The sequence below is a fragment of the Streptomyces sp. NPDC050619 genome (assembly GCF_040654815.1).
Taxonomy (GTDB): domain Bacteria; phylum Actinomycetota; class Actinomycetes; order Streptomycetales; family Streptomycetaceae; genus Streptomyces.
Genome location: NZ_JBFAIR010000001.1, coordinates 228946 through 459631 on the forward strand (window position 1 = coordinate 228946; position 230686 = coordinate 459631).

Annotated in this window: 197 protein-coding genes, 4 tRNA genes and 2 pseudogenes (2 of these 203 running past the window's edge); 128 read left to right on the forward strand and 75 right to left on the reverse strand. The window is 69.8% G+C overall.

The features are described 5' to 3' along the window. From AB0I77_RS01020 to AB0I77_RS01040, 5 genes are all read right to left on the reverse strand, one after another. Positions 1-349, reverse strand: partial view of a carbohydrate ABC transporter permease gene (locus tag AB0I77_RS01020; RefSeq protein ID WP_363280142.1) — the start only. It extends 569 nt beyond the left edge of the window; the window shows 349 of its 918 coding nt (coding positions 1-349); it begins with the start codon at positions 347-349; the stop codon falls past the left edge of the window. Positions 350-354: 5 nt separating this feature from the next. Continuing rightward, on the reverse strand, positions 355-1314 hold the full coding sequence (locus AB0I77_RS01025; RefSeq protein ID WP_363280143.1) for a sugar ABC transporter permease: 960 nt from the start codon (positions 1312-1314) through the stop codon (positions 355-357). A gap of 4 nt (positions 1315-1318) precedes the next feature. Further along, positions 1319-2650: an ABC transporter substrate-binding protein gene (locus tag AB0I77_RS01030; protein WP_363280144.1), complete on the reverse strand. Its 1332-nt coding sequence runs from the start codon at positions 2648-2650 to the stop codon at positions 1319-1321. A 192-nt stretch (positions 2651-2842) separates the two neighbouring features. Continuing rightward, positions 2843-4105 carry an ROK family transcriptional regulator gene (locus tag AB0I77_RS01035; protein ID WP_363280145.1) on the reverse strand — a complete coding sequence of 421 codons (1263 nt, stop codon included), beginning with the start codon at positions 4103-4105 and terminating at the stop codon, positions 2843-2845. Between the two features lie 811 nt (positions 4106-4916). Then, complete coding sequence (locus AB0I77_RS01040; RefSeq protein WP_363280146.1) at positions 4917-6011, reverse strand: mechanosensitive ion channel family protein; 1095 nt, start codon at positions 6009-6011, stop codon at positions 4917-4919. A 342-nt stretch (positions 6012-6353) separates the two neighbouring features. On the opposite strand from AB0I77_RS01040, the gene AB0I77_RS01045 reads away from it, so the two are divergent. Beyond that, complete coding sequence (locus AB0I77_RS01045; protein ID WP_109498769.1) at positions 6354-6890, forward strand: HNH endonuclease; 537 nt, start codon at positions 6354-6356, stop codon at positions 6888-6890. An 81-nt stretch (positions 6891-6971) separates the two neighbouring features. Here AB0I77_RS01045 and AB0I77_RS01050 read toward each other — a convergent pair whose 3' ends face one another. From AB0I77_RS01050 to AB0I77_RS01070, 5 genes are read right to left on the reverse strand one after another with little or no spacing between them, the layout of a single operon-like run. Continuing rightward, the gene (locus AB0I77_RS01050) at positions 6972-7610 is read right to left on the reverse strand and encodes a hypothetical protein (RefSeq protein ID WP_363280147.1); all 639 of its coding nucleotides are present in this window, start codon (positions 7608-7610) and stop codon (positions 6972-6974) included. Continuing rightward, complete coding sequence (locus AB0I77_RS01055; protein WP_363280148.1) at positions 7607-8968, reverse strand: hypothetical protein; 1362 nt, start codon at positions 8966-8968, stop codon at positions 7607-7609. The genes AB0I77_RS01050 and AB0I77_RS01055 overlap by 4 nt, the downstream gene beginning before the upstream one ends. Then, positions 8965-9768 carry an ABC transporter ATP-binding protein gene (locus AB0I77_RS01060; protein ID WP_363280149.1) on the reverse strand — a complete coding sequence of 268 codons (804 nt, stop codon included), beginning with the start codon at positions 9766-9768 and terminating at the stop codon, positions 8965-8967. The genes AB0I77_RS01055 and AB0I77_RS01060 overlap by 4 nt, the downstream gene beginning before the upstream one ends. After that, positions 9765-10730 (reverse strand): zf-HC2 domain-containing protein, encoded by a 966-nt coding sequence (locus AB0I77_RS01065; protein WP_363280150.1) that lies wholly within the window; start codon positions 10728-10730, stop codon positions 9765-9767. Before AB0I77_RS01065 ends, AB0I77_RS01060 begins: the two co-directional genes overlap by 4 nt. Beyond that, on the reverse strand, positions 10727-11332 hold the full coding sequence (locus AB0I77_RS01070; RefSeq protein WP_363280539.1) for a sigma-70 family RNA polymerase sigma factor: 606 nt from the start codon (positions 11330-11332) through the stop codon (positions 10727-10729). Before AB0I77_RS01070 ends, AB0I77_RS01065 begins: the two co-directional genes overlap by 4 nt. A 220-nt stretch (positions 11333-11552) precedes the next feature. Here AB0I77_RS01070 and AB0I77_RS01075 point away from each other — a divergent pair, with 220 nt between their 5' ends. From AB0I77_RS01075 to AB0I77_RS01085, 3 genes are all read left to right on the forward strand, one after another. Continuing rightward, on the forward strand, positions 11553-11780 hold the full coding sequence (locus AB0I77_RS01075; RefSeq protein ID WP_363280151.1) for a hypothetical protein: 228 nt from the start codon (positions 11553-11555) through the stop codon (positions 11778-11780). Beyond that, on the forward strand, positions 11781-13889 hold the full coding sequence (malQ, locus tag AB0I77_RS01080; protein WP_363280152.1) for a 4-alpha-glucanotransferase: 2109 nt from the start codon (positions 11781-11783) through the stop codon (positions 13887-13889). Positions 13890-14044: 155 nt separating this feature from the next. Then, on the forward strand, positions 14045-14284 hold the full coding sequence (locus AB0I77_RS01085; protein WP_363280541.1) for a hypothetical protein: 240 nt from the start codon (positions 14045-14047) through the stop codon (positions 14282-14284). A 160-nt stretch (positions 14285-14444) separates the two neighbouring features. Here the strand turns inward: AB0I77_RS01085 and AB0I77_RS01090 are convergent, their stop codons facing one another. After that, positions 14445-15089: a TetR/AcrR family transcriptional regulator gene (locus AB0I77_RS01090; protein WP_363280153.1), complete on the reverse strand. Its 645-nt coding sequence runs from the start codon at positions 15087-15089 to the stop codon at positions 14445-14447. A gap of 94 nt (positions 15090-15183) precedes the next feature. Here AB0I77_RS01090 and AB0I77_RS01095 point away from each other — a divergent pair, with 94 nt between their 5' ends. After that, positions 15184-16758, forward strand: coding sequence for a DHA2 family efflux MFS transporter permease subunit (locus AB0I77_RS01095; protein ID WP_363280154.1), 1575 nt, complete (start codon positions 15184-15186; stop codon positions 16756-16758). A 30-nt stretch (positions 16759-16788) separates the two neighbouring features. On the opposite strand, the gene AB0I77_RS01100 is transcribed toward AB0I77_RS01095, so the two are convergent. Further along, positions 16789-17298 carry a MarR family transcriptional regulator gene (locus AB0I77_RS01100; protein ID WP_363280155.1) on the reverse strand — a complete coding sequence of 170 codons (510 nt, stop codon included), beginning with the start codon at positions 17296-17298 and terminating at the stop codon, positions 16789-16791. A 109-nt stretch (positions 17299-17407) separates the two neighbouring features. On the opposite strand from AB0I77_RS01100, the gene AB0I77_RS01105 reads away from it, so the two are divergent. Next, complete coding sequence (locus AB0I77_RS01105) at positions 17408-18379, forward strand: EamA family transporter (protein WP_363280156.1); 972 nt, start codon at positions 17408-17410, stop codon at positions 18377-18379. Position 18380: 1 nt separating this feature from the next. Here AB0I77_RS01105 and AB0I77_RS01110 read toward each other — a convergent pair whose 3' ends face one another. Continuing rightward, positions 18381-19157, reverse strand: a complete 777-nt coding sequence (locus tag AB0I77_RS01110; protein WP_363280157.1) for a GntR family transcriptional regulator — start codon at positions 19155-19157, stop codon at positions 18381-18383. Further along, entirely contained in the window at positions 19154-19696 is a 543-nt protein-coding gene (locus AB0I77_RS01115) for a UTRA domain-containing protein (RefSeq protein ID WP_363280158.1), read from the reverse strand. The genes AB0I77_RS01110 and AB0I77_RS01115 overlap by 4 nt, the downstream gene beginning before the upstream one ends. A gap of 152 nt (positions 19697-19848) precedes the next feature. On the opposite strand from AB0I77_RS01115, the gene AB0I77_RS01120 reads away from it, so the two are divergent. Then, positions 19849-20274, forward strand: coding sequence for an ATP-binding protein (locus AB0I77_RS01120; RefSeq protein WP_363280159.1), 426 nt, complete (start codon positions 19849-19851; stop codon positions 20272-20274). Between the two features lie 493 nt (positions 20275-20767). After that, positions 20768-21790: an SGNH/GDSL hydrolase family protein gene (locus AB0I77_RS01125; RefSeq protein WP_363280160.1), complete on the forward strand. Its 1023-nt coding sequence runs from the start codon at positions 20768-20770 to the stop codon at positions 21788-21790. A 285-nt stretch (positions 21791-22075) separates the two neighbouring features. On the opposite strand, the gene pepN (AB0I77_RS01130) is transcribed toward AB0I77_RS01125, so the two are convergent. Beyond that, complete coding sequence (gene pepN, locus AB0I77_RS01130; RefSeq protein ID WP_363280161.1) at positions 22076-24649, reverse strand: aminopeptidase N; 2574 nt, start codon at positions 24647-24649, stop codon at positions 22076-22078. Between the two features lie 168 nt (positions 24650-24817). Between pepN (AB0I77_RS01130) and AB0I77_RS01135 the strand changes: the two genes are divergently transcribed. Then, a complete protein-coding gene (locus AB0I77_RS01135; protein ID WP_363280162.1) occupies positions 24818-25294 on the forward strand; it encodes a DUF1203 domain-containing protein in 477 nt (158 codons plus the stop codon). A gap of 23 nt (positions 25295-25317) precedes the next feature. On the opposite strand, the gene AB0I77_RS01140 is transcribed toward AB0I77_RS01135, so the two are convergent. Continuing rightward, on the reverse strand, positions 25318-26334 hold the full coding sequence (locus tag AB0I77_RS01140) for an aspartate-semialdehyde dehydrogenase (protein WP_363280163.1): 1017 nt from the start codon (positions 26332-26334) through the stop codon (positions 25318-25320). 350 nt (positions 26335-26684) lie between these two features. Here AB0I77_RS01140 and AB0I77_RS01145 point away from each other — a divergent pair, with 350 nt between their 5' ends. Together AB0I77_RS01145 and AB0I77_RS01150 are read left to right on the forward strand one after the other, a co-directional pair. Next, a complete protein-coding gene (locus AB0I77_RS01145) occupies positions 26685-27218 on the forward strand; it encodes a sigma-70 family RNA polymerase sigma factor (RefSeq protein ID WP_363280164.1) in 534 nt (177 codons plus the stop codon). A gap of 1 nt (position 27219) precedes the next feature. Beyond that, positions 27220-27939 (forward strand): hypothetical protein, encoded by a 720-nt coding sequence (locus AB0I77_RS01150; RefSeq protein ID WP_363280165.1) that lies wholly within the window; start codon positions 27220-27222, stop codon positions 27937-27939. A 78-nt stretch (positions 27940-28017) separates the two neighbouring features. Here the strand turns inward: AB0I77_RS01150 and AB0I77_RS01155 are convergent, their stop codons facing one another. After that, entirely contained in the window at positions 28018-31311 is a 3294-nt protein-coding gene (locus AB0I77_RS01155; RefSeq protein WP_363280166.1) for a S8 family serine peptidase, read from the reverse strand. 205 nt (positions 31312-31516) lie between these two features. Next, on the reverse strand, positions 31517-32074 hold the full coding sequence (locus AB0I77_RS01160) for a CGNR zinc finger domain-containing protein (protein WP_363280167.1): 558 nt from the start codon (positions 32072-32074) through the stop codon (positions 31517-31519). Positions 32075-32182: 108 nt separating this feature from the next. Here AB0I77_RS01160 and AB0I77_RS01165 point away from each other — a divergent pair, with 108 nt between their 5' ends. Genes AB0I77_RS01165 through AB0I77_RS01175 form a run of 3 tightly spaced genes read left to right on the forward strand, consistent with a single transcriptional unit; the run spans position 32183 to position 33999 of the window. Continuing rightward, on the forward strand, positions 32183-32626 hold the full coding sequence (locus AB0I77_RS01165) for a VOC family protein (RefSeq protein WP_363280168.1): 444 nt from the start codon (positions 32183-32185) through the stop codon (positions 32624-32626). A 2-nt stretch (positions 32627-32628) separates the two neighbouring features. Further along, complete coding sequence (locus AB0I77_RS01170; protein ID WP_363280169.1) at positions 32629-33528, forward strand: pyridoxamine 5'-phosphate oxidase family protein; 900 nt, start codon at positions 32629-32631, stop codon at positions 33526-33528. Between the two features lie 27 nt (positions 33529-33555). Further along, on the forward strand, positions 33556-33999 hold the full coding sequence (locus AB0I77_RS01175) for an NUDIX hydrolase (protein ID WP_363280170.1): 444 nt from the start codon (positions 33556-33558) through the stop codon (positions 33997-33999). Positions 34000-34137: 138 nt separating this feature from the next. On the opposite strand, the gene AB0I77_RS01180 is transcribed toward AB0I77_RS01175, so the two are convergent. From AB0I77_RS01180 to AB0I77_RS01195, 4 genes are all read right to left on the reverse strand, one after another. Beyond that, positions 34138-35043: an alpha/beta hydrolase gene (locus tag AB0I77_RS01180; protein WP_363280171.1), complete on the reverse strand. Its 906-nt coding sequence runs from the start codon at positions 35041-35043 to the stop codon at positions 34138-34140. After that, positions 35040-35552 (reverse strand): DUF6192 family protein, encoded by a 513-nt coding sequence (locus AB0I77_RS01185; RefSeq protein ID WP_363280172.1) that lies wholly within the window; start codon positions 35550-35552, stop codon positions 35040-35042. The genes AB0I77_RS01180 and AB0I77_RS01185 overlap by 4 nt, the downstream gene beginning before the upstream one ends. Positions 35553-35654: 102 nt before the next feature. Beyond that, entirely contained in the window at positions 35655-37418 is a 1764-nt protein-coding gene (locus tag AB0I77_RS01190) for a TIGR03767 family metallophosphoesterase (RefSeq protein ID WP_363280173.1), read from the reverse strand. A gap of 317 nt (positions 37419-37735) precedes the next feature. Next, positions 37736-38290: a helix-turn-helix domain-containing protein gene (locus AB0I77_RS01195; RefSeq protein ID WP_363280174.1), complete on the reverse strand. Its 555-nt coding sequence runs from the start codon at positions 38288-38290 to the stop codon at positions 37736-37738. 312 nt (positions 38291-38602) lie between these two features. Here AB0I77_RS01195 and AB0I77_RS01200 point away from each other — a divergent pair, with 312 nt between their 5' ends. Next, positions 38603-39475, forward strand: coding sequence for a winged helix-turn-helix domain-containing protein (locus tag AB0I77_RS01200; protein WP_363280176.1), 873 nt, complete (start codon positions 38603-38605; stop codon positions 39473-39475). A gap of 138 nt (positions 39476-39613) precedes the next feature. Here AB0I77_RS01200 and AB0I77_RS01205 read toward each other — a convergent pair whose 3' ends face one another. The 4 genes from AB0I77_RS01205 to AB0I77_RS01220 form a co-directional block, all read right to left on the reverse strand. Continuing rightward, positions 39614-40081, reverse strand: coding sequence for a hypothetical protein (locus tag AB0I77_RS01205; RefSeq protein ID WP_363280177.1), 468 nt, complete (start codon positions 40079-40081; stop codon positions 39614-39616). Positions 40082-40180: 99 nt separating this feature from the next. Further along, positions 40181-41080: a hypothetical protein gene (locus AB0I77_RS01210; RefSeq protein WP_363280178.1), complete on the reverse strand. Its 900-nt coding sequence runs from the start codon at positions 41078-41080 to the stop codon at positions 40181-40183. A gap of 144 nt (positions 41081-41224) precedes the next feature. Further along, positions 41225-41440 carry a DUF397 domain-containing protein gene (locus AB0I77_RS01215; RefSeq protein WP_363280179.1) on the reverse strand — a complete coding sequence of 72 codons (216 nt, stop codon included), beginning with the start codon at positions 41438-41440 and terminating at the stop codon, positions 41225-41227. A 2-nt stretch (positions 41441-41442) separates the two neighbouring features. Continuing rightward, entirely contained in the window at positions 41443-42324 is an 882-nt protein-coding gene (locus AB0I77_RS01220; protein WP_363280181.1) for a helix-turn-helix transcriptional regulator, read from the reverse strand. A gap of 204 nt (positions 42325-42528) precedes the next feature. On the opposite strand from AB0I77_RS01220, the gene AB0I77_RS01225 reads away from it, so the two are divergent. The 3 genes from AB0I77_RS01225 (at position 42529) to AB0I77_RS01235 (ending at position 44584) form a co-directional block, all read left to right on the forward strand. Further along, positions 42529-42969 carry an ATP-binding protein gene (locus tag AB0I77_RS01225; RefSeq protein WP_363280182.1) on the forward strand — a complete coding sequence of 147 codons (441 nt, stop codon included), beginning with the start codon at positions 42529-42531 and terminating at the stop codon, positions 42967-42969. A gap of 77 nt (positions 42970-43046) precedes the next feature. Then, positions 43047-44186: a serine hydrolase domain-containing protein gene (locus tag AB0I77_RS01230; protein ID WP_363280183.1), complete on the forward strand. Its 1140-nt coding sequence runs from the start codon at positions 43047-43049 to the stop codon at positions 44184-44186. Positions 44187-44311: 125 nt separating this feature from the next. Then, positions 44312-44584, forward strand: coding sequence for a hypothetical protein (locus AB0I77_RS01235; RefSeq protein ID WP_363280542.1), 273 nt, complete (start codon positions 44312-44314; stop codon positions 44582-44584). A gap of 87 nt (positions 44585-44671) precedes the next feature. Here AB0I77_RS01235 and AB0I77_RS01240 read toward each other — a convergent pair whose 3' ends face one another. Together AB0I77_RS01240 and pepN (AB0I77_RS01245) are read right to left on the reverse strand one after the other, a co-directional pair. After that, positions 44672-45757, reverse strand: coding sequence for a hypothetical protein (locus tag AB0I77_RS01240; RefSeq protein WP_363280184.1), 1086 nt, complete (start codon positions 45755-45757; stop codon positions 44672-44674). Between the two features lie 184 nt (positions 45758-45941). Next, the gene (pepN, locus tag AB0I77_RS01245) at positions 45942-48527 is read right to left on the reverse strand and encodes an aminopeptidase N (protein ID WP_363280185.1); all 2586 of its coding nucleotides are present in this window, start codon (positions 48525-48527) and stop codon (positions 45942-45944) included. Between the two features lie 149 nt (positions 48528-48676). Here pepN (AB0I77_RS01245) and AB0I77_RS01250 point away from each other — a divergent pair, with 149 nt between their 5' ends. After that, complete coding sequence (locus AB0I77_RS01250) at positions 48677-49315, forward strand: DsbA family protein (protein WP_363280186.1); 639 nt, start codon at positions 48677-48679, stop codon at positions 49313-49315. A 15-nt stretch (positions 49316-49330) separates the two neighbouring features. Here AB0I77_RS01250 and AB0I77_RS01255 read toward each other — a convergent pair whose 3' ends face one another. After that, positions 49331-49552 (reverse strand): hypothetical protein, encoded by a 222-nt coding sequence (locus AB0I77_RS01255; RefSeq protein ID WP_363280187.1) that lies wholly within the window; start codon positions 49550-49552, stop codon positions 49331-49333. Positions 49553-49660: 108 nt separating this feature from the next. After that, on the reverse strand, positions 49661-50710 hold the full coding sequence (locus AB0I77_RS01260) for a 2-hydroxyacid dehydrogenase (RefSeq protein WP_363280188.1): 1050 nt from the start codon (positions 50708-50710) through the stop codon (positions 49661-49663). A gap of 167 nt (positions 50711-50877) precedes the next feature. Here AB0I77_RS01260 and AB0I77_RS01265 point away from each other — a divergent pair, with 167 nt between their 5' ends. Both AB0I77_RS01265 and AB0I77_RS01270 read left to right on the forward strand, forming a co-directional pair. Next, the gene (locus AB0I77_RS01265; protein ID WP_363280189.1) at positions 50878-51654 is read left to right on the forward strand and encodes an SAM-dependent methyltransferase; all 777 of its coding nucleotides are present in this window, start codon (positions 50878-50880) and stop codon (positions 51652-51654) included. A 220-nt stretch (positions 51655-51874) separates the two neighbouring features. Next, on the forward strand, positions 51875-52792 hold the full coding sequence (locus AB0I77_RS01270; RefSeq protein ID WP_363280543.1) for an alpha/beta hydrolase: 918 nt from the start codon (positions 51875-51877) through the stop codon (positions 52790-52792). A gap of 22 nt (positions 52793-52814) precedes the next feature. Here the strand turns inward: AB0I77_RS01270 and AB0I77_RS01275 are convergent, their stop codons facing one another. The 6 genes from AB0I77_RS01275 to AB0I77_RS01300 form a co-directional block, all read right to left on the reverse strand. Continuing rightward, positions 52815-53711, reverse strand: a complete 897-nt coding sequence (locus AB0I77_RS01275; protein WP_363280190.1) for a TauD/TfdA family dioxygenase — start codon at positions 53709-53711, stop codon at positions 52815-52817. A gap of 15 nt (positions 53712-53726) precedes the next feature. After that, positions 53727-55082 carry an LLM class flavin-dependent oxidoreductase gene (locus tag AB0I77_RS01280; protein WP_363280191.1) on the reverse strand — a complete coding sequence of 452 codons (1356 nt, stop codon included), beginning with the start codon at positions 55080-55082 and terminating at the stop codon, positions 53727-53729. Beyond that, entirely contained in the window at positions 55079-55813 is a 735-nt protein-coding gene (locus AB0I77_RS01285) for an ABC transporter ATP-binding protein (RefSeq protein WP_363280192.1), read from the reverse strand. Before AB0I77_RS01285 ends, AB0I77_RS01280 begins: the two co-directional genes overlap by 4 nt. After that, positions 55789-56643, reverse strand: a complete 855-nt coding sequence (locus tag AB0I77_RS01290) for an ABC transporter permease (RefSeq protein ID WP_363280193.1) — start codon at positions 56641-56643, stop codon at positions 55789-55791. Before AB0I77_RS01290 ends, AB0I77_RS01285 begins: the two co-directional genes overlap by 25 nt. 8 nt (positions 56644-56651) lie before the next feature. Continuing rightward, entirely contained in the window at positions 56652-57716 is a 1065-nt protein-coding gene (locus AB0I77_RS01295; RefSeq protein WP_363280194.1) for an ABC transporter substrate-binding protein, read from the reverse strand. A 202-nt stretch (positions 57717-57918) separates the two neighbouring features. After that, positions 57919-59148 (reverse strand): ROK family protein, encoded by a 1230-nt coding sequence (locus AB0I77_RS01300; protein WP_363280195.1) that lies wholly within the window; start codon positions 59146-59148, stop codon positions 57919-57921. A 436-nt stretch (positions 59149-59584) separates the two neighbouring features. Between AB0I77_RS01300 and AB0I77_RS01305 the strand changes: the two genes are divergently transcribed. Then, entirely contained in the window at positions 59585-60166 is a 582-nt protein-coding gene (locus AB0I77_RS01305; RefSeq protein WP_363280196.1) for a biotin transporter BioY, read from the forward strand. 5 nt (positions 60167-60171) lie between these two features. Here the strand turns inward: AB0I77_RS01305 and AB0I77_RS01310 are convergent, their stop codons facing one another. Continuing rightward, positions 60172-61500 carry an FAD-binding oxidoreductase gene (locus AB0I77_RS01310; protein WP_363280544.1) on the reverse strand — a complete coding sequence of 443 codons (1329 nt, stop codon included), beginning with the start codon at positions 61498-61500 and terminating at the stop codon, positions 60172-60174. A 77-nt stretch (positions 61501-61577) separates the two neighbouring features. Further along, the gene (locus tag AB0I77_RS01315; protein WP_363280545.1) at positions 61578-62303 is read right to left on the reverse strand and encodes a hypothetical protein; all 726 of its coding nucleotides are present in this window, start codon (positions 62301-62303) and stop codon (positions 61578-61580) included. Positions 62304-62479: 176 nt separating this feature from the next. Here AB0I77_RS01315 and AB0I77_RS01320 point away from each other — a divergent pair, with 176 nt between their 5' ends. Continuing rightward, positions 62480-64102: a serine/threonine-protein kinase gene (locus tag AB0I77_RS01320; protein ID WP_363280197.1), complete on the forward strand. Its 1623-nt coding sequence runs from the start codon at positions 62480-62482 to the stop codon at positions 64100-64102. 60 nt (positions 64103-64162) lie between these two features. Here the strand turns inward: AB0I77_RS01320 and AB0I77_RS01325 are convergent, their stop codons facing one another. Continuing rightward, positions 64163-65632: an amino acid permease gene (locus tag AB0I77_RS01325; protein ID WP_363280198.1), complete on the reverse strand. Its 1470-nt coding sequence runs from the start codon at positions 65630-65632 to the stop codon at positions 64163-64165. Between the two features lie 224 nt (positions 65633-65856). Between AB0I77_RS01325 and AB0I77_RS01330 the strand changes: the two genes are divergently transcribed. Both AB0I77_RS01330 and AB0I77_RS01335 read left to right on the forward strand, forming a co-directional pair. Beyond that, positions 65857-66342: a ribose-5-phosphate isomerase gene (locus AB0I77_RS01330; RefSeq protein ID WP_363280199.1), complete on the forward strand. Its 486-nt coding sequence runs from the start codon at positions 65857-65859 to the stop codon at positions 66340-66342. A 63-nt stretch (positions 66343-66405) separates the two neighbouring features. After that, positions 66406-67224, forward strand: coding sequence for a DNA-formamidopyrimidine glycosylase family protein (locus tag AB0I77_RS01335; RefSeq protein ID WP_363280200.1), 819 nt, complete (start codon positions 66406-66408; stop codon positions 67222-67224). Between the two features lie 46 nt (positions 67225-67270). On the opposite strand, the gene AB0I77_RS01340 is transcribed toward AB0I77_RS01335, so the two are convergent. Beyond that, complete coding sequence (locus AB0I77_RS01340) at positions 67271-68524, reverse strand: GNAT family N-acetyltransferase (protein ID WP_363280201.1); 1254 nt, start codon at positions 68522-68524, stop codon at positions 67271-67273. Positions 68525-68686: 162 nt separating this feature from the next. Here AB0I77_RS01340 and AB0I77_RS01345 point away from each other — a divergent pair, with 162 nt between their 5' ends. The 4 genes from AB0I77_RS01345 (at position 68687) to AB0I77_RS01360 (ending at position 73715) form a co-directional block, all read left to right on the forward strand. Then, positions 68687-69874: a PP2C family protein-serine/threonine phosphatase gene (locus AB0I77_RS01345; RefSeq protein ID WP_363280202.1), complete on the forward strand. Its 1188-nt coding sequence runs from the start codon at positions 68687-68689 to the stop codon at positions 69872-69874. A 162-nt stretch (positions 69875-70036) separates the two neighbouring features. Next, a complete protein-coding gene (locus AB0I77_RS01350) occupies positions 70037-70795 on the forward strand; it encodes an ABC transporter ATP-binding protein (protein WP_363280203.1) in 759 nt (252 codons plus the stop codon). Next, positions 70795-73257, forward strand: coding sequence for an FtsX-like permease family protein (locus AB0I77_RS01355; RefSeq protein WP_363280204.1), 2463 nt, complete (start codon positions 70795-70797; stop codon positions 73255-73257). The genes AB0I77_RS01350 and AB0I77_RS01355 overlap by 1 nt, the downstream gene beginning before the upstream one ends. Continuing rightward, complete coding sequence (locus AB0I77_RS01360; protein WP_363280205.1) at positions 73254-73715, forward strand: HD domain-containing protein; 462 nt, start codon at positions 73254-73256, stop codon at positions 73713-73715. Before AB0I77_RS01355 ends, AB0I77_RS01360 begins: the two co-directional genes overlap by 4 nt. Positions 73716-73763: 48 nt before the next feature. On the opposite strand, the gene AB0I77_RS01365 is transcribed toward AB0I77_RS01360, so the two are convergent. Beyond that, complete coding sequence (locus AB0I77_RS01365) at positions 73764-74987, reverse strand: acyltransferase family protein (protein ID WP_363280206.1); 1224 nt, start codon at positions 74985-74987, stop codon at positions 73764-73766. Between the two features lie 513 nt (positions 74988-75500). Here AB0I77_RS01365 and AB0I77_RS01370 point away from each other — a divergent pair. Next, the gene (locus AB0I77_RS01370) at positions 75501-75695 is read left to right on the forward strand and encodes a hypothetical protein (RefSeq protein WP_363280207.1); all 195 of its coding nucleotides are present in this window, start codon (positions 75501-75503) and stop codon (positions 75693-75695) included. 115 nt (positions 75696-75810) lie between these two features. Here AB0I77_RS01370 and AB0I77_RS01375 read toward each other — a convergent pair. After that, a tRNA-Gly gene (locus tag AB0I77_RS01375) sits at positions 75811-75881 on the reverse strand. Between the two features lie 153 nt (positions 75882-76034). Between AB0I77_RS01375 and AB0I77_RS01380 the strand changes: the two genes are divergently transcribed. The 5 genes from AB0I77_RS01380 (at position 76035) to clpX (ending at position 80902) form a co-directional block, all read left to right on the forward strand. Further along, positions 76035-76108, forward strand: a tRNA-Pro gene (locus AB0I77_RS01380). Between the two features lie 226 nt (positions 76109-76334). After that, entirely contained in the window at positions 76335-77726 is a 1392-nt protein-coding gene (tig, locus tag AB0I77_RS01385) for a trigger factor (protein ID WP_363280208.1), read from the forward strand. A gap of 369 nt (positions 77727-78095) precedes the next feature. Then, a complete protein-coding gene (locus AB0I77_RS01390; RefSeq protein WP_363280546.1) occupies positions 78096-78701 on the forward strand; it encodes an ATP-dependent Clp protease proteolytic subunit in 606 nt (201 codons plus the stop codon). A gap of 50 nt (positions 78702-78751) precedes the next feature. Beyond that, on the forward strand, positions 78752-79432 hold the full coding sequence (locus tag AB0I77_RS01395) for an ATP-dependent Clp protease proteolytic subunit (RefSeq protein WP_363280209.1): 681 nt from the start codon (positions 78752-78754) through the stop codon (positions 79430-79432). 183 nt (positions 79433-79615) lie between these two features. Further along, entirely contained in the window at positions 79616-80902 is a 1287-nt protein-coding gene (clpX, locus tag AB0I77_RS01400) for an ATP-dependent Clp protease ATP-binding subunit ClpX (protein ID WP_363280547.1), read from the forward strand. Between the two features lie 121 nt (positions 80903-81023). Here clpX and AB0I77_RS01405 read toward each other — a convergent pair whose 3' ends face one another. After that, positions 81024-82013, reverse strand: a complete 990-nt coding sequence (locus AB0I77_RS01405; RefSeq protein WP_363280210.1) for a hypothetical protein — start codon at positions 82011-82013, stop codon at positions 81024-81026. A gap of 134 nt (positions 82014-82147) precedes the next feature. Between AB0I77_RS01405 and AB0I77_RS01410 the strand changes: the two genes are divergently transcribed. The 15 genes from AB0I77_RS01410 to AB0I77_RS01480 all read left to right on the forward strand — a co-directional run bounded on the left by AB0I77_RS01410 (position 82148) and on the right by AB0I77_RS01480 (position 103697). Beyond that, positions 82148-84772: a valine--tRNA ligase gene (locus AB0I77_RS01410; RefSeq protein WP_363280211.1), complete on the forward strand. Its 2625-nt coding sequence runs from the start codon at positions 82148-82150 to the stop codon at positions 84770-84772. Between the two features lie 126 nt (positions 84773-84898). Beyond that, complete coding sequence (locus tag AB0I77_RS01415; RefSeq protein WP_363280212.1) at positions 84899-86419, forward strand: folylpolyglutamate synthase/dihydrofolate synthase family protein; 1521 nt, start codon at positions 84899-84901, stop codon at positions 86417-86419. Positions 86420-86427: 8 nt separating this feature from the next. Next, a complete protein-coding gene (locus AB0I77_RS01420; RefSeq protein WP_363280213.1) occupies positions 86428-86784 on the forward strand; it encodes a DUF4233 domain-containing protein in 357 nt (118 codons plus the stop codon). A gap of 104 nt (positions 86785-86888) precedes the next feature. Continuing rightward, entirely contained in the window at positions 86889-87302 is a 414-nt protein-coding gene (gene ndk / locus AB0I77_RS01425) for a nucleoside-diphosphate kinase (protein WP_363280214.1), read from the forward strand. Between the two features lie 282 nt (positions 87303-87584). Continuing rightward, entirely contained in the window at positions 87585-88604 is a 1020-nt protein-coding gene (locus tag AB0I77_RS01430; RefSeq protein WP_004931372.1) for a rod shape-determining protein, read from the forward strand. A 142-nt stretch (positions 88605-88746) separates the two neighbouring features. Further along, entirely contained in the window at positions 88747-89697 is a 951-nt protein-coding gene (gene mreC, locus AB0I77_RS01435) for a rod shape-determining protein MreC (RefSeq protein ID WP_363280215.1), read from the forward strand. A 12-nt stretch (positions 89698-89709) separates the two neighbouring features. Next, on the forward strand, positions 89710-90381 hold the full coding sequence (gene mreD, locus AB0I77_RS01440; protein ID WP_363280216.1) for a rod shape-determining protein MreD: 672 nt from the start codon (positions 89710-89712) through the stop codon (positions 90379-90381). A gap of 155 nt (positions 90382-90536) precedes the next feature. Beyond that, positions 90537-92792, forward strand: a complete 2256-nt coding sequence (gene mrdA, locus AB0I77_RS01445; protein ID WP_363280217.1) for a penicillin-binding protein 2 — start codon at positions 90537-90539, stop codon at positions 92790-92792. Then, positions 92789-93988 carry a rod shape-determining protein RodA gene (gene rodA / locus AB0I77_RS01450; RefSeq protein WP_363280218.1) on the forward strand — a complete coding sequence of 400 codons (1200 nt, stop codon included), beginning with the start codon at positions 92789-92791 and terminating at the stop codon, positions 93986-93988. Before mrdA ends, rodA begins: the two co-directional genes overlap by 4 nt. 87 nt (positions 93989-94075) lie before the next feature. Then, positions 94076-95581, forward strand: a complete 1506-nt coding sequence (locus tag AB0I77_RS01455) for a CYTH and CHAD domain-containing protein (RefSeq protein WP_363280219.1) — start codon at positions 94076-94078, stop codon at positions 95579-95581. Between the two features lie 141 nt (positions 95582-95722). Further along, positions 95723-97693 (forward strand): TIGR03960 family B12-binding radical SAM protein, encoded by a 1971-nt coding sequence (locus AB0I77_RS01460; protein ID WP_363280220.1) that lies wholly within the window; start codon positions 95723-95725, stop codon positions 97691-97693. Between the two features lie 553 nt (positions 97694-98246). Beyond that, entirely contained in the window at positions 98247-99647 is a 1401-nt protein-coding gene (locus AB0I77_RS01465) for an N-6 DNA methylase (protein ID WP_363280222.1), read from the forward strand. Beyond that, positions 99644-101272, forward strand: coding sequence for a restriction endonuclease subunit S (locus AB0I77_RS01470; RefSeq protein ID WP_363280223.1), 1629 nt, complete (start codon positions 99644-99646; stop codon positions 101270-101272). Before AB0I77_RS01465 ends, AB0I77_RS01470 begins: the two co-directional genes overlap by 4 nt. After that, positions 101272-102825 (forward strand): AAA family ATPase, encoded by a 1554-nt coding sequence (locus AB0I77_RS01475; protein ID WP_363280224.1) that lies wholly within the window; start codon positions 101272-101274, stop codon positions 102823-102825. The genes AB0I77_RS01470 and AB0I77_RS01475 overlap by 1 nt, the downstream gene beginning before the upstream one ends. A 17-nt stretch (positions 102826-102842) precedes the next feature. Beyond that, positions 102843-103697, forward strand: coding sequence for a hypothetical protein (locus tag AB0I77_RS01480; protein ID WP_363280225.1), 855 nt, complete (start codon positions 102843-102845; stop codon positions 103695-103697). Here the strand turns inward: AB0I77_RS01480 and AB0I77_RS01485 are convergent. Beyond that, positions 103582-104796, reverse strand: coding sequence for an amidohydrolase family protein (locus AB0I77_RS01485; protein ID WP_363280549.1), 1215 nt, complete (start codon positions 104794-104796; stop codon positions 103582-103584). The genes AB0I77_RS01480 and AB0I77_RS01485 overlap by 116 nt on opposite strands. Between AB0I77_RS01485 and AB0I77_RS01490 the strand changes: the two genes are divergently transcribed. Together AB0I77_RS01490 and AB0I77_RS01495 are read left to right on the forward strand one after the other, a co-directional pair. Then, positions 104784-107801, forward strand: coding sequence for an NACHT domain-containing protein (locus tag AB0I77_RS01490; RefSeq protein WP_363280226.1), 3018 nt, complete (start codon positions 104784-104786; stop codon positions 107799-107801). The genes AB0I77_RS01485 and AB0I77_RS01490 overlap by 13 nt on opposite strands. A 12-nt stretch (positions 107802-107813) precedes the next feature. Next, entirely contained in the window at positions 107814-109910 is a 2097-nt protein-coding gene (locus tag AB0I77_RS01495) for a TIR domain-containing protein (RefSeq protein WP_363280227.1), read from the forward strand. 3 nt (positions 109911-109913) lie between these two features. Here AB0I77_RS01495 and AB0I77_RS01500 read toward each other — a convergent pair whose 3' ends face one another. The 3 genes from AB0I77_RS01500 to AB0I77_RS01510 are packed head-to-tail and all read right to left on the reverse strand — an operon-like array spanning position 109914 to position 112926. Next, positions 109914-110498, reverse strand: a complete 585-nt coding sequence (locus tag AB0I77_RS01500) for a TerD family protein (protein ID WP_363280228.1) — start codon at positions 110496-110498, stop codon at positions 109914-109916. Next, positions 110495-111889, reverse strand: coding sequence for a M20 family metallopeptidase (locus AB0I77_RS01505; protein WP_363280229.1), 1395 nt, complete (start codon positions 111887-111889; stop codon positions 110495-110497). Before AB0I77_RS01505 ends, AB0I77_RS01500 begins: the two co-directional genes overlap by 4 nt. Beyond that, positions 111886-112926: an Lrp/AsnC family transcriptional regulator gene (locus AB0I77_RS01510; RefSeq protein WP_363280230.1), complete on the reverse strand. Its 1041-nt coding sequence runs from the start codon at positions 112924-112926 to the stop codon at positions 111886-111888. Before AB0I77_RS01510 ends, AB0I77_RS01505 begins: the two co-directional genes overlap by 4 nt. A gap of 103 nt (positions 112927-113029) precedes the next feature. On the opposite strand from AB0I77_RS01510, the gene AB0I77_RS01515 reads away from it, so the two are divergent. From AB0I77_RS01515 to AB0I77_RS01580, 14 genes are all read left to right on the forward strand, one after another. Then, positions 113030-114622 carry an AbgT family transporter gene (locus AB0I77_RS01515; RefSeq protein ID WP_363280231.1) on the forward strand — a complete coding sequence of 531 codons (1593 nt, stop codon included), beginning with the start codon at positions 113030-113032 and terminating at the stop codon, positions 114620-114622. 114 nt (positions 114623-114736) lie between these two features. After that, a complete protein-coding gene (locus tag AB0I77_RS01520) occupies positions 114737-115843 on the forward strand; it encodes a M20 family metallopeptidase (RefSeq protein ID WP_363280550.1) in 1107 nt (368 codons plus the stop codon). A gap of 173 nt (positions 115844-116016) precedes the next feature. Continuing rightward, positions 116017-117063: a hypothetical protein gene (locus AB0I77_RS01525; protein WP_363280232.1), complete on the forward strand. Its 1047-nt coding sequence runs from the start codon at positions 116017-116019 to the stop codon at positions 117061-117063. A 661-nt stretch (positions 117064-117724) separates the two neighbouring features. Then, positions 117725-118489: a TIGR03936 family radical SAM-associated protein gene (locus AB0I77_RS01530; RefSeq protein ID WP_363280233.1), complete on the forward strand. Its 765-nt coding sequence runs from the start codon at positions 117725-117727 to the stop codon at positions 118487-118489. 273 nt (positions 118490-118762) lie between these two features. Then, a complete protein-coding gene (locus AB0I77_RS01535; protein ID WP_363280234.1) occupies positions 118763-122812 on the forward strand; it encodes an Rne/Rng family ribonuclease in 4050 nt (1349 codons plus the stop codon). Positions 122813-123061: 249 nt separating this feature from the next. After that, positions 123062-123382 carry a 50S ribosomal protein L21 gene (gene rplU / locus AB0I77_RS01540; protein WP_363280235.1) on the forward strand — a complete coding sequence of 107 codons (321 nt, stop codon included), beginning with the start codon at positions 123062-123064 and terminating at the stop codon, positions 123380-123382. A gap of 14 nt (positions 123383-123396) precedes the next feature. Next, positions 123397-123651: a 50S ribosomal protein L27 gene (gene rpmA / locus AB0I77_RS01545; RefSeq protein WP_030779398.1), complete on the forward strand. Its 255-nt coding sequence runs from the start codon at positions 123397-123399 to the stop codon at positions 123649-123651. 103 nt (positions 123652-123754) lie between these two features. Beyond that, positions 123755-125191: a GTPase ObgE gene (gene obgE, locus AB0I77_RS01550; RefSeq protein ID WP_363280236.1), complete on the forward strand. Its 1437-nt coding sequence runs from the start codon at positions 123755-123757 to the stop codon at positions 125189-125191. Between the two features lie 202 nt (positions 125192-125393). Beyond that, the gene (locus tag AB0I77_RS01555) at positions 125394-126875 is read left to right on the forward strand and encodes an FG-GAP-like repeat-containing protein (RefSeq protein ID WP_363280237.1); all 1482 of its coding nucleotides are present in this window, start codon (positions 125394-125396) and stop codon (positions 126873-126875) included. Between the two features lie 228 nt (positions 126876-127103). Continuing rightward, positions 127104-128654: an alkaline phosphatase D family protein gene (locus tag AB0I77_RS01560; RefSeq protein ID WP_363280238.1), complete on the forward strand. Its 1551-nt coding sequence runs from the start codon at positions 127104-127106 to the stop codon at positions 128652-128654. Positions 128655-128728: 74 nt separating this feature from the next. After that, a complete protein-coding gene (locus tag AB0I77_RS01565; RefSeq protein ID WP_363280239.1) occupies positions 128729-129370 on the forward strand; it encodes a hypothetical protein in 642 nt (213 codons plus the stop codon). A gap of 163 nt (positions 129371-129533) precedes the next feature. After that, positions 129534-131033 (forward strand): bifunctional cytidylyltransferase/SDR family oxidoreductase, encoded by a 1500-nt coding sequence (locus tag AB0I77_RS01570; RefSeq protein WP_363280240.1) that lies wholly within the window; start codon positions 129534-129536, stop codon positions 131031-131033. Positions 131034-131222: 189 nt separating this feature from the next. Next, positions 131223-133331 carry a hypothetical protein gene (locus AB0I77_RS01575; RefSeq protein ID WP_363280551.1) on the forward strand — a complete coding sequence of 703 codons (2109 nt, stop codon included), beginning with the start codon at positions 131223-131225 and terminating at the stop codon, positions 133329-133331. A gap of 253 nt (positions 133332-133584) precedes the next feature. Next, complete coding sequence (locus tag AB0I77_RS01580; protein WP_363280241.1) at positions 133585-134790, forward strand: glycosyltransferase; 1206 nt, start codon at positions 133585-133587, stop codon at positions 134788-134790. Between the two features lie 170 nt (positions 134791-134960). Here AB0I77_RS01580 and AB0I77_RS01585 read toward each other — a convergent pair whose 3' ends face one another. Beyond that, the gene (locus tag AB0I77_RS01585) at positions 134961-135401 is read right to left on the reverse strand and encodes a phospholipase D-like domain-containing protein (protein ID WP_363280242.1); all 441 of its coding nucleotides are present in this window, start codon (positions 135399-135401) and stop codon (positions 134961-134963) included. Next, the gene (locus tag AB0I77_RS01590) at positions 135398-135562 is read right to left on the reverse strand and encodes a hypothetical protein (protein WP_363280243.1); all 165 of its coding nucleotides are present in this window, start codon (positions 135560-135562) and stop codon (positions 135398-135400) included. The genes AB0I77_RS01585 and AB0I77_RS01590 overlap by 4 nt, the downstream gene beginning before the upstream one ends. Positions 135563-135625: 63 nt before the next feature. Here AB0I77_RS01590 and AB0I77_RS01595 point away from each other — a divergent pair, with 63 nt between their 5' ends. After that, positions 135626-135829, forward strand: coding sequence for a hypothetical protein (locus AB0I77_RS01595; protein WP_363280244.1), 204 nt, complete (start codon positions 135626-135628; stop codon positions 135827-135829). Further along, positions 135823-136242, forward strand: coding sequence for a hypothetical protein (locus AB0I77_RS01600; protein ID WP_363280245.1), 420 nt, complete (start codon positions 135823-135825; stop codon positions 136240-136242). The genes AB0I77_RS01595 and AB0I77_RS01600 overlap by 7 nt, the downstream gene beginning before the upstream one ends. A 105-nt stretch (positions 136243-136347) precedes the next feature. Here the strand turns inward: AB0I77_RS01600 and AB0I77_RS01605 are convergent, their stop codons facing one another. Beyond that, entirely contained in the window at positions 136348-137793 is a 1446-nt protein-coding gene (locus AB0I77_RS01605; protein ID WP_363280246.1) for a polysaccharide pyruvyl transferase family protein, read from the reverse strand. A gap of 193 nt (positions 137794-137986) precedes the next feature. Between AB0I77_RS01605 and proB the strand changes: the two genes are divergently transcribed. The 5 genes from proB to AB0I77_RS01630 all read left to right on the forward strand — a co-directional run bounded on the left by proB (position 137987) and on the right by AB0I77_RS01630 (position 143022). Continuing rightward, complete coding sequence (gene proB, locus AB0I77_RS01610; protein WP_363280552.1) at positions 137987-139093, forward strand: glutamate 5-kinase; 1107 nt, start codon at positions 137987-137989, stop codon at positions 139091-139093. 174 nt (positions 139094-139267) lie between these two features. Then, a complete protein-coding gene (locus tag AB0I77_RS01615; RefSeq protein ID WP_363280553.1) occupies positions 139268-139732 on the forward strand; it encodes a hypothetical protein in 465 nt (154 codons plus the stop codon). A gap of 93 nt (positions 139733-139825) precedes the next feature. Continuing rightward, positions 139826-141112, forward strand: coding sequence for a glutamate-5-semialdehyde dehydrogenase (locus AB0I77_RS01620; RefSeq protein ID WP_363280247.1), 1287 nt, complete (start codon positions 139826-139828; stop codon positions 141110-141112). Positions 141113-141230: 118 nt separating this feature from the next. Beyond that, positions 141231-141848, forward strand: coding sequence for a hypothetical protein (locus AB0I77_RS01625; protein WP_363280248.1), 618 nt, complete (start codon positions 141231-141233; stop codon positions 141846-141848). A gap of 100 nt (positions 141849-141948) precedes the next feature. Beyond that, a complete protein-coding gene (locus AB0I77_RS01630) occupies positions 141949-143022 on the forward strand; it encodes a hypothetical protein (protein WP_363280249.1) in 1074 nt (357 codons plus the stop codon). Between the two features lie 129 nt (positions 143023-143151). On the opposite strand, the gene AB0I77_RS01635 is transcribed toward AB0I77_RS01630, so the two are convergent. Further along, on the reverse strand, positions 143152-144279 hold the full coding sequence (locus AB0I77_RS01635; protein WP_363280250.1) for a M48 family metallopeptidase: 1128 nt from the start codon (positions 144277-144279) through the stop codon (positions 143152-143154). Between the two features lie 124 nt (positions 144280-144403). Here AB0I77_RS01635 and AB0I77_RS01640 point away from each other — a divergent pair, with 124 nt between their 5' ends. The 7 genes from AB0I77_RS01640 to AB0I77_RS01670 all read left to right on the forward strand — a co-directional run bounded on the left by AB0I77_RS01640 (position 144404) and on the right by AB0I77_RS01670 (position 148829). After that, the gene (locus AB0I77_RS01640) at positions 144404-144565 is read left to right on the forward strand and encodes a hypothetical protein (RefSeq protein WP_363280251.1); all 162 of its coding nucleotides are present in this window, start codon (positions 144404-144406) and stop codon (positions 144563-144565) included. A 107-nt stretch (positions 144566-144672) separates the two neighbouring features. Beyond that, the gene (locus tag AB0I77_RS01645) at positions 144673-144837 is read left to right on the forward strand and encodes a hypothetical protein (protein WP_363280252.1); all 165 of its coding nucleotides are present in this window, start codon (positions 144673-144675) and stop codon (positions 144835-144837) included. Between the two features lie 92 nt (positions 144838-144929). Continuing rightward, a complete protein-coding gene (gene nadD, locus AB0I77_RS01650) occupies positions 144930-145640 on the forward strand; it encodes a nicotinate-nucleotide adenylyltransferase (RefSeq protein WP_363280253.1) in 711 nt (236 codons plus the stop codon). Positions 145641-145656: 16 nt separating this feature from the next. After that, entirely contained in the window at positions 145657-147423 is a 1767-nt protein-coding gene (locus AB0I77_RS01655) for a LytR C-terminal domain-containing protein (RefSeq protein WP_363280254.1), read from the forward strand. A 114-nt stretch (positions 147424-147537) separates the two neighbouring features. Continuing rightward, on the forward strand, positions 147538-147981 hold the full coding sequence (rsfS, locus tag AB0I77_RS01660) for a ribosome silencing factor (protein ID WP_363280255.1): 444 nt from the start codon (positions 147538-147540) through the stop codon (positions 147979-147981). Continuing rightward, entirely contained in the window at positions 147978-148640 is a 663-nt protein-coding gene (locus tag AB0I77_RS01665; protein ID WP_363280257.1) for a histidine phosphatase family protein, read from the forward strand. Before rsfS ends, AB0I77_RS01665 begins: the two co-directional genes overlap by 4 nt. A gap of 116 nt (positions 148641-148756) precedes the next feature. Continuing rightward, positions 148757-148829: transfer RNA gene (locus AB0I77_RS01670), tRNA-Ala, on the forward strand. 89 nt (positions 148830-148918) lie between these two features. On the opposite strand, the pseudogene AB0I77_RS01675 reads toward AB0I77_RS01670, so the two are convergent. Next, positions 148919-149072, reverse strand: a pseudogene (locus tag AB0I77_RS01675) (transcriptional regulator); the annotation flags it as partial. A gap of 87 nt (positions 149073-149159) precedes the next feature. Here AB0I77_RS01675 and AB0I77_RS01680 point away from each other — a divergent pair. The 3 genes and pseudogenes from AB0I77_RS01680 to AB0I77_RS01690 all read left to right on the forward strand — a co-directional run bounded on the left by AB0I77_RS01680 (position 149160) and on the right by AB0I77_RS01690 (position 150910). Continuing rightward, positions 149160-150248 (forward strand): annotated as a pseudogene (locus tag AB0I77_RS01680) (MFS transporter). A gap of 246 nt (positions 150249-150494) precedes the next feature. Then, a complete protein-coding gene (locus tag AB0I77_RS01685; protein WP_003976229.1) occupies positions 150495-150728 on the forward strand; it encodes a hypothetical protein in 234 nt (77 codons plus the stop codon). Positions 150729-150837: 109 nt separating this feature from the next. After that, positions 150838-150910 (forward strand) — tRNA-Ala (locus tag AB0I77_RS01690). Between the two features lie 65 nt (positions 150911-150975). Here AB0I77_RS01690 and AB0I77_RS01695 read toward each other — a convergent pair. Together AB0I77_RS01695 and AB0I77_RS01700 are read right to left on the reverse strand one after the other, a co-directional pair. Further along, on the reverse strand, positions 150976-152589 hold the full coding sequence (locus AB0I77_RS01695; RefSeq protein WP_363280258.1) for an NADH-ubiquinone oxidoreductase-F iron-sulfur binding region domain-containing protein: 1614 nt from the start codon (positions 152587-152589) through the stop codon (positions 150976-150978). Next, complete coding sequence (locus AB0I77_RS01700; RefSeq protein WP_363280259.1) at positions 152586-153830, reverse strand: cytochrome b/b6 domain-containing protein; 1245 nt, start codon at positions 153828-153830, stop codon at positions 152586-152588. The genes AB0I77_RS01695 and AB0I77_RS01700 overlap by 4 nt, the downstream gene beginning before the upstream one ends. Before the next feature lie 509 nt (positions 153831-154339). On the opposite strand from AB0I77_RS01700, the gene leuS reads away from it, so the two are divergent. From leuS to AB0I77_RS01750, 10 genes are all read left to right on the forward strand, one after another. Next, the gene (leuS, locus tag AB0I77_RS01705; protein WP_363280260.1) at positions 154340-157225 is read left to right on the forward strand and encodes a leucine--tRNA ligase; all 2886 of its coding nucleotides are present in this window, start codon (positions 154340-154342) and stop codon (positions 157223-157225) included. Between the two features lie 192 nt (positions 157226-157417). Next, on the forward strand, positions 157418-158158 hold the full coding sequence (locus tag AB0I77_RS01710; RefSeq protein ID WP_363280261.1) for a hypothetical protein: 741 nt from the start codon (positions 157418-157420) through the stop codon (positions 158156-158158). 71 nt (positions 158159-158229) lie between these two features. Continuing rightward, positions 158230-159075, forward strand: a complete 846-nt coding sequence (locus AB0I77_RS01715) for a DegV family protein (protein WP_363280262.1) — start codon at positions 158230-158232, stop codon at positions 159073-159075. Between the two features lie 139 nt (positions 159076-159214). Beyond that, a complete protein-coding gene (locus tag AB0I77_RS01720; RefSeq protein ID WP_363280263.1) occupies positions 159215-160324 on the forward strand; it encodes a ComEA family DNA-binding protein in 1110 nt (369 codons plus the stop codon). After that, positions 160321-163101 (forward strand): ComEC/Rec2 family competence protein, encoded by a 2781-nt coding sequence (locus tag AB0I77_RS01725; protein ID WP_363280264.1) that lies wholly within the window; start codon positions 160321-160323, stop codon positions 163099-163101. Before AB0I77_RS01720 ends, AB0I77_RS01725 begins: the two co-directional genes overlap by 4 nt. Positions 163102-163105: 4 nt before the next feature. After that, positions 163106-163897 carry an arylamine N-acetyltransferase gene (locus tag AB0I77_RS01730; protein WP_363280265.1) on the forward strand — a complete coding sequence of 264 codons (792 nt, stop codon included), beginning with the start codon at positions 163106-163108 and terminating at the stop codon, positions 163895-163897. A 166-nt stretch (positions 163898-164063) separates the two neighbouring features. Then, a complete protein-coding gene (locus AB0I77_RS01735; RefSeq protein ID WP_363280554.1) occupies positions 164064-164945 on the forward strand; it encodes a YceI family protein in 882 nt (293 codons plus the stop codon). A gap of 105 nt (positions 164946-165050) precedes the next feature. Then, positions 165051-165296: a hypothetical protein gene (locus AB0I77_RS01740; protein WP_363280266.1), complete on the forward strand. Its 246-nt coding sequence runs from the start codon at positions 165051-165053 to the stop codon at positions 165294-165296. 78 nt (positions 165297-165374) lie between these two features. Beyond that, positions 165375-166364 (forward strand): DNA polymerase III subunit delta, encoded by a 990-nt coding sequence (gene holA / locus AB0I77_RS01745; protein WP_363280267.1) that lies wholly within the window; start codon positions 165375-165377, stop codon positions 166362-166364. An 81-nt stretch (positions 166365-166445) separates the two neighbouring features. After that, a complete protein-coding gene (locus tag AB0I77_RS01750) occupies positions 166446-166844 on the forward strand; it encodes a nuclear transport factor 2 family protein (RefSeq protein ID WP_363280268.1) in 399 nt (132 codons plus the stop codon). A 221-nt stretch (positions 166845-167065) separates the two neighbouring features. Here the strand turns inward: AB0I77_RS01750 and rpsT are convergent, their stop codons facing one another. After that, positions 167066-167332, reverse strand: coding sequence for a 30S ribosomal protein S20 (gene rpsT / locus AB0I77_RS01755; RefSeq protein WP_363280269.1), 267 nt, complete (start codon positions 167330-167332; stop codon positions 167066-167068). A gap of 229 nt (positions 167333-167561) precedes the next feature. Here rpsT and lepA point away from each other — a divergent pair, with 229 nt between their 5' ends. Continuing rightward, a complete protein-coding gene (lepA, locus tag AB0I77_RS01760) occupies positions 167562-169430 on the forward strand; it encodes a translation elongation factor 4 (RefSeq protein WP_363280270.1) in 1869 nt (622 codons plus the stop codon). 226 nt (positions 169431-169656) lie between these two features. Then, entirely contained in the window at positions 169657-171531 is a 1875-nt protein-coding gene (locus AB0I77_RS01765; protein ID WP_363280271.1) for an AMP-dependent synthetase/ligase, read from the forward strand. An 89-nt stretch (positions 171532-171620) separates the two neighbouring features. Here AB0I77_RS01765 and AB0I77_RS01770 read toward each other — a convergent pair whose 3' ends face one another. Together AB0I77_RS01770 and AB0I77_RS01775 are read right to left on the reverse strand one after the other, a co-directional pair. Further along, positions 171621-172178 (reverse strand): response regulator, encoded by a 558-nt coding sequence (locus AB0I77_RS01770; RefSeq protein ID WP_363280272.1) that lies wholly within the window; start codon positions 172176-172178, stop codon positions 171621-171623. A gap of 14 nt (positions 172179-172192) precedes the next feature. Further along, the gene (locus AB0I77_RS01775) at positions 172193-176305 is read right to left on the reverse strand and encodes a HAMP domain-containing protein (protein ID WP_363280273.1); all 4113 of its coding nucleotides are present in this window, start codon (positions 176303-176305) and stop codon (positions 172193-172195) included. A gap of 102 nt (positions 176306-176407) precedes the next feature. On the opposite strand from AB0I77_RS01775, the gene AB0I77_RS01780 reads away from it, so the two are divergent. Beyond that, complete coding sequence (locus AB0I77_RS01780) at positions 176408-178318, forward strand: ATP-binding SpoIIE family protein phosphatase (RefSeq protein ID WP_363280274.1); 1911 nt, start codon at positions 176408-176410, stop codon at positions 178316-178318. A 31-nt stretch (positions 178319-178349) separates the two neighbouring features. Beyond that, complete coding sequence (gene hemW / locus AB0I77_RS01785; protein ID WP_363280275.1) at positions 178350-179582, forward strand: radical SAM family heme chaperone HemW; 1233 nt, start codon at positions 178350-178352, stop codon at positions 179580-179582. A 27-nt stretch (positions 179583-179609) separates the two neighbouring features. On the opposite strand, the gene AB0I77_RS01790 is transcribed toward hemW, so the two are convergent. Continuing rightward, positions 179610-180431: a DUF3097 domain-containing protein gene (locus tag AB0I77_RS01790; protein ID WP_363280276.1), complete on the reverse strand. Its 822-nt coding sequence runs from the start codon at positions 180429-180431 to the stop codon at positions 179610-179612. 34 nt (positions 180432-180465) lie between these two features. After that, positions 180466-181203 (reverse strand): MBL fold metallo-hydrolase, encoded by a 738-nt coding sequence (locus tag AB0I77_RS01795; RefSeq protein ID WP_363280277.1) that lies wholly within the window; start codon positions 181201-181203, stop codon positions 180466-180468. Between the two features lie 163 nt (positions 181204-181366). On the opposite strand from AB0I77_RS01795, the gene hrcA reads away from it, so the two are divergent. The 11 genes from hrcA (at position 181367) to AB0I77_RS01850 (ending at position 193540) form a co-directional block, all read left to right on the forward strand. Further along, positions 181367-182383, forward strand: coding sequence for a heat-inducible transcriptional repressor HrcA (hrcA, locus tag AB0I77_RS01800; protein ID WP_363280278.1), 1017 nt, complete (start codon positions 181367-181369; stop codon positions 182381-182383). Next, a complete protein-coding gene (gene dnaJ / locus AB0I77_RS01805) occupies positions 182384-183520 on the forward strand; it encodes a molecular chaperone DnaJ (protein ID WP_363280279.1) in 1137 nt (378 codons plus the stop codon). It begins immediately after the preceding gene. A 78-nt stretch (positions 183521-183598) separates the two neighbouring features. Continuing rightward, positions 183599-184711, forward strand: a complete 1113-nt coding sequence (locus tag AB0I77_RS01810) for a nitronate monooxygenase (RefSeq protein ID WP_363280280.1) — start codon at positions 183599-183601, stop codon at positions 184709-184711. After that, positions 184711-185460, forward strand: coding sequence for a 16S rRNA (uracil(1498)-N(3))-methyltransferase (locus tag AB0I77_RS01815; protein ID WP_363280281.1), 750 nt, complete (start codon positions 184711-184713; stop codon positions 185458-185460). The genes AB0I77_RS01810 and AB0I77_RS01815 overlap by 1 nt, the downstream gene beginning before the upstream one ends. A 52-nt stretch (positions 185461-185512) precedes the next feature. Beyond that, complete coding sequence (locus AB0I77_RS01820; protein ID WP_363280282.1) at positions 185513-185905, forward strand: VOC family protein; 393 nt, start codon at positions 185513-185515, stop codon at positions 185903-185905. An 80-nt stretch (positions 185906-185985) separates the two neighbouring features. Continuing rightward, entirely contained in the window at positions 185986-186525 is a 540-nt protein-coding gene (locus AB0I77_RS01825; protein ID WP_363280283.1) for a hypothetical protein, read from the forward strand. Between the two features lie 57 nt (positions 186526-186582). Next, positions 186583-189780 (forward strand): S41 family peptidase, encoded by a 3198-nt coding sequence (locus AB0I77_RS01830; RefSeq protein WP_363280284.1) that lies wholly within the window; start codon positions 186583-186585, stop codon positions 189778-189780. Between the two features lie 111 nt (positions 189781-189891). Further along, a complete protein-coding gene (locus AB0I77_RS01835; RefSeq protein ID WP_363280285.1) occupies positions 189892-190245 on the forward strand; it encodes a histidine triad nucleotide-binding protein in 354 nt (117 codons plus the stop codon). A 21-nt stretch (positions 190246-190266) separates the two neighbouring features. After that, on the forward strand, positions 190267-191172 hold the full coding sequence (locus tag AB0I77_RS01840) for a ribonuclease Z (protein ID WP_363280286.1): 906 nt from the start codon (positions 190267-190269) through the stop codon (positions 191170-191172). Positions 191173-191191: 19 nt separating this feature from the next. Beyond that, on the forward strand, positions 191192-192205 hold the full coding sequence (locus AB0I77_RS01845) for an adenosine deaminase (protein WP_363280287.1): 1014 nt from the start codon (positions 191192-191194) through the stop codon (positions 192203-192205). A 30-nt stretch (positions 192206-192235) separates the two neighbouring features. Further along, positions 192236-193540 (forward strand): glucarate dehydratase family protein, encoded by a 1305-nt coding sequence (locus tag AB0I77_RS01850; RefSeq protein WP_363280288.1) that lies wholly within the window; start codon positions 192236-192238, stop codon positions 193538-193540. Positions 193541-193649: 109 nt separating this feature from the next. On the opposite strand, the gene AB0I77_RS01855 is transcribed toward AB0I77_RS01850, so the two are convergent. After that, a complete protein-coding gene (locus AB0I77_RS01855) occupies positions 193650-194636 on the reverse strand; it encodes a cellulase family glycosylhydrolase (RefSeq protein WP_363280289.1) in 987 nt (328 codons plus the stop codon). 229 nt (positions 194637-194865) lie between these two features. Between AB0I77_RS01855 and AB0I77_RS01860 the strand changes: the two genes are divergently transcribed. The 5 genes from AB0I77_RS01860 (at position 194866) to AB0I77_RS01880 (ending at position 199481) form a co-directional block, all read left to right on the forward strand. Continuing rightward, on the forward strand, positions 194866-196002 hold the full coding sequence (locus AB0I77_RS01860) for a PfkB family carbohydrate kinase (protein WP_363280555.1): 1137 nt from the start codon (positions 194866-194868) through the stop codon (positions 196000-196002). A 240-nt stretch (positions 196003-196242) separates the two neighbouring features. Next, entirely contained in the window at positions 196243-197313 is a 1071-nt protein-coding gene (locus AB0I77_RS01865) for a PhoH family protein (protein ID WP_363280290.1), read from the forward strand. Between the two features lie 13 nt (positions 197314-197326). Continuing rightward, on the forward strand, positions 197327-197824 hold the full coding sequence (gene ybeY / locus AB0I77_RS01870) for an rRNA maturation RNase YbeY (RefSeq protein WP_363280292.1): 498 nt from the start codon (positions 197327-197329) through the stop codon (positions 197822-197824). Further along, a complete protein-coding gene (locus AB0I77_RS01875) occupies positions 197821-199125 on the forward strand; it encodes a hemolysin family protein (protein ID WP_363280293.1) in 1305 nt (434 codons plus the stop codon). The genes ybeY and AB0I77_RS01875 overlap by 4 nt, the downstream gene beginning before the upstream one ends. Beyond that, a complete protein-coding gene (locus AB0I77_RS01880) occupies positions 199122-199481 on the forward strand; it encodes an MmcQ/YjbR family DNA-binding protein (protein WP_363280294.1) in 360 nt (119 codons plus the stop codon). Before AB0I77_RS01875 ends, AB0I77_RS01880 begins: the two co-directional genes overlap by 4 nt. On the opposite strand, the gene AB0I77_RS01885 is transcribed toward AB0I77_RS01880, so the two are convergent. Further along, complete coding sequence (locus AB0I77_RS01885; RefSeq protein ID WP_363280295.1) at positions 199443-200885, reverse strand: MFS transporter; 1443 nt, start codon at positions 200883-200885, stop codon at positions 199443-199445. The two genes, AB0I77_RS01880 and AB0I77_RS01885, sit on opposite strands and share 39 nt — an antisense overlap. A 148-nt stretch (positions 200886-201033) precedes the next feature. Between AB0I77_RS01885 and AB0I77_RS01890 the strand changes: the two genes are divergently transcribed. The 3 genes from AB0I77_RS01890 (at position 201034) to AB0I77_RS01900 (ending at position 202957) form a co-directional block, all read left to right on the forward strand. Continuing rightward, entirely contained in the window at positions 201034-201849 is an 816-nt protein-coding gene (locus tag AB0I77_RS01890) for a helix-turn-helix transcriptional regulator (protein ID WP_363280556.1), read from the forward strand. A 27-nt stretch (positions 201850-201876) separates the two neighbouring features. Then, complete coding sequence (locus AB0I77_RS01895) at positions 201877-202227, forward strand: cytidine deaminase (RefSeq protein WP_363280296.1); 351 nt, start codon at positions 201877-201879, stop codon at positions 202225-202227. A gap of 253 nt (positions 202228-202480) precedes the next feature. Beyond that, a complete protein-coding gene (locus AB0I77_RS01900) occupies positions 202481-202957 on the forward strand; it encodes a hypothetical protein (protein WP_363280297.1) in 477 nt (158 codons plus the stop codon). 23 nt (positions 202958-202980) lie between these two features. On the opposite strand, the gene AB0I77_RS01905 is transcribed toward AB0I77_RS01900, so the two are convergent. After that, on the reverse strand, positions 202981-203319 hold the full coding sequence (locus AB0I77_RS01905) for a P-II family nitrogen regulator (protein ID WP_363280298.1): 339 nt from the start codon (positions 203317-203319) through the stop codon (positions 202981-202983). Positions 203320-203488: 169 nt separating this feature from the next. Here AB0I77_RS01905 and era point away from each other — a divergent pair, with 169 nt between their 5' ends. Beyond that, positions 203489-204457, forward strand: a complete 969-nt coding sequence (gene era / locus AB0I77_RS01910; protein WP_363280299.1) for a GTPase Era — start codon at positions 203489-203491, stop codon at positions 204455-204457. 34 nt (positions 204458-204491) lie between these two features. Here the strand turns inward: era and AB0I77_RS01915 are convergent, their stop codons facing one another. Continuing rightward, on the reverse strand, positions 204492-205343 hold the full coding sequence (locus tag AB0I77_RS01915) for a helix-turn-helix transcriptional regulator (protein ID WP_363280300.1): 852 nt from the start codon (positions 205341-205343) through the stop codon (positions 204492-204494). A 119-nt stretch (positions 205344-205462) separates the two neighbouring features. On the opposite strand from AB0I77_RS01915, the gene AB0I77_RS01920 reads away from it, so the two are divergent. Next, positions 205463-206320 carry an NAD-dependent epimerase/dehydratase family protein gene (locus tag AB0I77_RS01920; RefSeq protein WP_363280557.1) on the forward strand — a complete coding sequence of 286 codons (858 nt, stop codon included), beginning with the start codon at positions 205463-205465 and terminating at the stop codon, positions 206318-206320. A gap of 2 nt (positions 206321-206322) precedes the next feature. Here AB0I77_RS01920 and AB0I77_RS01925 read toward each other — a convergent pair whose 3' ends face one another. The 3 genes from AB0I77_RS01925 to AB0I77_RS01935 all read right to left on the reverse strand — a co-directional run bounded on the left by AB0I77_RS01925 (position 206323) and on the right by AB0I77_RS01935 (position 209074). Beyond that, positions 206323-207645, reverse strand: a complete 1323-nt coding sequence (locus AB0I77_RS01925; RefSeq protein ID WP_363280301.1) for a GH1 family beta-glucosidase — start codon at positions 207643-207645, stop codon at positions 206323-206325. Between the two features lie 70 nt (positions 207646-207715). Further along, entirely contained in the window at positions 207716-207982 is a 267-nt protein-coding gene (locus tag AB0I77_RS01930; protein ID WP_363280302.1) for a protealysin inhibitor emfourin, read from the reverse strand. A gap of 21 nt (positions 207983-208003) precedes the next feature. Further along, positions 208004-209074, reverse strand: coding sequence for a M4 family metallopeptidase (locus AB0I77_RS01935; protein ID WP_363280303.1), 1071 nt, complete (start codon positions 209072-209074; stop codon positions 208004-208006). Between the two features lie 320 nt (positions 209075-209394). Between AB0I77_RS01935 and leuA the strand changes: the two genes are divergently transcribed. The 6 genes from leuA to AB0I77_RS01965 all read left to right on the forward strand — a co-directional run bounded on the left by leuA (position 209395) and on the right by AB0I77_RS01965 (position 217429). Continuing rightward, the gene (gene leuA, locus AB0I77_RS01940) at positions 209395-211116 is read left to right on the forward strand and encodes a 2-isopropylmalate synthase (RefSeq protein ID WP_363280304.1); all 1722 of its coding nucleotides are present in this window, start codon (positions 209395-209397) and stop codon (positions 211114-211116) included. A gap of 185 nt (positions 211117-211301) precedes the next feature. Beyond that, positions 211302-211997, forward strand: coding sequence for a TerB family tellurite resistance protein (locus AB0I77_RS01945; RefSeq protein WP_363280305.1), 696 nt, complete (start codon positions 211302-211304; stop codon positions 211995-211997). A 151-nt stretch (positions 211998-212148) separates the two neighbouring features. After that, positions 212149-214230 (forward strand): MMPL family transporter, encoded by a 2082-nt coding sequence (locus AB0I77_RS01950; RefSeq protein WP_363280306.1) that lies wholly within the window; start codon positions 212149-212151, stop codon positions 214228-214230. 86 nt (positions 214231-214316) lie between these two features. Further along, positions 214317-215501: a histidine kinase gene (locus AB0I77_RS01955; RefSeq protein ID WP_363280558.1), complete on the forward strand. Its 1185-nt coding sequence runs from the start codon at positions 214317-214319 to the stop codon at positions 215499-215501. Then, a complete protein-coding gene (locus AB0I77_RS01960; protein WP_363280307.1) occupies positions 215498-216166 on the forward strand; it encodes a response regulator transcription factor in 669 nt (222 codons plus the stop codon). The genes AB0I77_RS01955 and AB0I77_RS01960 overlap by 4 nt, the downstream gene beginning before the upstream one ends. A gap of 66 nt (positions 216167-216232) precedes the next feature. Beyond that, positions 216233-217429, forward strand: coding sequence for a sialidase family protein (locus AB0I77_RS01965; protein ID WP_363280308.1), 1197 nt, complete (start codon positions 216233-216235; stop codon positions 217427-217429). A gap of 428 nt (positions 217430-217857) precedes the next feature. Here AB0I77_RS01965 and AB0I77_RS01970 read toward each other — a convergent pair whose 3' ends face one another. Then, the gene (locus AB0I77_RS01970; RefSeq protein ID WP_363280309.1) at positions 217858-218256 is read right to left on the reverse strand and encodes a MerR family transcriptional regulator; all 399 of its coding nucleotides are present in this window, start codon (positions 218254-218256) and stop codon (positions 217858-217860) included. A 210-nt stretch (positions 218257-218466) separates the two neighbouring features. Here AB0I77_RS01970 and AB0I77_RS01975 point away from each other — a divergent pair, with 210 nt between their 5' ends. Beyond that, entirely contained in the window at positions 218467-219384 is a 918-nt protein-coding gene (locus AB0I77_RS01975; RefSeq protein WP_363280310.1) for an NmrA/HSCARG family protein, read from the forward strand. Between the two features lie 128 nt (positions 219385-219512). Here AB0I77_RS01975 and AB0I77_RS01980 read toward each other — a convergent pair whose 3' ends face one another. Genes AB0I77_RS01980 through AB0I77_RS02000 form a run of 5 tightly spaced genes read right to left on the reverse strand, consistent with a single transcriptional unit; the run spans position 219513 to position 226053 of the window. Next, positions 219513-220448 carry a dihydrodipicolinate synthase family protein gene (locus AB0I77_RS01980; RefSeq protein WP_363280311.1) on the reverse strand — a complete coding sequence of 312 codons (936 nt, stop codon included), beginning with the start codon at positions 220446-220448 and terminating at the stop codon, positions 219513-219515. After that, positions 220445-221464, reverse strand: a complete 1020-nt coding sequence (locus AB0I77_RS01985) for an ABC transporter ATP-binding protein (RefSeq protein ID WP_363280312.1) — start codon at positions 221462-221464, stop codon at positions 220445-220447. Before AB0I77_RS01985 ends, AB0I77_RS01980 begins: the two co-directional genes overlap by 4 nt. Next, positions 221461-223443: a dipeptide/oligopeptide/nickel ABC transporter permease/ATP-binding protein gene (locus tag AB0I77_RS01990; RefSeq protein ID WP_363280313.1), complete on the reverse strand. Its 1983-nt coding sequence runs from the start codon at positions 223441-223443 to the stop codon at positions 221461-221463. The genes AB0I77_RS01985 and AB0I77_RS01990 overlap by 4 nt, the downstream gene beginning before the upstream one ends. Continuing rightward, on the reverse strand, positions 223440-224402 hold the full coding sequence (locus AB0I77_RS01995) for an ABC transporter permease (protein WP_363280314.1): 963 nt from the start codon (positions 224400-224402) through the stop codon (positions 223440-223442). The genes AB0I77_RS01990 and AB0I77_RS01995 overlap by 4 nt, the downstream gene beginning before the upstream one ends. 19 nt (positions 224403-224421) lie before the next feature. After that, a complete protein-coding gene (locus tag AB0I77_RS02000; protein ID WP_363280315.1) occupies positions 224422-226053 on the reverse strand; it encodes an ABC transporter substrate-binding protein in 1632 nt (543 codons plus the stop codon). 192 nt (positions 226054-226245) lie between these two features. On the opposite strand from AB0I77_RS02000, the gene AB0I77_RS02005 reads away from it, so the two are divergent. Together AB0I77_RS02005 and AB0I77_RS02010 are read left to right on the forward strand one after the other, a co-directional pair. Further along, positions 226246-227010, forward strand: a complete 765-nt coding sequence (locus tag AB0I77_RS02005) for an FCD domain-containing protein (RefSeq protein ID WP_363280316.1) — start codon at positions 226246-226248, stop codon at positions 227008-227010. Positions 227011-227037: 27 nt separating this feature from the next. Then, entirely contained in the window at positions 227038-227514 is a 477-nt protein-coding gene (locus tag AB0I77_RS02010) for a protein phosphatase (protein WP_363280317.1), read from the forward strand. Here the strand turns inward: AB0I77_RS02010 and AB0I77_RS02015 are convergent. Continuing rightward, a complete protein-coding gene (locus AB0I77_RS02015; RefSeq protein WP_363280318.1) occupies positions 227488-228060 on the reverse strand; it encodes a class I SAM-dependent methyltransferase in 573 nt (190 codons plus the stop codon). The genes AB0I77_RS02010 and AB0I77_RS02015 overlap by 27 nt on opposite strands. Positions 228061-228116: 56 nt before the next feature. Between AB0I77_RS02015 and AB0I77_RS02020 the strand changes: the two genes are divergently transcribed. Continuing rightward, positions 228117-228881, forward strand: coding sequence for a helix-turn-helix transcriptional regulator (locus AB0I77_RS02020; RefSeq protein ID WP_363280319.1), 765 nt, complete (start codon positions 228117-228119; stop codon positions 228879-228881). Positions 228882-228990: 109 nt separating this feature from the next. Here the strand turns inward: AB0I77_RS02020 and AB0I77_RS02025 are convergent, their stop codons facing one another. Together AB0I77_RS02025 and AB0I77_RS02030 are read right to left on the reverse strand one after the other, a co-directional pair. Next, entirely contained in the window at positions 228991-230469 is a 1479-nt protein-coding gene (locus AB0I77_RS02025) for an alpha/beta hydrolase (protein WP_363280320.1), read from the reverse strand. Positions 230470-230541: 72 nt separating this feature from the next. Continuing rightward, positions 230542-230686, reverse strand: partial view of a response regulator transcription factor gene (locus AB0I77_RS02030; RefSeq protein WP_363280321.1) — the 3' end only. Its footprint extends 551 nt past the window's final position; only the last 145 of its 696 coding nucleotides appear in the window; its start codon lies beyond the right edge, outside the window; the stop codon is at positions 230542-230544.

Sequence of the window (230686 nt, forward strand, 5' to 3'; positions counted from 1 at the left end):
CGCTGGAGAGGACCGTCAGGAGGGTGCCCAGGCCCGCGTAGAGCAGGGTGTTGCGCCACCAGGTGAGGAAGCCGGGGGCGTTCCAGACCTTCGCGTAGTTGTCCCAGTTCCAGGAGCGCGGCCACAGGGCGCTGGTCAGCGCCTGCCGGTCGTCCATCAGGGAGGTGAGGAGGATGAACACGAACGGCATGACGAAGAACAGCGCGGCGGCGATGCCGAGGGAGTGCACGGCGATCCAGTGCAGCAGTTCCTTGCGGCGGGCGGCCCGGGCCGCCGGGCTCCGGCCGGTCGTGCGCGCCGGGTCGCCTGTGGTCGGGGCCGGCGGGCGCGCGGTGACGGTGTTGGTCATGAGGATCAGTCCTCCACCGAGATCAGGCCGCTGCGGCGGCGCATCAGCAGCGCGGTGAACGCCATGGACAGAGCGAAGAGCACGAGCGCGACCACGCAGGCGGAGCCGGTGTCGAAGCGCTGGAAGCCCAGCGTGTAGACGAGTTGGGGGAGGGTCAGCGTGGACTTCCCCGGGTAGCCGGGCTCGTAGATCTGGCCGGCTCCGGCGCCGATGACACCGCTGGCCGTCTTACCGGCGATGAGCGGCTGCGTGTAGTACTGCATGGTCTGGATGACGCCGGTGACGACGGCGAACAGCACGATGGGCCGGATGTTCGGCAGGGTGACGTAGCGGAACCGCTTCCAGGACCCGGCGCCGTCGAGTTCGGCCGCCTCGTACTGCTCCTTGGGCACGTCGAGCAGGGCCGCCATGAAGATGACCATCAGGTCGCCGATGCCCCACAGGGCGAGCAGCGTCAGCGCCGGCTTGGACCAGGTCGGGTCGTTGAACCAGCCGGGCTGCGGCAGGCCCAGGTCGCCGAGCACCTGATTGACCGGACCCGTGCCGGGGTTGAGCAGGAAGGCGAAGGCCAGGGTGGCCGCCACGGGCGGGGCGAGATACGGGAGATAGAAGGCCGTGCGGTACCAGCCCGCACCCGTCTTGATCTTCGTGATCAGCATGCCGACGCCGAGGCCGAAGACCACCCGGCACGCCACCATGATCACCACGAGCCACAGGGTGTTGCGCATCGCGGCCCAGAAGAAGGGGTACTGCGTGAAGACGTACGTCCAGTTGGTCAGGCCGTTGTAGACGGGCGGCTTGAAGCCGTCGTACTTCATGAAGGAGAAGTAGACGGTCGAGACCAGCGGATAGACGAAGAAGACGCTGAAACCGATGAGCCAGGGGGAGAGGAACGCCAGCGTACGCAGCCCCTCCCGGCGGCGCTTCGAGCGAAGCGCCGCCGTGTGGCCAGTGACCGTTGCCATGGGGCTACTTGGCCTTGGCGATGTCGGTGTCGATCTGCGCGGCGGTCTTCTTCAGCCCCGCGTCCAGGTCCTTCGACTTCCCGGACTCGTAGTCGTACGCGAAGTTCTGGAGGGTCTCCTGGTAGGCGCTGCCGTTGACCGCGGCGGGCGCGGTGTTGCTGTTCGGGTTCTCGGCGATCTTCACGAAGGCCTGCATCGTCGCGTCGTCCTTGAGCTTCGGCGACTTCAGCGCCGCGAAGGTCGAGGGGACGTTGTTGATGGCGTTGGCGAAGGAGACGACCGCGTCGGTGTCGGTGGTCATGTACTTCACCAGCTCCCAGGCGGCGTTCTGCTTGCTGCTGGTGCTGGCGAGACCGATGACCGTGCCGGTCAGGAAGCCCTTGCCGTAGGTGTCGGCCTGGTCGTCGGGGACCGGGAACGGCGCGACGCCCACCTCGAAGTCCACGCCCGCGTCCTTCATCATCCCGCCGCGCCACTCGCCGTCGATGTTCATGGCGATCTGCCCGGTCTGGAGCGGGTTCTGCGCCGACCACTCGTCACCGAAGGTGGAGCGGTACTTCTCCAGCTTCTTGAAGCCGCCGAGCGACTTGACCATGTCCTGCTGCCAGGTCAACAGGTCCTTGAACGCCGGGTCCTTGGCGACGTTCGACTTGCCGTCGGCCGTGAAGTACTCGGGGCTCCACTGCGCCGCGAGGTGCGGGACGGTGACCTCGTAGCCGTGGAAGTTCGGCATGAAGCCGAGCTGTGAGTAGCTGTCGCCCTTGGTCTTCGTCAGCTTGATCGCGTCGGCCTTGAACTCGGACAGCGTCTTCGGCGGGGACGTGATGCCGGCCTTCTCGAACGCCGTCTTGTTGTAGTAGAGGCCGTACGCGTCACCCAGCAGGGGCAGTGAGCAGCGCGTGCCCTCGAACTGGGTGTAGTCCAGCATGGGCTTGGGGAAGGTCGCGGCGGTGTCGATCTTCGACTTCTTGAGGAAGGGGTCGAGGTCGGCGAACACCCCGGACGAACAGAACTTGCCGACGTTGCTGGTCTCGGGGGAGGCCACCACGTCCGGGGCGTTGGACCCGCCGGCGCGCAGCGCCTGGTTCACCTTGTCGGCGTCGACGTTGCCGACGACCTTGACCTTGATGTTCGGGTGCGCCTTCTCGAAGGCCTTGACGTTGGCGTTGATCGCCGCGACCTCGGTGGGCGCGCTCCAGGGGTGCCAGAAGGTGATGGTGGACGGCTTGCTCGCGTCGTCACTCGCGCCGGACGTGCTGGAACCGGTGCAGGCCGAGGCGGTCAGGGCCAGCGCGGTGACCGTACCGGCGAGACATACTCGGGTGATTCTGGGCATGACGGAACTCCTCGGGGCAGGACGGGGCAGGACGGGGCAGGACGGGGCAGGACGGGGCGGGACGGGAAGGGAGTACGGGGGCGAGTACTGCGGTGCGTGGGCATGCCGATGGCAGTCGGGGCCACGTGGGGGACGGCTGCTGCGGGAAGAGGGTCAGCGGTGAGAAGAGGGGTCAGGAAGGAGTGGAGGGGATCAGGGGGTGCGATCCGTGGTGTCGAAGACCTCGTCGCGGGTTGCCGCGAGGGCGGACTGGAGGGCGCCGGACAGCACGGGGTTGTCGGGCGTGGTGCTGAGCCGGATGGCCGGGCGGGGTACGGCCAGTTCGGCGAGCTCGGACTGGACCAGGGAGCGCAGGGGTTCGCCGCCGGCCATGATCACCCCGCCCGCCAGGATGATCAGTTCGGGGTCGACCACCGCGACGATCGCGGCGAGTCCGGTCGCCAGGCGGGTGGCGAACTCGGCGAGGACGGCTTCCCCCGGTCCGGGGGTGTGCGCCGTACGGGCCGCTTCGGCGACGACCGCCGCCGCCTTCTGGGTGAGGTTGCCGCCGGACGGAGAGGGCAGCCCGTGGTCGCGGGCCAGCCGCAGCACGGTCCGGTTCCCGGCCAGTTCCTCGAAGCCGCCCGAGTTGCTGCGAGCGACATTGCGGACGAGGGGAGCGCCGGGCAGGGGCAGGAAGGCGACCTCGCCGGCGCCTCCGGTGGCGCCCCGGTGCAGTCGGCCGCCGATGACGACCGCCGCGCCGAAGCCGCGCTCCGCCCACAGGAGGGTGAAGTTCTCGCAGCCGCGCGCCTCGCCGATGCGCTGCTCGGCGACGGCGGCGAGGTTGACGTCGTTCTCGACCTCGAAGGGGATCGGGTCGAGCGCGGTGGCCAGCTCCTCCAGCAGCCGGGGCGAGTGCCAGCCGGCCAGGTGGCTGGCGTAGCGCAGGTGGCCGGTGGTCGGGTCGAAGGCACCCTGGGTGCCGATGACGAGCCGGTGTACGTCGGCGCGGTGCAGACCGGCGTCCTTGACGGCCCCGTCCAGTGCCTGGAGCACCCGGTCGACGGCTCCTTGGGCCTTGCGGCCGGGGGTCGGCAGTTCGAAGTCGCCGACGGTGCGGCCGGTGATGTCGGCGATCGCGGCCCGGATTCCGGTGGGCGTGACGTCGAGTCCGGCGACCCGGGCGGCGGCGGGGTTCACCGCGTACAGCTGGGCGCTGGGGCCGGGTCTGCCTTCGCTGGTGCCGGTGGCGAGGACCAGGCCGGCGGCCTCCAGCCGGGCGAGCAGCTGCGAGGCGGTCGGTTTCGACAGTCCGGTGAGGTTGCCGATCCTGGTGCGTGACAGCGGCCCGTGCTCCAGCAGGAGGTCGAGGGCGGCCCGGTCGTTCATGGCACGAAGGACGCGCGGGGTGCCCGGTGTACCGGCGGTGCCCGGCGTACCGGCGGTGCCCGGTGTACCGGCGGATCCTGCCATGGTGTCGACACCTGCCCTTCAGCTGCCCAAGCTTCTCAGCGCTCTCACGGGTAGTCCACCGCGGGATCACTGTTAGGAAACTTTCCTATCGGTGGGAGGAAAGTAGGGCGCGCGACCCGGAGGCGTCAATACCGGCCACCGGTGGCAACAAAGTCGTTACGTGGCGCGAAATCGCCTGCCCGCTCGAGGCGACCGCGTATCCCGCCCGCACGCGAACGAACTACCGCGATCACACCACCAGTTGGCTGGACCACGGCCGGGACGCGGGTCTGGCGTGGGACAAGCTCGCCGCCCAGCACATCGCCCCGTGGGCCCACCGGCCCGGAGCGCCGCACAGCGCCACGGCTCGCCGTATCCCCGCGGTCCGCTCCTCCTACGGCCACGCGCCACGCCGGGACGCGGTCGTCTACAACCCGGCCGAGCAGGCGCCCCCCGCCTGACCAATCCGGCCCAGCCGACCCCGACGGGCCTGGACCCGTGACAGCCCGCGGTACTCCTCGCCACGTTCGACGCGCGGTGCGGGGCCCACTCCCGCCACCCGCGACAGGGCCGCGCCTGCGGCGAGCCTGTCCGCGTCCTACGGCGTGCGCCGACGCCACGACGGGCCCTGCCAATGCCTGCGGCGAGCCCGCCCGCCTTCCACGGGCCTCCGCCCGCGTCCTGCGGCGAGCCCGCCCGCCTCGCACGGGCCCCCGCTCGCGTCTTGCGGCGAGCCCGCCCGCCTCGCACGGGCCCCCGCTCGCGTCTTGCGGCGAGCCCGCCCGCCTCGCACGGGCCCCCGCCCGCGTCCTGCGGCGCCCCCGCCCGCCTCCTACTTCGACACACTCGGCGGCGTCAACGGCGTAGCCGCCTGTGCCTGGGGGGATCCCGTGTTGGAGTATGCCGACGGGGCTGCCATGCCCGCCGTCGGGTCGTCGGCGGGTTGGCCCTCCGGGAGGAGGGGTGGGCCGCCCACGATCGGGATGTCCGCCTCGTCGAAGGCGTGCTTGATGCGCCAGCGCAGTTCGCGCTCGACGGTGAGGGACTTGCCGGGCATCGTCTTCGCGGAGACGCGGACGACCATCGAGTCCAGCAGCACGCTGTCCAGGCCGAGGACCTCGATCGGGCCCCACAGGAGCTCGTTCCAGGGCTCTTCCTTGCTCACCTTCTCGGCGACCGCGTTGATGGTCCGCTTCACCTTGTCCAGGTCCTCGTCCGAGCGGACGGTCACGTCCACACCGGCCGTCGCCCAGCCCTGGGAGAGGTTGCCGATGCGCTTGACCTCGCCGTTGCGGACGTACCAGATCTCGCCGTTGTCGCCGCGCAGCTTGGTCACCCGCAGACCGACCTCGATGACCTCGCCGGATGCCACCCCCGCGTCGATGTTGTCGCCGACGCCGTACTGGTCCTCCAGGATCATGAAGACGCCGGAGAGGAAGTCCGTCACCAGGTTGCGCGCGCCGAAACCGATCGCCACACCCGCCACACCGGCCGACGCGAGCAGCGGGGCCAGGTTGATCTCGAAGGTGCCGAGGATCATCAGGGCCGCGGTGCCGAGGATGATGAAGCTCGCCACCGAGCGCAGCACCGAGCCGATCGCCTGCGAGCGCTGACGGCGGCGCTCCACGTTGACCAGCAGGCCGCCCAGCGCCGTGCCGTCGACCGCCTGGACCGTGCGGTTCATGCGGTCTATCAGCTTGGTGATCGCCCGCCGCACCATGAATCTGAGCACCGTCGCGACCACCAGGATCAGCACGACCCGCAGGCCGATCGCGAGCCACGTGGACCAGTTCTGCTCGATCCAGCTGGCGGCGTTCGTCGCGCTCTCCTGGGCGTCCTGGAGCGACGGCACCTCCCCACTCGGCGTCTGCGAGGGAGACGGCGACGGCGACGAACCGGCGGCCAGTAGGGCGGCGGACAAGGACACGGCAGGTACCTCCAGGTGCAACGGTCCGCCCCGCCGACATCTGGTCGGGGCGGTGCACATGATCGTTCAAGGTCACGAAAAGGTCACCGGCAGGGCAGGCCCACCACACTATCGGGGCATCGTGTGTGGATCGTTGTGATGTTCGAGGGAGAGAACGCGCTCACCTGGGGATGTACAGGTGGGATGAAGAACCCATGATCCTGGGGATGAATCACATGTGGTCGAAAACACTCCCAGCCCGTTACCGGTACATGGTGGCGCTTCCACCAGGCGTGAGGGGAGACTGACTACGAAATCGTCCCGGCGCGAGCCACGCGCCGCCGGCGTCCAAGGAGGCCATCCGTGCCGCATGTCCTGGTCCTCAACGCGTCGTACGAGCCGCTCGGCGTCGTACCGCTTCGCCGTGCACTCGTCCTCGTCCTGGAGAACAAGGCCGTATGCCTTGAGGAGTCCGGCGCCTTCATGCACAGCGCGACCGTCACAGTCCCCGCACCCAGCGTGGTCCGGCTCAAGCGATTCGTCCGGGTTCCCTATCGGGGGCCCGTTCCTCTCACCCGGCGGGCGCTCTTCGCCCGTGACGGGGGCCGGTGCATGTACTGCGGTGGCGTCGCAACCAGCGTCGACCACGTCATCCCGCGCAGTCGCGGGGGCAAGCACGTCTGGGACAACGTGGTCGCGTCGTGCCGCCGCTGCAACCACGTCAAGGCCGACCGCCACCTCTTCGAGATCGGCTGGCGGCTGCGTCACAAACCCGCCCCGCCCACCGGTCTGGCCTGGCGCATCATCGGCACGGGTCATAGGGATCCGCGCTGGCTGCCGTACTTGCAGCCGTTCGGCGCGGACGACGCCCTGGCCCGGATCGACGGCATTTCAGCCTGACGATCCGGGCTTTCGCATACGCGGTGGCCGCAAGGGCCCCACGCCGTCGAGCGGCGTGGGGCCCTTGCGGCACGCGGTCGCTCAGGCGCGCCCCTGAGCCCGCGCGCCCCGTACGACGTACAGGGCGCCGCCCACCACGAAGGCCGCCAGCGCCACCGCCCAGGCGCCCGTGTCGCCGCCCGGCTGCACCGGCCACGCCCACACCACCGTCCCGGCGCGCCCGTGCGCACCGGCCGACCCCAGGTACGCCGCGCCGACGTAGCCGAAGGCCGGCAGCCAGCTCAGCCGGGCGCCGAGCAGGGCGGCCGAGGCCACGGTGACGCCCGTGCAGCCGAGCGTGTTGCGGATCATGGCGGGCGGGCCGAACACGGACGCGTGTCCGAGCACCGCCGCCGAGAGCAGGGCCGCGGCGAGCGCGGTGAGGGCCAGCAGATGGGCCAGACGCACCCGCCACCAGGGGCGTACGGCCGTACGGTCCAGCTCGTCGGACGCGGTGTGCAGGCTCGCCCCGATCACCGCGGCGGCCAGCAGCGGGGCCAGCGCCACGACCGGCACCCGCCGGAGCGGATCCACGTACGCGTCCAGGCCGTGCGCCGCCCATACGGCGAGGACGCCGGTCGCGAGGAGCACGGCGAGGGCGCTCGGGACGGCCCGCGAGCGGGCGTAGAGAAGCGGGCCGGAGGCGCGTGAACGGTCGTAGTACACGGAGAGTTCGCTCACAGCGCCGGCACCTCACTCGGCGTACACTCGTCCGCCGTCGCGAAGTACTCCGACAGCCAGGCACGGCGCTCCTCCTCGCCCATCGCCGTCAGCCGGGCGCGCGTCTTGAGCCGTTCCCGGAGTTCGGCGCGGTCGGCCTCGCTGCCCTTGGCGTACACCTCGTCGGAGTGCTTCTCCAGCGGACTGGGGGCCAGGTAGTTCTCCACCGCGTCGTCGATCCGGCCCACGCGCGGGTCCGTCCGGTCGCACTCGCCCCGGCCGTACAGCGCCATCCCGGCCGCCCACGCGTACTCCCGCGGATCGGTGAGCTCACCTCGTACGACACTCCAGCCGAGCGGCGTGATCATCGGCAGCTCCACCGTGTCCCGCGCCGGCCGGCCCGGCAGGTCCTCCCATCGGGCCGGCAGGTTCCGTACGCCCTCCAGGCGGCCGGAGAGGCCGGACAGGGCGTCCGTGACCTGCGGCAGGAGGTCGCCGTACCGGGCGTTGACGCAGATCTGCGGGGTGGTGGAGGTGTCGCACACCTGGCGGCGGGCGAGCGGGTTGGTGTGCCACAGGCCCTCCCCGGTCTGCACCAGCAGCGCGCCCGCGGCGGCCGCGGCGGCCAGCGGCAGCAGGGCGACGGCGCGGCGGCGGGCGGCGTACGCGAGGACCGCGGCGACCGCGAGACCGCCCGTCCACACCACCATGGCCAGAGGCTGCCACCACACCGGGACCGAGATGGTCCCGCCGTCGAGGACGGGTGACAGAGGGATGTAGGAGTTGTTGCTACTGCCGTACGAGAGGGCGCCGAGGCCGACGTACGCCCCCGCCGCCAGCAGCGGTGCCGCGAGCCGCCAGGCCACCAGCCGTCCTACGGCCTGGCCCGCCAGGACGGCGGACGCCAGGACGACGACGTCCGTGAGCGGCGCGACCAGGTACGGGCTGTCGCCCGTGGCGCTGTAGCAGGTGGCGAGCCAGGCGAGGACAGCCGTGGCCGCGTACCCGGCGACCACCCACAGCGCCAGCGGCAGCGCCGACGCCAGCAGCCGGGCGAGCGGGCCGCGCGCGGCCGTCTCCAGCAGGTCCCCGGTACGGCGTCTGCGCTCGCGTCCGCCCTGCCAGCAGCCCGCGGCCAGGGCGAGCGGGACGCCGAGCATCCCGGCGGCCGTGTGCAGCTGGTCGCGGGTCTCGGCCCAGCCGCCCTGCCACTGCTTCGAGTTGGCGGCCAGCGCGACCGCGAGCGTGAGGAGGACGGCGGCGCCGGCCCAGGGCCCGAAGCCGCGGGCGAACTCGGCGCGCAGGGGGTGGTGAAGGCGCGGCGCGCTCTTTCTCTCCGCGCTGTCCGCTGTCTCCGCTGTCTCCGCTACGAGGGTCATCGCGGAGTCCCTTCGAGAGCGGGGGAGGCGGACGCGCGGTGGCTGCGCAGGGCCGCCGTATAACCGCGCTCGATCGGGCTGTCGCCCATACCCACGCCGGTGCCGTCCGTGCCGTCCGCCGACTCGCCGAGCGCGGTGAGCGACTCGGGGGTGCCGCGGTAGGCGACACGGCCCGACTCGACGAGAGTGACCTCCGTGCAGGCCGCCGCCACGTCCTCCACCAGGTGCGTGGAGACGATGACGGCGGACGAGGCGCCCAGCTCGCGCAGCAGCCCGCGGAACTCCACGCGCTGCTCCGGATCGAGGCCGGCGGTCGGCTCGTCGAGCAGCAGCACCCGGGGGTCGTTGACGATGGCCTGCGCGATGCCGACGCGGCGGACCATGCCGCCGGACAGCGTCTTGACCTTGGCGTCGATGCGGTCGGTGAGTCCGACACGGGCGACGGCCCGTTCCACGGCGGCCGGGGTCCCGGCGGCGGGCAGCTCCTTGAGCCAGGCCACGTAGGCCACGAACTCCCGCACGGTGAAGCCCGGATAGTAGCCGAACTCCTGCGGCAGATAGCCCAGCTGCCGCCGTACCGCGGCCCGTCGCCGGTGGTCGCGGACGTCGTCGCCGAGTATCTCCACCCGGCCGCCGGTCGGTGCGGCGACCGTGGCCAGGACCCGGATCAGCGAGGTCTTGCCCGCGCCGTTCGGGCCGAGCAGGCCGTGCACGCCGGGGCCGAAGTCGAGGTCCACGCGGTCGAGGGCGACGGCTTTGCGGTGCCGGACGTGCAGCCCGGTCACTCGTATCGTGCTCAACGCTTCTCCAGGTGGTCGTAGGCGGGACGGCGGGCGGCCAGCAGTACGGCGCACAGGACGGCCACCGCCGCCCAGCCGCCCTGCGCCGGGGCGCCGTCCAGGTAGTACGAGAGCTGCTCGGCCAGGCGGGCCGTCAGCCGGCCGCTCGGGGCGGCGAGTGCCGGGGCGAGTACGGCGCACAGCCAGCCGCCGCCGGTCACGGCCGTCGCCGTACGGCTGCCGGCGTAGCCGGCCAGGGCCAGCGAGGCCAGCGTCAGCGCGAGCCCCGGCAGCAGCCAGGCGGCCGCGCCCGGGGCACCCGAGGACGGCACCAGCACTCCCGCGAGGGTCAGCAGCGGCAGGCTCACCGCCAGCACGGCCGCCGTCCGCGTCAGCACCAGCCGCAGCCCGGCGGACGTCGTCGACGCCGTGATCTCATGCATCGGGTCGGCGTGCGCACCGTAGGACAGGGCGACTCCGGCGACCGGCACCACAGGGGCGACGGCCAGCAGCAGGGGCCGCGCACCGGTGAAGTCAGCCCCGTAGGCGAGGGCCACGGCGCCGAACGCCACCAGCAGCACGGCCGGCAGCCAGGCACCGCGCACGGCGGGCCCGGCGGCCCACAGGACGCGGGCGAGACGGGAGCCGGGGGAGGGGAGCGCGAGCTGCCTCCTGGGTGCAGCGGATGTGCGTGCTGCGGATGTGCGTGCTGCGGATGTGCGTGCCGCGGATGTGGGTGCCGCGGATGCGGATGCCCTGGCAGGCGCCTCCGCCAGCACGGCCTCCCGCGCCCCCGTCAGGACCGCCTCCCGCACCTCCGCCAGCACCACCCCCGCCGCCGTCGCGCGCACCGCCCGCGATACGCGGGCCGCGCACTCGCCGCACGTCTCCAGGTGTTTCTCCAGTGACCAGGCGTCCGGTTCCGGCAGGGAGCCGTCGCCGTAACGCGTGACGAGGTCGTCGGTCGCGTGCCAGTCGGTCATGCCGGGTCTCCCATCGGTGACGGGTTCAACTGGGCGAGGGCCGCGCGGAGTTCGGCGCGGGCGCGCATCGCGCGGGACTTGACGGTGCCCTCGGGTATGCCGAGCAGCCGGGCGGTCTCGCGGGTGGTCAGCCCGTCGACGACCGTGGCGCGCAGCACCTCGCGCAGCTCGGGCGAGATCCGGTCGAGGGCGGTGCCCACGTCGCCGTACTCCAGCGCCGCCAGCACCCGGTCCTCCGCGGACGCCGCCCGCGCAGCCTCGTCGGTCGACGCGGTCATCGGGGTCGTCTCCAGCCGCGCGGCCCGCTCGTGCACCCGCCGCGCGTCGACCAGGCGTCGCGCGGCGATGGTCCACAGCCAGCCGCCGGCCTCCTCGCCGCGGTGCCCGTCCGCCGACCGCCACACCGTGACGAACGTGTCCTGGAGCACCTCGCGTACGAGTTCGGCGTCCGCGCAGCGCCGGCTCAGCCGTGCGTGCAGCCAGCCCGCGTGCCGGTCGTACAGCGCGGCCATCGCGGCCGAGTCCCCGGCCGCGACCGCGCGCAGCAGGGCGGCGTCCGTGTCGTCCGCGGCCTTCTCGTCCTTCTCCCGGTGGCCCCCCATGGGGCGGAACAGTCTCACAAACCGTTTATCGACGAGCTCGGCGCGGCCGGTTCGCCGGACCCTGCGCCAGTGGCCGTCATGTGCGGTTTGCCCCAATCTGGAGGTGTCCCGTCGGAACGGAATGTGACGAGACGCACGTTGTTGCTTCCTGGACGTCTGCCGTCGCGACCACTGGGTAGGGCTGCGGTATCCGCACGTCGTACCCGACAAGGAGGCCACCGTGGCCGCATCGGCACACCTTCTGCTCTCGGCCCTGTCCAAACCCGAGGCGGAGCCGTCCGCCGTACCCGATCTCCACCTGTGCGTGTTCAGCGCGGAGGGAGCCTGCGCCGAGGCTCCGCTCACCAGCGAACCGCCTCTGCCCGACGCCGAGCCCCTCACCAGCGAGCCGCCGCTCGCCGACGCCGCCCCGCTGACCAGCGAGTCCGATGCCCCCGCGGAGCCCTAGATGACAGCACCCCGGCCGGCCGAGTCCCCCACCGAGGAGCTGTCCCGGCTCGCCGCGCTGCACGGCGTCGCCACCTCCTACAGCCCCTCCCCGGACCGTACGGTCGCGGCCTCGGCCGCCGCCCTCGGCCGGACCCTGGCCGCCCTGGGCGTCGACACCGACACCCCCGGGGCCGTCCGCGCCGCGCTCGCCGCCCGCGAGCGGGAGCTGCGCGAGCGGCTGCTGCCGCCGACCGTGGTGTGCTGGAGCGGCGCCACGTCCGCCGTGCTGGACGCCCTGCCGGCCGGTACCCGGCTGCGCGTCGAGACCGAACAGGGCGAGATCGAACAAGGTGAGACCCGTGCCGCCGTCGGCCAACTCCCGCCCGGTGTCCACCGGTTGACCGCCACCGCGCCGGACGGCCGCAGCGCCGAGGCCCACTTGATCGTCGCCCCGGCCCGGCTGCCCACGCCCCCCGGACGCTCGTACGGACTCCTCGTCCAGCTCTACTCCCTCCTGTCGCGGCGCTCCTGGGGCATGGGCGACCTCGGTGACCTCGCCGAGCTGGCCTCCTGGGCCGGCCGCGCGCTAGGCGCCGGATTCGTCCAGGTCAACCCGCTGCACGCGGCGGTCCCGGGCGCGCCCACCGACCCGTCCCCGTACCGGCCCTCCTCGCGCCGCTTCCCCGACCCGGTCCATCTGCGGATCGAGGACATCCCCGAGTACCCCTACGCCGCGGACCGCGAGCGTCTCGACGCGCTGCTGGAGCGGGCCGCGCGACTGCGTGAATCGGTGCTGGAGAAGGGCGCGTTGATCGACCGGGACGCCGTCTGGGAGCTCAAGCGGGAGGCGCTGGAGCTGGTGCGGGAGGTGCCGCTCGGGCCCGGCCGGCGCGCCGCCTACTGCGACTACCTCGCCGAGCAGGGCGAGGCCCTGGAGGACCACGCCACCTGGTGCGCGCTGGCCGAGGTGCACGGCTCCGACTGGCACCGCTGGCCCGCCGCCCTGCGCGACCCCCGCTCGGCCGAGACCGCCCGCGCCCGCTCGGAGCTGATGGACCGGGTGGACTTCCACTGCCGCCTCGCCTGGCTCACCGACACCCAGCTCGTCGCCACCCAGCGCGCCGCGCGCGAGGCGGGCATGCCGGTGGGGGTCGTCCACGACCTCGCGGTCGGGGTGCATCCCGGCGGCGCCGACGCCTGGGCGCAACAGGACCACTTCGCCGCCGGGATGTCGGTCGGCGCCCCGCCGGACGCCTTCAACGCCCGGGGTCAGGACTGGGGCCTGCCGCCCTGGCGCCCGGACCGGCTGGCCGCGTCCGGCTACGCGCCCTTCCGGCGCCTGCTGCGGGCCCTGTTCCGCTACGCGGGCGCCCTGCGCATCGACCACGTCATGGGCCTGTTCCGCCTGTGGTGGGTACCGCAGGGCGAACCGCCCACCGAGGGCACCTACGTCCGCTACGACGCCGAGGCCATGCTCGCCGTCCTCGTCCTGGAGGCCTCGCGCGCCGGGGCCGTCGTCATCGGCGAGGACCTGGGCACGGTCGAGCCCGGCGTGCGCGAGGCGCTGCGCGAGCGCGGGGTGCTCGGTACGTCCGTCCTGTGGTTCGAACGCGACTGGGAGGGCGACGGCCGCCCCCTGTCCCCCGACCAGTGGCGTGCCGACTGCCTGGCCACCGCCACCACCCACGACCTGCCGCCCACCGCCGCCCGCCTCACCGGCGAACACATCGAACTCCGCGACAGCCTCGGCCTGTTGACGCGCCCCCTGGAAGAGGAACGGGCGGAGGCCGCCGCCGACACCGGCGAGTGGCTGGACCTGCTCACCCGGCTCGGCCTGCTGCTCGGCACCGGCGGCGGCATCGACACCTCGTCGGAGGAGGCCGAGGTCCAGGCCGTCCACCGCTTCCTGGTGCGCACCCCGGCCCGCATGATCGGCGTCTGGCTCCCGGACGGCGTCGGCGACCGCCGCCCGCAGAACCTCCCCGGCACCTGGGACCAGTACCCGAACTGGCGACTGCCGATCGCGGACGCGGAGGGGAGGCCCGTGACACTGGAGGAACTGGCGGGCTCGGCGCGGCTGCACGCCTTGGTGGACGTCCTCCGCCGGCCCGAACACGGCACCCCGTGAGCGCCGGTCACCTCAGCCGGTCACGTCAGCCGGTCCCCTCAGCCGGTCACCTCATACGGCACCCCGGACGCGCGCCCCTTTCCGCCGTTCGCTACGTTGGCCCTGTGAAGAAGAACGCCCTGCGCGCCGGCGCCCTGGCTGCCGGAACGACGCTGATGATGCTGCTCATGTCGTCCCCCGCGCTCGCGGTGGCCCGCGACGACGGCGACGACCCCGGCTCGGGCCTGAGTGTGATCGACACGCTGGGTCTCTTCGTGGCGGCCCCGCTCGCGCTCTTCGCGATCATCGCCGGGCTGGTGATGGTCCTGGACAAGTCGCACGAGTCGCACCGGGTGACGACCCGCAACATCAAGACCAAGGCCGGCTCCAAGGCCAAGGCCGACTCGAAGGCCTGACGCACACCGGCCTCCACCGAGGGCGCCGCCCCGCCGCACGTACGCGCATCCGCCGTGCGTGGCCGAGGCCGGCGCCTTTGGCGTGTTCCCGGGCGCATGTCGTTCGTGCCGGTCGATGGCGGCCCCAGGCGAAAAAGATATACCCCTAGGGGGTATACACCTAGCGGGCTGCTGGTGGGGCTTGGAGGCCCGCGGTGAGCAGCGCGATGAGGTGCCCGGTTTCCGTGTCCGTGCCTGGGGCCGCCTCTGCGGGGCGCCCCGGATGGAGGTCGCCGAGGGTGCCCGACTGGTGGAGGCCCAGCAGTCCCACCATGGCGCGGTAGCGGAAGGCGACCTCTTCCGGGGAGAGCCCGGGGAGCGCGGCCCGCAGGGCGTCCAGGTACTGCCCCTCGACCGGGGCGACCTGAGTTCCGAACAGGCGGCGGATCGCCGGGTCGGGCTCGAACATGACCCGGCCGAGGAAGCGGGAGACGGCCTGGCCGCGCTCGCCGCCGCGCTCGATGATGCTGGCCCCGGTGGCCACGAAAGCGCGTACCAACTCCTCCACGGTCGGCTGGTGGCCGGAGGTGCGGAGCTCCTCCAGCAGGCGCAGACGCTCGGCGTTGACCGAGGCCATGGCGCGTTCGACGACCGCGCGCAGCAGCCCCTCCTTGGAGCCGAAGTGGTAGTTGACGGCCGCCACGTTGGCTCCGGCGGCTTCCGTCAGAGTGCGCAGGGACGTGGCCGTGAAGCCGTGTTCGGCGTAGAGCCGTTCGGCGGCGTCGAGGAGGCGATCGCGGGTCGAGGCCGGGCGGGTGGCGTTCATCGGGGCCCATTTTAAACAAGCGCTTGATTCAAGCAAGGTGCACGTGCTGAACTGAAACGAACGCTTGAAACGGTCGTTTGAATCGAGGTCTGTCATGCAGCCGTCCACAGCTCCGCCGGATCTGTCGGCGCCGGATTCCACCCGCAGGTCGGCCGTGCTGGCGGTGATGTGCCTCGCGCTCGCCGTGGTGGTGGGCATGCTCGCCTCCCTCCTGGTGGCCGTCCCGGACATGGCACGGGACCTGCGGGCCACGGAGTCCCAGCTGCAATGGATCATGAATGCCTACGGGGTGACCTTCGCCGGCCTGCTGCTCCTGGGCGGCGCTCTCGGCGACCGCTGGGGACGCAAGGGCGTCCTCCTCGCGGGCCTGGCCGTGTTCGCGCTCGCCTCGGGCGCCGTCCTGTGGACGAACGACGTGCATCTCGTCATCGGGCTGCGCGGGCTGGCGGGGATCGGAGCCGCCCTGGTCATGCCGATGACCCTGTCGATCATCACCACCGTCTACCCGCCCGAGGAACGCGGCCGGGCCGTGGGCATCTGGTCCGGTGTCAGCTTCGGCTCCGCCCTGCTGGCCGTGCTGCTGGCGGGCGCACTGCTGGAGGCGTACTCCTGGCGCTCCGTGTTCCTGGCGAACGCCGTCCTCGGCGCTCTTGCCCTGGTGGCCGCGGCTGTCCTCGCGCCGACCTCCAGGAGCGCGGCAGCCACTCCACTCGACGCGGTCGGCGCGCTGCTGTCCGTCGTCGGTGTCGGCGCGCTGGTCTTCGGAATCGTCGAGGGCCCGGAACTGGGCTGGAGCGACGGCGCCGTGCTCGCGGGCTTCTCGGCGGGCGCCGTAGGGCTCATAGCCTTCGTCCTGTGGGAGCTGAGGAGCGCGCACCCACTGCTCGACGTGAAGATCTTCCGCCTGCGGGGCGTCGCCGCGGGCTCGCTCGTCATCACGGCCGAGTCCCTGGCGATGTTGGGCTTCTTCTTTCTCGGACTCCAGTACCTGCAACAGATCCTCGGCTACTCGCCCCTTCAGTCCGGGCTCGCGCTGGTGACGATGGCCGTCGGGGCGATGGTCTTCTCACTAGTCGCCCCCGGTTTCGCGCGGCGCTACGGAATGCGTGCCGTCATGGGGCTGGGGATGCTGCTGATCGCCGCCGGGCTTGGCCTGCTCGCCGTCACCACCGATGGTGGCGGCCTGTGGCCCTTCCTCGCCGGCACCGGTGTGCTGGGCGCGGGTATCGCCTTCGCCGCGACTCCCGCGACCGAGGCGATCGTCGCCGCCCTCCCGCCCGCCGAACAGGGCGTCGCCTCCGCGCTCAACGACCTCACTCGCGAACTCGGCGGAGTCCTCGGCATCGCCCTCCTCGGCAGCGTGTTCAACACCACCTACCGTTCCAGCACGGAAGACGCGGTGGGCGGCATGCCGGACGAGGCCGCCGACGCCGCACGCGACTCCCTCGCGGGGGCTCTGCGCGTCGCGTCCGAGGTCGGTGGCCGGCCCGGAGCGCACCTGGCTGAGGCGGCCCGCGAGGCGTTCAACTCCGGAATGACGAACGCGCTGCTCGGTGGTATCGCCGTGGTGGTCCTCGGGGCGGTCGCCGCCGTGGCACTGCTGCCGCGCCAGGCCCGCCCGCGGTCGCGGGGCTCGGGAGCGAAGGACCCTCAGGACACGTCCCCGTGAGCACGTGTCCTGTCGATCGTGGTGGTTGCCCTACTTCTCCGTCGTCTCCGTCGACAACAGCAACTCCCTCAGCAGGTCGGCCAGTTGGCCGGCCTGTTCGGCGTCGAGGGCGGACAGGGCCTGGGTCTGGGCGGCGAGGCCCGCGCCGACCGCCCGGTCGACCAGTTCGAGGCCCTGTTCGGTCAGCGTCACCCGCAGGCCCCGGCGGTCGTGCGGGTCGGGGGAGCGGCGCAGCAGTCCGGCCCGTTCCAGCTTGTCGAGGCGGCCGGTCATCCCGCCGGTGGTGAGCATGAGCGTCGCCGACAGCTGGCGGGGCGAGAGGACGTACGGCTCGCCTGAGCGGCGCAGGGTGGCCAGCACGTCGAACTCGCCGCGTCCGATCCCGAGGGACGCGTACGTCTTCTCCAACCGGTCGCTCATGGCGCGCGAGAGCCGGTAGATCCGGCCGAAGACCTCCATGGCGGTGGTGTCGAGGTCGGGCCGCACCGTGGCCCACTGCTCGATGATCGCGTCGACGGGGTCCTTGTGCTGTGCGCTCATGCGCTGAGTATCAGCCCGGCTCCGATCACTCGCAAGAAAGTAGCTTGACTAAAAGTTACTTAGCTCTAAGCTACTTGCAGCCAAGTCATCTTTGAGAAGGGTGCCGGCCATGAAGCGGCGGCCAGCCATCGTCCTGCTCACCGCCCTCGCCCCGATCTCCTGGGGCACCACCTACGCCGTCACCACCGAGTTCCTCCCGTCCGACCGCCCTCTGTTCACCGGCCTGATGCGCGCCCTGCCCGCCGGACTCGTCCTGCTGGGCCTCGCCCGGGTGCTGCCGCGAGGCGCCTGGTGGTGGAAGGCGGCGGTGCTCGGCGCGCTGAACATCGGCGCCTTCTTTCCGCTGCTGTTCCTGGCCGCGTACCGGCTGCCGGGCGGTATGGCGGCGGCCGTCGGGTCGGTGGGGCCGCTGTTCGTCGTGGGCCTCTCGGCGGTGCTGCTCGGGCAGCGGCCGACGGTCCGCGGCGTGCTCACCGGGATCGTGGCCGCGTCCGGCGTGAGCCTGGTCGTGCTGAAGGCGGCCGGGGCGTTCGACCCCGTGGGCGTACTGGCGGCCCTCGCCTCGGCCGCCTCGATGTCCGCCGGGACCGTACTGACCAAGCGCTGGGGCCGCCCGGACGGCGCGGGCCCGCTCGCGCTCACCGCCTGGCAGCTGACCGCCGGCGGCCTGCTCATCGCCCCCGTCGCCCTCCTGCTCGAAGGTGCCCCGCCCGCGCTGGACGGCCGCGCGCTCGGCGGCTACCTCTACCTGGCCCTCGCCAACACGGCGGTCGCGTACTGGCTCTGGTTCCACGGCATCGGCCGCCTCACCGCCACCCAGGCCACCTTCCTCGGCCCGCTGTCACCACTGACCGCCGCGGTGGTCGGCTGGGCGGCACTCGGCCAGGCGCTGACGCCGGTGCAGGTGGTGGGGATGGGGGTGGCGTTCGGGGCGACGGTTGTGGGGCAGCTCCGGTCGGGTGGCGCTCCGTCCAGGCAAACATTCAGTTCCCTTGAAATGAATGCTCGAAAAGATTCGATGGACCTGACGGTAGGGGTCCGGCGCTGCGACGTCAGATCGAGCCCTGTCGGCCTCCCCTAGGTCACTCCGGCGTGAACTCGTATTGCAGTTCGTAGAGATGTCCGGCCTTGACCATGACGGTTGCTTCGATGGGGCGATCGTCGTCGCTGTACACGACGCGCAGCGTACGGAGCACCGGAAGGTCGCTGGGCAGACTCAAGGCCTGGTACTGCTCCTGGGTCGGAATCCTGGCGGACACCCGGTCCACGCTCAGGCGCGGAGGGAATCCTCGCTCGGCAAGGAGGGCCGGAGTGCCGCCTTTGATCCTCCTCCTGTCCGTGATGGCGGTCCCCCGAGCAATGTCCAACGGGTAGTAGGACTTGACCAGTTCGACTGGTTCGCCATCGATGGAGAGGATTTGGTGCCGTAGCACGGCCGTCTCGCCCTCGGCGAGGCCCAAGGCGGTCGAGGCGTCAGCAGGGGGCCGGACCTCCGCCACATCCAGCAGGGTGCTGGTGGCCCGGTCCCCCTGCTTCGCCGTCTCGGTCAGCCAGCGATAGGGCCGTCCAGGGGCGGCCGGGGCCATGAACGCGGCCGGGTTTACGGTCTGCTGCCGGCGTTCGCGTACGGTGACCGCTGCTCCGGCGCGGCCGACGACGAGGCGCTCGTCCTTCAGAAGCTGGAGCGCCTTCTGGATGGTGGCATTGGCGGCGCTGAACCGTGCCTTGAGCTGGGCCGTGGACGGCAGATGGGCGCCGGGTGTGAGGTCGCCGCTCATGATTTCGTCCCGGAGGTCGGCGGCGATCCGCTCATGGAGCGACCTTCGGTCCGAGGGGTTGTCGGGGATGGGCATTGTCATCCGATCCGGATCTCGTAACGCAGTCGCTGCCGATGGGCCGGCATGACCATCAGGTCGATCTGAATGGGCCGGTCGTCACTGCCCAGGGTGACCCTGCTGAGTCGCAGGACCGGTTCGTCCGGGCCCATGCGCAGAACATCGCGCTCCTCCGCACTGGGCATGCGGGCGATCACATCCTCGCGTACGCGCACGCCGACGTGTCCTAGCTCGGCGAGGTAGGTCACAGCCCCGCCGGGGATCTTTCCCTTCTCGGCGAGGCGGGTGCCGCGGGCGATGGAGGCGGGGTAGTACGTGTCCGTCAATTCGCAGGGTTCCCCGTCGAGTTCGATCACCCTGCGGCGTACGACAGCCGTCTCGCCGGGCGTCAGGCCCAGCAGGCCGGCGATCTCCTCCGGAGAGGGAACCTCGCCGGCGTACGCGATGCGCTGACTGCCCTTGCTTCCTCGGGCTGCTGCCTCAACTCCCCACGAGTCCGGTTGCCCTTTCTCGCGAGGTGTCAGGTACGGCATCGAGGTGCTGACCCACGTGCGGTCGTTCACGGTGTCCTCCTGTGCCGGGTGGCCGACCTTGCCGCTTTACACGTTAAGCGACTCGCCTTCGGAGCTCGCTGTCAGGGCAACCTATCTGCCTTTCGCGAATAGTGATACAGTGGTGTTGACCTTGCACCCGAGGAACAAGGCGGTGGTCCACCATGCCCTTGTCGCGGCAACGCCGATTCCCCCGTGCCCGCAGCTCCGTGGCGGCTGCGCGTACCTTCGCTCTCGACACACTCACGGAGTGGGGTTACTGCGATCGGCGGGACGACGTGCGGTTATGTGTGTCGGAGCTGGCTACGAACGCCCTGTTGCACGGTGTCCCGCCGGGACGTGAGTTCTGCCTGGCGCTCGACGCCGACGGTCCACTGATCCGTGTCGCGGTCCGCGACAGCGGGGGCGGGTGGCCGGAAGTGGCCCGGGAGAGCACCGAGGAGTGCGGAGGCAGGGGGCTTCGCCTCGTAGCGGCTCTCGCCGATGACTTCGGAGTCACCGCGGACAACCCGGGCAAGACGGTGTGGACCGTTTTCAAGATCGGTCAGTCGGGGCCGGAGGGGGGCCGACCCAGCCATGGAAGCATCTGAACGTGCTCGCCTCGACACCTACTTCGGACGGATCCCGGGGCACTTCGCTTCGGCCGAGCGCCCCGCCGCATTCCTGATCACCCACCTTTTGCCCGAGCGCCCGGCGTTCGTACGGGGCGTGGCGCCTGGACGTGGGCGGCTACTTCGCCCGTCGCTCGACGCCCTGAGTAGCCGCTTCTCAGCGGGTGTTTGAAGGCTGCAGCGGGGCAGATGACGAGATCACCCCGGACAGCCCTCGAGTAGCTGCTGGTTTGTGCGGCGCGGCGCGGCGTGCGCCGGGCCGTGGCCGGGCGAGGGCGTGCGCCAGCGGCCCAGGCCGACGCCGGGTTCACCACTCGTGTGAGGAATGCCCGATGCATGCCCCCTGCGGGTGACCTGGCCGATCATTCCCGCCGCCCGGGCTGCTGTCTCTGCCACCGTCAGAGTCGAGAGCGGAGTGTTCCGTTCCTCTCCTCGTGGGTCCCGACGAAAGGGCACAGGCATGCCTTCGGCCATGCGTAAGAAGACGACCACTCCACGGGCACGGCGGCTGGCCGCCGCGGCCGTCGCGCTGGGCAGTTTGCTGGCGCTCGCCATCCCGGCGGGAACCGCCGCCGCGGCGCCCGCCGACCCGGTGCCGACCGTGTTCTTCGGCGACTCCTACACCGCCAACTTCGGCATCGCTCCCGTGAACGACCAGGACAACGAGAGGGGCTGGTGCTTCCAGGCCACGGAGAACTATCCCGCCGTCGCCACCCGGAACCTGGCCGACAAGGGCATCACCCTCGACATCCAGTCGGACGTCTCCTGCGGAGGCGCGCTCATCCACCACTTCTGGCAGGAGCAGGAGTTGCCCTTCGGCGCCGGGACGGTCCCGGCGCAGCAGGACGCGCTGAAGGAGGACACGCAGTTGGTCGTGGGCGGTATGGGCGGCAACACGCTGGGCTTCACCAGCATCCTCAAGCAGTGCTCCGACGAACTCCGCAAGCACCCTCTGCTGCCCGGCGAGCCGGTGGATCCGGATAAGCCGGGCGGCGAGTGCCGGGACTTCTTCGAGTCGGAAGACGGGAAGGAGTGGCTGGACTACAAGTTCCAGCAGGTCGAAGCGGACCTGGAGCAGATGCTCCAGCGCATGAGCTACTTCGCCCTGGACGCCGAGCGTGTCCTGGTCGGCTACCCCAGGCTCGTGCCCGAGGACACCACCAAGTGCCTGACCCCGGCGCCCGGCCAGACGGAACTGCCGTTCGCCGACATCCCCAATGACGCGCTGCCGCTCCTGGACCAGGTGCAGAAGCGGCTGGACGACGTCATGAAGCAGGCAGCCGCGGACGACGGTGCCGACTTCGTGGACCTCTACGACCACACCGGGAGCAACACGGCGTGCGACGGCGCCAACCGGGGCATCGGCGGCCTGCTGGAGAACTCCAAGGTCGAACTCGGCCAGCCGATCCCGTGGTACGCACACCCCAACGAGAAGGGCCGCGACATCCAGGCCGAGCAGGTGGCCGCCAAGATCGAGGCAGTCCTAAACGGCTGACGGGGCCACACCGCCCGGAAATCAGGAGTCCGCCGGCCGTCAGCCCTTATCCCCCGGCGTCCTCGGCGGCACCTGAGTCCCAGAGGGGACGCAGGCGCCGGCCGAGGGCGTCGGCCTCGTGAACGACGGCCAACTCCGCCAAGGGAGAGCCGGGACAACGGCACTTCGACTTCCGGTTCCTCTTCGAGAATGAGACGCTGCGCAGCAGAGTCCTTGACGCGAGCGCTGACGAAACGGGGGCGCCCGGTTCCGCACCGGGCACCCCCATCGTCGTACGGACGGCTACTACTCAGCCGCCGCGTCCGCCGCCTGTGCCCTCAGCGCGCGCTCCACGCCCGCACGCGACTCCGAGACGAGCCGGCGCAGAGCCGCGTTGGGCTCCGCGGTGGCCAGCCACTCGTCGGTGCGACGCAGGGTCTGCTCCGAGACCTGGATCGACGGGTAGAGGCCGACGGCGATCTGCTGGGCCATCTCGTGCGAGCGGGACTCCCAGATGTCCTTGACCGCCTCGAAGTACTTGTCCGTGTACGTGGCGAGCAGCTCGCGCTGGTCGGTCTGGACGAAGCCGGAGATGACCGCTTCCTGGATGGCGTTCGGGAGCTTGTCGGACTCGACGACCGATGCCCAGGCCTCCGCCTTGGCCGACTGGGTCGGCCGGGCGGCCCGGGCGGTGGCCGCGTGCCGCTCGCCCGCCGCCGTCTTGTCGCGCGCGTACTCGCCCGCGATCTCCGTCTCGTCGAAGCGGCCCACCGCGGCCAGTCGCTGCACCAGCGCCCAGCGCAGCTCCGTGTCGACGGCCAGGCCCTCGATCGTCTGCGAGCCGTCCAGCAGCGCCTCCAGGAGGTCCAGCTGCTCCGGCGTACGAGCGGTCGCGGTGAACGCGCGCGCCCACGCCAGCTGGTGGTCGCTGCCGGGTGCCGCCGCGCGCAGGTGGGCCAGCGTGGCGTCCGTCCAGCGGGTCAGCAGGGACTCGCGGGCGGCCGGGTCGGAGTACAGCTCGATCGCCAGCTTCACCTGGCGGTGCAGCGACTGCACGACGCCGATGTCGGACTCCTTGCCGATGCCCGACAGGACGAGGGAAAGGTAGTCGCGGGTGGCGAGTTCGGCGTCCCGGGTCGTGTCCCACGCCGACGCCCAGCACAGGGCGCGGGGGAGGGAGGACTCGAAGTCGCCGAGGTGCTCGGTCACGAACGCGAGCGACTTCTCGTCCAGGCGGACCTTCGCGTACGAGAGGTCGTCGTCGTTCAGGAGGACCACCGCGGGGCGGCGCTTGCCCACCAGCTGCGGTACGGCGGTCAGTTCGCCGTCGACGTCCAGCTCGAGCCTCTCGTCGCGCATCAGCTTGCCGCTGTCGTCGTCGAGTTCGTAGAGGCCGACGGCGATCCGGTGCGGGCGCAGGGTCGGCTCGCCCTTGGCGCCGGCGGGCAGGGCCGGGGCCTCCTGGCGGATCGCGAAGGACGTGACGACACCGTTCGCGTCCGTCTCGATCTCCGGGCGCAGGACGTTGATGCCGGCGGTCTGGAGCCACTTCTGTGACCAGGTCCCCAGGTCACGCCCGGAGGTCTCCTCCAGCGCGCCCAGCAGGTCGGACAGGCGCGTGTTACCGAACGCGTGCGCCTTGAAGTACGCCTGCACACCCGCGAAGAACTCGTCCATGCCGACGTACGCGACGAGCTGCTTGAGGACGCTGGCGCCCTTGGCGTACGTGATGCCGTCGAAGTTGACCAGGACGTCGTCCAGGTCGCGGATCTCGGCCATGATCGGGTGGGTGGAGGGCAGTTGGTCCTGCCGGTAGGCCCACGTCTTCATGGAGTTGGCGAACGTCGTCCAGGACTGCGGCCAGCGGCTGTCGGGGGAGTGGGCCAGGCAGGCGATGGAGGTGTAGGTGGCGAACGACTCGTTCAGCCACAGGTCGTTCCACCACTCCATGGTGACCAGGTCGCCGAACCACATGTGGGCCAGCTCGTGCAGGATGGTCTCGGCGCGCGTCTCGTACGCGGCGTCCGTCACCTTCGACCGGAAGACGTACTGGTCGCGGATGGTGACCGCGCCCGCGTTCTCCATCGCGCCCGCGTTGAACTCCGGGACGAACAGCTGGTCGTACTTCTTGAACGGGTACTGGTAGTCGAACTTCTCCTGGAACCAGTCGAAGCCCTGCCGGGTCACCTCGAAGATCGCGTCCGAGTCGAGGTGCTCGGCGAGGGAGGGGCGGCAGTAGATGCCGAGCGGGACGGACTGGCCGTTCTTCTCGTACACGCTGTGCACCGAGTGGTACGGGCCGACGATCAGGGCGGTGATGTACGTCGAGATGCGCGGCGTCGGCTCGAAGACCCAGATGTCGTCCTTCGGCTCCGGCGTCGGCGAGTTGGAGATGACGGTCCAGCCGGTCGGCGCCTTCACGGTGAACTGGAAGGTCGCCTTCAGGTCCGGCTGCTCGAAGCTCGCGAACACCCGGCGGGCGTCCGGCACCTCGAACTGGGTGTAGAGATACGCCTGGTTGTCGACGGGGTCGACGAACCGGTGCAGCCCCTCACCGGTGTTGGTGTACGCGCAGTCGGCGACGATCCGCAGGATGTTGCGGCCCTCCAGCAGCCCCGGCAGCGCGATCCGGGAGTCCGCGAAGACCTCGGCGGGGTCGAGCTGGTCGCCGTTCAGGGTCACTTCGTGGACGGTCGGGGCCACCAGGTCGATGAAGGACTCCGCCTCGTTCCCGGCGACGTCGAAGCGCACCGTGGTCACGGACCGGTAGGTACCGCCCTCCTGCGCGCCGGAGAGGTCGAGATCGATCTCGTACGAGTCAACGGTGAGCAGCTTCGCCCGCTGCTGTGCCTCTTCGCGAGTCAGGTTTGTGCCAGGCACGCGGTCATCTCCTCGTCATTTCAAATGATGCGGCGCGGTAGCGCCTCGTTGGGGGGTGGTGGTCGGGCGACGGGTGGGCGGGTTGCGCCATCCTTCCATGGGTCGTACGGGGAAAGCGATGTCCGTTTCCCGCCGGTGGGCAGGGCGGATGCGCGAAAACCTGGAGCCATGACGACCTACACCGCACGGCCCGTCCTCCCGACGGCCTTGAAGGAACTGCGCTCGCTTGACGACTCGGGACGCGGGATGGTTCCCGTGACCGACGACGAGGGCGGCGCTCCGCTCCGGTGCTGCTTGCGCCGGAGCCTGCCGGGGGAGCGGATCGCCCTGGTCTCCTACGCCCCGCTGCGCCGCTGGGCTGCGGAGACGGGAGCCGATCCGGGCGCGTACGACGAGCAGGGCCCCGTCTTCATCCATGCGGAGGAGTGCGCGGGCCCGGACGGGGACGGCCTGCCGTTCACGAACGCGCACCGCACGGTGCGCCGGTACTCCGCCGAGGGGCACATCCTGGGCGGGCGGCTCGTGGTGGCCCCGGAGGAGTTCGAGGACGCCTTCGCGGAAGCGTTCGACGACCCGGCTGTGGCACTCGTCCACGTCCGGGCCGTCGAATACGGCTGTTTCTACTACGAGGTGCGCAGGCCTTAGCCCAGCTTCAGCCCTTCAGCCCTTCAGCCCTTCAGCTCCACCGCCACCAGCTCCGCGATCTGCACCGCGTTCAGCGCGGCGCCCTTGCGGAGGTTGTCGTTGGAGACGAAGAACGCGAGGCCGTTGTCGACGGTCTCGTCGTTGCGGATGCGGCCGACGTACGACGGGTCCTGGCCGGCCGCCTGGAGCGGGGTCGGGACGTCGGTGACGGCGACGCCGGGCGCCCCGCCGAGCAGCTCCTTCGCGCGCTCCACGCTGATCGGGCGGGCGAAGCGGGCGTTGATCTGGAGGGAGTGGCCCGTGAAGACGGGGACGCGGACGCAGGTGCCGGAGACCTTCAGCCCGGGGATCTCCAGGATCTTGCGGGACTCGTTGCGGAGCTTCTGCTCCTCGTCGGTCTCGTTCAGGCCGTCGTCGACGATCGAGCCGGCCAGCGGCAGGACGTTGTAGGCGATCGGGGCCACGTACTTGTTCGGCGCGGGGAACTCCGCCGCCGAACCGTCGTGCGTGAGCTTCGGCGCGTCCTCGCCGACCTTCTTGACCTGCTCGAACAGCTCGTCCACCCCGGCCAGACCGGAGCCGGAGACCGCCTGATAGGTGGCGACGACCAGGGCTTCGAGGCCCGCCTCCGCGTGCAGCGGCTTCAGTACCGGCATCGCGGCCATCGTGGTGCAGTTCGGGTTGGCGATGATGCCCTTGGGCCGCTGGGCGATCGCGTGCGGGTTCACCTCGGAGACCACGAGCGGTACCTCCGGGTCGCGCCGCCACGCCGAGGAGTTGTCGATCACGACCGCGCCCTGCGCGGCGACCTTCTCGGCCAGCGCCTTGGAGGTCGCGCCGCCCGCGGAGAACAGCACGATGTCCAGGCCGGTGAAGTCGGCGGTCGTCGCGTCCTCCACCGTCACGCCGTCCAGGACCGTCCCCGCCGAGCGGGCCGAGGCGAACAGGCGCAGCTCGGTCACCGGGAAGGCGCGCTCCGTGAGAATCCTGCGCATGACCGTGCCGACCTGCCCGGTGGCTCCGACGATTCCGACCCTCACGGCGTCTCCCTCTGTCTGTCTCTGTCTGTGTTCGACGTGCTGTGTTTACGTGCGTGTTTCGTGGCCGAGGACTTTCCATGATGCGGCCGACCCCGGTCCGCCTGTCCAATTCTTTGCCCGCCATGCCCGAGGGCTGGGACACCCCACCCGCTCAAGGGTTGCGGATGTCGCGCCCAGACCACCGCTGAGCTGGAGAAATTCGCCCCGGGAACGCTGGGTGCCGCAAGCTGTGCTGCCCAGTGCGGCGATGTGACGTACGCCTCTGAAAGACACCTCTGAAAGATTCCCCACCCCGCACCGAACGTTTCCGCGTGCTGCGGCGTCGTAGAGGAGACGCGGGAAGGGGAGGGGTGTCCGTGCTGCGCAGAATGGCCCGTCGCGCCCAGGGGGAAGCACAGGGTGATCCTCTGGACGCGGCTCAGGAACGCCGGGTGCGAGCGGTGCTCGCCCTCGGCGGCGTACCACAGGCGGACCTGATGGACGGGGTGCAACAGGTCCGCCTGCGGCTGCTGGAACGGCTGGCGCGAGGGGACGAGGCGCCGCGGGACGTGTCCGCGTGGGCCGCGGTCGTCGCCTCCAACCTCGCCATGGACTGGCACCGGGCCAAGCGCCGCCAGGACCGGCTCGGGGAGCGGCTGGCCGCCCTCAGACAGTCCGAGCACCCCTCCGGCGAGGACACCAGCCTGCTCTCCCTCGCCGTCGCCCAGGGCCTGGACAAACTGCCCGACGCCCAGCGCCAGGTGGTCGTGCTCCGCTTCTACGCCGACCTGCCGGTGCGCGGGATCGCCGCGGAACTCGGCATTCCGGAGGGCACGGTCAAGAGCAGGCTGCACATGGCGGTACGGGCCCTGCGCGCCCGCCTGCACGAGGACGAGGTGGTGTGACGTGACCGCCGAACACGAGGGACGTGCCGGTATGGACGCCCTGATGGCCGCGATCACCGACGAGCCGCTGCCGGACGAGGCCCGCGAGGACGCCGCCCTCCTGGCCGAGCACCGGTCCGCCCAGGCCGACGTCGCGCTGCTGCGCGAGCAGTTGGGGATCATCGGGCACGCGCTCGGCGAACCCCCGGAGGCGGCCCCCGAGCCCGTTCCGGTACGACCGTCCCGGCTCCGGCGCCGTGCGCGCACCTTCGCCTTCGGCACGCTCGCGGTGGCCGCCGTCGCGGCCGTGCTGTCGGGTATGGGCTGGCTGCTGGGACAGGCCTCGAACAGTGCCACGTCCGACGACGCGGGTGGCAGCGCGGCCTCCAAACAGGAAGCCGACGCCGGCGTCCGCTTCGGCAGCCCTCGATATCTGGCCTGCGCCCGTACCGTCGTCGAGGGCACCGTCGTCCGCGTCGAAACCCTCCCCGACAACGAACGGCTGCGCGTCTCGCTGCACGTGACCCGTTACTACAAGCCGGAGCGGGGCGAGGACGAGCTGACCTACGTGATCAGCCGGTATGACGTCTCCCGCATCGAGAAGGGCGACCGCGTGCTGCTCGGCGTACGGCAGGACGCCTCCGCGCCCGACGAGTGGGTCGTCGGCGAGAAGGACGTCGCCCGCGAACGGGCCTGGATCACCGCCTCACTGCCCGCGTCGCGCACCCTCACCTGCGCATGAGAAAGGGCGGGCGCCCGTCACTGTTCGACGAACGCCCGCCCTGATCGCCGTATCGACCAAGGATCGGCCAAGGATCGACTACGGCGTGACCTTCTCGATCTTCACACTGCCGGTGCCCGCGACCGTGCCGCGCGCGTTGACCAGCTGGACCTGGCCGAAGAACTCACGGCCCTCCGGGGCGGCAGCGGCGACGACGGCACTGGCGGTGACCGTGGCCGAGTCGCCCGTGCCGAGCTTCACCGGCGTCGAGTCGTCGACCGTGACGCTGCCCAGGGCGGCGGAGAAGAACACGTCCTGGTAGTCGTACGCGGTGGAGCCGGCCGGGACCGCGTAACCGATGACCTCGATGGTGTACGTGCCGGCGGCCGGATCGGCCACGGACACGGACTCCTCCGAGTCGCCGTCGGCGGAGCTGCCGACCTCCTCGCCCGCCGCGTTGTAGACGACGAGATCGAGGTCGGCGGCCGCGTCGGAGACGTTGCCGATGGTGACGTCCAGGGACTCGGTGCCCTCGGGCACCGCGACCGTGGTGGTCTGGGTCTCGTCCTCCGCGATGGTCGGACGCGCTGTCTTGGCCGAGCCCAGCGGGCCGCCGACCAGCTTGCCGTCGAGCGCGGCGAAGTTGTTCGTCACCTTCCAGGAGGCGGCGGCCGGGGTGCCGACCTTGGCCTCGGCCACGGTCACGGTCTCCGGGTCGAAGGCCGCGCCGAGGACGGAGACGTCCAGCTTGTAGGGGTTGTCCAGCAGCGGCGACGTACGCCGCGACTCGACCTCGATCTCCCAGACGCCCGGCACCGGGTCGGCGTACGAACGCACGTCGGGCTTGCAGCCGTTGCCGTCGAGGTAGTTGTTGTAGCAGTTCGGCGTCGAGGTGCTGTCGAGCGGAACGCCGTACGGGTGGATGGTGATGAACCGGGTCTGGCTCTTGCCCTTCAGCCCGCCGATGGCGACCTCGAGGGACTTCGCGCCCTCAGGGACGGTCACGAAGTACGACCGCGTGCTGTTGCGCTGCACCGAACCCGACGCGGAGTAGGTGTACTTCACCGGAGCCGAGACCACGACCGTCGACAGGACCTGCTGGTCGACGCCCTCGGTCCGCGGGTCGTCGACCTCCAGGATCGCGCTCTTGAGGCCCGCGGACCGCGGCGCGGCCTGGACCTTGACGGTCACCGGCTGGTTCAGCGGCAGCTTCACCTCGTCGGAGCCGACGATCCTGAAGGTCCCGGCGGCGTTGTTCTCGAAGTCCAGCTCGTGCCGGATCGCCTCGTCGGCGCCGGACGTACGGGTGATCGTGACGTCGTACGTCTTCTTCTGACCGGCCTTGAGACCGCCCTCACGGTCGTAGAGACCCGTGCCGAAGCCCGGGGTCTTCAGGAACTGGTCGATCGCGGTGTCGACCGGGGCCTTCACCGTGTAGTCGTGCGCGGTGGCGCCGTCCAGGATCGAGTCCCAGGCGTCCTCGATGTTGATGAGGCCCGCCCCCTCCTCGTACGCCTGTACGCCCTTGATGTGGTCGGCGGTCGAGGTGAGCGCCGTGCGCAGGGTGGCCGGGGTGAGGTCGATGCCCTTCGCCTTGGCGGCGGACAGCAGCAGCGCGGACGCGCCCGCGGCCTGCGGGGAGGCCATCGAGGTGCCCTGGAGCATGGCGTAGCCGGCCGGCAGCGTGTAGCCCGCCTCGGGGATCGGGGCGCCCGGCAGCCAGGTCTGGATGGTGTTGATCGCGGCGCCCGGCGCGGACAGCGTCGGCGTGAAGCCGCCGTCCTCACGCGGACCGCGCGAGGAGAACGGCATCATCGCGTAACTCTTCTCCACGACGGAGCCGTAGTTGGAGGCCCAGGTGTCCTTGGAGATCGTCGCGCCGACCGAGATGACCTTGTCGGCCAGGCCGGGGTCGCCGATGGTGTTGGCGCCGGGGCCGGAGTTGCCGGCCGAGATCACCAGCTGGACGCCGTAGGTGTCGATGAGGCGCGTGTACAGCATGGCGCGCGCGTTGTTGCCGTCGTTCAGCGAGGGCAGGCCGCCGATCGACATGTTGACGATGTCGACACCGCGGTTGACGACGAGGTCGATCATGCCCTCGGTGAGCGCGACGTTGGTGCAGCCGCCGGTCCAGGTGCAGGCGCGGGACGAGACGATCTTCGCGCCCGGGGCCGCGCCGTTCATCTTCCCGCCGAACAGCCCGTTGGCGGCGGTGATGCCGGCGACGTGCGTGCCGTGCTCGGACTCGATGACCCCGATGTTGACGAAGTCGGCCTTCGCGCCGGCCGCGTTGTAGACGACGTCCTTGCGGATCTCGACGACGAACGGCTGGCGCTCCACCACGTCGGTGGCCGGGTCGTCGGTGCCGAAGTAGCCGATCTGGAAGCCGTCCTTGTACGGCTTCATCGGCGCGTCGTCACCGAAGTCGTTGTTGTTGTTCAGGTCGACGCGGACCGTGCCGGCCGCGGCGTCGTAGAGGACGCCCCAGCTGTCGGTCTTGTCGCCGTCGCGGTTGGCGTCGCCCGCGGCGTCACCGCCGGTGGTGTACGACTCCAGGAACGTGCTGATCCGGTACGAGCCCGCGGGCGCCGTCCAGGTCTTGCCGCCGAAGGTGAAGGTCGGCCCGGACACCGAGTCGAGCATCGGGCGCCAGGTGCGGTCGCCGTCCGCGACCGGGTCGGTAGCCGTCACCCAGTCGACGATCTTCCGCTCGCCGGTGGTGGTCTTCTGGAGCGCCGGATGGCCCAGGTCCACACCCGAGTCGAGGACGCCGATGGTGATACCCCGGCCGTCCGCCTTCGGATGGTCCTCGACGAAGTCGACGGCGCCCGTCTCGAAGGACGGGTTGTACGGGTTCTCGGCGGGGGTCTTCTTGTTCGGCGCGGAGTAGGCGGCAGTGCCGCCCGTGCTCGCGGCGCCCTTGGCGGTGTCCGCGCCCGGCGTCGGGTCGTCCAGCGGAATCTCCTGGCGCAGGTCGATGCCGTGCACGGAGGAGAGCTTCGCGGCGGCGGCGATGGCCGAGTCCGCCTTGCCGGTGGGCACGGTGGCCCGGACGTAGCCGAGCTTGTCGTAGGTACGGCCGACCAGTCCGCCCTGGACCGAGTCGAGTTGCTCGGCGACCTGCTCGGTCTGCCCGGGCGCGGTCGCCACCATCAGCGTCACGGACTTGTCGCCGTCGGCCTTGGCCTCGGCGAGGACGTCGGCGTCGTCGGAACCGAGCTTGTCGTGGGCGGACTTCACGCTCGGATCGGCGGCGACAGGCGTTTCGTCGGCGGCGAAGGCCAGAGGTATCGGCCCGGCCGCGGACAGGGCGGCCATCAGGCCGGCGGCCACGGCTATCCGGGCCACGCGTCTCGCGCCCGGTATCGGGTCGTGCTGGGAGGTGAGGGTCATCGGCATCCCTTGTACGTAAAGGAACGAGCGTGAGCGACCGAGGCTGATCAGCCCTGGCCGCGATCGTCCGAAAGGTGCTCCCGGACGACCGCTCAGCTTTATGCAAAGGGTGTGAGTTTGGTGAGAGTTGGCTGAATCTCAAGAGATGTATGGGGAAAACCCGCTATCCCTTTTCAGGAGATGAGCCGCAAAGGCGACAAGTCGCTCAGGCGCCCTTCGTGCGCGCGTAATGCCGGGACGCCTTCGCCCGGTTACCGCACGCGGCCATCGAGCACCAGCGGCGCGTGCCGTTCCGCGAGGTGTCGAAGAAGTGCAGGATGCACGCCTCGTGGGCGCAGCCGCGGATCCGGTCGGGTGCGGTGGCGAGCAGCTCGAGGTAGTTGCGGGCGGCGAGCCAGGCGGGGCCCCATGACGGGTCGGGGAATTCGGGCAGCTCGCCGGGCCCTGTCACGGTGAGCGTGGCCCGGATCCGCCCGTGCGCGAGAACGGCGTCGACGAGACGGGCTCCCTCTGTGAGGGATGCGTCTTCCAGTGATGCGTCCACGGCCGCCTTCAGGGCGTCGCGGGCCTGGAGGGTGTGGCGCAGAACCTTGACGTCAGCGGCGTAGTCGCCGCCCAGCCCGTTCGCGTCGAGCCACACCGCGAGCCCGTCGAGGTCGGTGAGCAGGTCCCGGACCTCTCCCTCCTCCATCCACCGCGTATTGAGCAGGTCGAGCGCGAGCGGCTCACCGGTGAGCGGGCGCGGGTCGCGAGCGGCGGGCATGGAGGGGCTCCTTCCGTACTAACCGGTCAAGAGTACGTCACCGGTTGACGACCACTCTTTCTAACCACTAACGTCGACTACAACGGTTACAACATGAAGGAGGCGGCCATGCCCCTGCACACCGGCCATATCGGCCTGAACGTCACCGACCTCGACCGCTCGCTCGCCTTCTACCGGGACCTCCTGGAGTTTTCCGTGATCGCCGAGGGCAAGGAGGAGGGTCGGCGGTACGCGTTCATCGGCGACGGCGAGCGCCTCGTGCTCACCCTCTGGCAGCAGGCGGGACAGCCGTACGACACCGGCCGCGCCGGACTGCACCACCTCGCCTTCGAGGCGCCGTCGATCGAGCAGGTCAGGCGGTACGAGGAGGCGCTGCGCGCCCAGGGCGTCGACTTCGCCTACGACGGTGTGGTCGCCCACGGCGAGGGCGCGGCGTCCGGCGGCATCTTCTTCCACGACCCGGACGGCACCCGTCTGGAGATCTCGGTGCCGGAGGGTGCGCAAGGGGCGCCCGTGCCCCACGAGGCCGCTCCGACCTGCGGGTTCTTCTAGTCATGGGCGTGTATCACGCGGGCTCGCGCGCGGTGCAGGACCGGGTCGGCGTACGCGACCTCGCCGACCACGTCGGCCGGGCCGTAGGGCAGGGCATCAAACCGGTGGCCGCGGCCTTCCTGGAGATCCAGCCCTTCCTGGTGGTGGGTGCCGCCGCCCCGGAGACGGGCCGGGTGTGGTCGACGGCGGTGACCGGCCCGCCCGGTTTCGTGCGGGCGACGGGACCTCACCAGATCTCCGTCGAGGTCTCCGTCTCCGGCGGGCCACCCCCGACCGACCCGCTCGCCACGGCGCTGGCCACACCCGGGACCCCCATCGGCACCATCGCCCTCGACCCCCGCACCCGCCGCCGTATGCGCCTCAACGGCCGACTGCGGCCCACGGCACGGGGATTCGCCGTCGAGGTCGAGCAGGTGTTCGCCAACTGCCCGAAGTACCTGCAGAAGAGGAAGTCGTACGAGACGGTCGACGACCGCAGGCCTGGAAATCCCCAGCGCGGCGGCGAACTGACCTCGCGGCAAGTCGGGTTGGTGGCGGCGGCCGACACCTTCTTCCTGGCCACCGTGGGCCCCGACGGAGCCGACGCCAGCCACCGGGGCGGCAACCCCGGCTTCGTACGCGTCGATTCCCCACGCGAACTCAGCTGGCCCGACTACGCCGGCAACGCCATGTTCCTCACGCTGGGCAACCTGGAGACGGACCCGCGCGCGGGCCTGCTCTTCCTCGACTGGACGACGGGCACGGTCCTGCGACTCACCGGCGAGGCGCGGACGGAGTTCGACGCGGACGGGGAACGCCGGGTGCGCTTCACGCTCACTGAGGCCGTCGAGACAGAGGCCGCGGTGCCGTTGCGCTGGTCCGAGCCCGAATACTCGCCTGCCAATCCGGAGGTGACGGGTTAACGTCCCGGGGTGCGAAGGAAGTTGAGGGTGGCGGCCTACGCCATTTGTATGCGGGACGGACAGCTCCTGCTCTCCCGGTCCCCGGCACCCGACGGCGGCCCGCCCGAGTGGGTCCTGCCCGGCGGCGGCATGGAGCACGGCGAGGATCCCCACGACACCGTGGTGCGGGAGGTGGAGGAGGAGACCGGATACCGCATCGAGGTGACGGGGCTGCTCGGCGTGAACTCCAGCCGCCGAGTCGTCCCCCGCCGCTTCGGGCGCGCCGTCGACCACCATGGCGTACGGCTCCTCTACGAGGGCCGGGTCACCGGCGGCGAACTTCGCTACGAGATCGGCGGCTCCACGGACATGGCGGCCTGGCACGACCTGGACGCCGTGTCCGCACTGAACCGGGTCCGCCTGGTCGACGTAGCCCTGAGACTGTGGCGCGAGCGGCCGGCGTCGGGGCGGGGCCAACTCGTGGAGGAGTAGCCGTACGGCGGTCGAGCCGGTCTCAGCTTGCTGTCGCCCACGATGACGATCTCCGGATCGCCGGACATCCACTGCGGACGGCGACGAAGGAGTTGTGCCCCCCGTTCACCGGGCATCACCCACCAGGGGAGATCGAGGTTACGTCCCCGCCCCTGGTCGGGTGCGGGCGTCATTGGCCAGGGTGTGGTCGAGAACGGCCGCGGCCAGGGGTGCGTGGACGGCGCGGGGCAGGGCGTGCCCCATGCCCGGTATCTCCACCAGCCGTGCCCCGGCGATCACTTGGGCGAGATGGTCGGGGTGCGGCGGTGGGAAGACGGGTTCGGCCGGGGCGGAGACAACCAGGGTCGGCACCTCGGTGCGCGCGAGTTCCTCGGTGCGGTCCATGCCGGAGTGGTCCGCGCGCCCGTGGGTCATGGGCGCCTCGTAGCGCCCGGCGTGCTCGATGACGCGGCGCTCCGAGGCCCGGAACTCCTCGGAGTCGAAGGGGAGCTGATCGCCGTTCAGCAGCCGCCAGTGCTCCACGCGGTGGTCCAGCTCGCCCTCCAGGCCACGGTCCTCGTGGGGGTGGGACCACAGTTCGAGCACCCGTGCGTCGATGGGCGGGAGTCGGTCTACGGGAGTTCGGGAGCCGTCCGGGTGCGACAGTGGGGTGCTGCTGAGAGCGCCGGTGCCCATCACTGTCGCGCTGAGCAGCCGTTCGGGGTGATCGGCGATCAGCAGTTGGGTGAGCATGCCGCCCAGGGAGTGACCGACGATGTGCGCCCGCTCCACTTCGTACGCGTCGAGGACGGCGATCGCGTCCGAGGCGAGGTCGACGATGCGGTACGGGTGCGTGTCGAAACTCAAGCTGGAGCGGCCGGTGTCCCGGTGGTCGTAGCGGATGACGCGGTGGCGCACGGCCAACGCGTCAACCAGTCCCTCCGGCCAGCCCAGCCCAGACGCCCCGGCCCCCATGATCAGCAACAGGGTGGAATCCCGGGGGTCGCCGCGCACCTCGGACCACAGCCGAACCGCCGGGTCGACCTGGACGAACCGCTGATTCATGGCACCGCTCCCCACATCCACGACTGGATGGCGAGACGAGCCGTCTCGTCATCGTGCGTCGTCATCATGATGCATACCTCCGGGGTGATGCAATACGACTCGTCTCGTCTCGTTGCTGACCGGGCACTCGAATTCGCCCACCCCGCCGCCCGTGTCGGGGCGTCCCCGCTCCACTCACTGCGGCCCGTCCGCTCGTTCACCGGCGGGTGCTGGATCAGTTCGTACGCATCGGGCGCCGACGCCAGAATCCTGTGCACCTCAATGGTCGGCCACGGGCCGGTGGCACCGGCCGCGATCGTCGCGCTCGAGGCGAGCGCACCTTGGAGGGCCTCGGGGCGGACCGCGCCAAGGACGGCACTCGTCGTACCCGGTACGGCACCGCAGCGGTTGAGTGCCCGGGGGGAGGTCAATCTCCAGGATCGGCCTGACCCCCCGGCTGGCAAGGGGCTTCGTCCTCGCCAGATCCACCGCTCGGCCGTGCTCCACCACGAAGTCGATGGACCGGTCACTGAACGAAGGAAGCGGACCGATCGGCCCGTACGTGAAGCATGATGGGTGGCCGAGCACCAAGTCCAGCAGTCAACATCCCCCTCAGACCACAAAGAGCAAGCTCAGCCCTTCTTCAGCACCAGCTCCGTGTTCCGGTCCTTCGACTCCCCGCCCAGGTCCGTCCGGGCCCCCGGCGCGTTGAAGGACAGTTCGCGGTAGAGGGCCGCCAGGCCGGTCTGGGAGAGGTCGGTGAAGTCCGTGCGGTGCGGGGCCGAGGACTCGACGCACGTGGTGAAGATCGAGACCGTGCCGTCCTTGTTGTCCACCAGCTCGATGACGCGGGCGAGTTGGGGATAGTCGACGTGGGAGGCGGTGGAGATCTCCCAGAAGGAGCGGCCGTCGGGCGCGGAGTGCGCGGTGATGTCGTTGCGGTGGATGTGTCCGTTCACCCAGGCCAGGACGCCCGGGTGGCTGCCGAGGAGGGCGATGACCTCCTGGCCGTCGTGCCGCCGCTCGCCGGGGTGGGCCGGGTCGGGGCGGGTGTTCTCCATCGTCTTGCTGGTGTGGTGGCTGAAGACGACCGCGTACGAGTCCTTGTTGTCCCGCAGGGTCTTGTCCAGCCACTTCAACTGGGCCGTTCCGATGGAGCCGTTGTAGTGGCCGCCGGGGTCGGTGGTGTCGAGGCTGATGCCGATGACGTCGTCGGCGATGCGGAAGCTGTAGTACTGCGTGCCCGCGTCGAGGTTCGCGGAGGAGTAGCCGTGGCCTACCGGGCCCAGGCCCCGGTAGGCCGGGTCCAGGTGGGCCTTGAGGTACTCGGCGGCGGTGTAGGGGGCGCGCCGCTCGTCCGGGGTGACCGAGCGCATGTCGCGGGCGTGCGCCTTGAGCAGGTCGCGGAACGCGGTCCCCTTGGGGTCCTTGTCGTCCGCGATGGACGCCTGGAGCTTCTTCGCCTCGGCCTCGGGCAGGCTCATCAGCTTCTTGCCGCCGATCGCGTACTCGGCGAGCCAGGAGTCGCCGTGGCCGTAGCAGCCCAGCGGCATGGAGTCGTGGTTGCCGACCGTGGAGTACCAGGGCAGGTTGAGACCGGGGCTGTTCAACTCCCGCAGCGCGGCGGCCAGATATCCCTCGATCTGCGGGAAACCGAGCTGCTTGTCGGCGTCGCGCACGGCGGTGTCGGGCTGCCAGTACTGCTTGATCCCGCTGTTCTGGACGCCCTCGTAGTGCCGCGGGTCACCGGAGTTGGCGGTGATCCGGCCGCCGCTCATGATGGTCAGGAACCAGTCGAGCTCGGTCTTGGCGTTGTTGTCCGTGTTGTCGCCGGTGGTCATGGCGAAGTGCAGCGGGGCGCCGGTGACGGGGGCGCCCCGCAGCGCGTTGATCCGCTCCACGAGCGAGATGGCGCCCGGCACGGTCAGCGCCTCGTGCGGCCGCCAGGCGTGGATGTCGCTGGAGCGCAGGTACTCCAGGCGCATCGGGTGCTGGGCGTCGATCAGATGCAGATCGGTGAGCTGCACGAAGGCGGCGAGCGTGCTGCGGCGCCCGGCCCGGCCCGCCTTGGGCGCCGCCAGTTCGCCGCGCACCTTCCGGCTCCAGCCGGGTCCATCACCCAGGCGGCGGTACCCGGAGCTCGTGCGCGGGGCGGCGACGGTGGCGAGGGTGGTGCCACGGGTGTACGGCGCCAGCGGCGCGGCCGGGGCGGTGCGGGACTGGGCCACGGGCGCTTCGCCCGCGCCCGTGCCCGGGGTAGCGGTGGCGGCCCGGCTGTCGGTGGGCCGCAGGGCGTAGCCGACGCCCGCGGAGAGGGTTACCGCCGCGGTGGCGGCGAGGACGGTACGGCGATTGGCTCCAAGTGCGGAGCCGGCGACAGAGCGTATGCGCGACATGGCGCGGTCTCCCCGGGTGCGAACGCGTCGGCAGTGGTCGCGGGCGGTCGCTGTCGCGAACTTCCCGCTCACATTGGATCGTTGGCACCGGGAATGACCTGCGCGTGAACGAGGCGGCAACGCGCAACGCCGATCACCGTACGTGGATCTTGGGCCACCCTGCGCGTATGCGAAGGCTCCCCGGACGGCTGGGGGGTGGTCACTCCCTGTTCATTTTCGGGGGTAGGGGAGGTACTTCCCGGAGGCAGTCGGCGGAGGCAGTCGGCAGAGGTAGCCGTCGGGGCTCTTCCGCCACGAGCTGTGCCCGCCCCGACAGGTCAGAGCGCGGCGTCGAGAACGGTCTGCGCCGTCTGACGGGCATACCGCGCCGCATCCGTGTCCCCCGTGAACGTGGCCACCGCCATCGCGCCGTCGAACAGCACAGCCAACTGCGCCCCCACCGCATCCGCGTCCCGTATGCCCGCCTGCACCGCCAGCTCGGTCAGCAGCTCGCGCATAGCCCGCTTGTGCGCCTGAACCGCGGCCACGACGACGTGTGCGGCGGCCCCCGCTTCCCCGAACGCACCGGCGAACACGCACCCGCGAAAGCCCGGTTGGTGAAACCAGTCGTCCAGGAAGTCAAAGGTCCCAAGGACCTTCTCCACCGGTTCGTCGATCGCGCCGACGCGTTCCTTGATCGCGGACCGCGCGATGTCGTCGCGTCGGACGAGGCAGGCTGCCAGCAGCAGGTCCTTGGACGGGAACATCCCGTAGAGCTTCTTCAGCGACACCCCTGATTCGTCCCGGATGCGCTGCATCGTCACCACGTGGACGCCGTGGGTGTAGAACAGGTCATCCGCGACCGCGACCACGTGCGACGCATCGTCCTGCATGACTGGTCATCGCCTCCGGATGGGAAGTTCACGCCCCGCACCGACGTGAGAACCGTAATTCTCAGGCATGGGGCAGCGCTATGTCCATCGAGGCGCACGCCTTGAGAATCACCATTCTCGTCGCTACACTCCCGGAGGGAGAATCGCAGTTCTCAGCTGGGTCGGGCCGGGGCGGGGCCCGCGCAACGGCGAGCGAGCCGTCACGGGAACGGTTTGGGGGAAGCCGTGCTACGGATGCACTTCAGCGCCGGAGATCTGGCCCGTACCCGGATTGCGGACGGACCGGACCCTTTGTGGGAAACCATGCTGAGCATGCATCAGCTTCAAGAGAAGCGACGGGACCCGGTACTCGACGCCTGGCTACGCAGAGCGTGCCGACGCGGCCGGCAGGCACAGCGGGTGCTTGCCCCGCTGATGCCGGCCCGCGGCTACTTCCCGGACTTCCTCACCCCCGCCGCGGCTTCAGGCGGGCTGGAGTGCGGCATCGAAGCCGTGCTCTGCACCCCGCGGCACCAATTACGCGCGGAAGTCACGCTCTTGTCGGTGCGCAACCCGCTGCCCACCTGGGCCCGCGCTCTGGCCGACGGCGAAACCGGTACTCTCCACCAACTGGGCAAGGCCCTGCGTCAGTACCACGACTCCGTCCTCGCACCCGCCTGGCAGGACATCGCCTCTCGCATCGAGGCCGACCGTCTGCACCGCACCAGGACCCAGTGCAGCATCGATACGGAAGCGATGCTGCGCACGTTCGCACCCCTCCTGCGCTGGCAGCGGCCTGTCCTGGCGGCCGACTACCCCGTGGACAGAGATGTGCATCTGCAAGGCCGCGGACTGCTCCTGGTGCCCTCGTACTTCTGCCGCAACACGCCGGTCGCCCTCCTGAACGAAGGACTGCCGCCCGTATTGGTCTATCCGGCCAGAACAGGACGGCCGCCCCCACCCTCCGCTGCCGGCTCCCGGCTGGCGCCGCTGCTGGGGCACACCCGCGCAGCGGTGCTCCAGACCCTCCACGAGCCCCGTACCACCAGCGAGTTGGCGCGACATGCCGGAGTATCCCTGTCCTCCGCCAGCGAACACGCCACCGTACTGCGCAAAGCCGGGCTCATCACCAGCACCAGAGAGCGCCATCGCGTACGCCACACCCTCACGCCGCTGGGCGTCGACCTGCTCGCCGGAAGGGCGTAGGGCGACGACCTTGGAGTCGGAGTGCGGTGCTCATGAAGAACTCCCCGGCTGCGCCGAAGGTATGGCGGCAACTCGGGGAGAAGACCCGCACGCTGGGCGTCATCCCGCCGGACGCCGGTCCGGCGGGATGCTTTCCGATCAGCAGTTGGCCCACTTGTGCGAGGAGATCGTGTTGTTGGCGTCGTTGGGGATGTGGTTCCAGTACTGGCTGCGCTTGACGCAGCCGATGTACCGGTTGTAGTAGGGGCCGGAGTAGAAGCGCACGTCCTGGCGGACGTTGGTCCAGCCCAGGTTGGCGACGGAACTCGTGCGGTTGGTGTCGCTGCCGTGGCAGGCGCCGCCGGTGCTGTAGTCGCTGTCGTTGTCGTAGTCCTTGCAGAGCGCGGAGCCGCCGCAGGAGGCGGCGTTGTACATGTTCACCGTGCCGGTGTCGTGGAACGCCTGCACGGTCTCGCGGCAGTTCCGGTCCTGCACCGAGACCTCGCGCACCTGGACGCGTGCGGCGGCCGAGTCCGCCGACGCGGCGGCGGAGGCAGCGGCCGGGACCGTCGCACCGATGAAGGCGACAGAGGCCGTGGCTGCCAGTACCAACTTGAGTTTGCGCATAGCTGATCTCTCCTGTGATCTCTCGATTCTGATCTCTCGATGGTTTCCGTGTGGTGCATGCGGCCGCCGCCTGGGCGGTCGCACACCCTGCTGCCGGGCTCAGCGACGCCCGGCAAGCTCTCCGGCGCGGTCCAGCGCGGCCAGCCGCATCCGGTCCCTGGCCTCGATCTCCGAGCCGTACTTATCCTGGTCGGCGAGCGCGTAGTGCCGGGTCAGCCGGTGCACCGTGGCCGCGAGCGAGGTGCTGCGGGCGCACGCGGCCTCCGCTGTCGCGAGCCGGACCTCGATGCTGTGGGCGCGTCGTACGCTCGCGCCCGCGATGCGCTCCTCCAACTCGCGCTGGAGATGGGCGGGGCTCTGGTAGGGGAGGCCCTTCGCCCGCATGCAGTCCGACCACTGCCGCACGGCGGTGCGGAAGTCCGGGTGACTGCGCAGCTTGTCGCCGTGATCCGGGATGTTCGAGGCCAGGGTGTCGGCCCGGAACCACTCCCGGAAGTCGCCGTAGAGCCTGCCCTGGGCCTCGGCTATGCAGCCTGTGCTGGACTGCCGGACCATCGCGCCGACCGGGACCGTGACCTCCAGGGCCTTGGCCCCGCTCCCGGACAAGGCGTTGAAGTAGGCCTGTCGGCGCTCGGGTGAAAGGCGGCGCACGTAACTGGCGTTGGGACTCTCCGTCCGCTGCCGCTGCGCCCTGCGCAGCAGGTCCCCGCCGTAGCCGTGCCTGCGCGCCCAGGCCGGGTCGTCCACCACGTACGGGAAGTCGCGCTGCTCGTCCGGCGTGCGCGGTGGGGCCGGCCGATACCGGAAGCCGTGCCGCGCCATGCACCGCTGGACGAGGGCCTCCTCGCCCCGGTCCAGCAGAGCGAGCTCCTGCGCGGTCGCCTTCCTGGGCCGGCTCCCCTCCCGGGCGGGGCTCTCCCCGCAGGCCGTGGCCCCGACGATGAGCACCAGCATCCCTGCCACCGCCGAGCACCACGCGCCGGTGTTCTTGTCACGCACGGCTGCCCCCGTCCCCTCGATTCCCCGTTCACGTCCCGGGTCTGCCCCTGGACATGCCTGGAGTCTGCGACCGCCGCGCCGTGCGCCGGTAGGTGTTTCGGACGTCCCCGAAACTGGGAGCGCTGGGGAACCGAGGGGCCGGCGTCAGGTCTCGCGGAGGTGGGTGAGGAAGGGGGTCCACGCCGTGGGGGGGAGGAGGAGGGCGGGGCCGGTGGGGGTTTTGGAGTCGCGGATGGCTATGGCTCTGGCCTGGGGGAGGTGGACGGCTTCGAGGCAGTTCTGGCCAGTGCCGTCGCTGTACGACGACTTGAACCAGGCGTAGTCCGGCGCGAGTTCGGGGGCAACGGGATGCGTGGGCATGGCTACAGCTCTCGTTCTAGTCGGTGCAGGAAGTCCGGCGTGTCCTCGGGGGGCAGCGCCGATGCTGTCATGGCGTCGAATCGGCGGATGAAGCGGTCGACTTCACGGCGCTTGTCCGACGTGTGTGTTGCGCCCCAGGCGCTGTCGATCTGGACGCGCGGCGGAAGATCGTCGCCGAGGTCGAGGATCGCGAAGTCGTTGGCAGAGCGGTAGCCGGACCGGAAAGGCAGCACCTGGAGGGTGATGTGGTCCCAGGACGACATCGTCACGAGTTTCTCGAACTGCTCGTGCATCACTTCGGCGCCTCCGACCGGGTACCGGAGAGCCGCCTCGCCCAGGATCACGCGGAGCTTGACTGGGTCCTCCCTGGTGAGCACTTCCTGGCGCTTCATTCGTAGCTCCACGCTACTGCGGACGAACTCCGAGGTGTGCTCCTCGATCGGCTTGTGCGTTTCGATGAGGGCGTGGGCGTAGCGCTCCGTCTGGAGAAGGCCGTACACCAGGGTCGGGTGGTACGCCCGCATACTGCGGGCCTCCGGCTCAAGTCCTACGAACGCCGGCATGCCGGTCGGCACCAGGCCCCGGAACTGGGTCAGCCAGTCCTGGTGACCGGACTCCCGGTTGAGGTTGATCAGCGACTCGATGACGTCCTCGTCGGTGACGCCGTACTTGTCCAGCAGCTTGCGCAAGTCGCCGACGTTGCGGAAGTTCAGGGCTCCGGTTTCGATCCTGAGCAGCGTTGCCTCGGAGAGCCGTAGCCCTTGCACCGCCTGCTTCCGTGTAAGCCCGCCACCGCGATCGCCGAGGCCGCACCCCTCGCGCAACTGACGCAACTGGAGTCCGAGTTCGAGTCGCTGGCCGGTCCGCCCGCGCTTTGCCGCCATGTGCACCGCCTGTGTGCTCCTGTACGTGTCACTTGATCCCGCGTGCCGAGTGTGACACGGCGTGTACAGCCCGTGCAGCCCTTTGTGCAGATGCGGGCATAGTCCATTCTCAACTTCCCAGAAATTTCTGAGGAGTTTCGATTGCAGCTCGATATGCGGTCTCGTCACCGTGGTTGCACAGCCCAAACGTGAAAGGGACCCCACATGCCCAACCCCCAACCCCCCACCCTCCTCACCCACGACTGGACCCTGGGCTACCCCATGACCCCCCGCAGCGTCCGCCTCGCCCGCCTCCACACCCGCCGTCGGCTGACCATGTGGCTGTGGCCCGGAGACATCGACGACGCCGTGCTCGTCACCTCGGAGCTGGTAGCCAACGCCGTACGGCACGCTCGGCTCCCCGGGCATGAACTGTGGCTGCGGATCACGGAGTTGGAGGACCGTGCGCTGAACATCGACGTGTCGGACCCGGTGCGGGTGTTCCCCGCGATCAGACAGGAACCGGAGGGCGAGGACGGCCGTGGGCTCCTGGTCGTCGCTCAACTCGCCGCCGAGTTGGACTGGTTCCTGCGCGCGGACGTCGGCAAGACGGTACGGGCGCGTCTCGCACCGACATCATCCTCGACCTTGATGAAAGAGGGCTGAAACCCGGTCAACCGGAGCGGCGGCTGTCAACGCCCGCGCAGCGCGCCGGGTCCCTCCATCTGACGAAAGGGGAGGACATGACCGTACGAACGACTCTGGTGGCGGCGACGGCCCTGGCGCTGACGGCCGCCCTGGCGGGTCCCGCGATCGCGGCGGTGCCCGCCGGGAACGCCGGGCGGCACGACGCGACCCGCAAGGCCATCGACGCCGCGGTCGCGGACGGCGTGCCCGGGGTGACGGCCACGGCGAAGGACCGACGGGGCACCTGGTCGGCGACCGCCGGCGTGGGCGACCTCGGGACGCGGAAGCCGCGCTCGCCGCACGACCACTACCGGGTCGGGAGCATCACCAAGACCTTCGTGGCGACCGTGGTGCTCCAACTGGAGGCGGAGGGACGGCTGTCCCTGGACGACACGGTGGAGGAGTGGCTGCCGGGACTGGTCCGGGGCAACGGCCACGACGGCAGCCGGATCTCCCTCCGCCAGCTCCTGAACCACACGAGCGGCATCTTCGACTACCTGGCGGACCCGACGTTCCAGCAGACGTACAGGACCGCCGACGGCTTCCTCGAACACCGCTACGACCAGAAGGCCCCCGAGGATCTGATCGCGATCGCCATGTCCCACGAGCCGTTCTTCGCGCCGGGCACGTCGTGGAGGTACTCCAACACGGACTACGTGCTGGCTGCGCTGGTGATCGAGAAGGCCACGGGCAACGGGTACGGCGACGAGATCCGCCACCGCGTCATCGAGCCCCTGCACCTGACGGCCACGTCGGTCCCCGGCACCCGGGTCACCGTCCCCCGGCCCAGCAGTCGTGCCTACTCCAAACTTGCCAGGACCGCGACGGGCCCGACGTACGACGTCACCGAACTGAACCCGCGGATCGCCTTCGGCTCGGGCGAAATGATCTCCAGCTCGGCCGACCTGAACCGCTTCTACACGTCCCTGCTCCGTGGCCGGCTGCTCCCGCCCGAGCAGCTGAAGGAGATGAAGACGACGGTCAGGTCGAAGGGCGCGAACGGCTACGGCCTGGGCCTCGTCGACCGCGAGCTCAGCTGCGGCGTCCACGTCTGGGGCCATGACGGCGGCATCCACGGGTCGAACTCCGACGCCGTCACGACGAGCGACGGCCGCCACTCCCTCGCCTTCAACTTCAACGGCGACTGGTCGGGGGACAGCGACGCCGTGATCGAGGCGGAGTTCTGCGGCGACTGAGCAAGATCTGAGTAGGCGTACTCATGAGGGATCTCCTCGGCTGACGCAAGCTGGTCGCACAGGCCATCGAGAAGGAGTCAACTGTGCGCAGGACCAGGACCAGCCGAGTTCACTTGCCGCTGCCGATGGGACTCGTATTCGCCGGCGTGACCGTGGCGATGCTGGCGACCGCCTGCTCGATGGAGGACGCGAGCTGCGGGGGCGGCGAGTACGGGGTGCTGGCGGTGGGCAGCTCCGGCGCCGCGTGCGTGTCCAATGGGGAGGAGCCCCCGGAGGGATACGTCCGCTATCCGGAAGGCAAGGAACCCGAGACAGTCGGCGACAAGTGGGACGTCTACTGGTACACCCACAGCGTGGACAAGAACGGGAAGATCATCAAGCTCGCCGAGGGTGAGTAAGACCAATCAGCAGCACATGAGGAGGGGCCGTCGGATATCACCCCGGCGGCCCCTCCTCTCCCCTCCTGGCCCTGCCCCGGTCCGTCACTACCGGGGCAGCACCACGACATACGCGGCCGGATCACGGTCGCCGGACGCCATCAGTGCCGTACGGACCACCGTCGCCTGTTGTTCGATCGAGTCCCGGAGTTTCTTCGGGGTGATGTGGACGACCGTGATGCCCAGCCGCTCCAGGTGCTCGCGCTTGCGGGCGTATTCGGACCACAGGATGTCGTCGTCCTGACGAAGGTCCTGACGAAGGTCTTGGCCTACGTCCTGGCGGGGTGCGCGCGTGTCCAGCTCCACCGCCACCGCCTGTTCCGGCCAGTACGCGTCCAGGCCGCCGAGGTGCGGGCCTCCCGGAAGTCTCAGGTCCACGTTCCACACCGGGTCCGGGAGGCCGTACTCCTGGACCATCCGGTACAGGCGTTCCTCCGCGATGGCGCGGCCCTCGGCCAGCAGGGAGTCCACCGCGTCCACGACGTGCGGGCGGCTCAGCAGTTTCGCGTTGTTCAACGCCCGTACCACCGCCGCCGGTTCGCAGTGGCGGCCGCGTACCGCCTCCGTCAGCAGCCGGCGCACGGCGCCAGCGTCCGACAGTTCCGAGACCGCGTCGGCGAGGGCGCGCGGGACCGGGGCGACCGGGAGGCCCGCAACAGCTTGCGCGGTCGGCAGGGCGGCCGTACGGACGATGCGGGCGCAGCCTGTCGTGCGCAGGCGGCGCAGGCGGGGGACCAGGACGTCGATGCGGTCCAGGGACGGGAGCGGGGGAGTTGAGCTGAAGCCGTGGAGGGTCAGGGCTGCCAGGCCGGTGATCATCGCGTCCACGTACGCCGGGCGGTGCGGGTCGGCCGCGCCGGGCTGGGCCGGGACCGCGGTGGTCTGCTCCCGGGCCGCGTACATCAGCACCGCGTGCAGCCGCTCCTCGCTGGTCGGCGGGCCGGGGTGGAGCAGGAAGACGCCGGGGAGGAACTGCTGCCAGGGGCCGCCGGCGCGGCACTGCTCGTTCGCCTCGGCGGCCGTGACGCCGTGCGCGCGCAGCTGAGTGGCCGTCAGGACGCGGCGGTGCACCTCGGAGAGGTGGTGGAGGGGACGGGGAGACAGCGGCGGGAGCGGGGGGTTGTGGTGATTCATGACCGGCAGATTCCCGCCAATGAATCGCCTTTTAACCGTTGTTACAGGCCCGTCGGCAAATCCGGACAAGCCAGCACTAAAGGACGGGTGTTCGAGTGCCGAGAAGGGGCGGAAAACCCCTGGTCCGTTCGGGTGGGGACCAGGGGTTACGGCTGTGATTGGCTGAATTCCGTAACGGAGATTCTCAGTCCGCGGTCGCCGCTCCCGCGTCGCACGCCTGCCCCCGCAGTGCCCGCGCCAGGTCGTCCCGTGCCTCCAGTACCAGCCTGCGCAGGGCGGGGGCCGCGTCCGCGTGGGCCGCGAGCCAGGTGTCCGTCGCGTCCAGCGTGGCCTGTGAGTGCTGGAGCGAGGGGAACAGGCCCTGGACCACGTGCATCGCGATCTGGATCGACCGCTCCCGCCACACCCGCTCGATCACGGTGAAGTACTTCTCCGCGTACGGCGCGAGCAGCTCTCGCTGCGAGGGGTGGTCGAAGCCCGCGATGGTCGACTCGATCAAGGAGTTCGAGAGGGCGTCCGACTCCACCACCTGGGCCCAGGCCTGCGCCTTCACCGCCGTCGAGGGGCGTGCGGCCAGGCAGCGGACCTGGTGGCGCTTGCCGGACGCCGTGTCGTCGCGGGCCAGTTCGGCGGCCAGGGCGGACTCGTCCGCGGCGCCGTGGGCCGCCAGCGGTTCCAGGAACGACCAGCGCAGCTCCTGGTCGACCTCCAGCCCCTCGATCTTCTCCGTGCCCGCCAACAGGCCCTGGAGCACCCGCAGATCGGCCGGTTGTGACGCCACCGTCGCGAAGAACCGCGCCCACGCCAGCTGGGGCTCGCCGCCCGGCTCGGCACCGCGCAGCTCGCGCAGCGCGCCCTCGGCGAGCAGCCGGCCGCCGGTCTCGCGCCAGTCGGGGGCCACGTAGTTGACCAGCGAGGAGTTGGCCCACGCGTGCAGCATCTGGAGCACGCCGATGTCGGACTCGCGGCCCGCGAACCGCAGCACCAGGCCCACGAAGTCCCGCGCCGGGAGCAGGGCGTCCCGGGTCATGTTCCACAGGGCCGACCAGCACAGGGCGCGGGCCAGGGGGTCGGTGATGCTGCCCAGCCCGCCCTTCAGCGTCTCCAGCGACGTCTCGTCGAAGCGGATCTTGCAGTAGGTGAGGTCGTCGTCGTTGACCAGGACCAGGTCGGGGGCTTCGGCGCCCGCCAGCTCCGATACGACCGTCCGCGGGCCCTCGACGTCCACCTCGGCACGGGCATACCGCGCCAGGGAACCGTCCGCGGAACGCCGGTACAGGCCCACCGCCACCCGGTGCGGGCGCAGTTCTGGGTGGGATTCGGCTGCCTCCTGCACCACCGCCAGCTCGTCGATGCGGCCCTCCGGGCTCAACAGCACCTGCGGGGTGAGGGAGTTGACCCCGGCCGTCTGGAGCCACGCCCGCGACCACGTGGCCATGTCCCGCCCGCTGGTCTCCTCCAGCACGGACAGCAGGTCACCCAGGCGCGTGTTGCCGTACGCGTTCCGCTTGAAGTAGCGCCGGGCGCCTTCCAGGAACGCGTCCTGGCCGACGTACGCCACCAGCTGCTTGAGCACCGACGCGCCCTTGGCGTACGTGATGCCGTCGAAGTTCAGCTTGGCGTCCTGGAGGTCGCGGATGTCCGCCGTGATCGGGTGCGTGGAGGGGAGCTGGTCGGCGCGGTACGCCCACGACTTGCGGCGGTTGGCGAAGGTGATCCAGCCGCTCTTGAAGCGGGTCGCGCCGACCAGGGAGAACGCGCCCATGAAGTCGGCGAAGGACTCCTTGAGCCACAGGTCGTCCCACCACTCCATGGTGACCAGGTCGCCGAACCACATGTGCGCCATCTCGTGCAGGACGACGTTCGCCCGGCCCTCGTACGACGCACGCGTCACCTTGCCCCGGAAGATGAACTCCTCCCGGAAGGTGACCAGTCCCGGGTTCTCCATCGCGCCGAGGTTGTACTCGGGCACGAACGCCTGGTCGTACTTCCCGAAGGGGTACGGGTAGTCGAAGTGGTCGTGGAAGAAGTCCAGGCCCTGCTTGGTGACGAGGAAGATGTCGTCGGAGTCGAAGTAGGGGGCCAGGCCCTTGCGGCAGAGGGCGCCGAGGGGGATCTCCAGATGTGTGCCGTCCTCGAAGGTGCGCTCGTAGGAATCGGTCACGTAGTGGTACGGGCCCGCCGTCACGCAGGTGATGTACGTCGAGATCGGCTTGGTCTCCGCGAACCGCCAGACCCCGTCGGCGAGTTCACCGAGGCCGTTGCTCCACACCGTCCAGCCCTCGGGCGCCCGTACCTCGAAGCGGAAGGGCGCCTTCAGGTCCGGCTGCTCGAAGTTCGCGAAGACGCGGCGGGAGTCGGCCGGCTCGTACTGCGTGTACAGGTACACCTCGCCGTCCTCGGGGTCGACGAAGCGGTGCAGGCCCTCGCCGGTGCGGGAGTAGGCGCACTGGGCGTCGACGATCAGCTCGTTGTCGGCGGCGAGGTCCTCCAGGGCGATCCGGGAGCCGTCGAAGACCTCGCTGGGGTCGAGATCCTTGCCGTTGAGGGAGACGGCGGTGACGCTCGGTGCGATCAGGTCCGCGAAGCTGGACGCACCCGGCTCGGCGCAGCGGAAGCGGATCGTGGTGACCGAGCGGAAGGTGCGCGGTCCGTCCCCGGTGTCGTCGCCGACGGCCGTACGGATGTCGAGGGACACGTCGTAGCCGTCGACGGACAGCAGGGCGGCCCGCTCCCGGGCCTCGTCGCGGGACAGGTTCTCACCGGGCACGGGCGGTACTCCCTCGGGCGGTGTTCAGTATGCGGACAGGGCTTGATCCTGGCTTGATCCTCCCACGCGCCCCTGACGCCGGACAGCCGGGAATGACTCGGACCGCTGTCGGTGTTACCTGGGGAAACGACCGCCGTTCTAGGAGAGCCATGTCCGAGAAGACCCCTGTCGACTTCTGGTTCGACCCGCTGTGCCCGTGGGCCTGGATGACCTCACGCTGGGTCCTGGAGGTGCAGAAGGTCCGGGACATCGAGGTCCGCTGGCACCTGATGAGCCTGGCGGTTCTCAACGAGCCCAGGCTGGACGAACTCCCCGAGGAGTACCGCGAGCTGCTGTCGACCAAGGCGTGGGGTCCGGTCCGGGTGGTCATCGCGGCCCAGCAGGAGCACGGCGCCGAGGTGCTCGGTGACCTTTACACCGCGCTCGGCACCCGCATCCACAACCAGGACGAGGGCTCCGAGAAGGAGACCGTCGCGGCTGCCCTGAAGGACGTCGGCCTGCCGGAGTCCCTCCTCGACCACTGGGACGAGACGCCGTACGAGGATGAGCTGCGCGCCTCCCACAAGGAGGGCATAGACAAGGTCGGCCAGGAAGTCGGCACCCCGGTGATCTCCGTCCCGGGCCCCGACGGCACGGAGATCGCGTTCTTCGGCCCGGTCGTCACCCCGGCCCCCCAGGGCGAGGAGGCCGCCCGCCTCTGGGACGGCACCCTCGCCGTGGCCTCGGTCCCCGGCTTCTACGAGATCAAGCGCACCCGCACGAAGGGCCCGGACTTCAGCAACCTGTAACCCGCCTCCTTCGGCTCACTCCGGCGCGGCGGCCTCCTTCCGGAACCTCTCCGGGAGGAGGTCGCCGCCGCGTGTGTGGTGCCACGGCTGGTACCACAGGCAGCCGTCCGCGGTGCAGCGCCACAGGTCGTGCACGTAGTGCCGGTCCCCCTTCACCGCGCGGACCGCCGCCTTCTCGGCGTCGTTCAGCTTCTGGAATTCCTGCCAGGTGCCGCAGGTCGGGCATGCCTTGCGCATACGGTCCTCTCCTCGAACGCTCCATGGATGTGCCGACGGCGATACCGAGGGACATGAGGGCCTCCTCGGCCAGTCGTCCCGGAGGTCACGTCAGGTCGTCACCCGACGTCACGTCAGGCAGTGCGCCAGCGGCTCCCCGCGCACCCATCGGCCCACCTCGGCGGCCGCGATCGTCGCCGCCTTCTCGGCCACCGCGCGGCTGGCCCCGCCCAGGTGGGGGGTGAGCACGACGCGCTCGGCGAGGCCCGGGCCGAACAGCCGCGAGCCCGTCGGCACCGGCTCCCGCTCGAAGGTGTCGAGCGCCGCCGCCGACAGCCGTCCGCTCTCCAGCGCGTCGCACAGCGCGCCCTCGTCCAGCAGCGGTCCGCGCGCCGCGTTCACCACGACCGCGTCCGGCGGCAGCAGGCCCAGCTCGCGGGCGCCGATCAGGCCGCGCGTCTCGTCGGTGAGCCGGGCGTGCAGGGTGAGCACGCGGGAGTTTCGCAGGAGCTCGTCGAGGGAGGAGATCCGCAGGCCGTGGATCTCGCCGCGCACATACGGGTCGTACACCATCACCTGCGCGCCGAAGGCGCACAGCACGCGGGCGACGCGGCTGCCGACGGCCCCGTAGCCGATCAGCCCGACGGGCAGGTCCTCCAGCTCCAGGCCGCTGTGCTCGTACGTGTAGTAGGCGGCGCCGCCCTCCCAACTGCCCTGCCTGGCCAGGAGGTTGTGAGCCTGAGGGATGCGGCGCAGGGCGGCCAGCAGCAGACCGACGGTGAACTCGGCGGTGGCGGCGGCGTTGCGGCCGGGCGCGTAACAGACGCGTACGTCATGGGTCTTGGCCGCCTCCAGGTTGACGTTCACCGGGCCGCCCCGGCAGACGACGACCAGACGCAGGCTCCCGGCGGATTCCAGCACGCGTTCGGTGACCGGGCCCATCTGGGTGACCAGGACCTCCGCCTCGTCCAGCGCCCCGATCAGCTCGTCCTCGGCGTCGCTCGCCTCCCGCACCTCCGCCACCGCGCCGAACGGCTCCAACGGCCAGTCGAGCCTCAACTCGCGTACGTCCACAGGTCGTTCACCCAGCTCATCGGTGACGGCCCGCGCGATCAGCCCCGGCAGAACGAAGCGGTCGCCGGCCGCCACGACGCGCACCGGATCGGTCGTCTCACTCATCGCTGCCCTCCGTATCGCCGGCTTCATCGCCCGCTTCCCTGACACGATGTTGAGCCGCTCGCCCGGGTACGCATAGACCCCGAACAGGTGGGAAAGGAGGTCCTTCGGCCGCACTTCTCTCGCTCAAAGTGCCGTGCGAGGCGGACGTGCCGTAGCACCATGAGCCCATGACGGAGATCGACACCTCGGTACCCCACTCGGCACGCATCTGGAACTACTGGCTCGGCGGCCAGGACAACTACCCGGCGGACGAGTTGGCCGGCGACGCCTACACCGCCGTCTTCCCCGGAATCTCCACCATCGCCCGCAGCAGCCGCGCGTTCCTCCGCCGCAGCGTGCGGTACCTGGTCCAGGAGGCGGGAGTCCGCCAGTTCCTGGACGTCGGCGCCGGCCTGCCCACCGTCGACAACACCCACGAGGTGGCCCAGGGCATCGCCCCCGAGTCGCGGATCGTCTACGTCGACCACGACCCGCTGGTCCTCGCGCACGCCCGCGACCTGCTCACGGCCACGCCCGAGGGCGCGACGGCGTACGAGGACATCAGCCTCTTCGAGCCGGAGCGGATCCTGGAGGCCGCGGCCACGACCCTCGACCCGGCCCGCCCGACCGGGCTGATCCTCAGCGGCATCCTGGGCCATGTCGCCGACCACGACCGGGCCCGGGACCTCGTCCGCCGCCTGCTGGCGGGCCTCCCCTCCGGCAGCTACCTCTCCGTCAACGACGGCTCCCGGGGCACCGATCCGGCGTACGAGCAGGCCCAGGACGCCTACAACGAGAGCGGCGCGGTCCCCTACTTCCTGCGACCGGTCGAGCAGATCGAGGCCTACTTCGAGGGGCTGGAGCTGGTGGAGCCGGGCGTGGTGTCGGTGCCGATGTGGCGTCCCGACGGGGCGGCCGGCCCCGATCCGATCGGGCAGCACGGCGGCCTGGGGCGCAAGCCCTGACGGTCGGCCTTCGGTTCCGGTATTCGCCTCCGGTGGCGCAGGTAGCAGGTGGGCCTGGGTCCACCCCGCCCCTGGGGGCCAACCCCATTCCGGAGGCCACCGTCCGTTCCCTAACGTCGAAGGCATGACAAAGAACTACGAGATCCGCACTGCAGGTGACGGGCGCGGGAGCACGACGCGCAGAGGTGTGCTGCGAGGGCTCGGCCTCGCAGCGGGCGGTATGGCCCTCGGCGCGGGAACGGCCACGACGGCGTCCGCTGCCGCGACCGGCCGGGACGGCAGCCGGGGCAGGGGAGGGGCGTGCACCTATGTACTGGTGCACGGCACGCACAGCGCGGGCGCCTACTGGCTGCCCGTCGCACAGGAGCTGACCCTGCGCGGGCACCGCGTCGTCGCGGTGGATCTGCCGCTGCACGGCTCGCAGGCGTTCGTGCCGGAGTCGTACCAGCGGCAGGACCTCGCGGCCATGGCCACCGAGCCCTCGCCCGTCGCCGCCCTCTCTCTGGACGACTACGAGCAGCACGTCACGCGCATCGTCCGGCGCGCCGCGGCGCACGGCCCCGTGGTCCTGGTCGGCCACAGCCTGGGCGGCGCCACCGTGAGCCGGGTGAGCAACGCCGTACCGGGACTGCTCCACCACATCTGCTACATGGCGGCCTTCTGCCCCAGCCCCGCGATGCCGACCCCCGACGCCTGCACCGCGGCGCCGGAGAACGCGAACGCGCTCATCCCGTTCGACCAGATCATCGGGGACCCGGAGCGGCTCGGCGTGATGCGGCTCAATCCGCGCACGGGTGACGCCGGGGACCTCAAGGCATTCCGGGAGATGATGTGCGCGGACTATCCGGACAACGTGTTCCGGCAGCGGCTCGGCGACCTGCAGACGGACGAGTCGATCACGGCCTATGCGGGGCGCGCCGTCGGCCGGGTGGAGACCTGGGGACGGCTGCCCCGCACCTACCTCCGCTTCGGCAAGGACCGGACGATCGCCACGAAGCTCCAGGACCGGATGATCGCGGAAGCCGACGCGCGCACCCCGCACAACCCCTTCCGGGTACGGGATTTCCCCGACGCATCGCACGTCGGCCCGCTGGATCCGGCGCCGGTGGCAGCCGTACTGGCCGCGGTCGCTCCGTAGCACCGAAGGAGAGAGTCCTCGCTCAGGCGGCCACGGTTGTGTAGTGCGAGGCGTCGCCCTCGATCGAGTAGCTCTCCTTGCCCTCGATGCCGACCGGCACGTCACCGGCGACGGTCACCCGGTGCAGGCGGCGCGGCAGGCCGTTGTAGTTGTCGACGGCGTAGTGCTGGGTGATGCGGTTGTCGAACAGGACGAGCTGGTTCTGCGACCAGCGGTGGCGCAGGATGTTCTCCGGGCGGGTGACGTACGCCTGGAGCAGGTCGAGGATCTTGCGGGACTCGCCGACCGACAGGCCCACGATGCGCTGCGCGAACCCGCCGATGAACAGCCCGCGTTCGCCGGTCAGCGGGTGGACGCGGACGACCGGGTGGGCCGTGCGGTACTTGATGGACGTGAACTCGGCGCGGTGGCGGGCCTGTTCCTCGTCGACCGTCTCCTCCGGCACCGCGTAGTCGTAGTCGTTGGTGTGCTCGGCCCACAGGGTGTCGGCGAGCAGGCGGAGGGGCTCGGGCAGATCGCGGTAGGCGGCGGCCGAGCTGGCGATCAGCGTCTCGCCGCCGTACGGCGGGATCGTGATGCTGCGCAGGGTGCTGGCCTGCGGCGGGTTGAGGACGAAGGTGACGTCCGTGTGCCAGTTGTTGGCGGCGCGGCCGCGCTCGCTGTCGACGGGCAGGACGTTCGGTACGCCGTCGACGGACGCCACGGTCGGGTGCGCGGTGGTGACGTCACCGAAGTGCCGGACGAAGGCCTGCTGGCCCTCGTCGTCGAGGTTCACCTCGTCGAAGACCAGGGCCTTGTGGGTGTTCAGCGCGTCGCGGAGGGCGACGACCGTCTCCTCGTCGAGGGGCTTGGCGAGGTCGACACCGGTGATGCGGGCGCCGATGTTGGCGGTCACCTTGCTGATGTGGATGTCGGTCATGGGGTGCGGGTCCTTTCAGACTCGGGCGAGTGCGGATTCCTGAACAGGCGTGACGTACTGGTTGGCGGGGAGCGGAAGGCCGTATCGCTCGCGCAGGGTCCGGCGTGGGCCGTATTCCGTGCGGAGCAGGCCCCGGGTGCGCAGGATCGGGACGACGTGGTCGACGAAGGTGTCGAGGCCGGAGGGCAGGACCGCGGGCATGATGTTGAAACCGTCGGCGGCGCCGTGCGTGAACCAGGTCTCGATCGCGTCGGCGACCTGCTCGGGGGTGCCCGCGAAGGTGAGGTGCCCGCGGCCGCCGCCGAGCCGCCCGACCAGCTGCCGCACGGTGAGCCGTTCGCGCCGGCCGAGCTCGACGATGAGCGTGTAGCGGCTCTTGGCACCCTCGATGGCGCTCTCCGGCGGCAGGTCGGCGGGGAGCTGGGCGTCCAACTCCAGGCTCCCCGGCTCCAGTTGGAGCAGACTCTCCAGTCGGCTCACTCCGTGCGTGTACACGATGTGGTCTTCGAGGAGCCGCTCCTTGGAGCGGGCCTCCGCCTCCGTCGACCCGATCACCGGGACGATGCCGGGCAGCACCTTGATGTGGTCCGGGTCGCGACCGGCCGCGGCCGTACGGGACTTGAGGTCGGCGTAGAAGACCTGCGCGTCCTCGATGGTCTGCTGGGCGGTGAACACCGCCTCCGCGTACCGCGCCGCGAAGCGCTTTCCGTCCTCGCTCGACCCCGCCTGCACCAGCAGTGGGTAACCCTGCGGGCTGCGCGGCACGTTGAGAGGGCCCGCGACGCTGAAGTACGGCCCCTCGTGCCGGGGTGGATGGATCTTCGTATCGTCGCCCCAGACGCCGGACGCCTTGTCGGCGACGATCGCGTCGTCCTCCCAGCTGTCCCACAGCTTGAGGGCCACGTCGAGGAACTCGGCGGCGCGGGCGTACCGATCGGCGTGCGCGGGCTCGGCGGCGAGGCCGAAGTTGCGGGCGGCCTCGGCACCTGCCGTGGTGACGATGTTCCAGCCCGCCCGGCCACCGCTGATGATGTCGAGCGAGGCGAACTTGCGGGCCAGGTTGTAGGGGGAGTTGTAGGAGGTGGAGGCGGTGGCGATCAGGCCGACGTGCTCGGTGGCCGTCGCCAGTGCGGTCAGCAGGGTGAGGGGTTCCAGGGCGCCGGCGGGCCGCTGAGCCAGGTTGCCCCACAGCTGCGGGCCGTCGGCCAGGAAGAGGGAGTCGAAGGTGCCGCGCTCCGCGATCCGCGCGAGCCGCACGTAGTGGTCCAGCGCCACATGCGCGTACGGGTCGCTCTCCGGCAGCCGCCACGACGCCTCGTGGTGGCCGGTGTTCATCAGGAACGCGTTCAGGTGCAGCTGTCTGGTGGTCATTTGTGGTCCTCCGTCACGCCGAGCGCGGCCAGCAGCCGCTCCCGGTACTCGCCCAGCAGTGGATCCCGGTACGAGCGCGGATGCGGGCGGTCGATGGTCAGGTCGAGGCCGATACGGCCCTGGTCGAGGACGAGGACCCGGTCGGCGAGCACGATCGCCTCGTCCACGTCATGGGTGACGAGCAGCACGGAGGGCCGGTGGCGCTCCCACAGCTCCCTCAACAGGACGTGCATCCGGATCCGGGTGAGCGCGTCCAGCGCGCCGAACGGCTCGTCGGCCAGCAGCAGTTCCGGCTCGCGGACCAGGGAGCGGGCCAGGGCGGCGCGCTGCGCCTCGCCCCCGGACAGCTCGTTGGGCCAGGCCCGTTCGCGGCCCTTCAGACCGACTTCGGCGAGGGCCTCGCGACCCTTCCGGTCCGCCTCCTTGCCGTCCAGGCCGAGGAGGACGTTGTCGAGGACGCGCTGCCAGGGCAGCAGCCGGGAGTCCTGGAAGACGACCGACACCCTTTCCGGCGCGGTCAGGCGGCCACTCCCCGCCACCTCGTGGTCGAGTCCGGCGACTGCCCGCAGCAGCGTGCTCTTACCGGAGCCGCTGTGTCCGAGCAGGGCGGTGAACTGTCCGGCGGGGAGGTCGAGGTCGATGCCGTCGAGGACCGTGCGCCCCTCGAAAGACCTGGTCAGGCCCCGGAGCTGGACGGCAGGGCGGGTCAGCTGCTCAGCGTGCGGCGCCATGACAGCACCCTCCGTTCGATCAGACGGACCGCGCTGTCGGAGATCAGGCCGAAGATGCCGTAGACGACCAGGCCGACGAGGATGACGTCCGTCTGGCCGTAGTTCTGCGCCTGGAACATCATGTAGCCGAGTCCGCTGGTGGCGTTGATCTGCTCCAGCACGACCAGGCCCAGCCAGGACCCGGTCACCCCGAGCCGCAGCCCGACGAAGAAGCCGGGCAGCGCGCCGGGGATGACGATCCGCCGGATGAAGGCGTACCTCGACAGGCCCTGGACCTCGGCGAGTTCGACGTACCGGTGGTCGATGCCGGACAGCGCGGAGTGCGTGTTCAGGTAGATCGGGATGTAGACGACGATCGCGATGATCGCGACCTTGAAGGTCTCGCCGATGCCCAGCCAGAGGATGAACAGCGGGATCAGACCGAGCGTCGGGATCGCCCGGTTGAGCTGCACGGACCCGTCGATCAGCGCTTCGCCGGTCCGGCTGAGCCCCGCGGCGAGGGCGAGGGCGATGCCCGCGACCAGGCCGATCGCGAAGCCGGAGCCCGCGCGTTGCAGCGAGGTCAGGATGTCGGTGGGCAGTGTGCCGTCGGTCCACAGGTGGACGCCGGTCTCCAGCACCGTCCAGGGCGCCGGGATCGCACCCGGGTCGAGCTGTCCGGCGGCGGAGGCGGTGGCCCACAGGGCGAGGATGAGGGCGGGGCCGAGGAGGCGGGTGGCGGGCAGCCGGCGACCGGGGGAGAGGCGGCGGCGTCGGCGGACCTGGGGACTGTCCTCGGTCGCGGTGACGGGCGCGGTCGCGGTCGAGGCGGTGGTCGAGGTCGTGGTCACGGCGGCGCTCACCTCCGGTACTCCGCCGGTACGGACTTCGCCGCGATGCCCTCGAAGCGGCGGTCGAAGAGCGAGTCGACCTTGAACTCCTTCACGAAGCCGCCCTCCGCCAGCAGATCGGCGGTCTCCTGCTCCCACTTCACGGCCTCGTCCCAACTGGGCGAGAAGAGCGGCTTGTTGGCGAGCTCGGTGATCGACCGTGCCTGCGCGAGGCTCAGGTTCTGCGTCTTGACGTAGAACTCCTCGTTCCAGACGTCCGGGTGCTCGTACTGCCACACCTGGCCCTTCGCCCAGTACGGGATGTACGCGGCGACCGCGGCGGACTTCGCCGAGTCGGACAGCACGGAGGTCGGCGCCCACAACAGGTTGAGCAGGTCCACGACGTCCGTGGTGATGGCGCGGGCGCCCTTGGACTCGTACTGCTGGAGATAGGCGGGCGCCTGCTGGTTGGCGAGCGGCGCGATGTCCACCTGCCCCGACTGAAGTGCCGTGAGGAACTGGTTGCTGGTCAGCGGCACGAGCCGCACGTCGTCGTACGCCAGCCCGGCCTTCTTCAACGCCCGCAGGAGTACGACGCCTTGGGCCTGCCCCTGCGAGAAGGCGAGCTTCTTTCCCTTGAAGTCCTCGACCGAGCCGATGTCGCTGCCGGGCTTGGTGGCGAAGAGATAGTTCGGCTTGCGGGTGATGTTGATCGCGACGATCTTCGCGTCGTAGCCCTGGAACTGCGCCTGGATCGGCGGAATTCCCGCATTGTTGGCGACGTCCAGGGACCCGGCGCGGAAGGCGTTGATGACATCGGGTCCGGCGCCGATGTTCGCCCAGCCGCTCACCTTGAAGGGCAGCTCGCCGAACTTGGCCAGCTTGAACTGGAGTTGCTGGACGTTCTGGTACGAGGCGATCTTGAGGCTGGTGCCGGCGGGGACCTTCTTCGCCAGCGGCTCGGAGAGCGACGACTTCGAGGCCGCCGTGCTGCTCCCCGCGCAGCCGCCGAGTCCGGCAGCGGCGGCGGACACGCCGAGCAGGGAGGTGAGAAAGAGCCGTCGGTCGATCCCGGACAGGGGTGGGGAAGGCATGGGAGGACTCCGTGAGCCGAAGTGAAAGGTGTGCGTGCGCGCGGAATTCCGGGCAGGAGAAAGCCAGGCAAGGGAATTCACGCAGGACGGTGTGGGCGCGCGCTTCAGGCGCGGCGACGTGTCAGCAACAGAGGGTGCGACAGCTCATGACCAGGATGTTCCTTCCCTCGGACCGGCCCTGTCAACATTCCGCGTTTCTGAATTAATTCCGCTGAGGTGAGGCGCCCAGCGGATCCCGATAAAGCACGTCCAGAGCCACCGTTCCACCCGCCACGGCAAGCACGGAATCCGCGAAACTCGTCGGCACCACGCCCGCCGCCCGCTCCGCCCCGACCTCGTCCCGCAGCGCGGAAAGGCAGTCCTCCCGGTGCCGGACGCCGATTTCGGTGACGACGACGGTCTCCGGGTTGAGCACGTCGAGCAGCAGCCCGACAGCCCGCCCGACCTGACGCGCACGGTCCACCAACAGCCCTGCGGCGGCCAGGTCGCCGTCGGCCGCCGCGGCGACCACGTGCATCGGGTTCACGCCGTCGATGACACCCGCCTCCCGGGCCCGCCGGCACAGGGTGCGCTCGCTCAACTCGGCCTGGAGGCAGCCGGTACGTCCGCACTCGCAGGCCTCCGTGCCGCCCGGCACCGGCAGATGGGCGATGGCGCCCGCCTGGCTGCGCGGCCCGTGGTGCACCTCGTCGTGGGTGGCGAACGCCGCGTCGACGACGTTGCCGACGAACAGGTGCAGCACGCTCCCGCTGCCGCGCGCCCGCCCGAACAGCCGCTCCGCGTTGACCAACGCCCGTGCATGTCCGTCCACATGGACCGGCAGCCCGGTGTGTGCGCCGACCACATCCCGCACCGGCACATCCCGCCAGCCCAGCAGCGGGTGCGCGACAACGGTCCCGGAGTCCCGGTCCACCCAGCCGCCGGCCGCCACACCAACACCCAGCGGCCGGGATCCCGGAGCCCCTTCGAGCAGCGCGGCCAGCCCGTCGGCGGCCCGCGCCAGCACCTGCCCGGGCTCAACCAGCCCGGCCGGGTGCTTCAACCGCCGCTCGGCGACGACCCGGCCGCGCAGATCCAGCAGCGCGACCGTGGTGTAGGGCACGGCCACATGGACCCCGCCCACAACGAAGCGCGATTCGTCCAGGTCGACCGGCACATGGGGCCGGCCCACACCCTTGGACTGCCGGGGCACGGCGGCCTCACGGATCAGACCGAGCCCCGTGAACCGGGCGCAGTAGTCGGTCACCGAGGCCGGGGACAGCCCGGTCAGCCGGGCGATGGTGCTGCGCGCGACCGGCCCGTGCTCCAGCACGGAACGCAGCACGACGCTGGCGCTGGTGCGACGCCGGTCACTGTCGGCGGCGCGGCGGGGGATGCGGGGCGAGTAGGGGGAGGAGGGTGGTGTGAGCGTGGGTGCCGCCATGGCGATCATCCTCGGGAACGGGTCCGACAGTGCGCCGTCTCATGAGTCGAGGCGCATCGGATCCGCTCCGCCCGCCTCGATCTACCGGCGGCAACAGACGGCCGTGCCCACGCGTCGCAGGTCGACATGGCGACGCGACGAGAAGTTCCGGGACTGGGCGACCATGTGCTCGAAGTTAGCAAATCGGTCCTCCGCCGCCCAGACGGCGACCGAGGGGCGAGACGGCACGCGGCCACATCCGAGACCACCTCCGTGAACACCTCTGTGACCACTTCACCTTCACCCCAGTGACCGGCATCACCCCGTACCAGGTGTAGCCCCCACCTTTTGTCCGGAGCCCACCACGCCCGCGCTCCCCCCTTTGTCGAGCGCTGACGGTGATGGGTGCGAGGGCGCTGGGATAGCGTCACCGTGTCCCGTGTCCACACCACCCCGCGGAGTCCCCATGAGCACCGCTGCCGTCGCCCCCGCCCGCACCGGGCAGGTCCTCGCCGACCTGCTGCCCGTCTCCCGTGTCCGGGACATCGCGCTCGTGGCCGGCGGTGCCGCGCTCACCGGCCTCGCCGCCCAGATCGCGGTGCCGGTGCCGGGCTCCCCGGTGCCGGTGACCGGCCAGACGTTCGCAGCGCTGCTCGTCGGCACGACCCTCGGCGCCCGCCGCGGCCTCGCCGCGCTCGCCCTGTACGCGGTGGCGGGCGTCGCCGGTATGCCGTGGTTCGCGGACGGCAAGTCCGGCGGTGCCATGCCGTCCTTCGGATACATCATCGGCATGATGCTCGCGGCCTTCGTCGTGGGCGCCCTGGCCCGCCGCGGCGCCGACCGCTCGATGCTCCGCATGGCCGGCACGATGCTGCTGGGCGAGGCGATCATCTACGCCGTCGGCGTCCCGTACCTCGCCTACGCCGCCGACCTCTCGGCGTCCGCCGCGATCGCGGCCGGCCTCACCCCGTTCCTGATCGGCGACGCCCTGAAGGCGGCCCTGGCGATGGGCCTGCTGCCCTCCGCCTGGAAGCTCGTCAAGCGCTGACCTGGTCAGCCGCTGCGGAAGAGGTTCGCCGGGTCGTACTGCGACTTCACCTCGGCGAGCCTCTTTCGCGTCTCCGCGTCGTACAGCCCCTCGGTCCGATCGCCCGCCCCGAACGCGAAGTTGACCGCCCGGCCGAGCGTGACGGGCGCGAGCGGCGCGAAGGCGGGGTCCAGAAGCCGGCGGGCCTCCTCACGATTACCCATGGTCAACAGCCGTACCAGGAAACGCCCTTCGCGATAGGGCACCGAGTTCGGCGCGGGCCGCGCCAGCGCCCCGCCCAGCTGATTGATCTGCACGACACACATGGCGCCCGCGTCCGGCCCGGTGCGCGCGAGCAGCCCGGCGGCCCTGTCGACGTCCAGTTCACTCAGCACCGAGCTGTCCCCGTAGTACGCGTGCGGGAAGTCCGGATCGCTGTGGATGGTGTGGCTCTCGGCGTACGTCATCTCCCGCAGCGAGTCGGCGAGCACCGGCCCGGTCTCCCGCAGCGGGGCGACGAGCCGGTCACCGTCGGCGCCGGTGTACGCGACCCGTACGGAGACGACATACCGCCCGCGCAGCCGCGGCGGCAGCGCCGGGAGGTCCGGATACGGTACGGCGGCGAAGGACGACGTCAGCCCGTCGGGCACGGTCCGCGTCCACGCTTCGTACGCCCGCAGCACGGCCGCCGGATCGACCTCCCGTCCGTCGAACGCGAGCGAACCGCCGTAGAGCGTCCGCACGGGGACGAGCCCGATCTCCAACTCGGTGACCACGCCGAGGTGGTGTCCCCCGCCCAGCAGCGCCCAGTACAGCTCGGGGTCGGATGCCCGGGTCACGTGCCGCAGCCGGCCGTCGGCGGTGACGACGTCGAGCGCCCGTACGTGGTCAGCGGCGTAGCCGAACTCGCGGGCCAGGATGCCGAGTCCACCGCCGAGCGTGTAGGAGACGGCACCGACCGACGGGGCGGAGCCGTTGAGCGGCGCGAGGCCGTACGGCTCGGCTGCCGCCACGACCTGCCCCCAACACACTCCCGCCTGGACGCGGACGGTTCGGGCCCCCGGATCGACGTGCAGGCCGTCCATGCGCCGCGTCGTGACGAGGACGCCGCCCTCCGAGGCGCCGGGCAGCCCGTGTCCGGTGGCCTGGACGGCGAGGGGCAGCTTCGCGGCGGCGGCATACCGTACGGCGGCGATCACGTCCTCGGCGCGGCGGGCGGCGGCCACGAGGGCGGGCCGCTGGGCGAAGCCGGTCTGGAAACCGGCGAGTTCGGCTTCGTAGTCCGGGTCACCGGGACGGAGAACGAGCAGGTCTTCAGCGACGCCGGTCAGGCCTATGCGGTCCATGCGTTCCATGCGTTCCATGCGGCCCATGGTGGAGGCATAACCTGACAGTTGCCGTCATGTTATGCCTCCTCTCATGGTGTGCTGGTTCAGCTCTCCCGTTGCGCGCTCGGCCGCCGCTGTGACCACCACAGTCCGGCCGCTCCCGCGGTCAGCAGCGCCGCGCCCGCCGTGCCCAGCGGCAGGACGTCACGCCCGAGACCGGTCTTGGGGAGTTCGTCGCCGCCCGGTGCCACCGGCTGGTTGTCGGTGCCGAGCAGCAGCGGGGTGGCCGGGGCGTTCGGCGACGGGTTCGTCGTACCGAACGGAACCGGGCCCTGCTGCCAGAACGTCTTCTTCCCGTCGCTGGTCCGCACCAGCAGACAGACCTTTCCGGTCTTGCCGAGGTCGAACGTCGCGTCGACGGCGTACGACTTCGACTTCCCGGCCGCGAGATTGTCGATGGGGCAGGTATAACCGCTGTTCGAGCCCTCCGGCAGATTCTTTTCGTCGATCGGAGAGCAGCCTTGAGCGTTCTTGACCGTGAGGCCGTCAAAACCGACGACCCAGAGCCGGATCTCGCCGCTGTCCTTGGTTCCCTCGTTCTTCGCCGTGGCGGTGATATCGGTTTCTTCGGAATCGTTGTCGACCGAGATCTTCTCGGGCAGCAGCGTGGTCAGCCGCACGCCCGCCGGTGCCTCGTCAACGGCCTTTCCCCCCTTGCTGCTCCCGGGCCCCTGGTCATCCGCTCCGGCGGTTCCGGAGAGGATCATCACGGCCGAGAAGGATGCCGTGACCAGCGAACCCGCGATGGTCGTCGTACGACGAGAACTCATGTTCGTCCTCATGTCCGCCCCCCTTGGCTGCGTCTGAATTCGCAGTACTTGAAGAGGTACCACAAGATTTCTCCGCACTATGCTGGTACGGCGCCAAGTGTGACCAATTGAGGGGGTGCAGTGGATTGCCGGGAAAGCCGGGGGATACGAGGAGCGGTGGAGTTCCAGGGTTACTGGTGACGGGACGCTATCGATTGGTCGAAAGTATCGGACAGGGGGGAATGGGGCGGGTGTGGCGAGCCGCCGATGAAATACTCGACCGGCAGGTCGCCGTGAAGGAAATGCGCATCGACGGCCTGGACGCCGAGGACACCCGAACCCGCCGCGAACGCACCCTGCGGGAGGCCAGGGCCACCGCCCGGATCGACCACCCCAACGTCGTACGCGTCTACGACGTCGTGGACGAGGGCGAACGCCTGTGGATCGTCATGGAGTTGGTGGCCGGCCGCTCTCTCGAACAGATCATGGCGGAGGAGGGCCCCCTGGGCCCGCGCGAGACGGCACGCCTCGGGCTCGAACTGGTGGAGGCGCTGAGCCAGGTGCACGCCCGGGGAGTCCTGCACCGGGACATCAAACCCGGGAACGTCCTGGTGGAGAACGGCGGCCGACGAGTCGTCCTCACCGACTTCGGCATCGCAGCGATCCAGGACGCCAAGGCGCTCACCATGGTCGGCATGCTGGTCGGCTCGCCCGACTACATGGCCCCCGAGCGCGTCTCCGGCCGCCCGCAGGGCCCGCCGTCCGACGTGTGGTCCCTCGGCGCGACACTCTGCGCGGCCCTGGCCGGCCGTTCCCCGTTCTCCCGCGGCACCACGCTGGCCACCCTCCACGCGGTCCTCTACGAGGAGCCCGAACTGCCCGCCACCGCCGGGCCGTTGCGGGACATCCTGGCCGCGCTGCTGGAGAAGGAGCCGTCATTTCGACCGGGGCTGGAGGATCTGGAGTCCTCGCTGCGGCAGGTGGTTGAGGTCGAAGTCGAGGTTGAGGTTGAGGTTGATGTGGAGGGGCGGGAGGCGCCGGTCGATTCCCCCGAGCCACCACAGCGACGTCCCGAACCCTCGACACCAGCCGCCTCCCGAGGAGCCGCCTCGCTGGTCCGCGCGGTGGCGGAGGCGGAGACCCAGAGGCGCCCAGCGCCCGCGCCCCTTCCCGCGCCCCCGGGCGAACTCCCCGCCCCCGCCCCTCCCCGCCGTGCGGCCCTCGTCACCGCCGTGGGTCTGGTCACCGCGGGTGCCGTGGTCGCGATCGTCCTCGCGGCGACCTCCGGATCGCCCGACACCACCACGGCGGGCCCCTCCCGGTCGCCTTCGTCCTCGCAGCCCCCGTCCAGCACCGCGTCGCCGACGGTCGAGGGCACATCCAGGCCGCCGAGCCTGCCACCCGGCACCCACGAGGAGGCGGGCGGTTTCGCCTGGGCGACGCCCCAGGGCTGGCGGCGGGACGTGAAGACGGGCGCGGAGGTCCACTACACGTCCCCGGACGCCAAACAGGAACTCGCCGCCAAGTCCTCCCTCGCCCGCGGCGACCTGATGGAGACCTGGCAGACCTCGGAGCAGAACGCCCGGAAGGGCCAGAACTACCGGAAGATCCGCCTGGAGGAGACGACGTTCCGCGACTGTCCCGCGGTCGTCTGGGAGTACACCTTCACGCTCAAGGGCGTCCCGTGGCACGCCCGCCTGCTCGGCTTCAACACGAGCGGCAAGTCGTACCAGATCAACACGTGGTACCAGCCGGAGATCGAAGCGCAGGCGCTCAAGACCTACGGCAAGGTCAAAGACAGCTTCACGGTGAGGGACTAGGTGCGCCGGGACAGCACACCTAGTCCTCCACCAGCTCTCTACCTTCACGAACTCACGAAGTCACGAAGAGTCCGCCTTCACGGAGTCCGCCTCCACGGAGACAGCGCCCCGCCCGCGCCCAACCCTCTCCTTCACGAGGGCGATCGCGATCACGACCGCCGCGACCATCAGCGACAGCAACATGGTCTCGCGGCCGTCGTGCTCGGTGTCGGTCAGCATGTAGCCGATGACGAAGACGAGCAGCGCGGCCGTCGCCCAGGTCAGGTACGGGTACAGCCACATCTTCACGACCAGCTTCTCCGGCGCCTCGGCCTGGATGATCCTGCGCATGCGCAGCTGCGAGAAGCAGATCACCAGCCACACGAACAGGGCGACCGCACCACTGGAGTTGACGAGGAAGAGGAAGACGGAGTCCGGGAACTTGTAGTTGAAGAACACGGCGACGAAGCCGAACACGACGGAGGCGAGGATCGCCGCGAGCGGCACACCCCGACTCGTCGTCCGGGCGAAGGCCTTTGGCGCGTCACCGCGCTGGCCGAGCGAGAAGGCCATGCGGGAGGCGGTGTAGAGCCCGGAGTTGAGACAGGACAGCACGGACGTCAGCACGATGACGTTCATGATCTGACCGGCGTGCGCGATGCCGAGGGAGTCGAGAGCGGCGACGTAGGAGCCGTCGTCCTGGATGGACTGGGCATCCCAGGGCAGCAGGGTCACCACGACGAAGATCGAGCCGAGGTAGAAGATGCCGATACGCCAGATGACGCTGTTGGTGGACTTGGTGACGGCGCGCTGCGGATCCTCGGACTCACCGGCCGCCAGAGTCACGATCTCACTCCCCATGAAGGAGAAGACGACGAGCAGTACGCCGGTGAGGATCGCGCCGGGCCCGTTGGGCAGGAACCCGCCGTGGTCGGTGAGGTTGCCGAGCCCGGCCTGGTCGCTGTCGACCCCGGGCAGTAGCCCGAAGACGGCGAGCCCGCCGATGACGACGAACGCACTGATCGCCACGACCTTGATCCCGGCGAACCAGAACTCGAACTCGCCGTAGGAGCCGACGGAGACGAGGTTGCTGGCGGTGAGCACCACCATCACGATGAGGGCCCACCCCCACTGCGGTACGGCGGGAACCCACCCTTCGAGGATCTTGGCCCCGGCGGTCGCCTCCACGGCGAGCACGACGACCCAGAAGAACCAGTAGAGCCAGCCGATGGAGAACCCGGCCCAGCGGCCGAGGGCACGGTCGGCGTGCGCGGAGAAGGACCCGGACGTCGGATTGGCGGCGGACATCTCACCGAGCATCCGCATCACCAGCACCACGAGCGTGCCGACGAGCGCATACGACAGGAGGATGGCGGGCCCGGCGGTGGCGATACCGGAGCTGGACCCGACGAACAGTCCGGCTCCGATGACACCACCAATGGCGATCATCGACAGATGGCGGTTCTTCAGTCCTGCCTGGAGACTGCCGCCGGGTTCACCGGGGGGCTCGGAGGCATGACCGGCCTGGGGGAGGGTCGGCTGCGAGGTCATGGACGGTATTCCTTTGCGCCGGGTGAGCTGTTTCCCGTACGAGGGGGACGACGGGGGGTGAGCAGTGTTCAGATCGGTCCAGTGAATCGGAGGTGAATAGATTCGTGAACCTTTGATTCCGGATCGTTACTTGAGGTTTTCCTGAGGTTCTGTAGTGTTGCTCACAGTTTTCTGGATCAACCCCCGGCGCTGCTACCCCGCAACACCCGTGTCACACTCATCCCATGCGCGTGTATCTCGGCTCCGACCATGCCGGCTTCGAACTCAAGAACCACCTCGTGGAGTGGCTCAAGGAAGCGGGCCACGACCCGGTCGACTGCGGTCCTCATATCTACGACGCCCAGGACGACTACCCGCCCTTCTGCCTGCGCGCCGCCGAGCGGACGGCCGCGGACCCCGAGGCCCTCGGCATCGTGATCGGCGGCTCCGGCAACGGCGAGCAGATCGCGGCGAACAAGGTGAAGGGCGTGCGGGCCGCTCTCGCGTGGAGCGAGGAGACGGCGTCGCTGGGCCGCCAGCACAACAACGCGAACGTCGTCGCGGTGGGCGCGCGCATGCACACGCAGGAGGAGTCGACGAAGTTCGTCGAGACCTTCCTGAACACGCCGTTCTCCGGCGACGAGCGCCACCTGCGCCGCATCGAGATGCTGGCCGGCTACGAATCGACGGGCGACCTCCCGCCGATCCCGGCGCACCACCCGCAGCAGTAGGCACTACGGCCCGCAGCAGTAGGCACTACGGCTCGTTCTCGACCCACCCGAAAGTAGGGCGCCGTGCCGGAGGGGCACACCATTCACCGGCTGGCCCAGGACTACGCCGCCGCCTTCCTCGGCACGCCCCTCCAGATCACCAGCCCCCAGGGCAAGTTCACCGACGCCGCCGCCCTCCTCACCGGCACGGAACTCACCCACACCGAAGCCCACGGCAAGCACCTCTTCCTCGGCTTCCGCGACAGCGACTGCGTCCACATCCACCTCGGCCTCTTCGGCAAGGTCACCCTCGGCCCGGCCCCCGCGCCGCCGCCCACGGGCACCGTCCGTCTCCGCCTCGCGAACAGCACGTCGTACGTCGATCTCCGCGGCCCCACCACCTGCGCCCTGATCACACCCGCCGAGAAGCAGGCGATACACGACCGCCTCGGCCCCGACCCCCTCCGCGAGGACGCCGACCCGCACTCCGCGTACCAGAAGATCTCCCGCAGCCGTACGACGATCGCCTCCCTCCTGATGGACCAGAAGGTCATCTCGGGCGTCGGCAACGTCTACCGCGCCGAGGTTCTCTTCCGGCACCGCGTCGACCCGTACCGCGCAGGCAGCAGCATCACCCCCGCCGAGTGGGACGCGATCTGGCAGGACCTCGTCGACCTCATGCGCGAGGGCGTGCGCAACAACCGCATCGACACCGTCCGCCCGGAGCACACCCCGGAGGCGATGGGCCGTCCACCGCGCGTCGACGACCACGGCGGCGAGGTCTACGTCTACCGCAGGGCCAACCGGCCCTGCCACATCTGTGGCGGCGAGATCCGCACCGCCGATCTCGCCGCCCGCAACCTCTTCTGGTGCCCGACCTGCCAGAAAAACCAGATCAGTTGACCCGCCGTAAGAGCCGTAAGAGCCGTGAGAGCCGTAAGAACCGCCTTCAGAACCCGTGCGGCAACCAAGGCGCGACAACGGACCCGAACCCTACCGCCGCCTCCGCCAGCGCCCCCTGCCGCACTTCCCGCACCCGCCCGGCCGCGGCCAGCGAGGCGAGGCTCACCCCGCCGAGGTACGCCGCCCCCAACTCCCGTACCGACAAGCACAGATCAGCCGCCTCCGTCGTACGGCCGCACGACGCCCCCTTCGCGTCCCCGATCAGCCGCCAACGCCCCGCGTTCCACGGGCAGAAGTCGTCCTCGACCTCGAACACCACATCCACCGGCGCCTGATACGTGCGCGCCTCCAGCGCGGCCCCGACATCCACCAGCCGGACGAACAGCGAATCCCGCACCCGCAATTCGCACCGCCGTATGTCGGACACCATCGACAGCCACGGGTCGTCCATCGGCCGCCCGCGCGCCGTCAGCGTCGACGTCAGGTCGATCTCGAACAGGAACCGCCACAACGCGGCGTGCGCCGCCGCGTCGAGCGCCTCGGTGTCGTGGAGGACCACCGTGCCCTTGGGCCCGGCGGTCTCCCACTCCGGCTTGACGCGGAAGCGCGCGTACCCCACGATCTCGCCGGCGCGCTCGGCCACCACGCACTGCAACGGTGACGCCCCGTCCCGCCCGCTCTCCGGATCGAGCAACGCGAGCCGCTCCCACCCGGGCAGCCGCGCCAGCATCCCGGGCCGGCCGGGCACCACGCGCGCGTACACCGCCTCGCACGCCTCGAGGACGTCGGCCGGCGCCGCGTACCGCAGCCGTACGTCATCGGTGCCGGGCGGCACGGACAGCCGTACGCGCGTCGTGTCCACCTTGAGGTTGAAGCTGTGCGTGGCCGCGCCGTAACCGAACCGGCCGTAGATCGCGGGCTCGGAGGCCGTCAGGACCGCCAGCGGCCGGCCCCACTCCCGTACGTCGTCCAACTGCCGCCGCATCATGGAGCGCAGCACCCCGCGGCGCCGGTGCGTGGCCGCCACGCTCACCATCGTCACGCCCGCCGCAGGCACCGAGGCGCCGCCCGGCACGGTCACCCGGAAGCTGAACGTGCCTGCCGTGCCCACGCAGTCGGCCCCGGCCCAGGCCCCGAAAGAGCGGTCGAGTTCCGTGAGCGAGTCCCACAACTCCCGCTCCTCGGGCGCCTCCGGGACGCCGCCGAAGGCGCGGATCAAGCTGTCGTACCACTGGCCCCACTCGTCCCGCCGCAGCACGCGCAGCTCGGTCGCGGCGTCGGCCGCGAAGTCTGTCGTCATGAACCATGGTTACCAGCGCGTTGCGGGACGGGCCAGGGAATTTCGGCGTGATGGCGGCGCGGTGGCCTTCTGTGAAGTTCACTGTGAAGTTGAGCCTCGGACGGGGGACAAGTGGGACCTCCCGTGCCAAGCGGCTGGTCGGATGGATAGGGTCCCGAACTAATGGCAGCAGGACGAGAGCGGCGTGCGGAGGCCGAGACGTTCGCGGCCCGGTTGAAGATGCAGTGGCACCGGGCCCGCGTCGGCCTGCGCAGAAGTGCCGTCGACTACTTCCGCGGCGACGGCTCGGACTGGGTCGCGCTGGCGGGCCTGCTCATCACCGTCCCGCTGATCGCGGCCACGACCATGGCCAACTCGGTGTGGTGCTCACCGGCCGCGCTGGTCCTGCCGATCGTCGCGGGCGGCCTGCTGCTGCGCCCGGCGAGCCTGCTCGGCCTGTACGCGGCGGCGGCGACCGCTCTGATCGTGGAGTCGGTGCAGCTGGGCCCGTACACGGAGGGCCCGTCCAGGGTCACCCCGGGTGTCGTCCTGGTGGTCGCCGCCTGCGGGTTCTTCGGTCTCCTCATCGCCCAGTTCCGCAGCCGGGTCGGCGTGCCCTGGCGGCGCGGCGGCACCATGCTCTTCGACCTGCGTGAACGCATCCGGGTGCAGAGCAAGCTGCCGCAGCTGCCGCAGGGCTGGCACCGGGAGATGGCGCTGCGCCCGGCGGGCGGGCAGTCCTTCTCCGGTGACTTCGTCGTCGCGGCCCGGACCAACGGCGGCCGCACCATGGAGGTCGTCCTGACGGACGTGTCCGGCAAGGGCATGGACGCGGGATCGCGGGCGCTGCTGCTGTCCGGCGCCTTCGGCGGCCTGCTCGGCTCGCTGCCCCCGCACGCCTTTCTCCCCGCCGCGAACGGCTATCTGCTGCGCCAGGACTGGGACGAGGGCTTCGCGACCTCCATCCACCTGGTCCTGGACCTCGACTCCGGGGACTACGAGCTGTACTCCGCGGGCCACCCGCCGGGGCTCCAGCTCAGCGCGGGCAGCGGCCGCTGGGAGGAGAAGGCCGCCGACGGCCCGCTCCTTGGCGTGTACGACGGCGCCCAGTTCGACCCCGTGAAGGGCTCGCTGCGCCCCGGGGACGTGCTGATGCTGTTCACGGACGGCCTGGTGGAAACGGCCGAACGCGACATAGTCGAGGGCATCGACCGCCTCACCGGCGAGGCCGACCGCTATGTGGCCGGCGGCTTCCACGGAGCCGCCTGGCACCTGATCGAAGCGGTGGCCAAGGACGTCAACGACGACCGGGCCCTGCTGCTGATCTGCCGGGAAGGTCCGACGGCCACGTCCCAGGCGACGCCTCGCTGACCTGCGCCGACGCCTGATGGTGGGGTTTTCCCCAGGTCGATTCTGCGGTCGACCTCATGGTTCGGCCCGTCTGTGCTCCGTACGTTCGAGACATCACCGCGGTGAGTGCCGACCTGCCGGTGATGCCCGACGAACGACATGCGACGGACCGGAGGACCAGGTATGGCAGGCGACTGGGCCGTAGAACTGCACGGTGTCCGCAAGCGCTACGGCCGCGGCGGCACCGCAGTCCACGCCCTGCGCGGCATCGACCTCAACCTCCCGCACGGCAGCTTCACCGCCGTGATGGGCCCCTCCGGCTCCGGGAAGTCCACCTTCCTCCAGTGCGCCGCGGGCCTCGACCGCGCCACCGCCGGCACGGTCCGCCTCGGCGGTACGGAGATCACCGGCATGCGGGAGAACAAGCTCACCGCCCTGCGCCGCACCCGCCTCGGTTTCGTCTTCCAGGCCTTCAACCTGCTGCCGTCCCTCACGGTCGAGCAGAACGTCGTCCTCCCGATGCGGCTGGCCGGCCACCGCCCCGACCGCCGCCGCACCGCGGAGGTGCTCGCCGAGGTCGGTCTCACCGACAAGGCCCGGCGCCGCCCCGGCCAGCTCTCCGGCGGCCAGCAGCAGCGCGTCGCCATCGCCCGGGCCCTGGTCACCCGCCCCGACGTCGTCTTCGCGGACGAGCCGACCGGCGCCCTGGACACCACGACGGCCGCCGAGATCCTCACCCTGCTGCGGCAGGCCGTCGACGTCCACGGCGCCACCGTGGTCATGGTCACCCACGACCCCTCGGCCGCCGCCTGGGCGGACCGCGTCCTGTTCCTGGCCGACGGCGAGCTCGTCGACCACCTGGACCGCGCTCCGGCGGACCGCATCGCCGCCCGCATGACGGCCCTCACCGCACCGGCGTCCTACGCACGAGCGGCGGCCTGATGTTCCTGCCCAACGGCCTCGCCCGCGCCGCCGTCCGCTTCCGGCCCGCCGCCTTCGTCGGCACGTTCGTCGCCCTCGCGCTGGCCGCGGCGATCGTGTCGGCCTGCGGCATCCTCCTGGAGACGGGCGTACGAGCCGACGTCCCGCCGCAGCGCTACGCGGGCGCCCCCGTCGTGGTCGCCGCCGACCAGCGGGCCCACTACGGCCACGGGGACAGCGCGGACAGCGAACCGGTCCCGGACCGCGCCCGCCTCGACGCCTCCCTGGTCACGAAGGCGGCCTCGGCCCCCGGTGCCCGCACGGCCGTCGCGGACGTCACCTTCCCGGCCCGCGGCCCGCGAGGCCCCCTAACGGCCCACAACTGGGCCTCCACCGCCTTCACCGTCGACCACCTGACCACCGGCCGCGCGCCCCGCACCGGCGAAGTGGTCCTGTCCCACGGCACCGTCGGCACCCGCGTCACGCTCGCCACTCCCGACGGCACCCGCACCTACCGCGTCTCCGGCACGGCAGGCAGCGACGACGGGGACGACGACGGGGACGACGACGGGGACACGGTGTGGTTCGCCGACGCCGAAGCCGTACGCCTCTCCGGGCACCCCGGCCGCATCGACGCCGTCGCCGTGCTCCCCGCACCCGGCATCACCCCCGCAGCCCTCGCCTCCCAGGTCACCCACGCCCTGCGCGGCCACGGGGACGCCGAGGTGCACACCGGCGACGACCGCGGCACGGTGGCCGACCCGAGCCTCGACGAGGCCAAGGAAGTCCTCATGGGCATCGGCGGCTCCTTCGGCGGCACCGCGGCCGTGGTCGCCGTCTTCACCGCGGCCGGCACCGTCGCCCTCGCCGTCGGCCAGCGCGCCCGCGAGTTCGCGCTGCTGCGCGCCGTCGGCGCCACCCCGCGCCAGATCCGCCGCACGATCGCCACCGAGACCCTCCTGGTCGCCCCGCTCGCCGGCGCGGCCGGCTGCCTGCCCGGCATCGCCCTGGCCACCTGGTGGTTCGGGCAGTTGAGGGACAGGGGCGCGGTCCCGGAGGCCGTCGACCTGGCCGTCTCCTGGATCCCGCTGGTCTGCGGCGTCGGCGGCGTGATCGTCAGCGCCCTGTGCGCCGGCTACATGGCCGCCCACCGCAGCTCACGCATCAAGCCGGGACAGGCGCTGACCGAGGCGTCTGTGGAGCGGCTGCGGGTGGGCTGGATCCGTACCCCGCTCGGAGTCGCCGCCGCGGCCGGCGGCTTCGTCTGCGCGGGCCTGGCCGCCTCCCTGACCGGTGAGGACGCGGCCAACGCCGCGCTCGGCATCGTCATGCTGTTCATGCTGGCCGTGGCCCTGCTCGGCCCGCTGGTCGCCCGCGCCTGTGCCGCCCTGTTCGGACTCCCGCTGCGCGGCGGCGACGCCCCCGCAGCCCTCGCGGCCGCCAACTCCCGTGCCAACGCCCGCCGGCTGGCCTCCGCGATCACCCCGATCGTCCTCGCCATGGCGTTCTCCTCGGTCCTGGTCTTCATGCACACCAGCGAGGAGCGCGTCACCGAGCGCCAGCAACAGGCCGGCATCGTCGCCGACCACATCGTCACCGCGGACCTGGGCCTGGCCCCGGGCGCCGTACGACGGGCCGAGCGCACCCCGCACGTCACGGCCGCCGTAGGGCTGTTGCGGACCAGCGTGCTCGTCCCCGCCTCGGGCGGCGTGATCACGTCGGTCTCCGCCCAGGGCGTCACGGGGTCGGCCCGCGACCTGGCCGCCGTACAGGACCTGGACGTCAAGGACGGCCGGCTGTCCCTCGCACCGGGCGAGGCAGCCGTCGACGCCTCCGTCGCCGACAACGCCAACCTCGAGGTCGGCGACCGCCTGCCGCTCCGCCTCCCCGACGGCACCAGGGCCGAACCGCGGATCGTGGCGACGTACGGACGCGGCCTGGGGCTGTCCCAGGTGACGATGAACCACGCCGACCTCACGACCCACGTCACCTCCGCCTTCCCCACGGAACTGTGGACGAAGGGCGGCACACAAGCCGGTCTGAAAGCACTCGGCACGGTCCTGGACGCCGGCGACTACACCACGGCCCGGTCCGAGGACCGCGAGCTCAACGCCTGGGCGAACGGCGTCATGGCCGCCGTCCTCGGCGGATTCGCCGCCGTCGCCGCCGCCAACACCCTGGTGATGACGGTCCTCGGCCGCCGCGGCGAACTCGGCACGCTCCGCCTGATCGGCTCGACCCGCCGCCAGGTGCTGCGCATGGTCCGCTGGGAAGCCCTCCTGGTCGCCCTCGCGGGCATCGCCCTCGGCACGGCCATCGCGCTGGCCACACTCGTACCGATGATGAACGGGCTGACCGGGCAAGGACCCTACATACCCCCGCTGGTGTACGGCGCCTTCGCCGGCGCGATCGTCGTCCTCGGCCTCACGGCGGCCACCGTCCCGGCCCGCGCCGCGCTGCGTGGCGACACACTGGACGAGTGACGCACACATCGCTGTTGACCCTGGCCGAAGTAGAGGCCACCGCCCGCGCCGCCCACGCCGGCCAGACCGACAAGGCGGGACGCCCGTACACCGAACACCTCCGGGCCGTCGCGGACGGCGTCCGGGCGCGGGGCGGCGACGACGAGCAGATCGCGGCGGCCTGGCTGCACGACGCCGTCGAGGACGACGCGCTGTCCGAGCGGTGGCTGGCTGAGGCCGCGCTGAGCCGCCGTACGAAGGACATCGTGCGCGCGGTCACCAAGCGGGCCGGCGAACCGCCCGAGGCGTACGCGGGGCGCATTCTCGCCACGCCCGGCGCGCTCCTCGTGAAGCAGGCGGACCTGGCCCACAACGCCGACCCGGCGCGCCTCGCGGTCCTCGACGAACCCACCCGCACACGACTGACCGAGAAGTACACACGGATGCGCGCGCTTCTCGGTCTGGTCGGCGGGGGGTGAGTTGTTGAGCTGTCGACCGGTGTGACCGGTGACCAGTGCCCAGGGTGATCAGGCGCTGACCTTCTCGCGCGCGTCGTTCTTCTCGCGCTTCTCGTGCTGCTCGCGCCTGCGGGCCGACTCGGCGGCATCCGGCTTGAAGGCCCAGGCCATCTTCGGTTCCATCGCGAACCGGAAGACCCGGCGCACCGGCGCGGTGCACAGCAGCGTCACCACGGCGGCCGCGAGGACGCTCACGAAGATCTCGCCCAGCGGCCGGTGCAGCCAGGCAGCGTCGAACCAGCCCGCGTAGTCGCCGCCCTTGACCAGGAAACCGTGCAGCAGATAGCCGTACAGCGTGCCCGCGCCGAGCGCCGTGAACCACATGTTCCGGCCCGGCACCCAGGAGAAGAAGCAGGCGGTCAGCAGCAGCGAGCAGCCGAACAGCGCGAGCACCATGACCGGTCCGGTCCACCACGGCGCGCCCAGCTCCTGCGCGGAGTCACGGTGGTAGAACCACCCCGTGTTCATGCGCGGCACCGACCACCAGCTGAAGGCCAGCGCGGCCGCGAACACGGGCACCGCGACGATCCGCACCGACCGGCGGCGCACCAGCCGGAAGTGCTCGGGCTTCATGCACAGGCCGAGCACGAAGAACGGCAGGAACTGAAGCACCCGCTGGAGGTCCAGGTCGTCGCCGATCGAGGACGAGACGGAGGCCAGCATGGCGATGGCGAGCGCGAGCGGCAGCGGCCACCGCACCAGCTTCCAGATGGGAGTGGTCAGCCGCCAGATGAACAGCGCGACCAGGAACCAGGTCAGGTACCAGGGGTCCAGCAGGCTGATGTCCTGGTCCGGCGCGTCGTCGGCGAAGCGCTTGAAGAGCGGGTAGGCCGTCTCGAAGAGGATGTACGGCACGGCGACGCCGGTGATCAGCCGTTGCAGCCGGTCGGCGCGCATGTCGAAACTGCGCGAGAAGAACCCGGAGATGATGATGAAGGCCGGCATGTGGAACGCGTACACGACCTGGTACGCGGCCTCCAGGATCCGGCTGTCGTCCTTGAGCGGTTCCCAGGAGTGACCCACAGCGACCAGCACGATCGCCAGGTACTTGGCGTTGTCGAAGAACGCGTCGCGCTGTTTGCCCTGCCCGGGCGATCTGCTCTGCTGGTTCTTCTGGTTCTTCTGGTCCTGCTGTTTCTGCGGCGAGCGTGGACCGGGCACTCCGTCCGAAGACTGTGCCGGGGGGAGCGGCGCTCGATTGTGGCCGTGCGGTCGCGAGGCGGCGTGGAACATCTGAGGCACCCTAGCCTCGACCGTGGGTTTTCGTAAAACCCTCGACGCCATTCCTGGTTAATGGCTTCGTAAGCCCACGTTTTCCACAAGTTGGCATAGTCACGCACGTGATGATCGACACATGGAGGGAATGTCGATTGCGTACACGCATACGCCCCTCTTGTCAGTATTAATCCCGCCTAAATGGTGCATAAGGCCAGTGAACGGCTCCGGTGGTGTTCCATGTGACGACAAATTCGAATTAGCTCCGAACGTGTTGTGTGGGCAAAGCGTGGGCACGGGGGTGATCTGGGTGAATTCCCTGTACGGATGCCCTGTCGAATTACTGTGCGGGGGCTCCGGCGGCGGGCGGTCCGTGCCCGCGGGCGCGCGCCCGTACCGGCACGGTCCTGGCCAACGTTGGGTCACGTCCCGCATATGCGGGCCTGGTTGGTGGCACGATGGTTCTGGCGGGGGTGCGCGGGGTTGCATCCCCGGGCCGGGAGAGCGGACCGACCGAGGGTGTGATCAGTTGTGGCCATTTCGCTGTCAGTGGTGTTGCTGTTGGCGATCATCTTGGTGGTGTTGATCCGGGGAGGCTCGATCAAGGCCGGCCCCGCCATAGTCGCTGTGCTCTTCGGCTTCTTCCTCGCCTCGACCGGCATGGCCGACGACATCCAGCGCTTCCTCGACTCGATAGCGGAGACCATCAACTCGATCCAGTTCTAGGCGCGGATCCCATGGTCCGCCCTCCGCAGAACGGAAGTCCACGGACATTACGTCCAAGGGCAGCACAAAGGCCTCCGGCCCGATCCTTGAAGGACCGGGCCGGAGGCCTTGTCGGAGCGGGCGACGGGAATCGAACCCGCGTAGCTAGTTTGGAAGACTAGGGCTCTACCATTGAGCTACGCCCGCACAGCGCGCGCCGCAGGTCAGATGACCGCAGCACTGCAAAGCATCGTAGCGGGTCGTGTGCCCCCGCCGCACACCCCTTCCCGCCCGCGACGGCGCTCGGGAAATACGGCAGCCCCACTGGCTGGGGGCATGTACCCTACGTGTCGCACCAGACGGGGTGTGGCGCAGCTTGGTAGCGCGTCCGCTTTGGGAGCGGAAGGCCGTGGGTTCAAATCCCGCCACCCCGACGACCTGCCGGTCATCGACCGGCCAGGGAACGACCAACGACCGGCCTTCACCGGCCACCCGCGCGGTCACCTCGCGTGATCGCCTTTGGGACGTGTCGCCGCTGCCGTTACTATGCAAGCTGCACGCCCGTGTGTCTCTCTCGTCTGAAGTCCTCCGGGCGGCGAATCCGCCGGGCCAGTCTGGCTCCGGCAGAAACCAAGAAGTCAGCCACAAGGAGACCGAACCGTGAAGAGCGCCGTGGAGACCCTGAACCCGACTCGGGTTCGGCTCACTGTTGAGGTGCCCTTCGAGGAGCTCAAGGACAGCCTCGACGCGGCGTACAAGAAGATCAACCAGCAGGTCACGGTGAAGGGCTTCCGCAAGGGCAAGATCCCGGCCCGCGTCATCGATCAGCGGTTCGGCCGTGGCGCCGTGCTGGAGGAGGCCGTCAACGACGCGCTTCCGAAGTTCTACACCGATGCGGTCAACGAGGCCGACCTCAACGTCCTGGGCCAGCCCGAGGTCGACATCACCGACCTGAAGGACGGCGAGACGCTGAACTTCACCGCCGAGGTCGACGTCCGCCCGACCATCGAGATCCCGGACTACTCCGGCATCGAGGTCGAGGTCGACGCGGTCGAGGTCAGCGAGGAGGACGTCGACAAGGCCGTCACCGAGCTGCGTGAGCGCTTCGCCTCGACCTCCCCGGTCGAGCGTGCCGCGGAGGACGGCGACGTCGTCACCCTCGACCTGGAGGCCAAGGTCGGCGAAGAGGTGCTGGAGGACGGCGTCGCGAACGGCGTCTCCTACACCATCGGCTCCGGCGAGCTGCTGGAAGGCATCGACGACGCCGTGAAGGGCCTGGAGGCGGGTGGCGAGGCCACCTTCACCTCCGAGCTCAAGGGCGGCTCGGCGGCCGGCCAGGAGGCCGAGGTCACCGTCAAGGTCACCCAGGTGGCCGCACGCGAACTGCCCGAGCTGGACGACGACTTCGCGCAGCTCGCCTCCGAGTTCGACACGCTCGAGGAGCTGCGGGCCGACAGCCGTACGCGCCTGGAGAACATGAAGCAGTACGACCAGGCCACGCAGGCCCAGGAGCGCGTCCTGGAGAAGCTGCTGGAGCTGGTCGAGGTGCCCGTCCCCGAGAAGCTGCTCGAGGACGAGGTCAACACCCGCAAGCACAACCTGGAGCACCACCAGCTCGGCCAGATGGGCCTCGACCTTCCGCAGTACCTGGAGATCCAGGGCAAGACCGAGGAAGAGTTCGAGACCGAGACCAAGGAAGCCGCGGTCAAGGGCATCAAGACCCAGTTCGTGCTCGACGAGCTGGTCAAGTTGGAGAAGCTCAACGTCAACCAGGAGGAGCTCACCGAGCACCTCATGCGGCGTGCTTCCTCCTCCGGCATGTCGCCCGACCAGTTCGCCCAGGCGGTCGTCGAGGGCGGCCAGGTGCCGCTCCTGGTCGGCGAGGTGGCCCGCGGCAAGGCCCTGGCCGTCGTGGTCGAGAAGGCCACGGTCAAGGACACCAACGGCGAGATCGTCGATCTCGAGGACGACGAGGAGGAGACCGAGGCCGCGACCGAGGTAGCCGCCGAGGTCACCGAGGAGTCCCCGGCCGAGGAGAAGCCCGAGGCCTGAGCCCACGGCGCCTTGTAGAACGTACGCACGACGGGCCCTGGGATGCACACGTCCCGGGGCCCTTTGTCGTACGGCAGGGCAGTTCCCTGAGGGGCGCGGGGCTGTATCAATATGCGGCTCCGCCGCGCGGGCGCGACCAGCCACATCGGACCCGCAGCCGCCAGCCCGCCGCAGAACTACGGCGAACCTGCGCTCACAGCGAACAGCACAGTTCCCGGGATTCTCCGAAGGAACCCGCGCGTTAGGGTCCATGTACGAAGGGCAGGGGAGTCGCCGAAACCGCCGGTCGGCCCCCCACACCCCCGGCAGAACAAGATGAGACGGCAGGGCGCCGTCGTAAGACGAGCAGGTGGATACGTGACGAATCTGATGCCCTCCGCCGCCGGCGACCCCTCAATCGGTGGTGGCCTCGGCGACCAGGTCTACAACCGGCTGCTCGGCGAGCGGATCATCTTCCTCGGCCAGGCGGTCGACGACGACATCGCCAACAAGATCACCGCACAGCTGCTGCTCCTTGCCGCCGAGCCGGACAAGGACATCTACCTCTACATCAACAGCCCCGGCGGCTCGATCACCGCCGGCATGGCGATCTACGACACCATGCAGTACATCAAGAACGACGTGGTGACCATCGCCATGGGCCTCGCCGCCTCGATGGGCCAGTTCCTGCTCAGCGCGGGCACCCCGGGCAAGCGCTTCGCGCTCCCGAACGCCGAGATCCTGATCCACCAGCCGTCCGCCGGCCTGGCCGGCTCGGCCTCGGACATCAAGATCCACGCCGAGCGGCTGCTGCACACCAAGAAGCGCATGGCCGAGCTCACGAGCCAGCACACCGGCCAGAGCATCGAGCAGATCACCCGCGACTCGGACCGCGACCGCTGGTTCGACGCCCTCGAGGCCAAGGAGTACGGCCTCATCGACGACGTCATGCCCACGGCCGCCGGTATGCCGGGCGGCGGCGGCACCGGGGCCTGAAGCCCCCGCGCAGCCCTCAGCCGACCGCCACAGCCCCAAGGAGACAGAAAGTGAACGACTTCCCCGGCAGCGGCCTGTACGACCGCGCGCGCGCCGAACTCACCTCCCCGATCGCCGAATCCCGGTACGTGATCCCGCGCTTCGTGGAACGCACCTCGCAGGGCATCCGCGAGTACGACCCGTACGCGAAGCTCTTCGAGGAGCGCGTGATCTTCCTCGGCGTCCAGATCGACGACGCCTCCGCCAACGACGTCATGGCGCAGCTGCTGTGCCTGGAGTCGATGGACCCCGACCGGGACATCTCGGTCTACATCAACAGCCCCGGCGGCTCGTTCACGGCGCTCACGGCGATCTACGACACAATGCAGTTCGTGAAGCCGGACGTCCAGACGGTCTGCATGGGCCAGGCCGCCTCGGCCGCCGCCATCCTGCTGGCCGCCGGTACCCCGGGCAAGCGCATGGCGCTGCCGAACGCCCGTGTGCTGATCCACCAGCCGTACAGCGAGACCGGCCGCGGCCAGGTCTCGGACCTGGAAATCGCCGCGAACGAGATCCTCCGGATGCGTGCCCAGCTGGAAGAGCTGCTGGCCAAGCACTCCTCCACGGCGATCGAGAAGATCCGCGAGGACATCGAGCGCGACAAGATCCTCACGGCCGAGGACGCGCTGGCGTACGGTCTGATCGACCAGATCATCTCCACCCGGAAGATGAACACCGCCGGCATCCGCTGACGCGGACGCTGTATCGTCTGCCGCTCCTTGGCACGGTTCGGCACTGTGCACGACAAACTGCACGTGAAAGTGAACCGTGCCAAGGGGGGCCCGAACGAGGGGCTCGGCAAGGTACCGTCGGACATAAGGCAGCACCAGGAGCCGCTGGACCTAGGCGTCTCCCAGGCGAAGGGGAAGCACACCGTGGCACGCATCGGTGACGGCGGCGATCTGCTCAAGTGCTCGTTCTGCGGCAAGAGCCAGAAGCAGGTCAAGAAGCTCATCGCAGGGCCCGGTGTGTACATCTGCGACGAGTGCATCGACCTCTGCAACGAGATCATCGAGGAGGAGCTCGCCGAGACGAGCGAGGTCCGCTGGGAGGAACTGCCCAAGCCTCGCGAGATCTACGAGTTCCTGGAGGGGTACGTCGTCGGTCAGGAGTCGGCCAAGAAGGCCCTCTCCGTCGCGGTGTACAACCACTACAAGCGGGTCCAGGCCGGTGAGAACGGCGGCGCCCAAGGCCGCGACGACGCCATCGAGTTGGCGAAGTCCAACATCCTCCTGCTGGGCCCCACGGGCTCCGGCAAGACGCTGCTGGCGCAGACGCTGGCCCGCATGCTGAACGTCCCGTTCGCAATCGCCGACGCGACGGCGCTCACCGAGGCCGGTTATGTCGGCGAGGACGTCGAGAACATCCTGCTGAAGCTGATCCAGGCGGCGGACTACGACGTCAAGAAGGCCGAAACAGGCATCATCTACATCGACGAGATCGACAAGGTCGCGCGCAAGAGCGAGAACCCGTCGATCACGCGCGATGTGTCGGGCGAGGGCGTCCAGCAGGCCCTGCTGAAGATCCTGGAGGGCACGACCGCCTCCGTGCCCCCGCAGGGCGGGCGGAAGCACCCCCACCAGGAGTTCATCCAGATCGACACGACGAACGTGCTGTTCATCGTGGGAGGTGCCTTCGCGGGCCTGGAGAAGCTCATCGAGTCCCGGGCCGGCGCGAAGGGCATCGGCTTCGGCGCGACGATCCGCTCGAAGCGGGAGTTGGAGGCCAAGGACCAGTTCGAGGACGTCATGCCGGAGGACCTGGTCAAGTTCGGCATGATCCCCGAGTTCATCGGCCGTCTCCCGGTCATCACCTCGGTCCACAACCTCGACCGCGAGGCCCTGCTCCAGATCCTGGTGGAACCGCGCAACGCGCTCGTGAAGCAGTACGAGCGCCTCTTCGAACTCGACGGCGTGGAGCTGGACTTCGAGCGCCCGGCCCTGGAAGCGATCGCCGACCAGGCGATCCTCCGCCAGACCGGCGCCCGCGGCCTGCGCGCCATCATGGAGGAAGTCCTCCAGGGAGTCATGTACGAGGTCCCGTCCCGCAAGGACGTGGCCCGCGTGGTCATCACGGCCGACGTGGTCCTCTCGAACGTCAACCCGACCCTGATCCCGCGGGATTCGCGGGGGCGCGGGCCGGGCGAGCAGAAGACCGCCTAGGCGGTACGCGTACGGCGAAGGGGCCCAGGTCAACCGACCTGGGCCCCTTCGCCGTTGAAGTCGGCCGTTAAAGGCGGCCGTTGAAGCCGGCCGTTAAAGGCGGCCGTTGGAGGTCCGGGCGTCACGCCCCGACGCGGATCTCCTTGCGGAGCTTGGTGGTGATGTCCACGGCCACGTCCTTGGTGATGCCCTTGGCGGGGTCACCCGGCGACACCATCGCCAGGGTGCTGTAGTCGGCCCACGCGCAGAACCAGTCGGTCTTCTCCTGCTTGGTCTTCGGGTCCGTGCCCTTGGCCGCCTGGCACTTCATGAGAGCGCCGTCGAGGTCGACCGACTCGGGTTCGCCGAGCAGTTCGACTTTGCTGCCGCTGTCGGAAGAGTCCTGGTCGGTCGTCGTCTTCTTGAAATTGGTGAAGAACGTGTCCAGGGCCGTCTCGGGGTCCGCGACCTCACCGTAGATCCCCGCCAACGTGATGCTCTTGGCGGTCGCTGTCTCGGCCGGGTCGGGCGCGGTGCTCGGGTCGCTGGGGTCGTAGTCCGACAGGTCCACGGTCGTGTACAGGCCGATCACACTCTTGCCGTTCTTGACGCCGCTCTTCTCCAGCTCGGCTGCCGAGTCGTCACCGGCGCTCGCGCCGTCCTTGGAGGCGCGGTTGTACTCGCCGAGCACCTTCGCCGGCGTCTTCAGCGTGTGCGCGCCGTCGTCCTCCAGGCCGCCACCGCCCCCGCCGATGACGAAGTACGCGCCCACGCCTATGGCGGCCACGACGGCGACGGCACCGATGATGATGCCCGTCTTCTTCTTGCCGCCTCCCGGAGCCGGCGGCTGCGGCACTCCGTACGGGGCCTGGCCATAGGGCGGCTGCTGACCGTACGGCGGCTGCTGCTGGCCGTAAGGGGGTTGCTGGCCGTACGGGGCCTGGGGCGGGGCGCCCTGCGGGGACTGTTGCGGGTAGCCGTAGCCGGGCTGGGCCGGAGGGGGCTGCTGCGGGTAGCCGTAGCCGGGCTGAGCGGGCGGGGCCTGCGGCGGCTGGCCGTAGGGACCCGGCTGACCGTACGGTCCAGGCTGCTGGGGCTGGCCGCCGTACGGGCCCGGCTGGTTGTAACTCATTCTGGGTTCCCCTCCAGATGCTTATGTGTTTCAGACATCCTGGCGCAGACCCAGCGCACGTACGGCATCGGGGCCGCACCGTTACACAAGAAACGCGTTTAGGGACTGCCTCGTGACACCCCTAAACTGGGCCCGTGACCGAGAACGCTCAGCAGCAGCCACCAGCGCCCGACTCCGAACTGCCGACCCAGTACGCGCCGGCCGATGTAGAGGGGCCGCTGTACGAGCGCTGGGTGGAGCGGGGTTACTTCGAGGCCGACGCGAAGAGCGACAAGCCGCCGTACACCATCGTCATCCCGCCGCCGAACGTCACGGGCAGCCTGCACCTCGGGCACGCCTTCGAGCACACCCTCATCGACGCCCTCACCCGCCGCAAGCGCATGCAGGGCTACGAGACGCTGTGGCAGCCGGGCATGGACCACGCCGGCATCGCCACGCAGAACGTCGTCGAGCGGGAGCTGGGCAAGGAGGGCAAGTCCCGGCACGACCTGGGCCGGGAGGCCTTCGTCGAGCGGGTCTGGCAGTGGAAGGCCGAGTCCGGCGGGCAGATCAGCGGTCAGATGCGCCGCCTCGGCGACGGCGTCGCCTGGACCCGCGAGCGCTTCACGATGGACGAAGGGCTCTCCCAGGCCGTCCAGACCATCTTCAAGCGGCTCTACGACGAAGAGCTGATCTACCGCGCCGAGCGCATCATCAACTGGTGTCCGCGCTGTCTGACGGCGATCTCCGACATCGAGGTCGAGTACCAGGACGACGACGGCGAACTGGTCTCCATGAAGTACGGCGACGGGGACGAGACCATCGTCGTCGCCACCACCCGTGCCGAGACCATGCTCGGTGACACGGCGGTCGCCGTTCACCCCGACGACGAGCGGTACAAGCACCTGGTCGGCAAGCTCATCAGGCTGCCGCTGACCGACCGTTCCATCCCGGTCGTCGCCGACGAGCACGTCGACCCCGAGTTCGGCACGGGTGCCGTCAAGGTCACCCCGGCCCACGACCCGAACGACTTCGAGATCGGCCAGCGCCACGACCTGCCGGCCATCACGATCATGGACGAGCACGCGGTCATCACCGCCCACGGCCCCTTCCAGGGCCAGGACCGGCTGGAGGCCCGCTCGGCCATCGTCGCCGCGCTGCGTGCCGAGGGCCGGATCGTCGCCGAGAAGCGGCCGTACGTCCACAGCGTGGGGCACTGCTCGCGCTGCAAGACCACCATCGAGCCCCGCCTGTCCATGCAGTGGTGGGTCAAGGTCGGCCCGCTCGCGAAGGCCGCCGGGGACGCCGTCCGGGACGGGCGCGTCAAGATCCATCCGCAGGAGATGGAGAAGCGGTACTTCGACTGGGTCGACAACCTTCACGACTGGTGTATTTCACGCCAGTTGTGGTGGGGACACCGGATCCCGGTCTGGTACGGGCCGAACGGCGAAGTCGTCTGTGTCGGTCCCGACGAAGAGGCCCCGACCGGCGAGGGCTGGCGTCAGGACACCGACGTCCTCGACACCTGGTTCTCCTCCGGCCTGTGGCCCTTCTCGACCCTCGGCTGGCCCGAACAGACCGAATCGCTCGCGAAGTTCTACCCGAACTCCGTCCTGGTCACCGGCTACGACATCCTCTTCTTCTGGGTCGCCCGGATGATGATGTTCGGCCTGTACGCGATGGACGGCACCCCGCCGTTCCACACCATCGCCCTGCACGGCATGGTCCGTGACCAGAACGGCAAGAAGATGTCGAAGTCCTTCGGGAACAGCGTCAACCCGCTGGACTGGATGGACAAGTACGGCAGCGACGCCCTCCGGTTCACCCTCGCCCGGGGCGCCAACCCCGGTGTCGACGTCCCGATCGGCGAGGACTGGGTCCAGGGTTCGCGCAACTTCGCCAACAAGATCTGGAACGCCACCCGCTTCGCGCTGATGAACGGCGCGACGGTGGACGGCCCGCTGCCTCAGCCGTCGGCGATGTCGGCGACCGACCGGTGGATCCTGTCCCGGCTCAACTCCGTGGTCGCCGAGGTCGACGCCCTCTACGAGGACTACCAGTTCGCGAAGCTCTCCGACGCCCTGTTCCACTTCGCGTGGGACGAGGTCTTCGACTGGTACGTCGAGCTGTCCAAGACCACCTTCCAGGCGGGCGGGGAGCCGGCCGAGGTCTCCAAGCGCGTCCTCGGTGAGGTCCTCGACGTCACGCTGCGGTTGCTGCACCCGGTCGTCCCGTTCGTCACGGAGACGCTGTGGACCACGCTGACCGGTGGCGAGTCCCTCGTCATCGCCGAGTGGCCCTCGGACAGCGGCTTCCGGGACGCGGGCGCCGAGAAGGAGATCGAGACGCTCCAGTCGGTGATCACCGAGGTCCGCCGCTTCCGCGCCGACCAGGGTCTCCAGCCCGGCCAGCGGGTTCCGGCCAGGCTGTCGCTCGACGGCACGGCGCTGGCGCCGCACGAGCCCGCCGTCCGCCAACTGCTGCGCCTCCAGCCGGAGGGTGACTCCTTCACGGCTACGGCGACCCTGCCGGTCGGGGGCGTCGAGGTCGCACTGGACCTGTCCGGGGTGATCGACGTGGCGGCGGAGCGCAAGCGGCTCGCGAAGGACCTCGCGGCGGCCCAGAAGGAGCGGCAGCAGGCGGAGGCCAAGCTCGGCAACGAGGCGTTCCTGGCGAAGGCGCCGGATCACGTGGTGGGGAAGATCCGGACGCGGCTGGCCAAGGCGGACGAGGACATCACGCGGATCGCGGCGCAGCTGGAGCGGTTGCCGGAGGCGTAGGCGGTTGTACGTCGGTCACGTCTTGGCCGACCGAGGCGGGTGGTGGGTGGGCATAGGGCGGAGCCCCCAGGGACAGCCACCCCCGCCGCCCGCACCCACCCCCCGGGGGCTCCGTAGACTGGCCCCGTGAGTGAGCAGCCCCCGCACGACAGCAGCGAGCAGCCCGAGCCGATCGACCCCTTCGAGGAGATCATCGCGGCCGAGACCGACCGGGACCCGGATCTCGCGGTGATCGAGGCCGGCAGCCGTACCCTGCGCACGCAGGGCGGTCCGCCGGAGGCCGACGTCCCCGGGCGCCCGAAGGACCCCGAGGTCGACAAGGCCCTGCGCGAGGTCGAGGCGGAACTCGCCACGCGCTGGGGCGAGACCAAGCTGGAGCCCTCCGTCAGCCGGATCGCCGCGCTGATGGACGTGCTGGGCGAGCCGCAGCGGTCGTACCCCTCGATCCACATCACCGGGACCAACGGCAAGACCTCCACCGCCCGCATGATCGAGGCCCTGCTGGGCGCCTTCGAGCTGCGCACCGGGCGGTACACGTCCCCGCACGTGCAGTCGATCACCGAGCGGATCAGCCTCGACGGCGCGCCGATCTCCGCCGAGCGGTTCATCGAGACGTACCAGGACATCAAGCCGTACGTCGAGATGGTGGACGACCAACAGGAGTACCGGCTGTCCTTCTTCGAGGTGCTGACCGGCATGGCGTACGCCGCCTTTGCCGACGCGCCCGTCGATGTCGCCGTCGTGGAAGTGGGCATGGGCGGCTCCTGGGACGCCACCAATGTCATCGACGGGGACGTCGCCGTCGTCACCCCCATAGACCTCGACCACACCGACCGGCTCGGCGAGACGACCGCCGCGATCGCCGGCGAGAAGGCCGGCATCGTCAAGCAGGACGCCACCGTGATCCTGGCCCAGCAGCCGGTTGACGCGGCGCAGGTGCTGCTGAAGAAGGCCGTGGAGGTGGACGCGACCGTCGCCCGGGAGGGGCTGGAGTTCGGGGTCGTGGCGCGGCAGGTCGCCGTCGGCGGGCAGTTGCTGACCCTGCGCGGGCTCGGCGGCGAGTACACCGAGGTGTATCTGCCGCTGCACGGCCCCTACCAGGCCCACAACGCCGCCGTCGCGCTCGCCGCCGTCGAGGCCTTCTTCGGCGTCGGGTCCCAGCGGCCCGAGCCGCTCGACGTCGACACGGTCCGCAAGGCCTTCGCGGCCGTCTCCTCGCCGGGGCGGATGGAGGTCGTACGGCGATCCCCGACCGTCGTCCTGGACGCGGCCCACAATCCGGCGGGCGCCCGTGCCACCGCCGAGGCGATCGGGGAGGCCTTCGACTTCAGCCGGCTGATCGGGATCGTCGGCGCGAGCGGGGACAAGAACGTGCGCGGGCTCCTCGAAGCCTTCGAGCCGATCTTCGCGGAGATCGTCGTCACGCAGAATTCCAGCCACCGCGCGATGGACGCCGACGAACTGGCCGCGATCGCCGTCGAGGTGTTCGGCGAGGAACGCGTGCAGGTCGAGCCGCGGCTGCCCGACGCCCTGGAGGAGGCGATCATGCTCGCCGAGGAGGAGGGCGAGTTCGCGGGCGGCGGTGTGCTCGTCACCGGCTCCGTCATCACCGTCGGCGAGGCCCGGCTGCTGCTGGGGAAGGGCTGAGACTCCGCATGCGTACGCTCTGTGCATCGACCCTGATCGGCGAGGTCTTCATCATCGGCTTCGCCGGGCTGGTCGCGATGAAGGACGACGACCTGTCCATGGCCACGGTGTGGACGGTCAGCGGCATCGCCATGTTCCTGTGCCTGGCGCTGTGCGGCATGGTGACCCGCCCCGGCGGCGTCGCCCTCGGCTGGGCCCTCCAGATCGCCCTCATCGCCTCCGGTTTCGTCGTCCCGACGATGTTCTTCCTGGGGGCGTGCTTCGCGGCGCTGTGGTGGGCGTCGGTGCACTACGGACGAAAGATCGACGAGGCGAAGGCGAGATTCGCCGCGCAGGCCGACAGCTCGACGCCGAACCCCGCGTGACACCCGCGTGGCCCTCCCTTACACCTGACGCTGCGTAACAGAAGGCCGGACACGCCCTGTAATCTCAGCATCCCGCACCATCCTTGATCCGAAGGAGCCCCGTCGTGAGCCAGCGCACCCTCGTCCTCCTCAAGCCCGACGCCGTTCGTCGTGGCCTGACCGGCGAGATCATCAGCCGTATCGAGCGCAAGGCCGGCTGGCAGATCACCGCGCTGGAGCTGCGGACCCTGGACGAGGAGACCCTGGAGTCGCACTACGGCGAGCACAAGGGCAAGGTCTTCTACGAGCCGCTGGTCGAGTTCATGGCCTCCGGCCCCGTCGTGGCACTGATCGTCGAAGGTGACCGGGTCATCGAGGGGGTGCGGGCGCTGGCCGGTCCGACCGACCCGATCGCCGCCGCTCCCGGCTCCATCCGCGGCGACTACGGCGTGATCGTCCGCGAGAACCTGATCCACGCCTCCGACTCCGAGGAGTCCGCCGAGCGCGAGGTGAAGATCTTCTTCCCCGGCCGCGCCTAGCGCCGCCGCCGCGGGCGCCGACAGAGTGAAAGTCCGGGGTGTCGTCCCCTCGCCCCGGGATTTCCGGCATATGCGTGGCGATCGGGGGAACGAGCCTCCCCGAACGCCCGTCTCCAGAAGCGGACGCACACTTCATCTGCTGACAATGGCGAAGACCCTCGCGTGGTGTTCGTGCAGGCGCGTCTACGATGGAAGCCTTCACGTCACCGCACCCACTTCGCCTACCTGAAAAGCCCTCAAAAAGCTCGCGGGAAGGCCAGTCGAATCCTGATGGGGAACTCAATGTCGTTCATCGGCCGTGACATGGCTGTCGACCTCGGGACCGCCAACACGCTGGTGTACGTCAGGGGTCGCGGGATCGTACTCAACGAGCCGTCCGTCGTCGCGATCAACACCAACACCGGTGGCATCCTCGCGGTCGGCGCCGAAGCCAAGAAGATGATCGGGCGCACGCCCGGCAACATCGTTGCCGTACGTCCGCTGAAGGACGGCGTGATCGCCGACTTCGAGATCACCGAGCGGATGCTCCGCTACTTCATCCTGAAGATCCACAAGCGGCGGTATCTGGCTCGTCCGCGGGTCGTCGTCTGTGTGCCCTCCGGCATCACGGGCGTCGAGCGCCGTGCCGTCATCGAGGCGTCGTCCCAGGCCGGCGCCCGTCAGGTGCACATCATCGAGGAGCCCATGGCCGCGGCCATCGGCTCCGGCCTGCCGGTCCACGAGGCCACGGGCAACATGGTGGTGGACATCGGCGGCGGCACCACGGAGGTCGCGGTCATCTCCCTCGGCGGCATCGTCACCGCCCAGTCCATCCGCGTCGCGGGCGACGAACTGGACAACGCGATCATCCAGCACATCAAGAAGGAGTACTCCCTTCTGCTGGGTGAGCGGACAGCCGAACAGATCAAGATCACGATCGGCTCGGCGTACGACCTCGACGCTGACGAGCACACCGAAATCCGCGGCCGGGATCTTGTCTCCGGGCTGCCCAAGACCGTCGTCATCTCGGCCGCCGAAGTCCGCAAGGCGATCGAGGAGCCTGTCAACGCCATCGTCGACGCCGTCAAGACGACCCTCGACAAGTGCCCGCCGGAACTCTCCGGCGACATCATGGACCGAGGAATCGTTCTGACCGGCGGCGGAGCGCTGCTGCGCGGCCTGGACGAGCGGCTGCGCCGCGAGACGGGCATGCCGATCCACATCGCCGAGGACCCGCTGGACAGCGTGGCGCTCGGCTCCGGCAAGTGCGTCGAGGAGTTCGAGGCGTTGCAGCAGGTGCTCGACGCCCAGCCGCGCCGATGACATCACTCCTCGATTCCGCCGTACGAGACGATCTCCTCTCGTGCGGCGGATCGTTGATCTAGAGGCATAAGCTCGCCCATAAAAACCACCACACCTGAACACTGCACACGAATTCCTATGAGGAAGGGCACGGCCGCCGCACGTGAGGGACACACGAGAGAGCCGGCTGCTCCTGGTGCTGCTGGTCGCCGTCGCGTTCGCGCTGATCACGGTGGATATCCGCGGCGGGGAGGACTCACCGGTCGACGGTGCCCGCCAGGCCGCGGCCACGGTCTTCGGCCCGATCGAGGACGGTGTGTCGACCGCGGTCAATCCGGTCGGCAACGCGGTATCCGCCATCCGTGACTCCGGGGAACGGCACGACCGGCTCGCCCAGTTGGAGGAGGAGAACGCGGCCCTCAAGGCGAGACTCGGCAGCGACGACCGCAGCCGCAGCCGCCTGGCCCAGCTCGACAAGATGCTCAAGATCGCGGGCGCGGGCCAGTACGGCATCAAGGGCGCCGAGGTCATCGCGATAGGAGCGGCCCAGGGCTTCTCCTGGACCATCACCATCGACGTCGGCGCCGACGACGGCATCAAACGCGACATGACCGTCCTCAACGGGGACGGACTGGTCGGGCGCGTGACGACCGTCGGCCCCAACACCGCCACCGTGCTGCTCGCCAACGACCCCGACTTCACCGTCGGCACCCGCATGGAGGCCAGCGACGAACTCGGCTTCGCCTCCGGGCAGGGCGACCGCCCGCTGCGCGTCGAACTCCTCAACGGCAAGGCCGAGATCAACAAGGGCGACCGCCTGGTCACCTTCGGCTCCCAGGCCGACAAGCCCTTCGTGCCCGGTGTGCCGGTCGGCGTGGTCTCCCGCGTCGACCCCTCCGGCGGCGATCTGACCCGCACCCTCTACGTCACGCCGTACGTCAGCTTCAGCAAGCTCGACGTCGTCGGTGTCGTCGTCCAGGCCCCGAAGAAGGACCCGCGCGACACGGTGCTCCCCGCCAAGCCCAAGCCGACCCCCACACCGACCGTGACGGTGACGGTCACCCCGTCCGCGAACGCGCCGGTCGACGGCCAGATCCAGCAAGAAGAGCAGTAGGAGCTGTAGCCCATGCGCGTCAACCGGATCCTGCTGTCCACCGCCCTGGTCGTCGTCGCCCTGGTGCTCCAGGTGAGCGTCCTCGCCCGCCTCCACCTCCCCGGCGCCGTCCCCGACCTGCTGCTGCTCACAGTCCTCGCCCTCGCCATGGTCTACGGCCATGTCGGCGGCGCCTTCGTCGGCTTCGGCGCCGGCCTGCTCGCCGACCTCGCCCCGCCCGCCGACCACGCGGCCGGCCGCTACGCCCTGGTGCTCTGCGTGATCGGCTACCTCGCCGGACTCGTCAAACCGGACCACGGCCGCCTGAAGTCCGCCTCCGGCCCCATGGTCGTCGTGGCCGCCGCCGCCATCGGCTCCACCCTGCTGTACGCCGGGGTCGGCGCCCTCGTCGGCGACACCGCCGCCCGCCATGTGGGCCTCGGCAGCCTGCTGTTCACGGCCCTCTTGTACGACCTGCTGCTCGCCCCGTTCGTCGTCCCCGGGATCATGGCGCTGGCCCGGCGCGCGGAGAACGACCCGCTCGCCGAGACCAGCTCCGCCGGCAAGGTCACCGACATCTCCTCCGGCTGGCTCTCCTCGGGCACCGGCCTGCGGATCGGGGGCCAGCGCAACGGGCTGAAGACGAAGGCCGCCCGGGTCCGCACGGCCCGTGCCGGCCGCATCAAGGGGGTCAAGCGGTTGTGAGCGCACGAGCCCGAGCGCGGAGCGCGCCAGTGAAAAGAGCACTCGAACGGGGGACGTTCCGGCGGAACGTGGCCTCACAGGCTCGTCGTTCATCATTCGTACGCGCACACACGTCAGCACACACGTCCGCACACTGAGAGGGGGAGGCAGCAGCAGTGACCAACATCCCCGAGACCGGCCGGACCCCACGGGTCCAGATCCGGCTCGTCGTCATCCAGATCCTCGTCCTCTCCCTGCTCGGCACGCTCGGCGGCCGCCTGTGGTACCTCCAGATCCGCGAAGGCGAGGAGTACGCCAAGGAGGCCTCCGGCAACCACGTCCAGCAGGTCGTGGAGCCCGCCGTACGCGGGTCGATCCTGGACGCGCGCGGAGTGCCGCTCGCCGACAACGAGACCCGGCTCGTCGTCTCCGCCTCCCGTACCGACCTGCTGAAGATGCCGGACGACGGCAAGGCCGTCCTCGCCAAACTGGCCGGCGTCCTGGGCATGAAGCCCGCGGACGTCATGCAGAAGGTCCGGCTGTGCGACGCCAAGACGCCGCAGCCCTGCTGGAACGGCTCGCCGTACCAGCCCATCCCCATCACCGACGAGGCCACCGCCCGCCAGGCCCTCCAGATCCGCGAGCGCGCCGAGGACTTCCCCGGCATCACCGCCGAGCCGGAGGCCGTGCGCCGCTACGCCGGCCCCGGCGAGGCCAACACCGCCCAGGTGCTCGGCTACCTCTCGCCCGTCACCGACGAAGAGATCACCAAGGCCCAGGACACCGACTCGCCCTATCTGCGCTCCGACCAGGTCGGCCGAAGCGGCCTGGAGCGCCAGTACGACAAGGAGCTGCGCGGCAAGGCCGGCGTCACCCGCTACGAGGTCGACAACCTCGGCCGCGTCATCGGCGAGGCCGCGGCCGACGAGGCCCAGTCCGGCTCCAGCCTCGTCACCAGCATCGACGCCCGCGTCCAGCGGGTCGCCGAGTACGAGTTGAACGACGCGATGGTCAAGGCCCGCAAGGAGTTCGACCGCAACACCCAGGAGAACTACAAGGCCGACTCCGGCGCGGTCGTCGTGATGGAGAACAAGACCGGCCGCATCGTCTCCATGGCGTCCAACCCGAGCTACGACCCGAACGCCTGGGTCGGCGGCATCTCCGCCAAGGACTACGCCAAGCTCACCGGCAAGGACTCCAACTACCCGCTGCTGAACCGGGCCATCCAGGGTCAGTCCGCGCCCGGCTCCACCTTCAAGGTGATCTCGACGGCCGCCGCCGTCGAGGCCGGCTACCCCTTCGACGGCAACTACGAGTGCTCCAGCGCGTACAACGTCGGCGGCCAGGTCTTCAAGAACTTCGAGTCGCAGAGCTATGGCTCGATCAACCTCGGCCGCGCCCTGGAGGTCTCCTGCGACACCGTCTTCTACCGCCTCGCGCACAGCGAGTGGAAGAGGGACGGGGGCATCAACCCGAAGAAGGGTCAGCCCAAGGACTACTTCTTCAAGGCCGCCCACCAGTTCGGCCTCGGCAAGGAGACCGGCATCGACCTGCCCAACGAGGTCACCGGCCGCATCCCCGACCGCCAGTGGAAGCAGCAGTACTACGAGGCCAACAAGGACGCCTGGTGCAAGACGGGGAAGAAGGACGGCTCCTACGTCGAGAAGATCGCGTACGAGAACTGCCTCGAAGGCAACAAGATGCGCGCCGGTGACGAGATCAACTACTCCATCGGCCAGGGCGACACCCAGGTCACCCCGATCCAGATGGCCACGATCTACGCGGCGATCGCCAACGGCGGCACCCTGTACGACCCCACCGTCGGCAAGGCCATCGTCAGCGCCGACGGCAAGACCGTCCAGGAGATCAAGCCCAAGTCGCACGGCAAGCTGCCGATAAGCGGGGAGACACTGGGCGAGATGAACGAGGCCCTCGCGGGCGTCGCCGCCCGCGGTACCGCCGCCTGGCGGTTCGCCCAGACCGGCTGGCCGCAGGACAAGATCCCGATGCACGCCAAGACCGGTACCGCCGAGGTCTACGGCAAGCAGACGACGTCCTGGTTCACCACGTACACCAAGGACTACACGGTCGTCATGACGATCTCCCAGGGTGGCACCGGCTCCGGAGCCTCCGGTCCGGCCGTCCGCAACATCTACGACGCGCTGTACGGCGTCTCCGACGACGGCACGATCAACCCGAAGAACGCGCTGCTGCCCACGCCGGAGAAGAGCCTGCCGAAGATCAGGACGGACGGTTCGATCACCGCTCCGAAGGTGGCCAAGGACCCGGCGAAGGACCAGCGGGCCAGCCAGGAGGGCGCGGCCGAGCCGGACGAGCAGCAGCAGGCGGCGACCGTGTCGACACCGACGACCGGGAACCGGGACACGCGGCGCAGGCCGCGCAGGAGGCCGAGCCGGAGGATGCTCACATGACGGGGGCGAACAGCTTCCAGGTATCCGGGTACGGGCCCCAGCGCGCGGGCTGGACCCGCCTGTTCGCCCGTGACTCGCTCGCCCGCCGGCTGGACTGGCCGATACTGCTGGCGGCGCTGGCGCTCTCGGCGATCGGCTCGGTGCTGGTCTTCTCGGCGACCCGCAACCGCACGGAGATCAATCAGGGCGATCCGTACTACTTCCTGCTCCGGCACATCCTGAACACCGGCATCGGCTTCGCCCTGATGCTCGGCACGGTCTGGCTCGGCCACCGCACCCTGCGCACGGCCGTGCCGATCCTGTACGGCGCCTCGGTGTTCCTGATCCTGATGGTGCTGACCCCGCTGGGGTCGACGGTCAACGGCGCGCACTCGTGGATCGTGGTCGGCGGCGGATTCTCCCTCCAGCCCTCCGAGTTCGTGAAGGTCACGATCATCCTGGGCATGGCGATGCTGCTGGCGGCGCGGGTGGACGCGGGCGACAAGCCCTACCCGGACCAGCGAACGGTGCTCCAGGCCCTCGGCTTGGCCGCCGTACCGATGCTGATCGTGATGCTGATGCCCGACCTCGGGTCGGTGATGGTCATGGTCATCATCGTGCTGGGCGTGCTGCTCGCCTCCGGCGCCTCGAACCGGTGGGTGTTCGGGCTGCTGAGCGCGGGCGCGATCGGCGCCATCGCCGTCTGGCAACTGCACATCCTGGACGACTACCAGATCGCCCGCTTCGCCGCCTTCGCCAACCCCAGCCTCGACCCCGCCGGCGTCGGCTACAACACCAACCAGGCCCGCATCGCGATCGGTTCGGGCGGTCTGACGGGCTCCGGCCTGTTCCACGGCTCGCAGACGACGGGCCAGTTCGTGCCGGAGCAGCAGACGGACTTCGTGTTCACGGTCGCGGGGGAGGAGCTGGGCTTCGTCGGCGCGGGCCTGATCATCCTGCTGCTCGGTGTCGTCCTGTGGCGCGCCTGCCGCATCGCCCGCGAGACGACCGAGCTGTACGGCACGATCGTCGCCGCCGGAATCGTGGCGTGGTTCGCCTTCCAGTCCTTCGAGAACATCGGGATGACACTGGGGATCATGCCCGTGACGGGCTTGCCGCTGCCGTTCGTGTCGTACGGCGGAACCTCGATGTTCGCGGTGTGGGTGGCGGTGGGGTTGCTCCAGTCGATTCGGGTGCAGCGGCCCATGTCGGCCTAGGGGCACTCGGGGTTGCCCCTGAGTTTCCCCGGGATTCATCCGGGGCAGGCCCTGCCGTCCCGTCCCGGCTCCCACTACATTCGGGGCATGGCGGACACAAAGCGCGAGATCGAGCGGAAGTACGAATCCGACGAAAGCGGCCTGCCGGACCTGACCGGCGTCGCCGGGATCGCGTCCGTGATCGACAAGGGAGTCGCGCACCTGGACGCCACCTACTACGACACCGTCGACGAACGCCTCGCCGCCTCCTCGATCACCCTGCGCCGCCGCACCGGCGGCTCGGACGCCGGCTGGCACCTGAAGTTCCCGGTGGCCCCGGGCGTACGGGACGAGATCCAGGCGCCGCTCTCCGACACCGTGCCCCGCACCCTCACCGGCCTCGTCCGCTCCCGCGTCCGGGACACGGCCCTCGCGCCCGTGGTCCGGCTGCGCTCCGAGCGCGATGTGCGCGACCTCGTCGACGCGGACGGCGGGCTGCTGGCCGAGGTCAGCGTGGACGCCGTACGGGCGGAACGGCTCACCGGGGAGGGCGGCTCGGCCCAGTGGACCGAGATCGAGGTGGAACTCGCCGACGGCGGCGACCCGGCCTTCCTCGACAAGGTGGAGAAACGGCTGCGCAAGGCGGGTGTACGGCCGTCCGCGTCGGCGTCGAAGCTCGCGCGGGCGCTGGCGGAGACGGCCCCGAAGAAAAAGAAGCGCAAGGTCAGGTCCCCGCAGCCGCCCGTGACTGCCGGCGACCACGTTCTCGCCTATGTCCGCGCCCAGCGGGACGCGATCGTCGAACTCGACCCCGCCGTGCGGCGCGACGTGTTCGACTCCGTGCACCGTATGCGAGTCGCCACCCGCCGTATGCGCAGCGCCTTCCGGTCGTACGGGAAGGTCCTCGACCGCGCCGTCACCGACCCGATCGGCGAGGAACTGAAGTGGCTCGCCGGTGAGCTGGGCGTCGACCGCGACCAGGAGGTCCTGACGGAACGCCTGACGGCCGGGTTGGACGAGCTGCCGAGGCCCTTGCTGGTGGGCCCGGTCCGCACCCGGCTGCGTACCTGGTCGCACGCCCGGCGCGGAGGATCGCGCCGCCGGCTGATCGCCGTACTGGACGGCAAGAGGTACCTGGAGCTGCTGGGCTCGCTCGACGCCCTGGTCGCCGATCCGCCGCTGCTCGCGGCGGCCGGAGGGAAGCCGGAGAAGGTGATCGGCAAGGCCGTACGCAAGGACTTCGCGGCCTTGTCCGCGCTGGTCGAGCAGGCGATGGAGTCGCCGGCCGGGGCCGACCGCGACCTAGCGCTGCACGAGGCGCGGAAGAAGGCGAAGCGGACCCGGTACGCGGCGGAGGCGGCCGTCGTGCCGCTCGGCGATGCGGCGGCCGGGCTGGTCAAGTCGATGAAGTCCCTTCAGGGGCTGCTCGGCGACCACCAGGACAGCGTCATGGTCCGTGAGGCCTTGCGGGAGCTGGCACGGCAGGCGCACGCGGCGGGGGAGAACGCGTTCACGTACGGGCTGCTGTACGGGCGTGAGGAGCGGCGGGCGGCGGCCGTGGAGGCGGAGCTGCCCGAGGCCTGGGACCGGATCAAGGGCGGGGCGGCGATCTGATCGGGTGGATCGGGCAGGAGGCCGTCGCGGTCGCGTTAGTCTGGATGGTCACCCCTGTCAGTCCAGTAGTCCGGTCAGTCCAGTAGTCCTGTCAGATTCAGTAGTCCTGTCAGATCAGCCCCGCTCACGAAGGTTCGCGAGATGCCTGCCGAAGTCGCTGCGTCGGTTTTCCCGCAGCTCGAAGCTCTGCTCCCGCACGTGCAGAAGCCGATCCAGTACGTCGGCGGAGAACTCAACTCCACCGTCAAACCGTGGGAGTCGTGTGACGTCCGCTGGGCGCTGATGTACCCGGACGCCTACGAGGTCGGCCTGCCCAACCAGGGCGTCATGATCCTCTACGAAGTCCTGAACGAGCAGCAGGGCGTCCTCGCCGAGCGCACGTACAGCGTGTGGCCGGACCTGGAGGCGCTGATGCGGGAGCACAAGGTCCCGCAGTTCACCGTGGACAGCCACCGGCCGGTGCGCGCGTTCGATGTGTTCGGGCTTTCGTTCTCCACCGAGCTCGGATACACGAACATGCTGACGGCCCTGGCCCTGGCGGGCATCCCGCTGGAGTCACGGGACCGCACGATCGACGACCCGATCGTCCTGGCCGGCGGCCACGCGGCCTTCAACCCCGAGCCGATCGCCGACTTCATCGACGCGGCGATCATCGGCGACGGCGAGCAGGCCGTGCTGGACATGACGGCGATCATCCGCGCGTGGAAGGCGGAGGGCCGCCCCGGCGGTCGCGAGGAGGTTCTCTTCCGCCTGGCGCGTACCGGTTCGGTGTACATCCCGGCGTTCTACGACGTCGAGTACCTGCCCGACGGCCGTATCGCCCGCGTGGTCCCCAACAAGTCGGGCGTCCCGTGGCGCGTGTCCAAGCACACGGTGATGGACCTGGACGAGTGGCCGTACCCGAAGCAGCCCCTGGTCCCCCTGGCCGAGACGGTCCACGAGCGGATGTCGGTCGAGATCTTCCGCGGCTGCACGCGCGGCTGTCGCTTCTGCCAGGCCGGCATGATCACGCGCCCGGTGCGCGAGCGGTCGATCACGGGCATCGGCGACATGGTGGAGAAGGGCCTGAAGGCGACGGGCTTCGAGGAGGTCGGGCTTCTTTCGCTGTCGAGCGCCGACCACTCGGAGATCGGTGACATCGCGAAGGGCCTCGCGGACCGCTACGAGGACGACAAGATCGGCCTCTCGCTGCCCTCCACCCGGGTGGACGCCTTCAACGTCGACCTGGCGAACGAGCTGACGCGCAACGGCCGTAGGTCCGGTCTGACCTTCGCGCCCGAGGGCGGCTCGGAGCGCATGCGCAAGGTCATCAACAAGATGGTCTCCGAAGAGGACCTGATCCGGACGGTGGCGACGGCGTACGGCAACGGCTGGCGCCAGGTGAAGCTGTACTTCATGTGCGGCCTGCCGACCGAGACCGACGAGGACGTGCTCCAGATCGCCGACATGGCGATGAACGTGATCCAGAAGGGCCGCGAGGTCTCCGGCCAGAACGACATCCGCTGCACGGTGTCGATCGGCGGCTTCGTCCCCAAGCCCCACACCCCCTTCCAGTGGGCGCCGCAGCTGTCGGCGGAGGAGACGGACGCCCGTCTCGGAAAGCTCCGCGACAAGATCCGCGCCGACAAGAAGTACGGCCGTTCGATCGGCTTCCGCTACCACGACGGCAAGCCCGGCATCGTCGAGGGCCTGCTGTCCCGCGGCGACCGCCGCATCGGCGCCGTGATCCGCGCGGTCTACGAGGACGGCGGCCGCTTCGACGGCTGGCGCGAGCACTTCTCGTACGACCGCTGGATGCGGTGCGCCGACAAGGCGCTGGCTGATGTCGGTCTGGACGTCGACTGGTACACGACGCGTGAGCGTACGTACGAGGAGGTCCTGCCGTGGGACCACCTGGACTCGGGGCTGGACAAGGACTGGCTCTGGGAGGACTGGCAGGACTCCCTCGACGAGACGGAGGTCGAGGATTGCCGGTGGACGCCTTGCTTCGACTGCGGGGTGTGCCCGCAGATGGACACGGCTATACAAATCGGACCGACCGGGAAGAAGCTGCTGCCTCTTACGGTCAAGAACGCAGGTCAGGCGCCAGCTTCGAGTGGTCATGCGCACTGACGTGAGCGAGGCACTCGATCGGGTGATTGAGGCGCTGGCGGGGGCGAGCGAGGAGGAGGTGGTGGCAGTGCTGGCAACCGTGGGCTCTTTGCCGCGCCAGCGCTTGGCATCTCTAGCTGCTCTCCCGGGTACACCACTGCCGGCCCCCGGCGGCGCCTCCGAGATCTGTTCAGAGGTCGAGCGGGTCTCAGGTCTGTGAGGACTTGAGGAAGCGGAGCGAACCACTGAGCCCCCTCTTCGACTCGGAGGGGGCTCAGTGCTGACTGGTCAATGGCAGGCAACCGTCCTTCTTGTCTTCCACATACTCCGAGCGCAAGCTTGCGGACCGCGCGTCGGACCTCGATGTGCTGGGCAGAGACTTCACCGCACCTCTGTCGCCGAGAAGCCAAGGTTGTGCAACGCCGGTGGGCTGACGTCCTCGAGACCGCCCCGAGTTACTCGCTCGAACCCGACCGGGCCTTATATCGCTGCATCTCAACGCAGTAGCATCACGCTGTTGCCACCGCCTGGCCCAGTAGGCTACATGCACTCACGCCCCAACCAAGGATGACAAGTGCAAGACACCGCAGACGTCACTCGCCGCCTCTGGGCCCTGTGCGGGGTACTCAGGGACGACGGAATCACCTACCACGAATACCTCAGCGAACTTACCTATCTTTTGTTCCTCAAGCTTGCCAAGGAGCTGGGGGTCGAGAAGGCGATCCCGAATGAGGCTGGTTGGGAAAAGCTAAGCGCCGCCTCTGAGGCGGAAAAGCTGAATGCTTACAGAAAATCGCTAAAGCTTCTCGGTGAGGCACGCAATGCAACGGTGAGGGATATTTTCGCAGGAGCTAAAACGGCGATTAGCTCGCCCACATCCCTCGATCAGTTGGTGCAGGCGATTGATGATATCGACTGGTACAGGGCCCGCCAAAACGGAATCGGCGACGTGTATGAGGGTTTGATCGAAAAAAATGCCCAAGAGTCGAGGTACGGAGCGGGGCAATACTTCACGCCCCGGGCTGTAGTTGAGGCTATCGTCCAAGCCTGCCAGCCAACACCGGATGACAGTGTTTACGATCCTGCTGCTGGGACTGGTGGATTTTTGATCGCAGCAGGGCTTCATGCACGGGATGAAAACGGAAGCACCCCCCAGCTTTCCGGGGTCGAGCTGGTTTCCGATGTACGAAAGCTAGGCTTGATGAACCTGATCCTGCACGATCTGCAGGGTGAGGTGATATTGGGTGACGCTCTGCACCAAAAGCCGCGCGAGCAAGGCTTCTCCCTGTGCCTTACGAATCCACCTTTTGGAGTGAAGGGAAGTCTGACCAGAGAGCAGAACGACTTGCTCGACTTCCCAACGGGAAATAAACAATTGGCCTTCCTGCAGCATGCCTACAAGAACCTTGCCAAGAATGGGCGTGCGGCAATCGTTGTTCCAGATAACGTGTTGTTTGAGGAAGGAGTGGCTACATCCATCCGGACTAAGCTGGTGCATGATTTCCGGCTCCACACCGTACTGAAGTTGCCGACCGGGATCTTTTACGCTTCCGGTGTTCGCACCTCTGTACTTTTTTTCTGTGCCGACGGAACCACGTCGGACACCTGGTTCTATGACCTCCGTGAAGGACAGGCATCCTTCGGTAAGAGGCGTCAATTCACTAGCGAGGACCTGCAAGACTTTGTAAAATGCTACGGGCCTGATGCAATGGGGCGAAGTGCACGTAAGGAAAGTAGCCGATTTCGGTCTATGAGCGTGTCGGATCTGGCTGCTAACAATTATCGACTGGACGTTATAACGTCGCATTCAGATGCCGCTCATACGAGCACTGTGACAGTTGAACGGATGCTCGAATCTACGCGCAGTATGACTGATGAACTAGATGCGGTGCAGTCCAATATCCAAGAGATCGAGAAATTGTTGACCTCTTTCGTCGAGGCCGCTGGCTCTCCCGATCGCACACAAACCTCATGATTGATGCGAGTATCTATCCCTCATCCTGGGAAGTATGTCCCGTAGGGGAAGCCGGCGAGGCGATCGTGGGACAACAGCGCTCGCCTGATACCACGCATGGGAACGGTCTTCTTCCCTATCTCAGGGTCGCCAACGTTCAGGACGACGCTCTTGATCTGAACGATTTGACCACTATGCGCTTCACAGGTGCAGCTAGAGAGAAGTACCGTCTCCGAGACGGAGACGTGCTCCTGTGTGAAGGCCAGAGCAGAGAGCTGGTTGGGCGAGCGGCTCTTTATCGTGGCGAACCAGAGGAACTGTACTTTCAGAACACGGTAATTAGATTTCGGCCACACAGCGAGATTCTTCCAGAGTTCGCACTGATCGTATTTCGGGCTTATCTGTATTCGGGTGTATTTTCCGAAATTGCAAAGTCCACCACAAATATTGCCCATCTCGGCTTGAATCGATTTAGGTCCCTTCCTTTCCCGGTACCGTCACGGGCAACTCAGGAAGCAATCGTTGATACGGCACGCTCCATCCAATCATCGATTGATGCGTCACTAAGTGGACTGGCCAGCCTTACGTATACAGCCGAACGAATGCCCGCAGACATGCGGGACTTGGCCCTTCTTGGCGACCGGCCTATTGGAAATCCAGGGTCCGTAGACCCAGCTCTCTCCTGTAAATGGCTAGCAGCAGCAGATGTCGTGCCTTCTGATTCACCCATCGTCTATGGAATCCATCAGCCTGGCCCTGACATAAATGATGCAACCGGCGTTCCGTACATCCGTGGCCAGGACTTGAGGGATGGTTACATCGCCGCTGATAGCTTGAAGCACACGTCTGCAGAAATTGCGGAGCAGTATTCGCGGGCTCAGCTCTCGACGGGAGACGTGCTGCTAGGAATCATTCGCAGCCTTCGTGTTGCCATCGTGCCAGAGGAACTAGATGGCGCACATATCACCCAGGGCACAGCTCGCATTCGTCCAGGCGAGGAAATCGATAGTTCGTACCTCGCTCACTGGCTCCGAAGCGGGTCAGCCCAAGCGTGGTTCCGTAGCCGGCTTAGAGGTATCAACATGCCTCGGTTGAACTTGCGTGACGTACAAGAGCTTCCCGTGCCTGTTAGGAAAATTCCCGACCAGATCAGGTTGGGCCAGCTTCTAGACATCGCGACCGAGGCGCTCGAACAGATTGTAGAAGACGCTAATGCCTCAGTTGGGCGGCTGCGTGCCTTGGAACGTGATGCAGTGAATTCTTGTGCCTACGGGGCGGTGGCACATGCGATCACTAAACGAGTGGCGCCGGATAGACAGAAGGACCTTGCGCAACTCGCCGTTTCAAGAATTAAGGCTAGCTCATCTATGGCAAATGCAACTCCCAAACCCCGCAAGCGTGCTGCGTCCAAAGCAGCACCACGGAAGAAAGTGACACTCCAATCAGACACTAATTCAGTGCAGTTGCTCGCTTCGCTTAGCAGGGCTGGCCACCCTATGACACCGGAGGATCTGTTTAGGGATCTGGAACTCGAAGATTCGGCTATTGATAGCTTTTTTGTGGTTCTGCGGAAGCTATCACATGAAGGCAAGATCACGATCCACCGCCCTAACGATAGTGACGTTCACATCGAGAGGATTCCTTGATGAGGATCGTCAAGTTCGAAGTTGATAGCTTCAAGAATCTCAAGGATTTCTCCATCTCGTTTGATCGAGGATCGCCGGTATCTGTTCTCGTGGGACGTAACGGAGCGGGAAAATCGAATCTTCTTGAGGCTCTAACTATCGTTTTCAGAGACCTCGATCTGGGGTTGGCCCCCACCTTTTCGTATCGCTTAGAGTATGAAGTAGGCGGTCACGACGTGGCGGTAAAGTCCGAGCTGCCTTCAGGGCAGCAAGATTATAAACTCGAATGCACGATTGACGGTAACCATCTATCGACTGCGAAATTCGTCGGGGCGGCAGGTGCAACCTACCGGCCAACACATGTTTTCGGTTACTACTCAGGCCCGAGTAATCGCCTAGAAGAACACTTCGTAGCTCATCAAGAGCGCTTCTATAAGGACTTGCTTGCCGGTATTGACCGCCCCTTGCGACCGTTGTTTTATGCGCGCAACGTCCATTCGAATTTTGTGCTACTTTCGTTCTTCCTTGACGAAGATCCGGCCGTCATGCGTCTACTGCGTGATCAGCTCGGTATCGAAGGGCTTGATTCAGTTCTGTTCGAGATGCAGAAACCTTCTTGGGGCGATAAGGGGAGGGGTGGGGACCCTCGTTTCTGGCGAGCCAGGGGCACGGTACGAGCGCTTTTGGATCGTCTCTATGCACTGTCTCTTGCCCCGATGAGGCTGAACCGGAAGGTTCGCGCGGGGCTGGGCGGCCGTCTATCTGAATCTGAGCATCTGTTCCTATACCTGGAAAGCCTCGAGAAAGCGCGCGAGCTTGCGTCCGGATACCTCAGCTACAGCGATTTCTTCAAGGCGCTTGAGAGTACATATATTTCCGAGTTGATCTACGATGTTCGGATTCGAGTAAGAACTAGCAGATCAGATACGCCCTTGACTTTCCGAGAGCTGAGTGAGGGCGAGCAGCAACTTCTGCTAGTGCTTGGCTTGATGCGCTTCACCCGTGAAGAAGAGTCCCTATTTCTGCTCGACGAGCCTGATACTCACCTAAATCCTTCCTGGAGCGTTAGGTATAGAAGGTTTCTTAGCGAAGTGGGCGCGCTCGATGAGGGGTGCCATGTTTTGATGGCTACCCATGATCCGCTCGTCGTGGCCGGCCTGCTAAAAAACGAGGTGCGGATTCTGGAAAGGGAGTCTGATGGGAGAATCTCTGCTGTCGAGCCCCTGGATCACCCTCGCGGGATGGGAGTGGGAAGTCTGCTCACCAGCGATATCTACGGTCTCCGTTCTCAGCTAGATCTTGAAACTCTTACGCGCTTGGACCGTAAACGGGATCTCGCATCTCGCGTGGGGGATCTCAATGAGTCTGAAGCGGACGAACTGAGTCAACTTGGTCATGAACTGCGTGACCTCGGTTTGTTGATGGAGAATCGAGACCCTGAGTTCCAGGAATATTTGCGAGCTAAGGCCGAAGTGCGTGAGCCGGAGAATCAAATTACTCTAACTCGGCAAGAGATTGAAGAGAGCAGGGCAGCTGCTGCTGCTCTCCTGAGGGACATAGGTTCGGAAGACTAGCGGGGGGAAGGGGAGGAATGATTTTCATTGACATTCAGGAAGTTATCTCAACGCTGGGAGAGGATTGGAAAAAAGAAGCGCAGCTTATCACTAAAAAACTTAAGGAGGCAAAAAATGAAGCTGAACGGAAAACATTAATTGCGGAACATGAAGGTGTTTGGCGACAGCTGAAGTCAAAGCTTTCCGCGTTCGCACATCATAAATGCTGGTATTGCGAGACGTTCAGCTACAGGTCTGACAACTCGGTTGACCATTTTCGACCCAAGTTGCGTGTCTACGAAGACAAGGGCCACCCTGGATACTGGTGGCTCGCCTTCTCTCCAGCGAACTATCGCTTCGCTTGCACCTTTTGCAATAGCCGCCGACATGATGTGGGAGGAACTTCCGGCGGTAAGCATGATCATTTCCCTCTGGTTGACGGCTCTCCCAGAGCTGTTGACCCGTATACGCCGCTCTCGGTAGAGAACCCGTTGCTTTTGGATCCCTGCTGGAAGTCGGACGTTGCGGCGTTCTGGTTTGATGACACAGGCGAGGTCAGTGTCAACCCACCTTTTAAAGAAATGGATGATCACGCTGAGGAAAAGGTGGATGCCTCCCGCCATTTCTATCACCTAGATCAAGTGTCTCTGGTTGAGGCGAGGCGACGAGTCTATCTAAGGGTTCTGAGCCTTTGTGATCAAGCTGACGATTCGTTCATCAGTTGGCAGAAGACGAAAGATCACTCAGCAAAGATGGCTTTCAGGGAAGCCATGAATGCTATTGCACGCATGCGGGATCGGACTGCTGAGCACTCGGCCGTTGCCCATTGTGCAATCCGGGGATACCGGCACAGTAGTATCTCCGCCAGCCTTTCCTACGACTCGGCCGCGTGATCAAGTACATGCTGTTAAACGTGACTGCGTCGGTGCGCAGCAGGACCAGGTCGGCCTGCTTGCCCTGGGGGATGCTGCCGACCTGGTCGCCGAGTCCCAGAGCGCGGGCGCCGTCGATGCTCGCGAACTCCACCACGTCCCGGGCGGTCAGCGAGGGCGGCCTGCCGTGCACGGTGTCCCGGCCGCGCTGCACGCTGAGCGTGGTGCGCATGGTCGAGAACATGTCGCCGCCGGCGGAGGGACAGTCGTCGATGGAGAGGGTCGGTCGGATGCCCGCGGCGAGCGTGCGCCCGGTCTCGGGTCGGCCGAAGCCCATCTTCGGCTCCACCTCGGGGCTGATCGACACCGAGCAGCCCGCGTCGGCCATCATCGTCAACTCGTCGTCGTCCAGGCCGTTGCCGTGCACGAACGTCGTCCGCTCGTCGAGCAGGCCGTGCTCCCGCAGGGCGGCGACCGGCCGACGTCCCTGCGCCGCGCCGGAGCGCACGTGTACGCGCATGCTTACCCGCAGCCCGAGGTCCCTGGCCGCGGCGACGTCGGCGGCTGTGGTCTCCATGCTCGTGATCTGAGGACCGCGCAGGCCCAGCGCCAGCGTCACGAGGGCGCTGTCGTCGGGGACTTGGCCGCGCATCCGGGCGAGTTCGGCGGCGACGGGGCCGGCGGTGCCGATCCCCACGCCGTAGCAGCAGACGCTCCGCCCGGGTGCCTGGCAGAGAGCGTCGAGCGCCGCGTCGCCGTGTGCGGTGGTGTCGGTGCAGTGGCACCAGTCCAGCAGCGTGGTGATGCCCGACTGAAGTGCCTCGACCCGGCCGAGCAGCGTTCCGACGTGTACGTCCTTCGGCCGGTGGTGCGGGCGGATCGTGCCGTGCGTCGCGGCCCGGTCTCGGGAAACGTCCAGTCGGCACCGATCCCCCGGAACACCGCCTGCCAGGTGTGCCGGTGGGTGTCGACGAAGTCGGGCAACACCAGCGCGTCGCCTCGTGGCAGATCGCCGGTGGCAGGGTCGACGCTGAGCACTGTGCCGCCGCGCATGGTGACTTCGGTATCTTCCCGTCCGGCCACCCGTTCGGCCTCTAGGATGTGCCTGTGGGGTCTCAATTCGACAAGGTGCTTCCGCATGGCGTTGGTGCCGCTGCGATAGTTTTTGTGGCGCTCTTTTTTCTCGCTGCTTTCTTCAGCGAGCTGATGAAAGGTTTTGCCGCACGTTCGATCGACACCATCTTCCGCCGGAAGAATGCGTTACGACGGGTCGGTGGAAGGCAGCTGCGGCGTTATCGCCAGAGGGCCGAGCAGTGGCATGCAAAGCATCCGCTTGGCTTCGATACGGCGAACGTCGATGTCCGTCGCATATACGTCCCGCTGCAGTCTGCCATCGGAACCGAACGTGCGGACATGAGCGAGACCCTGCTGAACAGTTCACGTGTCGTCGTTCTGGGGGAACCCGGGGCTGGTAAGTCCCTGCTCCTGAAGACCGAAATTCTTCGGTGGCTGGAGAAAGGGGACGACAGCCAAGTACCAGTGATCGTCAGCCTGCATAAATGCAACGTCTCGCGCGACAGCCTCCGAGACTTCATCGTCGCCGAATTCAATCAGGCGAATTTGAGTGGCGCAGCCTCACTTGTGGACAAGATGCTGTCGACCGGTCGCCTGCGCGTCTTCTTCGACGGCCTCGACGAAGTTGGTCGAGATGATCGTGAGCGGGTGGAAGGGGAGTTGCGCGAGTTTTCGCGGACTCATGCGGGATGCCCCATGATTGTTACTTGTCGCACCGCGGTTTATGACGGCCAGCTGAGTCCCGAGTTTGACTACGTGGCACGCATCGCAGAGTTCGACGATGCGTCGATGCGGCGATTTCTCAACAACTGGAACAAGGCGGAAGACGCGCTGAACGTCAACCGTGTGATCGCCTCACTGCGCAGTAATCGTGATCTCATGAGGATAGCGCGACGCCCCTTGCTCCTGACGATCATCGCCTATCTTCAGTCAGGCGATCGAGCAGATGATTTCGGGCCGCTGCCCAATTCCCGTGCCGAATTCTACCGTGCGGCTATTGCGCACTTGCTCGACCGCGACAGGCAGCTCGGCCGCAAGAGTGCAATATCAAAATACAACGGCAATCGAAAGCTGCTCATTCTGCAGCATATCGCGCTTGCGATGCACGAAGCTCCCATGGAGCGCGAGGATCACCTTGCTATATCTGGAGCGAATGTAGAGTCGATCGTCCGCTCGCTGCTCCCCGACTTCGACTTGGGGAACGATCACGTCTTGCCCCTCATGGACGAGATCGTCGACCGCAGCCAGCTGTTGCGGCCTTTGGACACGCTGCGGAGCCAATACGGGTTTGCCCATCTCACGCTGCAGGAGTTCCTTACCGCGCAGGCGCTTCATGACTCGCCGAGCGATATAATTCAGAAATACCACAGCGACCCGAACGCGTGGCGTGAAGTGGTCAAGTTCTGGTGTGCGGTCGCCAGCGTCGACTGCACGTCGCTGATTTCTTCTATTTATCGGGATGGCGGCCTCGACAGTAAGATACTTGCGCTGGAGAGCCTTTCCGATACCACTTCAGTGGATTCGGGTCTGGCTGAGGAAATCATCAACCACTTCTTGGCGCGCCTGGATCTGCGCGGGCTCGAAGGTGCGGCCATCGTCAGCGCGCTCGGCGCTCTCGCTGCGAACAACACTCCACGTGGGAACGAAACCCTTGGCTCACTTCGCCGAATAGCCTGGGAAGAGCCCTCGGAGCGCCAAGCGGCGGCGATGCTTGCCATGGCCGCATCGGACAGGCAAGAAGCGGCGTTTTATCTCAGCGAACTTGAAGAGAACGGTGATCGCCGTGCGGGGGCCCGGGCCGCCCTGCGCTCCATGGGCGAAATCGCGATCCCGCAGCTTGCGCTGTCCGCGCAGCGGCGGCAAGAGATCTGGGCCATTGACGTACTGGGGAGAATAGGTACTCCGGCAGCGGCAACTGAGCTGGCCTCCCTCCTGTGGATGTGGACATCCGCAGCCCGCCGTGCGGCTTGGCTGCTTGCCTCGCTCATACGCGTGCCCGATGTGGAAGAGGCGCTGCGCGAGTGTGAGACGCCCGAAATTGCAGAATCCTATTCCTGGCTTTGGACCAGTGCTGAGGAGTCAAGGTCACTCCGCATGATCGCAGGCCGTATAGGCTTCTTACTGGATGGTGGTCACCTGCAAGGGTGCGTGGATCACTTGGACGGCTGCTCGCCGAGCGCGCCCATTCCGGATGAGCCCATCGAAGTGCGAATGATCGACCTCAGAATCGGTGCCCCCATCGCTTCTCTCGGAATCGAGCGTCATCGCTATAATCAAGACGCCATCCCGAGGCATCTGCGGCAAGCGCGAGTACTGTTGGACAGTCAGCATGTCTTCAACTGGGTCCGCTCATTGACCGGGCAGGACCGGCGGGATCAGTTTGCCGAGATCTTCCGCAAGCATCGACACCTTCCCAACATTTACCGTCACCTCTCGCAGCTGCTGCCCAGGGAGGTGGAAAGCCTCATTATTTTTCGGCTGGTCACACCCAAGAACGTGGACTCTCCGCTGACCAAGGATCTGTGGCGGGCGGCATGCACCGATCCGCCGCGACCCCCCGTTGTGCTGAAAAGCGTCATCAAGTGGGCAACGCTGGGCGTCTTGACGGTGCTTTACGTCCTGGCGACCATGCGTGCCTTGGCTACCGAATTCTCCTATCAATCCTGGTGGATTCCTTCGATGAGCAGTTCGTTGGCAGGCGTGGCGGGATCAGCCAGTTTCATATTCCTGGCCTCTTCCGCTCTGCTCCTGGCTCTCACTCTCTATGATCGAAGGCTGGACTACTGGTCGGAGTCCGTGGAAATTCTTCTGGCTCTGACGCGACTGTTTTTCGTGCCCTGCTATCTCTTTCTGTCTCTCGAGCTCGCGGTTGCCTGGTTGGGGTGGAAAGTAACCGCGATCTTCGTGGTGGCAATCGCTGCCGCTTTGGCGCTTGGTTACTGGGACGTGAATCGAAGAGTACGTGACCTGGCCAATCCTTTTCGGAGCATGCTTTCCGTCGAGCTGGGTGACGACGGTCTTACTCCTGGCTGGACGGCTCGCGCGGGATGACGGGAGAGGTGGATGGGCGAAGTCGACGCACTCGTCATCACGGCGCTCAAGGAGGAGTACGACGCGGCCCGGGTGGCCGCTTCGGCCGGGTATGCGGGCCATCCCGGGGTCAGGGTGTGGGAGGAGCGTGACCGGGAGACGCCGACGCCTTACCTCGTCGGCAAGTACGTCCTGGCCGACGGCTCGCAGGTGACCGTGGCCCTGGCGCGTCCGACCAGAATGGGTGCCACCGCGACCGCGCCCGTCGTGTCGACCCTCGTGGAGCGGCTGCGGCCCAGCTGCCTCGCCATGTGCGGCGTGTGTGCGGGCAACCCGGCCGACCTCGCGCTCGGCGACGTTGTCGTGGCCGAGCTGGCGTATGCCTACGACGAGGGGAAGCGCACCCAGGACGGCTTCGCGGGCGACCACCGTCAGATTCCCGCGCCCGACGGCTGGGTCCGTGCCGCGCAGGACATGGTGACGACGGATCTGCCGAGCTTTGGCGAGGCGTCGGACGACGAGGCGAAGATCTGGCTGCTGGAGCGTCTTTGCGCGGGCGACGACCCGAGGCGGCACCCCGCGCGCTCGCGTTATCTCTCCGGACAGTCGTGGGCCGCCGTCATCGGGTCGCTTCAGTCGGCCGGCCTGCTGACCCGTGAGGGCGCCGCTCTGTCGCTGACGGACACCGGGTACTCGTACATCGAGCAGGCCATCTACGACGACGTGCACGGCCCTGAGAAGCTGCCGTTCGCCGTCGCGGTGGGACCGATGGCGAGCGGCAACGTGGTGGTGAAGGACGGCCTCACCTGGGACCAGCTGAAACGGTGGGGCGTGCGCACCGTCGCCGGGCTGGAGATGGAGTCGGCGACCATCGCGCAGGTCGCCCACCGGTTGCGGCTCCCCGACTGGGTGGTCGTCAAGGGCGTCATGGATCACGCGGATCCGCGTAAGGACGACCGCTACAAGGGGTTCGCGGCGCGCGCCTCCGCGGAGGTCCTGTTCAAACTGCTCGCGGTCCGGCTGGCATCGGGCAAGGCCCGCGCGCCGGCCGGCGGGAAGTCCCGTGTCAGGTCCGTCTACGTCATCGGCGGCGCTACCGGGGAGACCACGTACCCCGACTACGAGAAGTCCCAACTGGCGCATGTCTGCACCCAGTTGGGCGAGACCGTGGCCAGGTCCGGCGCGGAGCTCATCGTGTGCAGCCCGTTTCCCGACTCCGCGGACCTGCACGCGGTGATCGGTTACGTCCAGTCCGGAGCGGGCCGCGTCGTCCATCTGCACAGTCCGCGCCATCCACAGGTGGCGCAGAAGCAGCAGGAGATGCTGGAGATGCTGGGGACCGGCCACGACGTAGAGATCAAGAACTGGCACTATCCCGGCCCGGAGGACGACGAGTCCTGGGAACAGGCGTGGTTGCTGTGCCAGATCCAGGCGCTCGAGGGGGCCGACGCGGTGGTCTCGGTGGGCGGCCGGGTCTCGAAGACGGCCAACACGGTCCTCCATCTGGCCGAGGCCCGCCAGAAGCCGCTGGTGCCCTTCGAGTTTCTCGGCGGCGCGTCCCGACGGGCCTTCCAGCGCCGCGACTGGGCCCGTCTCCATCCCGGACTGGACCACCGCCGGCTCATGGACAAGGACGGCGTGGCCGAGGCGATGAAGATCGCGGACCACCTGGTGACCGCCCGGATGCGCGACGTCCACAACTACACCTGGCCGCCGAGCCGGGTGTTCATCAGCCGAGCCCGGCCCGACGCGGAGTTCGCGGGCGCCCTGCACGCGTACCTCTCCGGAGTGGGGATCACCGCGCTGATCGGAGAGCGGGAACTCAGACCGGACCGCATGGTCGCCCCGACCATCGACGACGCGGTGCTCTCCGCCGACCTGTTCATCGCGCTGTGGAGCAAGTCGTTCGCGGTGAGCCGATTCTGCTACGACGAGATCGAACTGGCGCTGCGCAGGCACGAGGTGGGCGAACTCCAGCTCTGGATCATCAACCTCGACGGCTCGGACATCGTCCCGCCCGCCGCCCGCAGGCTGCCCCAGACCGTAGCGAGGTCACCCCACGCCCTGGTCACGCTGGTCCAGGACCTGCTGGCATCCGACGAACCGGCTCAAGGCGGTGAACCTGCCTGACGCCTACTTGCTCGCGGCGAACCGCATCAGGGCGAGCTGGTCGCCCTGCTTTATCTTGCCCGTCACGTTGATCACTTCGAGCTTCCAGGTGCCGCCGGACCGTACGGCCTTGGCGACGGCGCAGCCGTTGTCCGTGGTGAGCATGCTCGGCCAGATGTCGGCGACCTGCTGAGGGGAGCCGCCGGTCGCGTCGTACACCTTGAAGCTGATGTTGCGGGCCTTCTGGAAGGAGCTGCCCTTCTTGTAGGCGGCGGCGACGAAGACGATCGAGGTGATGTGGGGCGGGATCTTCGAGAACTCGACCGTGACGGTCTCGTCGTCGCCGTCCCCGTGGCCGGTCTGGTTGTCGCCGCTGTGCAGCAGGGAGCCGTTGCCGATGGGGTCGAGCGAGTCGATGCCCGCCAGGCGCACCGGATCCCCGTCGTGCATGGCGATGGCGATGAGGTCGAGGTCGGTGCCGGTCTTTCTGCGGAGTCTGCCCATCACTCCGCCGCTGGCGCCGGCGGTGGGGTCCCAGGACACCCCTATGGACAGGTGGGTCACCCCGTCGAGATCCGCGGGCCCGTCTTCCTTCGTGAGAGTAATCATGCGCCCATACTGCCTGGGCTTTCGCCGAGGTCCCAGAACAGGCCCGCCATGATGCGCAGGGATTCGCGGGCCACCGAGCCCAGCAGGTGTTCGTCGGGGGCGTGTTGGGCGCAGGACGGGTGGGAGTGGGGGACCCAGACCGTCGGGAGGCCGAGGATGTCGGCGAAGGCGTCGTTGGGGAGGGTGCCGCCGAGGTTGGGGAGGATGGCCGGGGGCTTGCCGGTGGTGCGGTGGAGGGAGGCCTCTGCCCAGTGGACCCAGCGGGAGTCGGGGCTCAGGCGGGTGGCGGGCACCGCCTGGAGGAGTTCCACCGCGACCATGGGGAGGGCCTGGGCGTCCAGGTGGGCGCGCACGATCGCTTCGAGTCGCTGCCAGTCCGTGCCTACGACGAAACGGAGCTGGACGTCCGCGTGAGCCGTGCCCGGGATCGCGCCGACCGGCTTGGCCGGGTCGCCGGCGGACAGGGCGAGGATCTCCAGGGTGTTCCAGGCGAAGACGCGTTCGGCCGGGGTGAGGCCCGGTTCACCCCAGTCGGTGTCGACCTCGGGGTCGGCTTCGCCGCCGCCGACGGTGAGGCCGGCGAGGGCGGCCGCGACCGGTTCGGGGATCGCGGGGGGCCGTAGGCCTTCGACCAGGATGCGGCCCCGGGCGTCGACCATGGTCGCCAGCGCGGCCGCGAGCACGGTCGCCGGGTTGCGCAGCGCGCCGCCCCAGTTGCCGGAGTGGTGGGCGCCCTCGCGCAGGTCCACGCGGAGGCGGAAGTTGGCCGCGCCGCGCGAGCCGAGGAACAGAGTGGGGCGGTCCGCGGCGAGGCGGGGGCCGTCGGAGGCGATGAGGAGATCCGCGCGCAGGTCGTCCTTGAAGCGGCGGCAGAACGCGCGCAGGCCGGGGGAGCCGGTCTCCTCGCCCGTCTCCATGAGGAGTTTGAGGTTGAAGCCGAGTTTGCCGCCCCGGGTGGTCAGGACCTGTTCGAGTGCGGCCAGGTTGACCGTGTGCTGGCCCTTGTTGTCGGCGGTGCCCCGGCCGTAGAGGCGGTCGCCCTCCACGACCAGCTGCCAGGGGGACAGGCCCGTACGCCAGCGGTCGTCCTGGCCGGGGACGACGTCGGCGTGGCCGTAGACCAGGACGGTCGGCAGGTCGTCGGACTCGTGGCGGTGGGCGAGGAGGAAGGGGCCCGCGTCCGGTTCCGGGTTGTCGATGATGCGGGTGGCCGCGCCCAGGCGGCTCGCGGCCGGGGCGAGTTCGTCGGCGAGGTAGGCGCGCAGCTTCGTCGTGTCGACCGGGGGGCGGCTCTGCGTCGGGTACGCGACCCGGCGGCTCAGGTCGGCGAGGAAGGCGCCGGAGTCGAAGTACGCGCTCGCGCGGTCGATGGCGGTGTCCCGGGTGGTCATGCTGCTCCGTTCTCGGGCTTGTCGTGCGTGGCCGCCAGACGGCCGTCCTCGCGGTCCAGCCAGTGCCGCCGCAGTGCGTCCAGTACGACGGTGACGTCGAAGGACGTCACCCCGGGCAGGTCGGCCAGGTCCCGGGCGAGGAACTCGGCGAGGCCGTCCTCGTCGCGGAAGACGCCGTGGTGGACGACGCAGGAGGCGCCCGCGGTGGTGGACACATAGCGGGCCGAGGGGTGCCGGGAGAGGGCGAGGGCCACGTCCCGCATCGCGCTCGGGGACACCGGCAGGGGGATCACGACCTCCAGGGCGTAGCCGAGCAGCCCCGGTTCGATCTCCACCCGGGGGCGGACCAGGCCGCGTTGGAGCAGCGACTGGGTGATGCGGTAGGCGGTGGACTGTCCGATGCCGAGTTCCCTGGACACCTGGGCGGCGGTGATCCGGCCGTCGGCGGCGAGCAGGCGCAGGGTGCGCAGTTCGTCGTCGGTGAGGGTGCCGTGGCGGCCCGGGCTGCTGACGGCCTCGTCCTGCGCCGCGTGCTCCGTGAGCCGTCGTACCTGGTCCGGGTTCAGGCGGGGCAGGCGCCAGGAGTCGGACTTGGTGGCGGAGGAGAGGATGAGTTCGGAGCGGGCCGAGCGCACGCCGGGGGTGGCGGGGATGGTCCGGGACAGCAGGTCGCGGGTGCGCTCGCGCCGGGCCGGCTGGACGGTGCAGTAGACGTCCGCCTGTCCGGCGGTGACGGCGACATGGCTCGCCTCGGGCAGGTCGGCGAGGCGGCGGGCCACCTCCGGGGCTCGCCCGGGTTCCGCGGTCACCCAGATGTGCCAGGGGTTGCCCTCGCCGGACACCGACCAGTCGAGCTGGCCGATCACCCGCAGCAGCCGGTCGGACTCCAGCCGGGTCAGCCGGCGGCCCGCGGTGCTCGCCGAGACGCCCAGCGCCTCCGCCAGCAGGCTCAGCGGAGCCCGCGGGGCGTGCTGGAGCGCGGCGACCAGGTCGAGATCGTCGTCGTCCAGGGTGTCCATGTCGTACATCCATCCCATCCAGTCATAGAACGAATCCGTCAAGCAGTGGATTCATGAGAACGATACGAGCGCAACAAGCTTTTTACTTGCATGATCTCACCGCACGGTTGTCAATGGTGAGGTGACCGCCACTCCTTCCGCTCCCCCCTCCCCTGACCCCTCCGCCGATTCCTCCGCCCCTTCGAAGCCGCTCTCCGGAGTGCTCTCGCTGCTCATGCGCATCGAGCGGATGGGCAACAAACTGCCGCACCCCTTCTGGCTGTTCGGAGTGCTCAGCGTCGTCCTCGCGCTGGCCAGCTGGGCGCTGTCCGCGGCCGGAGCCTCCGCGCTGAACCCCGCCACCGACAAGACCGTGGCCGTGCACAGCCTCGTCTCGGGCGCCGGCCTCCAGATGATGATTAACGACGCGGTCACCAACTACGCCACGTTCCCGCCGCTCGGCACGATCCTCGTGGTCATGCTGGGCGTGGCCGTCGCCGACCGCACAGGGCTGCTCCCCGCGATGCTCCGGGCCGCCGTCGCCCGGGTCCCGGCCCGCTGGCTGACGTTCACGCTGTCGTTCACCGCGATGGTGGCGCACGTCGCCTCCGACGCCGCCTACGTCGTGCTGGTGCCGCTCGGCGCGATGGCGTTCCGGGCCGTGGGGCGCAGCCCGATGCTGGGTGCCGTGGTGGCGTTCGTGTCGGTGTCCGCCGGATACGACGCGAGCCCGCTGGTCACCCCGACGGACGCGATTCTCGCCGGGCTCACCACCGCGGCGGCCCAGACCGTCGACCCGGGCTACGTGGTCACCCCGCTGTCCAACTACTTCTTCTCCATCGGGTCTTCGGTGATTCTGGCCCTCGTCGTCACCGTCGTCACCGAGAAGGTCATCGCCCGGCGCGTGGCGGCGATGCCGGACGAGCCCGAGCCGGAGCCGGAGTCGGGCTCGTCCGGTGAGGCGGACGGGCTGACCCTGCGCGACGAGGAGCGGCGCGGACTGCGCCACGCGGGCCTGGTGCTCCTGGTCTACGCGGCGGTGATCGTGGCGGCGATGATCCCCGCCGGATCGCCGCTGCGGGGCGAGGGCGGCAGCATCGTGCAGTCGCCCGTGCTCACCGGCATCGCGGTCGTCCTGGCGGTGGCGTTCCTGCTCGTCGGCGCCGTGTACGGGCGGGCCGTGGGCACCGTGCGCACCGGCCGCGACATCCCCGACCACATGGCGAAGGGGCTGCGCGAGTTGGCGCCGATCCTGGTGCTGTTCTTCGCGATCTCCCAGTTCCTGGCCTACTTCAAGTGGACCGGCGTCGGCGAGGTCCTGGCGATCCGCGGCGCCGACCTGCTCAAGTCGGCCGGCATCACCGGCCCGCTGGCGTTCCTCGGGATCCTGCTGGTGTGCACGGTGATCAACCTGCTGGTCACCAGCGGCTCCGCCCAATGGGCCCTGGTCGGCCCGGTGTTCGTGCCGATGTTCATGCTGCTCGACATCCCGCCCGAGGTGACCCAGGCGGTCTACCGGATCGCCGACTCGTGCACCAACGCGGCCACGCCCATGAGCGCCTACTTCGTGATGACCCTGGGCGTGGTCCAGCGCTACCGGCGCTCGGCCGGCATCGGCACGCTGCTGTCGCTGACCCTGCCGCTGTGCCTGACCATGCTGGCCACGTGGACGCTGCTGTTCTACGCCTGGTGGGCGCTGGGTATCCCGCTCGGACCTGGGGTTCCGGTTCGCTGAACGCTGTTCCGTACGTATGAGTTCGTATGAGTTCGTAATTCGTAAGGAGAGCCGCCTGTGTCACAGCGCGATCTGCGTGACATCGAGTCCCTGGCCCGTACCGCCCTGCCGGAGATGACCCAAGACCTGCGCACCCTGGTCGAACACGAAACACCCAGCCACGACAAGGAGTTGCTGAACACCGGCCTCGCGGCCATCGAGGCGTGGACGTACCGACGACTCGGCCCGCCGGACGAGGTACGGCGCCACGACGGCGGCCCGCACGGCGACATGCTCGAACTGCTGTACCGGGGCACCGCGCCCACCACGGTGCTGGTGCTGTGCCACTACGACACGGTGTGGCCGGCCGGCACCCTCGCCGAGTGGCCGTTTCGGATCACCGACGACGGCGCGGCGAGCGGACCGGGCGTGTTCGACATGAAGTGCGGCCTGATGCAGGCGGTGTGGGCACTGCGCCTGCTGCGCGAACTGGACCTCCCGCGCCCCGCGGTACGGCTGCTCCTCAGCGGCGACGAGGAGATCGGCAGCCCCGCCTCCCGGCCACACGTCGAGCGGCTGAGCGAGGACGCGGCGGCCACGCTGGTGTGCGAGGCGGCGGCCGGGCCCGAGGGGGCGCTGAAGACGTCCCGCAAGGGCGGCGGCATCTTCGAGGTGACGGTGGACGGGGTGGAGGCGCACGCCGGCCTCGAACCGGACCGGGGCGCGAGCGCCGTGCACGCCCTCGCCGAACTCGTCACCCGGATCACCACCCTGGGCTCGCCGGAGCTGGGCACGACGGTCAACGTCGGCGTGATCAGCGGCGGTACGGCACGCAACGTGGTGGCCGGGCAGGCCGGCTGCGGCATCGACGTACGGATCGCCGTGCCCGCCGAGGCGGACCGGATCGACACCGAACTGGCCGCGCTGCGGCCCTCCGACACGCGGGTGAAGACCACCCTCAGCGGCGGCTGGAACCGCCCGCCGATGGTGCCCAACCCCGCCTCCCGTCTCCTGTTCGAACAGGCGCGGACCGTCGCCGAGGGCCTCGGCTGGACGGCCCGGGAGACCGCCGTCGGCGGAGCGAGCGACGGCAACTTCGTCGCCGCCCTCGGCCGTCCCGTCCTCGACGGCCTGGGCGGCGTCGGCGCGGGCGCCCATGCCCGGCACGAGCATGTCCTGTTGGCCCATATTCCCGCGCGTACGGCACTGATCGCGGGGCTGCTGACGGTCTACGCCAGGTAGGGCGCGGGAAACCCGGGCATGCCTCGACTTGTCGCGCCGGGTGCCCGGTCGCGTATCTCGTTCCTGGAAGCCGTGCGGGAGCAGGAGGGGTTCGCCCGCCATGTGGTCGCGACCCGGGAGGGGGAACTTTGCGGTACTGGATCCGGACAGGGAACTGAGGCGTCTACGCCGGTATGGATCTGGAGAAGTCGTCGCCGCCTCAGCGGCAAGAGCCCGAGCGGCGGGAGCCCGGGGGGTGCCTCGCCGTCGCGATCCGCATTCCTGTGCGGATCGTCGTGCTCGTGCTGGTCGTGCCCGTGCGGATGCTGTGGGACGCGCTCGTCGTCGTGGGACGGTTCCTGAACGACACGGTGCTGCGGCCGCTGGGCCGGGCCTTGCTCTGGATCGGGCGGGCCGTGTTCGTCTGGCCGTTCGTGGGGCTGTGGCGGTATGTCGTCGTGCCGCTGGGCACAGCGCTGGGATGGCTCGGGCAGGTACTCGTCGTGGTCCCCCTCGTGTGGCTGTACCGGTATGCGCTGACGCCCCTCGGGCGCGCCCTCGCGTGGCTGTACGCGCGCGTGCTGACGCCTGTGGGGCATGCCTGCCTGTGGGTGCTGCGGTATCTCCTCGTCGTGCCCGCCGTATGGGTGTACGCCTGGATCCTCACGCCCCTCGGACACGCGATCGCCTGGTGCGCGAAGGGTCTCGTGTGGGCCCTGACCATGATCGTCACCGGTGTCGGGACGGCCCTGTACTGGATCGCCCGGATCCTGCTCGTGCTGCCCGCGCTGGCCCTGTGGCGGTGGGTCCTCGCCCCCGTCGGGCGAGAGATCGGGGCGGCCCTCGGGCATGCCTGGCGGATCGCGGGGCACATCTCGCTCGCCGTCGGGCGGTTCCTCGCCACCCTCTTCCGGTGGATCTTCGTGGAGCCGGTGCGCTGGGCGTACCGGACGGTCCTCACCCCCGTCGGCCACGTGATCCGGGACACCCTCCTACGGCCCGCCGCCGAGGCCGCCCGCGCTGTGGGACGGGCCGGCCGCCAGGCCCTCGCCACGGCCCGCGAGTCCGTACGCCAGACGCGGGCCGACATCCGGCGGATGCTCTTCGGCGAACCGCGGGAACGGGAGGCGGTGGCCCGCCGGGAACCGGTGGTCCCCGTCCGCCGGGAGCCCGCGGTTCCTGCCTGCGTGGAGCCCGTGGTCCCTGCCGACCGGGAGCCCCGTGGTCCCTGCCGGCCGTGAACCGGTGGTCTGCGTCCGCCGGGGAGCCCGTGGTTGCTGCCGGCCGTGAGCCGGTGGTCTCCGTTCGCCGGGAGCCCGTGGTCTCTGCCCGCGCGGAGCCCGTGGTCCCCGTACGGCCTGAACCGGTGGTCTCCGTTCGCCGGGAGCCCGTGGTCCTTGCCGGCCTGAACCGGTGGTCCCCGTCCGCCCGGCGCCCGTAGTCCCTGCCGGCCGTGAACCGGTGGTCTGCGTCCGCCGGGAGCCCGTGGTCCCCGTCCGCCCGGAACCGGTGGTCCCTGTCCGCCGGGAGCCCGTGGTTGCTGCCTGCGTGGAGCCCGTGGTCACTGCTGGCCGGGAGCCCGTGGTCCCCGTCCGCGCGGAGCCCGTGGTTGCTGCCGACCGGGAACCGGTGGTCCCCGTCCGCCCGGAGCCCGTGGTCCCCGTCCGCGCGGAACCCGTGGTTCCTGCCGGCCGGGAGCCCGTGGTTGCTGCCAGCCCAGAACCCGCGGTCCCCACCCGCCCAGAACCCCCGGCCCCCGCCCGCCCAGAACCCGCCGTCCCCGCCGACCGGGAACCCCCGGTCCCTGAGACACGTACTCTTGGTAGGAGTACGACCGCTCTCACGAAGGACTGAAGAACACTGGGCAAGCGACAGCCCGAAGGCCCACCGCCCGCACCCGCGGTGCAGCGCATCCGTCTGCGCTACACCAAGCGTGGCCGCCTCCGGTTCACCAGCCACCGTGACTTCCAGCGCGCCTTCGAGCGTGCCCTGCGCCGTGCCGAGGTGCCGATGGCGTACTCGGCGGGGTTCACACCACACCCGAAGGTGTCCTACGCCAATGCCGCAGCCACCGGCACGGGCAGTGAGGCGGAGTACCTGGAGATCGCGCTCACCGAAGCGCGCGACCCCGAGCAGCTCAGAGTGCTTCTCGACGAGTCGATGCCCGCCGGGCTCGATGTCATCGAGGCGGTCGAGGCCCGGACCTCGGGACTCGCCGACCGGCTCACGGCTTCCGTGTGGGAGCTGCGGCTGGACGGCGTGGACCCGGGCGAGGCCGAGCGGGCGGTGGCGGTCTTCAATGCCGCCGAGTCCGTCGAGGTCCAGCGCAGGGCCAAGAACGGCCTGCGGACCTTCGACACGCGCCCGGCGGTGGCGCACCTTGAAACACATAGTGAACTGCCTGATAGGCCGACGGACCAGCCCTGTGCGATACTGCGGCTGGTTGTTCGGCACGTGACGCCTGCCGTACGACCCGACGACGTCCTGTCCGGTCTCCGCGCCGTGGCCGACCTGGCGCCGCCGGTCCCCGCAGGGGTGACCAGGCTGGCGCAGGGGCTGTTCGATGAAGAGACCGGCACGGTGACCGACCCGCTCGCGCCCGACCGCGAGGCAGCGGAGGCCTTCTTGACGGCCGATCCGACTGCCGCCGCGAAAGCGCCGGCGTAAGGAAGGTCCCGCGAAGGGACGAACGTCGTAAGCGCCGCCCTCGTACTCGGGAGCCACCTGGGTCGGGCAGCGCACCCACCAGAAGACTTTCGCCAGGCCGTACGCAATCGGCGTACGGAACCGGCGAGACAGGACACAGAGAGCTCCCGTGCGGCGCCCGCTCCCCGGACGGCGGCACCGCGCATCGCGCGAGCCGCGGACGTCAACGGCGGTCGACATGATCGACGCCGGACCAGGTGCGGCGCCCGGGAGCCTGACGGGAGACAAGCCCGCATGCTCGAACCGACCGAACCCACTGAGGGTTCCGACCTGAACACTCCCAGCGACACCCTGCCGCCGCGTCGTCGGCGCCGTGCCGCTTCCCGACCGGCGGGCCCGCCGGTCGGCTCCTCCGAGACTCCGGCGGAGACCGTCGCGCCGGCCATACCGGCCGCGGAGGCCGAGGACCTCGGAACCGAAGAAATCGACATCGACAAGGACGTCGAAGGCACCGAGAGTGCCGGGAGCGTTGAGGCCGCCGAGGCCATTACGGAGACGGCGCCCGCGGCGGAGGCCGCGCCCGCCGGTCGTCCGCGTCGGCGTGCATCGCGTCGGGTGTCCGCGCCCGCTGGGGCGGCCACCTCCGTCGAGGCTGCCGAGACCGTGGTGCCCGCCACCCCCGCCGTCGAGCCCGTCGCACAGGTGAGCGAGCCCGTTGCGGAGGCCGCCGAGGATGCCGCCCCGCCGCGTACGCGGCGGCGTGCCACCCGCCGGGTGTCCGCTCCGGCCGATGTCACCGAGACGGCTGAGGCGGCGCAGGCCGTCGAGACGGCCGAGAGTGCCGGGGAGGCGGTGGACCTGCCCACCGGCACCGCCGCCGCGACCGCCACCGCCGCCGTGACCGCCGAGCAGCCCGCACCCGACGAGGAAGCCGACGGCGCCGCTCCGCGTCGTACCCGTCGCCGCGCCTCGCGCCGCGTGTCCGCGCCCGCCGCGGCACCCGAGGCGGCCGAGGCGGCTGCGGTGGCCAGCACCACCGAGCCCGAGGCCCCCGCCGCGCTCAAGGATGAGCCCACCGAGAGCGCCGAGAACGCCGAGGCGCCCGCCGAGGACGCCGCCCCGCGCCGTGCGCGTCGGCGTAGCGTCCGCAAGGCCGCCACCGGGTTCGCCGCGCCCGCGCAGTCGGCCAAGGCCGAGGCCGCCGCGCCCGCCGAGGACACCGAGACCGACGAGGACGAGGCTCCGCGCCAGCCCGCGCGACCGGCCGTCGCCGTGTTCCAGGCGCCCGTCTTCACCGAGCCGAGGTTCCAGACGCCCGAGCGGGCCGCCGCCGAAGCCGCCGCCGAGACGGATGGCGAGGCACCCGAGGAGACCGAGCGGTTCTCCGAGGAGCCCGCCGAGGAGCAGGGCGGAGCGCGTCGCCGTCGCCGTCGCCGGGGCGCCGGGCAGGAGCCCGAGGCACAGGCCGCCGCCGCCGAGACCGCCGTAGCGGAAGAGGACGAGCCGGAGGGGTCCGCCGAGGACGTCACCGAGGGGGACGAGGCCGAGGAGAGCGGCTCGCGTCGTCGCCGTCGTCGGGGCGGCCGTCGCCGTCGCCGGGGCGAGTCCGCCGACTCCGAGTCGGGCGAGGGCCAGGAGTCGTACGGCGACGATCTCGCCGCCGCCCAAGCCGCGCAGGACGCCGAGGACACCGCCGAGCAGGCCGAGGAGGACGCGGAGGCGGAGGACGACACGGACGACCGCGAGGAGTCCGGCGGCTCCGGTTCCGCCAGCAGCCGTCGCCGGCGGCGCCGCCGCAGGCGTTCCGGTGACACGTCCGCCGACATCGAGCCCGGTGACGGCGACCCCGAGCGCACCGTCGTCAAGGTCCGCGAGCCCCGCCCGAAGGCCGAGCCGTCCGACGAGGTGCAGTCCATCAAGGGCTCGACCCGGCTCGAGGCCAAGAAGCAGCGCCGTCGGGAAGGCCGCGAGCAGGGGCGCCGGCGGGTGCCGATCATCACCGAGGCCGAGTTCTTGGCCCGGCGCGAGGCCGTCGAGCGGGTGATGGTCGTCCGGCAGCACGGCGACCGTACGCAGATCGGCGTCCTGGAGGACGGCGTGCTCGTCGAGCACTACGTCAACAAGGAGCAGTCGACCTCGTACGTCGGCAACGTCTACCTGGGCAAGGTCCAGAACGTGCTGCCGTCGATGGAGGCCGCCTTCATCGACATCGGCAAGGGGCGCAACGCCGTTCTGTATGCCGGTGAGGTGAACTTCGAGGCGCTGGGCATGGCCAACGGGCCGCGGCGCATCGAGAGCGCGCTGAAGTCCGGGCAGCCCGTGCTCGTCCAGGTGACGAAGGACCCGATCGGGCACAAGGGCGCCCGTCTCACCAGCCAGGTCTCCCTCCCGGGCCGCTACCTCGTGTACGTACCCGAGGGCTCGATGACCGGTATCAGCCGCAAGCTGCCCGACACCGAGCGGGCCCGGCTGAAGACCATCCTCAAGAAGATCGTCCCCGAGGACGCGGGCGTCATCGTGCGCACCGCCGCCGAGGGCGCGAGCGAGGACGAGCTGCGCCGGGACGTCGAGCGGCTTCAGGGGCAGTGGGAGGACATCCAGAAGAAGTCGAAGAACGGCGGCAGCTCGAACGCGCCGACGCTTCTGTACGGCGAGCCGGACATGACCGTCCGGGTCGTCCGCGACATCTTCAACGAGGACTTCACCAAGGTCGTCGTCAGCGGCGACGAGGCGTGGGAGACGATCCACGGGTACGTCGCGCACGTCGCGCCCGACCTGGCCGACCGGCTGTCGAGGTGGACCTCCGAGGTCGACGTCTTCGCCACGTACCGGATCGACGAGCAGCTCGCCAAGGCGCTGGACCGCAAGGTCTGGCTGCCCAGCGGCGGTTCGCTGGTGATCGACCGGACCGAGGCGATGGTCGTCGTCGACGTCAACACCGGCAAGTTCACCGGTCAGGGCGGCAACCTCGAAGAGACGGTCACCAGGAACAACCTGGAGGCGGCCGAGGAGATCGTGCGTCAGCTCAGGCTGCGCGACCTCGGCGGCATCATCGTCATCGACTTCATCGACATGGTCCTGGAGTCCAACCGGGACCTGGTGCTGCGGCGCCTGCTGGAGTGCCTGGGCCGCGACCGTACGAAGCACCAGGTGGCCGAGGTGACCTCGCTGGGGCTCGTGCAGATGACCCGCAAGCGGGTCGGACAGGGGCTGCTGGAGTCGTTCTCCGAGACCTGCGTCCACTGCAACGGCCGCGGTGTCATCGTCCACATGGAGCAGCCGACCGCTGCCGGGGGCGGCGGCAAGCGCAGGAAGCGCGGGCGCGGCGGTGACGGGCAGGTGCCCGAGCACGAGGCCGTGGCGGTCGTGGAGGCGCCCGAGGTGTTCGAGGAGGAGCCCGAGGCGGAGGTCGCCGCCGAGGTCGCCGAGCCGGTCGCGCTGACCGAGCCCCACGCGGCGGAGCCGCTGGAGGCCTTCGTCCCTGACGAGGAGCTGTACAGCAGCGTCGCCGAGGCGGAGGCCGCGGCGGGCCGTGGCCGCTCGCGGCGCCGGGCGAGCCGGCGGGTGTCGGCTCCGGCGGGCGCGCCGAGGCGCGAGAGCAGGCGTGAGCAGTCGAGGGCCGAGGCTCCGACGGCTCAGGACGCCACGGCCGAGGAAGAGGTCCGGCGTCCGGTGCAGCCGGAGGCGGCCGCGGTCGCCCACGCCGAGCCCGTCGCCGCCGAGGACCCGGTCGTCGAGGCTCCGGTCGTCGAGGCTGCGGCCGAGGCGCCGGTCGCCGAGGAGGCCGCGCCCAAGGGCCGTGGCCGTCGCCGGGCGACCCGCAAGGTGTCCGCGCCGGCCGGTTCGCCCGCGGGCGCCGAGGCGGCCGTGGTGACGGTCACGGAGACCGCGCCGCAGGCCGAGGAGGCTCCCGCTCCCGTCACTCCCGTCACTCCGGTGGCTCCCGTGGAGCAGGAGCCGGCCGAGGCGCCCGCCGAGAGCGCCGCCCCGGCCCGTCCGAGGCGCCGCGCCGTGCGCAAGGCGACCGCGCCCACCGCGTCCGAGGAGACGGCCGTCGTGGTCGTCCCGGCGGCCGAGCAGGCCCCGGCGGTCCCGGAGGAGAGCGGCGAGGAAGCGGCTCCGGCCAAGAAGGCGGCCCGTAAGACGGCCAAGAAGGCGACGGCGAAGAAGGCCGCCGCCAAGAAGACCGTCGCGAAGAAGACCGCGGCCAAGAAGACGGCCGCCAAGAAGACGACGGCCAAGAAGGCGGCGAAGACCACCAAGACGGCCGCCAAGTCGACGTCGAAGACGGTGGCGGCGGAGCGGACGCAGCCGTCCGTCTCGGCCTCCACCGACGAGGACTGACGACGAGCACGGTCGACGAGGACCGACGAGGCCGGGCCCCGCACACCTGCGGGGCCCGACCTGGTTTGACCCTTTCGGCCGCGGCCCCGTAACCTTGACCGTCGGCGTGTCTACTGACGCGTCACATCCCCGTAAACCTCTTCCTCCACCACACCAGGTGTTCGCCACCGGGTGTTCCGGAGAGGCCGTCCGCATGTCGGGAGGCTGGACTGCGGGGGTGCCGTTCCCGAGCGAGAGAGTGAGATCCGCGTGTACGCCATCGTGCGCAGCGGTGGTCGCCAGCACAAGGTTGCTGTCGGCGACATCGTTGAGGTTGACAAGATTCCCACTGCCCAGGTAGGCGACACGGTCGAGCTCTCGACCCTGCTCGTTGTCGACGGCGAAGCTGTGACCAGCGATCCGTGGGTGCTGGCCGGCATCAAGGTCCAGGCCGAGATCGTGGACCACCACAAGGGTGTGAAGATCGACATCCTTCGCTACAAGAACAAGACCGGCTACCGCCGTCGTCAGGGCCACCGCCAGCAGTACACGGCGATCAAGGTCACTGAGATCCCCGCGGCTGCGAAGTAAGGGACTGAGAAGAGATGGCACACAAGAAGGGCGCATCGTCCACCCGGAACGGTCGCGACTCGAATGCCCAGCGGCTCGGCGTGAAGCGCTTCGGCGGTCAGGTCGTCAACGCGGGTGAGATCCTGGTCCGCCAGCGCGGCACCCACTTCCACCCGGGCGCGGGCGTCGGCCGTGGCGGCGACGACACGCTGTTCGCGCTGCTGCCCGGTGCGGTGGAGTTCGGCACCCACCGTGGCCGCAAGGTCGTGAACATCGTTCCGGTCGCCTGATCGGAAGCTTTCGCGAGGCGGACCTCACTTCCCTCACGGGAAGCGGGTCCGCCTTTCGCGTGTTGATCCAAGAACATCCCGTACGTAACTGGAGGCACATCCCATGACCACCTTCGTGGACCGCGTCGAGCTGCATGTCGCCGCGGGTAACGGAGGCCACGGCTGTGCCTCCGTCCACCGTGAGAAGTTCAAGCCGCTGGGCGGTCCGGACGGCGGCAACGGCGGCCGTGGCGGCGACGTGATCCTGACCGTCGACCAGTCCGTCACCACGCTGCTCGACTACCACCACTCGCCGCACCGCAAGGCCACCGCCGGCAAGCCCGGCGAGGGCGCCAACCGCTCCGGCAAGGACGGACAGGACCTGGTCCTGCCGGTGCCGGACGGCACCGTGATCATGGACAAGGCGGGCAACGTGCTCGCCGACCTGGTCGGGCACGGCACGTCGTACGTCGCCGCGCAGGGCGGCCGGGGCGGGCTCGGCAACGCGGCGCTGGCGTCCGCGCGGCGCAAGGCTCCCGGGTTCGCGCTGCTCGGTGAGCCGGGGGATCTCCAGGACATCGTCCTGGAACTGAAGACGGTCGCCGACGTGGCGCTCGTGGGGTACCCGAGTGCGGGCAAGTCCTCGCTGATCTCCGTGCTGAGCGCGGCCAAGCCGAAGATCGCGGACTATCCCTTCACGACCCTCGTGCCGAACCTGGGCGTCGTCACGGCGGGTTCGACCGTGTACACCATCGCCGATGTGCCGGGCCTGATTCCGGGTGCCAGCCAGGGCAAGGGCCTTGGCCTGGAGTTCCTGCGGCATGTGGAGCGGTGCAGCGTGCTGGTGCATGTGCTGGACACGGCGACGCTGGAGTCGGACCGCGACCCGGTCTCCGACCTCGACATGATCGAGGCGGAGCTGCGGGAGTACGGCGGGCTCGGCAACCGGCCGCGGATCGTCGTCCTGAACAAGATCGACGTACCGGACGGCAAGGATCTCGCCGAGATGGTGCGGCCGGACCTGGAGGCTCGGGGATACCGGGTCTACGCGGTGTCCGCCGTGGCGCACACGGGGCTGAAGGAGCTGTCGTTCGCGCTCGCGGAGCTGGTCGGGAAGGCGCGGGCCGCGAAGCCGAAGGAAGAGGCCACGCGGATCGTGATCCGGCCGAAGGCCGTGGACGACGCGGGCTTCACAGTGACGCGCGAGGAGGACGGGCTGTTCCGGGTACGCGGCGAGAAGCCCGAGCGGTGGGTGCGGCAGACCGACTTCAGCAACGACGAGGCGGTCGGATACCTCGCCGACCGGCTCAACCGCCTTGGTGTGGAAGAGACGTTGATGAAGGAAGGCGCCCGCTCGGGTGACGGCGTGGCCATCGGCCCCGAGGACAACGCGGTCGTCTTCGACTGGGAGCCGTCGGTCATGGCCGGCGCCGAGATGCTCGGCCGCCGTGGCGAGGACCACCGGCTGGAGGAGCCGAGGCCGGCCGCGCAGCGGCGGCGGGACCGGCAGGCGGAGCGGGACGACGCGGCACAGGAGTTCGACGACTTCGAGCCGTTCTAGTACTGCTGGTACTGGCCGGTACCGCGGGGCCGGTTAACGGTCGGCGAAGCCGGGGCGAACGGCGGGGCAACCAAACTGTCGCTCGGGCACGTCGTACTGGGTGGTGCGGATGAGACTCCTGAGGCTTGGTCCCTGGGGCTTGGCCCTTGGGTCTTGGGGGTCTTTTCGGCAGTCAACTGCCCCTCGAATTACCGGAGTCGACGTGTTTGAGTCTGTGTCGCGTGGAGCGCGACGTACCGTTGTTGTCGCGCTCGCCCTGCTTACCGCCACCGGTGCCGCGCTGCCAGTGGCCCAAGCCGGGCCCGCCGCCGCCGAGTTACGGGACGACTTCGACGGCGACGGCTATGCCGATCTCGCGGTGGCCGCGCTCTCGGCGAGTGTCGGCGGGAAGACCAAGGCCGGCTATGTCGCCGTGCTGTACGGCTCGGCGAGCGGGCTGAAGACCTCGACGAAGCAGGTGTTCAGCCAGAACACCGCCGGGATTCCCGGCACCGCCGAGACGGACGACCAGTTCGGCAGCGCGCTGAGCACCGCTGACCTCGACCGGGACGGGTACGCCGACCTGGTCGTCGGCGTGGGCGGGGAGGACACGGCCGACGGAGGTGCCGAGTCCGGTCAGGTGGAGGTCGTCTGGGGCGGCGCCGAGGGACTGTCGGGCGGGGCGTCCGTCGGACTCGGCCGCACGGGTGACCGGCTCGGCGCGCCGGGGCACCTCGCGGCGGCGGATGTGAACGGCGACGGCGCGACGGACCTCGTCACCGTGCAGAACCAGCACGACCTGACCGTGACCGGCGGGCCCTTCGCCCGGGACGGCTCGGTCGACAACCCGGCGCAGCAGATCAAGGACGAGTTCGACAGCCGCGTCCTGGACCTGGCCGTCGGCGATCTCAACGGCGACGGCATCACCGATGTCGCCGCGACCCAGAACGACGGCGACGAGTACGACGCCCGCCGGGTCGTGTACTGGCTGGGCACCCGGCAGGGACTCACCCCGTACACCACCGTGTACGACAGCGACGGCAACCGGCTTCAGGGCGGCGAGAACCTCGACGTCGGGGACGTCGACGCGGACGGCTACGACGACATCGTCGTGGGACGCGCCGTCGACGGATACGACAGCGACCTCGACACCCCGTACGCCAAGGGCGGCCGCGTCGCCTGGATACCCGGCACCGCGGACGGGCCCGACGGCGTGCGCGCGCGGTTCCTCAACCAGGACAGCGCCGGTGTGCCCGGCAGCGCGGAGAAGAGCGACGGCTTCGGTACCGACGTCCAGGTGGGGGACGTCGACGGCGACGGCCACCCGGACGTCGTCACCGGTCTGCCCGGCGAGGACCTGGGTGGAGTCGCCGACGCGGGCGCGATCGTGGTCCTGCGCGGCAGTGCCGAAGGCCTGACCGGGGCCGGTGCGCAGGCGGTCACCCAGGACACCGGCAATGTGCCGGGGGCCCCGGAGAAGGGCGATGCCTTCGGACGGGCCGTTCACCTCGGGGACGCGAACCACGACGGACTCGCCGACCTCGCCGTCGGCACGCCGGGGGAGAACACGAACTCCGGGTTCGTGTGGTACTTCCGCTCCGGTCCGACGACCGTGGTGTCACCCAATGGCACGACCGCCTTCGGCAACGCGGTGCTCGGCACCGTCGGGACGGACGCCAGGCTGGGCTCGGGGTTCGCCCACTGAACGACGGCCCGTTAGGCCGACTGAACAACAACCCGTTATCTGTCAACTGACGGTTCGTTAGACCCGTTGTGACAAACTCACGTTCACCGTGTGGTTCCCGTGTCGCAACGGGTCTCTCGTTGTCTCCCCAGCTGTCATGCACGCGAAGGTCCCCGTTCAGCGGGTGGACCGCCCGAAAGCATGAGCTGCCCCTGTCCAAGAGGCAAGCGAAGTAGGGGAGTTCGCCTGATGACCGGAGCAGTATCGCCCGATCGACGCCGCTTTCTGACCACCGGTGCCGCCGTGCTCGGCGCCGCGGCCTCCGCCCAGCTGTGGCTGCCGGCCGCCGCCCGTGCGGCGGAAGCCTCACTGCCCGACGGCGTGTTCAGCCTGGGCGTGGCATCCGGCGACCCGCTGCCGGACGGCATCGTGCTGTGGACGCGGCTCGCCCCCGACCCGCTGAACGGCGGCGGCATGCCCAGCGCCACGGTGCCGGTGCAGTGGGAGCTCGCCGAGGACGAGCGGTTCAGAAAGGTCGTCCGCCGGGGCACCGCCCAGGCCCAGGCCAAGTACGGGCACAGCGTTCACGTGGATGTACGGGGCCTGCGTGCGGGCCGCACGTACTGGTACCGCTTCCGCGCCGCCGGCCAGCTCTCGCGCACCGGCCGCACCCGCACCGCCCCGGCCGCGGGCAGCTCCGGTGGCACTCTGCGCGTCGCGCTCGCCTCCTGCCAGAACTGGCAGCACGGCTACTTCACGCCCTACGCGGACATGCTCGCCCAGGACCCCGACTTCGTCCTGTTCGTCGGCGACTACATCTACGAGTCGCCGCCCGCGTCGACGGGCCCGCGCCGGCATGAGGGCAGCGGTGAGCCGTACAGCCTCACCCAGTACCGCAACCGGTACGCCCAGTACCGCACCGACCCGGACCTGGCCGCGATGCACGCGGGCGCGCCCTTCGTGGTCACCTTCGACGACCACGAGGTCGACAACGACTTCGCCGGCGAGATCCCGCAGGACCCCGGCAAGCAGACGCACGACGCCTTCGTGGCCCGGCTGGCCGCGGCCTACCAGGCGTACTACGAGCACATGCCGGTGCGCGCGACGGCCGTACCGGACGGTCCGCACATCCGGATGTACCGCCGCCTGGAGTTCGGCCGCCTGGCCCGGCTCAACGTGCTGGACACCCGGCAGTTCCGCAGCGACCAGGCCACCAGCCAGGCCGGCGCCCAGGACCCGTCACTCACCATGCTCGGCGCCGAGCAGAAGGCGTGGCTGCTGAAGGGGCTGCGCGGCTCGCCCGCCCGCTGGAACCTGATCGCCTCGCAGATCATGATGGCGGAGACCGATCTGAAGATCGGCGACGGCAAGCTCTGGTACTACGACGCCTGGGACGGCTACCAGGCCGAACGCAACGCGTTCCTCCAGGAGTTCAAGAAGGTGCGCAACCCGGTCGTGCTCACCGGCGACCGTCACCTGACGATGATCAGCGACCTCAAGGAGGACTTCGCCCGGCCGGGCTCCGCCGTCGTCGGCGCCGAGTTCGTCGGCACCTCCATCTCCAGCAACGGCGACCAGGACCAGGCAGCCTTCCACCAGCAGTTCGATCCGCTGATGCCGGACAACCCGCACTGGAAGCTGCTCGACGCCCACCGCGGCTACCACCTCTTGGACATCAACCGCGACGGCATCGACGCGCAGGTCCGGATCGTGGACACGGTGGTCAGGCCGCAGGCCACGCCGAGCACGCTGGCCAAGCTGCGGCTCGACGCGGGGAAGCCCGGCGTCAGGCTCGTCTGACCGCGCGAAGGACGAACTCCCGGGCACCGGCAGCGCGGTGGTCTCCGCGCTGCCCACCGGCACCCGCCTAAGCCGTGCTGGCCGCCTGCGCCCGCCCGGGGATGATGCGCAACGCCAGGCCCACCGAGCGGCACTGGCAACGGCTGGTCGAACAGGTGACCGCCACCGGCACGACCGGCTGGTGGAGCGCTGGGCCCGGGTGGTCGGCCCGGACCGGATCACCGTCGTCGTGGTCGAATCTCCTGGAGCCGGTTCCGGACGCGGCAAATCGTTCCCTCACCCTCGCCGAGACCGAAATGCTGCGGAATCTTAATAAGGAATTCCGCGGCAATGGACTCCCGGCGGAGCTCTATTCACAGCTCGTCCGATACGGCGCCGTGATGCATATGAAGAACGCGTGTCCGCCCGGTCCGCACGACGTGAAGATCGCCACCCCGCAGTGGGCAGTCGGGCGGATCGGCGGGATGGGCGTACGCGTGATCGGCGACCCGGCGTTGCTGTCCGCCGTACCGAAGCCCGCCGACGAGGTGCCCGCGGAACCGCTGATCGCCCCCGAGGTGGCGGCCCAGGCGCCGTACGGCGCGCTCGCGGCGGCGGCCGCGGCGCCGATCAGGCACTCCGTGCCGGCCAGGGCGCGGACGGTTCACCAGACGCCTTCCGAGGAACTCGTGAAGGTGCTCGGGCACCGCTGCCTCAAGCGGCTGCGGCGCCGCTGATCTCTGTGGCGTCAATCACTGAACGGTTCCGCTTCCTCACCAGGAGTGCAAGGTGAATGACAGATGGCGTGCGCATATGCGGCGGAAGTCGCTCGCCTTGCACTGCGGTAACCAAGAGTGGGACCATTTCTGAGTTCCCTGTCGCCCCAAGGTAGGTCAACCTGTGTCACAGCGCATAGCCAAGCCCCGTACCACCGCAGTGATCCTGGCCGGTGGCACCGGCCAGCGGGTGGGTCTGTCGATTCCGAAGCAGCTGCTGAAGATCGCCGGCAAGGCAGTCATCGAGCACACCCTGACCACCTTCGAGAAGGCCGACTCGATCGACGACATCATCGTGCTGATGGCGCCGGGCTACGTGCCCGACATCGAGAAGATCGTCGCCAAGGCCGGGTTCAAGAAGGTCAAGAAGGTCATCGAGGGCGGCTCCACGCGGAACGAGACCACCGAACGCGCCATCGACGCCCTGGGCGAGGGGCTGGCCGACGGCGAGGACCTCAACGTCCTGTTCCACGACGCCGTACGCCCCCTGCTGTCGCAGCGCGTCATCGACGACTGCGTCATTGCTCTGGAGCGCTACCAGGCGGTCGACGTCGCCATCCCGTCCGCGGACACCATCATCGTCACGCGTACGCACGGCGAGGACGGCGAGTTCATCACCGAGATCCCGGACCGCTCCCGGCTGCGCCGCGGCCAGACCCCGCAGGCGTTCAAGCTGTCCACCATCCGCCGGGCCTACGAGGTCGCGGCCAGCGACCCGAACTTCCAGGCCACGGACGACTGCTCCGTCGTACTCAAGTACCTGCCGGACGTGCCGATCCACGTCGTCGCGGGCGACGAGTACAACATGAAGGTCACCCAGCCCGTCGACGTCTTCATCGCCGACAAGCTGTTCCAGCTGGCCTCGACCACCACGCCGGAGCAGATGAGCGAGGCCGCCTACCGCGAACTCCTCACCGGCAAGACGGTCGTGGTCTTCGGCGGCTCGTACGGCATCGGCAAGGACATCGGCGAGCTCGCCGAGTCCTACGGCGCCAAGGTGTACGCGCTGGGCCGCTCCACCACCGGCACCCACGTCGAGAACCCGGAGGAGGTCGACGACGCGCTGTCCAAGGCGTACGCCGAGACCGGGCGCATCGACTACGTCGTCAACACCGCGGGCGTGCTGCGCATCGGCAAGCTGGCCGAGACCGACAACGCGACCATCGAGGAAGCGCTGAAGGTCAACTACCTGGCCCCGGTGCAGATCGCCCGCTCGTCCTACAAGTACCTGGCCGAGACCAAGGGACAGTTGCTGCTGTACACCTCCAGCAGCTACACCCGCGGCCGCGCCGAGTACAGCCTCTACTCCTCGACCAAGGCCGCGATGGTGAACCTCACCCAGGCCCTGTCCGACGAGTGGGCCGGTGACGACATTCGGGTGAATTGCGTGAACCCGGAGCGCACCGCCACGCCGATGCGTACCAAGGCTTTCGGTCAGGAGCCGGCGGGCAGCCTGCTCTCCTCCGAGGCCGTGGCACGCACCTCGCTCGACGTGCTGCTTTCCGAGCTGACCGGGCACGTCATCGATGTCCGCCAGCAGGACCCGACGGCATCCGCCGGGAAGGCCTCCGGCTTCGAGCAGGCGCTGGCCAGTGTCCTGGACCGGCAGGACGGCGTGGCATAATCAACAGCAAATAGTCGTCTGTTATTCAGGCCTCTGTGGCTGCCCGTTCGCGGAGCATTCGCAGGGGCCTGAATCCGTACATTCTCCAGGGTTTTCATCATTCGCTTTCCGGACTTTTTCGGTATTGACCACCGGCACCCCTCCCAGAGCAGGTTCCCCGTGATAACCACCGCTATTCGCGTCGCCCGGGTGGGCAGCGCGGCCGAACTGGCCGCGGCGGTCCTCATGATGCTGGGTTACCCCGCCCTCATGCTGGCCGCGCTCGTACCTAGCGTTCCCGCCTTCGCGGCCGCGACCGCCGTGACGTACCTGGCGGACCACTATCTGCACCGCAAGGGCAGCTATCTGATCAACCGCCTCAGCAAGGTGCGGGCCGGTCTGTCGATCCGCTTCCTGATCAGACAACTGCTGCTGATCATGCTGCTGGCCCGCCTCGCCCTCTCGGACGACCTGATCTTCTACGGGGCGACCGCCTGCTTCATCGCCTTCTACGGCCTCCAGGCCCCGCACGGCGCGCTGGTCACCCTGATCCGCAACCGCCGCCGGATGCCGGTCGCCACCCGCAACATCGACCTGGCCGCCCGCATCCGCATCCCGGACGCCCCGCCCAAGCGCCTGCTGAACCGCTCCGCCGAGAAGATGCTCCACCTCGATCTCGCGGCCGTGGTCGGCATCCTGGTCTCCGCGGCCATGGACACGGCCCTCGCGGGCTTCATCGGCATCGGCGTCACGCTGGCCGTCGGCTCCCTGTACGTCCTGGCGCTCATGCCGTACGTGCGTGGCAAGAAGGTCCCGCCGAAGGCCGAGCGGGTCCTGGACGCCGTCGACGACTGGCTGCGCGAGTACCAGCCCGAGACGGTGCTGTACTTCTCCGGCTCCAGGGACTCCGCGTACCAGGTCAACATGTGGCTGGAGACCATGGAGCAGCTGGACTCCAAGCCGCTGATCATCCTGCGCGAGCGGGTCATCCTGGCGAACATGGCGCCCACCACGGTCCCCGTCATCTGCGTGCCCGGAGGGGTGCACCTGATGAACATGGAGCTGTCGTCGGTGCGGGTCGCGCTGTACGCGGCGAACGTCGGCAAGAACATCCACATGCTGCGCGTGCCCACCATGAAGCACGTCTTCATCGGCCACGGCGACAGCGACAAGCTCGCCAGCGTCAACCCGTTCAGCAAGGTGTACGACGAGGTGTGGACCGCGGGGCGTGCGGGCCGCGACCGGTACGCCATCGCCGACGTCGGCGTCCGTGACGAGGACATCGTCGAGGTCGGCCGCCCGCAGCTGGCGCCGATCCAGAACTGGCAGGGGGTGCCGGACGGCCGTATGCCGACCGTCCTCTACGCCCCCACCTGGGAGGGCTGGGACGACAACCCCGGCAACACCTCGATCCTGCTCGCCGGCGAGAACATCGTGCAGCGGCTGGTGAAGGCCGACCCGCCGGTCCGTGTGCTGTACAAGCCGCACCCCTTCACCGGCACCCGCAGCGCCGAGGCCAAGGCCGCCCACCAGCGGATCACCGCCCTGGTGGCGAAGGCCACCGCCGAGCGCGCCGCCGACCCGGGCTTCACGGCCGACACCGGCGCCCAGGCGCAGGCCAGGACGGAGCTGGCCCGCATCGAGGCCCGGATCGCCGAGCTGGCCGGCAAAGGCGGCCCGAAGGGCGACGAGGCCGAGGCCACCCGCGACGGCCTGGTCGATGCCGCCAAGCACGAGGAGATCGCCCGGCTGCGCCACGAGTGGAACGACGTGTACTGGCGCTCCTTCCCTGCCTGGGAGCACCGGGTCATCACGGGCGCCGAGCCGCGCCTGTACGACTGCTTCAACGTCTCCGACGCGATGGTCTCCGACATCTCCAGCGTGGTCTCCGACTTCATCGCGAGCGGCAAGCCGTACGCGGTCACGGACTCCGCGGAGCTGGGTGTGGAGGAGTTCAAGCGGCAGAACACGGCCGTGCGCGCCGCGGTGATCCTGTCCAATGACGCGGCTGAACTCGGCGGACTCCTCGACGCTGTCCGCGACCCCTCCGCCGACCCGCTCGCCGAGGACCGGGGCGAGCTCAAGCGGTATCTGCTGGGCCCGGACGAGCCGACGTCCATCGACCAGTTCAACACCGCGGTGGCGAACCTGGCGATCAAGGCCGAGACGCGCAACGTCGGCCAGGAGTCACGTGCGGCGGCCGGAGCCGAAGCGGCGGAGCCGGAGCCGGAGGCAGAGGCCGAGGCGGCCGAGTTGGCGGACGCCATACCCGTGCAGGCGACGGCAGCCGGTGACGGGGACGGCGTGGCCGCGGGCTGATCGCGGGCCTGTTCCGCGCACCCACAGGGTTCGGCCCCCGAGGAGCATTCCTCGGGGGCCGAGCCCTTTTACCGTTTGCTACACCTTTGCGGCGGCTTCTCTTACCCACTCCGCCTACGGTCAATGCTGTCGATTCCCCATGTGAGCTGTCTCACGAAACAAGGGTAGCTGGGCAACCGGTTGCCCAGGTCGCCCGTCTACCAGGTAGCCAATGAGGCGATTCGGGGGAAGTTTTCCGTGATTAGGGGGAAGAGTGACCGTTTCGCAGCCTGATGTGACTGTGATCATCGGGGCGTATGAAGCGATGCCATATCTGGTGGAATGCCTGGCATCTGTCGAGTCGCAGAGCATGGACCCGACGCGCATCGAGGTCATCGCGGTCGACGACGGCTCGACGGACGGCACGGGGGAGTACCTGGAGGAGTTCGCGGCCCGCGCCGCGATGCCCGTCACGGTGATCCGGCAGGAGAACTCCGGCGGCCCCAGCGGCCCGCGCAACATCGGCATCGGCAAGGCCGCGGGGCGTTACGTCTTCTTCCTCGACGCCGACGACCGGCTCGGCCCCGAGGCCCTGGAGCGGATGGTCGCCATGGCCGACGAGAACGACACGGACGTCGTCCTCGGCAAGGTCGAGGGCGTCAACCGCACCGCGCCGAAGTCGATGTGGGGCAAGACGCTGAAGCGCACCGACGTCTTCTCCTCCAACATCAAGTTCACACTCAGCGCGCAGAAGCTCTTCCGCCGCGAGATGCTGGAACGTCACGGCATGCGGTTCGACGAGTCCCTGTGGACCGGCGAGGACGCGCTGTTCACCATGGAGGCCTACCTGCGGGCGAACGGCGTCTCCGTGATCGCCGACTACACCTGCTACTACCTGGTGGGCCGCGACGACGGCAAGCACGTGACGAAGAGCGGGAGCTACACCCTGCGCTTCGACTCCGCGCGCGCCCTGATGGCGCTGATAGCGGAGATGCTCCCCGCGGGCCCCAAGCGTGACGTGCTCATGGTCCGCCCCTTCCTGGTCACCCTGCTGCCGCAGTTCGGCCCCAAGTTCCTCAAGGACGACGAAGAGGTACGGCGGAACAAGATCGAGCTGGCGAAGCCGCTGATGGAGGCGTACTGGAACGAGGACGTGGCCCGTCGCCTCAGGGTCCACGAGCGTTTGCGGCTGCACCTGGTGGCCGTCGACCGGCCCGACCTCCTCAAGGACGTGGTGGAGTTCGTCAGGGCCAAGAAGCAGGCCCCCGCCCTCATGGAGAAGAAGGGCCGCCGCCTCTACCTCGTCTACCCGCACTTCCGGGACCGCGCGGCGGGCATACCCGACTCCGTGTACCTCGCCGAGGCGCGCGAGGCCAAGGTCTTCCCGGGCTACCGGGAAGACCCGGTCAACTCCTTCCTGCGCCGCGCCGCCCGCAAGGCCCGGCGGGCGCTGCCCGGGCGGTTCACCGTGGCGGCGTGACAACTCCCGTGTGCACAGCGCGAGGTGACTCTTCCTGTGTCCGGGAGCCCTGGAGCGACCGCAGGGCGCTCAGGTAGCCGGCACCACGTCCTCGGGTGGACGATGCGCGAGGCGGTGCCCGCGTCGCCGTCGTCGTCCCAGTTGTAGCAGCGCAGGGCCGGACCGCCGGATTAGGAGTCGTGCAGGGTCTCCCATGCCGCTGTCGGCCTGGGCGTAGACGAGGTCGACGGAGCAGCCGGCCTTCTGGAGCGCGACCAGCTTCTGGGCCACCGCGAGGCACGTGAACTTGAGAACAGCCAGAACTTGTTGTGGTTGATGGACGCGCCCAGGGAAGGGTCGCCCAGGCACGACTTGTTGACGGGGCACAGGCCGACGAACGAGTTCTGGGCGGTGTCCGTGCCGAGCGCGGCCGTCAGGATGCCGTACGTGCCGTTGTCCGGGTTGTCGCTGACGCTGCTCTCGTCGAGCATCAGCTGGACGTCGACGCCGCGGGTGCGCGCGTCGGCGAGGGCCTGGGCGACCTCTGTGTCCCAGAAGTGGTAGACCGAGGCCTTGATCGAGGAACCGGCCGGTGACTGGCCTATGTAGTCCAGCAGTTGAGTGCGTATCACCTACTGCCGGCCCCGGTGCCGGTCGGCTTGTTGGAGATCGGACCGGCGGTGACGGCGGCGGACGCGCTGTCCACCAGGCCGAGTGGGAGACCCGCGGTGAGCGAGAGCGCCACGGCCACGGCGGCGGGACGGCTGGATCTGTGTCGGAACGCGAAGCGCATGGGACTCCCTGACAGGAGTGCGAACTGACGCCTTGCTGGTGCTTGCTGGTGCCTGGCGCGCGGATGTCCAGCGTGGTCGCCGTGGTGAGCCGAGTGCCCCTGATCGTCGATTCCCGCGGCGCCTACAAGGAGAGCAACACGGGGTGCGGGGAGCAGTGGATCGGCCTCGCGATGGACGCCGTGGGCGCCGGCGGTGCGTTCGGCCTGACCGAGCCGATGATCCGCAGGTTCGCCGAGAGTCTGGTGGGGACGATCCTGCCATGGTGAACGAGACGGGGGGCGAGCGCCGTCCGGCGAGCTTCCTCGGCCTGCGCCGGATCAGGACCAGGGTGGCGTCCTCGGCAGCCATCCTGGTCGCCGCCGGCGCGTTGACGGCGTACGGCCTGGTCCGGTTCGACGCGCTCGAATCGGCCGGGGCGACCGCCGCCGTCCGGGTCTCCGACGTCGCCTGGGGCCAGGGCATCGAGGGCCGGATCCTCCGGGTGTGCTCCGGAGACGGACGCACCGTGGGATCAGCCGCCTTCAAAGGGATCGTCGTTCCGGAGGCGGAGCGCCGCAGGATCCTGGCGTTCATCGGGGACGCGAGACGCGGACCAGGAACTCCGGCGGGCACCTCCGGACACGCAGGGTCTTCGGCCCCGCGGAAGTCCTGTGCCTCGGGGGTTTCCTGGGGTGCTTGATCACTGCCGTGACGGCCTGATCCGCCCTGACGGGAAACGCCGGTTCCCTGCCGCCGAGAGGCGGGGGAACCGGCGTTGTCCGTTGCCGTCGGCGGGCGGCGAAAGCTACCCCCGCCCGGGCTGGATCACCTTCCGGATCGGCCGCCCCACGATCCGCCGCGCCCGCCGGTACACCGAGGCGGATGCCGCCGGGGCCGGCACGACCGTCGCGGTCTTGGCACCGGACTTCGCCCGCGCCAGCTCCCGCTTCAACTTCGTGTTGTCCTTGGACAGTTCCTCGATACGGCCGTACAGCCAGCCGAAGCGGGTGGTGAGCGAGGTGATGTCCATGTCCGTCCAGGGGCGGATGCCCGCCGGGAAGGACAGGGACCCCATGCGCTCCTCGAAGGCCGCGCCGCCGTCGCCGTGCGTGAACGTGTTCTGCAGGCCGTTCTTGTCGAGGAACTCCGTGAACCGCTCGAAACGCTCCTGATGGCCGCCCATCAGCGCCCCGAAGTCGGCCTCTTCGTACAGCCGCGCCGGGTCCGCGTCCTCGGGGTTCTTGGCCAGCCCCTCGATGAGGCGGTGCGGGATGTCGAAGTAGCGGCACAGCTCCAGCGTCCGCGAGTCGCCGCACAGCACGGTCGCGGGCGTGCCCGCCAGCAGCGCCACGATGTTGCCGTGGATGCGGGAACCGAAGGAGTAGTCGAACGACCGCAGGTCGTCGATCCAGGTGACCGGGTCGATGTAGACCCGGGCCTTGCCCTCCTGGTACATCGGGTGGTCCGGATGCGTCGGCATCGCAGTGATCCGGCTATTGGGATCTGACAGGTCCCGCCAGTGCAACTGCCGTGCGTCGCTGAGGTTCTGGCCGATGTAGCGCAGGTGCGGATAGCGCGCGTGGGCGCGGCGGATGACCCGGTCCATGCCCTGGGACTTCACCGCGTTGTGCGAGCCGTTGACCGCGATCAGGGAGTCGGTGGTCAGCGCCGGCTCCCGCTTGTGCACGGCGAGTTCCTTGCCGTACATGAACATCGACGGGCAGCCGATGACCTCGACGTCCCCGAAGCCCATGCTCTTGAGGTACGTCTCGGTGAACTCGCCGCGCACACCGATCGAGGCGCTGCGCTCCAGCACCGCGGAGACGAACGCGCGCACCGACGGCTCCATGGGCTTGAGCCGCTCCGGGTTGTAGTCCAGCCCGGTCTGCGCGCCGACCCCGAGCACCACGACCGGGATCTTCAGCTTGCCGATGAGCTGCGTCAGCCGGTTCAGCTGGGGCTCGAAGGACGGCCGGAAGGCGTTCGCCAGCGGTACGACGAAGGCGTCGTACTCCTCGTTGATCCGGCCGGCCGCGTTCACGTCGGTCCGGATGCCGTTCGAGACGACCTCGGTGTCCGGTGTCTCGAGGATCTTGTGGGAGGCGTCGCTGAAGATCAGGTTGCCGGAGTTGGTCGCGATGACATCCCGGTGGAGGGCCTCTTCGACGGGCACGACGTCGTAGGGGCTCTTGCCCGACCTCAGGAGTATCCGCTTCGCGCGGCGAACGTTGTGTGGCACAAGCTTCAACATAAGTTTTGACGGACTTTGTTTTCTATACGGAACCAGTACAACCTTTTGGCCGAATGCGAAGCGTGAGCACAGGGTGACGCAGTGCGCGTCCGGGGGCTGGACGGTTGCGCGTCGCCCGCCCCCCTTCGCGTAGATTGCCGAACAGCCGACTGTGCGAGGGGACGGAAAGCAAGTGGCAGGGGCAAGGCAGGCCGTGAGCGAGGCCCGCAGGATCGTCGTCAAGGTGGGTTCCTCTTCGCTGACCACCGCCTCGGGCGGCCTGGACGCCGACCGTGTCGACGCGCTCGTCGACGTCCTCGCCAAGAGCCGCAGCGGCGGAGAGAGGGAGGTCGTCCTCGTCTCCTCCGGTGCCATCGCCGCCGGCCTCGCCCCGCTGGGCCTGCGCCGCCGCCCCAAGGATCTCGCCCGCCAGCAGGCCGCCGCCAGCGTCGGGCAGGGCCTGCTCGTGGCCCGCTACACCGCCTCCTTCGCCCGCTACGGCGTCCGCGTGGGCCAGGTGCTCCTGACCTCCGACGACATGAGCCGCCGCGCCCACCACCGCAACGCCTCCCGCACCCTCGACAAGCTCCTGGCGATGGGCGCCCTCCCGATCGTCAACGAGAACGACACCGTCGCCACGGACGAGATCCGCTTCGGCGACAACGACCGGCTCGCCGCGCTCGTCGCCCACCTCGTCCACGCCGACCTGCTGGTGCTGCTCTCCGACATCGACGGCGTGTACGACGGCGACCCCACCAAGCCGGGCACCTCGCGGATCGCGGAGGTGCGGGGGCCCGCCGACCTCTCCGGTGTGGACATCGGCAGCGTCAGCAAGGCCGGCGTCGGTACCGGCGGCATGGTCACCAAGGTCGAGGCGGCCCGGATCGCGGCCGCCGCCGGCATCCCCGTGGTCCTCACCAGCACGATCCACGCGGCCGAGGCGCTCTCCGGCCGCGACACGGGCACGTACTTCCACCCCGCCGAGAAGCGCTCCGCGGACCGGATGCTGTGGCTGCAACACGCGTCCACCCCGCAGGGGGCGCTGACCCTGGACGACGGCGCGGTGCGCGCGGTCGTCGATCGCCGCAAGTCGCTGCTGCCGGCCGGAATCGCCTCCGTCGAGGGCGAGTTCACGGCGGGCGACCCCGTCGAACTACGGGACGGCGAGGGGCACGCGGTGGCCCGCGGGCTCGTCAATTTCGACGCCAAGGAGATCCCCCGGCTCATCGGCCGCTCGACCCGGGAACTGGCCCGTGAGCTGGGCCCCGCGTACGAACGCGAGGTCGTGCACCGGGACGATCTGGTGATCCTGCACCCGTGAACGGTCGTTGGCCACCCGAAAACGGGGTGAACGACCTGACAAGAACGTCGCCCTGAGGTGGACGTTCCGCAAAAGCGCCACACGAGCCCTTTCGGCCTGCTCAACTTTGTCTCAGGGACACATTCCGTACGAGCACCGCTCGACCTGTGGATGAAGGAGGCCGTCGTGAGACGAGTGCGCCCTGGGGCGGCGTCCCGCGGTGGCGCCGGAGGTGCTCCTTCGCGCGCGGCCGGCGAGGAGCGTGCCCTGACCAGCGTCGCGGCCGGTGACCGCTACGAGGGCGAGGAACCGGCGGATCTGCCGCGCCTGTGGCACGTCACCCTGAGCGTCTCCGGCGACGAGGCCCCGCTCAAGGAGGTCCGGCGTGCCCTCGAACAACTCGCCCACGACCATCCCTTCCTGCTGACCAGCAGATACGCCAACGACCACGCCGAGATCCGGTACTGGGAAGAGGCCCGCGACCTGCACGACGCGGCCGCCGTCGCCCTGCGCCTGTGGGGCGAGCACCGGCAGAGCGCGGGGCTCCCGCCGTGGGAGATCGTCGGCCTGGAGGTCATCGACCGCCAGACCTACCACCAGCGCATCTCCGAGGGGTACGGCCCGCCGCCGGCGACGCCGGTGGGCGTCCATCCCTTTTGAGACATCTGGCCGGTCTCGCGGTCCATCTCGGCGTGTATCTCGGGGTTTGGGATGACTGGTGGCGGCTCCCGCCCCGCGCACTACGCTTCCCTCATGACCACGCTTTCGCCGTACGACTCCATGTCCCCGGTCACTCGGGCCGCCTACCGTGCCAAGGCCGCCGCCGCCGACCTCGCCCCGCTGCCGCGGTCCGAGAAGGACGACGCGCTGCTCGCCGTCGCGGACGCGCTGGAGGTCCGTACGAGCGAGATCGTCGAGGCCAACGCCAAGGACATCGCCAAGGCCCGCGAGGCCGGCACTAGCGAGGCGATCATCGACCGGCTGACGCTGACGCCGGAGCGGGTGCGGGCCATCGCCTCCGACGTCCGGGACGTCGTCGCGCTGCCCGACCCGATCGGCGAGGTCGTCCGCGGCTCGACCCTCCCCAACGGCATCGACCTGCGCCAGGTCCGCGTCCCGCTCGGCGTCGTCGGGATCATCTACGAGGCCCGCCCGAACGTGACCGTGGACGCCGCCGCCCTCTGCCTGAAGTCCGGCAACGCGGTGCTGCTGCGCGGCTCGGCCTCGGCGTACGAGTCGAACGCCGCCCTCGTGCGGGTGCTCCGCGACGCGGTGGGCGGGGCCGGGCTGCCCGCCGACGCCGTGCAGCTGGTGCCCGGCGAGAACCGCGAGAGCGTGCGCGAGCTGATGCGGGCCCGCGGGCTGGTCGACGTGCTCATCCCGCGCGGCGGCGCCTCCCTCATCCAGACGGTCGTCACCGAGTCCATCGTCCCGGTCATCGAGACCGGCACCGGCAACTGCCACGTCTACGTCGACGCGAACGCCGACCTCGACATGGCGATCGACATCCTGATCAACTCCAAGGCGCACCGCGTCAGCGTCTGCAACGCCGCCGAGACGCTCCTCGTCCACCAGGACATCGCCCCCGAGTTCCTGCCGCGCGCCCTGGACGCCCTCGCCGAGGCGGGCGTGACCGTGCACGCCGACGAGCGGGTACTGGCATATGCCAAGGATTCCAAGGCCACCGTCGTCGAGGCCACGCCGGAGGACTGGGAGACCGAGTACCTCTCCTACGACATCGCCGCCGCGGTCGTCGACTCCCTCGACCGGGCCGTCGAACACATCCGCCTGTGGACCTCCGGCCACACCGAGGCCATCGTGACGACCTCGCAGCAGGCCGCCCGCCGCTTCACCCAGCTGGTCGATTCCACGACGGTCGCCGTGAACGCCTCCACCCGGTTCACGGACGGCGGCCAGTTCGGCTTCGGCGCGGAGATCGGCATCTCGACACAGAAGCTGCACGCCCGCGGCCCTATGGGCCTGCCCGAGCTGACCAGCACGAAGTACATCGTCACCGGGGACGGGCACGTACGGCGCTGAGGCGCACGCCCCGGGCCCCTGACGTGGCATATGCGCCCGACACGCACGCCGGGCGCCTGCCCGTGCCGCACAGGAGCCGTCTCAGCCGGCGGATGAATTTCCATACCGTCTGCCCAAATTGACACCCCCGGTCTACTCTGGACTCGTGCCGGAGGACGTGGGGGGCACGCCGTTCCCTGACGGCTGGGAGCCCGACGACGACCACGACCGCGGGGTGTCGGACGAAGAGTTCGCCTCCGTGGTCTTCGACGAGGCCTTCGTACGGGCGGCCGTGGTGCACGAGCCGACCGCCGTCGAACGCCTCCTGGCCGCCGCGCAGGCGAGAGCCGAGGCCTCCGAGGCCGAGGCCCGCCGGGCCCACCGCAGGGGGGAGCGGTACGAGGACGGCTTCGGCCCCGACGACCCCCGCGGTTTCGGCCATGATCCGGAACTCGACGACCTGGACGACGCCGAAGAGCTCGAGGGCTACGAACGCCGCTACGGCGCTCCCGGCCCCTACGGCAAACCGACCCGCTGGCACCGCCCCGTCGCCTGGCTGCTCGCCCTCGTGATGGGCGTCGGCATGGTCGCGCTGGCCTTCGCGGCGGTCTACCGCAGCGCCTCCTCCGGCGGCAGCCGGGACCAGGGTCCGCGGCCGCCCGCCTCGACCGGCCTGGAGCAGGGCACCGCGGCGGCGCCGTCCGCCTCGGCCGACTACTCCCAGCCAGCCGTGTCCGCGGTCCCGCGCACGCCCTGAGCGCCGCGCGGCAGGTCAGGGCCGGTTCTGGTGAGAACCTGTCAGAACTTGTCGTGTACCTCGGCGTTTACCTGGGCTCCCCGCGACCTACTCTGAAGATATGGGAGGGCCTGGAGACCCACCCGAGGGGACACCCGAGGGCGGCCCCGGAGGTGGCGAGGACGAGTACCGATCCGTCGTCTTCGACGAATCGTTCGTCCGCGCTGCCCGCATCCAGGAGTACTCCGCCCAGGAGCGCATCGCCGACCACGCGCCCGCCGTACGCCGCCGCCCGCCCCTGCGCCGCGGCGGGCTGTCCCGGCAGGCGCTGATCCTGGTCCTGCTGATCGCCGTCGCCTTCGGCACCGCGATCTACATGGGTGTCCGCCACCCCTATCAGGCCCCCGCCGCCCGGCAGCCCGTCGAGCCCCTGCGGATGACCGTCATCCCGCTGGCACCCGAGGGCAAGGTGCCCGGGCACGCCGACCCCGAGTACCTGTACGCGCACAGCCCCGCCGCGCAGTACCGCGTCGGCGCCGAGGGCATACCGCTGCCTGCCTCCCGGCGCACCGCGCACTTCTCGGACAGCCAGGTGGTGGCCGCCCTGACCACGGCGAAGGACTACATCGTGCGGTCCTCGCTCGACCCGGAGGTCCTCAACGGCAAGCAGGTCCGCACGGTGCGCGTCCTCCTCGACACGGACCAACTCGACCAGTTCGACCAGAGCTTCGCCCATCCGGCCGCCGACGGCCGGCACGCGCCCACCGGATGGCTGGTTCGCTTCGACCCGTCCGGCGCCGAGCTGGCCGACCGCAAGATCCGGGTCCAGGGCACCCTCCAGGCCGCCGAGACCGACTCGGCCACGCTGGAGGTCACCGCGGACCACACCTTCGTGTACGCGCTGCGGCCCGCAGGCGCCGACAGCAAGGCCGAGGCGTCGCTGTTCACGGTCCGGCGCGAGCTGCACTTCCGCTTCGACCGTGACGACCTGCGCCTGCACACGGCCCAGCTCGTCGTCTCCTACGTCCAGGCCGGGCCCCTGTCCTGTGCCGGGGACTCCACGAACCGCCTGGACCCGCTGCTCGTCGGCCAGACCGCGAAGCAGGGCGGCCCGGCAGGCACGGACCCGTATGCGACGGGCGGCGCGACGGCGCTGTGCGGGGCATTGGCTACGAGCGCACAGCCGAAGGTCTGAATCCGCCGATCCGCTGCTCTGCCGAGGGTCTGGTCCTCGGCTGCCGATCTGCCGAGGGTCTGGTCCTCGGCTGCCGATCGCCGAGGGTCTGATTCTGGCCGTCCGTCTGCCGAGGGTCTGGCCCCGCCGTCAGCCGCCGTCGCGCGGCGGCGTGTCCGTCGGGCCGGACGGGTCGGTCGGGCCGGTCGGGCCGGACGGGTCCGTCGGCGGTGCCGGGCTCGCGAAGCCGCCGAAGCCGCGCCGGACCCGGCCGCCCAGGTCCCCGGCCCCGCCGGCGATGTCGCTGACCAGCTTCATCAGCGGGTCCTTGGACCCCCTGACGTTGCTGGCATAGCTCGACGCCGACTCGCGGAACGAGTCCGTGACCGAGGTGTCCTTGTCCTCGGTGCGCCGCGGGTAGTGGCCGTCCATGATCCGCTGGTAGTCGCGGGACTCCGACCACTTCTTCAGCTCGGCCGCCCGGATGGTGGTGAAGGGGTGGGAGCGCGGCAGGACGTTCAGGATCTTCAGCACGGAGTCGCGCAGGTCGCCCCCGGCCTCGTACTCCTCGGCCTGCTTCAGGAACGAGTCCACGTTCATCTCGTGCAGATGGTTGCCACCGGCGAGCTTCATCAGGCCGCGCATCGAGGCCGTGAGGTCCTGGCCGACCAGGAGGCCCGCGCGGTCCGCGGACAGCTCCGACTTGCGGAACCACTCGCGCAGCGCGGTCACGATCGCCATGATCGCGAGGTTGCCCAGCGGGATCCAGGCGACCCTGAGGGCGAGGCTGGTCAGGAACAGCAGGATGGTGCGGTAGACGGAGTGACCGGACAGGGCGTGCCCCACCTCGTGCCCGACGACCGCCCGCATCTCCTCCTCGTCGAGCAGCTCGACCAGACCCGTGGTGACGACGATGATCGGCTCGTCCAGGCCGATGCACATCGCGTTCGGCTGGGGGTCCTGGTTGACGTACATCGGCGGGACCTTCTCCAGGTCCAGGATGTAACAGGCGTCCCGCAGCATGTCGTTGAGGTGCGCGAACTGCTGGTCGGAGACGCGCACCGAGTCGGACAGGAACAGCAGCCGCAGGCTGCGCTCGGGCAGCAGACCGCTGAGCGCCTTGAAGACCGTGTCGAAACCGCTCAGCTTGCGCAGCGCCACCAGGGCGGAGCGGTCGGCCGGGTGCTCGTACGCACGCGAGGAGATCCCCGGGAAGCGCCTGCGCTGCCTGCTCGGCACGTTCTCGTGCCCGTTGTGCTGGTGGCCGTCGTCGGACATGTGATCCCCCAGGCGTGTGGATGGCCCTTTGCGGACCCTTGTGCGGCCCTTTGCGCCCCCGAAGCAGAGCCCAGCCTAGGCGGAGATACCGTGGGCAGGCACTACAGCGAAGGAGTTCCACGCCATGGAGCACAACCCCGCAGCCGCCTGGTTCACCGAGGCCGCGAGCGCCGCCGAGCGACAAGGGTCGGGGGATCTGCTCCGAGTGGTCCTGATCGTGATGGTGCTGGGCTGTGTGCTGACCGCGTGGTTCCTGCTACGGGGGTACAGGCGGAAAGACGACTGAGAGTGCCCGAAGGTTCCCAACGGTGGAGTCGGCGTGAGCGCCCCCGAGGCGCCCGCTTACGATGAGCCGACATCTTTATCCCGCCCACCGGATAGGTTCTGCCGAAGATGAGCATCCACAGCACCGCTGCCCAGTTGGTGACCCTCGCCGCCGAGGGCGAGGAGCACGGGGGCAACCACGAGAGCCTCAACCCGCTGGTGACCGGCGGCGGCGCCTTCCTGATCCTGATGCTTCTGCTGTGGATCACCACCCGCTTCAACCGCGACCGCTGAGCCCGGCGGGAGCCCGGCAGGGGCCCCTTCCCGGCCACCTGGAGGGATCAGGCCACCGAGGCCCTCAGGCTGGGCCGGTAGGGTCTGCACGCATGGGAGAGCAGGACATGCCTACCGGTCCGGCGAACGACACGCCGAACGGCCCGGACGACCGTCCGGTGAGCGCAACCGAGAACCGTCCGACGAGCGGCCCCGGCAACGGCCCGTCGAACCCCGGCAAGCGCCGCCTCGGCGTCATGGGCGGAACGTTCGACCCGATCCACCACGGGCACCTCGTGGCGGCCAGTGAGGTCGCCGCGCAGTTCCACCTGGACGAAGTGGTGTTCGTCCCGACGGGCCAGCCATGGCAGAAGACCCACCGCAATGTCTCCCCGGCCGAGGACCGCTACCTGATGACGGTGATCGCGACCGCCGAGAACCCCCAGTTCTCGGTCAGCCGCATCGACATCGACCGCGGCGGCCCGACCTACACCACGGACACCCTGCGCGACCTGAAGGCGCTCAACCCCGACACCGACCTCTTCTTCATCACCGGCGCCGACGCCCTCGGCCAGATCCTCACCTGGCGGGACACGGAGGAGCTCTTCTCCCTCGCGCACTTCATCGGCGTGACCCGGCCGGGCCACGTCCTGTCCGACGCCGGCCTTCCGGAGGGCGGCGTCTCGCTCGTCGAGGTCCCGGCGCTCGCCATCTCCTCCACCGACTGCCGAGCGAGAGTCGCGAGCGGCGACCCCATCTGGTACATGGTGCCGGACGGAGTCGTGCGCTACATCAACAAGCGCGAGCTGTACCGCGGCGAGTGAGCCGAGAGGGGCACCGGTGAACGACCGATACGACCCGGGGTACGGGGGCGACGACCAGTACGAGCTCGTCGGCTACGACGAGTACGGCCGACCTGTGTACCGCCAGGCCCCGCCGCAACAGGCTCCCCAGCAGCCGTACGACCCGCCCCCGCAGCAGCAGGGGTACGGATACGACCCGTACGCGACGGGCGGGCAGCAGCAGCCGCCGTCGTACGACCGGCAGCAGCAACCGCCGTCGTTCGACCCCTACGGCACCGGCCGGCAGGCCCCCGTGCCGCCGCCCTACGACCCGTACGCCACCTCCGCCCAGCAGGGCGGAGGGCCGGCGCCCTCGTACGACCCCTACGGTCAGACCGCCACCAGCGGCCAGCAGCCCCGCGTCGCCGAACAGACCGCCTACATCCCGCAGCAGGCCGGGCCGGCCCAGAATGCGGACACCCCCGTCCGTACCCCGGGGGAGCACCGTGCCGAGCCGGACGGGGAGCGTGGGGCCGGGCGCGATCGGGACTACCGCACCGAGCAGTTCGCCTTCGTCGAGGAGCCCGACAGCGACTCCGAGGACGTCATCGACTGGCTTCAGTTCACCGAGAACCGCACCGAACGCCGCGAGGAGGCCAAGCGCCGCGCCCGCAGCCGGATCGTCGCCCTGGTCGTCGTCCTGGCGCTGGCCGCGTCCGGTGGCGTGGGCTACCTCTGGTACGCCGGGAAGCTGCCCGGCCTGTCCTCGTCGGCGGACGCGAAGACCGGTACCGCAACCGCCGTCGGCGCCCAGAACCGTGACGTGATCGTCGTCCACCTGCACAACACCGCTCAGGGCGGCACCTCCACGGCACTGCTCGTCGACAACACCACCACCAAGCAGGGCACCACCGTCCTGCTGCCCAACTCCCTCAACCTGACGGACGACGACGGCACCACGACCACCCTCGCCAAGTCGGTCGAGGACGACGGCTCCTCCGGGACCCGTGACGCGCTCGACACCGTTCTCGGCACCGACATCGGGGGCACCTGGCGGCTGGACACCCCCTACCTCCAGAACCTCGTCGACCTCGTGGGCAACATCGACGTCGACACCAACACCGACGTTCCCGACCCGAAGGGCAAGAAGGGCGAGGCGCCCCTGGTGAACAAGGGCAAGGATCAGACGCTCAGCGGCAAGACGGCCGTCGCCTACGCCACCTACCGGGCCTCCGGCGAGGCCCAGGACGCCCAGCTGGAACGGTTCGGGCAGGTCATGCAGGGCGTGCTGCGCAAGCTGTCCTCCGACGCCCAGGGCGCGACCGTCACCGTGCAGACGCTGGGGCAGATCATCGAGCCGCCGCTGACCGACAAGAACCTGGGCACCTTCCTCGCCAAGCTCGCCGACCTCGCCAAGGGCGGCGACTACAAGACCGCCCTGCTGCCCGTCCAGACCGACGGCACACTGAGCGCCCAGGCCAGTGCCAGTGTGGTCAAGAACGTGCTCGGCGGCACCGCGAAGAGCCCCGACAAGGACGCGGCCGTCAGTGTCTCCGTCCAGAACGCCAGCGGCGTCAAGGACAACACCGAGCAGGCCCGCGTCGTGCTCCTCAACGGCGGCTTCACCTTCCTGGAAGGCGGTACGGCGGCCGGCGCCCAGGCCGCCTCCAAGGTCGTCTACGCCGACGCCGCCGATAAGGAGAACGCCACCGAGGTCGCCAAGACCCTGGGCCTGCCCGGCAGCGTCGTCACCAAGGGCACGGTCCCTGGGAACGCGAACGTCGCCGTGACCCTCGGCCAGGACTACAAACCCTCGGCGTCGTAGCCCTCCGTCGCCCCCGGTGAGGCCGCACCCCACGTGAACCGTCCATCACGTGGGGTGCCCTCGGCGGTCCGTGAGACCCTTGGTGTCAAGTGACCGCCGATCGAAAGCCTTGTAGTGACCGCGACTGACCGCTCCCTGGAGCTCATCACCACCGCCGCACAGGCGGCCGCCGACAAGCTCGCGCACGACGTGATCGCCTATGACGTCAGCGACGTACTGTCGATCACGGACGCCTTCCTGCTGGCCTCCGCGCCCAACGACCGTCAGGTCAAGTCGATCGTCGACGAGATCGAGGAACGGCTCTCGAAGGAGCTCGGCGTCAAGCCGGTGCGCCGCGAGGGCGACCGCGAGGCCCGCTGGATCCTCCTCGACTACATCGACATCGTCGTCCACGTCCAGCACAGCGAGGAGCGCGTCTTCTACGCCCTGGAGCGGCTGTGGAAGGACTGCCCCGAGATCGAGCTGCCCGCCGACGCCAAGGCGACCCGCGGCAAGGCCGCGGAGCACGTCAAGCTGCGGGCCGAGGAGGACGCTGCCGAGTTCGGGGAGCTGCGGTGAGCGCGCCCGTCGGCAGCAGGCCCGGCCGGGGCCGCCGCGTCATCCTGTGGCGGCACGGCCAGACCGCGTGGAACGTGGAGCGCCGCTTCCAGGGCACCACGGACGTCGAGCTCACCGAGATCGGCGTCGGCCAGGCCCGCCGCGCCGCCCGGCTGCTCGCCTCCCTCAGGCCCGACGCGATCGTCGCCTCCGACCTCCAGCGAGCGGCGAACACGGCGGCCGAACTCGCCGCGCTCACCGGCCTGGACGTGACCCACGACGAGGGCCTGCGCGAGACCTACGCGGGTGTCTGGCAGGGGCTGACGCACGAGGAGATCATCGCCCGGCACGCCGAGGAGTACGCCGCGTGGAAGCGCGGTGAGCCGGTGCGCCGTGGCGGCGGCGAACTGGAGACCGAGGTCGCCGATCGCGCCGCCCCCGTCGTGCTCCGGCACGCCGAGAAGATCCCCGACAACGGCACGCTGGTCGTGGTCAGCCACGGCGGCACGATCCGCACCACCATCGGCCGTCTCCTCGGCCTGGACGCTCACCACTGGGAGAGCCTCGGCGGTCTCTCCAACTGCTGCTGGTCCGTCCTTGGCGAGGGCGCCAAGGGCTGGCGTCTCCTGGAGCACAACGCCGGCACCGTCCCGGAACCGGTGCTCGGCGACGACGACTGAGCGTCTCTCCAGGGCCCCGGACCCGGATTTCACTTTCCGGCAGGTCGCAGGCTAAAGTTCTTCTTGTTCGCACCGCGGAGCGGAGCGAAACACCATGCGGCTCCGCCGCATGACAAGGGGCTATAGCTCAGTTGGTAGAGCGCCTGCATGGCATGCAGGAGGTCAGGAGTTCAATTCTCCTTAGCTCCACAGTTCAGTTCCACAGTTCGACACTCTATTGAGTTGTCAAAGATCGGTTGCCGAAGATCCCGTCCCTCTCAGGGGGGCGGGATTTTTTATAGATGCTCGCGCTCGGGCGGATCGAGGCGCAGCGTCGCGACACGGCATCCAGCACCTGTGCGGACGCGTTGATCGGCCGGCCCTGTTCCAGCGGGCGCGCCTGCTGCGCAGAGGCGCGGCCGGCTCGGGTCGGCGGCGCTGTGTCGTCCCCATCGTCATGTCCCCCATCGTCGATGCCCGACTTGTCCCCTGCCAGGTGCTGTCAGTACCGGCATCGCACTCGTCCTCGCCGCCCGGTACATGGCGCTGCTCGACGTGTTCATCGTGAATGTCGCGGCCCTCACCATCGGCACCGAACTCCACGCGTCCGGCGCGGACTTACAGCTGGTGGGCGCCGGATACGCCCTCACCTACTCCGTGTTGCTCATCACCGGTGCCCGCCTCGGCGACCGGTTCGGTCCCGCCCGGGTCCACCGCGCCGGGCTCGCCTGCGCTGGCGCGGGGTTCCACCGAGCTGATCGTGTTCCGGCTGGTGCAGGGCGCGGGGTCGGCGGTGATGATCCCGCAGGTGCTCAGCCTGATCCAGCGCAACTTCACCGACGAGGCCCGGATGAAGGCGCTCGTCGCCTACTCGGCGGTCCTCGCCGTCGGCGCCGCCGCCGGGCAGGTCGTCGGCGGAATCCTGGTCAGCGCCGACCTGTTCGGTACGGGCTGGCGGCCAGTCTTCCTGGTGAACGTGCCGGCGCGCGGCCTCGATCTTCCCGGCCTGGTGCTGCTCGGGGCGGCCGTGTCGCTGTTCACAGTGCCATTGGTGCTCGGGCAGGAGGAGGACTGGCCGCTGTGGTCCTGGCTGTCGCTGGCGGCGTCCGTGGTCTTGTTCACACTGTTCTGGGCGTACGAGTCCCGGCCGGCCCGGCGCGGCGGCGCCCGCTGATCGCGCCCGGCGTGCTGCGTCATCCCGGCATGGGTCTGGCTGTCTTCCGCGTTCTGGCGGTCATTGCGGTCACTGGCGGCTTCCTGTTCGTGCGCACCCTGCATGCGCAGGGCGGCCTCGGCTACAGCGCGGCGGGCGGGCCTCACCTTCGCGCCGACCGCCGTCGTCTTCGGCGTGGGCCTGGTCCTGAAGGGTGGCGACGAGGGCGGTGCGCTGCTGTATCTCGCGTTCTGCGGAGTGGGCGGGGGGCTCGCGCTCGCCTTCAGCCCGACCTTCACGCACGGGCTGGCCACGGTGGGGCCCAAGAACGCGGCGCATTGTTCTTGAACCGGCTTGAGTCACTCGGGGCCTTTGGGGCGTATACCTCTGCGGTGGCGCTTTTGGCGTGCGTGTTCGCGCTGGCCGGGACGGCCGCGGTGGGTGCCGTGTCCGGACTGGTACTGAGGCGTCGCTGACCGTATTGGCCCGGCCGTGGCAGAATCAAACGGCCGGAAGGGGGCGCGGCCCGACGGGAGGGAGCAGTGATGCCTGCGAGCATCCTCAGGGAGGTCGGCCACCTCCTTGATGCAGCGTCAACACGGGACACGGTCATCCGTCTCAGCTGCCCTTCCTGCGGTTCGGTCCACGTGGCCCAAGTGCTCGGTGACAACGGCGGAGTTTCCTACGTGTGCACGGCCTGCGGCCACAGCTGGAGCTGATCGATGGGTGCACACAGGCGAAAGTGCGATTGGTGCGGCAGCGGTACGCCGATCGTCCGTGACATGGAACCGGTCAATCCCGACTACCAGTACTGGTGCGAGGAGTGCGCGCGGGCGCTGATCATAAAGGGCGACCCGATCGAGACCTACCGCGAACTCGAGGGCGAGCCGATCTACGGCCGGCTTCTTGAGGAGCACTGCACGCTCAAGCGCTTTTATTCGTTCGTCACGGCGTGAGTCATGGCGTGACCACAGGGCGGCAGCGCCCGAGCCGCCCGGGCGGGTGCCGCACGGAAACGATTTGGTGGTGCCCCCGCTGGACCGTGTAATGTTGTCGTCGTCGCAAGGGGCTATAGCTCAGTTGGTAGAGCGCCTGCATGGCATGCAGGAGGTCAGGAGTTCAATTCTCCTTAGCTCCACAGCCAGATCCCGCCGGATCATCTCGATCCGGCGGGATCTTCCCGTTTTCAGGGGCGGTTGGCGCTCAGCGGCCCAGGGCGCGACGACCGCGGCCCTGGGAGAGGACCGGCAGGTTGTTGCGGGTCGAGCCCTGCGAGCGGGTGTCCTCCTCGATGCGCAGCGCGAGCGCCGGGCAGCGGCGCACCGCGCGCAGCGCCTTCGCCTCCGCGTAGCGCGGCACCTGCGCCTGCGCGACGGTCGGGAAGCCGTCCGCGCCGAGTTCGAAGACCTCCGGGAGGATGTCCGCGCACAGGCCGTGGCCCCGGCACAGCGTCCAGTCGACGTAGATCTTCTGGCGGCTGGGACCGGTCTCCTCGGACTCGCCGCCGCCGGGGATGCCCGTCGGGGTCTTGCCGCCCTCGAAGAGCGGCAGAACGCCCTCCACAGGCCTTCCGCAGCCGTTTCCGAGGACGTGCGCGGCGAGGTCGTCGGTGAACGCCTTGATCGTCGACTCCAGGAACATCGCGGAGCCGTCGGGGTGCGAGCAGGCGCCGCGTCGCTTCACGTTCTTGGCGACCTGCTTGAGCGCTTCCAGGGCGGCCGGTCCGCCGCCGTTGATGATGTCCTCCATGCCGCGCGCGGCGGCCGGCAGGCCGAGGTAGCAGGGACCGCACTGTCCCGCGCTCTCCTCGGCCAGCCACTGCGCCACCCGCAGTGACTCGCCCAGCGGACAGGTCTCCTGGCTGATCGGCAGGATGGCGCCCGCTCCCAGCGAACCGCCCACCGCGTCCAGGGAGTTGCGCGAGACGATCGCTTCGTTGACCGTCGCCGCGTCGATCCACTTGCCGTGGTAGCCGCCGGTCAGCACGCCCTGCGGGACGGGCGGGGCGCCGGCGAGCTGAAGGACGTAGCGCAGCGGTACGCCCGTGGGGACCTCGATCACCATGGGCCGGGCGACGGCTCCGGAGACCGTGAGCAGGACGGTGCCCGGCTCGTCGTACAGACCGGTGTTGCCGTAGCGCTCGGGGCCGATGCGGGCGGCGATCGCCAGCTGGGCGAACGTCTCGGCGTTCGACAGCAGCGTGGGCGCGCCGCCGACGCCGTTCTGCGAGGCGCTGACCTTGCGGCCGGGCGGGATCGCCGGACCGCCGTCGATGGAGCGGACCAGCGACGCGGCGGCGCCGGTGACCATGCGGACCGGATTGCGCTGCACGCGTGCGCGTAGCGCCGATCGGCGTCCGTTGCTGAGGCCGCGTTCGGCGAGCGCGGCCTCCATGGAGCGCTGTGTGGACTCCCGGGTGACCCCCACCACGAGCGTGCGGGCACCCAGCGCCTCGGCGGCCAGCAGCGCGCCGTCCAGGATGAGGTGCGGGGCACGGTTGATGAGCACCGTGTCCTTGCGGCAGGCCGGTTCGTCCTCACTGCCGTTGACGACGACGACCGGCCGCACACCGCGTTTGATCGCCGCTTCGGCGACCGAGCGCAGCTTCTTGTGGAAGGGGAAGCCCGCGCCGCCGCGGCCCTTCAGGTTGATGTTCTCGGCGAGCTTCGCGAGCTGCTCGCCGCCCATCGGTTCGAGCGGGCCGTGCACCTTCAGGTGCATGGGTAGATCGAGTCTTTCGACAAGGTCGAAGCCCGACGTGAGCTGGGGAAGGCCGACCACGCGGACTTCTGGGACGTCGGGCAGGGCCTCGTTCACTTAAAGCCTCCGGAAGGCGTGTTCCAAGGTTCGCCCGATCCCGGTGCGTCGAAGTCGTACGAAGCACCGGGCGTTGTTTCAGTGGCGGGACCGCTGTTGTACGTGTCGTCCGGGTAGTACGTGCCGTAGAGGGTGTTCGTCTCAGCGGTGTCGTACACATCACTCGAGCCGTAGCCGGAGGCGCCCGAATTGCCATAGGCCGGGATGTTGTATCCGGTGTCGTTGAGCGGGTCGTAGGCCGACGGGGGTGCCTCGCCGACCGGCGGCGGCGAGGGGATCGGCCAGTTGCCGGACGTGCTGCCGCCGCCGTCGAAGCGCTGGATGGCCTCCGTGGGCTGCATGTCCAGCGGCATGTCCATGCGCGCGGTCTGGTCGGCGGCGAAGGGCTGCTGCTGTCGTCCTGAGGGCGAGGAGACGGCGCGATAGGCGGCGGCGAAGCCGTTCGCGGGCTCTTGGGCCGCGGGTGCCTCGTACGGGGGCGTCATGCGGGACTCGTACGGGGGTGTCATGCGGGACTGGGGCTGCTGAGCCCGCTGGTTCTCGTAGCCCGGCAGCGCGGACTCCGCCACCCTGGCCCGGCTGGCGTCGAGCTCCTCGCGGCCCGGCCGTTCCTCGGTCCCCAGGAACGCGGCGATCCGGTCGGCGACCTTGCGCTTGACCGGGCGCGGGGCCGCGCGCAGGGCGAGGGCCGCGGTGACGCCGAGCACGGACAGGCCGTACATGATCACGAAGACCGGCTTCGCCGCGCGGCCCGCGTACAAGCCGTGCAGCAGGGCGGCGCACCAGGCCGGGTAGGCCAGCATGTGCATCGCCCGCCAGCGGGCCGCCACGGGGGCGGGGGAGGCGAATTTGCTGCGCAGGGCGCCGGTGATGCCCACGAAGATCATGAGCAGGCCGGCCAGGGAGCCGAGGCCGATCAGGCCCTCGGCCCCGGTGACGCCGAGCGAGAAGGGGATCAGCGCCGCGATCAGCACCGTGTGGTCGAGCGCGATCTTGGCGGTGATGTGCAGCAGAAGGAACGCGATCGAGGCGACAGCGGTTATCCGGTGTACGGCCTGCCCGATGATCCGCTGGCGTGTGTCCAGGAAGATCCGGTCCTGGGCGACCAGTCCCCAGATCACCGAGCAACTGAGCGAGACGAGCGACAGGACGCCCGCGCCGAAGTTCAGGAAGTCGCGGAACCGGTCACCTCCGATCAGCACGGTCACGGGTATGAGGAGCAGGACGGCGGTCGACGCCACCCCATAGGCAGACCGGCCAGGCTGGGGGAGCGAGCTGTTACTACGACGAGGGTTCATGGGGGCAACTCCGAGCAGTTTCGGGAAAGCGGTCCCGCTGCCGCACTCTAAGTGGCTCCATACCGGTGGGTACGCGGTTTGAGTTATTGCGTTGTTATCAAACGACAATGGCATCGCTGTTGTGATGCCCCTTAGTGGCTGTTACGCGAAGTAACTTTTGACCTGGGTTCAGTTGGTGTCGGGGGTGATCGGTGTGCTCGACGGGTCTGCGGGGGTGGCGCCCGTTGTCAAAGAGGCATACGGAAGCGCGTCGCCGCGTGCTCAAGGGCTGCGGTACCCTAACGCCATGCGTGCCGTACGCCTTCTGCTTAGCGGGCCGCGCTGATCAGTCCCGACCACCGGGCGAATCGGATGGTCGGAATCGGCGCGGCGTCCCCTCCTGTGCGAGGGGATTTTTCGTTTCTTGGATGTCACAGCCGCTGGCAGAGACGATCGATGGAGCTTTGAGGATCATGAGCGAGACGAACCCCGCTGCCACCGCCGAGGTGGTCGCGCCGCACCGCTACACGGCCGCCATGGCCGGCGAGATCGAGGCACGCTGGCAGGACTTCTGGGACGCCGAGGGCACCTACGCGGCGCCGAACCCGACGGGTGACCTGGCCGGCGACCCCGAGCTGGCCGCCAAGCCCAAGAAGTTCATCATGGACATGTTTCCCTACCCCTCCGGGGCGGGCCTGCACGTCGGCCACCCCCTGGGCTACATCGCCACCGACGTATACGCCCGGTTCCAGCGCATGACCGGCCACAACGTCCTGCACACCCTGGGCTTCGACGCCTTCGGCCTGCCCGCCGAGCAGTACGCCGTGCAGACCGGCACGCACCCGCGCGTGTCCACCGAGGCCAACATCGAGGCCATGAAGGCCCAACTGCGCGCACTGGGCCTGGGCCACGACAAGCGCCGGTCATTCGCCACGATCGACCCGGACTACTACAAGTGGACCCAGTGGATCTTCCTGCAGATCTTCAACTCCTGGTACGACGACGAGGCGAAGAAGGCCCGCCCGATCGCCGAGCTGATCGACCGGTTCGAGTCCGGTGAGCGCGCGGTGCCCGGCGGCCGTACCTGGAGCGGGCTGACCGCCGCCGAGCGCGCCGACATCCTGGGCGAGTACCGCCTGGCCTACGCCTCCGACGCGCCGGTCAACTGGTGCCCCGGCCTGGGCACCGTACTGGCCAACGAGGAGGTCACCGCCGACGGCCGTTCCGAGCGCGGCAACTTCCCGGTCTTCAAGGCCAAGCTGCGCCAGTGGAACATGCGGATCACCGCCTATGCCGACCGGCTGCTGGACGACCTGGACGCGCTGGACTGGCCCGAGGCCATCAAGCTGCAACAGCGCAACTGGATCGGCCGCTCCGAGGGTGCCCGCGTCGACTTCCCGATCGACGGCGAGCGCATCACGGTCTTCACCACACGCCCGGACACCCTGTTCGGCGCGACCTACATGGTGCTGGCCCCCGAACACCCGCTGGTCGAGAAGTTCACCCCGGCCGCCTGGCCCGAGGGCACGCACGAGGTGTGGACCGGCGGCCACGCGACCCCGGCGGACGCTGTGGCCGCCTACCGCGCGCAGGCCGCCTCGAAGTCCGACGTGGAGCGGCAGGCCGAGGCCAAGGACAAGACCGGTGTCTTCATCGGCGCGTACGCGACCAACCCGGTCAACGGCGATCAGGTCCCCGTCTTCATCGCCGACTACGTCCTGATGGGCTACGGCACCGGCGCGATCATGGCCGTACCGGCGGGTGACCAGCGTGACTTCGAGTTCGCGCGCGCCTTCGAACTGCCGATCCACTGCATCGTCGAGCCGACCGACGGCCGGGGCACCGACCCGTCGACGTGGGAGGACGCCTTCGCGTCGTACGACGCGAAGATCATCAACTCCGCCAACGACGAGATCTCGCTGGACGGCCTGGGCGTCGTCGACGCCAAGGCGCGCATCACCGAGTGGCTGGAGCGCAAGGGCGTCGGCGAGGGCACCGTCAACTTCCGGCTGCGCGACTGGCTGTTCAGCCGCCAGCGCTACTGGGGCGAGCCCTTCCCGATCGTCTACGACGAGGAGGGCATCGCCCACGCCCTGCCCGAGTCGATGCTGCCGCTGGAGCTGCCGGAGGTCGAGGACTACTCGCCCCGCACCTTCGCACCCGACGACGCCGACACCCAGCCCGAGACCCCGCTGTCCCGCAACGAGGACTGGGTCGCCGTCACCCTGGACCTGGGCGACGGACGCGGTCCGCGCAAGTACCGCCGCGAGACCAACACCATGCCCAACTGGGCCGGTTCCTGCTGGTACGAGCTGCGCTACCTGGACCCGCACAACAGCGAGAAGCTGGTCGACCCGGAGATCGAGCAGTACTGGATGGGCCCGCGCGAGGGCCAGCCGCACGGCGGCGTCGACCTGTACGTCGGCGGCGCCGAACACGCTGTACTGCACCTGCTGTACGCGCGCTTCTGGTCGAAGGTCCTGTACGACCTGGGGCACGTCTCCTCGGCCGAGCCGTTCCACAAGCTGTTCAACCAGGGCATGATCCAGGCCTACGTCTACCGCGACAGCCGCGGCATCGCGGTTCCGGCCGCCGAGGTGGAGGAGCGCGACGGCGCGTACTACTACCAGGGCGAGAAGGTCTCCCGGCTGCTGGGCAAGATGGGCAAGTCCCTGAAGAACGCGGTCACTCCGGACGAGATCTCCGCCGAGTACGGGGCGGACACCCTGCGCCTGTACGAGATGGCGATGGGCCCGCTGGATGTCTCCCGGCCGTGGGACACGCGCGCGGTGGTCGGCCAGTTCCGGCTGCTGCAGCGGCTGTGGCGCAACGTCGTGGACGAGACGACCGGCTCCGTGGCGGTGGCCGACACCGAGGACGCCGACATCGACGTGGACACGCTGCGCGCCCTGCACAAGGCGATCGACGGTGTCCGCCAGGACCTGGAGGGGCTGCGGTTCAACACCGCCATCGCCAAGGTCACCGAGCTGAACAACCACCTGACCAAGACGGGGGGCCCGGTGCCGCGGTCCGTCGCCGAGTCGCTGGTGCTGCTGGTCGCCCCGCTGGCCCCGCACATCTCCGAGGAACTGTGGCGCAGGCTGGGCCACACCGACTCGGTGGTCCACCAGGACTTCCCGGTCGCCGACCCGGCGTACGTCGTGGACGAGACCGTGACCTGCGTGGTCCAGGTCAAGGGCAAGGTCAAGGCGCGCCTGGAGGTCTCGCCCTCCATCTCCGAGGACGAGCTGGAGAAGGTCGCGCTGGCCGATGAGAAGGTCGTGGCGGCACTGGACGGCGCGGGGATCCGGAAGGTGATCGTGCGGGCGCCGAAGCTGGTGAACATCGTTCCGGCGTAGACACGGTGAGGTGATGTCCGGCTCGGACGACACGGTGAGGTGACGTCCGGCTCGTACGCAGACGTACGGACGGTTCGCCTCGGGGTAGTCCCCTACGGGCAGGTTCGGGGTTTTTCTGGAACTCCGGGCCTGCCCTTTGCGTTTACCGTGGAAGAGCGGCGCGGTGCGTGCCGACAGTCGGAGGAGAGGCTCGTGGAAGCAGTGATCGCAGTAGTCGCCCTGCTCTTCGTGCTCTTCGTCGTGCTCGGCGCCTATGCCACGGTGAAGGTGGTCGGGGCCGCCAAGCGCGGCGTGGACCGCACCGTCACCCAGGCCCGCCGCACGGTCGAGGACCACACACTGCGGGCCAAGTCCTTCGCCCAGCCCGGATCGGCCGGCGAGATCGCCCAGCTGCGGCTGAAGCTGCGCACCTCGATGCGTGCCACCCAGGACGCGCTGCACGCGAGCGTGGCCGAGGACGAGTCCATCAAGGAGTCCCTCGCCCTCTTCGAGCGGCTCAGCGCCCACGGACACGAACTGGACGCCGAACTCAAGCGCCTGGAGTCCGAGCCCGACCGCGGCACCCTCGCCGAGCGGCTGCCCTCGCTGCGTGAGCGCACCGAGCGGATCACCAAGTCGGCGGACTCGCTGCGCTGGGCGGCCCGCGACCGGGCCCGCCGTTTCGCCGACGACGACCTGGACTCGTTGAGCGCGCAGATCGACGTCGAGGCCGGCGCCCTGCGGCACTGGACGACGACGGAGCCCGCGTCCGCCACACCGCCGCCCTCGTGGCCGGAGGCTCCCACCGCCGACGGCACGACCGCTCAGCAGACGTGGCCGGAGACTCCCCGGGCAGACACGGCCGAGGGGCCCACACGGCCCGCCATCACTCCGCCGGGTCGGCGTCCCACGTATCCCTGGCAGAAGAAGCCCCGCCCCGAGAGCACCACTTGATCCGGACACGGGTGCCCAGGTGAGAGGGGTCGGGCTGCCGTCCGCGCGCTACGCCAGGTAACCTCCAGCTCATGTCCCGCCATGTCGCGATCGTCACCGATTCAACGGCCTACCTGCCGCCGCGGACGATGGAGCGCCACGGCATCACAGCGGTGCCCCTGACCGTGGTCCTTGGTGACCAGGCGCTGGACGAGGGCACCGAGATCTCCACCCGTTCCCTGGCCCAGGCGTTGCAGAAGCGACGTTCCGTCACCACCTCGCGCCCCAGCCCGCAGGCGTTCGCCGAGACCTACCGCAAGGTCGCCGAGTCCGGCGCCACCGGCATCGTCTCCCTGCACCTGTCCGCCGAACTCTCCGGAACGCACGACGCGGCGCTCGTGGCGGCGCGCGAGGCGCCCGTGCCGGTGCGGGTGGTGGACACCGGGATGGTCGCGATGGCCCTCGGATTCTGCGCGCTCGCCGCGGCCGAGGTGGCGGAGTCGGGCGGCACGATGGACGAGGCCGTGACGGCCGCGGAGAAGCGGGCCGCGGGTACCTGCGCCTACTTCTACGTCGACACCCTCGACTATCTGCGCCGCGGCGGCCGGATCGGCGCCGCGCAGGCCCTCTTCGGCTCCGCGCTCGCGGTGAAGCCGTTGCTCCAGCTCGAAGGTGGCCGGATCGAACCCCTGGAGAAGGTACGGACGGCGTCGAAGGCCATCGCCCGCCTCGAGGAGATCGTGGCCGACCGGGCGGGCAGCGCGCAGGTCGACATCGCCGTCCACCATCTCGCCGCCCCCGACCGGGCGTCGGCCCTGGCGGAACGCTTGCGGGCGCGGGTGCCGGGACTCGCCGATCTGCACGTGAGCGAGGTTGGGGCGGTGATCGGGGCGCACACGGGGCCCGGGTTGCTGGGGGTTGTGGTCTCGCCTCGTTGAGGTCGGCGGTTCGCTCGTGCTGTGTATGCGGTTCGTCATGTGGCTCGTGTGGGTGACGGAGTTATCCACAACCGGGCGGTAATCCCCGGGAATTGACCAAGATCATCGCGAGAGTGCCGATGTGTCCGATCCTCGGCGCATGGCACTTCGATCACGCTCACGCACAGCAATCGCGACCAGCGGTCCGGGACGCGGCCCGGCTTCCGACGGCCGCAGTCGTCATCACCGCCCGCACACCCGGGGGCGACCCCGGCAACGGCGCGAGTCGGCGGACGAACTCCGGCGCAGGGCGGAGGCACTCTTCGCCGAACGGGCCGGGGAATGGCGGGAGTCGGGGCAAGGGTGGTCCGGCGCTGTTCCGGATCCGCCGGATGCCGTTGTGCGCGCGCCGAGTGCTGTGCTGGACACGCCGGGTGCTGCTCTGGACGCGCCGGCCGCCGAGGCGAGCGTGGGCCCGGAGGCGCCGCCGGCAGACCAGGGGACCGGCGCCGGGGTCGGTTCAGTGGCGGGCGGCCGACGCCTGCGGGCCGGGCTCGCGCTGCGGGAACGGATGCCGGTGTGGCTCCAGACGAGGTGCGGACTGGAGCGGCGGAACGTGCTCGCGCTCACGGTGCTGCTCGTCGTCGCCGCGGCCTTCGCCGTCCAGCACTTCTGGGTCGGCCGGACCGAATCCGTCCGAGCGCCCGAAGTGGTGCGCGCGGCTCAGCCGTACGCGGAGGGAGAGCGGAACGGGGAGACGGCGCCCGCGGCCGTCCCGGCCGGTGCGCCGAGTGCCGTGGGCACCGCCGGCCCCGAGATCGTCGTCGACGTCGGCGGCAAGGTCCGCGAGCCGGGAGTCCACCGCCTTGCGGCCGGTTCACGCGTCGCCGACGCGTTGCGCGCGGCGGGTGGGGTGCGTCCCGGAACGAACACCGAGGGACTCAACCGCGCTCGCTTCCTCGTGGACGGTGAACAGGTCATCGTCGGCGCTCCCGCTCCCGCCGCCGTCCCGGTGCCGGGCTCGGGCGGTCCGGCCGTCGGCGCTCCGGGCGGCGCGGTGGCGGGGGTGGCACCTGCGGCCCCCGTCTCGCTCAACACGGCCACCGTCGACCAACTCGACACGCTGCCGGGCGTCGGCCCCGTGCTGGCCCAGCACATCGTCGACTACCGCACGCAGCACGGCGGCTTCCGCTCGGTGGACGAGCTGCGCGAGGTCAATGGCATCGGCGACCGCCGCTTCGCCGACCTCCGAAATCTCGTACGGCCATGAGGCGCACCCCCGGCGTGCCGCCCGAGCACGGCGCCTCCCGACCCCGTCCCGCCGTCCACGCCGCATCCGTCCCCCGCCAGGCCGTCCACGCCGCCTCCGGTAAACGGCTGGGGGCGGCGCACCCCCGACAGGAAGGACCGACCGACCTACGACTCGTACCGCCCGCACTCGCGGCCTGGGCGACGGCCGCGGTGACGCTGGGCGCCCCACCGAGGTGGGTCACCGGTCTCGCGGCCGTGAGCCTTGTCGCGGCCGGCGCCCTCCTCGTGTCCGCGCGGTCACGTGCCCGTCCCGGGCGGATCACCTGGGCGCGTGCCTCGGTTGCCGCCGTGCTGCTCTGTGTCGCGGCGGCCGCCGTGTCCGCCGGGCTCCACGGAGCCGATCTGCGGCGCGGGCCGGTGCCTGAGCTGGCCCGGCAGTACGCCACCGCGACCGCCGAGATCGAGGTGACCTCCGACCCCCGGCTCACCCGGCCGCGGATCAGCGGGAATCACGCGGCGCCGACCTCTGTGCTGATCAACGCCGACGTACGACGCGTCGAGGCGGCCGACGGGACGGCCGACGGGACGGTGGTGGCGACGCGTGCACCGGTGCTCGTGATCGTCGACGCGGGCTTCGGCGCCGGCCGTCCCGTCAGCGACGAGGCGTCGGCCGGATCGCCGACCGGATCGCAGACTGGATCCCCGCACGGCTCGCCGATCGGACGGCCAGACGGATCGCCAGCCACAACGGCGACTGGATCGCCGACCGGACGGCCATACGGATCGCCGGCCACAACGGCGACTGGATCGCCGTTCGGATCGTCGGCCCTCGCTGAAGGGCCGAGGCGTTCGCCCTGGCTCGGGCTGTTGCCGTCCACTCGGCTGCGGGTGATCGCTCGGCTGGCGCCCGCGGCGGTGGGTGGCGACCGGATCGCCGCCGTGTTGCGCGTACGGGGGCGGGCGGCACCGGAGGTGGTGGGCGAGCCGTCGGCGCCGCAGCGGTTCGCGGGCCGGCTGCGCGCCGGGCTGCGGGAGGCCACGGACGGACTGTCGGCGGACGCCCGGGCGCTGCTGCCGGGGCTGGTCGTCGGGGACACCGCACGGATCACTCCGGAACTGGACGAGGCCTTCAAGGAGACCGACCTCGCGCACACGCTCGCGGTCTCCGGAAGCAACCTCACGATCATCCTGGCCCTGCTCGTCGGGCCGCCCGGGCTCGCCCAGCTCGTCGAGCGCCGTGGACTCGCGCCCCGGCTCGGTATCTCGCTCCGGACGACCGCGCTGCTCGGCGGAGGGCTCACGCTCGGCTTCGTCGTCGTATGCAGACCGGATCCGAGCGTGCTGCGGGCCGCGGCCTGCGGGGCCGTCGCGCTGCTCGCGCTGGCGACCGGACGCCGCAGATCGCTGATCCCGGCTCTGGCGACGGCCGTCCTGCTGCTGGTGTTGTACGACCCGTGGCTGGCCCGGAGCTACGGCTTCCTGCTTTCGGTCCTGGCCACCGGCGCCCTGCTCACGATCGCACCCCGCTGGAGTGTCGCGCTGCGCCGGCGCCGGGTTCCGCCACGGCTGGCCGAGGCGCTGGCCGCCGCTGCCGCCGCGCAGGCCCTGTGCGCGCCGGTGGTCGCCGTGCTGTCGGCGCGGGTGAGCCTGGTGGCGGTGCCGTGCAACCTCCTCGCGGAGTTCGCGATCGCGCCGGCCACGGTGCTGGGCTTCGCGGCACTGGCCGCGGCGCCGATGGCGATGCCGGTCGCCAAGGCGCTGGCCTGGGGCGCGAGCTGGCCGGCGGAGTGGATCGCGGGGATCGCCCGTACCGGGGCGGCGTTGCCCGGTGGGGGAGTGGACTGGCCGGACACCTGGGCGGGGGCGGCGCTGCTCTGCCTCGTCACGGTGGTCGTTCTGCTCGTCGGGCGACGGCTGCTGGGGCACCCCTGGCTGTGCGGTGCCTGCGGGTTGCTGCTCCTGCTGGTGGTGGTGCAGCCGCCGCCCCTGACGAGGGTGATCACGGGCTGGCCGCCACCGGGCTGGCGGCTGGCGATGTGCGACGTCGGACAGGGCGACGCGACGGTGCTCGCGGCGGGCGACGGCACGGGGGTGGTCGTGGATGCCGGGCCCGACCCGATGCTCGTCGACCACTGCCTGAGCGCGCTCGGCATCACCAGGATCCCGCTGGTCGTGCTCACCCACTTCCACGCCGACCATGTGGCGGGGCTGCCCGGAGTGCTGCGCGGGCGGGCGGTGGGCGCGATCGAGACGACGGGCTTCTCAGAGCCCGCGGACCAGGCCGAGTTCGTCCGCAGGGAGGCCGCCGCCCGGGGCATCCCCGTGACGCGTGCCGTCGCCGGAGAGCAGCGGCGCACCGGGGCGCTGGCCTGGGAGGTGCTGTGGCCGCCGCCCCGGCCGGCACCGGAACCGGAGGGGCCGAACGACGCCAGTGTCGCGCTGCTCGTCCGCTCGGGCGGGCTGCGGTTCCTGCTCCTCGGAGATCTGGAACCCCCGGCTCAGCAAGGGCTGTTGAGGTCTGCGGCGGGCGCGCGGCTGGGCGGGGTGGACGTACTCAAGGTCGCCCACCATGGCTCGGCCTACCAGGATCCGGAACTCATACGCAGGGCGGCCCCGCGGCTGGCGCTCATCTCCTGCGGTGCCGACAACCCGTACGGGCACCCCGCTCCCGGTACGGTCGCGGCCCTGCGAGCCGGGGGCGCGGCGGTGCTGCGCACCGATCGGGACGGAGCACTCGCGGTCGCCGGAGGAGGTGAGGGTACGGGCGGCGGAGAGCTTCGGGTGGCGCGAGACTGAGGTCATGGATTCCGCACAGGCCGATGCCTATCTCCGCCGTCTGGGAGTCGAGCGCCCGGCGTGGCCCACCGCCACCACGGCCGACGTCCTGCGCGAGCTGCACCTGCGCCATCTGCAGACCGTGCCCTTCGAGAACCTGTCGGTCCATCTCGACGAGGAGATCGTGCTGGAGGAGAACCGGCTGCTGGACAAGCTGGTGGGCGCGCGGCGGGGCGGGTTCTGCTACGAACTGAACGGAGCGTTCGGGGCGTTGCTCGCCGCGCTGGGATTCGAGGTCGGGCTGCTCGCGGCGCGGGTGCACGGGGCGGAGGGGCGGCTCGGGATTCCGTACGACCATCTCGCGCTGCGGGTGCGGACGGCGGACGGGGGCGAGTGGCTGGCCGACGTGGGGTTCGGGGCGCACAGTCACTACCCGCTGGCGTTCGAGGCGCGCGGTGAGCAGGAGGATCCCGGCGGCATGTTCCGGATCGTCGAGGCGGGGCCGGACGCGGCGGACCTGGATGTCGTCGTGAACGGCAGGCCGCAGTACCGGCTGGAGACGCGGCCGCGCGTGCTCGGTGACTTCGTGGCCGGAGCCTGGTGGCACCGCACCTCGCCGCTCTCACACTTCACGCAGTCGCTGGTCTGCTCGCGGGTGACGGAGGAGGGAGGCAGGATCACGCTCAGTGGCCGCACCTTCAAGACGACGGCTGCGGACGGGACGCACGAGGAGCGCGAGTTGGACACGGACGAGGAGGTGCTTGCGGTATACCGGGAGCGGTTCGGCATCGAACTCGACTCTGTGCCGACGGTGTGAAATACCAACCGGAATGGCTGATTCGAGCCATGCGGGGCCACTCGTCCTTAGATCCGGCACATGTGCTGGATTCCCGTGATGTGGTCTCGTCTTGCCTCGAATGCCTCATCGGTGGTCGAATGCATCTTCGCCAACAGTGATGTCGAATCGCGCAGGGGTGTCGAAGATGATCGGCAGCTGGCTGGGAAGCCGAACAAAACGGGTGCAACGGACGAGTCCACTGGCGGCGGTGCATACTCCGCCGAGTGCCGGGGTGCTCAGCTGCCGGGTGCTCGATCCGGTCAACGAGCCGGTGACACATGCCGAGTTCGCGGTCAGTGACACCACCGGCCGCAAGGTGGTCAGCGGAGGTATGGATCCCTTCGGGTCGTTCGTGACGACGGTGCCGGCCGGGGAGTACCGGCTCGCGGTCTCGGCCGAGGGATACACGCCGTACCGGGCGACCGCCACGGTCGGGGAGAACGCGCTCGCCTCGCTCGGCGACGTGACCCTCCAGGTGGCCCGGCCGCCCGAGCTGCCGTCGCCCGGGGACTGGGAGATCGAGCCGACGCACTCCTCGATCGGCTTCACCGCGCGGCACATCGGGCTGGCCCGGATCCACGGACGGTTCAACTCCTTCGCGGGGGTGATACGCATGGCCGACCAGGTGGATCATTCGGCGATGCACGTGGTGATCGACGCGGCGTCCATCGACACGAACGTCAGGATGCGCGACGACCATCTGCGGTCGGCGGACTTTCTGGACGTGCAGCGCTTCCCGACGCTGGAGTTCTACAGCGAGCGGTTCGTGCACAAGGGCGGCAACCGGTGGGCGATCACCGGCGCGCTGTCTTTGCACGGAGTGACGCGCACGGTCACCCTCGACACGGAGTACCTCGGGCTCGGCAACGGCATGGAGGGCGAGGTGCGCGCGGCCTGCCGGGCCACGACCGAGTTGCGCCGGGACGACTTCACGGTGAGCTGGCAGACGATGCTGGCGCGGGGGATCGCGGTGGTCGGGCCCAGTATTCGGATCGACCTCGACGTGCAGGTCGTCCGCAAGGGCTGAGCCGGCGGTGCGGCCCCCGGTGGGAGCCCCCGCTGAGAGTTCCCGGTGAGAGCCCCGGGTGGGAGTGCCGGTCGCGGGCCGGTGGGGTTACCGGACAATGGCCTCGTGAGTGATGTGAGACATGTGCTGGTGCTGCCCGACCGTGATGCCGCGGAAGAGGTGGCGCAGGCGCTCGGGGAGCGGTTCGGCGTCGACGAGGAACCGCGGCTGGTGCGGGACGCCCTGGCCGGTGAGGACGATGCCGAGGACGCGCAGTGGCTCGTCGTGCTGCGGGACGAGGGAGAGCGGCTGGATCCCCGCGAGCTGGACGAGTTCGCCGGGGAGTGGGACGGGTGGCGGGAGGAGCCGTAACTCTGCCGACCGCCTGTACCGCAGTCCGCGCTCGGCACCGGGACCGCGTTGTCAGTGCCGCGTGCCATGCTGTACGCAATGGCCAGAAAGACTGCGAATGACGACCCTCTCGCCCCGGTGACTCTTGCCGTGGGCCAGGAGGACCTCCTGCTCGACCGTGCCGTGCAGGAGGTGGTGGCCGCCGCCCGGGCCGCCGACGCCGACACGGACGTACGTGACCTGACCCCGGACCAGTTGCAGCCCGGGACGCTCGCGGAGTTGACCAGCCCGTCACTCTTCGCGGAGCGCAAGGTCGTCGTCGTACGCAATGCGCAGGATCTGTCGGCCGACACGGTCAAGGACGTGAAGGCGTATCTCGGGTCGCCCGCCGAGGAGATTACCCTCGTGCTGCTGCACGCGGGCGGGGCCAAGGGCAAGGGGCTGCTCGACGCCGCGCGCAAGGTGGGGGCGCGGGAGGTGGCGTGCCCGAAGATGACGAAGCCGGCGGACCGGCTGGCGTTCGTGCGGGGCGAGTTCCGCGCGGTCGGGCGGTCGGCCACGCCCGAGGCCTGCCAGTCGCTCGTCGACGCGATCGGCAGTGATCTGCGGGAACTGGCGTCCGCGGTCTCGCAGTTGGTCGCGGATGTCGAGGGGACCATCGACGAGGCGATCGTCGGCCGGTACTACACCGGGCGGGCCGAGGCCTCCAGCTTCACGGTGGCCGACCGGGCGGTCGAGGGGCGGGCGGCGGAGGCGCTGGAGGCGCTGCGGTGGTCGCTGTCGACCGGAGTGGCGCCGGTGTTGATCACGAGCGCGCTGGCACAGGGCGTACGGGCGATCGGGAAGCTGTCGTCGGCGCGTGGCGGGCGGCCCGCCGATCTCGCGCGGGAACTCGGGATGCCGCCGTGGAAGATCGACCGGGTACGGCAGCAGATGCGGGGGTGGACGCCGGACGGGGTGGCCGTCGCGCTGCGGGCCGTCGCCGAGGCCGACGCGGGAGTGAAGGGCGGAGGGGACGATCCCGCGTACGCCCTGGAGAAGGCGGTCGTGGCGATCGCGCAGGCGGCGCGGTCCCGAGGGCGGGCGTGATCCAGTAGCCCATCCCTCCCAGGCGAGGAGAATTGTGCGTATCAGCCGTACCTCGCCGGATCAGGAAAGGTGGCGATCGCCGTGGCTGAACACCCGCACGCCATGCTCGTCCGCAAGGGCTACGAAGCTTTCCAGCGCGGAGACATGGACACCCTCCGCAGCATCATGACCGGAGACTGTACACACCACGTACCCGGCTCCCACCCGCTCTCGGGGGACTTCAAGGGGATCGACTCGATCATCAACGACTACTACAGCCGGCTCTACTCGGAGACCGACGGGTCGTTCCAGGTCGAGCTGCGCAACATATTCGTCGACGGCCGCGGGCACGCCGTCACCGTGCACCGCTTCACGGCCGACCGGGGCAGCAAGCACATCGACGAGAACGGCGGCATCGTCTTCCGGATCGTCGGAGACAAGATCAGCGACCTCGACGAGTGCCTCGAGGACATCGACAAGAGCAACGCATTCTGGTCCTGACTGCGGCGGGCCGCGCGCGTACGCCGAAGGCCCCGGCACCCGCCCTGGGGAAGGGCGGGCGCCGGGGCCTTCGGGTTCAAACTGCTCAAGCTGCTGGAGCCACGCCCGCGTGGCGAACGCGTCCGCGCGTGGCTCCTAGGGGTGCCGGACGGGAGCGGATGAGAGAGGGCCCGCTCGATTCCCTCCGGCGGTCAGATCAAAGGTCAGATCAAAGAAGGAGTTCAGCCCTTGAGGGACGCGACCTTCGACGCCAGCGCCGACTTCTTGTTGGCGGCCTGGTTCTTGTGGATGACGCCCTTGGCGACGGCCTTGTCGAGCTGACGCGCGGCAGCGCGCTGGTACTCGGTGGCCTTCTCGACGTCACCCGCGGCAGCGGCCTCACGGGCCTTGCGGACCGCGGTCTTCAGAGAGGACTTGACCGACTTGTTGCGCAGCCGGGCCTTCTCGTTGGTCTTGTTCCGCTTGATCTGGGACTTGATGTTCGCCACGAATGAGCCTCTACAGGTTCAGGCACGGGGCCGCAGGGTCCCGTGCCGATGATTTCTCGAAGTCGTGCCTCGCGCTGAGAGGGCATGAGACACAGCCACCCAGGCTACCAGTGGGCCGTCGAGTGGCCCAAACCGGGCGTCGGTGCCCGCCCGTGGGACCATGGAAGCTACGTATCGATCCGACCCGAGACCGCAGACACTGCGGACGCCTCAAGAATCAGGACCCTGCGTGCCCGCGATCCCTAGCCATGTGCCCGAGCCGAGCCGTACCGACCCGGCGCTGCTCCGCAACTTCTGCATCATCGCGCACATCGACCACGGCAAGTCCACGCTCGCCGACCGGATGCTCCAGCTGACCGGTGTGGTTGAGCAACGGCAGATGCGCGCTCAGTACCTCGACCGGATGGACATCGAGCGCGAGCGCGGCATCACGATCAAGTCACAGGCCGTGCGTCTGCCCTGGGCCCCGACCGGGGATCCCGGCAGTACGCACATCCTCAACATGATCGACACCCCGGGACACGTCGACTTCACCTACGAGGTCTCGCGGTCGCTCGCCGCCTGCGAGGGGACCGTCCTGCTCGTCGACGCAGCCCAGGGCATCGAGGCCCAGACTCTCGCCAACCTCTACCTGGCGATGGAGAACGACCTCAAGATCATCCCCGTACTGAACAAGATCGACCTGCCGGCCGCGCAGCCGGAGAAGTTCTCCGAGGAGCTGGCCAACCTCATCGGCTGCGACCCCGATGACGTGCTCAAGGTCTCGGCGAAGACCGGCATCGGCGTGGACGCGCTCCTCGACCGGGTGGTCCGCGACGTCCCGGCCCCGGTCGGCGTCAAGGACGCCCCCGCCCGCGCGATGATCTTCGACTCGGTCTACGACTCCTACCGGGGCGTGGTCACCTACGTCCGCGTCATCGACGGCCAGCTCAACAAGCGCGAGCGCATCAAGATGATGTCGACCGGCGCCACCCACGAGTTGCTGGAGATCGGCGTCTCTTCCCCCGAGATGACACCGGCCGACGGCATCGGCGTCGGCGAGGTCGGCTACATCATCACCGGCGTGAAGGACGTCCGTCAGTCCAAGGTCGGTGACACCATCACCAGCAAGGACAAGGGCGCCACCGAGGCCCTCGGCGGGTACAAGGACCCCAAGCCGATGGTCTTCTCCGGCCTCTATCCGCTGGACGGCTCGGACTACCCCGACCTCCGCGAGGCGCTGGACAAGCTCCAGCTCAACGACGCCGCCCTGGTCTACGAGCCGGAGACCTCCGCGGCCCTCGGCTTCGGCTTCCGCGTCGGCTTCCTCGGACTGCTGCACCTCGACGTCATCCGTGAGCGCCTGGAGCGCGAGTTCAACCTCGAACTCATCGCCACCGCGCCCAACGTGGTCTACCGCGTGATCATGGAGGACGGGAAGGAGCACACGGTCACCAACCCGAGCGAGTTCCCCGAGGGCAAGATCGACAAGGTCTTCGAGCCGGTCGTGAGGGCCACGATCCTCGCTCCCAGCGAGTTCATCGGCTCGATCATGGAGCTCTGCCAGACCCGCCGCGGCACCCTCCTCGGCATGGACTACCTCTCCGAGGACCGCGTAGAGATCCGCTACACGCTCCCCCTCGCCGAGATCGTCTTCGACTTCTTCGACAACCTGAAGTCCAAGACGCGCGGTTACGCCTCCCTGGACTACGAGCCCACCGGTGAGCAGGACGCCCACCTGGTGAAGGTCGACATCCTGCTCCACGGCGACCGCGTCGACGCCTTCTCCGCCGTCACGCACAAGGACGCCGCGTACGCGTATGGCGTACGGCTCGTCGCCAAGCTGCGCGAGCTGATCCCGCGCCAGGCCTTCGAGATCCCCATCCAGGCCGCCATCGGCTCCCGGGTCATCGCCCGCGAGACCATCCGCGCCATCCGCAAGGACGTCCTCGCCAAGTGCTACGGCGGTGACATCTCCCGTAAGCGGAAGTTGCTGGAGAAGCAGAAGGAGGGCAAGAAGCGCATGAAGATGGTGGGTTCCGTGGAAGTTCCGCAGGAAGCCTTCATCGCCGTCCTGTCCAGCGACGAGAACGCGGGTTCCGGCAAGGGCAAGAAGTAGCGGCCGTTCAGCGTCAAAATAAGGGCTCGCCGCGTGTCAGCGCGGTGAGCCCCTACGCGTGCGTAGCGTCGCTCTCGGTACGAAGCTCTCTGTACGAAGTGACAGGCCGCCGCCCCTTACACACCGGCCGGTCGCGCTCTACTCTGATCCCTACTCGGTAGTTACTCGCGAGTTAAACAACAGACACAATGAGCCAGCCGTACGGTCGCGGGCCACGGAGGATGTCGTGAGCGACACACAGACACTGATCGAGAACCGTCCGCCGAGCGTGGCGGCCGTCTTCCTGGAGCGCGTGGCGGCCACGCCGGACGCCGAGGCCTACCGTTACCCGGTGCCGCCCGCGGCCGGTGAGGGCCCGGACGACTGGAAGTCGCTGAGCTGGGCGCAGGCCGCCGAGCGGGTCTACACGATCGCGGCCGGCCTGATCGAGCTGGGCGTGCAGCCGGAGCAGCGTGTCGCGCTCGCCTCCTCCACCCGGCTCGAGTGGATCCTCGCCGACCTGGGCATCATGTGCGCCGGCGCCGCCACGACCACGATTTATCCGCAGACCAACGCCGAGGAGTCGGCGTTCATCCTCTCCGACTCCGCCAGCCGGGTGCTGATCGCTGAGGACGCGTCCCAGCTCGCCAAGGCGAAGGAGAAGCGGGCGGAGCTGCCCGAGCTCACCCACGTCGTCGTCATCGACCCGGCCGGCGTCGAGACCGGCGACTGGGTGCTCACCATGGCCGAGCTGGAGCAGCGCGGTGCCGCGTACCTGGAGAAGAACCCCGACCTGATCAAGGAGAAGGTCGGCGCGATCACCAGGGACCAGCTCGCCACCCTGATCTACACCTCGGGCACCACCGGCCGCCCCAAGGGCGTCCGCCTGCCGCACGACAGCTGGTCGTACATGGCGAAGGCGATCGCCGCGACCGGGCTGATCAGCGGCGAGGACGTGCAGTACCTGTGGCTGCCGCTCGCGCACGTCTTCGGCAAGGTACTCACCTCCGGGCAGATCGAGGTCGGGCACGTCACCGCCGTGGACGGCCGTGTCGACAAGATCATCGAGAATCTGCCGGTCGTGCGGCCGACGTACATGGCGGCCGTGCCGCGCATCTTCGAGAAGGTCTACAACGGGGTCGCCGCGAAGGCCCGTGCGGGCGGCGGCGCCAAGTACAAGATCTTCCAGTGGGCCGCCGAGGTCGCCCGCGAATACGCCAAGGCCAGCCAGGACAGCTTCCGGCGCACCGGCACGGCCTCGGCGCCCTTCGGGCTGAGCGCCAAGCACCGGGTCGCCGACGCGCTCGTCTACGCCAAGATCCGCGAGGCGTTCGGCGGCAACCTGCGGGCGTGTGTCTCGGGGTCGGCCGCGCTCGCGCCGGACATCGGCTACTTCTTCTCGGGCGCGGGCATCCACATCCTGGAGGGCTACGGCCTGACCGAGTCGTCCGCCGCCTCCTTCGTGAACCCCGGCGAGGCCTACCGCACCGGCACGGTCGGCAAGCCGCTGCCCGGCACGGAGGTGCGCATCGCGGACGACGGCGAGATCCTGCTGCGCGGGCCCGGCATCATGGAGGGCTACCACGGGCTGCCCGAGAAGACCGCGGAGGTTCTGGAGCCGGACGGCTGGTTCCACACCGGTGACATCGGTGAGCTGTCTCCGGACGGCTACCTGCGGATCACCGACCGCAAGAAGGACCTCATCAAGACGTCGGGCGGCAAGTACATCGCGCCTGCTGAGGTCGAGGGGCAGTTCAAGGCGGTGTGCCCGTACGTGTCCAACATCCTCGTGCACGGGGCCGACCGGAACTTCTGTACGGCGCTCATCGCTTTGGACGAGGTTTCGATCTTGGACTGGGCGAAGGAGAACGGGCTGGAGGGGAAGTCGTACGCGGAGGTTGTGGCTGCGCCGGTGACGGTTTCTATGGTCGAGGGGTATGTCAAGGAGCTCAACGAGGGGTTGCAGCGGTGGCAGACGATCAAGAAGTTTCGGTTGTTGCCTCGGGATCTTGATGTGGAGCATGGGGAGATTACGCCGAGTTTGAAGTTGAAGCGGCCGGTGGTTGAGCGGGAGTACGGGGATTTGATTGATGAGATGTACTCGGGGGCGCGGGAGGCGTAGCGCGGAAGCGGAGGGGTGGCGGGGGACTGTTGGCGGCTGACGGTTCGTTGTGGCTGGTCGCGCAGTTCCCCGCGCCCCTAAAGGTCAGTTCACGCCCCCCTCGTGACCAGTTGGCGTAGCTCCCTGACCTGCCTGCGCAAAGCCGGTAGGTCCAGAGGGTTCTCCCCGTTCAACTGGTCCTCCAGCTCCGCCAACCGCATGCTCACCTCCCCGTACTCGGTGTGCTTCCGCTCCAGTTGCTGGTTCTTGCGGTGCAGGTCCAGGAACACGTTGACCTTCGCTCGTAGGACCCATGGGTCGAAGGGCTTGGTCAAGTAGTCGGCGGCTCCGGTCGCGTAGCCGCGGAAGGCGTAGCCGGAGTCGTCGTCCGCGCCGGTGAGGAAGATGATCGGGACGTTCTTGGTCTGGTCGAGTCGTTTGATGTTGGCGGCGGTTTCGAATCCGTCCATGCCCGGCATGCGCACGTCGAGCAGGACGAGGGCGAACTGCTGCCTGAGCAGCGCCTTCATCGCCTCCTCGCCCGAACGTGCGCGGACGAGTGGTTCGTTGAGGGACCTCAGGACGGCCTCCAGCGCGACCAGGTTGTCCTCCATGTCGTCGACCAGGAGGATGCTGGCGCGCTCCGCGGTCCTTGCCTCAGCGCTCATGTGACTGGCCTCATTCAGTCGTCCGTCGGCGGGACCGCGGCCTCCTCGACGTCGGCGCTCTCAGGGTCCAGGAGGGCGCAGACGACGGTCAGCAGCTTGTCGACGTCCACGGGCTTCGGTACGTAGTCGTTGGCGCCCCGCGCGATGGACTCCTCGCGGTCGCCCGGCATCGCCTTCGCGGTGAGCGCGACGATGGGCAGGCCCGTCCAGCGCGGGGTGCGGCGGATGGCGGCGATGGTCTCGTAGCCGTCCATCTCCGGCATCATGATGTCCATCAGGACGAGTTCGACGTCCGGGTTGCGTTCCAGCGTCTCGATGCCCTCGCGGCCGTTCTCCGCGTACAGGACGGGCATGCCGACGCGGCCCAGGACATGGGTGAGAGCGAAGACGTTGCGGATGTCGTCGTCCACGATCAGCACCCGGCGCCCGGACAGGACTTGCCCCGGCCGGCCCGACTGCCATGCGTCCAGTCTGGTGGGTGCCGGCCAGGAGTCGTCCGGCTCGTGAGGCGCGGCGTAGGGCTCGGCCGCCGGCCCGTCCGGCGCCGGCAGGGCGCGGTCCTCCGAGGTCGGGCCGGTCGCCGAGTGGCCGGGGCTGACGACCGGGACGTACAGCGTGAAGGTGGACCCCTTGCCGGGCTCGCTCTCGGCGATGATGCGACCGCCCAGCAGGCCCGCGATCTCGCGGCTGATGGACAGGCCGAGGCCTGTGCCGCCGTACTTGCGGTTCGTGGTGCCGTCGGCCTGCTGGAACGCCTCGAAGATCACCGGGAGTTTCTCGGGGGCGATGCCGATGCCGGTGTCGGAGACCTCGAAGGCGACCACCTCATCGCTGCCCTGGACGTAGTGGTGCTCGGGGTCCTTCGCGCGGTTCACCCGCAGCTCGACCCGGCCCGACGCGGTGAACTTGATCGCGTTGGACAGGAGGTTGCGCAGGATCTGCTGGAGGCGCTGCTCGTCCGAGTACATCTCGCGCGGTACGTCCTCGCCGACGGCCACTTCGAAGGCGAGCCCCCGGTCCAGCGTGAGCGGGCGGAACGTGGCGTGGACGTAGTCGAGCAGCTTGATGAGCGGCAGCTTCTTCGGGCGTACGTCCATCCGGCCGGCCTCGATCTTCGACAGGTCCAGTATGTCGTTGATCAGTTGCAGCAGGTCCGAGCCGGAGCGGTGGATCGTCGTCGCGAACTGGACCTCCTGGTCGGAGAGATGGCCGTCCGGGTTGTCCGACAGCAGCCTGGCCAGGATCAGCAAGGAGTTCAGGGGGGTGCGCAGTTCGTGCGACATGTTCGCCAGGAACTCCGACTTGTACTGGGAGGAGGTCGCCAACAGGGCCGCCTTCTCCTCCAGTTCCGCGTTCGAGCGCTGCAACTCCGCCTGCTGCTTCTGGAGCTCGTCGGAACGTTCCTGGAGCTGCGTGGCCAGGCGCTGGGACTCGCCCAGCAGGGACTCCGTGCGGGAGTTGGCGATGATCGTGTTGATGGCGACGCCGATGGTGTTCACGAACTGGTCGAAGAAGGCCAGGTGGACGTCGGAGAAGCGGGAGAAGGAGGCCAGTTCGATCACGCCGAGGAGCTTGTCCTCGAAGAGGATCGGGATGATGACCACGCTGGTGGGCGCCGCCTCGCCGAGGCCGCTGTTGATCTTGATGTAGTCCGGCGGGGCCTCCTCGAAGAGGATCCGCTTCTTCTCGCGGGCCGCCTGGCGGACCAGGCCGTGCACCGGGAGACCGCCCGTTTCGACGGTGGCCTCCTGCGCCGCGCCGTACCCGGCTATGAACGCGAGCCCCTTCGCGGGGACGGTGGTGCGCAGTGACGTGCCGTCCTCATCCGGGTCGGCCAGGAAGAACGCGCCGTACTGGGCGTTCACCAGCGGGGTCAGCTCGCGCAGGATCAGGTCGGCGACCTCCATCAGGTCCCGGTGGCCCTGCATCAGCGCGGCCAGGCGGGCCAGGTTCGACTCCAGCCAGTCCTTCGCCCGGGTCGTCTCGCGGAGGTTGGACACCATCAGGTTGATGTTGTCCTTCAGCTCGGAGACCTCGCCGCGCGTCTCCACGGAGATGGAGCGGGACATGTCGCCCTGGGCCACCGCCGAGGCCACCTCGGCGATGGCGCGGACCTGGGTGGTGAGGTTCAGCGCGAGTTCGTTCACGTTCGTCGTCAGGCGCTTCCAGGTGCCGTACACGCCCTCCACCCGTGCCTGGCCGCCCAGTTGGCCCTCGCTGCCGACCTCGCGGGCCACGCGCGTGACCTCGGAGGAGAAGGAGGACAGGGTGTCGACCATCGTGTTGATGGTGGTCTTCAGCTCCAGGATCTCGCCGCGGGCGTCCACGTCGATCTTCTTCGACAGGTCGCCCTGTGCCACGGCCGTCGCCACCTGGGCGATGTTGCGGACCTGTGAGGTCAGGTTGTCGGCCATGTAGTTGACGTTGTCGGTGAGGTCCCGCCAGACCCCCAGGACGCCCAGCACCTGGGCGCGTCCGCCGAGCCGGCCGTCGGTGCCGACCTCGCGGGCCACGCGGGTCACCTCGTCGGCGAAGGCGCGCAGCTGCTCCACCATCGTGTTGACGGTGTCCTTCAGTTCGAGGATCTCGCCGCGGGCGTCGACCGTGATCTTCTTGGACAGATCGCCGTTGGCGACGGCCGTGGTGACCTGGGCGATGTTGCGGACCTGCGAGGTCAGGTTCAGCGCCATGAAGTTGACGTTGTCCGTCAGGTCCTTCCAGACGCCCGACACGCCTCGCACCTGCGCCTGGCCGCCGAGGTTGCCCTCGGTGCCGACCTCGCGGGCCACGCGCGTGACCTCGTCGGCGAAGGCGGACAGCTGGTCGACCATCGTGTTGATCGTCGACTTCAGCTCCAGGATCTCGCCCTTCGCCTCCACCGTGATCTTCTTGCCGAGGTCGCCCTGGGCCACGGCGGTGGACACCAGGGCGATGTTCCGCACCTGCGACGTCAGGTTGTCCGCCATGAAGTTGACGTTGTCGGTGAGGTCCTTCCAGACCCCCGACACGCCTCGCACCTGGGCGCGCCCGCCGAGGTTGCCTTCCGTGCCGACCTCGCGGGCGACCCGCGTGACCTCGTCGGCGAAGGCGGACAGCTGGTCGACCATCGTGTTGATGGTGGACTTCAGCTCCAGGATCTCGCCCTGGGCGTCGACCGTGATCTTCTGGCTCAGGTCGCCGTTGGCCACGGCGGTGGTGACCTGGGCGATGTTGCGGACCTGCGAGGTCAGGTTCGAGGCCATGAAGTTGACGTTGTCGGTGAGGTCCTTCCAGACGCCGGAGACGCCCCGCACCTGAGCGCGCCCGCCCAACTGGCCTTCGGTGCCGACCTCGCGGGCCACGCGCGTGACCTCGTCGGCGAAGGCGGACAACTGGTCCACCATCGTGTTCACGGTCAGCTTGAGCTCCAGCAGTTCGCCGGTCGCCTCGACCGTGACCGTGCGGGTCAGGTCGCCGCGGGCCACCGCCGTGGTCACCAGGGCGATGTCCCGCACCTGTGCTGTCAGCCGGGACGCCATCGTGTTGACGGCCTCGGTCACGTCCCGCCAACTCCCGGACAGTCCCGTCACCTTGGCCCGCCCGCCGAGCCTTCCCTCCGTGCCGACCTCGCGGGCGACCCGGGTGACCTCGCCGGTGAACAGGGAGAGCTGGTCCACCATCTTGTTCACGGCCCGGCCCAGCCGTCGCAGGTCACCGCGTAACTGCCGGCTGCCGTCGTGCAGATCGACCCGCTGGGTCAGATCGCCGCCGGCCACCGCGTCCAGCACGCGGGTCGCGTTCGCCGCCGGGGCCACCAGGGCGTCGAGCAGCTGGTTGACCTCGCTCACCCGGGAGGTCCACGCGCCCTGGCCCGGGCTGGCCGAGAGCCGTTCGTCGAGCCGACCGTGCCGCACCAACTCCCGCTTCACCCGCCGTACTTCGGTGTTGAAGTGCGTGCTGCGGTCCATGATCTGGTTGAAGACGGCGGTCAGTTCGGCCACCACGCCGTCCCCCGACTCGGGCACCTTGGAGAAGTCACCGTCCCGGACGGCGGTCATCGCGGCGAGCAGCGGCCGAAGATCCGATGCTCGAATCTGGCCATCTTTCTGTCCCTCTTCGAGCACACGCGTAGCACTGTTCTCACTCATGGCGGCCCACTTCGGTAACTCGGCGCTTATGGCCGCGGTCAGTCTGTCACTCTGTCGGCATCGACTGAGGCGTATTCGTCCGAACCGTTCGGGGAGCTGTCCATGGGGGCCATTCCGACGCAACGGGAGACCATTTCCCGTGCCTCTGATGCGCCTGTGCCGGGGGGCGCGCACCCGTGCGCGCCCCGGGTGCACGCGCCCCTGCCCGGGAGCCCCCTCGCACCGGGCTCCGCCCGCGCCGTCTTACGCACCGCCCTCGCCGACTGGGCCGAGCGCGGGCTGCCCGGCGCCGAGCACCTCACCGACCGCCTGGCAGGTGACGCCGTGGTCGTCGTCAGCGAACTCGTCACGAACGCCGTCGTACACGCCGGCACCGACGTCGAGCTGGACTGCCGTCTGGAGCCGGAGACCGGCGCCCTCGTCATCGAGGTGCTGGACCACCACCCCTCCCGCGCCCCGCGCGACGGCACCGTCGAACCGCCGTGCGAGACACCGGAGTACGGGCGCGGCCTGCGACTGGTCGCCGCGCTCGCCGAGTCCTGGGGCATCACCTACCACACCGGCGCCAAGACGGTGTGGGCGCGGCTGCCCGCACACGAGCCTTCGGCCACCGACGAAGAGGAGGCGTACGCGGGCGAGCGCGGTCTGCGGGTGGCCGAAATACTCGCCCCCGAACCGCGGCGGGCCGAGCGGGACCGGGACTGGCTGGGCCGCGGCGCCCTCTCCTTCCTCGCCGAGGCCTCCGACCTGCTGGCCGGACAGCTCGACGAGAACCTGGTCGCCGCGCTCACCGGACAGCTGATCGTGCCGCGGCTGGCCGACTGGTGCGCCGTATGGCTGGAGGACGAGGCCACCGGCCGCGCTGGCTGGGGCGCCGACCGGATCGCGGGTGCCGGACCGCGGCTGGCCCGCGTGTGGCACAGCAGCGAGAACCGCATCGAGGAGCTGCGCCAGGCCCTGGACAAGGAGCCGCCGCGCCCGCCCGACACGGCAGGGCCCGGGCCCGCCCCGTTCCCCTGGCCCGGCGACGCCCTGGGCCCGCACCACACGCACGGCTGCGCGCTCGCCTACCGCCTGGCCGCCGGCGGCCGCCCGCTCGGCACCCTGGTCATCGGACGGTCAGGACCGGTGGGCTTCCCCGACGAGATCACCGGGCTCGTCGAGGACCTCAGCCGCCGGGTGGCCCTCGCCATCGGCGCGGCCCGCCAGTACGCCCGGCAGGCCACCATCAGCGCCGTACTGCAACGCGGACTGCTGCCCGGCGCCGTCGCCGAGATACCCGGGATGCGCAGCGCCCTGGTGTACGAGCCGTGCGACAAGGGCGGGCCCAGCGGCGACTTCTACGACCTCTTCCCGGCCGGCGACGGCCGCTGGTGCTTCGCCGTCGGCGACGTCCAGGGCAAGGGCCCCGAGGCCGCCGTCGTGATCGGCCTGGCCCGGCCCTGGCTGCGGCTGCTGGCCCGCGAGGGCTACCGCGTCGCCGACGTCCTCGACCGCCTCAACCAGCTGCTCCTCGACGACGCGACGGAGGCCGCGGACGCGGCGGCCCGCGCGCTGGTGTCCGCCGGCGGCCGGCCGACGGGCACCGACGACGGCCCGCAGACCCGCTTCCTCTCCCTCCTCTACGGCGAACTGGCCCCCTTCGACGGAGGTGTGCGCTGCACCCTCGCCTCCGCCGGACACCCGCTGCCGCTGCTGCTCGGCGCGGGCGGCGATGTCCGTACGGCCGCGCATCCGCAGACCCTCCTCGGGGTCGTGGAGGACGTGACGTACACCAGCGAGACCTTCGAGTTGCGGACCGGCGACAGCCTGCTGTGCGTGACGGACGGCGTGACCGAACGGCGCAGCGGCTCACGCCAGTTCGACGACGAGGACGGGCTCGCCGAGGCGCTGGCGGGGTGCACGGGGCTCGACGCGGAACTGATCGCGGAGCGCATCAAACGGCTGGTGCACGAGTTCGGGGTACGGCCGCCGGAGGACGATCTGGCACTGCTGGTGCTTCAGGCGGAGTGAGGATTTCTCCAGGTGCTGGACAATGGAGGGCATGCCTTCCGCACTCCCCGACGGCGAGCCCGTCCCCGACGACGGCGCACTGCCCGCGCCCGCGCTCGCCGGGGCGGCCGACCGCCCCCTCGGGTTCTACCTGCACGTCCCGTACTGCGCGACCCGCTGCGGCTACTGCGACTTCAACACCTACACGGCGACCGAGCTGCGCGGCACCGGCGGCGTCCTCGCCTCCCGCGACAACTACGCGGACACGCTGATCGACGAGATCCGCCTGGCCCGCAAGGTCCTCGGCGACGACCCGCGCGAGGTCCGCACGGTCTTCGTCGGCGGCGGTACGCCCACGCTGCTGGCGGCGGGTGATCTCGTACGGATGCTGGGGGCGATCCGCGACGAGTTCGGCCTCGCCGCCGACGCGGAGGTGACGACGGAGGCGAACCCGGAGTCGGTGGATCCGGCGTACCTGGCCGAACTGCGCCAGGGCGGCTTCAACCGGATCTCCTTCGGCATGCAGAGCGCGAAGCAGCATGTGCTGCGCGTGCTGGACCGTACGCACACGCCGGGCCGCCCGGAGGCGTGCGTCGCGGAGGCGCGTGCGGCGGGGTTCTCGCACGTGAACCTGGATCTGATCTACGGCACACCGGGGGAGTCGGACGACGACTGGCGGGCCTCGCTGGAGGCGGCCCTGGGGGCTGGTCCGGACCACGTGTCGGCGTACGCGCTGATCGTGGAGGAAGGTACGCAGCTGGCGCGGCGGATCCGGCGGGGCGAGGTTCCCATGACGGACGACGACGTGCACGCGGACCGGTATCTGATCGCGGAGTCGGCTCTGTCAGCGGCGGGCTTCGAGTGGTACGAGGTGTCGAACTGGGCGACGTCGGAGGCCGGCCGCTGTCTGCACAACGAGCTGTACTGGCGGGGCGCCGACTGGTGGGGCGCCGGGCCGGGGGCGCACAGCCATGTGGGGGGCGTGCGCTGGTGGAACGTAAAGCATCCGGGGGCGTATGCGGGGGCGCTGGCGGGAGGGCGGTCGCCGGGGGCGGGGCGGGAGATCCTCTCGGCGGAGGACCGGCGGGTGGAGCGGATCCTGCTGGAGTTGCGGCTGCGGGAAGGGGTGCCGCTGGAGCTGTTGCGGGCAGAGGGGCTTGCGGCTTCGCGGCGGGCGCTGGAGGGCGGGCTGCTCCAGGAGGAGCCGTATACGGAGGGGCGTGCGGTGCTGACGTTGCGGGGGCGGTTGCTCGCGGATGCGGTGGTGCGGGATCTGGTGGACTGAGGGGCTTTTCTCGGAACCGCCTCGTCCTCAAGCGCCGGACGGGCCGGAATCGGGTGCTGTGACGAAATCGATCAGTTCCTCCACCCGCCCCAGCAGCTCCGGCTCAAGGTCCTTATAAGACCCCACCCGCTTTAGGATTGCCTGCCACACCGCCCCCGTGTTTTCCGGCCACCCCAGCGCCCGGCACACGCCCGTCTTCCAGTCCTGGCCGTGCGGTACGCGAGGCCAGCTGGGGATTCCCAGGGACGACGGCTTCACCGCCTCCCAGATGTCGATGTACGGGTGGCCGACGACCAGCGCGTGCTCGCTGGTCACCGACGCGGCGATACGGGACTCCTTGCTGCCCGGCACCAAGTGGTCCACCAGGATGCCCAGGCGGGCGTCCGGGCCCGGTGCGAAATCGGCCACGATCGACGGGAGGTCGTCGACGCCCTCCAGGTACTCCACGACCACGCCCTCGATACGCAGGTCGTCGCCCCACACCTTCTCGACCAGCTCGGCGTCGTGCCGGCCCTCGACGTAGATGCGCCCGGCGCGGGCCACGCGCGCGCGTGCGCCGGGGACGGCGACCGAACCGGATGCCGTACGGGTGGGACGTACCGGCCCCGATGACGGCCGTACGAGGGTCACCACGCGGCCCTCCAGGAGGAACCCGCGCGGCTCCAGCGGGAACACGCGGTGCTTGCCGAAGCGGTCCTCCAGCGTCACCGTGCCCGCCTCGCAGCGGATCACCGCCCCGCAGAACCCGGTCCCCGGCTCCTCGACCACCAGGCCTGGCTCGGCCGGGACCTCGGGTACGGGCTTGGGCTTCTTCCACGGCGGGGTTAGGTCCGGAGAGTACTGGCGCATTCGGATGACGATAGGAGAAGCCGTCGCCGCGTGATTACGACACGCCGAAACGCGTCGCCAGGGCGTCCCGCTGAGCCCGTACGAACCCCGCGTCCACCACCGCTCCGTGACCGGGCACGTACAGCGCGTCCTCACCGCCCAGGTCCAGCAGCCGGTCGAGCGCGGCCGGCCAGTGCGACGGTACGGCGTCGGGGCCGGCCTGCGGTTCGCCGGACTCCTCGACCAGGTCGCCGCAGAAGACGACCTCCGGGGCACCCGGCACGAGGACCACCAGGTCGTGGGCGGTGTGGGCCGGGCCCACATTCGCCAGCAGGACCTGAAGGACCTGGCCGCCGCCGGCCAGGTCGAGGGTCCACTCGCCGGAGACATGGTGGCGGGGCGGCACCAGCGCATCGACCGCCTCGTCGGCCAGGCCGGCCTCCAGCCCATTGCGTACGGCGTCCGCCCGCAGCTCCTCGCGCGCGTGCCGTCCGGCGAACACCGTGTCGATGCCCACCGCGCCGAACACCTCCGCCCCCGCGAACGCCCCCGTGCCGAAGACATGGTCGAAGTGGGGATGCGTGAGCGCGAGATGGGTCACACGGTGACCGGCGAGCGCCTGAGCCTGCGCGCGCAACCGCGCGCCCTCGGCCAGGCTCGACCCGGCATCGATCAACAGGGCCGTGCCCTCCCCGACGACCAGCCCGACCGTGCAGTCCCAGCCGGGAAGCCGGCACCGGCCCACCCCCGCCGACAGCCGCTCCCATCCCAGCTCTTCCCAAGTCACGCTCATACCGCGACGCTAACGGTGACGGGCCCCGCGGGCACGGCGTCACGGGACCGGCCTTGCCCGGGGCGTACCCCACGGCCGTACACTGGGCCGGGGAAGGCTGGCACTCGAATATGAAGAGTGCCAGGACAGGCGCCGAGGGGACGATTTCTGGAGGTGTGCGCGGATGCTGAGTGAACGCAGGCTTCAGGTGCTGCGCGCCATCGTCCAGGACTATGTCGGCACCGAGGAGCCCGTCGGGTCCAAGGCGCTCACCGAGCGGCACAACCTGGGCGTCTCCCCGGCCACCGTGCGCAATGACATGGCCGCCCTGGAGGACGAGGGGTTCATCGCCCAGCCGCACACCAGTGCCGGGCGCATCCCCACCGACAAGGGCTACCGGCTGTTCGTCGACAAGCTCGCGGGTGTCAAGCCGATGACGGCGCCCGAGCGGCGCGCGATCCAGAACTTCCTCGACGGCGCCGTCGATCTCGACGACGTCGTGGCGCGGACCGTGCGGCTGCTCGCGCAGCTCACGCGGCAGGTCGCCGTCGTGCAGTACCCGTCGCTCACACGGTCGACGGTGCGGCACGTGGAGCTGCTGTCGCTCGCGCCCGCCCGCGTGATGCTGGTGCTGATCACGGACACCGGCCGGGTCGAGCAGCGGATGGTCGACTGCCCGGCGCCGTTCGGCGAAGGGTCGCTGGCGGATCTGCGGGCGCGGCTCAACAGCCGGGTCGCGGGCCGCCGTTTCGCCGATGTCCCGCAGTTGGTGGAAGATCTGCCGGAAGGCTTCGACACCGAGGACCGCGGCACGGTCTCGACGGTGCTCTCCACCCTCCTGGAGACACTCGTCGAGGAGAACGAGGAGCGGCTGATGATCGGCGGCACCGCCAATCTGACCCGCTTCGGACATGACTTTCCCCTCACCATCCGGCCCGTCCTGGAGGCACTCGAGGAGCAGGTCGTGCTCCTCAAACTCCTTGGTGAGGCGGGAGATTCGGGTATGACCGTGCGTATCGGGCACGAGAATGCCTACGAGGGACTCAACTCAACGTCAGTGGTGTCGGTCGGCTACGGTTCGGGCAACGAGGCAGTAGCCAAGCTCGGCGTGGTCGGACCGACCCGCATGGATTACCCGGGAACGATGGGAGCGGTACGCGCAGTGGCACGGTACGTCGGACAGATCCTGGCGGAGTCGTAAGTGGCCACGGACTACTACGCCGTTCTCGGCGTGCGCCGCGACGCGTCGCAGGAAGAGATCAAGAAGGCCTTCCGGCGGCTCGCACGCGAGCTGCACCCGGACGTCAATCCGGATCCGAAGACCCAGGAGCGGTTCAAGGAGATCAACGCCGCTTACGAGGTCTTGTCGGACCCGCAGAAGAAGCAGGTCTACGACCTCGGCGGCGACCCGCTCTCGCAGGCCGGCGCCGGTGGCGCGGGCGGCTTCGGCGCGGGCGGCTTCGGCAACTTCTCCGACATCATGGACGCCTTCTTCGGTACGGCGTCCCAGCGGGGTCCGCGTTCGCGCACCCGGCGCGGCCAGGACGCGATGATCCGGCTGGAGATCGAGCTCGACGAGGCGGCCTTCGGCACGACGAAGGACATCCAGGTCGACACCGCGGTCGTCTGCACCACCTGTAGCGGTGAGGGCGCGGCTCCGGGTACGTCCGCTCAGACGTGTGACATGTGCCGCGGGCGCGGTGAGGTGTCGCAGGTGACGCGGTCCTTCCTGGGCCAGGTCATGACGTCCCGGCCGTGCCCGCAGTGCCAGGGCTTCGGCACGGTCGTTCCGACGCCGTGCCCCGAGTGCGCGGGCGACGGGCGGATCCGGTCCCGGCGCACCCTGACGGTCAAGATCCCCGCCGGTGTCGACAACGGCACCCGCATCCAGCTCGCGGGCGAGGGCGAGGTCGGCCCCGGCGGCGGTCCCGCCGGTGACCTCTACGTCGAGATCCACGAGCTGCCGCACTCGCAGTTCCAGCGGCGCGGCGACGATCTGCACTGCACGGTCACGCTCCCGATGACCGCGGCGTCCCTCGGCACGAAGGTGCCGCTGGAGACGCTGGACGGCCTGGAGGAGGTCGACATCCGGCCCGGTACCCAGTCCGGCCAGTCGATCCCGCTGCACGCTCGGGGCGTCACGCATCTGCGCGGCGGCGGACGCGGCGACCTCATCGTCCACGTCGAGGTCCAGACCCCGTCCAAGCTCGACCCCGAACAGGAACGCCTGCTGCGCGAGCTGGCCAAGCTGCGGGGCGAGGAACGGCCGACGGGGCAGTTCCAGCCTGGGCAGCAGGGATTGTTCTCCCGGTTGAAGGACGCGTTCAACGGGCGCTGATTTTCGGCGATGCCCTTGGCTTATGCCAGGTGGAAGGCCCGATTCGGACTTGTTCGGAGGACGTGACAACATGCCGTCATGTCCTCCGCACTGACCGATCTCTTCCCCCATCCGATCGTGCAGGCCCCGATGGCGGGCGGCGTCTCCGTGCCGATGCTCGCCGCCGCGGTCTCCGAGGCCGGCGGGCTGGGATTCCTCGCCGCCGGGTACAAGACCGCCGACGGTCTGTACCAGGAGATCAAGCAGCTGCGGAGCCTCACCGGCCGCCCGTTCGGCGTGAACCTCTTCATGCCGCAGCCGGAGTATGCGGACCCGGCCGCCGTCGACGTGTACGCCCACCAGCTGGCCGGCGAGGCCGCCTGGTACGACACCGAGCTCGGCGATCCGGACAGCGGCCGTGACGACGGCTACGACGCCAAGCTCGCGGTGCTGCTGGACAACCCCGTGCCGGTGGTCTCCTTCCACTTCGGCATCCCCAGCCCCGACGTCCTGGACTCGCTGCGCCGGGCCGGCACCTTCACCCTGGTCACGGCGACCACCGCCGAGGAGGCCCTCGCCGTCGAGCGGGCCGGCGCCGACGCGGTGATCGCGCAGGGCGTGGAGGCGGGCGGACACCAGGGCACCCACCGTGACATCCCGGAGACCGACGGCTCGGGCATCGGACTGCTGTCCCTGATCGCCCAGATCCGCGAGACCGTGCACATCCCGATCATCGCCGCCGGCGGTCTCATGCGCGGCGGCCAGATCGCCGCCGCCCTCGCCACCGGCGCGAGCGCGGCGCAGCTCGGTACGGCGTTCCTCGCCACGCCCGAGTCCGGCGCGCACGCCCTGCACAAGCAGGCGCTGACCAACCCCCTGTTCGTCCGCACGGAGTTGACCCGCGCCTTCTCCGGGCGCCCGGCCCGCGGACTGGTCAACCGGTTCATGCGCGAGCACGGCCCGTACGCGCCCGCCGCCTACCCGGAGATCCACCACCTCACCTCGCCGCTGCGCAAGGCGGCCGCCAAGGCGGGCGACGCGCAAGGCATGGCACTGTGGGCGGGGCAGGGCCACCGGATGGCCCGCGAACTGCCCGCCGGCCAGCTGGTGGAAGTGCTGGCCGCCGAACTCGACGCGGCTCGGACAGCGCTGTCGGCCTTTCCCGGGGCGAGCTTCCCCGGGGCGGGTTTTCCCGGGTCGGGTGGCATCTGATGACCGCGCCGGTGTTCGTGGTCGAGCACTTCCCCGCGGCCGGCGCCGGACCGTACGTCCTCGACGGGCCCGAGGGACGCCATGCCGTCTCCGTGAAGCGGCTGCGGTCCGGGGAGATCGTGGTCCTCACGGACGGCGCCGGGCGGTGGGCGCAGGGCGAGGTGCTCGACACGGAGGGCAAGGACCGCCTGATCGTGCACCTGCACGAGGTGTCCGAGGAACCCCCGGAAACCCCCCGCATCACCGTCGTCCAGGCCCTGCCCAAGGGGGACCGGGGCGAGTTGGCCGTCGAGACGATGACCGAGACCGGCGTCGACGCGATCGTGCCGTGGGCGGCGGCCCGCTGCGTCACGCAGTGGAAGGGCGAGCGCGGCCTGAAGGCCCTCGCCAAGTGGCGCGCCACCGCCCGGGAGGCGGGCAAGCAGTCGCGCCGGGTGCGCTTCCCGGAGGTCGCGGACGCGGCAACGACCAAGCAGGTTGCGGCACTTCTCGCCAAAGCCGACTTCGCCGCCGTACTCCACGAGGACCGCGCCTACGGCAGTGAGCCGCTGGCCACCGCCGAACTCCCCTCCACCGGCGAGATCGTGTTGGTCGTCGGCCCCGAAGGAGGCGTCTGCCCGGAGGAGTTGGCGCTCTTCGAGGAGGCGGGCGCGAAGGCGTATCGCCTGGGGCGGACCGTCCTGCGCACGTCGACCGCCGGAACCGCGGCGGCCGCCCTGCTCCTCGGCCGGACCGGCCGCTGGTCCTGACGGACTCCTGCCTGACGGACTCTTGCCCACCGAACTCCTGGGAGAACGGCTCGTGGAACTCGCACAGGTACGCCTGCTCGTCACCGACTTCGCCGCCTGTTACCGCTTCTACGCCGAAGTCCTGGGCCTGAAGCCGCAGTCGGGGGCGGCGGACGGGCCGTACGAGAAGTTCTCTCCCGCCACCGGCTCGGCGGGCATCGCCCTCCAGGACCGCGCCATGATGGCCGAACTGCTCGGCGAACTGGGCGCCGAGGCGACCGGCCACCGCTCCCTGGTGGTCCTGCGTGTCGACAACCTGGACGCCTACTGCGAGCAGATCACCTCCCGGGGCGCCGCCCTCCTGCACGGCCCGGCCCCCCTGACGGACCGCATGCGCGTGGCCCACCTCAAGGACCCGGAGGGCAACCTGGTGGAACTCCAGGAGTGGCTGCTGCTGCGTGTCTGACGGCCACCGTCAAGCGCCCGGCGCGTGGGTGGCCGTATGCGCTCTACCGCGGTGGCCGGGACGGTGGCAGGCTGCCGTCCATGCGGGCGTTGAGGCGGATCGGGCGTCGGCCGCGCGGGCAGCGAGTGGCCGCCGTGGCGGGGCTTGCCATGGTGGCCGTGGGGAGTGTGGTGGCCTGTGAGCCGGGCGGGCTGAGCTCGGCGACCGTGGCATACACCACCGATCAGGTCGCGACGGCGGAGCTGGAGCGGCAGAAGGCCGATGTGGGGTGGCTCACCTGTACGGCCGACTACGGTGACGGCGACTCGACGCCGACCGCCACCGAGAACGCCGTCGCCGAGGTCGACTGCAAGGGCGAGACGGACGACGGCAAGGACATCACGGTGACCGGCCGGGTGACTCGCGCCGTCAGCGGTGCCTGTGTGCGCGGGAACCTCACCGCCAAGATCGACGGCAAGCAGTGGTTCCACGTGGAGGGGCTGGGGAACTGCGACGCGAAGACCACGCCGCCCGTCAACGATCCGGAGCAGCCCGGGCAGTCCGGGCCGACGGTCACGGAGACCGTCACCAAGACCGTGTACTGCCAGAAGGCACCCGAGTGCTGGCCCGAGGGCAAGTGATCCCAAACCTGATCCAAACCCCTGTCCCCGCTCGCCGGGCTTGCATAGGGTGATCGGGTGACACAGTCAGCGACCTCCGCGTATCTCCGGTTCCCCCACCTGCACGGCGAGTTGGTCGCCTTCACCGCCGAGGACGACGTGTGGCTCGCCCCGCTCGACGGCGGACGGGCCTGGCGGGTCAGCGCCGACAACGTGCCGGTCTCCCATCCCCGCGTCTCGCCCGACGGTACGACCGTCGCCTGGACCTCCACCCGCGACGGCGCGCCCGAGGTGCACATCGCCCCGGTCGACGGCGGCCCCGCCAAGCGGCTGACCCACTGGGGCAGTTCACGCACCCAGGTGCGCGGCTGGACCGCGGACGGGCAGATCCTCGCGATCAGCACGTACGGCCAGGCGAGTCTGCGCCGCAGCTGGGCCCGCACCATCCCGCTCGACGGCGGACCGGCCACGACCCTGCCGTACGGACCCGTCGGCACCGTCGCCCACGGCCCCGCCACGGTGCTGCTCTCCGCGCCCATGGGGCGGGAGGCGGCGTGGTGGAAGCGGTACCGGGGCGGTACGGCGGGCAAGTTGTGGATCGACCGGGACGGCGACGGGGAGTTCGTACGGCTGCACGCGGAGCTGGACGGGAACCTCGAGTACCCGGTGTGGGCGGGGGACCGGATCGCTTTCCTCTCCGACCACGAGGGCGTCGGGGCGCTGTACTCCTCTCTCGCCGACGGGTCCGATCTGCGGCGGCACACCCCCCTCGACAGCTTCTACGCCCGCCACGCCGCAGGCGACGGCACCCGTGTCGTGTACGCCTGTGCCGGTGACCTGTGGATGCTCGACGACCTCGACGGCGCCGAGCCCCGCCGGCTCGACATCCGGCTCGGCGGGCAGCGCACCGACCGGCAGACGTTCCCGCTGAACGCCTCCCGCTGGTTCGGGTCCGCCGCCCCCGACCACACCGCGCGCGGCAGCGCGGTCGCCGTGCGCGGTGCCGTGCACTGGGTCACCCACCGCTCCGGACCGGCCCGCGCGCTCGCCGCCGAACCCGGCGTACGGGCCCGGCTGCCGCGCACCTTCCGCGCCGAGGGCGAGGAGTGGGTGGTGTGGGTGACGGACGCGGAGGGCGACGACGCCCTGGAGTTCGCGCCCGCCACCGGCCACGCGCCCGGCGCCACCCCGCGCCGGCTCGCCGCCGGACAGCTCGGCCGGGTCCTCGCTCTCGCCATGGCGCCCGACGGCAGCCGGGCCGCGGTCGCCGCGCACGACGGACGCGTCCTGCTCGTCGAACGCGAGACGGGCGAGGTCCGCGAGATCGACCGCAGTGAGGAAGGCGACGTGTCCGGGCTGGTCTTCTCGCCCGACTCGGCCTGGCTCGCCTGGTCGCACCCCGGCCCGCGCCCCTTGCGCCAGCTCAAGCTCGCCAACACCACCGACCTGTCGGTCACCGAGGCGACCCCGCTGCGCTTTAGGGACTACGCGCCGGCCTTCACCCTCGACGGCAAGCACCTCGCCTTCCTGTCCAACCGCTCCTTCGACCCGGTCTACGACGAGCACGTCTTCGACCTGGCCTTCGTGGTCGGCGACCGGCCGCACCTGATCACCCTGGCCGCGACCACGCCCTCGCCCTTCGGCCCGCAGCGGCACGGCCGCCCCTTCGAGGCCCCCGACAAGGACGAGACCCCGGACAGCGAGGGCACCCCCACCACCCGGATCGACCTCGAAGGCCTCGCCGACCGGATCGTGCCCTTCCCGGTCGAGGCCGCTCGCTACTCCAACCTGCGCGTGGCGAAGGACGGCGTGCTGTGGCTGCGCCACCCGGTGCGCGGGGTGCTCGGCTCCTCCCGGGCGACCCCGGACGACCCGGACCCGCACACCGAGCTGGAGCGCTACGACCTCGCCCAGCAGCGTCTGGAACACCTCGCCGCCGACGCCGACCACTTCCAGGTCAGCGGCGACGGCAAGCGGGTCCTGCTGTGGACCGACGGCCGGCTGAAGGTCGTCCCCAGCGACCGGCGCGCCTCGAGCGACGACGACAGCGACTCCAACATCACCGTCGACCTCACCCGCGTACGGCAGACCGTCGACCCGTCGGCCGAGTGGCGGCAGATGTACGAGGAGACCGGCCGCATCATGCGGGACCACTTCTGGCGGCCGGACATGAACGGGGTCGACTGGCCCGGCGTCCTCGACCGCTACCGGCCGGTCCTCGACCGCGTCGCCACCCACGACGACCTGGTCGACCTCCTGTGGGAGGTCCAGGGCGAACTCGGCACCTCGCACGCCTACGTCATGCCGCGCGGCGGACACGGCGGCGGGCCCCGGCAGGGACTGCTCGGCGCGGACATCTCCCGTCATACGGACGGCACGTGGGTCATCGACCGCATCCTGCCCACCGAGACCTCCGACCCGGACGCCTTCTCCCCGCTCGCCGCACCCGGCGTCGCGGTGCGGGCCGGCGACGCGATCGTGGCGGTGGGCGGAGTGCCGGTCGACCCGGTGACCGGGCCCGGCCCGCTCCTCGTCGGTACGGCGGGCAAGCCCGTCGAGCTGACGATCTCGCCGGCCGGCGGGGGCGAGGTGCGGCACGCGGTGGTCGTCCCGACCGCCGACGAGGAGCCGCTGCGCTACCACGCCTGGGTCGAGGACCGGCGGGCGTACGTCCACGAGAAGTCCGGCGGACGGCTGGGGTATCTGCACGTGCCGGACATGCAGGCGCCCGGCTGGGCCCAGATCCACCGGGACCTGCGCGTCGAGGTGGCCCGCGAGGGGCTGGTCGTGGACGTCCGGGAGAACCGGGGCGGGCACACCTCCCAGCTCGTCGTCGAGAAACTGGCGCGGCGGATCGTCGGCTGGGCGCTGCCGCGCGGGATGCGGCCGTACAGCTACCCGGGGGACGCGCCCCGCGGCCCGGTCGTCGCCGTCGCCAACGAGTTCTCCGGCTCCGACGGGGACATCGTCAACGCGGCGATCAAGGCGCTGGGGATCGGGCCGGTGGTCGGCACGCGGACGTGGGGCGGGGTGATCGGGATCGACAGCCGGTACCGGCTGGTCGACGGGACGCTGATCACTCAGCCGAAGTACGCGTTCTGGCTGGAGGGGTACGAGTGGGGGGTGGAGAACCACGGGGTGGATCCGGACGTGGAGGTGGTGCAGCGGCCGCAGGACTATGCGGCGGGGCGGGATGCGCAGTTGGACGAGGCGGTTCGGCTGGCGTTGGCGGCGCTGGAGTCTTCCCCTGCCAAGGTGCCGCCTGCGTTGCCGTGACCGTCCCTGGGGGCTCCGCCCCCAGACCCCCGGCCTATGCCCACCCACCACCCGTCTCGGTCGATAGCATGCCCCGGGTAAGAGATCACCGGCGTGAAGGAGGCACACGCAATGGCAGGGGAACCGCAGGACGACTGTCTGTTCTGCAAGATCGTCGCGGGGACGATCCCGGCGACGATCGTCCGTGAGACCGACACGACCGTCGCCTTCCGGGACATAAACCCCCAGGCGCCCACGCACGTCCTGGTGATCCCGAAGGCCCACCACCGGGACGCCGCCGCCCTCGCCACCGGCGCGCCGGAACTCGCCGCCGACGTCCTGCGCGAGACCCAGGCCGTCGCCGACGAGGAGAAGCTGGACAGCTACCGCATCATCTTCAACACCGGCAGCGGGGCCGGGCAGACCGTCTGGCACGCCCACGCGCACGTCCTCGGCGGCCGTGGCATGCAGTGGCCCCCCGGGTAACCCCGAAGGACGTAAGTCACCGTGTCCGTACGTGAACTGGTCGTCCTCGGCACCGCCAGCCAGGTCCCGACCCGGCACCGCAACCACAACGGCTACCTGCTGCGCTGGGACGGCGAGGGCATCCTGTTCGACCCCGGCGAGGGCACCCAGCGCCAGATGCTGCGCGCCGGGGTCGCGGCGCACGATCTGCACCGGATCTGCGTCACCCACTTCCACGGGGATCACTCGCTCGGCCTCGCCGGAGTCATCCAGCGCATCAACCTCGACCAGGTCCCGCACGACATCACCGCGCACTACCCGCGCTCCGGGCAGCGCTTCTTCACCCGGCTGCGGTACGCCACCGCCTACCGCGAGACGGTCGAGATCGTCGAGGTGCCGGTGGACACGGACGGGCCGATCGCCGCCACCGGGGCCTACACCCTTCAGGCCCGCAAGCTCTCCCACCCCGTCGAGTCCTACGGCTACCGCCTGACCGAGCCCGAGGGCCGCCGCATGCTGCCCGACCGGCTCGCCGCGCACGGCATCAAGGGGCCGGACGTCGGCCGCCTCCAGCGCGAAGGTTCGCTGCGGGGCGTCCTCCTCGACGAGGTCAGCGAGGTGCGGCGCGGGCAGCGGTTCGCGTTCGTCATGGACACCCGGCTGTGCGACGGCGTCCACGCGCTCGCCGAGGGCTGCGACCTGCTGGTCATCGAGTCGACCTTTCTCGACGAGGAGGAGCAACTGGCCGTGGACCACGGTCACCTGACGGCAAGTCAGGCAGCCCGGGTCGCGCGGGACGCGGGCGTACGGCATCTCGTGCTCACCCACTTCAGCCAGCGCTACTCCGAGCCGGACGAGTTCGAGCGGCAGGCGCGGGCGGCCGGCTTCGAGGGCGAGCTGACGGTCGCGCACGATCTGCTGAGGGTGCCGCTTCCGAAGCGTCGGTGAACGGCCGTACGATTCTTCGATGCCCCTCCCCAAAGCTGAACTGCACCTGCACATCGAAGGCACCCTGGAGCCGGAGCTGGCCTTCGAGCTGGCCGACCGCAACGGCGTCGCGCTGCCGTACGCCGACACCGACGCACTGCGCAAGGCGTACGAGTTCGAGGACCTCCAGTCCTTTCTGAACCTGTACTACGAGCTCATGGCCGTGCTGCGCACCGAGCGGGACTTCGAGGACCTCGCGAACGCCTACCTCGCCCGGGCCGCCGCGCAGGGCGTGCGGCACGCGGAGATCTTCTTCGACCCGCAGGCCCACATAGCCCGGGGCGTCGGGATGGGTACGGTCGTGGAAGGGCTGTGGCGGGCGCTGGGGAACAGCGAGGCCGCGCACGGCGTCTCCACGCAGCTGATCATGTGCTTCCTGCGGGACGAGTCCGCAGAGTCGGCGCTGGAGACCCTTCAGGCGGCCAGGCCCTACCTCGACCGGATCACCGGCATCGGCCTGGACTCGGCCGAGGTCGGGCATCCGCCGGTGAAGTTCCGCGAGGTGTACCAGGCAGCCGCCGCCCTGGGCCTGCGGCGCGTGGCGCATGCCGGTGAGGAGGGCCCGCCGGAGTACATCACCGAGGCCCTGGACGTGCTCGGCGTCGAGCGGATCGACCACGGGCTGCGCTGCGTGGAGTCCCCCGAACTGGTCGAGCGGCTCGTCCGCGACCGGATCCCGCTGACCCTGTGCCCGCTGTCCAACGTCCGGCTGCGCGCCGTCGACGTCCTCGCCGAGCACCCGCTGCCCGCCATGCTCGAAGCCGGCCTGCTGTGCACGGTCAACTCCGACGACCCGGCCTACTTCGGCGGCTACGCCGGCGACAACTTCGACGCCGTACGCCAGGCGCTGGGCCTGAGCGAGGACCGGCTGCGCGAACTGGCCCGCAACTCCTTCCTCGCGTCCTTCCTGGAGCGCGACGAGGAGCGGCGGGCGCGGTATCTCTCCGAGGTGGAGGCGTACGAGTTCATTGACGGGTCTCGTTCACCTATCTAACCTTCATCCTCATACATAGATGATGTCTACATGGGGAGACGGCTGGTGAACCTCGCCATCACGGACGTACGGCTGACGCCGATCCTGGTCGCCGACCCGCCGCTGCTGAACACGCAAGGCGTCCACCAGCCGTACACGCCCCGGCTGATCGTCGAGGTGGTGACGGCCGACGGGATCACGGGGGTCGGCGAGACGTACGGCGACACCAAGTACCTGGAGCTGGCGCGCCCGTTCGCGCAGAAGCTGAAAGGGCGTCAAGTCAGTGATCTCAACGGCCTCTTCCTGATCGCCGACGAGATCTCCGTGGACGACTCCCGCGTCGTCGGCCAGGTCGACGTCGGCGGACAGCGCGGCGTCCAGACCGCCGACAAGCTGCGCCTGTCCGTCGTCTCCGGCTTCGAGGTCGCCTGTCTCGACGCGCTGGGCAAGGCGCTCGGCCTGCCCGTGCACGCGCTGCTCGGCGGCAAGGTGCGAGACGCGGTGGAGTACAGCGCGTACCTCTTCTACAAGTGGGCGGACCATCCGGAGGGCGTGCCGGCCGAGCGGGACGACTGGGGCGCCGCCGTCGATCCGGCCGGAGTCGTCGAGCAGGCCCGGAAGTTCACCGAGCGCTACGGCTTCACCTCCTTCAAGCTCAAGGGCGGAGTCTTCCCGCCGGACGAGGAGATCGCCGCCGTCCGGGCACTGGCCGAGGCGTTCCCCGGGCACCCGCTGCGGCTCGACCCCAACGGCGCCTGGAGCGTGGAGACCTCGCTGAAGGTGGCGAAGGAGCTCGGGGGCGTTCTCGAGTACCTGGAGGACCCCACGCTCGGTACGGCCGCCATGGCCGAGGTGGCCGCCGGCACCGACGTGCCGCTCGCCACCAACATGTGCGTGACGACCTTCGCCGAGATCAAGGAGGCGTTCGCTCGCGGCGCCGTCCAGGTCGTCCTCTCCGACCACCACTACTGGGGCGGGCTGCGCAACACACAGCAACTCGCCGCCATCTGCCGCACGTTCGGCGTCGGAGTCTCCATGCACTCCAACACCCACCTGGGGATCTCACTGGCCGCCATGACCCATGTGGCGTCCACCGTCCCGGATCTCCACCACGCCTGCGACTCCCATTACCCCTGGCAGTCGGAGGACGTGCTCACAGAGCGGCTGACCTTCGAGGACGGGTCCGTGAAGGTCTCGGACGCGCCCGGCCTGGGCGTCGAACTCGACCGCGAGAAGCTCGCCTTCCTCCACCGGCGCTGGCTGGACGACGACGGTTCGCTGCGCGAGCGGGACGACGCGGCGGCGATGCGGGTCGCCGAGCCGGGATGGGAGACGCCCGCCGTGCCTCGCTGGTAGGAGGAGGTTGCGGCCCCGACGGCTGCCGAGTGCGGGCATCCGTCGGGGCACACGGTCGTGACGAAGAACGTCGCGGTGGGGCGGAAAGCCCCCTGGGCCGTCTGTCCGGTTACAGGCCCCAGCCCCAGCGCAGTTGTGCCACGCCCGAGGAGTTGTTCACCGCCAGTCCGCTGCCGCTCTGCCGGGTGATCGAATAGCTGTCGTCCGCGCGCAGGCCGGGCCAGTAGACGACGCCCATCTGACGGGACCTCGTCAGGTCCGTGGTGGCGGCGAAGTACGCCGTGAAGTTGTTGCCGTCCTGGTTCCCGCCGTAGTAGTTCAGCCCGGTCGTCATCGGGGCACCGGCCTCGTCGATGATGGTGCGGGACGAGTACGAGCCGAGCCGGTTGCTCAGGTTGGTGGTCCACGCCGAGCGGGTGGTGTCCGAGGCCCAGAATCCGTAGAAGTGCAGCGACAGCAGCGTGCCGTTCAGGGCGCTGGCCGCTCCGACGCCCGTGACGTTGTCGTTGTAACCGGTGCCGCTGATGAGGACCCGCCCGCGGGGAGTGCTCGAATGCCGGGACAGCCACGACGAGCAGAGCGACACCCAGTCGTTCAGGCTGTAACCGAACGGCTCGTTCATCGGTTCGAAGTAGACGTTGCCGTTGCTGCCGTAGTCGCTGATGACCTTGTCCCACATGGTGTTCCACGCGTTCATGTCATCGACTTTGCCGTCCTTGTTCGCTTCCCAGTAGCCGAAGATGACCTTCATGCCGTGGGACAGGGCCGAGTCGGCGGCGCCCTTGTACCGCCCCCACCAGTCCGAGTTGACGCTCTGCGGGTTGATCGGCAGCCGCACGGTGTTCGCGCCGAGCTGCTGCTGGAAGCCGCTGATGATGCCGTCGGCCTTGGAGCGGACGCTGTCGTAGCTGTCCCCGGCCGTGAGGCCGGTCGGGATCACCCAGCCGTCCACGTAATTGTCCCGGCTGTCCGCCCAGTTGACTCCGCGGAAGGAGTTGGTGGCGGCGGATGCGCCATGGGAAACCGTCAGCAGTGGCGCGAGCAGTGCTGCGATCAGGAAGGCGCGCAGATGGGCGCGAGAGCGGAGGCGATTCACACGAACTCCATTGTTCGATTGCTCGATGTTTTCAATTGTTGATGTTTACGTAAACATCGGTCCTGACGTGGGACTACCGAGTCGAGGACGGGGAAGTTTCTGAATGCTGATCCTCCATCGATTCCGTGTCAAGAGCCTGTCAGGAGCCGTATCCCGTGTGACAGCGGCGGGTTGTCAGTGGTGTGGTGCAGACTGGCCTGATCCGCACCACGTCAGGGAGCGCACCGTGATCGCCTCCACCGCCTCCATCGCCTCCGCCTCGTCCGTCGGAGAGGACCACCGCGACCGGCCCCGGGTCGACCCGCTGGCCGCCCTGCGCACGCCGGACGACCCGCCCTGGGACGTGTACCTCACGGGCACCGTCTTCCTCGACATCGTCTTCACCGGGCTCGACTCCGCTCCGGTGCGCGGGACCGAGTCCTGGGCACGCGGGATGGGATCCAGCCCCGGCGGTGTCGCCAACATGGCGACCGCGCTGGCCAGACTCGGCCTGCGGACCTCCCTGGCGGCCGCGTTCGGCGACGACCACTACGGCGAGTACTGCTGGGACGCCCTGGAACGGGGCGAGGGCATCGACCTGGCCCCGTCCCGCACGGTCCCCGGCTGGCACTCCCCGGTCACCGTCTCGATGGCGTACGAGGGCGAACGCACGATGGTCTCGCACGGCCACGAGCCACCCCCGGAGGAGCCCGCCCCCGACTGCCCCCCACGCGCGCGTGCCGCCATCGCCTCCCTCACCCCCGGCAAGCGCGCCCCCTGGATCGCCCAGGCCGCGAGCAAGGGCGCCCGCATCTTCGGCGACGTCGGCTGGGACGACACCGGGGCGTGGGACCTGGCGGGCCTGCCCGACCTCGCCCACTGCGAGGCCTTCCTGCCGAACGCGGAGGAGGCGATGCGGTACACCCGCACCGGCTGCCCGCGCGCCGCGGCGCACGCCCTCACCGATCACGTTCCGGTGGCCGTCGTCACCCTCGGTGCGGAGGGGGCGTACGCGGTGGACCGGCGGACCGGGGAGAGCGCGGAGGTGCCGGCCATCGAGGTGGCGGCTCTCGATCCGACCGGCGCGGGGGACGTCTTCGTGGCGGGCTTCGTCACCGGCACCCTGGCCGGCTGGCCGCTGGCCGACCGCCTGGCCTTCGCCGGGCTGACGGCCGCGCTGTCCGTGCAGGAGTTCGGGGGCTCCCTGTCGGCTCCCGGCTGGTCCGAGATCGGCGCGTGGTGGCGCAAGGTCCAGTCGGTCGAGAGCCAGGACCCGACGCCGCTGCGGCGCTACGGCTTCCTCGCGGACCTGGCGCCGGAGGAGGGGGCCAGGCCGTGGCCGTTGCGGCGGGCGGTGCCGACGATTGGGTTCGGGGGGTTGGGGTGAGCTCATGAGGTGCGCGGCGTCGCGGTGGCCGTCCCTGGGGGCTCCGCCCCCAGACCCCCGGCCTATGCCCACCCACCACCCGTCTCGGTCGGTCGAAAGTGCACTACGTCCAAGAACTACTCCCGTGCCGAAAAGGCCTACGGCGTTGTCAGTCCCCCGGCGTACCCTGGAAACCGCCAGGCCGCCCATGTGGCGGGCGAGTCGATCGAGGAGGACGAGCAAGGCCTACAGAGCCGGCCCATGACTCAGACACCCACAGCTCACACACCCGCGCAGGGGCAGGCGAGAGTAGAGTTCACCGTCCCCGCCCAGCACCCCATGGTGACCGTGCTGGGGTCCGGCGACCGCCTCCTGTGCGTGATCGAGACGGCCTTCCCGGCAGCCGACATCCACGTCCGGGGCAACGAGATCAGCGCGGTCGGCGATCCCACGGAAGTCGCCCTCATTTCGCGTGTGTTCGACGAGATGATGCTGGTGCTCCGCACCGGACAGCCGATGACGGAGGACGCAGTGGAACGCTCGATCGCCATGCTCAGGGCGAGCGAGAACGGGGAGAGCGACGGCCACGAGACCCCGGCCGAAGTGCTCACGCAGAACATCCTGTCCTCGCGCGGCCGCACGATCCGCCCCAAGACCCTCAACCAGAAGCGGTACGTCGACGCGATCGACAAGCACACGATCGTCTTCGGTATCGGCCCCGCAGGCACCGGCAAGACCTACCTCGCCATGGCCAAGGCGGTGCAGGCCCTGCAAGCCAAGCAGGTCACCCGCATCATCCTGACCCGGCCGGCGGTGGAGGCGGGAGAGCGCCTGGGCTTCCTCCCGGGCACCCTCTACGAAAAGATCGACCCGTACCTGCGCCCGCTGTACGACGCGCTGCACGACATGCTGGACCCGGACTCGATCCCGCGGCTGATGGCGGCGGGCACGATAGAGGTGGCCCCCCTCGCGTACATGAGGGGCCGTACTTTGAATGATGCTTTTATCATCCTGGACGAGGCGCAGAACACCAGCGCCGAGCAGATGAAGATGTTCCTCACCCGCCTCGGCTTCGACTCGAAGATCGTGGTCACGGGTGACGTGACGCAGGTCGACCTGCCCAGCGGCACCAAGTCGGGTCTGCGCCAGGTCCAGGACATCCTGGAGGGCCTGGACGACGTCCACTTCTCGCGTCTCACGTCCCATGACGTCGTACGGCACAAGCTGGTCGGCCGTATCGTCGACGCGTACGAGAAGTACGACGACCAGCACGGCACCGAGAACGGCACGCACAAGGGCGGCCGGGGGAAGTCCGCGCACAAGGGGAAGTAGCAAGCACAGCGCCATGTCGATCGACGTCAACAACGAGTCCGGAACCGAGGTCGACGAGCAGGCGATCCTCGACATCGCCCGCTACGCGCTCGCACGGATGCGCATCCACCCGCTCTCCGAGCTCTCGGTGATCGTCGTGGACGCCGATGCCATGGAGCAGCTGCACATCCAGTGGATGGACCTGCCGGGGCCCACGGACGTCATGTCCTTCCCGATGGACGAACTGCGTCCGCCGTCGAAGGACGACGACGAGCCCCCGCAGGGCCTCCTCGGCGACATCGTGCTGTGCCCCGAGGTCGCCGAGAAGCAGGGCAAGGAAGCGGACACGCAGCACTCCATGGACGAGGAGCTCCAACTCCTCACCGTCCATGGGCTGCTGCACCTTCTCGGTTACGACCACGAGGAGTCCGACGAGAAGGCCGAGATGTTCGGCCTTCAGGCCGCCATCGTGGACGGCTGGCGTGCGGAGAAGGGCCTGACGGGCCCGTCCCCGGCCCCGACCGTCTCATGAGCCCCACCCTCGTGTCCGGCGCGATCGCCCTGGTGGTCGTCGCCTGGCTCGCCGCCTGCGCGGAGGCGGGCCTCGCGCGCGTCTCCAGCTTCCGCGCCGAGGAGGCCGTACGGACGGGCCGCCGGGGCAGTGTGAAGCTCGCGCAGATCGCGGCCGACCCGACCCGCTATCTCAACGTGGCGCTGCTGGTCCGCGTCGCCTGCGAGATGGCGGCGGCGGCCCTCATCACCTATGGCTGCCTCCAGGAGTTCGCCGGCACCACCGAGGCCCTCCTGGTCGCCATCGGGGTCATGGTCCTCGTGTCGTACGTCGCCGTCGGCGTCTCCCCGCGCACCATCGGCCGCCAGCACCCCCTGAACACGGCGACGGCGGCGGCGTACATCCTGCTGCCCCTCGCGCGGATCATGGGCCCGATCCCGTCGCTGCTCATCCTCATCGGCAATGCGCTGACCCCCGGTAAGGGCTTCAGGCGCGGCCCCTTCGCCTCCGAGGCGGAGCTGCGCGCGCTGGTCGACCTCGCCGAGAAGGAGTCGCTCATCGAGGACGAGGAGCGCCGCATGGTGCACTCGGTCTTCGAACTGGGCGACACGCTCGTGAGGGAGGTCATGGTCCCGCGGACCGACCTGGTCGTCATCGAGCGCTACAAGACGATCCGCCAGGCGCTCACCCTGGCGTTGAGGTCCGGTTTCTCGCGCATACCGGTGACCGGCGAGAGCGAGGACGACATCGTCGGCATCGTGTATCTGAAGGACCTGGTCCGCAAGACGCACATCAGCCGGGACGCGGAGAGCGAACTCGTCTCCACGGCCATGCGCCCGGCCGCCTTCGTCCCCGACACCAAGAACGCCGGCGACCTGCTGCGCGAGATGCAGCGGGACCGCAACCACGTGGCCGTCGTGATCGACGAGTACGGCGGCACGGCCGGCATCGTCACCATCGAGGACATCCTCGAGGAGATCGTCGGCGAGATCACCGACGAGTACGACCGCGAACTCCCGCCCGTCGAGGACCTCGGCGAGGACCGCCACCGGGTCACCGCCCGCCTGGACATCACCGACCTCGGCGAGCTGTACGGCCTGGAGGAGTACGACGACGAGGACGTGGAGACGGTCGGCGGGCTGCTGGCGAAGGCGCTGGGCCGTGTGCCCATCGCCGGGGCCTCCTCCGTCGTCGACCTCCCCGACGGCCGCGAGCTGCGGCTGACGGCGGAGGCAGCGGCGGGCCGCCGGAACAAGATCGTGACGGTGCTGGTAGAGCCGGTGGGGCCGATGGACCCCCCGGAGGAGGAGAAACCGGAGTGACCCCTCAGGAGCTGCGCGCCTTCTGCCTGTCCTTCAACGCGGCGGTGGAGGACTTCCCGTTCAACCCGGAGATGTCCGTCTTCAAGGTGCGGGGCAAGCTCTTCGCCCTGACGAACCTGGACGCGATGCCCCTCACGGTCAACCTCAAGTGCGTCCCGGAGGACGCGATCCGCCTGCGCGGCGAGTACCCGGGGCTCATCATCCCCGGCTACCACATGAACAAGCGCCACTGGAACACCGTCACCGTCGACGGCGAACTCCCGGACCGCCTCGTCCGGGAGCTCATCGAGGACTCGTACGACCTGGTCGTCGCCGGTCTACCGCGAGCCGACCGCCTCCGCCTCGACCGCCCCTGAGCCCGCCCGCCACGTCCGCAGCCCCGCCCCGACCAGCACCGCCGTCGCCAGCACGATCACGGCGTCGATCGCCAGGACCGTGTGGACGCCGGACATCAGGTCCGAGGACGTGGTGGCGAGGACGCCCAGGATCGGGATGCCGACGGTGATGCCGATCTGCTGGGTGGAGGTGACCAGGCCGGTGGCCAGGCCCTGTTCCTCGTCGGGGACGCCGGACGTGACCGTCAGGCCGTACGAGATGATCGCGCCCAGGTGGCACATGCTCGCCAGGGAGACGGCGGCCGTCGCGAGCCACACCGACCAGCTGCCCTCGTCGAGGGCGAGGAGTGTCGCGATGAGTGCGCCCTGGCCGGTGAGCGAGGCGACCAGCGTGCGGCGGGCGCCGAGTCGGCCGATGACCTTCGGGGCGTACGAACCCGCCACCACCGACAGCGCGCCCTGGACGCCGAAGACGAGGCCCGTCTCGAAAGCCGACAGGTGCAGGATCTCCTGGAGGTAGAGGGTCAGGGCGAAGACGACCGTCGACATCATCGAGAAGGTGACCAGGCCGCCCAGGTTGCCCCACGCCACCGTGCGGCGGCGCAGCATGGGCAGGGAGACCAGCGGGGCCTGAGCGCGGGACTCGACGGCGACGAAGGCCGCGAGGAGCAGGAGACCCGCGATCAGGGTCGTGATGACGTCGACGCGGCCGAAGCCGTGGTCGGCGGCCGTCGACAGGGCGTAGATCAGGGAGAGCAGACCGCCGGTGACGGTGATCGCGCCGGGGATGTCCAGACGGGGGCGGTCAGGCGTGCGCGACTCGGGCAGCAGGGCCGGGGCCAGCGGCAGGACGAGCACCGCGAACAGCGCGAGCAGGCCCATCGTGGAGCGCCAGCCCAGCGTGTCGGTGAGGACGCCGCCGGCCACCATGCCGACGGTGAAGCCGAGGGAGAGCAGGGTGCCCGAGATGCCGAGCGCGCGGTCGCGGGCCGGGCCCTCCGGGAACGTCGTGGTGAGCAGGGACATGCCCGTCGGTACGATCGCCGCCGCGCCGAGCCCCTGCAGCGCCCGTCCGGCCAGGAACGACGCCGGGTCCCAGGCGAACGTCGCCAGCAGCGAGGCCGCGCCGAACAGGGCGAGCCCCGTCAGGAACAGCCGGCGACGGCCGTACAGATCGCCCATGCGGCCGAAGAGAAGCAGGAAGCCGCCGGACGGCAGCGCGAACGCCGTGACCGCCCACTGGAGGGCGGACTGGCTCATGCCCAGGTCCGCGCCGAGGACGGGCAGGGCGACATTCAGGACGGAGAAGTCGAGCGCGACCATGAACTGGGCGGCGCACAGGACGAAGAGGACGAGTTTGTCGCGGGGTGAGAGACGGGGGACGGCTGTGTCTCGCAGGTGCGGGGAGGAGGTGTCGATCGCCATGCGCAAGAGCCTGCGGGGTCCGGAATAGCCGTGGGGAGCGGGAAGTTGTGCTGGTGGTGGCACCACCAGTCAGGGGGAGTACGTGGCGGATGTGATCGAGACGGGCGCGGGCAAGGCGCACCGGCTGCGTGAGCTGCGCGAGTTCCTGATGAGCCGGCGGGCCCGGGTCTCCCCGGCCGAGGCCGGGCTGCCCGACGGCGGGGCACGGCGCCGGACGCCGGGGCTGCGCCGCGAGGAGGTCGCCGTACTCGCCGGAGTGGGCGCCTCCTGGTATCAGTGGCTGGAGCAGGGACGGGACATCTCCGTGTCCCCGCAGGTCCTCGACTCCGTCGCCCGGGTGCTGCGGCTCAGCAACGCCGAACGCCGCCATCTGTACGTCCTCGCCGGGCTGAACCCGCCCGCCCCCGAACCCGCGGCGGACCACGACTGCGAGGGGCTGCGGCGGCTGATCGACGCGTGGATGCCGTATCCGGCCCACATCATGGACATGTACTACAACTGCGTGACGTACAACGAGGCCGCCGCGTGGGTGCTCGGTATGCGGCCCGAGATCACGCAGAACTGCATCATCGACTTCTTCACCGACCCCATGTACCGCTCCCGGTCGCAGAGTTGGGAGCAGAACGCGCGCACGGTCGTCGCCCAGTTCCGGGCGGCCTCCTCGGCCCGCCCGGACGACGAGGGCTTCCAGGAGGTCCTGGCCCGGCTGCACGAGCTGAGCGCGGAGTTCACCGCGCTGTGGGAGCGGCGGGACATCCAGGACGCCGGGGTGATCCGCAAGGAGCTCGACCATCCGCTGGTCGGGCTGCTGTGTGTGGAGTCCACGGCGATGAAGGTGCCGGCCCGGCCCGATCTGACGGTCGTCCTGCACACCCCGCTGGACGAGGCGAACACCGCGGCCAAGCTGGAGTGGCTGGCCTCGCCGGAGGGGCGGCGCGGGGCGATGTACCCCTTGGCGGGGTGAGGGAGCGGTTCTTCGTATGCTCGGGTCATGACCGACAGTGCGCTTGATCCTGAGGACCGCAAGATCGTCACCCTGGCTCGTTCGGCTCGGGCCCGTAATGGGGTGCCCGAGGGGGCGGCCGTGCGGGATGAGACCGGTCGTACGTATGTCGCCGGGACCGTTGCCCTTGAGTCGTTGCGGTTGAGTGCGTTGCGGACGGCGGTGGCGATGGCGGTGGCGTCCGGGGCGAAGTCGTTGGAGGCGGCGGCGGTGGTGACTGAGGCCGCGGGGGTGTCTGCCGAGGATCTGGCGGCGGTACGGGATCTTGGTGGGCTTGGGACTCCGGTGCTGGTGGCTGGGACCGATGGGGCTGTTCGGCTGACTGTCGCCGCGGGCTGAGGTCCCTGGGGGCTCCGCCCCCAGACCCCCCGGCCTATGCCCACCCGCCACCCGACTCGGTCGGCTATTAGCGGCGGAAAACAGACCTTGCCAGGTGTCGGCACGCGCGCATCAATGGAACCGGAAGTTCCGACGGACCGTCAGATTCATGACCGCGCAGCGTCCCGCACCACGCTCGCCGGTGGTTCGTCATCGCAATTCCCGTCCATCCCCACATGGCAATTCCCCACAACGGGAAGGGAAGCGGATCCCCATGAGAGGCAAGCGAACAAGAACTGGTGCGGCACTCGCGCTCGGGGCCCTCGCGGTCACCGGGTTCGCCCTCGCGCCCACCGCCGTGGCCGTCACCCCGGACACGGCGACCATCACCGCCGACTGCGGCACCTTCGGCGGCGGTGCGGCCACGCTGACGGCGACGCAGGACGGCACCGCCGCCACGATCACCCTCACCTCCTCGGCGATCACCGCGCCGCTCGCCCTGGCGCAGGACTCGATCGCCTCCACGCTCACCCTGGCGAAGGCGGGCGGCGGCTCCACCGCCTTCAGCGGCACGAAGAACCCGGCCATGGCGGCCGGCGACCCGGTCACGGTCGGCCCGCTCGACGGCACGGTGGCCTCCGGTGACAGCCTGGAGGCGTTCGGCGGGTCGTTGCGGATGACCGTCTTCGGGATCACCATCACCTGCACGGCGTCCGCCCCCCAGTCGCCGGGCCCGTTCGTCTTCGACTGAGTCGTCAGAAGTGGTGCGGGCCGTCAGAGCGCGTCAGGGCCGCGCTCGTCGGTCCGCACCCGTACGACCGTCTCCACCGGCAGGACCCACACCTTGCCGTCCCCGATCTTGCCCGTCTGCGCGGCCTTGACGAGCGCGTCGAGGACGTCGTCCGAGTCCGCGTCGTCGACGACGACCTCGATGCGGACCTTGGGGACCAGGTCGACCTGGTACTCGGCGCCTCGGTACACCTCGGTGTGGCCGCGCTGACGGCCGTAGCCACTGGCCTCGGTCACGGTCAGGCCCTGCACGCCGAGCTCCTGGAGCGCGGTCTTGACCTCGTCGAGGCGGTACGGCTTGATGATCGCGGTGATGAGCTTCATGCCTGGTCTTGACCTTCTGGACGGAGGGGACGGAGGACGCGCGGTGATCGTATGCGCTCGCGGGCGCGCGCCGTAAGGACCAGGCCGGTGGAAGGTGCATGTTCCTGCGGCCATGGCCGCGGCCAAGCCCGCGGACGGTTGTGCGGCGGCGCTCCGACGATCAGGGAGAATGGGCGGCATGAGCGTTCGCAGCCAGTCATCCGAGCCGTCGGAATCCGCGGAGGCCGTCCACCGGGCGGGCTTCGCCTGTTTCGTCGGTCGCCCCAACGCGGGCAAGTCCACCCTCACGAACGCTCTGGTCGGCCAGAAGGTGGCGATCACGGCCAACCAGCCGCAGACGACGCGGCACACGGTGCGCGGCATCGTGCACCGGCCCGACGCCCAGCTGATCCTGGTGGACACCCCTGGGCTGCACAAGCCGCGCACGCTGCTGGGCGAGCGGCTGAACGACATCGTCCGCACCACCTGGGCCGAGGTCGACGTGATCGGCTTCTGCCTGCCGGCGAACGAGAAGCTGGGTCCCGGTGACCGCTTCATCGCGAAGGAACTGGCGTCCATCAAGAAGACGCCGAAGATCGCGATCGTCACGAAGACCGATCTCGTCGACAACAAGACCCTCGCCGAGCAGCTCATCGCCATCGACCAGCTCGGCCGGGAGCTCGGGTTCGAGTGGGCGGAGATCGTGCCGGTGTCCGCGGTCGCCGACCAGCAGGTGGACCTGCTGGGGAACCTGCTGATCCCGATGCTGCCGAAGGGGCCGGCGCTGTACCCGGAGGGCGACCTCACGGACGAGCCCGAGCAGGTCATGGTCGCGGAACTGATCCGCGAGGCCGCCCTCGAGGGCGTGCGCGACGAGCTGCCGCACTCCATCGCCGTCGTGGTCGAGGAGATGATCCCCCGCGAGGACCGGCCCGCGGACCGGCCCCTCCTGGACATCCACGCCTTCGTCTACATCGAGCGCCCCAGCCAGAAGGGCATCATCATCGGCCCCAAGGGCAAGCGCCTGAAGGAGGTCGGCATCAAGTCGCGCAAGCAGATCGAGGCGCTGCTGGGTACGCCGGTCTTCCTCGACCTGCATGTGAAGGTCGCCAAGGACTGGCAGCGCGACCCCCGGCAGCTGCGGAAGCTGGGCTTCTGATCGCTCCCGACGCGGCCGGGCGGTCGGTTTCGCGTCAGGTCTGGGAGGCCCGGCCGCCGCTGGGTGACATGTCCTGGAGGCCGATCACGCGCAGCAGCTGGAGCCGCTCGTAGGACTCGGTCCCGGGCCGGGCGGTGTGGACGATCAGCAGCTGGTCGTGCCCGAAGCAGGCGAGGACCTCGCAGTCCAGCTCCATCAGCCCCACCAGCGGGTGCTGGAACCGCTTCGTCGAGGCGCGCCGCACCGCCACCTCGTGCGTCTCCCACAACCGGGCGAACTCCTCGCTGCGCGCGCGGAGTTCGGCCACCAGGCGGGCCGGACCCGGGTCGTCGGGGCGGGCCGCGGTGACGGCGCGCAGGTTGGCGACATGGGAGCGGGCCAGCTCGGCGTGGGACTCGGGCGGGAACAGCGAGCGGGCCCCCGGGTCGGTGAAGAAGCGCCGGATGAGGTTGCGGTCGCTGTACTCCCCGCCCGCGAGGGCCACCGACATCGCGTTCTGCGCGAGCAGGTCGCCGTAGTCGTTGAGCACCTGCGCGGGCACGTCGTACAGCCGGTCCAGGATCAGCAGCAGACCCGGCCGTACGTGCCCGGAGGCGCCCCCGTCCCTCGGCGGCTCCTCGCCCACCAGGTGGAAGAGGTGGTCCCGCTCGTCGCCGGTCAGCCGCAGCGCCCGCGCCAGCGCGCCCAGCATCTGCCGCGACGGCCTCGGCCCCCGCGACTGTTCGAGGCGCGTGTAGTAGTCCACGGACATCCCGGCGAGCGCGGCCACCTCCTCGCGGCGCAGTCCGGGTGTCCGGCGCCGGGCGCCGGCCGTGAGCCCCACGTCGGAGGGTTCCAGGCGGGTGCGGCTGCGGCGCAGGAAGTCGGCGAGTTCGGCTCGGTTCACCTCTCCAGCGTGGACGAGCGCGCCCGGCTTATCCAGGGACTGATGCTCCCCTGATCGGGAGGTCTCTCCCGCCGTACGGGTCCTGGGACCAGGCTCGTCACCGACGAGAGGAGCACATGATGCTGACGTTGGTGACAGGCACGACGGGGCAGGTCGGCCGCCGCTTCGTACCGCGGCTGCTGCAACAGACACAGGCCGGGGACCAGGTACGGGTCCTGGTGCGCGACGAGGAGCGGGCCGCGCCGTTCGCCGACCTCGGTGCCCAGGTCGTGACCGGCGACCTGCGCGACGGCGAGGTACTCGGCAAGGCGCTGGCGGGCGCGGACGCGGTGGTCAACATCGCGGCGTCCTTCCGGGACGTACCCGACGAGGAGGCGTGGGCGGTCAACCGCGATGCCGCGCTGGAGCTGGGCCGTGCCTCCACGGCTTCCGGAGTACGCAGGTTCGTGCAGGTCAGCAGCATTGTGGTGTACGGAACCGGCCGGGGCCGCCCCCTCACCGAGGAGGACCCCGTCGTGCCCGGCGGCCTCATGTGGGGCGCGTACGCGCAGTCGAAGGGGGAGGCGGAGCGTGGCCTGCTGGCCCTGGACGGCCTCGACGTACGGGTCGGCCGCCTGGCCTTCGTGTACGGCGAGGGGGACCCGCATCTGGCCCAGTCGATGAGGTGGGCGAGCTACTGGCCGGACACCCAGCGCCTCCACATGGTCCATCACGCGGATGTGGCCCAGGGGCTTCTGCGGCTGCTGTACGCCCCGGGTGCGGACGGCCGGATCTACAACATCGCCGACGACAGCCCCGTCACCACCGTCGACCTGTACCAGCTCAACGGCATCGACATCCCGCCCGCCCTGTACGACAACCGTACGGACCCCGATCCCTGGCTGGGCATCGCGTCCACGGCCCGCATCCGCCGCGAGCTGGGCTACCGCCCGCTGTATCCGTCGGTGTGGACGGCGAGGGACGCGGGGGTCCTGTGACCTCAGCGGGCCCGCAGTACCTCCCGCAACCACCCGTATGACGCCTTCGGTGTCCGCTCCAGCGTCGCGGGGTCCTCGAAGTTCACGTGGACCAGGCCGAACCGCCGCGCGTACCCCTCGGCCCACTCGAAGTTGTCCAGCAGCGACCACACGAAGTAGCCGCGTACGTCCACGCCCGCCTCCACCGCCCGGTGCAGGGCCCGGAGGTGACCGTCCAGGTAGGCGATCCGGTCCTGGTCGTCGATGCCCTCGTAGGAGCAGCCGTTCTCGGTGATGACGATCGGCGGGAGCCGGTCGCCGTACCGGTCGCGAAAGCCGGTGAGCAGCTCGGTGAGGGCCTCGGGTACCACCGGCCAGCCGAAGTCCGTCACCGGGACGCCCTCGATCTCCCGTACCGAGAAGGGGAGTTCCGCGGGGATCGTCAGTCCGCCGAACTCGATGTCCGTGCCCTGCGGTGCGCCCACCCGGGTCGGCGCGTAGTAGTTGATGCCGTACCAGTCCAGCGGCTCCCCGATGACCTTCAGGTCGGCCGGGACGTCCCCCGGCATCAACTCGCCGATCCCCGCCGGGTATTCGCCCAGCAGCAGCGGGTCCGCGAACAGCCGGTTCAGCAGGACGTCGTAGAACTCCGCCGCCTCCAGGTCCGCGGGCTCCCGCGAGGCCGGCCACGTCGGCCCGTGCGAGTTGGCGATCCCGATGTCCGTGGCGCCGGCCGCGCGCAGGGCCTGTACGGCCAGACCGTGGGCCAGGAGCTGGTGGTGGGCGGCCGGGAGGGCGTCGAACAGCAGCTGCTTGCCCGGGGCGTGGGCGCCCAGCGCGTGCCCGAACAGCGTGTGCTCGGCGGGTTCGTTGAGCGTGATCCACTTCTGCACGCGGTCGCCCAGCCGCTCGGCCACGACCGACACGTACTCCGCGAAACGCGCCGCCGTGTCCCGCTCCAGCCAGCCACCCGCCTCCTGGAGAGCGAGCGGCAGATCCCAGTGGAAGAGGGTCGGGACCGGCTGTACGCCCGCCCCGCACAGCTCGTCCACCAGGCGGTCGTAGAAGTCCAGGCCGCCCTCGGCACGCACGCGCGGCCAGGAGATCGAGAAGCGGTACGCGTCCACGCCCAGGTCGGCCAGGAGCGCCACGTCCTCGCGGTAGCGGTGGTAGTGGTCGCAGGCCACCGCCGCCGTCGAGCCGTCCTTCACCCGCCCCGGCTCGGCCGTGAAGGCGTCCCAGACGGACGGCTCGCGCTCGTCCGCGGCTCCCTCGATCTGATGGGCCGAGGTCGAGACGCCCCACAGGAAGCCGGCCGGGAACGGGGGTATCGGGTTCGTCGCCATGCGCCGGATCATCCGTACCGGCGGTAACGGAAGTCAACGGGCAGGCGTGAACAACCAGTTACACGACCAGTTACGCACCCTCTTTCAAGACTCTCGAGATGAGTTTCCGTTGTTCCTCCGTGAGCCGGGGATCGGCCGCGTACACCGTCTTTCCGTCCACGGTGATCTGGTAGCTGAAGCCGTCCGGGACACCGATCGGAGGCGTGCCCCGGCCGGCGGCGACCGCCTGCTCGGCCAGGGCCTGCCATTCGTGGGCATCGGGCCGGTCCGAGGTGTCCACCTCGGCATGACGCTCGATGCCCGCGAATCCGCCCGTGCGCCGCACCTGAATACGCATGGGTTCCTGTCTAGTACGGAGTCAGAGAATGCGCACCCCGACCTGCTCCCAGGCCTTCTCCACCGCCTGGAGTTCCTCGCCGCCGTCGCCGAAGCGCTCGCGCGCGGCCTTGACGGTCAGCTTGGCGAAGTCGGCGAAGAAGGCCTTCTCGGTCAGCTCGCCGCCGGTCAGGACGTCGTACCAGATCTGGCCCGCCTTCTCCCAGGCGTGGCCGCCGAGGGCGGTGGCGGCCAGATAGAAGGCGTGGTTGGGGATGCCGGAGTTGATGTGGACGCCGCCGTTGTCGCGGCCGGTGCGGACGAAGTCGTCCATGGTCGCGGGCTGCGGGTCCTTGCCGAGGACGTCGTCGTCGTACGCGCTGCCCGGTTCCTTCATGGAGCGCAGGGCCGTACCGGTGACGCTCGGGGCGAGCAGGCCCGCGCCGATCAGCCAGTCGGCCTCGGCGGCGGTCTGGCCGAGCGTGTACTGCTTGATGAGCGAGCCGAAGACGTCGGACATCGACTCGTTCAGGGCACCCGGCTGGCCGAAGTAGGTGAGGTTCGCCGTGTGCTGCGTGACGCCGTGGGTCAGCTCGTGGCCGATGACGTCGATCGGGATGGTGAAGTCGAGGAAGATCTCGCCGTCACCGTCGCCGAACACCATCTGCTCGCCGTTCCAGAAGGCGTTGCCGTAGTTCTCGTCGTAGTGGACGGTGGCGTCCAGGGGCAGGCCGTCGCCGTCGATCGAGTGGCGCTGGTAGGCCTTGAGGAAGAGGTCGAAGGTGGCGCCGAGACCGGCGTAGGCGCGGTTGACCGTGGCGTCCTGGCCGGGATCCTGGCCCTCGGTGCGCACCTCGGTGCCGGGCAGGTCGGTCTTGTTCCCGGCGTCGTAGATGGTGCGCAGCGGCTGGTCCGACGGTGCCTTCGCCGTCGGAGCGGCGGCCGAACGGAACTCGGCGGTCACGCGACGGCGGCCGCGCTCCTGGGCGTCACGCATCAGGGTGCGCCGGGCGGGACCGGAGAGCGCCGGGTTCTCGTTCTGGGCGAGCTTGTCCAGGACGTGTGGCGGCACGATGGTGCAGAAGACGGGCTCGAAGCCCCCGTTGATGGTCATGCCCGGCACCCTTGCACTGAGTTATGCCGTTGTCACTACCCGCAACCATGATTGTGTGAAATGTGCGGACAATCGCTCGCCGGGTCCGGAGGGCTGTGGTATAGCTCGCACTTTGTCCCGGTTTCTCCTGTGGTCCCGCATACTGATACGGACCCACGCGACCGGAGAGGCTCAGCTAGGCTGCGGAGCATTATGCGTTTCGGGCTGCTTCTCCTTAGCTGCCGCGGCGAGGGCCTGTAGTCGAGGCCGACTCCCTCCCCGCGGAGCTTGGCGTTGCGTCGTCGGCCGTCCTTCCGGACATCCTGAGGAGCCCCCGCATCATGGCGAATCGCCAGCAGCCCAGTTCCATGCCGATCCACAAGTACGGCCGCTACGAGCAGGTCGACATCCCGGACCGCACGTGGCCGGGCAACCGGATCACCACCGCTCCCCGCTGGCTCTCCACCGACCTGCGCGACGGCAACCAGGCCCTGATCGACCCCATGTCGCCGGCGCGCAAGCGAGCGATGTTCGACCTGCTGGTCAAGCTGGGCTACAAGGAGATCGAGGTCGGCTTCCCGGCCTCGGGGCAGACCGACTTCGACTTCGTACGCTCCATCGTCGAAGAGCCCGGTGCCATCCCGGACGACGTCACGATCTCCGTGCTGACCCAGGCCCGCGAGGACCTGATCGAGCGGACGGTGGAGTCCCTGAAGGGCGCCAAGCGCGCCACCGTCCACCTCTACAACGCCACCGCCCCGGTCTTCCGCCGGGTCGTCTTCCGCGGCTCCAAGGACCAGATCAAGCAGATCGCCGTCGACGGCACGCGGCTGGTCATGGAGTACGCCGAGAAGCTGCTGGGCCCCGAGACGCACTTCGGCTACCAGTACAGCCCCGAGATCTTCACCGACACCGAGCTGGACTTCGCGCTGGAGGTCTGCGAGGCGGTCATGGACGTCTGGCAGCCCGGCCCGGACCGCGAGATCATCCTCAACCTGCCCGCCACCGTGGAGCGTTCGACGCCGTCCACGCACGCGGACCGCTTCGAGTGGATGGGCCGCAACCTGACCCGCCGCGAGCACGTCGTCCTGTCGATCCACCCCCACAACGACCGCGGTACGGCCGTCGCCGCCGCCGAACTGGCGCTGATGGCCGGCGCCGACCGCGTCGAGGGCTGCCTGTTCGGACAGGGCGAGCGCACCGGCAACGTCGACCTGGTCACCCTGGGCATGAACCTCTTCTCCCAGGGCGTCGACCCGCAGATCGACTTCTCCGACATCGACGAGATCCGTCGTACGTGGGAGTACTGCAACCAGATGGAGGTCCACCCGCGCCACCCGTACGTGGGCGACCTGGTCTACACGTCCTTCTCCGGCTCCCACCAGGACGCCATCAAGAAGGGCTTCGACGCGATGGAGGCCGACGCCGCCGCCAAGGGCGTCACCGTCGACGACATCGAGTGGGCGGTGCCGTACCTGCCGATCGACCCGAAGGACGTCGGCCGCTCCTACGAGGCCGTCATCCGGGTCAACTCGCAGTCCGGCAAGGGCGGTATCGCCTACGTCCTGAAGAACGACCACAAGCTGGACCTGCCCCGCCGGATGCAGATCGAGTTCTCGAAGATCATCCAGGCCAAGACGGACGCCGAGGGCGGCGAGGTCACCCCGAAGGACATCTGGGCGGCCTTTCAGGACGAGTACCTGCCCAACCCCGACAACGCGTGGGGCCGTGTTCAGGTCAAGAACGGCCAGTCGACCACCGACAAGGACGGCGTCGACACGCTCACCGTCGAGGCCACGGTCGACGGCGCCGACACCATCCTGACCGGTACCGGCAACGGTCCGATCTCGGCCTTCTTCGACGCCCTCCAGTCCGTCGGCGTCGACGTACGCCTGCTCGACTACCAGGAGCACACGATGAGCGAGGGCGCCTCCGCGCAGGCCGCCTCGTACATCGAATGCGCGATCGACGACAAGATCCTTTGGGGGATCGGGATCGACGCGAACACGACGCGTGCCTCGCTGAAGGCGGTCGTCTCCGCCGTCAACCGGGCGACTCGCTGACCGGTCCGACCTGCGGTTCACCGGCCCCGTTCGCCCCTCGACGGGCGGGCGGGGCCTGGTCGTTTACCGGCCATTCCGTGTGCAGGTCACGGAAAGGTCTCCTCCGGGGTACTGACTCCGCCTCCCGCATGTGGCTAACATCACGCAAGCGCGGCGATGTTGCCGCGGGGTTACGGAGGTGCGACGTGCTGCCAGGACGGGGACGAAACGGCCGTGCCGCCAGGCCTGCGCGCCTCCTGGGCACCCGTACCGCGTGGACGACCGTCGGCGACGGCGAGTTCTTCTGCCCCGGTTGCGGAGGAGACCGCAACTACCAGCGGCTGACGGGCCGCCGCCGCTTCACTCTCCTCGGCATGCCCGTCGTCCCGCGCGGCGAGACCGGCCCCGTCGTCGAGTGCGCCGCCTGCCGCCGCCACTTCGGCACCGACGTCCTCGACCACCCGACCACCACCCGCTTCTCCGCGATGCTCCGCGACGCCGTGCACACCGTCGCCCTCGCGGTGCTGGCGGCGGGCGGCAGCTGCGCCCGTGCGTCCCTGGAGACCGCCGCGGCCACCGTCCGCGCCGCCGGCTTCGACGACTGCACCGAGGAGCAGCTGAACGCCCTCGTCGAGGCGCTGGCCGCGGACACCGGCCGGGTCTACGGCCGCCCCTGCGGAGCCGGGCTCGCCATAGAGCTGCACGAGGCCCTGGACCCGCTCGCCCCGCACCTCGCTCCCGCCGGCCGCGAATCGGTCCTGCTCCAGGGCGCCCGCATCGCCCTCGCGGACGGGCCGTACACCCCGGCCGAGCGGGACGTCCTCGCGATCGTCGGCTCCGCCCTGACCATCTGCGCGGACGACGTGACCAGGTTGCTGGTGGCGGCGCGCACGCCGTCGTAGCAGCCACGGACGCTACTCCCCGGGGAGTAGCGCCGCCGCCCGGTCACCCCCGGCAGTACCGCCGAACTCGCCCTCCGGCGCGACGTATCCCTCCCCGCGCGACGGGAGTCTGGTCCTGTCCAGACACCCGTTCAGGAGGGGGGACCTCGACATGGGGCCCGGAAAGACAACCACGCGTACGCGGCGACGAGCCGTGCCCTGGGTGCTGCTCGGGCTCTGGGTGGCCCTGCTCGCCTTCATGAGCCCGTTCTCGGCCAAGCTGTCCGACGTGCAGGCCGACCGAGCCGTGGACTATCTGCCGGCGAGCGCGGACTCGACCCAAGTCGCCAAGATCCAGGAGCAGTTGCCGGGCGGCGAGACGACCGAGCTCGTGCTCGTCTACCACCGGGACGGCGGGCTCACCGCCGCCGACCGTACGACGGCGCAGCGGCAGGTCGACGAGATCGAGGGCGCGAACCAGCTGACCGGAACCCCGAAGGGCGTGCCGTCCGAGGACGGGACCACCCTCATGTACCCGGTCGCCAGCAATGAGCCCGGGACCGACGAGGAACTCCGGGACGCGTTCGTCAACGACGTACGGGATGTCGCCCAGGGGGACGGCGGGCTGAGCGTCGACGTGGGCGGCCCGGGGGCGCTGGCCACCGACGCCGGCGCGGTCTACGACTCGCTCGACGGCCCGCTGCTCTACACCACCGTCGGCGTGGTCGCGATCCTGCTGATCATCATCTACCGGAGCCCCCTGCTGTGGCTCGTGCCGCTCGCCGTGGCGGGCGTCGCCGACTACCTCTCGATGGGTTTCGCCTACGGCCTCCACTCGGCGTTCGACACGAGCGTCTCCGGCCAGAGCACGGGCATCATGACGATCCTCGTGTTCGGCGTGGGCACCGACTACGCGCTGCTGCTGATCGCCCGCTACCGCGAGGAACTGCGGCGCATCGAGCGGCCGTACGACGCGATGCGGGCCGCCCTGCGCGGCTGCGGCCCCGCCGTCCTCGCCTCGTCCGGCACGGTCGCCGTCGGACTGCTGTGCCTGCTCGCCGCCGACCTCAACAGCAGCCGCGGCATGGGCCCGATGGGCACCGTCGGCGTACTGTCCGCGCTCCTCGCCATGCTGACGCTGCTGCCCGCGCTCCTGGTGCTGCTCGGCCGCCGGGTGTTCTGGCCGCTGGTGCCCGCCTTCGGGAGCCAACCCAAGGAGCGCAGGTCGCTGTTCGCCGCGATGGGCAGTTCCGCCGGGCGGCGGCCGCTGGCCGTGCTCGCGGGCGGTGTGGTCCTGCTCGGCGCCCTCGCGCTGGGCATGCTGAACCTGCCCGGGACGGTCAAGCAGGAGGACTCCTTCGTCGACAGGCCCGAGGCGGTCGTCGCGATGCAGACGCTCGCCGCCGCCTACCCCGAGGCGAGCACCCAGCCGATCAACGTGATCACCCCCAGCGGGCAGGCCGACGCCACCCTGGCGACGCTGAAGGACCACCAGGGTGTCGCGAGCGTCGAACGGGGGCGCAGCGGGGAGGGCTGGACGGAGATCTCCGTGGTCGCCAAGGACGCGCCCCAGTCGGCGGGCGAGACCGCCACGATCAAGTCCCTGCGCGCGGAACTCGACGGCTCCTACATCGGCGGTCCGAGCGCCGAGCAACTCGACCTGAAGGACACCAACTCCAGCGACATGAAGATCGTCGTGCCGCTCGTCCTGGCCTCCGTACTGCTGATCCTGGTCGCCCTGCTGCGCTCGCTCGTAGCGCCGCTGCTGCTGGTGGCCGCCGTGGTCGCGGTGTGGGGCGCGTCGCTCGGCATCGGCGGGCTGGTCTTCGGGCCGGTCTTCGGCTTCGAGGGGACCGATCCGGGGCTCGGGCTGCTGTCGTTCGTGTTCCTCGTCGCCCTCGGCGTCGACTACGGCATCTTCCTGATGCACCGCATGCGGGAGGAATCCCTGGCGGGCGCCGAACCGGTGACCGCCGCGCTCACCGCGCTGCGGACGACGGGCGGCGTCATCGCCTCCGCGGGGCTCGTCCTCGCCGCGACCTTCGGCGTGCTGCTGAACATGGGCCTGGTGCAGCTGGTCGAGCTGGGCTTCGTGATCGCCGTCGGCGTGCTGCTCGACACCTTCCTCGTCCGGACGTACCTGGTGACCAGTGCCGGCGTGGCCCTGGGGCGGAAGGTGTGGTGGCCGGGCCCGCTGTCGCGGGAGCCGCAACCGGAACCGGGCGCGCAGACCCGGCAGCCCGAACCCGTATGAACCATTGGGCGCCCCTTCTGCCGGAGGGGCGCCTTCCGGCGGAAGATGGAGCCGTGCCGCGTCCCCACATCCTCGTCGAGCGCACCATGACCGCGGTCAACCACGGCGCGGCGCCCGCCTCTCCGCGCAACGACGCCCTCCTCGCCGCCGCGGTGGCCGCCCTCGCCACCCTCCTCGCGCTCTTCGTCGACGACGGGCGCAGTCCCGACGCGCTCGGCTGGACGCTGCTGCTCGGCGCGCACGTCGGGTTGCCCTGGCGCCGGCGCTTTCCCATGCGCGTCATGCTCGCGATGGTGGCCTGTGTCGCCTCCTACCACGCGCTCGACTACACCCACAGCGCCGCCGTCCCGGTCACCATGGTGGCGCTCTACACCGTCGCCGTCACCGGCAGCGCCCGCCGCACCGTGTACACCGGCCTGACCATCGTCGGCGGGACGATCGTCGTCAACGCGCTCACCAATCCGGACGGACTCGTCGAGATCATCCGAATCTTCGGCTGGATCATCTCCGTACTGCTGCTCGGCGGCTACATCCGCGTCCACCGCCAGTACATATCCTCCGCTCTGGAACGCGCCGAACGCGCCGAACGCACCCGTGAGGAGGAGGCCCGGCGCCGCGTCGCCGAGGAACGCCTCCGCATCGCCCGCGACCTGCACGACCTGCTCGCGCACAGCATCACGCTGATCGGAGTGCAGACCAGCGTGGCCGCGCACGTCCTCGCCGCCGACCCCGAACGCCTCGACCGCGCGACCGTCGCCAAGGCCCTCGACGACATAGCCGACACCTGCCGGAGCGCCCGCGGCGAACTCCGTACGACCCTGGAGGTGCTGCGGGAACGGGGCGCCGTGCCCGAGGCCCGGGGCCCGCTGCCCGGACTCGACGGTCTCACCGACCTCGTCGAGGCCGCACGGCTGGCGGGCGCACGGGTCGACTGGAGCATGCGGGTACGCCGGGCACCGCCCGCCGTGGGCGCCGCCGCGTACCGCATCGTCCAGGAGGCGCTGACCAACGCGGTACGGCACGCGGGCCCCGAACCCGCCGTACGCGTCGAGCTGTACGAAGAGGAGGGCGCCCTGCGTGTCTCGGTCACCGACGACGGCACCGGGCCCACCCCCGGTGGCACCCCCGGCTTCGGGCTCGTCGGCATGCGGGAGCGGGCGCGCACCGTGGGTGGCACACTCGACGCCGGGGCACGGGCCGGGGGCGGGTTCGAGGTGACGGCCGTACTGCCGCTCGGGACGACCGTCAGTACGTCGAAGGGGGCCGGATGACCATCCGGGTACTGCTCGCGGACGACCAGACGCTCGTACGCGAAGCGTTCGCGATGCTCGTCGAGTCGGCGCGGGACATGGAGGTCGTCGGACAGGCGGCGACCGGCCGGGAGGCGGTGGAGCTGGCCCGCGGCGCACGCGCCGACCTGGTGGTGATGGACATCCGCATGCCCGACCTGGACGGCATCGAGGCCACCCGGCTGATCGCCGCCGACGAGGACCTGGCCGGCGTGAAGGTACTGGTCCTGACCACCTACGACACCGACGAGAACATCGTCGAGGCGCTGCGCGCCGGTGCCTCGGGATTCCTGGTCAAGGACACCCGTCCGGCCGAACTCCTCGACGCCATCCGCACGGTCGCGGCCGGGGAGGCGCTGCTGTCCCCGGGCCCGACGGCCCGGCTGATCGAACGGTTCCTGCGCGGCCCGTCGGCACGGCCGGTGACGGGCTGCGGCCCCGAGTCCCTCTCCGAACGCGAGCGCGAGGTGCTCACGCTGGTCGCGTGCGGGCTCAACAACACCGAGATCGCGCAGACGCTGGGGCTGAGCCCGCTCACCGCGAAGACGCACGTCAGCCGGATCATGGGCAAGTTGGGGGCGCGGGATCGGGCGCAGCTGGTGGTGGTGGCGTATGAGTCGGGGATGGTGAGGCCGGGGAATATGTGACGGACAGTCAGCACTCGACGCGCACGTCTCCGGCACGCGCGTCTGACAATCCGTCAAGGGAGATCGATGACCCTCCTGAGCCGCACTCTCCTCGTCACCGCGGTACTCCTGACCCCGCTCACCACCACCACGACGGACGCTTCCGCCGCCGCCCCCGGTTGTACGTCCTCCACGCCGTACGTCTCCGGCGAGGGCGGCTACGACACGTACCGCATCCCCGCCGCGGTGACGACTCCCCGCGGCACGGTCCTCGCCTTCGCCGAGGGCAGACACGACGGCGCGGGCGACACCGGTGACATCGACGTCGTCCTGCGCCGCTCCACCGACGGCGGCTGCACCTGGGGCCCGCTCGCGGTCGTCGCGGCCGGGGAGGGGGACACGCGGGGCAATCCGGCGCCGGTGGTGGATCCGCGCAGCGGGGCGGTCGTCCTCGTGACGTCGTACAACAGCGGTGCCGTGACCGAGGGACAGATCATGCGGGGCGAGACCACGCCGGAGCAGAGCCGACGGGTGTTCGTGCAGCGGAGCTCGGACGACGGGGTTCGCTTCTCGGCGCCGCGGGAGGTCACGCGGGAGGTGAAGCCGTCGAACTGGCGCTGGTACGCGACCGGGCCGGGGCATGCGGTGGCTCTCACCCGTGGACCGCACGCGGGGCGGCTGGTGGTTCCCGCGAACCACTCGGCGGCGCCGGCCACGGGTTCGACGGACACGGGACAGGAGGCCAGGTACTACAGCGCGCACGCGATGTACAGCGACGACGGGGGGTGGAGCTGGCGGCTGGGGTTCGTGGACGCGTCCTACGACGGGTACGACGGGTACAACAACGCGAATGAGTCCACGGCGGCTGAACTGCCCGACGGGCGGCTGTACTTCAGCTCACGTGACCAGAACGGGGTGAGCGCGGGGAATCGGCTCGACACGTACTCCGGGGATGGGGGAGAGACGGTGGATCGTGCGTATGCGGTGCAGTCCTCGTTGGGGGAGGTGCCGGTGGTGCAGGGGAGTGTGCTTCAGCTTCCCGGCGGACCGTTGCTGTTCTCGGGGCCGTCTGTGCCTACGGCACGTCGGGCGATGGCGATTTGGCGCAGTGATGATGGTGGGGGGACGTTCGTGAAGGCGGTGACGTTGTCGGGGCAGTGGGCGGCGTATTCGGATCTGGTGCGGGTTGGTGGGGGGACAGTCGGGGTCCTGTACGAGACGGGTGCGACGGGGCCGTACGAGACGATCGAGTTCCGGCGGGTGGGGGTTGCTGAGCTGGGCTAGGTGCTGGGGCGGGGGCTCCGCCCCCGCCCCCGATCCCGGTCCAGGGCTAGGCTCGGCCGCATGGCTGAGTACCTCGGTGTTCTGGAAGAACCCGGAGGTCTCGGCGGTGCCGCTCACCGGGGCAGAGGGCTACCTGCGCTGGATCGACAGGACCACTCGGCAGGACGAGGCCTGATCGTCACGCCCTGGCCCGTTCCAGGACTTCGGCCACTGCCGGTAGGTCCCGGTGCGGACTGGGCTGCCGCAGCGTGGGTTCGAGGCGCTGGCGGGGGCGAACGGAGGCGACTCCGGCGGACAGGTCCAGTGCCCGGCCGGCGACCGTCGCCGCCTGCTCCACTTCGCGGGCGGCCAGGTAGGACTCAGCGAGCCATGACGGAGTCGGGCACGGGGCTGGGCACGTTTCCGGCCTCGGAACATCGGTACAGCGGTTATCGGTGAGAACGATCACGGTCCGGGCCGTGCGAGTGTGGCCGCCCCTGCTTCAGGATGGACTTGCGCGCCTGGGTGATGCAGTCGTGCAGCCGGTTGCGCACGTCCCGCAGGTCCGTCATCTGCCGGTCGAGGCGGTCGCGTTCGGCCGCGAGCAGCTCCAGCAGTTCCGGTGACGCCTCACCGGAGTCGGCGAACGGCAGCACCTCGCGGATGGTTTTGCTGGGCAGGCCCACGGAGTAGAGCTGCTGGATCAGCCTGACCCGTTCGACGGCACCGGCCGGATACTGGCGCTGGCCACCCGGATTCCGGGTGGAGTGCAGCAAGTCCTGCTGCTCGTAGTAGCGCAGCGCCCTGACGCTGACGCCCGCCTTCGCGGCGACCTCTCCGATCCGCATCCCGGCCTCCTGACTCGACTCCACGTCTCGCTTGCACCTGACGTCGGCGTCAGGTTTTAGCGTAGCGGACACGGCGCGAGCCACCCCTTACGAACTCTGGAGCACGCCTGTGACCGGCACATCTCCGACTCACTTCTCAGGACCCCGGGAAGAATCAGCAACGTTCATCAGGAACACGTCCGTGATCGCCGAAAGCGCAGCGTGGTCGGCATGACCAACATCAACAAAACCGTCGTCGTCCTGGGCGCCACGGGGCAGCAGGGAGGATCGGTCGCCGCTGCGCTGCGGGCCGACGGCTGGGGGGTGCGCGCGGTCGTGCGCGATCCGTCCGGCCACCGGGCCCGGTCCCTGGCCGCCTCCGGCGTCGAAACCGTCCGTGGTGACCTTGGGGATCCGGAGTCGCTCCGCACGGCCTTCGCTGATGCCCACGGTGTCTTCAGTGTCCAGCCGAACTCCGGCCAGGCCGGCGCCGACGTGACCAACGAGGACGAGGTCCGCTTCGGCACGGCGGTGGCCGACATCGCCGAGCACTGCGGCGTCGCCCACCTCATCTACAGCTCGGCGGTCACCGCGGGCTCGACAACGGGCGTCGACCATCTCGACACCAAGAGCCGTATCGAGGCCCATGTCCGGAATCTGGACATCGCCAGCACCATCATTCGGCCGACCGCGTTCATGGAGCTCCTGGTGACCCCCGAAATCGGCCTCGACCGGGGACACCTGTCCTTCCTGATGCGCCCCGACCAGGCCATGCAGTTCATCGCGGTACGCGACATCGGCCGCATAGTCGCCGCGGTCTTCGGCTCACCCGAAAGCTACGCCGGCCGCACCATGGTGATCGCCGGTGACGCTCTCACGGGCAACGCCCTGGCCGAGCATCTGACCCAGGCCGCCGGCCGGCCGATCAGCTACAGCCGCCTGTCGACGACCCTGCCGGCACAGGACGAGGTCCTCAGCAAGTTGGAAGCACTCCTGGACGACGGCAGGCTGGTGGGAAACGCGAACCTCGACGCGTTGCGCACAGAGTTCCCCTTCCTGCTGCGCTTCGACCGCTGGCTGGCGGGCCCTGGTGCGGGCCTCCTCGATGAGGCGCTCCGTTCCACGGACACGGGCATCGCTCCGCGCTGACGAAGCCCTTCCCGGCCTAGCTGCTCCATCTGCCCAGGCTGCGCAGGCGGACAGGCACCCTGTTCAGGCCTCCGTGGTGGGTGCGGCGCTGGGACGGGTAGGGGCGGCGAGGGCGGAAAACCCGCCCCCTACAGCAACCCCGCCCTCTCCAGAAACTTCCCCACCCCCTCCACCTCCCCCCCGGACAACGGCACCTGCGGCTCCGCCGTAACCGGACACTCGATGACTCCCCGCAGATACAGCGCCGCCTTGAACGCCCCCAGCGCCGACGAACTGCCCCCCATCCGCCCCGGATCCCCGACCCCCACCATGCCGAACAGCGCGCACAGCCGCTCCTGTTCGGCCCGGGCCCCCGCCCGGTCGCCGGCGCGGAAGAGGGCGTCGAGGCGGACATACCCCACCGGGTCGACGTTGGCGAGCCCCGGCACCGCCCCGTCCGCGCCCACCGCGAGTGCCGCGTCGATGATGACCTCGGAGCCGGTCAGCACGCTGAAGCCGGTGATGGCGGGGTGGGTGCGGGCGCCCGAGACGACGGTGCGGAAGGCGGACAGGTCGCCGCTGGAGTCCTTGAGGCCGGCCAGGACGCCCTCGGCGGCGAGTTCGAGGATCACGTCGGCGGGGAGTTTGGTGTGGACGGCCGTCGGGAGGTCGTAGGCGATGACGGGGACCGGGCTGCTCGCCGCGACCAGGCGGTAGTGGCGGGCGATCTCCGCCGGATGCGTGCTCGTGTAGAAGGGGGCCGTCACGACCACCGCCTCCGCACCGGCCCGCGTCACCTCGCGCACGTGGTCCAGTACTCGGGGCGTCGTCATGTCGATCGCACCGGCCAGGACCGGGAGTTGACCCCCGACGTGGCCCGCCACCGCCTCCACCACCAGCCTGCGCTGCCGGTCCGTCAGATACGCCGCCTCCGAGGTCGAGCCGAGCACGAACAGGCCGTGCACCCCGCCCTCCACCAGATGGTCGACGAGCCTGAGCAGCGAGGGGACGTCCACCTCGCGTTCCGGTGTCAGGGGAGTGCAGACGGGCGGGACGACACCGGTCAGCGGGGCGGGGAGGGTCATGAAGGCTCCTTGCTGTTGCTCTGTCGTGCGAGATCGCTGGTCGACTGGTCCTCGTCCACCGGGTGGTGGCAACGGAAGCGGTGCCCGGGGGAAGACCCGAAGGAAAAGTCCGGCATCTGCGCCGCGCACACCTCGTCCGCCTTCCAGCAGCGCGTACGGAACGGGCACCCGCTCGGCGGCCTGGTCGCCGACGGGACCGGGCCCACCAGCGGGATCGGGTCGATCGGGTCCAGCAGGCCGGGGGTCGCGGAGAAGAGGGCGCGGGTGTACGGGTGCCGGGCACGGTCGGTGACACCGCCGGCCGGGGACTCCTCGACGATCCGGCCGAGGTACATGGTGATCACGCGGTCGCTCATCCGCCGTACCGTCTGGATGTCGTGCGAGACGAACACCAGGGCCAGGCCCAGACGTTCCTTGAGGTCCAGGAGCAGGTTGAGGATCTGGGCCCGGACCGAGACGTCCAGCGCGCTGGTCGGCTCGTCCGCCACCACCAGGTCGGGGTCCAGTGCCAATGCCCTCGCGATGGCCACTCGTTGGCGCTGGCCGCCCGACAGCTGGCCCGGCAGGGCGTCGGCGAGTGCGCGCGGGAGACCCACCAGCGCCATCAACTCCCGTACGCGATCCTCCCGTTGATGCCTCGTACCCCGGTCGTGCACATCCAGCGGGTCCCGCAGGATCTGCCGGACCGTCAGCCGTCGGTTCAGCGCCGTCGACGGGTCCTGGAAGATCATCCCGGTGCTGCCGCCGATCGCCGCCCGGCGTTCGGCGGGGGGCATGGCCCACAGATCGCCGCCCCGGAAGGACACCGTCCCGGACGTCGGCCGCTGTACGCCCACCAGCACCTTCGCCAGCGTCGACTTGCCGCAGCCGGACTCGCCGACCACGCCGACCGTCTCGCCGGGCGCGATGGTGAGGTCGGCGCCGGTCAGGGCGTACACCTTGTCGCGAGTGAACACCCCGCCGCTGCGGGCCTTGTGGACGACATGCGCGTTCGACAACTCCATCAGCGCGCTCACTGCACCACCTCGCTGTCCGTCGTCACCAGGTCGACCGCCGGGTGGTGGCAGGCCGCCGTGTGCGTCCGGGTGCCCGCGAGCACCGGTGTCGTCGTACGGCACACCTCGCTCGCCAGCGGGCAGCGGTCCGCGAAGCGGCAGCCGGCCGGGAAGTCGGCGGGGGAGGGGACGACCCCTCTGATCTGCGTCATGCGCTCGGCCGACGACTCCAGCGAGAGCACGCTGCCGAGCAGCCCGCGTGTGTAGTGGTGGGCCGGTGCCTCCACCAGGTCGGCGGTCACGCCCGTCTCCACGATCTGGCCGCCGTACATCACCACCACCCGGTCGGTGACGTCCGTGACCAGTGCCAGGTCGTGCGAGACGAGGATCAGCGCGAAGCCCAGTTCCGCGCGCAGCCGCAGCAGCAGCTCCATGATCTGCGCCTGGACCGTGACGTCGAGGGCCGTCGTCGGCTCGTCGGCGACGATCAGCTTCGGTTCGCGGGACAGGGCCATGGCGATCAGGACGCGCTGGCGCTGGCCGCCGGAGAGTTCGTGCGGGTAGCTGCGCAGGGTGCGTTCGGGGTCGAGGCCGACCAGGGTCAGCAGTTCGGCGGGGGTGCGGTGACCGCCTCGGCGTACGACCTGTTTGAGCTGGGACCGAATCGTCATCGCCGGGTTCAGGGAGGACAGGGCGTCCTGGTAGACCATCGCCATCTCGTGGCCGAGCAGCCGGCGCCGTACGCGCATCGGCTCGGCCAGCAACTCCCGCTGGTTGAAGCGGACTTGGCCGCTGACCCGGGCGCCCTTCGGTTCCAGACCCATGATCGCGAGCGCGGTCAGCGACTTCCCGCAGCCCGACTCGCCGACCAGGCCGAGGACTTCGCCGGGCTGCACCTCGAAGCTGATGCCGTCGACGATGTCCACGCCATGATGACGGCCCTCGAAACCGATGGCGAGGTACTCCACCGCGAGCACCGGTTGCTGCCCCTGGGGGAGCGGGCGGGCCCGGGAGCGCAGCCGGTGCGCCGCCGCCGTCAGGCCGGGGAGGGGCAGCACCACGCCACTGCCCGGCTCCGGTGTCTCCAGGCGGTCCTCGTCGCGCACCTCCACCTCGCGTGCCGACGGGGCCGCCCACGCGTCCGACACGCCCTCGGACAGGACGTTCAGCGAGAGCACGGTGACCAGCATCAGCAGGCCGGGGAAGACCGTCGCCCACCAGCCGCCGGTCAGCACCATGTTCTTGCCGTCCGCGATGACGCTGCCCCAGGAGGGGTCCGGAGGCCGCACACCCGCGCCGATGAAGGACAGCGACGCCTCGAAGACGATCGCCTCGGCGACCTGCACCGTGCAGAACACCAGGACCGGGGCGGCGCAGTTGATCGCCACGTGCCGCAGCACGATGTGCGGGGTGCGTGCGCCGATCACCCGTTCCGCCGTGACGTAGTCCTCGCCGTACTGGTCGAGGACGTTCGCCCTTACGACCCGTGCCACCGGCGGCGTGAACAGGAACGCGATCGCGCAGATCAGGACCGTGATCCCGCCGCCGAACACGGCCACCAGTACGGCGGCCAGCGCGATCCCCGGGAACGCCATGACGATGTCCAGGCAGCGCATCAGCGTCTCGTCGACGGCCTTGCGGGAAGTCGCCGCGACCGCACCCAGCAACGCCCCCGCCACCAGGGCGAGCCCCGTCGCCCCCAGCCCGATCGCGAGCGACCAGCGGGCGCCGTACATCAGCCGGCTGAGGATGTCCCGGCCGAGGCTGTCCTGGCCCATCCAGTGCCCGGCGGACGGATGCCCGGTGTCGTCGGCCAGCGGCTGCTGGTCGAGGGGATCGTGGGGCGCGAGCAGCGGCGCCAGCAGCGCGACCAGCACCACGACCGCCAGGAAGCAGACGGCGATCTTCGACGGCAGCGGCAGCCTGCGCCAGCCGCGCAGTCGGACGCCCGGACGGGAGAGCGCCTCGGTGAGGCCCTTGCGGGTGAACGGCGTGATCATGCGGTCGCATCCCTCAGTCGCGGGTTGACCAGCAGGTACAGGACGTCGATGACGAGGTTCACGACGACGAAGCCGGCCGCCGTGGTCAGGACGACCCCCTGGACGACGGCCGGGTCGCCGTTCTTCACGGCGTCGATCATCAGCTTGCCCATGCCGGGCAGGGAGAAGATCGTCTCGATGACGACCGCGCCGCCGAGGAGATAGCCGACGCGCAGGCCGAGGACGGTGAGGGGGTTCATGAGGGCGTTCCGCAGCACATTGCGGCCCACCACCACCCGCGGGGGCAGTCCGCTGCCGATCGCCGTGCGGACGTAGTCCTTGTCGAGCTCCTCGACCACGGACGTCCGCACGATCCGCGTCAGCTGCGCCGCCACCGGCAGCGACAGCGCGAGCGCCGGCAGGGTCATCGTCTTCAGCCAGCCGGTGAAGGAGTCGGCCGGGTTGATGTAGCCGCCGGTGGGGAACCAGCCCAGGTCGACCGCCAGGTACTGGATCATCAGCAGGGCCAGCCAGAAGCCGGGGGCCGCGACGCCGGTCAGCGACATGACGCGGATGATCTGGTCGGGCAGCCGGTCGCGGTAGATCGCGGCGGTCACCCCGCCGAGCAGCGCCAGGACGACCGCGATGCCGAGGCCAAGGAAGGTGAGCTGGAGGGTGAGCGGCAGCGCGGTGGTGACCTGGTCGATCACCGGCGCCCTGGTCAGCGCGCTGATGCCCAGGTCGCCGTGGAGCAGATCGCCCACGAAGCCGACGTAGCGGACGGGGAACGGGTCGAGCAGACCGTGCTGCTCACGGAAGTCGTGCAGTTGCCGGGGTGTCGGATTGGCGCCCTGGAAGAACGCGGACGCCGGGTCGACGTCCGAGAAGCGCATCACCAGGAACACGAACAGCACGATGCCGAGCATCAGCGGCACGAGCAGGGCGACGCGGCGGAGCAGGATCCTGACGACGGCGATCACGCGGCGAACTCCCTTGCCCCTAGACCCACTTGGCTTGCAGGAGGTTGATTCCGGGATACGGCTGCGCCCTTATCCCGCTCAGGTTCCTCGGATCCCAGGCGGTCATCAGCTCGTTGTGGACGACCGGGTAGAGCACGGCCTGCTCGGCGACGACGTCGATGTAGTCCTGGATCATCGTCTTCTTCTTGTCCGCGTCCGGCTCCCGCGTCGCCTGCTCCATGTCCTTGAAGAGCTTCTTGGCGACCGCGTTGTCCGCCCACCGCGTGTACCCCATCCACAGGTTGGCGGGCCCGTAGTTGTAATGCATGATCAGGTCGGCGTCGAGACCGAACTGGTTGGGGTTCGAGGCGGCGGCCACCACCTGGTAGTCCTGCTTCTGGTCCAACTTCGTGAAGACGGCCGTCGTCTCCTGCGGGGAGAGGGTCGTGCGGACACCGATCGCGTCCCAGGACGCCTTGATGGTCGGCAGACAGTCGACGATCCAGCTCACGTTCACCGCGAGGATCTCGACCTCCAGACCGCTGACCCCGGCCTCCTTCAGGAGCGCCTTCGCCTTCTCGGGGTCGTGGTCGTAGACCGTCTTCGCGCGCCGGTAGCTCGGGTTGCCCTCGTTGAGGAAGGACGACGACGGCGTGCCGTGGCCCTTGAGCGCCACCTCCACCATCTTCTCGGTGTCGATGGCGTAGTGCAGCGCCTGCCGCACGCGCACGTCGTCGAAGGGCTTGTGCTTCGTGTTGAACATCAGGAACAGGTTGTTCATCCCGGCCGCGCCCGCGACCGACAGCCCGCCGCTCCTGAGCTGCTCGATATTGGCGTACGGGATGTTGTCCGCGATCTGCGCCCCCGCGCTCGACCCCGAGATCCTGGCGACGCGGGGGGCGGCGTCCACGATCGTCAGCCAGTTCATCTTCTTGAAGGCCGGCCTGCGCGGGCCGTTGTAGCCGGCGAACGCCTCGAAGGTGGTGTTCGACTTCGGGTGGTGCGCGGCCTGCCGGTACGGCCCCGAGCCCACGGCCTTGCCCTTGATGGCGTCGTCCCACGCGCCCGGCCGGGAGAAGACGTGCTTCGGCATGATCTTGGCCAGAGTGAGCCGCGAAATCCCCTCCGGGAAGGGGAACTTGAGCACCAACTCGACGTTCCGCGCGTCGATCTTGCGGACTTCCTTCAGCCAGCTCGCGAAGAACCCCTTGGCGAGGGTCTGGGTGTCCGGGTCGAGGATCCGGTCGAAGGCGAAGACCACGTCGTCGGCGGTGACGGGCTTCCCGTCGTGGAACGTGGCGCCCTGACGGAGCGTGAACTTCCAGGACGTACCGCTGAGGTCGCCCGGCACCTGCGTGGCGAGCGCCGCGTACGGCTCGCGGGAGATCGGGTCGGTGTCGAGCAGCCCCTCGTAGATGTGGTGGTTGCCGGCCATGCAGAAGGCGGACGCGGTCTGCGTGGGATCCCAGCTGCCGTCGTTGCCGTAACCGATGACCGCGGTCAGTGTCCGGTTCCTGCCGCTGCCCGGACCGCCGGTGTCGATGGTCGACTCCGGCCCCGCCGAACAGGCCGCCAGCGACGAGGAGGCAGCGGCGGTCGCACCCAGCACGCCGGTGCGCTTCAGGAAGGCCCGGCGGTCCGGCGCCGGTACGTCGTGGGTCACGTCGCGCACGGTTCCTCCAGCGAAGAGGTCCGGAAAGGATGCAGATACGACTGGGAGGTACGACGTCCTACGTCCTGGGTCAGCCGCGACCATAGGTGGGGCCTTGGGGGCGGTCAAGAGAACACGCACGAAGGGGTCGATCTGCCACAGGTCGGACCAATGGCACCGGAGATGGGACGTGGGACGTCTCGCGCGCGTACGATGCCGCGCATGCCCGAGGAGCCCAGGAACAGCCGGATCCAGCGCCAGGTCACACAGCTGATCCTCGACCGTGGACTCCGTGTCGGCGCGCCCCTGCCCACCGAGACCGAGCTGATGGAGGACCTGGGCGTCAGCCGCAACTCCGTCCGCGAGGCCCTCAAGGCACTCCAGGCCCTCGACATCGTCGAGATCCGGCACGGCTACGGCACCTATGTCGGCCAGGCGTCGCTGACCCCCCTGATCGACGGCCTGACCTTCCGCACGCTCGTCGCCGCCCGGCACGACGACACCCGCGCGCTCGCCGAGATCCTGCAAGTGCGCGAGGTGCTGGAGGAGGGGCTCGTCCGCCGCGTGGTCGCGGCGGTCACCGAGGAGCAGCTGGACGGTCTCGACGCGGTGGTGGACAGGATGGACGCCGCGGGCCGCGCCGGACAGCCCTTCGCCGAACTCGACCGAGAATTCCACGAGTTGCTCTACGCTTCCCTCGACAACGCGCTGGTGCCGCAGCTCCTCGGCGCGTTCTGGACGGTGTTCCGGCGGGTGGCGGGGGCCGGGGCGGGGGCCGGCCGGCCAGGGGAGCCGGTGCGCCATGTGCCGGCCCCGGAGGTCACCGTCCGGCGCCACCGGGACATCGTCACGGCCCTGCGCGCCCGGGACGCGGCGGACGCGCAGCGCGCGATGGCGGTTCACTTCCGGGGGATCGAGGAGCGGGCGGCACGGGAGGCACGCGAGCGCATGGAGAGCAGAGGGCTTCATGGAGAGTAGAGGGGCTCATGGAGAGTAGAAGGGCTCATGGGAAGTAGAGGAGACAGCAGAAGCCTGTGGGACGAACGGGACCCCGGCGTCCTGCGGCTGCCGTCCGGGCGGCTGGTGAGGGGCCGTGGCCTGCGCCGGCCCCTCGAACCCGGGGCGCCGACCCCGTCGTACGGCGTCTACCTGCTCGGCAAACAGCCGGCCGAGGTCCCTTGGGAGTCCCGCTGGATCCGCTGGCCCGACTTCCGCCTGCCGAAGGACCGCGCCGCCGCCCGCGCGGTGCTCACCGAGGCCTGGGAGCGGGCCTCGGCCGAACGCGTCGAGATCGCCTGCGGCGGCGGCCGCGGCCGTACCGGGACCGCGCTGGCGTGCCTGGCGGTCCTGGACGGCGTACCGCCCGAGGAGGCCGTCGCATACGTCCGTGACCACTACGACCGGCACGCGGTCGAGACGCCGTGGCAGCGGCGGTACGTACGGCGGTTCGGGACGTCAGCCGCGGCGGGCGCGGAAGCGTAGGGCGTTCTGCTGCGGATGCCGCTCGACCGTCAAGTCCGCGAAGCCGGCCTCCTTCAGGCGCGCGGGCAGGCCCGCCGGGTCCAGGGTGTTGTGGGTGTCCCGGAAGTGCAGCACGCGGAAGCCGAAGCTGGTCAGGCTGTCGCTGCCGGCGAAGGTGCCGCCGGGGCGCAGGACGCGGAGGGCCTCGGCGAAGATGCGGTTCTGGTGGGCGGCCGTGGGCACGTGGTGGAGCATCGTGAAGCAGACGACGGAGTCGAACGCCGCGTCCGGAAAGGGCAGTTCCGCGCCGTCCGCGTGGAGGACGCGGGCCCGGTCCCCCCACTTGCCCTCAAGGAGCCGTACGGTGTCCGCGTCGATCTCCGCGGCCGTCACACGCGGCACTTGTTCTACGAGGACACGGAGATTGGCGCCGTACCCCGGCCCGATCTCCAGCAGGTCCTCGCCCAGCTCCACGTGTTCGAGGGCCCAGGGCAGGATGTGATCCTTCGTGGTCTGCGCCCACTTCTCGGAGCTGCACAGCTTGCGGTGGGCTCGGTTCATCGGCATGGCACCGACGCTAGGCGCGGCCCTCGGCCGTCCACTACGGGCTAGTCTGCCGTCCCATGTCGCGGAACGGACAGCATCGCCCGTACGACACCGCCGGCTCCGGAGTCATCGTCGGCCACTTCAGCATGCCGCGCGGCAGCGCCTTCGCCACGCACTGGCACTCGCTCCATCAACTCGCATGGTCGGCCAAGGGGTTGCTGCGGGTGCGCAGCGAACAGGGCGTGTGGTTGCTGCCGCCGTCACTGGCCCTGTGGATTCCGGAGGGCGTTCCGCATACGACGGAGTCGGCGGGCGACGCCGTCATGCGCGCTCCGTACGTCGATCCGGCCTGCTGCCCGCAGATCCGCTGGCGGGATCCGACCGTCGTGGCGGTGACCCCGCTGCTGCGGGCGCTCATCGACCATCTGATCCGCACGGACCTGGCACCGGACGCCCGCTCGCGTGCCGAGGCGGTGCTGCTCGACGAGTTGCGTCCGGTGCCGGTCGCCAGTGTTTCCGCGCCCCTGCCGCGCGATCCGCGGGCCCGCACGGTGGCCGAGGCGCTGCGCGCCGACCCCACGGACGGACGCAGTCTGGCGGCCTGGGGCGCCCAAGTGGGCACCAGTAGCAGGACGTTGGCCCGCCTCTTCGTCGCTGAGACGGGGCTGGCCTTCGGGCAGTGGCGGGAGCGGGCGCGGATGCAGTGCGCGATGCCGTACCTCGCGGCGGGCCTGCCGATCGAGTCGGTGGCCCACCGGGTCGGCTACGCGACGGCCAGCTCCTTCACCGCCGCCTTCCATCGGCTGGTGGGGGTGACGCCGAGGCAGTACTTCCCGGTGTGAGTACCTGGACGTCCGTCGAGGCGCTGGTGATGCGGCTGGCTTCCTCCCCTCCAACCACCCCTCGCTGCCAGGGTCGTTGGGAGTAGATCCTGGGGCGTCTCACACAGCGCTAGGCACAGCGAATGTCCCGTTCGGGCCGCTCCCCGGTGGCCAGGAAGTGGGAGACGGTGCGGTCGCCGCAGGCGTTGCCGTTGGCGAGGTAGGCGTTGTGGCCGGTGGAGTTCACGGTGACCATGACCGCGCGGTCGCCGAGGGCGGCGCGGAGCTTCAGGGCGCCGGTGAGCGGGGTGGCGACGTCACGCTCGTTCTGCACGAGGAGGATGTTCGACGGCCCGCGGTCGGTGATCCGGACCGGCTCCTTCGGCGTGAACGGCCAAGCCGCGCAGAGCATCGCGTTGCGCGGCATGCCCGCGGTCAGCGGGTACTTGGCCCGGCTCTCGTCGGCGCCCTTCTGGTAGACGGCGGCCGAGGTGGGCCAGGCGACGTCGTTGCAGAGGGTTCCGGCGCCGACGGCGATCACGTTCTGCTGCTCCGGCTCCGGCTGGGAGGGGGGCACGGGCGGCACGGTGCCGGCCCGTGCGGCCAGCATCAGCTCGGCGAGGGCGGGGAAGTTGTCGGGGTCGTAGAAGGTGGTCAGCATGGTCTGGCGCAGCACGTTGCCGTTCAGCTCCTCGGGGTTGGCGCCGGGCCAGGGGATCGGCTCCCGGTCGAGCTGGGCGGCGAGGCGGAGGAACAGGGGCCGCACCTCGGCCGCCGTCTCGGCCACCCGCTGCGGATTCCCGGGCGCCGACGCCCACTTCGCGAACTCGGGGAAGATGTCCTCGACGCCCTGCTCGTGCGCCGCGAGCCAGGCGCGGGAGACGCGGGTGGGGTCGGGATCGTCATTGCTGTCCAGCAGGATGCGGTCGGTGCGGTGTGGGAACAACTGGCTGTAGACGGCTCCCACATACGTCCCGTACGACGAACTCCACGCGGAGATTCTGCGCTCGCCGAGCGCCGCCCGCAGCCGGTCGAGGTCACGGGCCTCGTTGGCCGTGCCGAGGTGCCGGATCAGCTCACCGCCGTTGCGCGCGCAGGCGTCCGCCATGCGCTGGGCGGTGGCCAGGTTCGCGTCGACGGACCCGTCCGGTGCGGGCCAGGGCCGGGACTTGGTGAGGGCGAGGTCGCCGTGGTCGAGCCCGCAGCTGACAGGGGTGGAGGGAGCGAGCCCGCGCGGCGCGAAGCCGATGAGATCATAGGCGTCCCGCACGTCCTGCGGCAGCTTCTGCCCCTTCCCCGAGGGATTGTTGAGACTGGACCCCCCGGGTCCGCCGGGAATCAGGAACAGGGCGCCACGGCGAGCGGCGGGGTCCTCGCTCCGGATCCGCGATACGGCGATGTCGATCTTCGGGCCGGCCGGGTCGGCGTAGTCCATCGGGACTTGGAGGGTGGCGCATTGCTGGCGGGGGTCGAGGCCGGCGCCGGTGCATGTCGTCCAGTCGAGGGAGGGGGTGGTTTCTGCGGATGCGGTGAGGGGGGTGGTGAGGCCGAGGAGTACGGCGGAGGCGGAGAGGGCGACGAGGGCGGTATTTCGCTTGATCTGCTTCATACGGACGAGCCTGGCCGATCCTCCACGGCCGCCACATCCGGGCAACACCCGTGTTTTCAGGGGGGTTTCCCCCTAAGGACCAAGAGTGCCGCCGGGTCGGACCAGCCCGTGATCGAAGGCGAAGACCACCGCGTGGACGCGGTCGCGCAGGCCGAGTTTGTCGAGGACGCGGCCCACGTGGGTCTTCACCGTGGCGTCGCCGACGTGCAGGCGGGTG

Bases quoted from the DNA above. Each gene is read 5' to 3' on its own strand.
- nadD (WP_363280253.1), top strand. From the start codon at position 144,930: ATGGGAGAGCAGGACATGCCTACCGGTCCGGCGAACGACACGCCGAAC.
- AB0I77_RS01030 (WP_363280144.1), bottom strand. From the start codon at position 2,650: ATGCCCAGAATCACCCGAGTATGTCTCGCCGGTACGGTCACCGCGCTG.
- AB0I77_RS01725 (WP_363280264.1), top strand. From the start codon at position 160,321: ATGAGGCGCACCCCCGGCGTGCCGCCCGAGCACGGCGCCTCCCGACCC.
- AB0I77_RS01900 (WP_363280297.1), top strand. From the start codon at position 202,481: ATGAGAGGCAAGCGAACAAGAACTGGTGCGGCACTCGCGCTCGGGGCC.
- rodA (WP_363280218.1), top strand. From the start codon at position 92,789: ATGACGGGGGCGAACAGCTTCCAGGTATCCGGGTACGGGCCCCAGCGC.
- AB0I77_RS01990 (WP_363280313.1), bottom strand. From the start codon at position 223,443: ATGATCACGCCGTTCACCCGCAAGGGCCTCACCGAGGCGCTCTCCCGT.
- AB0I77_RS01235 (WP_363280542.1), top strand. From the start codon at position 44,312: ATGGGACTCGTATTCGCCGGCGTGACCGTGGCGATGCTGGCGACCGCC.
- AB0I77_RS01505 (WP_363280229.1), bottom strand. From the start codon at position 111,889: ATGACCACCCGGGACACCGCCATCGACCGCGCGAGCGCGTACTTCGAC.
- AB0I77_RS01195 (WP_363280174.1), bottom strand. From the start codon at position 38,290: ATGCAGGACGATGCGTCGCACGTGGTCGCGGTCGCGGATGACCTGTTC.
- AB0I77_RS01875 (WP_363280293.1), top strand. From the start codon at position 197,821: ATGAGCCCCACCCTCGTGTCCGGCGCGATCGCCCTGGTGGTCGTCGCC.
- AB0I77_RS01205 (WP_363280177.1), bottom strand. From the start codon at position 40,081: ATGCGCAAACTCAAGTTGGTACTGGCAGCCACGGCCTCTGTCGCCTTC.
- hrcA (WP_363280278.1), top strand. From the start codon at position 181,367: ATGCTGAGTGAACGCAGGCTTCAGGTGCTGCGCGCCATCGTCCAGGAC.
- AB0I77_RS01795 (WP_363280277.1), bottom strand. From the start codon at position 181,203: ATGAGCGTGACTTGGGAAGAGCTGGGATGGGAGCGGCTGTCGGCGGGG.
- AB0I77_RS01810 (WP_363280280.1), top strand. From the start codon at position 183,599: ATGTCCTCCGCACTGACCGATCTCTTCCCCCATCCGATCGTGCAGGCC.
- AB0I77_RS01715 (WP_363280262.1), top strand. From the start codon at position 158,230: ATGTCCCGCCATGTCGCGATCGTCACCGATTCAACGGCCTACCTGCCG.
- AB0I77_RS01865 (WP_363280290.1), top strand. From the start codon at position 196,243: ATGACTCAGACACCCACAGCTCACACACCCGCGCAGGGGCAGGCGAGA.
- malQ (WP_363280152.1), top strand. From the start codon at position 11,781: ATGACAGCACCCCGGCCGGCCGAGTCCCCCACCGAGGAGCTGTCCCGG.
- AB0I77_RS01955 (WP_363280558.1), top strand. From the start codon at position 214,317: ATGACCGCGGTCAACCACGGCGCGGCGCCCGCCTCTCCGCGCAACGAC.
- obgE (WP_363280236.1), top strand. From the start codon at position 123,755: ATGACCACCTTCGTGGACCGCGTCGAGCTGCATGTCGCCGCGGGTAAC.
- AB0I77_RS01125 (WP_363280160.1), top strand. From the start codon at position 20,768: ATGCGTAAGAAGACGACCACTCCACGGGCACGGCGGCTGGCCGCCGCG.
- AB0I77_RS01105 (WP_363280156.1), top strand. From the start codon at position 17,408: ATGAAGCGGCGGCCAGCCATCGTCCTGCTCACCGCCCTCGCCCCGATC.
- AB0I77_RS01960 (WP_363280307.1), top strand. From the start codon at position 215,498: ATGACCATCCGGGTACTGCTCGCGGACGACCAGACGCTCGTACGCGAA.
- AB0I77_RS02005 (WP_363280316.1), top strand. From the start codon at position 226,246: ATGCCGCGCATGCCCGAGGAGCCCAGGAACAGCCGGATCCAGCGCCAG.
- AB0I77_RS01605 (WP_363280246.1), bottom strand. From the start codon at position 137,793: ATGTTGAAGCTTGTGCCACACAACGTTCGCCGCGCGAAGCGGATACTC.
- AB0I77_RS01630 (WP_363280249.1), top strand. From the start codon at position 141,949: ATGGGAGGGCCTGGAGACCCACCCGAGGGGACACCCGAGGGCGGCCCC.
- AB0I77_RS01280 (WP_363280191.1), bottom strand. From the start codon at position 55,082: ATGACCACCAGACAGCTGCACCTGAACGCGTTCCTGATGAACACCGGC.
- ybeY (WP_363280292.1), top strand. From the start codon at position 197,327: ATGTCGATCGACGTCAACAACGAGTCCGGAACCGAGGTCGACGAGCAG.
- AB0I77_RS01735 (WP_363280554.1), top strand. From the start codon at position 164,064: ATGATCGGCAGCTGGCTGGGAAGCCGAACAAAACGGGTGCAACGGACG.
- AB0I77_RS01895 (WP_363280296.1), top strand. From the start codon at position 201,877: ATGACCGACAGTGCGCTTGATCCTGAGGACCGCAAGATCGTCACCCTG.
- AB0I77_RS01935 (WP_363280303.1), bottom strand. From the start codon at position 209,074: ATGACCATCAACGGGGGCTTCGAGCCCGTCTTCTGCACCATCGTGCCG.
- AB0I77_RS01085 (WP_363280541.1), top strand. From the start codon at position 14,045: ATGATGCTGCTCATGTCGTCCCCCGCGCTCGCGGTGGCCCGCGACGAC.
- AB0I77_RS01340 (WP_363280201.1), bottom strand. From the start codon at position 68,524: ATGACGACAGACTTCGCGGCCGACGCCGCGACCGAGCTGCGCGTGCTG.
- AB0I77_RS01560 (WP_363280238.1), top strand. From the start codon at position 127,104: ATGACCGGAGCAGTATCGCCCGATCGACGCCGCTTTCTGACCACCGGT.
- era (WP_363280299.1), top strand. From the start codon at position 203,489: ATGGGCGGCATGAGCGTTCGCAGCCAGTCATCCGAGCCGTCGGAATCC.
- AB0I77_RS01930 (WP_363280302.1), bottom strand. From the start codon at position 207,982: ATGCGTATTCAGGTGCGGCGCACGGGCGGATTCGCGGGCATCGAGCGT.
- AB0I77_RS01300 (WP_363280195.1), bottom strand. From the start codon at position 59,148: ATGATCGCCATGGCGGCACCCACGCTCACACCACCCTCCTCCCCCTAC.
- AB0I77_RS01110 (WP_363280157.1), bottom strand. From the start codon at position 19,157: ATGACAATGCCCATCCCCGACAACCCCTCGGACCGAAGGTCGCTCCAT.
- AB0I77_RS01590 (WP_363280243.1), bottom strand. From the start codon at position 135,562: ATGCGCTTCGCGTTCCGACACAGATCCAGCCGTCCCGCCGCCGTGGCC.
- AB0I77_RS01920 (WP_363280557.1), top strand. From the start codon at position 205,463: ATGCTGACGTTGGTGACAGGCACGACGGGGCAGGTCGGCCGCCGCTTC.
- AB0I77_RS01225 (WP_363280182.1), top strand. From the start codon at position 42,529: ATGCCCAACCCCCAACCCCCCACCCTCCTCACCCACGACTGGACCCTG.
- AB0I77_RS01850 (WP_363280288.1), top strand. From the start codon at position 192,236: ATGGGGAGACGGCTGGTGAACCTCGCCATCACGGACGTACGGCTGACG.
- AB0I77_RS01200 (WP_363280176.1), top strand. From the start codon at position 38,603: ATGCATCAGCTTCAAGAGAAGCGACGGGACCCGGTACTCGACGCCTGG.
- AB0I77_RS01950 (WP_363280306.1), top strand. From the start codon at position 212,149: ATGGGGCCCGGAAAGACAACCACGCGTACGCGGCGACGAGCCGTGCCC.
- AB0I77_RS01430 (WP_004931372.1), top strand. From the start codon at position 87,585: ATGTCGTTCATCGGCCGTGACATGGCTGTCGACCTCGGGACCGCCAAC.
- AB0I77_RS02015 (WP_363280318.1), bottom strand. From the start codon at position 228,060: ATGCCGATGAACCGAGCCCACCGCAAGCTGTGCAGCTCCGAGAAGTGG.
- AB0I77_RS01135 (WP_363280162.1), top strand. From the start codon at position 24,818: ATGACGACCTACACCGCACGGCCCGTCCTCCCGACGGCCTTGAAGGAA.
- AB0I77_RS01470 (WP_363280223.1), top strand. From the start codon at position 99,644: ATGATTGATGCGAGTATCTATCCCTCATCCTGGGAAGTATGTCCCGTA.
- AB0I77_RS01250 (WP_363280186.1), top strand. From the start codon at position 48,677: ATGTCCGAGAAGACCCCTGTCGACTTCTGGTTCGACCCGCTGTGCCCG.
- AB0I77_RS01265 (WP_363280189.1), top strand. From the start codon at position 50,878: ATGACGGAGATCGACACCTCGGTACCCCACTCGGCACGCATCTGGAAC.
- AB0I77_RS01285 (WP_363280192.1), bottom strand. From the start codon at position 55,813: ATGGCGCCGCACGCTGAGCAGCTGACCCGCCCTGCCGTCCAGCTCCGG.
- AB0I77_RS01405 (WP_363280210.1), bottom strand. From the start codon at position 82,013: ATGAGTTACAACCAGCCGGGCCCGTACGGCGGCCAGCCCCAGCAGCCT.
- AB0I77_RS02010 (WP_363280317.1), top strand. From the start codon at position 227,038: ATGGGAAGTAGAGGAGACAGCAGAAGCCTGTGGGACGAACGGGACCCC.
- AB0I77_RS01155 (WP_363280166.1), bottom strand. From the start codon at position 31,311: ATGACCCTCACCTCCCAGCACGACCCGATACCGGGCGCGAGACGCGTG.
- AB0I77_RS01475 (WP_363280224.1), top strand. From the start codon at position 101,272: ATGAGGATCGTCAAGTTCGAAGTTGATAGCTTCAAGAATCTCAAGGAT.
- holA (WP_363280267.1), top strand. From the start codon at position 165,375: ATGGCCAGAAAGACTGCGAATGACGACCCTCTCGCCCCGGTGACTCTT.
- AB0I77_RS01295 (WP_363280194.1), bottom strand. From the start codon at position 57,716: ATGCCTTCCCCACCCCTGTCCGGGATCGACCGACGGCTCTTTCTCACC.
- AB0I77_RS01720 (WP_363280263.1), top strand. From the start codon at position 159,215: ATGGCACTTCGATCACGCTCACGCACAGCAATCGCGACCAGCGGTCCG.
- AB0I77_RS01350 (WP_363280203.1), top strand. From the start codon at position 70,037: ATGGCAGGCGACTGGGCCGTAGAACTGCACGGTGTCCGCAAGCGCTAC.
- AB0I77_RS01315 (WP_363280545.1), bottom strand. From the start codon at position 62,303: ATGAGTTCTCGTCGTACGACGACCATCGCGGGTTCGCTGGTCACGGCA.
- AB0I77_RS01780 (WP_363280274.1), top strand. From the start codon at position 176,408: ATGGGGGCCATTCCGACGCAACGGGAGACCATTTCCCGTGCCTCTGAT.
- AB0I77_RS01600 (WP_363280245.1), top strand. From the start codon at position 135,823: ATGGTGAACGAGACGGGGGGCGAGCGCCGTCCGGCGAGCTTCCTCGGC.
- AB0I77_RS01260 (WP_363280188.1), bottom strand. From the start codon at position 50,710: ATGAGTGAGACGACCGATCCGGTGCGCGTCGTGGCGGCCGGCGACCGC.
- AB0I77_RS01640 (WP_363280251.1), top strand. From the start codon at position 144,404: ATGGAGCACAACCCCGCAGCCGCCTGGTTCACCGAGGCCGCGAGCGCC.
- AB0I77_RS01330 (WP_363280199.1), top strand. From the start codon at position 65,857: ATGCGCGTGTATCTCGGCTCCGACCATGCCGGCTTCGAACTCAAGAAC.
- AB0I77_RS01595 (WP_363280244.1), top strand. From the start codon at position 135,626: ATGTCCAGCGTGGTCGCCGTGGTGAGCCGAGTGCCCCTGATCGTCGAT.
- AB0I77_RS01095 (WP_363280154.1), top strand. From the start codon at position 15,184: ATGCAGCCGTCCACAGCTCCGCCGGATCTGTCGGCGCCGGATTCCACC.
- AB0I77_RS01345 (WP_363280202.1), top strand. From the start codon at position 68,687: ATGGCAGCAGGACGAGAGCGGCGTGCGGAGGCCGAGACGTTCGCGGCC.
- AB0I77_RS01520 (WP_363280550.1), top strand. From the start codon at position 114,737: ATGACCCAAGACCTGCGCACCCTGGTCGAACACGAAACACCCAGCCAC.
- AB0I77_RS01270 (WP_363280543.1), top strand. From the start codon at position 51,875: ATGGCCCTCGGCGCGGGAACGGCCACGACGGCGTCCGCTGCCGCGACC.
- AB0I77_RS01965 (WP_363280308.1), top strand. From the start codon at position 216,233: ATGACCCTCCTGAGCCGCACTCTCCTCGTCACCGCGGTACTCCTGACC.
- AB0I77_RS01970 (WP_363280309.1), bottom strand. From the start codon at position 218,256: ATGCGGATCGGAGAGGTCGCCGCGAAGGCGGGCGTCAGCGTCAGGGCG.
- leuA (WP_363280304.1), top strand. From the start codon at position 209,395: ATGGCGAATCGCCAGCAGCCCAGTTCCATGCCGATCCACAAGTACGGC.
- AB0I77_RS01055 (WP_363280148.1), bottom strand. From the start codon at position 8,968: ATGACCCTCGTAGCGGAGACAGCGGAGACAGCGGACAGCGCGGAGAGA.
- AB0I77_RS02025 (WP_363280320.1), bottom strand. From the start codon at position 230,469: ATGAAGCAGATCAAGCGAAATACCGCCCTCGTCGCCCTCTCCGCCTCC.
- AB0I77_RS01825 (WP_363280283.1), top strand. From the start codon at position 185,986: ATGCGGGCGTTGAGGCGGATCGGGCGTCGGCCGCGCGGGCAGCGAGTG.
- AB0I77_RS01845 (WP_363280287.1), top strand. From the start codon at position 191,192: ATGCCCCTCCCCAAAGCTGAACTGCACCTGCACATCGAAGGCACCCTG.
- AB0I77_RS01460 (WP_363280220.1), top strand. From the start codon at position 95,723: ATGCCTGCCGAAGTCGCTGCGTCGGTTTTCCCGCAGCTCGAAGCTCTG.
- AB0I77_RS01275 (WP_363280190.1), bottom strand. From the start codon at position 53,711: ATGACCGACATCCACATCAGCAAGGTGACCGCCAACATCGGCGCCCGC.
- AB0I77_RS01325 (WP_363280198.1), bottom strand. From the start codon at position 65,632: ATGACCTCGCAGCCGACCCTCCCCCAGGCCGGTCATGCCTCCGAGCCC.
- AB0I77_RS01975 (WP_363280310.1), top strand. From the start codon at position 218,467: ATGACCAACATCAACAAAACCGTCGTCGTCCTGGGCGCCACGGGGCAG.
- AB0I77_RS01120 (WP_363280159.1), top strand. From the start codon at position 19,849: ATGCCCTTGTCGCGGCAACGCCGATTCCCCCGTGCCCGCAGCTCCGTG.
- AB0I77_RS01390 (WP_363280546.1), top strand. From the start codon at position 78,096: ATGCCCTCCGCCGCCGGCGACCCCTCAATCGGTGGTGGCCTCGGCGAC.
- AB0I77_RS01890 (WP_363280556.1), top strand. From the start codon at position 201,034: ATGAGCCGGCGGGCCCGGGTCTCCCCGGCCGAGGCCGGGCTGCCCGAC.
- AB0I77_RS01835 (WP_363280285.1), top strand. From the start codon at position 189,892: ATGGCAGGGGAACCGCAGGACGACTGTCTGTTCTGCAAGATCGTCGCG.
- AB0I77_RS01100 (WP_363280155.1), bottom strand. From the start codon at position 17,298: ATGAGCGCACAGCACAAGGACCCCGTCGACGCGATCATCGAGCAGTGG.
- AB0I77_RS01170 (WP_363280169.1), top strand. From the start codon at position 32,629: ATGGGCGTGTATCACGCGGGCTCGCGCGCGGTGCAGGACCGGGTCGGC.
- rpmA (WP_030779398.1), top strand. From the start codon at position 123,397: ATGGCACACAAGAAGGGCGCATCGTCCACCCGGAACGGTCGCGACTCG.
- AB0I77_RS01925 (WP_363280301.1), bottom strand. From the start codon at position 207,645: ATGGCGACGAACCCGATACCCCCGTTCCCGGCCGGCTTCCTGTGGGGC.
- AB0I77_RS01420 (WP_363280213.1), top strand. From the start codon at position 86,428: ATGCGTACGCTCTGTGCATCGACCCTGATCGGCGAGGTCTTCATCATC.
- AB0I77_RS01480 (WP_363280225.1), top strand. From the start codon at position 102,843: ATGATTTTCATTGACATTCAGGAAGTTATCTCAACGCTGGGAGAGGAT.
- AB0I77_RS01620 (WP_363280247.1), top strand. From the start codon at position 139,826: ATGACCACGCTTTCGCCGTACGACTCCATGTCCCCGGTCACTCGGGCC.
- AB0I77_RS01090 (WP_363280153.1), bottom strand. From the start codon at position 15,089: ATGAACGCCACCCGCCCGGCCTCGACCCGCGATCGCCTCCTCGACGCC.
- AB0I77_RS01255 (WP_363280187.1), bottom strand. From the start codon at position 49,552: ATGCGCAAGGCATGCCCGACCTGCGGCACCTGGCAGGAATTCCAGAAG.
- leuS (WP_363280260.1), top strand. From the start codon at position 154,340: ATGAGCGAGACGAACCCCGCTGCCACCGCCGAGGTGGTCGCGCCGCAC.
- AB0I77_RS01980 (WP_363280311.1), bottom strand. From the start codon at position 220,448: ATGACCCTCCCCGCCCCGCTGACCGGTGTCGTCCCGCCCGTCTGCACT.
- AB0I77_RS01160 (WP_363280167.1), bottom strand. From the start codon at position 32,074: ATGCCCGCCGCTCGCGACCCGCGCCCGCTCACCGGTGAGCCGCTCGCG.
- AB0I77_RS01635 (WP_363280250.1), bottom strand. From the start codon at position 144,279: ATGTCCGACGACGGCCACCAGCACAACGGGCACGAGAACGTGCCGAGC.
- AB0I77_RS01220 (WP_363280181.1), bottom strand. From the start codon at position 42,324: ATGGCGGCAAAGCGCGGGCGGACCGGCCAGCGACTCGAACTCGGACTC.
- AB0I77_RS01905 (WP_363280298.1), bottom strand. From the start codon at position 203,319: ATGAAGCTCATCACCGCGATCATCAAGCCGTACCGCCTCGACGAGGTC.
- AB0I77_RS01525 (WP_363280232.1), top strand. From the start codon at position 116,017: ATGGATCTGGAGAAGTCGTCGCCGCCTCAGCGGCAAGAGCCCGAGCGG.
- AB0I77_RS01190 (WP_363280173.1), bottom strand. From the start codon at position 37,418: ATGTCGCGCATACGCTCTGTCGCCGGCTCCGCACTTGGAGCCAATCGC.
- AB0I77_RS01510 (WP_363280230.1), bottom strand. From the start codon at position 112,926: ATGGGATGGATGTACGACATGGACACCCTGGACGACGACGATCTCGAC.
- AB0I77_RS01645 (WP_363280252.1), top strand. From the start codon at position 144,673: ATGAGCATCCACAGCACCGCTGCCCAGTTGGTGACCCTCGCCGCCGAG.
- AB0I77_RS01500 (WP_363280228.1), bottom strand. From the start codon at position 110,498: ATGATTACTCTCACGAAGGAAGACGGGCCCGCGGATCTCGACGGGGTG.
- AB0I77_RS01495 (WP_363280227.1), top strand. From the start codon at position 107,814: ATGGGCGAAGTCGACGCACTCGTCATCACGGCGCTCAAGGAGGAGTAC.
- hemW (WP_363280275.1), top strand. From the start codon at position 178,350: ATGCCTTCCGCACTCCCCGACGGCGAGCCCGTCCCCGACGACGGCGCA.
- AB0I77_RS01025 (WP_363280143.1), bottom strand. From the start codon at position 1,314: ATGGCAACGGTCACTGGCCACACGGCGGCGCTTCGCTCGAAGCGCCGC.
- AB0I77_RS01790 (WP_363280276.1), bottom strand. From the start codon at position 180,431: ATGCGCCAGTACTCTCCGGACCTAACCCCGCCGTGGAAGAAGCCCAAG.
- AB0I77_RS01685 (WP_003976229.1), top strand. From the start codon at position 150,495: ATGGGTGCACACAGGCGAAAGTGCGATTGGTGCGGCAGCGGTACGCCG.
- AB0I77_RS01775 (WP_363280273.1), bottom strand. From the start codon at position 176,305: ATGAGTGAGAACAGTGCTACGCGTGTGCTCGAAGAGGGACAGAAAGAT.
- AB0I77_RS01730 (WP_363280265.1), top strand. From the start codon at position 163,106: ATGGATTCCGCACAGGCCGATGCCTATCTCCGCCGTCTGGGAGTCGAG.
- AB0I77_RS01240 (WP_363280184.1), bottom strand. From the start codon at position 45,757: ATGAATCACCACAACCCCCCGCTCCCGCCGCTGTCTCCCCGTCCCCTC.
- AB0I77_RS01215 (WP_363280179.1), bottom strand. From the start codon at position 41,440: ATGCCCACGCATCCCGTTGCCCCCGAACTCGCGCCGGACTACGCCTGG.
- AB0I77_RS01165 (WP_363280168.1), top strand. From the start codon at position 32,183: ATGCCCCTGCACACCGGCCATATCGGCCTGAACGTCACCGACCTCGAC.
- AB0I77_RS01885 (WP_363280295.1), bottom strand. From the start codon at position 200,885: ATGGCGATCGACACCTCCTCCCCGCACCTGCGAGACACAGCCGTCCCC.
- AB0I77_RS01355 (WP_363280204.1), top strand. From the start codon at position 70,795: ATGTTCCTGCCCAACGGCCTCGCCCGCGCCGCCGTCCGCTTCCGGCCC.
- AB0I77_RS01065 (WP_363280150.1), bottom strand. From the start codon at position 10,730: ATGACCGACTGGCACGCGACCGACGACCTCGTCACGCGTTACGGCGAC.
- AB0I77_RS01365 (WP_363280206.1), bottom strand. From the start codon at position 74,987: ATGTTCCACGCCGCCTCGCGACCGCACGGCCACAATCGAGCGCCGCTC.
- AB0I77_RS01535 (WP_363280234.1), top strand. From the start codon at position 118,763: ATGCTCGAACCGACCGAACCCACTGAGGGTTCCGACCTGAACACTCCC.
- mreD (WP_363280216.1), top strand. From the start codon at position 89,710: ATGCGCGTCAACCGGATCCTGCTGTCCACCGCCCTGGTCGTCGTCGCC.
- AB0I77_RS02020 (WP_363280319.1), top strand. From the start codon at position 228,117: ATGTCGCGGAACGGACAGCATCGCCCGTACGACACCGCCGGCTCCGGA.
- AB0I77_RS01035 (WP_363280145.1), bottom strand. From the start codon at position 4,105: ATGGCAGGATCCGCCGGTACACCGGGCACCGCCGGTACGCCGGGCACC.
- AB0I77_RS01180 (WP_363280171.1), bottom strand. From the start codon at position 35,043: ATGAATCAGCGGTTCGTCCAGGTCGACCCGGCGGTTCGGCTGTGGTCC.
- AB0I77_RS01455 (WP_363280219.1), top strand. From the start codon at position 94,076: ATGGCGGACACAAAGCGCGAGATCGAGCGGAAGTACGAATCCGACGAA.
- AB0I77_RS01815 (WP_363280281.1), top strand. From the start codon at position 184,711: ATGACCGCGCCGGTGTTCGTGGTCGAGCACTTCCCCGCGGCCGGCGCC.
- AB0I77_RS01305 (WP_363280196.1), top strand. From the start codon at position 59,585: ATGAGCACCGCTGCCGTCGCCCCCGCCCGCACCGGGCAGGTCCTCGCC.
- AB0I77_RS01070 (WP_363280539.1), bottom strand. From the start codon at position 11,332: ATGGGGGGCCACCGGGAGAAGGACGAGAAGGCCGCGGACGACACGGAC.
- AB0I77_RS01310 (WP_363280544.1), bottom strand. From the start codon at position 61,500: ATGGAACGCATGGACCGCATAGGCCTGACCGGCGTCGCTGAAGACCTG.
- AB0I77_RS01770 (WP_363280272.1), bottom strand. From the start codon at position 172,178: ATGAGCGCTGAGGCAAGGACCGCGGAGCGCGCCAGCATCCTCCTGGTC.
- AB0I77_RS01230 (WP_363280183.1), top strand. From the start codon at position 43,047: ATGACCGTACGAACGACTCTGGTGGCGGCGACGGCCCTGGCGCTGACG.